Consider the following 230,686-nt stretch of genomic DNA (forward strand, 5'->3'; position numbering starts at 1 on the left):
ACTTGAAGGTTCTATTAATTTACAAAAAGGTTATGACATTTATATTAATTCCAACTATTCTCTAATCAATAAGTTTCCAGACTTTCTCAATGATGAATCAAAGCCAAAGTTATACGGGAATATAAAAAGCGAAATAAGATTAACCGGCAAAGTTGAAGATCCTATTTTTACGGGAATAATTAAAAATAACAAACCACTATTAATTAAAAATAGTTTTATTGAAAATTTTCAAATTATATTTAAAGCTAATTTAAGAAAGATTAATTTAAAGCGCTTTCAAATTCAAACGAGTGAAGGAGGAGAACTTTTTGCAGCAGGGGAAGCATATATAGACTTTTTAAATCTGATACACGAAAATGAGTTTATAAATTGGCAAAAGATTCCTGTCTTATTAGGTTTACAAATAAATCTTCCGTTTGAAAAAGTTTTAAGTTCTTACCATAAAATATCTGAGGATATTAGATTTGGTGAATTAAAAATTCATGGAGAGTTTAAAGGGAACCTTGGAAATCCCAAAGGGAAAATTATATGGTCTGCTCCTCAAATAGTAAAAATTGCAAAACAACAATTATCTGGAAAAGGGACAATCATTTTTGGTAAAAAAAATATTTTTTTAAAAGATACAGTACTTAATACTGACAAAGGTAATCTTCAAATTAAAGGGATAGGTAATATAAGTAGTAAAAAATGGAGTAATTTAATTGTTGCAAATAACTTTTCTTTTAATCCACTTATAAAATTATCTTGTACTTTGATTGCATGTCCTAAAGATTTAACAAATCAACCTATCGTCTTTCGCAAAGGAACCATTAGATTAACAGGTCAATTAAATAATCTTACTATCAATAGTTTTGAGAGCCTAGAAAAGATACTATTTAGCGTAGGGGAAAGTAGTATATACATTCAAACAAAATTTTCGAAAAAACATATAGCAGGAAATATTTTTATTTCAGATTTATTATTTAATAGGTATTTTTCGCTTTTACCTACCTCTGTAAATCTTGATCGAGGCAACATAAACTTCAGTGGTTCTTTAATAAATTTATCTAATATTAAAATTTCTGATATCAAAAATTTTGATATTAATGGAACTATGCAGATATCTTTACAGAATAACCCTGTGACTACTGATGTAGAAATCAGAAACGGTATTTTAACTTCCTCAATTAAAGCCAACCATCTTTTTTTTAAATCTCATTCTCCTATCTTATCGAATCAGATACAGACTACTAGCAAAGTAAATATTACTGGCAACATAAATTCTTTTATCTCTTCTTTAAGAACTACTCCTAATATTAATAGCTTTAGTGGAAATGCTGATATAGAATTTTTTCTAAACAATAATCCTATCAAGATTACAAGTACTTTAAGCGATGGAACCATAAAAGGAATAGCCCGATTTTCTGATTTCCATTTAGATAATTTCATATCTAACTTGCCTGTTTTAAATCACAAAGTTCAAGGACAAATAGCTATTTCAAGTCGACTACTACCTTTAATAAGAAAAAAACCTGATCTTACCAATACAGAAGCACATATTGATTTGCAATTAACAGCAGGCGAAGGAATTATAAATTCTACAACTCATTTAAAACATAATAGATGGAATTCTAAAATTAATGCATCTCAATTCAATCCAAGATTAATTCTAAATAACATTCTTCCTAAGACATTAAAAACTAATAGCAGTAATTTAAGTGGGCAAGCGATACTTTCTGGTAATATATCAAATCTATTTAATAGAGAAGAGAATTTACGAATTAAAGCCAAAAATATAATAATTCAGTCTCAAGAATATAAACAATCTTTAAATGCAACTGGAGACATTTTTGTTTTTAATATATTTACAAAACCCGATATAAACGCTTATCTTTCTTTAGAAGTAAATTCGATTCTTGACAAAATTCATCTGAATCAATTTTTCCCATCATCTTCTTCTAAAATAAAGTTTTTTGCTAAAGAACTACAATTAAAAGGTAGTGGAAGGTTTAAAGGGACCTTGATTATAAAAAAATTATTAACTGATGTATTCTCTGGAGGAAACCTTCAAATACTAGGAGATTTAATTCTACAAAATTTTGCTATTAATGAAAAATTTTTTGAACCTTTACTAGTAGGTAAAATCAATATTCCTGTGGGGAAAAGTATCTTTGTTGATTTACAAGGTTCTGAAGATATAATTAAAATGTCTTTGCAACCATGTATTAAGTCAAAATGTTCTTTGCCATATCTCCCATCATTTTTTACATTACTTCAGAAATTTGGCTCAGAAGTACCAATGGTTATACAAAGTAAATTAAAAAATGATGATGTAGTTGCTACTATTAAAGCACTTCCGCTTAATATTTTTAATATACCTCCGAGTAAAAACTATAATATATCCAATTACATTTCAGGTGTACTAGACACTGAAATTATTATCAATCCATTTAACTTAGAAGGGAAAGGAAAGTTAAAAATTAAAAACCCTAATACTGATCTTATTGAGACACCACAGTTAGGGGCTGAAATAGTTTATAAAAATAATATTATCAACTTAGAAAATATTACTTTAGGCTTAAGAAAAAGCTTATATCAAGCGCAAGCATCAATTAATTTAATCTCAGAAGATATTAGTGGTGTATTAAGCATTAAAGAGGGACAAATAAAAGATTTATTTGCCATATCAAAAGTTTTTAATATCGAACGTTTACTCGATTTATTACAAGTTAAAACTATTGACAGTCAAAACATAGTAGATCTTTTGCCTGAATCAATAGGGAATGTTGATGCTAATATTGCAGAACAAATCAATTTATTAGCAATAATCGATCAAAATATACGTAATCTAGCTGATAAGAAAGAAAAATGGGGCGTCCCTACTGAACTTGATATTCGTGGAAACTTTGATACAAATATCATATTAGGGGGTAATTTGCACGATCCCAGAGTAGATATCACTTTAACAGGTAAAAAATGGGAATGGCATTCTCGAGAACCTTATCGTGATGTTATAAATCCTTTAGGTTTAATTGTTCGAAGACAATCATTTATTCCTATTGATGAAGTATTAATTAATGCTAAGCTCGCAAATAATATTATCAACATTAATCCTGCTTTTATTCAAATTAATGGTACTAGTCTTGGTTTAGATGGAGAATTTTCTTTACAAGAAATTGATGCTAACTGGCAAATTAACTATCTTTCAGTTGACACTATTAAAAATTTTATAAATATTCCCATAAATGCTACTGGAGCATTAAATGCATCAGGTTCTATTATTGGAGATACTTTCAATCCCCAACTCCAAGGTAATTTTGCATTTGTAGATGCTGCATTTGAAGGACAATCATTAAATTCAACCGTTGAAGGACAATTTAGTTACGAAAATTCTCGATTTCAACTTTTAACTAATGAATCATCAATAATATTTGCATCTGTTAATATTCCGTTCATAAACTATGAAGAAAATAATGAGTTTGATATTAATATTCAACTAGATACTGAGGCACTTCAATTGCTAAGTATCATAACAAACGAACAAATATCTTTAACTAGTGGAGAAGGTCAAATTAATGCACAAGCTACAGGTCAATTAGATGCATCCCAAGGATTATTATTATCAGATTTAAGTATAGGGGGAGCCATTATACTTAATGAAACAATATTTCAGAGCAAAACACTTTCTCAACCACTAACAGTTAGCGGGAAGATCAATATTAATAAACAAATTATTGATGTCAAAGAAATACAAGGTAATTTTGCTGACAGTACCTTAAAAATTAGTGGTATTCTACCTTTATTTAAACCACAAGAAAACTTAAACAATCCTTTAATTATTTCAATTGATAAAGGAGAAATAAAATTAGAGGAATTGTATAAAGGTATAGTAGACGGTGAGTTGACAATAACAGGTGCTGCTATTCAACCAATTATTGGTGGTCAAATAAAATTAATTGATGGGCAAATATTCTTACCAACAAAGGTGGAAGACCAGGAAGAGACTGTTGCTCAAATTAATCAATGGGTAAAGAGAAGATCAAGACAGAATAATGCAAATAGTCAGTTTATTTCCTTTATTCCTGAATTACAGAATTTTCAATTAAGTCTTGAAAATTTATTTATCGAAGTATTACCTTTGTTTAGATTTGATTTTGGTGGCGACGTTATGATAAGTGGTTCATTAACAGACTTTACTTCAGTAAAACCAGAAGGGAAAATTGATGTAAATAGAGGTTTAGTAAATTTCTTAGACACTCGTTTCTTCGTTGAACGAAGAAAAGATAATAAGATTGTCTTTATTCCAGAAAAAGGTTTACTAAATCCTAGTTTAGATATTTCTATGAGAGCTATTGTTTCAGAGGTTCCGGACACGGCTAGAAATTTTCGAACAGGAGATACTACTGAAATTCCTGATGACAGTTTAAGTAAGGTACAAAGGATTGATATTGATTTATCACTTGATGGTCCTTTGTCTCAATTAACTCCAAACTTAGGAAAAGATGCAAATCAAGTTTGCCAAATAAATAATTTACTTAAACCAATCCAAAATACTACTCATCTATCTGAAACAGATTTAGAAACTGCTAGTATTTGCTTACAAGCTATTACAACAAAAGGAACTGTAGGAGAGCAACTATTAAGTAATCCTGTTATTAATTTAACTAGTAATCCTCCACGATCCCAAGGAGAAATTGTTCGTTTATTAGGAGAACAATTTTTAGTTTTAGCAGAAGAATTACAAGATCAGAATACAGAACAATTAGTACAATTTGGTATTGTACAATTAGCTTTACCAATGGTATTTCAAAGTTTTATTTACGATTTAGAGTCATCTGTAAATGAAACTATTAATAGTGCAGATTTTAGAATTGTCCCTTTTTTAGAAACCATATATGAAGTTGAAAACAAAGGTTATGTACGTTTATCTTATGATTATGCTCTTAATGGATTTCGTGTTAGGTATGAAAAGCGTTTTTAAGAAAGTTAATAAACTTTCTTGAAAACACTATTTCTAGTAACATTTAGGTACGAGAAAAAGAAACTATCCAGGTACCAACATAAACTCTAAGTGGAATTTGTCCAGAAGTTAAAATATCACAAATAAAATAATAAGTACCAGAACTAGGATTTTTAAGATTAGAGAATACAAGTTCAACTGAATTCCCTGCCTCAAGATCTTTTTCTATATCAATCTCTAGTACACGATTTTCTTTGTCCCAATAAATTTCTTTAATCGGGATAGATTCTCCACCAACACGAACATCTACAGATTTTGTATTAAACTTCCCATCAAACTTTGGATCTTTAAGATAAGATACAAAGAATTTGCTAACGCCTTGAGTTAATTTTTTTTTAGGTACACGCAACCTCATACGTTCACCATAAAACTTAGGGCGTCCGTTAAAATCAAGCTTATACTCTAAAATATCACTACGATTTTCTATACCACTAAAAATAACTAAACCTGAATTTCCATTAGCCATAGAAAGATCAGGAGATAAAGTGAATAAACATCCAGATAAGGCTAGAGATGCTGTAGAGTATCTAAAAATTTTTGCTTTTAAAGTTTTTACTATTTTCATATAAGGTCTATTAGATAAGTATTTCTTTTTTACTAAAGGATAGCATTACATTAATCAATCATAATGTAATAATTAAAATAGCTAATACAAAAATTATGCTTTAAGCTCATCTTTATCTATAAAATCAAGAAATATTTTTATTTTTACGTTATTCAAATTAATTTTTGTAATATTTACGAGTGCTCAAATACTATCGAAAAATCAAGAAAACAAGGGTAATACAATTTATTTATCTTGTTTATTTTTATATTTAATAATTTCTTCATAGAATCCAAATACTACTAAAGTATTAGACAATGTGAGGAATAGTTCAGCTGCTCCATGTAACCAATCAATATTGGCTAACTCTTCTTCATATACTTCTTTTGCAAAAATACCAGCAGGAATTGTTATTGCAACAAAAATCAATAAACAATAAAAACCTATTAACGCAAGTCTTGGTGTTTCCTTTGAGTATGTTAAAAACCATAAAAAACCAAGATAAGGAAATAAAGATAATAAGAATAATGTATTTACAGATAACATAATAAAACATTTAGAATTTTAGTAGAATACACCACGTAATTATTGAAAGATAACTCAGTTAGGTCAACTCACTGGATCCGGAATTTTCTTTATCTATAGCTTGGGAATTAAGAAAAATATGTCTGCCAGCAAGACACAAAGTACTATTACCTAATAAAGTTAATGCTGCTTGTATAGTTACCAGCCAATCTAAAGATGGAGAATTATCAAAAAAATGCCAAAGGCATGCACATGAAGCGCTGGCCAATGATGGTAGCATAGCAACTGAAAGAAACTTCCAATAATTCTTATTGCTTACTTCTGAATAAGTCCATACAAGCCAAATAGCGATTATCCATTCAGTTACACTAGCAATATGGATCATCCATGTTGGAATTGAGAGTAAAGTCATAGAAATTAATATATTAATTACAATTTTTTATTGAGATGTTACCCATTTAATTACTTCTTGACCTAAATTTTTCTGATCAAGACTATCAATTTCCCTGATACCAGTAGGACTAGTAACATTTATTTCAGTAAGATAGCCACCTATAATATCAATTCCTACAAAATATAAACCATCTTGCCGTAATTTCTTTCCTAAAACTTTACACATGTCATGCTCTTGAAGACTAATTTCTGCCTTTTCAACTCTTCCTCCAACAGCCATATTCCCTCTAAATTCTTGGCCAGTAGGTACTCTATTTACTGCTCCTATAGGGTTACCATTTAGTAAAATAATCCTTTTATCTCCATATTTTGCTTCAGGAAGAAACTGTTGTATCATTACTGGTTCCTGCCCCTGATGAGTACTAATTTCAATAATTGAATTAAGGTTAGGATCTTGTAGGTTTAAAATTAAAATCCCTTCGCCAGCTTTACCTCCTAATGGTTTTAAAACAGCTGTTTTGTATGTATGTACGAAGTCATGGATAATCTCTTTATCTTTACCTACGATAGTAGGCGGCATGAACTGATGAAATTGTAAAGCATATATCTTTTCGTTAGCTTCACGTAATCCTCTAGGTGAATTGAGAACCAAGGTATTTATGGGATTAATAAGATCTAAGATATATGTTGCATAAAGATAACGAATGTTAACAGGAGGATCTTTCCTCATAAAAACAACATTCATATCATCTAAACATACTAATCTTTGGGAAGATATCTCATACCAAGAAATATTTTTAGGTTTTTGCTTCTCCCTAAAAAATGTTAGGTCTACTTCTATCCTGGACATTCTTGCCCAAGCTTTTCCTTCAATAATGCTAAGTTTATTAATTTTAGTGACCCATACTTCATGTCCTAAGTCCTGAGCCGCCTCTATCATGGCAATAGTACTATCATGATTAGGCTCAAGTTCTGAAATAGGATCAACAACAAATGCTAATTTCATTATTTGCTTACTCTTCTAATAACTTGTCTAAACCTCCAGTTGCTTCCATAGAATGTAATTCATCACAACCTCCAATGAACTTATTGTTAATGAAAATTTGAGGTACACTACTTTTTCCATTGGTTCTTTCAGTCATTTTAGCTCGTGCTGCTTCATCTCCATCAATGCAGTATTCAACAAATTTTAAATTCTTTTGATTAAGTAGTGCTTTAGCCCGAATACAAAAAGGGCAAGAACTCCATGTATATATTTCTATGTTAGTCATTATGCATACCAAAAATATTAGCAATATTGATAATTGTACTAGTTTATGACTGTTTGCTACGCCAATAAATCATAAAAAATAAGTATGATGAATATTTTATACTTGATTGGAATTGTAAAAAATTATAGTTTTCTCTTGACTAGCTTAATTGATTTGATTGAAACTTGATTTTTAACGGTTTTTCTAAGAATCGTATTTAGAGAACTATTTCGTACCAAGCCGACAGTAAAAATTTTTTATAATATGTGTTCTATATATTTTTAGAAATAATTTAAAACGATCTATACTAAAGTATATGGATTTAAAAAATTCTACTAAAGTTTCTTAGTATCACATTTATCATGAAATGTACTGTCAATCGTCGCGCCGAATTTAGTGCCAGTCATCGATACTACTTGCCAGAATGGAGTATAACTAAGAATGAAGAAGAATTTGGAGCTAACAGTTTTTCCCCAGGTCATGGACATAACTACGTTTTATTTATTTCACTGGAAGGAGAAATAAATAAGTATGGAATGGTTGAAAACCTTTCTTTTATTAAAAAAATAATTAAACAACGAGTTATTGATGAACTTAACTATTCTTGTTTAAATAATATTTGGCAAGAATTTAGTGATACTTTACCCACTACTGAAAATATTGCTAGGATAATTTGGGAACACTTATATCCACATCTACCTATTACTGGCATAAAGTTATTTGAGCACCCCAAACTTTGGGCTGAATACCGAGGAAATGATATGCAGGCAACATTAACCACCCAAGTCCACTTTAGTGCAGCGCACCGTCTAGCTCTTCCTAATCTTAGCTTAGAAGAAAATACAAATATTTATGGAAAATGTGCTCGTGTTCATGGCCATGGACACAATTATCATCTAGACATATCTGTAAGCGGTAATATTGATGTACGTACTGGAATGATCGTAAATCTTGTAGATTTGCAAAATATAATTAATGACTATGTCATAGAACCTTTTGATCATACGTTCCTTAATAAAGATATTCCATATTTTGTTCAAACTATTCCTACAGCTGAAAATATCACTCTTTATATTGCTCAGCTATTAGAAGAACCAATTAGAAATCTGGGAGTTGTATTACATAAAGTTAAGTTAACTGAAAGTCCAAATAATTCCTGTGAAATTTACTGTTCCTAAACAATAGAAATATTATAAATCGAAATTGAAGAGGAACAAAAATTAACTATATTTCGTTAATTAATGTAACATTATCTCACTAAACACTAGAGAGTTAATCAATAATTTGTCTAAATTGTTTTTTAAGGTTTTAAAATCCGATAAAAATGTTTATTATTGTCTTGTCTGTACTTAAAAGATCTACCTGTTAAAGGTAGCTTATAAAATGAGCGCAGGTTAGGCAGTCTATTTTATAGTGTGATGTCTTTTGGCATTTACAATATTCACTTCTTAGATTTTGAAAAGGATACAGCAGATATGGAATTCAATGTTCAAGAGCAAACAAACCCAAAAGACTTAAGTACTGAAACAGAAGGAAGTCTTACACCAGCTTTTTCTCTAGGTAATCAACCCTGGCAGGAATGGTTAACTCCTATGGTAGATAGTTTTGCTAAAGTTCCCGAATATGTTGGTCGATTCTTTAGCGAGTATAAACAGCCCCTAACTACTCTTGGCTTATTGATTCTATCTTTCATTAGTGTCAAGATCATGATTGCTGTTTTAGGAGCTATTGATGATGTTCCTTTATTAGCTCCTTTATTACAAATAATTGGATTAGGCTATACACTCTGGTTTACCTGGCGTTACCTTTGGAAATCATCTAATAGAAAAGAGTTACTTTCTGAATTCGAAGCAGTAAAAAACCAAGTTTTTGGTAACAATATATAATCATTGCTATGACTTCATGATTTCTCGAATCCCTCCGATTATAAGAACTCGGAGGATTCATTATAATTATCCTAAAAATAATTTTAGATCTTTGGTAAAATAAAAATTAAATTTATCAAAGTTTAATAAGTTTTTATATGTATCTTTACTTAAATATTTAATCTTGATCTGCAGTTTGATGTTGTTTAATACTTGAGATAGGGCTGTTTTATTTAAAATAGTGTTTAGTCTCTCAATAATAAAAAAAATAGCAGCGCAAAAGATACTTGGTTCAACATTATTCTTAAAAAAATTATAGAACTGACAAAAAAATCTTCAAGTTAGTTTTACACCACGGTAGCAAATTATATTGAATAACAACTATAGAATCTATATATTTAATTTATATATTTAACTTTATAAAAAGACTAACACTACATATACTAGGTTTTCAGCTTTAACATACTCAAAATTCTTTAGTAATAATGCAAATTATATTGGAGTGAAGGCAATGATTATGTTAAATTTCTTAATAAGACACTGTGTTTACTAAAGTTTAAACCTTAGCGAGAATACCTCTTAAAAGACAGTACAGTGAATCACTCACGATACCAATCATCTATCTTATATTTGATAACGGATTATAGTTTCAATGTTCTCTAAACAAGTTACAGATTCTAAAATTTATCAGTGGTTTAATGATCGTTTAGAAATCCAAGCTATTTCTGATGATATTACTACCAAATATGTTCCACCCCACGTTAATATTTTTTATTGTCTTGGTGGAATTACTCTAGTCTGCTTCATCATCCAGTTTGCTACTGGTTTTGCAATGACTTTTTATTATAAACCTAGTGTTGCTGAAGCATTCAACTCAGTTCAATACATCATGAATGAGGTTAACTTTGGATGGCTAATCCGTTCTATCCATCGTTGGTCAGCTAGTATGATGGTTTTGATGATGATATTACATGTTTTCAGAGTATATCTTACAGGTGGATTCAAAAAACCTCGTGAATTAACCTGGATAACAGGGGTCACCATGGCTGTGCTTACAGTTTCTTTTGGAGTAACCGGTTATTCTTTACCTTGGGATCAAGTTGGTTATTGGGCAGTTAAAATAGTTTCTGGTGTACCAGCAGCTATCCCAGTAGTAGGAGACTCACTAGTAGAACTATTAAGAGGAGGACAAAGTGTAGGTCAAGCAACACTTACTCGTTTTTATAGTCTACACACCTTTGTTTTCCCTTGGTTAATTGCGGTGTTTATGTTAGCCCACTTCTTAATGATTCGTAAACAAGGAATCTCTGGTCCTTTGTAATTCTGAATTTCAAAATGTTAATTAGAACAAATTAACTACTAACAAAGTTTAGATAATTTGATTCTGATTATTAATGTTTAAGCAAAAACATGAATAATCTATTATTCATACTAATAAGGAGAATTAATTAAATGGCCATTGAAAAAAAGCCAGATTTAAGCAATCCTAAATTGCGTGCTAAGTTAGCTCAAGGAATGGGTCATAATTATTACGGAGAACCAGCTTGGCCTAACGATTTACTTTATATCTTTCCAGTGGTAATCTTTGGAACTATTGGTCTAATAAGTGGTTTGGCTGTTCTTGATCCAGCTCTAGTTGGAGAACCAGCTAACCCTTTTGCTACGCCTTTAGAAATTTTACCTGAATGGTATCTATACCCTGTTTTCCAAATTCTAAGAATTCTTCCCAGTAAATTATTGGGAATTGCTTGTCAAGCAGCTATACCTTTAGGATTAATGCTTATTCCTTTCATTGAAAGTGTAAATAAGTTTCAAAATCCTTTCCGCCGTCCTCTAGCTTCTAGCGTATTTCTTTTTGGAACAGCTGTAGCACTATGGTTAGGCATAGGTGCAACCTTTCCTATTGATAAATCTTTAACTTTAGGATTATTTTAAAATAAACCAAGTTTTAATTTAAGCTTCAAGTTTTTTATAAGCCGAATATTCCTAAACTTTTAAGAACAGGAATATTCGGCTTAATATTTTATACATAATTTCTTAGTTAAGAATCAATTGCAAAAATTATAAATAATTTAATATCTGATTATCTTGATATATTCAATACAATCTAATGAAACATATTGGTGGTTTGTATATACGCCTATATCCGGAATGGCAGTCTCTATGAAAAGTAATCAATTAATTGGTTAGTTAAGCCTTCTAACGTGTATTCTTTTGCTTCAACATCAACTCTGCCAAATAAATCATTGCAGGTTTTTGAAGTTTGAGGTCCAATACATGCTAGATAAACATTATCTAATTTAGATAAGATCTTTTTTTCTTCTATACTATCAGGAAATATATTCTTGAATAAATGATAGAAATGTTTAACAATTTTAGAACTAGTAAAAGTAATTATATCTACTTGCTCATTTTTTAATATTTTCCATATTTCATTATCAATATTTTTAGGGCAAATTGATTGATAAGCAGGGACTTCAGTGATACTAGCCCCTTTTTTTATAAATTCTTTTAAAAGTATATCTCTTCCTCCTGTCTCTACCCTAGGAAATAAGATCTTTTTACCATTGATATCTTCTGGAAAATTTTCAACTAATGAATCAGCAATAAAATCAGAAGGTATAAAATTAGGTTTTAAGTAAAATTTCTTTAAATAATCAGCTGTTTTTTTACCAACAACAGCAATTTTAATATTATTTAAAATACGAATATCTTTTCCTAAGTCATGTAATCTTTCCATAAAAAACTTCACCCCATTTGCAGAAGTCAAAACCAGCCAATCAAAAGATGAAATTTCTTGAATTGCTCCATCTAGTCTTTCCCAAGAAGAAGGTGGTAGTATTTCTAACAAAGGTAGTGTGATAACATCTGCTCCAGCTTCTTGCAACTGAAATTTAAATTGACTAGAAGACTCATGAGAACGAGTTATTATTACTTTTTTACCTGCTAAGGGGAGATTAGAAGACGATGGCATATTTCTTAATTTTACTACTTCTCCAATTATGATAATAGCTGGAGATAAATAATTAGCTGCAATCTTATCAACTATAGTTTTTAGTGTTCCTGTAATTGTTATCTGATTGGAACTTCCGCAATTATGAACGATTGCAACCGATTCATTTGAAGACTTACCATTAATTATTAATTTATCAATAATTTTACTAAGATTCTTTATTCCCATCAGAATTATTAGTGTATTACTTCTAGCTAATGTTTCCCAGTCTAATATGGTTAAGTCATGTCCCGTTAATATTGTGAAGCATTGACTTATTTTTTTATCAGTAATTGGAATTCCAGCTAATACAGGAGCTGCCAATGCTGAAGAAATACCAGGAATTATTTCGTACTTACAATTAGCTTGCGTTAAGGCATATACTTCTTCTGTAAGACGCCCGAATAAGGAAGGATCACCTCCTTTTAACCTTACTATTTTCTTCCCTAACAAACAATGATTTACTAATAAGTTATTAATATATTTTTGATGAGTACTTAATTTACCTCGACGTTTTCCAACATAAATTTTGAGGCAATTAACTGGTACCAATTCTAATAAACTCGAATCAATTAAAGTGTCATATATTACTACTTCTGCATTAGATAGTAAATAATATCCCCTAAGAGTCAAATAAGATATATTAAATACTCCTGAACCTACAAAGAATATTTTGCCTGTCATATTATTATATTAAGTTTTTACGAATTAGAACCCTTAACATAGCTAGCAGAAGATGTACAAGTTTCTTTTACTTCAACCATGGTTAATCCAGGAAGCTTTGCTTTTTCAAGTTGTTCGAAAATCCATTGCGCAACGGCCTCACTAGTTGGGCTTTCTAAGCCTGTAGTTTCGTTAAGATAGTAATGATCTAAAAAATTTTCTATAAGAGGATTTAAATAATTATTGATATCACCAAAATCCATAACCATACCTTTTTGTGATCCCTCATCGTGTAAATTGTTTTGTGTAATATAAACTCTTCCTACCCAGCTATGTCCATGAAGACGAGAGCATTTCCCTTTATGATGAGGTAGCTTGTGTGCTGCTTCAAAACGAAATTCTTTATATATTGTCCAACTACTCTTTAGATTCATACAAAAATCCTATAATAAAGTTCTCGAGATCATCTTACAAGATTAATATATAAATAGTTACAAATTTCATCAATAAATTTAAAAAAAGTAAAACAATAAAGACATATTACAGTGTCTTTATTGTTTTAACTTGACAATATATACAGAAAATAGTTATATTACTTTAGCAACAGAAATTGGGACTGTAGTTCAACTGGTTAGAGCACCGCCCTGTCACGGCGGAAGTTGCGGGTTCGAATCCCGTCAGTCCCGCTAAGTATCCAGAATTTGTATATACCCATACAACATAAACTTATTTCAATGCATTTTTTTATTGGGGAATTAGCTCAGTTGGTAGAGTGCTGCGATCGCACCGCAGAGGCCAGGAGTTCGAATCTCCTATTCTCCATCATAATTATTCTCCATGTTCATATCATCGCAATCTCCTGAACTATTGGCATTTTTCCCCAAAATATCGTAGTTGCTAGAAGGTTTTCTTTGAATATGAATTTGTCTTAAACGTGGGCCTTCAGACTTAACGATAGTAAATAATAAATTGTCATACTTTAATATTTCTCCCTGCATAGGTATCTTTTGCCACTGATATGATAAAAAACCTCCCAATGTTTGATATTCATCTATCAAAGGTAAGTTTAAACCTAATACATTATTGAGCTCTTCTAAATTTAATTGAGCCTCTATTAAAAAATTATTTTCATCAATTATTTTTAATATTTCCTTTTTTTCAGTTATATCTTCTGAATCATTACCTAGGATTTCTCCAATTACATCTTGTATTGTAATTAGCCCAGATGTTCCTCCAAATTCATCTACTATAATTACCATTTTTAGTTGTGATCTCTGCATTAAAGATAATAATTCATCAAGAGGCATTGATTCAGAGACAAACTTTACTGGTTTAACCCAAGCGCATAGAAAAGAGTTTGAACTCAACTCCCCCTGAGCTAAAGGTTCGGCAAGATCTTTGAAATCAATAATACCTAGAATATCATCAAGAGAATCACCTTTAATTGGGTAGCGAGAATGTCCAGTTTTAGTTACTTCTTCCAATAATTCTTCAAAAGTAGTAGTTTCTGAAACAGCAATTAATTGAGTACGAGGAACCATAACTTCCATTGTCGTAACTGTACCAAACTCAAATATATTTTTAAGCAGAGCTCTCTCTTGAGCTTCTAGACCTGTTGATTCTCCTTCTGTAGATATGATTAATTGTAATTCTTCAGGAGTAACCTGACTGTACCTTTCTTGCCCCGTATACTGAATTCCAATGCTGCGTAATAAAAAACGTGTCGATTGATTTAAAATCCAAATAAAAGGATTAAATATCTGTGATATAACTCTAATTGAAGGTCCTAAGAATCTAGCTAGTTGTTCCGAGTACAACAAGGATAATGATTTAGGGCATAATTCTCCTAAAACAATCTGTAAATACGCCAAAAACAGAAAAGCACAAGGTATAGCAATGCTATGAGATAGGCTTATACTAACAAATCTCGGCAATGGTGATTTTGTTAAGACTTCTATCACTAACTTGGCCATAACACTTTCTCCAACCCAGCCTAGGGCCAAACTGGATAGTGTTATGCCTAACTGTGTCGTTGAAAGCAAGCGATCAAGACTACGCTGCAAAGATTGAACTGTTTGAGCTTGAATATCTCCAGCCTTAACTAACTGACTAATCCTTGATCTCCTAACCGAAACCATCGCAAATTCTGCAGTAACAAAAAATGCATTAATGGCTATAAGGAAAAAAACTGATAAAACCCGTATTAAAATATCTGAAGTTGACATATATCAAATGTGATAACTTTTAAATAATTATCAGATCACAGGAATATTATTTATATTGAGTTTAAGCTTTCTATCAGGATAATTAGTTAAACTTAGAGATAAAGTTCTACTTTTCTTAATAGAAAAATGAGGAATTCTTATCTCTCCCCTAAAAATATTACTCTTAGGTGGCAAGACTTCTGGAAGACCTTTTATGGTTGCCCCAAGAGAATAATTCTTATCATCACGAATTTCTAAAGAACTATAAAGAAATTTAATTTTATCAGTCCCTTTATTTTGTAAATTAATTTTCAAAAGCATTGCCTCACCTTCATTTAGGACCTCTTTTATTTCTAGTATTACTTCTCGATCCGTAACTTGCAAAGGTAAGCTTTTTGAAGTTTTATTATGAATATTTTGAGTTTTGTCATCTTGAGATTCGTTTTTGTGGAAATTTACTAATTCTTTTTTTTGATTTGTATAATCATAAACCTTACTTAATACAGTTTTTTCGTCAATAGGCTTGAACTGAGTTGGTTGGGTGAATGTGTTGGAGTTATCCACCAATTTTTTACTAGGATTAGTATTTAATTGATTTACTCCTTTAAGGGCTTGAGAGCCTGCCTGATAAGCGAAATAAGCTCCCATGGTACCAGTACCTATAAGTACTGATAATAATACTGTAAGCCTTACCGTTGCATTTGTTTTCATCTTGTTGATTGAATGATACAAAATTCTTCTTGATTATAATAATTTAGTTGAACAGTTACACAAATATTTTTATCTATTCACTATTGCGCTATAATATGTTAGCTTTAAATTAATCCCAGGGTTGGCCGAGCGGTTGAGGCAACGAACTCATAATTCGTGCAAGGCAGGTTCAACTCCTGCACCCTGGACTAAACAAGATATTTTAATCAGATACCGTTTAAAACAATAATAAAGTAAATATTTTAAAATCTTATCTTTCTTGAAAATTTAAATATCTCTGACATCTATTTCATTTAATACAATTATAAGAACACGTTTTTTAAAATTCTCTTACTACAGGAACATCCTCAATAATTTCACCTATCAAAATCAAATCTGCCACGTCAACAAATAAGCCATTATCTAAGACACCTGGAATATTGTTAATTATTGCTTCTAAACTTTTTGGATCATTAACATAGTCAAATTTAGTATCAATTATCAAGTTGCCTTGGTCTGTAACAACTGGTCCAGCTTTTTTGACACCCATTCGTAAATCAGGACTACCTCCAAGTTCTTTTAATTGTCTTATTACTGGGGTAAGAGCTTTAGGTATGACTTCAACTGGTACTGGAACAGTAGAGCCTAATTTATCTACCATTTTATTGCCATCAACCACTACAATAAATTTTTTAGCAAGACTATCAACAATTTTTTCTTGAGTGTGAGCAGCGCCACCGCCTTTGATGAGATTTTTATATGGATCAACTTCATCTGCTCCGTCAATTGCAATGTCGATGTGATCTACCATGTCTAGAGTGCTAAGAGGAATATTATATTGTTTAGCTAAAACTTCTGCCTGGAACGAAGTCGGAATACCTACTATGTTTTTCAAGGTACCAGATTGCAAGCGTTTTCCAATATGCTCTATTGCGTAAGCGGTTGTGGATCCTGTTCCTAAACCGATAATTGAATTAGATTCAATATATTCAGCGGCAGCTTTCCCAACTTGTTGTTTCATAACTATTATTGGATCAGTCATCTATTACCTCCTTTAAATTTAAAGTTTATTAAATTCTGCTTTTGAATTTTTTACATTAAATGAACGATAGGGGATGAGGCAGGCTTTAGCTAATTAATCCATCCCTTATTTATCATTTATCTATTACTCTCTAATTTTTGGAAGATGAAGATGTTGCCAGTATTTGTTTTAATTGAGCCAATTGATCTGCCCAACGAGGATCGGGTTGAAAGCCTTCATTCCCAGAGTTTCCTGATATCTGAGTCCTGTTATCACGTTTTTTGTTAGTGCTTTTTTTAGCTCTAGTAGGTGCAGGTTTAATATCAGTGCTTTCATCTGAGGAATCTTTCCCTTTAGCTCTTGGAAGAGCTTTTTCAATTTTAAGAGGATTTTCCATAAAAGATTGACCATTATATTTTTCAATAAACGCATCTGCTAATTCATCTGTCAGAACAGTAACAAACGCGAAACCCCGACACTTACCTGTCTTACGTTCTTTGATAACTTTAATCGAAATAGTTTCGCCGGCATCAATAAACAATTCTTCTAGAGTTTGACGTTCAATATTTTCTTTAGGCAAATTACCTACATATAAGCGAATAGACATTTTAGAATGTACCTCCAGTAATTGAGTTGATGAAATTTTTAGTTAGCTCTCGTTCTGAGGGCTATATACTTTAGACCTAAGCAGATTAGAAAAATAATTTTTTCATAATCTTTTATGCTATTGGTAAGATTTGATTTTTTTAATGTGGACCTATTTTCTTCAAAACTAATTTTCCTTGAACAAAGTTAATGTATCCAAATAGATTACCAAAACCTGATTTAATTTCATTTATTAACAAATGTAGATAAAACAGATACTACTTTTCTAGATTATTACAGATTCTATAGACGATTCGCCAAATAATTAGAAAAAAATAGAAAAAGTTCTAAGTGATTTTTATTTTTTTCTAATTATTGAGTAAGCAATATTTTTTAGTAATTATTTTTCAACTGATCATTTAAGTTATTAAACTAATATATCTTCAATTATTGATAATTGAAGATATTTTAATTTTTATATAAAGATTTCTAAAATTTATATTAGTAGAATTTATATATATATTTAGTTTGTGCTAATTATTAACAATAAATATCGAAATTAGTTTGTAAATAAAATCCATAGGAAGCATATCTGAAAAAGGTTTCCCTACTGGCGAATAAATCTAGCATTATTTTTTTATAATCTACCCTAGCAATCACTATCATTTAAAAGTCTAATTTTTAAATAATAGCGTCTCATATTTTGTGAAGTTTTATGAATTCATTACTTTAAAAATTAATCAAAAATTACACTATATCCATCGACTTTATATTTATAATAAAGTGCTATAGATTGTTAAGCAATGATATCTTACAAGACTATTTGTAGAATAGAAATCCATAAAATAGTCTTATATCGTTCTGTGTAAAGAAATATAAATTTTTTCACATATGATTATTCTTATCTATTCTATGAACAAAGACTACGATAATCTGTACTCATCTAATTTTCATGATTACGTTCAAATAATAACTTATTCTTTATGGTTGTTTCTAATCGTTTAATTCGCATTGGTTCTCGAAAAAGCCAATTAGCATTGGTGCAAACTTACTGGATACAAGAACAACTGCAAAAGCATTATCCTAATTATGAGTTTCAAATAGAAACTATGAGTACACAAGGAGATAATATTTTAGATGTTGCTCTTGCAAAAATAGGAGATAAAGGACTATTCACAAAAGAGTTAGAAGTAGCCATGTTGCAGAATCGAATAGATTTTGCAGTTCATTCATTGAAAGATCTACCAACTAATTTACCAGAAGGTTTAATGTTAGGCTGCATAACAGAGAGAGAAAATCCTGCAGATGCGTTAGTTGTTAATGAAAAATATAAAAATAACAAATTAGATACTTTGCCAGAAGGATCTATTATTGGTACATCGTCTCTTAGAAGGTTGGCTCAACTTAGGCATCACTACCCTTATTTAATTTTTAAAGATGTTCGTGGTAATGTTAACACTCGCTTGGCCAAGCTAGACGCCGGGGAATACGATGCTATTATTCTTGCAGCAGCAGGCTTGAAACGTTTAAACATGGATAATAGAATTCATCAAATTATTCCTGAAGATATTTCTTTACATGCCGTAGGGCAAGGTGCTTTAGGCATAGAATGTAGAGCAGCTGATTCTAGGATTTTGGAATTACTTGAAGTTTTAAAACATTCAGAAACTCATTATCGTTGCATGGGAGAACGTTCTTTTTTAAGAGCATTAGAAGGTGGATGCCAAGTACCCATTGGAGTTACTACTAAAATAGAATGTAATATCTTAACTTTAACTGGAATTGTAGCAAGCCTAGATGGAAAAACCATGCTGAAAAATACTGTTTCCGGTCATATGGAACAAGCAGAAAATTTAGGATATGAACTATCTGTATGTTTACGAGATGCAGGTGCGACAGAAATTTTAGACAAAATATTTTCTGAAACTAGAATCCAATAAATATGAATTTATTATTTATTAGAAACAGTATTAATATTACAAATGTTTTTTATAAGCCAAATAATTCTTTTTATAAAGATAGAAGCATTATGTTTTATATGTTAATTAGCAGATGTTTTCTATGAATTAATTACGTAACTTAATTAACTTGCATTTTCTATCGCTTGAAGTAAATAGTCATTTATTGATAAGCCTAAATGGGGATATTGTATGTTTCCAATAGCAGATAATTTTTACTTAAACGACTTCCTTTCATAGATATCAAAAAAATCAAAGCTTTCTTAGATATTACTTGTAAAAAAGATAATAAAAAAGTGTGCAATATTTAAAAAAATAGTTTTACACTAACGAATTAACAAGCATAACTTTAATTACTCTAAAATCAATTTATATCTTTATGCTACGATAAACCAGGAATAAATAGTCTCTATAATTGAGAAACAAGTAAATATAAGAACTTTTTCTCGGAGATTATAATTATTAATTTAGTTCTATTAAATATTATTTAAAAGATATGTCACAAGAAAAAGGAAAAGGGTTTGGATTTGGATTAGGAAAAATTAAGGAACTTCAAGAAGCATTTAAAAAAGCACAACAGGTTCAAGCTGGAGCACAACAACTTCAAGAAGAGTTAGAAAAAATGGGTATCGAGGGTTATAGTGACGAAGCGAAGCTAGTTACAGTAATCATTAGCGGGAACCAAGAACCTCGTCAAGTTATTATTAGTCCAGATGCTATGAATAATGACCCTAACGCTTTATCTGAACTTGTAACAATGGCTATGAAAGATGCCTATAATAAATCAACTGAAACAATGAGGGAGAAGATGGAAGTTCTTACTAGTGGATTAAATTTACCTGGAATGTAATTTAAAATACATGGGAAGTTGGGCGAATAATTTTCTCCCAATTTCCTTAATTTAAATAATACCTAATTTAAAGAACTCATTATAAAAAATAGATCAATTGAGTTATAAATAAGTTTGTTACTTAGTATTTTAAAACTAAAAGATATTTATTTTTGAAGTCTTAGATTGTCTAGATGTTTTGTCCATTGTGCTGCTAAAGAAATCTCTGTGAAAGGAATTGTAATAGCAGATTTGTTTGAGTCAATAAAAACAAACTGTATTAATGCTTTTCCTCTGTTAGGTAATTTATCTAAAGTAGTAATATTGTTATTAATCAGTAACTGTATTGATTCAACATCATTTAACGAAAAATTGGACAAATTATCTGAAATAGTTCTTTTTGGGGTTCCCCAAGTTAGCTGTTTATCTTTAAGTCCAATAATAGAGTAAATATCGTATTTAGACGTATCAAATTCGTTTGACCATACATTATAAGCTTCTAACTTTTTATATTCATTCCATCCGTTCCAAGTTAACCAGCTAAAGAATATAAGTAAAGGCGTCCACATGAGACCTTTTTCCATTATTAAATTTCCCCATTATTACAAGATAGAGATACTTTAGAGTAATATATTGACATCTTTAGGAAGGTAGTTATTTCAATAACAGGAATACTCTCATAGTCTTAATGAGTAAACTTTATTATTAGAAACATCATTTTATAGGATAGGATAATAAGCGTATTATGTATAGATATTCTGATTTAATAATGACAATAAACGTTATAGCTCTTACTTATTTTTCTAAACAAAAAAATCATTAATACTGTATTCATAAAAATGATATTAGAAGAACATATTAAAAAATACTTTAAGTATGACTATTTAGTAATGATGCTAAATGTTAAAAAGAAAAGTGTTATTTAGTAAAAAGGTATCTAAGTCTTATTTATTGAATCAAGACATCATACTAATAATGGTTGCTAAAAATATGTATATCTATAGATAATTGAAAAATATTTTTTAGAATGCATAATTCAAAACTTAGCTTTTGTGTTAATTTATACAGTTTTAAATATCACAAGTTCTTCCTTAACATATTTCTGAAAAACTTAAATTATTAGTTACAAAAGATAAATATTTCAGAAGGAAAATAGTTTACTAAAAATTAATGATTCTTATATTAAGATTACGGAAACTACAATGAATAACTTAAAGAATGATATCAAATATATTGTAAATTTGATGAATATAATTATTATGAGCATTATTGCAATTATCATTCTTACCATTGGAATATCCAATCTTACCGAAAATCCTCAAAATCGTCTTATAAGGCAATTCGCAGAAAAAAAACTACGACTGTTTTCTAGAGGTTATAGTCTTGACACTATCAATTGTGATGGTGTTGATATTAACGATAATAAATTTGTTAATTGTAGAGCGAGCAATAGAAAGCAAAAAATCATTTTACTAGAATGTCCCTATAGAGAAAAAGATAGTAGATGTAATTATTTATTAAAGAGATAATCAATGATTTTATATAAAATAGATTTTATTTTTAATTACAAATTTTTAAGTTCTATTTTTACCATATAAGTGGAGTAATAAGTAAAATACTTATTTTGATATATGTACTACTTATATTGTTTTAATCGCAAGTAAGTTTCCTGGTCATAAATACGTAAATAATTCCAATAGTTACTGAATACTGATTTGACATAATTTTTGGTTTCTTTAAACGGAATTTCTTCTACAAAGAGATCAGGATCTTGGGTTTTATATTGTTTTACCCAGTTTGATACATTATTTGGTCCTGCGTTGTAGCTTGCAACAGCTAATAAAGAATTATTATTATATTTTTTATGAGTGTAATCTAAATACCAAACTCCTAAAAAAATATTATCATTCAAGTCATTTAGGTGATAGTGTTTAATGTTCATCTGATTAGATATCCATTCTCCAGTGATTGGCATTACTTGCATTATACCTGTTGCTCCTACAGGTGATTCGCTACTATTTTCAAATCGGGACTCTTGACGCATTACTGACATAATTAATAGAGGATTTAATTTATAGTGCTTAGCCCAATTGGTTATGGATTGATAAAAAGGAAGTGGAAATAAAGCTCGCCAATATTGATCCTCTTTTCGAAGATTTTTCCATTCTTGTTTTTCAGAAAAATTATTTTTATTTTGAAGATTCCAGATCTGATTGATAGATTGAAGATTTTTCCCGTGAGTTAATTTTAGTAAAGCATCAGTAAAACCTTGTTTAACACTAAAATCATAATTTTGATTAGTCTCTGCTTTAAAAAGCAATAATGCATCATTATCTTGACCTAACCGATACAACGTTTTAAATATTTCAGATCCAGCAGGAGGAGTGGGACGAAGAGTTGGTTGGCTAATCAAAGGGAATATCTGGCGCAAATTATTAAAATCTCCTACGTTCCATCCTAATTGGATAGCAGAGCGCCAGGCATAATAGGATTGAGGATGATTTTTTATTACATTTTGAAATACTAGTCTAGATTCTTGAAAATTACCTAATTTTTTTTCCCACTTACCTAGCCAAAACCCTGCTTTTGGAGCTATTGGACTATCTGTATTGTCAATAAAAATTGATTTTGCCCATTCTTTAGCTTTTAAAAAATCTTTTTTATTAACAGCTTTTTTAACAATTTGCCAGCGATATGTAGCAGTTGATTTATGATGAGGATATTTAAAAATTAATAACTTATAAATTTTATCTGCTTCATTAGTACGATTCAATTTTTGCAATAATTTTGCTTTGTGCAAAAGACTTTCTGGAATGTCTACATCGGATTTTTGCATAACTTGGTCAAGATAGTTAAGAGCAATTTCAGGAGGTGATAATATTATTAATCTCTTTAGTGATAGCAATGCTTCTGAAGAATCGGGAAAATTTACAAGTATTTTTTTGTAAGTTTCAAATATTTTTTTTGTTTTTTTTTGATTAAATTCTAATTCTTGTCCTCTAGCTAAACGATAAAGGTTGTGAGGACTTTTTTTAGCTTTCAGATATGCAAAAGAAGCTTTATCATATTCTCGAGTTTCCCAATAACCATTCCCAATAGTTTCCCAGTCTTGAGGAAGTAACTGTTCTGTATAGTTATTAACTAGATAATTACGAACATTATTAGCTTTTTTATCATATATGGCATGTCTTGCTAAAGATATTAGTAATTCAAATTGTTTAGGATCTTCTTCCAGTCTCTTGTAAATTAATTCTTGAATCTTAGGATGTTGAGGAAACTTGATAATTCCTACATCCCAATATTTGGATTCATATTTTCCTAATTGATAATAAGCCTCTGCTGATACAAAAGATGCAGGGTATTTTTTAATTAATATTCTCCAAATGTCTTTAGCTTGTGTAAGATTATTTGTTAACTCATAACCTCTAGCTCTTTTTAATAGAATATAAGGCATTAAGATAGGATATTCATGTTCTAAATGCTTTAATTGTCTTAGAGCAAGACCTCCTTCATATTGTGTGAGTAAATCAACAGATAAAAGATAGCGTGCACGTGCTCTTTCTATAGATGGCTTTTTCTGAGAAGCAATTCTTTCTAAGGTATCTTTTCTTTGCTTTGCGGGAACTTCCGCTAGAGTTAAAACAATAGATTCCTTTTTAAGATCTTGCTGAAAAAGTAATTTAATATCATTATATTTTCTCTTCTCCGTCCATCTTTTAAGTTCAGGAAATAAAAAAAAGTACTAGTCAATCCGACTAATATCATGCTGAGAATAATAATTGATTGGTACTTATTTTTTGGTTTATTGAACATTTCAATTTTATAAATATTATTCAAAAATTTTTTACTATGTTCTAAGACTCATTTCAGTAATGTTAATCATAATTGATACTCTAATTTAATTAACTGATACTTATCAAATGACTTATATTGACTTTTTTATGAACATATATGTGTAAAAAATTTAATTGTTATCGTATTTTAATTATAAAAATATAACTAATCATCTTACTAAAAAACATAAAAATGAAGGTTAAAAATCCTAGAATACTTTTATTTTAGCCTAGAAAAATATTCTAGCCATAGAAAATAAAATACTATATTTTTTATATATGTACTGTAAGTAATCTACAGAAGTAAGACAATGTTTATTTAAAAACCTAATATAAATTATTAGCAAAACATAATACTCACGATATTTAATTTTATTCTCGTCATGGAGATAGATACGAAGTTCGAAATAATCATAGAAAGAATATTAGCTTTCATAAATTATAAAAGCAACTTTATCTAATCGAAGAAGTCTATCATATTTAAGTGAGTACTTTTACGTCTAAGTATTTACTAGGGTAAATTACTTGTTTCCTAGGTGTGAGGATTATGTATATGTTAAATTTGTTGACGAAATCTCTTAAAATTATTCCAGTGACTTTGGGAACTTTTCTGCTAGTTACATCTGGAGTAACAGCTACAACTACCGAAATTAAAATTCAAAAAACTAAAATAAATACTGTTTCTCCTGAAGAAGCATTAAGCGTATTAAAAAATCGTCCACAACTAAAAGTACCTGTTAGTCAGGATAATATAAAACAATTTAGAGATACGACTTTTAGCGATAATATGTCTCAGGTAACTAACATATCTGAGTTACAAGATGTTTCACCTACTGATTGGGCCTATGAAGCACTTAGAAGTCTTGTTGAACGCTATGGTTGTATTGTAGGTTATCCTGATCGTACTTTTAGAGGTAACTATTCTGCTTCTAGAAACGAATTTGCAGCTGGCTTAAACTCTTGTTTAAATACTATTGAAAGATTACTACAGGAAAATGTAGCTGTTTTAAGAGAAGATATTGAAAAATTAAAACGTTTATCTCAAGAATTTGAACAAGAACTAATTGCTTTGGGTGCAAGAGTAAGTAACCTTGAATCAAGAGCTGCTTTTCTTGAAGATCATCAATTTTCAACTACTACAAAGCTAAAAGGTGAAGTTTTGTTTACTCTTTCTTCAGCTGCAGGGGAAAGAGCACTAGATTTTAGAGAACAAGATTTATCAAACCAAGGCTTGTTACCTGCAGAACGCCGTCGTATCGACGACAATGCTACCTTTGGATATAGGACAAGATTATTCCTAAGCACCTCTTTCTCAGGAAAGGATCTATTGAGAACTCGTATTCAAGCTGGTAGTATTCCAAATCTTAAAGAGTTTACAGGTACTGAAATGACTCGCCTAAGCCATGATGCTCAGCAAAATGGTAATGCAGTTGTTAATAAATTGTACTATCGTTTCCCCACTGGCAACTTTACAACTTGGGTCGGAGCAGAAAATTTAGAGATAAATGATATTTTTGATGAGGGTAACCCATTCTTAAAAAGTTCGGGTACAGGTGCATTATCTAGATTTATTCGTCGAGATCCCTTGACTATGAGAGGACCAGAAGGAATTGGTGGTGGTTTCGCCTTTAAATTCAATGATATGTTTACACTTAGAGGTCTTTACCTATCTAAAGATGGTAACAAGCCTTCTCTTAGCAATGGTTTGTTTAACGGTAACTTTACTGCTGGAACCCAGCTAGCCTTTAAGCCAATAGATTCAGTTTCATTAAATGTTCATTTTCTTCATTCTTATTTTACGTCTAATGATGTTAACATTAGTTCTTCTACAGGAAGTTACGTTGAAAAACATTTTCGCTCTAAATCTGTTAAAAATAAAGTAGGAAGAGGTATCGGTAGAGATCCGTTTTTGGGCACTCCAACTATTAGAGATAGTTATGGAGCAAATGGTAATTGGCGTATTAACAATACATTTAACTTAACAGGCTGGGTCGGTTATTCTTTAGCAAGAGCCCAAGGCCATGATTCTTCAGGAGTTAGTCGTCGTGGATTTGGAGCAGATTACTGGTCATGGATGACTGCTCTTTCCGCAGTAGATTTCTTTAAAGATGGAGCTGTTTTATCAGTAGCAGGTGGTTCCCTCCCTAATTCTCGACGTATTGACGCTATTCCAGGAGATTTAACTGTTCCCGATCAAGATACTCCTTATATAGTTGAAGCTCAATATAAATATCCGATTAACGACAATATCCTTTTAACTCCTGGATTTTATGTAATATTACAACCAGATGGTAACAACTTAAATAATAGTATTTGGGTTGGCGCTCTAAGAACTAGTTTTCTCTTTTAACTAGAAGTTAGTTCTGCGGAGGCAAGTAAAGTGGTACTTGCCTCTACTTTTACTAGTACATTTAGTACAATTTATTAAACAAAGTATTGTTATTTTAATAAATACTATCTTTCAAAAGAATAAATAAGATAATGGAGCGTAATTTGATAAATTACGCTCCATTATCTTATTTTCAAGGATTACTTAAAAATCTCAATTTAAAATATTCATGGTTGAATTATATTTATAGTTTTCTAAATTACTTAATTAAATTTTCTACATATTTGCTTTAAGTTTGAAATTTGCTAGTCAATTTTCCATGAGAAACGTTAACATAAATTAACAAGCATTTTTATTAAAGATTTCCTACGTCATAGACGTTATTATCTGCTTAAGTTTTTATTTCTGATATATTTTACTTAATTCTATCTTCACCCTATTTAAAAAGAGGTTGACAGCGTGAACAACAATAACAAAAAATGGCGAAATGCCGGACTATACGGGCTCTTATTAATTGTCGTATTGGCATTAGTATCTGCTTTTTTAGATAATAGCAATACTCAGAGTCGTGAAAATCTTACGTATAGCGATTTCATTAATCAAGTAGAAAACAACCAAATTGAACAAGTAATATTAAGCGCAGATAGGACACAGGCTAAAGTCTCTAGTTCTAACAGTGGTGCTCCTTTATTGGTTAATTTACCAAATGACCCAGAACTTATTAATATTCTTTCTGAGAATAAAGTTGATATCGTAATTCAGCCACAAAATAGCGAAGGAGTCTGGTTCCGAGTTCTTAGCAGTCTTTTCTTGCCTATGTTACTTTTGGTAGGACTTTTCTTCCTATTACGAAGAACACAAAATGGACCTGGTTCTCAGGCAATGAATTTTGGCAAGTCAAAAGCAAGAGTTCAAATGGAACCTCAAACTCAAGTTACTTTTGGTGATGTCGCTGGTATAGAACAAGCCAAATTAGAATTAACTGAAGTGGTTGATTTCCTTAAGAATGCTGATCGCTTTACTGCTATTGGTGCAAAAATTCCTAAAGGAGTTCTTTTAGTTGGACCACCTGGGACTGGTAAAACCCTCCTAGCAAGAGCAGTGGCTGGAGAAGCAGGAGTGCCCTTTTTCTCTATCTCTGGATCAGAATTTGTAGAAATGTTCGTTGGGGTTGGAGCTTCTCGTGTCCGTGATTTATTTGAGCAGGCAAAAAGTAACGCACCCTGTATTGTTTTTATTGATGAAATAGATGCAGTAGGACGTCAGAGAGGAGCCGGTTTAGGCGGTGGCAATGATGAGAGAGAACAAACTTTAAATCAGCTTTTAACAGAAATGGATGGGTTTGAAGGCAATACAGGAATTATCATAATTGCTGCCACTAACCGTCCTGATGTTTTAGATGCTGCTCTATTGCGTCCTGGACGTTTTGATCGTCAAGTTGTTGTTGACCGACCAGATTATGCTGGTAGAAGAGAGATTCTTCAAGTCCATTCTCGCGGAAAAACTCTTTCTAAAGATGTTGACCTTGATAAAATTGCCCGCCGCACTCCTGGTTTTACAGGAGCGGATCTTTCTAATTTATTAAATGAAGCTGCAATTTTAGCAGCTCGCCGTAGTCTGACTGAAATTTCGATGGATGAGGTTAATGATGCCATTGATAGAGTTCTGGCGGGACCTGAGAAAAAGAATAGAGTTATGAGTGAAAAAAGAAAAACACTAGTAGCATTTCATGAAGCAGGGCATGCATTGGTGGGTGCATTAATGCCTGATTACGATCCTGTACAAAAAATTAGTATTATTCCACGTGGCCAAGCAGGCGGCCTGACTTGGTTTACTCCCAGTGAAGAAAGGATGGAATCAGGTCTATATTCTCGTTCTTACTTACAAAATCAAATGGCAGTTGCCTTAGGTGGGAGAGTAGCGGAAGAAATTATTTTTGGAGCAGAAGAAGTAACAACAGGTGCTTCTAATGATTTACAGCAAGTAACGAGAGTAGCAAGACAAATGATTACTCGTTTTGGTATGAGTGATCGTTTGGGACCTGTAGCTTTAGGAAGGCAAAATGGTGGTGGAGTATTTTTAGGAAAAGAAATTGCTTCTGATAGAGATTTTTCAAATGAAACTGCATCTGCTGTAGATGAAGAAGTCCGTCAGCTAGTAGACATCGCGTATAAGCGTGCAAAAAATGTACTAGAAGACAATCGTCATATTTTAAATGATTTAGCAGCAATGCTAATAGAAAAAGAAACAATTGATTCAGATGAGTTGCAAACAATTCTAAATAATAATCAATTAACTATGGCCAAATTAGCTTAGTACTAATTAACAAGGTTGTTAACAGGTCATTTTATTTAAGACATGATATGTTAACAACCTTGTTTTGCAATTTCTAAAAAATATTTTTAAAGATGGATCGGTTATATACTCTCTCTTAAACTCAATGATTTATGCTTGTTAGCATAAAATCTTATGTATTGATAATAGATGACCCATAAATCCAAGAATTAAATTAGTCATAGGAATTAGTAATTTTAAGGCATAGTTTTAAGCTTACTAACTAATTCCTTCAAGAGTTAAGAAATCCACAATATTTGTAGTTCTTGAATGTTTACTTTTAATATTTATCAGAAACCTACTGCACTATATGCAGATAGACTATCTAAAATACTAGATACAAACTGTAATGCAAGAATAGCTAAAATTGCAGAAATATCAATACCACCTAATGGAGGTATGAATGAACGGAAAATATTAAGATATGGATCAATAATAGGGCTTAGAAAAGACATAGCATTATATGCCCACTCTGCAGTTTGAAACCAAGAAAGTAAAATACGAATAAAAATTAATACAAGGTATATGTTAAGGAATGTGTTGAGAGTTTGAAAAATTAGCTGGGTGATAGCAGTATTCATTTTTAATTATTTTCCTCATTCATAAATATATATTCTTTAACGATTCTATATCAATTTTAGATAACATGGCATGGCAAATTATTTAGATATTTCTATAGGATTATCTTTTAAGTATAAAAAATATTAATTAATAGCTTCTACTAGTTGATTTTGTTGCCATAAAGTTTGATAAAGTCCGGGTACATTTACTAAGGTTTTATGATCTCCAGTTTGTATAATTTCTCCATGATTCATTACAAAAATCCTATCTGCATGGGCAGCTGCAGATAATTGATGAGAAATGAAAATAATACTTTTCCTTTTTTTATTTGAGAGATTTTCAAGAATACGAGTAGCAGTTTTATTATCTACACTAGAAAGAGCATCATCTAATATTAATATAGGAGAGTTCATGAGTAATGCTCGACCAAGAGCTGTACGTTGGCGTTGACCTCCTGATAAAGTGATTCCCCTCTCTCCAACCAAAGTCTCGTATTGTTGAGGAAAATTTAGAATTTCTTTATGAATTTGAGATTTTTTAGCTATATTCACTACTTCATAAATATCTTTTTGTGGATCTCCATAACGAATATTATTTAATATTGTTGTATTGAATAAGAAACTATCTTGTGGGACATAAGCGATAATTTCTCTTAATGATTTTAAATAAATTTCAGTAAAATCATGATTATCTAAAAAAAGTGTTCCAACATTAATATCTAATAAACGGAGCAACGCATTTGCTAAAGTTGTCTTGCCAGATCCAACAGGACCTACTATTGCTATTGTTTCTCCAGGATTAATAGTAAAGTTAATGTTTTTAATAGTTGGCTTTTCGTTGCCTGGATAAGTGTAAGATAGGTCTTGTGCAGTTATTACTCCATTAACAGAATCAATAGGCAAGAATTTACTATTAACTATATTATTAACTTTAGGTTTAACTCTAAAAATAGTTTCTACCCTATCAATACTTACTTCTCCTCTTTGATAAGCTGTAATCGTAAATCCTAATAAAGCAGTTGGGAATACTAAACGTTCAACTAAAATTATTAAGGCAATAAAGTCTCCTATACTAATATTGTTCTTATTAATTTCATATGCTCCAAAGCTTAATAGTAATAGTAAGCTGGTATAAGACAATCCCTCAATTAAAGGAAATAAAAAGTTTTGAATTTCGGCTAATTTTAATTTAACTTTTAACAGCTGATGATTTTTATAGTTGAATTCCTGTTTTTCACTGTCTTCTTGAGCATAAATTTTTATTAAAGATATATTACTCATATCTTCTTGAATTAATTGGCTAAGTATAGATAACTGATTCTGTACTGCTAACTGTTGTTTTTGTAACTTTTTGCTAAAAATTTTGACTATAATTAGCATCAAGGGATAGATAATAACTGCAAAAATACTAAGTAAGATGTTTATACTTAGCATGACGGGAAAAGTTAGAGTATAAACGAAAATTGTATTAATTAAGCTAAGTAAAGCAAAACCTACTAAACGTCGAATATTGTCGACATCACTAGTTGCACGGCTAATAAATTCTCCAGATGTATGTGTTGAAAAATACGCTGGTTCTAAAGTTAATAAATGTTGAAATATCTTTTGCTTTAAACTAAACTCAACATCACGTCCTATTCCAAAGATCAGTAGACGAGACAGCATTCTAATAATCCATGCAATCGAAGCTAATACAAAAATGAGAATAGCAGTTTTTAATACTTGATGAATATTAAAAGAATACCTCAAACTATCGACATTGTCTCTTATCAGTAGAGGTATGTAAACTCCCAAACCGTTGACTATTAGTAATGAAAGTGTACCTATCAGTATACTAACTTTATAAGGGGCAAGATAAGTAATTAATTGTCTTAATTTCAATGTTTGCATAGACTAATAATAAAGTTCTTTTCCTATAAAGCAATATATTTAAATTATAAATAAAAGATAATGATATAAGAAATGTTTTTCATATCTTATTGATGGATCTAATAGGTAATTGATAATTGATTTATTTTAATAACGTATAAGCTATTGTAATTATTTTAAAATTATTAAGATGTTAAATAACAATATGTGTTTCAGAATTATAAATGTGAAATAAGTCTTTTATATAGAAAATCTTATATAAACATTAGGCTATTATATCTTTAATAAAGACTAATTTAGCTAAAAGAGTTAATATAAAGAAAGTCATCTAAATTTTGACTGAGCGAGAAGAACTAGATTATTATTGAATTTAAATATTTGTTTCAATGGTTAAGATTCCAGTTTCATCCACCAATAAAGTTTCCAAATTAGAAACAATAAAGGAAACTAGCAACTTTTTAAGAGAACCACTAGCAACCCAATTATTAGAAAATAGTACTCATTTCACAGAAGAAGCAGTCCAAATTCTCAAATTTCATGGTTCTTATCAACAAGACAATAGAGATAACAGAGTAAAGGGCCAAGAAAAAGACTACCAATTTATGTTACGTACTCGTAACCCAGGTGGTTTTATTTCTCCCCAGCTTTATGCTGCTTTAGATAAACTTAGTGACATTCATGGCAACCACACCTTAAGAATAACGACACGTCAAGGGCTACAGGTTCATGGGATTTTGAAAAAAAATCTCAAGTTAGCAATCTCAACAATTGTCGAGAATCTGGGTTCAACTTTAGGCGCTTGCGGAGATCTTAACCGTAATGTTATGTCACCTCCTGCACCTTTTAAAAATTTTCCAGAATATGAATATGCTAGAGAGTATGCAGATAAAATTGCTGATTTATTAAGTCCTCAGACATCAGCTTATTATGAAATCTGGTTAGATGGCGAAAAAGCTATTAGTGTAGAAGAATCTCCTGAAACCATAGAAGCCCGTCAAAAAAATAATAGAGGAAAGTTTTTTGACAACGGGGACGAACCTATCTACGGAAAACACTACATGCCACGAAAGTTTAAATGTAGTGTTACTGTACCTGGAGATAATTCTATTGATTTATATACACACGATGTAAGCTTAGTAGTTATTACAGACGATAATAAAGAATTACTTGGTTTTAATATTTTCGCAGGTGGAGGAATGGGTCGTACTCATAATAAAGAAGAAACTTTTCCTCGACTAGCGGATCCTCTCGGTTATGTAGATAAAAAAGATATTTATGACTTCATGAAAGCTATTGTAGCTGTACAGAGAGACTATGGAGATCGTAATCAACGTCGTCATGCTCGTATGAAATATCTTATTGAAGACTGGGGTCTAGATATATTTCGTAAAGAAATAGAAGAATATTTAGGTAAAAATATAGAACCATTTAGACCTCTTCCAGACTGGCGATATAAAGACTATCTTGGCTGGCAAGAGCAAGGAGATGGCAAGCTGTTCCTAGGCATTTCTATAGAAAATGGCCGAATAAAAGACAAGGATAGCTTTCTTCTGAAAACTGCTCTTAGAGAAATTAATGATAAGTATTTTTTACCTATACGTTTAACTGCTAATCATAATCTTATTTTATGCGAGATTGAACCAGCTTTTAAAATAGGAATTGAAACAATTCTTGAATCTCATGGCATAAATAGTGATCCGCAAAAAGTAGATTCTTTAACTCGCTATTCCATGGCTTGTCCAGCCCTCCCTACTTGTAGTTTGGCAATAACAGAATCAGAGCGAATACTCCCTACCATAATTAGCCGTATAAAAAATGTATTGAATTTATTGGACTTGTCTTCAGAAAAAATTGTAATTAGAATGACAGGATGTCCAAACGGTTGTGCTCGACCTTATATGGCAGAGTTAGGAATTGTAGGTAGTGCTCCAGAAAAATATCAAATTTGGCTAGGAGGTAGTTCGGATCAAACTCGATTGGCTAAACCTTATGTTGACAAACTACCTGATGAGGAGATAGAAAATTTTATTGAGCCATTATTCTTTTACTTCAAGAAAGAAAAACAAGATGGTGAAAGTTTCGGCTCATTTTGTCATAGGGTTGGTTTCGAGGCTTTGCATGATTTTTCTTCAGCCTACACATCTATAAAGTAGTATTTTGGAAATTATATTTCTTTGATTTAAAAAATTTGTTAGAAAAGAGTTGTTTTTACAGTTCTTTAAAAGTGAAAACTATTGATCAGAGAATATTTTTTTATAGCTTTCAAGACTTAATTTTTATAGTTTAAATCATGAATTAACAAAAAAAGATAAATACTACGATCTCTCTATTGTATACTGTGAACGAAAGTAAATAAAAAAGTACCCATAAATATTTGATAATAATTTAAATAAAAAATTTATGTAGTTAATTTATAGTAGAGTTAATAGTACGATAGATCGAAAGACTTAATAAATTCCATAAGAAATTATGATAACGAAATTATAGGCAAGGTTAAATCTTGTTAATATCATTATGGTGGAAAAAAAGAGATGGACTTTGTTCTAATGAACCTGTAATTATTGAATGAACCTATAACTATGGTGCAATTAAATACCCGTAAAGAGTTGCGTCAGCTAATATGTAATAAATTAGCTTTATTATTAGAACAAGGAAATTTGCAAGAAGCAAAAAAAATTCTTGTATCTGTACAACCTGTGGATATAGCTGAAGCTATTGGAGGTTTATCTCAATCAATACAGGTAATTGCTTTTCGTTTATTGTCGAAAGAAGAAGCTATTGCTGTTTATGAACACTTAGAATCTACAGTTCAACAATCTTTACTTGAACAATTTAAGCAACAAGAGGTTAGAGATATTGTTGATCGAATGTCTCCTGATGACCGAGCTCGTTTATTTGATGAATTACCTGCAAAAATTGTTCGACGTTTATTAGAACAGCTAAGTCCTGAAGAAAGACAGGCAACAGCTTTATTATTAGGATATGAAGAGCATACAGCTGGACGTATCATGACTCCAGAGTATATCTCACTCAAACAAAGCTTTACTGTATCTCAAACACTTGAACATATAAGAACTTTAGCGACTTCTTCTGAAATTGTTTACTATCTTTATGTTACTGATGCTTTTCGTCATCTAGTAGGTATTGTTTCACTAAGAGATTTAGTTTTATCTCATCCAGATACTACTCTTGGAAAAATAATGGTAAAAGACATTGTTTGTGTTAATACTAACGATGATCAAGAAGAAGTTGCACAAACAATACAAAGATATGATTTATTTGCAGTTCCTGTTGTAGATAAAGAACAAAGACTAGTTGGAGTAGTTACTGTAGATGATGTTATCGATATTATTCAACAAGAAGCAACTGAAGATATCTATGCTTTAGGTGGAGTGCAGTCAGATGGTGAGAATTATTTTCAAACAGATTTATTAACAGTTACACGAAAAAGAGTTGCATGGTTATTAATTTTATTACTTACTAATACGGTTACTGGGATGATAATTAAATCTCACGTAGCTTTGATAGAACAAATGGCAATTTTAACTGCTTTTATCCCTCTATTAACAGGTACTGGAGGTAATGTTGGAGCTCAATCTTCAACAGTGGTTATAAGGGGATTAAATACAAACGATATTACAGATCTTGGCTCTAAGCAAGTCATTTTAAGAGAGCTAATAGCTGGAACCTTATTAGGAATAATATTAGGGACTTTAGCTACAATTTGGGCTTATGGAGTTCAAGGGAGTTGGTTAGTATCGATATCTGTAGGTGTTAGCTTAGTTATAATTGCTATTTTAGCTTCAATAGCAGGCTCAGCTTTACCTTTTGTTTTTAGAACTTTTGGATTAGATCCTGCTTTAATGTCAGCTCCTTTTATTACAACTATAGTTGATGTATTAGGTGTATTCATTTATTTTTCTATTGCCAAGCTTGTATTAGGATTATAGTTGTTTTTGAATATGGAGTATTTATTATTTCAATTGAGGATAATATGAAATAATTTTAATTTAATACTTTACATTGAGCTTGCCAACGTAATAAATGATCACACAATACCAAAGCTACCATCGCATCAACCATCGGAACTGCTCTAGGCAAAACACAAGGATCATGTCTTCCTTTACTGGTTAAGAATACCTCTAGATTACCAGATGTAACAGTTTTTTGTTTTAAACCAATAGTTGCAATTGGTTTGAAAGCAGTACGAATAATAATATTTTCCCCATTACTAATTCCTCCTTGGATACCTCCTGAATTGTTGGTTTTAGTGCGAACATTTCCTATTTTATCTATATAAAATTCATCATTATGTTGACTCCCTGTCATTAACGTTCCTCTAAATCCTGAACCTATTTCAAACCCTTTACTTGCTGGTAGAGACATCACAGCTTTGGCTAAGTCAGCTTCTAACTTATCAAATACTGGTTCTCCCAACCCTTTGGGAGAATTTCGTACAACACATTCAATAACTCCTCCTATTGAATCATTGTTTTTTTTAGTATCCTCTATTAAAGAAATCATTTGATTAGCAATTTTTGGATCAGGGCAACGAATTAGGTTATTCTCAACTTGTTCAAAAGTAATTTTATCCGGATTAATAATAGCTTCCAAATAATTAACTTGTTTCACATAACTAATTATTTCAACCTTATTAAATTGTTCAAGAACTTTCTTTGCGATCGCCCCTGCAGCTACTCTACCAATAGTTTCTCTTGCTGAAGATCTACCCCCACCTTGCCAATTTCTAATTTTATATTTTGTTTCATATGTCCAATCCGCATGAGATGGTCTAAATTTATCACTCAACTCATCATAGTCTTGAGTAAAAAAATCTTTATTATGAACCAAGATAGTAATAGGAGTACCTAAGGTCAAGCCATTGAAAATTCCAGAAACGATTTCGCATTGATCTGTTTCATTTCTAGTAGTAGTTATTTTACTTTGACCTGGTCTACGACGGTTAAGATCTTTTTGAATATCTATTTCAGATATTTCTAGACATGGAGGACAGCCATCGATAATTACACCCACTACTCCTCCATGAGATTCTCCGAATGTAGTGACACGAAATAGTTTACCAAAGGTATTACCCATATAACTTCTCTTAATTTAAATTCATTATATTGTAGATATCGTAGTGCTTTTAAATCATAAAGATTTTTATTTTTTAGACAAGTCAATATCTTTATCTTTAAAAAATTATTAAATTTTGGTAAACTGATTGAAGCTTAAAAAAAGAATAAAGCTACAATTATGATGGCTATTGTTTAAAAAGTATTGGAGAAAATGCGGAATGACTACCATAAATCTAACAGAAAAAGATATTTCCGCTTTAACGGAGGAAGACATAATAGCCCTTGTAGGCCGCTTAGACCAAGATGACTACAATAATCCTTTCGAGTCCCTTAAAGACTGGCATATATTACGAACAATACTTTTTCAACGTCAAGATTTAGCTGAACCTTATTTATATTTACTTGATATCGAAGCATATGATGAAGCATAAATAATACTATTTTTTAAAAACGATTCCTGTAGAGTTAAGTTGTAATATTAAGTTTTTTAGTAAAAATGTAAACTTTCATTTTGTGCCAGGACTATTCTGCGGAGCATCAGTTCCACTATCATATGAAATTAAATAAAATAGCGATCTATACAAGAAAATATTATTTAGTTTTTAGTAGATCGCATACTTGATAAATATTTAGTTTTTCGTATCTATTAGAGAAAAGAATCCAGGAGCTTTTCCAGTTCCAGCACTACTATCTTTTTGAGAAACAATTACTGCTCCAATGTGATCACTCATAACTGCAACCTTTTTTTCAGTTTGCTTTTCACAAGTAAGTTCAATTAATTGAGGAGAAGATTGCATCGCAGTAACAATTTGCTGATATAAAATCTCTGCATCTGCAACTTCTTTTCTTTGTACAGAAATTGGAATAGGTGTATACTTTAAAGCCAGGTCAATACTAATCATAAATACTCCTTTTAATATATACCAAGAAAAATCATGGGTTGAACTCTACAAATATCGTAAATATTTGGACAGTGATTGTTATTATTGCCTAAATATATTGAGATATATATTCTATTTTAAGAGTTACATGTAGAATTTTTATATTAATATGAATAAATGAAAACATAAGTTTTCCGATATTCAATAACATACATATAATAATTATAGATTAATAACTACTTGTTTCGGTTAATTAAACTATTTTAAATAATAAAAAATGTTATATGATTCATTTAGCAAATAAAGTGTAACATTAAAAATATCTAATATCCTGTGCTATATAAACGTCATAATCGCATAAAAGAAGTTTTAAAAAAACGTCAACCTCATTTAACTGTTTTAATAGAAGATGTTCACAAGCCTCATAATTTATCAGCAATTATTCGTACTTGTGATGCAGTAGGTATATTAGATCTTCATGTTGTTAATCAAAACGGGAAATATCCTACATTCAGTAAAGTTTCTCAAGGTAGTGAAAAATGGGTTTTCATAACAACATATATAAGTATTGATGATGCAATAAATGCTCTAAAGCGTAGAAAATTTAAGATTTATGCAGCTCACTTTAGTAAAACTGCAATTGATTATAGAAATGTAAACTATACAGAGCCTGTAGCTATTTTATTAGGGGCAGAGAAGTGGGGAGTAAGCAAAGAAGCTGCTCAATTAGTTGATGGTCATATAACCATTCCTATGTTGGGAATGGTCCAATCTTTGAATGTTTCGGTTGCTGCTGCAGTTATTTTATTTGAAGCTCAACGCCAAAGATTAGAAGCAAAAATGTATACTAAAATGCAACTATCACCTACAACATACAATAAGATTCTGTTTGAATGGAGTTATCCCAATATTTCAAAACTATATAAAAAAAATAGTAGAAAATATCCATCTTTAAAAGAAAATGGACAAATTTGTGAAGATAATTTATAAATTTCAAAATATCTAGTTCTTAATGGAAGTTATCCATTAAATTAGTAATTAAACGTAAATAAAAATAACAGTTAAAATATTGTTAATTAAATAATATGGTTAATATAAATGAAAATTATCTTAAACTTAAAGCAGGATATCTTTTCCCTGAAATAACAAAAAGAGTTAATACTTTTTTGGATTCTAACCCAAAAAACGAATTGATTAAACTTGGTATTGGAGATGTTACCGAACCTCTCCCAGAAGCTTGTATCAAAGCTATGATGAATGCCGTAGAAGATATGGGATGTCGTCAAAAATTTAAAGGTTATGGCCCAGAGCAAGGTTATTCATGGTTAAGAGAAAAAATCGCGTATCATGATTTCCAATTAAGAGGTTGTGATATTGATTCTTCAGAAATATTTATATCCGATGGATCTAAATGTGATACAGGAAATATCCTTGATATTTTTGGTAAAAATAATAAAATTGCAATCACAGATCCTGTATATCCAGTCTATGTAGATACAAATGTAATGTCTGGCAATACAGGCTACATTAATGCGGAAAATAGATATGATGATCTTATTTATCTTCCTATTAAAGAAGAAAATAATTTTGTTGCTCAGATCCCTGATATTAAGGTGGATTTAATTTACCTTTGTTTTCCTAATAACCCAACTGGTGCTGTTGCAACTAAAGATTATTTAAAGTCTTGGGTCGATTATGCACGGTTTAACAATTCAATAATCCTTTTTGATGCAGCATATGAAGCTTTTATTACAGATGAAAGCCTTCCTCACTCTATTTACGAAATAGAAGGAGCTAAAGATTGTGCTATAGAATTTCGCTCATTTTCTAAAAATGCTGGATTTACAGGAACTCGTTGTGCATTTACTGTAGTACCGAAGACTTTAATGGCGAATACAGCCAATAATTCAAAAATTAAAATTTGGGACATGTGGAATCGCCGTCAATCTACTAAATTTAATGGAGTATCTTACATTATTCAGAGAGGAGCAGAAGCTGTTTATTCGGAAGAAGGGAAAAAACAAGTTGATTGTTTGGTAAGGTTTTACCTTGAAAATGCAAAAATAATACGTGAACAGCTAGGTACTACAAAATTAAATCAAGTTTATGGAGGTATTCATTCGCCTTATATATGGTTGAAAACTCCAGGGGGAATGTCTAGCTGGGAATTTTTTGACGAACTATTGCAAAAAGTAAATATTGTAGGAACCCCAGGTTCTGGCTTCGGCTCTTCAGGAGAAGGTTATTTTCGTATTTCAGCTTTCAATAGTAGGGAAAATATTGAAAAGGCGATGAAACGCATCAAAAAATATTATCAAATTTAATATTTGAAACCGCGACATACCATCATCTTTATTTTGTAAACACAAAAATCGAATATTTTTAAATTAATTTATACTTTAGATGATATTCGATTTTTGATGTAAATTCCTGATAGTGTTACCAAGCAAATACAAACAAATCCTAGTCCTAAATAATTAGGAGTCCAGTATGCTGTATCTATTCTATTTATTTCTCCTGCTTTAATTTTCCAACTAATTTGTTGTTTTTCTTTATTAAAGTTTTCGCTAAATTTTTTCTTATTTTGAACATTTTTAATACTCCAAGGAGTGCTTAAAGTAAATTCTAAATCTGCTAACGATTTTGGATTAATTAATGTGTTTCCTTTCTCAGATAATATGTTTAAATCACGCAAATCAATTTCAATATTCAACTGATTATATTCTGCTAATAAAAAACTGTGTTTCTTAATTGATATTTGTGTCTGTAAATGAGGTATGTTGTAATCTTCAATTTTGGCATCCGAAGTCGAAGAAGATCTATTAAAACTAAAAAACGAATTAAATTTTTCTACTAAATCATCACTACTACTAAATGGAATAGTCAGTAATAGATCGTTTTTAGAAATCCTTTTAACTTTTCCTCGTAACTTCCTGGTACGATCTTCTAAGCTTTCTAGCCATTTATCTACCTCAATTGGACTAAGCTTAGATAATTGTTCTACTACACTAATATGTTGAACAATTTTTCCATGGTTTTGATTATGAAAGTTTATTTCTACATCATAGTGAACACAACCTGAAAGAAAGATTAATGAACTAAAAATTAAACAAAAGAATATAGATTTTAATCTTTTTACCTTATTTGTCTGTTTGTACACCTGGCGATAAAAACTCATACTTTTTAACTCCTTTTAAAATACTTATTATCATTAATCTTCATCCCAATCATTATTATTTGCGGCACTTCCTCCTCCAACAGTAACTAAATCAATTTGTTGTCGATAATAATCAACACTCTTCACTTCAACTTCGACCTCATCTCCTAAACGATAAGCTATATGATTTTTACGACCCACTAGACATCCGTGACGAGAACGATACTCGTACCAATCATCTTTAAGAGAACTAACATGAACTAATCCTTCTACCAATAAATGTTCAATTTCAACAAAGAAACCATAAGACTGAACACCTGTAATTAGCCCCTGAAAAACTTTTCCTGTCTGTTCTTTCATTTTCTCAGCTTTTTTTAATCCTTCAAGATCTTTTTCTGCACTTTCGGCAATTTTTTCTTGATCATTAAGATGAGTAACTAAAAAGCGAAAATCTTCTTCCAATTCTTCTTGAATTGTTGGAGGTAAAACATTCCATGTAATATTACCATGGCATTTGCTACTATAAAGATCAACCCCTATTTTTGTCTGTTTAGTCCTACGGTCTCTACCTTCGCTAAAAACTAACTTTAGTATTCGTTGAATCAGCAAATCAATATACCGTTTGCCTGGAGATATACAATGACTATAAGAGTCATTGTATGCTAAGCCAAAATGGGCTCCTGGATAACTACTATATCTAGAAGATTTTAGAGTTCCATGAAGTAAATAATTAAGAACATTGACATGAGAGGATTTATTTAATAACTGAGTTAAATTGTGATAATCTCGCGGAATAATTTCTTCATCATCTTGAAGATTGAATTCAATCCCTAGATTTTGAACCAATTTTAATAAATCTTCTAATTCTTCCCAATCTGGCTCTGGTTGAATACAGTAAATTCCTGGTACTCCTAGTGCGTTAATATGTGTAGCTACAACCTTATTCGTTAAAATTAATAGTTCGGTTAGTAAGGAACGAATAGGAGTTTTAGATGAAGCTACAATAGTTCCAATCCTACCTTCATCTTGGTAAGGTAATTTGGGTTCAAGTTGTAACTCAAAACCTCCTCTTTGAAGTCTTTGAGCTTTAATTAAAGGACTTACAGTAAAAAATAAATTTTGGAGTTTTTCAACAAAACCTTTTTGTTTACTATTAACCTTACTTGGATCCGCCAAAAGCTCTTGTGTCTTTTGATAAGTTAGTTGATGGTCAATGTTAATAATTGTAGGCTTTATTGAAAATTCTAAAAGTTGGCCACTTCTATCAAAATTCATAATTACTGAAATTGTCAGAGAATCTTTATTTGGCTTTAAAGAATAATTTTTTATTATAGATTCTGGCAACATAGGTAAAACTTTTTCACCTAAGTAGAAAGTTGTACCACGTTTCTTAGCTATTTTATCAAGGGGTGAACCTGATTGAATATGATGAGCAACATCTATAATATGAACTCCCAACTGTAGATGATTATCTTCTGTTTCTTCTAGAGTAAATGCGGTTTCTATAAATGGTGGACAATCTCTAACTACATCTTCAATAAAAGTAAAAGATGTAACATCTCTCCAATCAGAACGCTTTTCTAATTCCTTAGTTTCAATTTTTTTCGACAACTGATCTACCAGCTTTAATTCATTTTCTGTAAAATTTTGTGGTAAATCATGTTTACAACAAACAATATCAGTATCTGCTGCTGCTTCTGCATCACTACCTAGGATACGAGTAACTTTTCCCACAGGAGGATGTTCTCCAATAGGATAACGAACTATGGAAGCATGAACTAAGTGATCTATAGCTTTTTCTAAGTTATTTCCTTCTTCTGCAAGTGATAACTCAAATAATAAGCGATCATCTAAAGGAATAGCATAATAGTTATCATTATCTTTCTTAACTTGAGCTAATAGAGATGGATTGGAACGTTCTAAAATTAATTTTACTTCTCCTTCTGGTGAACGTCTACGAGTTCCCTGCTTAATAATTTTAACTAGTACTCGATCTCCATTCCAAGCATTGCTTAAATGAGCTTCTCTTACGTAAATATCCTCTTCATCTTCTTCGTCTTGGATAGCAAAACAGAATCCTTTACTTGAACAACGTAACTTAGCTTGAACAAGGTTATCTTCAATAACACGGCGATATTTACCTCGTTCTTTTTCCAAAATTCCTATTAATTCTAAGGTGTCAAGTATAGCTTGTAACTGTTGTATACTTTTGTCATCTTCACACCCTAATTTTTTTTCTAAATATTTGGACGCCACCAATTTGTTATCACTGAAGTAGGATAAAAGTGTAGCGATTGAAAATTCCATTTATAATAGTCCTTTCTAAAATGTTAAGTGAATTTAAATGAATCTAAACAATGAAAAAGTAAACATTAAATCTAATACTGCAAGTATTTTACTTAAAAAATATATACTAACTTTAGTAATAACTATTTTAAGGATGACGATTACTTTCTTTTCTATAGATTATAAAATTGCTTTAGAAAATTTTTGATGTTGTGTTGGAGAAATATGTTTCTAAAGCAGACAAGAAATTTATTTTCATAAAGGATAATTTTTACTAGAAACTAAGTTCATTAAGAATTAGAAAAATTAATTTGTTTTTCTATACAAATATATCCGGTTTACTATTTTAACAATAGAAGTGACATTCTGAGCTCATAAGTAAGAAAAATAAAATAAATTAGTTACTAAAACTTATAAAATAATATGTAACTAAAGATATTTTTATAAAAAAATCTAAGTCAAAATCATACGTTATTAGAGCAAAAAGTCAGTGACTGATGATTAGGAAAAGTACTATCATCCGGTATATTTGATATCTTATTGTAAATAATAACAAAGCTCCTATCAAATTTTACCTATATAAAAAACTGAAGATTAATAAGTGTAAAATTAAAGCTAATATAAAGCTTTCATTTTTTACTTAGACAATTTCTGTCATAACTATTCTAGTTATATCACTTATTTGAAATTTTATAAAATTGTTATATCTCTCTGAGTATTCTAAAAACTAAAATTTAGTTTTGTATTTATAATTTTTACATCACTAAATTTTCATAATTGTGAACATTTTATTGACTTTATTTTTTAGGTACATAACATTATTTAACTTAAGTATTTTAGACAATATTATTTTTTATCAATCAAAATACAAGTATCATTGCTAAAAATTGTCTTAATTATCGCAAAATCATAGATTGTAAATTCATGAAGAGTAAAAGGTTATAAAGATATTAGACTGAACTACTTAAAATTATATTTGTATTTTTAGGCGTAATATTTTTAAACTATTTTTTTACGATATAGTCATCATAGACTTCCAAAACAACTTGAACAGAAAATGAGGATGTTTGTGAACCATGGGGAGAGTTGATAAGTTTTACTCCTTCTTCTACTTGTTCAAAATTTGGAGCTTGTAACTTGTTATGTTGTAGAAACATCCGAATGACTCTTCTTTGCAAAGCCAAGGGTATTGTTTGTAATATTTTTTTATTAAGCTGAGTTTTCTTTTTATTAGAAGCTAGTTTTAGAATTTTTCCTGCTTCTTTCTCTAAATAATCAGATTCTGCTTTTAAAACTTTTGATGCTTGATATAAAGTTTTTTCAACTTGAGGATTAAAATTTAATTTTAAATATGGTACTAGCTGTTTACGGATTCTATTACGTGCATAATCAAAATTAGTATTAACCTCATCTTCCCAAACCGGTAAGTTAAGTTGCCTACAAAAAAATAATGTTTCAGTACGGGAAGTATTTAATAAAGGACGTACCAAATTGATTGAATTAGTTAAAGGTCTTGTATTTGTTAATACACTTAAGCCATGGCTTCCTGCACCTCTGATCAAATTATATAAGACTGTTTCTGCCAAATCGCTTAAAGTGTGACCTGTTACTATTGCGGTAAAGTTATTCTCTCTTGCGACTTCTAACAATACTTTGTAACGCCACTCTCTAGCTATAGATTCAGTGATTTTTAATATTTGTGTTCGTTTTAAATAAAAATCAATATTCCATTCTTCAGATATCTTCTTAACATGATCAGAAATTCCTGTATCGGATGGCCAACCATGATCACAATGAGCAATAGAAACCTCCCAATCCCATTTTATCCTGAGATCCATAATTATTTTGAGCAAACAGAGTGAATCCTGCCCTCCTGAAACTGCAACCAAGATACGTTTTTTCGGAGGAAGAATTAAACTATTTTGAAGAGTTTTATGTACTTTTGTATGAAGAGATGTCCACATTAAACGTTTCGTATTTTACTGACTAGTTTATAGAATGATAAATAAACATGAAAATTGTTTAATAATAATTATTAGAAACTATACAAAATTTGACTCTTAACATTATAGAAAAGCTACTAGTCTAACGAAAAATTTGCTTTATAAAAACCAACCATAAGAATGTAATCCATTTCCTAAAAAGGTTAACTCCTAAGTAGCATATCCAGATCATTACAAAGCCTCCCGCTGCTAGAATTGCTGGCTTTCTACCTTGCCAGTCCTTGGTTATTCTGGCATGCAAATAAGCGGCAAATACCAGCCAAGTAATAAAAGCCCAAGTTTCTTTTGGATCCCAACTCCAGTAAGAACCCCAAGCTTCATTTGCCCATACTGCCCCAGCTATTATACCAATAGTCAATAACGGAAATCCTAAGCCTATGATCCTATAACTAAGATTATCTAAATTATCTGCTAATTGAAGATGTTGAGGAGATAAATTTGTTTTAATAATAGATTCGTTATTTATACCTAAATTAAGTTCTTTGTTGTTAGAATTCTGAACTTTTTGAATCAAATGATTTGTGTTTTCAGGAAAATTTCTTGATAAATTATTTCTATAACTTCCTGTTCCAACAGAACTACCACGAAGATTAATATCTTGATTCCTTGTAATAACTAAAAAAGCAATAGAAATAATGGAGCCTACCATTAAAGTAGAATAACTCAACATCATAATGCTAACATGCATCATCAACCAATTAGACTTAAGAGCAGGAACAAGGGGAGCTGAAACCTTCATGCTTGATGGTAAAGACATTGTGGCAAAAGCGGTAATTGCCATAGCTATAGGTGTTGTAACAACTCCTATTAGAGACATACCAAGCATCGATTCAGTTATTAAGTAAGTAGTAAGAATACCCCAAGTTAGGAAAAAAAGTGATTCATATAGATTACTTAAAGGAAAATAACCGCCTTCTAGCCATCTTGCTCCTAGCAAAGTTGCTATCAGTAAATTTGCTATTATTCCTCCGGTAGTTCCTAAGGTAGGTAGCCAAGTTAAAGAAGGGAAAGCTTTTCCTATCCAGTAAATTAGCATTGTCAATAACAAAATAAAAAACGATGCATTATCTAAAAAATTTTCTAAAATTACTAAATCCATAAAATATCTAGTCTCCACCATTTTATTAGCTTATTTTCTTGTTTGATTCTAAGTTATTAATATTTTCCCATATAGTAGAAATCTTAATTTGTTCAGCTAAATATAAATATTGTTATTAATTTACACTTATATCTTAATACATAAGACTTTAACTAAATCAATAGAAGTGTATTATTTTTTTCTTATTATTAATATGTATGAGAAATCCTAAGAGATTATCTTTCAGGCTATGCCTGAAAGATAATCTCATAAGTGAATTGGTATTTGCAAAATTTGAGATTGTATCAACATTTAAAAAAGTAATATTAAAGCTCTTGAATTTATAAACAAGTTTTAAAATAGAAACTCAGTTTTTTAGAAATAATGTTTACCCTAAGGTAAGATTTATTAAATAGTAACATTGCCTAAAATATTAAGCCATTTAGCTTTTATATAAAAGTATTATGGTAATCAATGATCCAGAAGTACTAAATTAATGATCATCAAACGTAATAAAACACCTCAAGATAGAACTAATAAAAATACTTCAAAAGAGTACAAAAGAGATCTATCTAATATTCAAAAAAATGAAGAAAAAAATTATTTAATAGATGATATTCGTCCAAATTCTTTTAAAGAGTATATTGGGCAAAAAGATCTAAAGAATGTACTAGACATTATTATTAAAGCTGCTAAGTTGCGAGAAGAACCAATTGATCACTTGCTCTTATATGGCCCACCTGGACTTGGAAAAACAACTATCTCTTTGATATTAGCATCAGAGATGGGAGTTGATTGTAAAATTACTTCTGCACCATCTCTAGAAAAGCCCAAAGATATAATTGGACTTTTAGTAAAATTAAAGCCTGGAGACGTTTTGTTTATTGACGAAATTCATCGATTAAATCATTTAACTGAAGAAATATTATATCCAGTGATGGAAGACTATCGTCTTGATATCACAATTGGCAAAGGACAACTAACTAAAATAAGCAGTATCTCTTTACCGAAATTTACTTTAATCGGAGCTACTACTAAAATTGGCAGTATATCTTTCCCTTTAAGAGATCGTTTTGGATTAGTTCAACGTTTAAAGTATTATGAGTATCATGAATTAGCTTTAATTATTAAGCGTAGCGCCTTAGTCTTAAAAACTCCAATTACTGATGAAGGAGCAAATGAAATTGCTATCCGCTCTAGAGGAACTCCTAGAATTGCTAATCGCTTGCTAAAAAGAATTAGAGACTATATGCAAGTTAAACAAATGAATCTTATTACAAAAGATCTAGCTATAGATGCTTTAAATTTATACAAAATAGATTCTAGAGGATTAAATTGGACTGACCATCTAATTTTAGAAACTATGATTTTTCAATTTAATGGAGGGCCTGTCGGTTTAGAGGCTATTGCTGCATCCACTGGAGAAGATATAAAAACTATTAAAGAGGTTTATGAACCATACTTGCTACAAATTGGTTATATAAATCGTACACCAAGAGGGAGAGTCGTTACAGAAGCAGCATATAAATATATAGAGACAATAAAGAGAGAATAAAGATTTATAGAAAACTCATATCTCAATTACTAATATTATCAATAAAATCTACTCTCAAAAGATACTACTTCTTTCGAAAAAGTAATCAACTATTAGCTTTCATTCTTTATTCTCGTTTACAAAAAGAAAATTGTAAAACTTATATTTAACTATATATTCTCAATAGCTAACCATTCCATATTTTTTCTAAAATTGTTGACGAAGAAATATCAGCCAATTGATTGCTTGGAGACTGGATTGCAATACAACGATCATAATTGGTAGGAATTTTATGGTTAGCTTTAGTATCCGAAAATAGTGCTATTGTATATGTTCCTACAGCTATACCTAATTGCAATGGGACACTATCAATACAAACCAAAAGATTGGCTCCGGCGATAACTGCAGAAAGTTTTCCCAAGTTATCAGGATTGATGATTTTAAGATTTTTGCAATTATCCAAGATGGACTTTGTCCATGTTTGTTCAGTATTACTTTCAAGCAAAACAATTGATAAAGAAGGTTCTTTCTTTTGAATGCTGTTAATAATTTCTATCCAACTAGATACTGGATAAGAATTATTTTCACCTCCATATATCGCGATATAACCATTTTCTTTTACCGATAAACTTTGTAACTGCGTTTCAGTCCAGCTAATGTCATCTTTCGGAACAGCTATTTTTATAGAAGGGCAGGAAGGTTGAATATTTAATTTAAGAAGCAGATCATGATATGTTTCCGCAGCATATTGTTCTTCTTTTTGAGTGATTGAATGAGACAAGAACCATGATGTTTGCGTTTTATAACCAATACGCCAAGGAATACTATTTGACCACAATAATAATTCTAAAATCAATTTATTCCCAGTGGTGATAGCAATGTCATATCCTCTGTCACGAATTACTCCAACTAAATTTAGATAATCAGCGGATACATTACGATCTTGATAATCAAAAAAAAGAATTTCATTCACGTAGGGACATATTCGGTAAGCAGATTTAGCCAATGGCTCTACTAAAACATCAATCAAGACATTAGGATATTTATTTTTCAGACTTTCTAAAGTTGGAAAGAATAAGAGCTGTTCATTTATTCCTCCAGGAACTAAACATAGTATTCTCATAGTTTGTATTTAAATTGTGATGTTTATTTATCTAGATTACGACATAATAGTTCAACTTTAATAAAAAAGTTCTAAAAGTTTTCTAAAAATTAAAATATGTACAATCAGTTAAACTGATTGTACATATTTTTTATATTAATTTTTTACGGATTCATATTACCCTTTTAAAAAAATAATAGTAATTCAGATTCATGTAATATTTATATATCGGAATTTAAATATTTTTAGAATAGCAAAACTATTTAATATTGTGTTAGATGCTTAGTTTCAAAGTGAGACCATATGAATGAAATTGCCTTATTTGGTACAAGTGCAGATCCTCCTACAGCTGGACATCAGTCAATTATTTCATGGTTATCATTCCATTATGACAAAGTAGGTATTTGGGCTTCTGACAATCCTTTTAAAAAGCATCAAACCTCCTTGTATCATAGGACAATAATGCTAGGGCTACTTATTGACAATATATATCCACCTCGTCGTAACATTCATCTCTCAAAAACTTTAAGTCACCATAAAAGTCTTGTAAGTGTCGCTAGAGCTAAGGATATTTGGGAAATTCAAGCAAACTATACATTAGTTATCGGTTCAGATCTAGTAAAACAAATTTGTCAATGGCATCATGTTGACAAGTTATTTTCTGAAGTTTTCATCCTGATAATTCTTCGCTCTGGTTATGTAATTGATAAATTAGACTTACAGGCACTAGTTGAATTAGGAGCTAGATATCAAATTGTTGATTTAAATGCTCCTGGTGTTTCATCTACTACTTATCGAAAATACAGGGATAAAAACGTATTAATTAAATCTGTTCAAGATTATATTATTCGAGAGCAGCTATATGTATAGTATACAAAAAATAAATAGGTTCCAAAAACTTTATAGTCTCATCAAAAATATTATTTTTCTATAACTCGCAAAAAGGCCGAATTTTTAGTTATTAGTAGTTAAAGGATGACATTATAAAATTTGTTTCTTATTCAATAAACTTTTATATGAATAAGAATTTACAAGTAATACTTTAGAATGGTATCTAAGTCTAAAATACCGAAAAATAATATTTAAATTTATATTAATTAGTATAAAAAGTTTAGTTATTTATAAGATCAACATTTAAAATAACCAACTATGAAAATCTTAATCGCTCAGCTTAATCCTATTGTTGGTAATCTAAAATACAATGCTGACAGCATTTATAAGTCAGCTATTTTAGCAAAACAAAAAAACGTTGAATTATTATTAACTCCGGAACTTTCTTTATGTGGCTATCCTCCAAAAGACTTAGTTCTAAATACTAATTTTATTCAAAATTCATGGTTAGAATTACAAAAATTAGCGAAAAAAATACCACCAAAACTAGCAGTTTTAGTTGGGCTTGTTACTAAGAATTATTATTCAGAAATCAAAGGAGAGAAACCTCTATTTAATAGTATTGTTTTACTTCAAAATAATGCTATTAAACAAATTTTTCATAAACGTCTTCTACCAAATTATGATGTATTCGATGAAAAGCATTACTTTGAATCAGGGAAAGTGAGTAGTTTTTTTGAATTATCATCTTCTTCAAAAAGAAATGAGTCTTCCAGAATTGGAGTGACAATATGTGAAGATTTATGGAATGAAGAAAGCTTTTGGAGTAAAAGAAATTATAAAAATAATCCAATTAGAGATCTTGTTAGATACAAAGTCGATTTAATTGTTAATTTATCAGCTTCTCCATATGTTATTAATAAACAAAAAACCAGAGAATCTATTTTAAAACACAGTGCAAAACTATATCAGACACCTATTATTTATGTTAATCAAATTGGAGGTAACGATGATTTAATTTTTGATGGACATAGTTGTGCAGTGAACAAAAAAGGGGAAGTTGTTTTACGTACTAAAGGTTTTCAGATACGCACAGAGATTATTGAGTATCACCAGTCAATCAAAGACCTAACATTGAGCCTTAATAAAAATTCTATAACAGCAGAAGAAGAAGTTTGGTCAGCATTAGTATTAGGATTAAAAGACTATGTCATAAAGTGTGGATTTTCAAAAGTAGTCTTAGGCTTAAGCGGCGGTATAGACTCATCTTTAGTTGCTTCAATAGCAGTCGAGGCTCTAGGTGCGAAAAATGTTTTAGGAATACTAATGCCTTCTCCTTATAGCTCACAGCATTCAATTACTGACGCAAAACATCTAGCTGACAACTTAGGTATTAACAGTTACATGATTCCTATTGATAACATCATGTTGGCATATACTTATTCTTTAGATGTACTATTTAAAACAGTAGACATTGGAATTGCTGAAGAAAATTTACAATCAAGAATTAGGGGCAATATCTTAATGGCCATTGCTAATAAATTTGGACATTTACTACTTTCAACAGGTAATAAATCTGAAATATCAATAGGATACTGCACCCTGTATGGAGATATGAATGGTGGTATAGGTGTGATTGCAGATGTTTCAAAAACTCAAGTTTTTTCTCTTTGTAAATGGCTTAATAAATCTCAAGAGATTATTCCAATTAATATTCTCCTAAAACCTCCAAGTGCTGAACTAAAACCCAACCAAGTAGATCAAGATTCCCTACCTTCTTATAATATTTTGGACGATCTGTTAAATAGATTCATTAATCATCATCAATCTATCCAAGAACTACACAAGGTTGGGTTTGAGTATGATTTATTATATAGAGTAGCAAAGTTAATCATCCGTGCTGAATTCAAAAGAAAACAGGCTCCTCCAGGATTAAAGATTACGAATCGTGCTTTTGGTACTGGATGGAGAATGCCTATAGCAAGTCAATTAGAATTAAGTTAACTTACGGAAATATTCTTTTTTGTTGCAAGATATGTTGTATATGTATGCAATATATAAAATTTTTTATACAAAAAATCAAAAATTATTAATTTATAAAATCAAGATATCCTCTATCGCCATCTATACTAACTTTCATTCCTACTGGCAAAGTAGCATTTACCTTACCATGTCCGAAAGGTAAATTTGAGATAATAGGAATATTAAGATCCGATAAACGATCACGTAATACTTCTTCTACAGTCCAAGAAGGGTTTTTAGAAAAAGTATTACATTGGTTAAAGCTCCCTAGTGCAATTCCATTAATTTTGTTAAAGATTCCCATTAATCGCCATTGTGTTAATATTCTGTCAATTTTATAAGGATCCTCTCCGATATCCTCTAGTGCTAAAACTGTCCCATGAAAAGATGGTTGTAATGGAGTCCCTAATAAATGAGTGGCTACAGTTAAATTAGCTGGCAATAGTATTCCCCGATTAATACCTCCACCCCATCCTTCACCTTTTAGGCTCGGTAAACTAAGACCTTCAATATATCTGAAAAATCTTTCTACAGACCAACTAGGTTCGTTACATAATGTCGTCAGGACAGGACCATGAATGCTTTGAATATTTATACTGGCTAATTTCCAAAGCAATACTGTAATGTCTGAAAAACCTATAATCCATTTAGGATATTTTGCAAGTAAAGTATTTAATTCTTTCTGCTCAAATAGTCTAATACATCCATAACCTCCTCGAAGTGGAATAATAGCTTTACATATTGGATTTTGTAAAGCTTCTAAAAAATCACTTCTACGCTGACTATCTGTACCTGCTAAATAGCCATTAAATGCATTCCAATTTTTACTTAGAACTACATCGTATCCCTTCGAACGCCAAACTTCTATACCTTTTTCTAAATTGGATAATTCCATAAAAGGTCCACTTGGAGCAATAATTTGTACCTTGTCTCCTGGATTAAGAAAAGGTGGAGCTTGAAAAGAATCCATAAATATTATTAATTCTGTTTTTTTGTTTAAATTAATACTAAAAAATTATTACTATAAATCGAAAATATATAATTCTATAAGAAAAATCATACTGTAGTTAAGTCGCAGTACTTTATGAAATAAAAAATACTTACTATTATTAATAAATTAATGATTATACATATCCATTATTTACAAACCAGTCTATAGCATCTTTGAGTGAATCATTGATAGGTTTATAAGATATTTTTAATTCATTAACAGCCTTGGAAGAATCATAATACATGGATTTTGTAGACATTCTAACTCCATCTAAAGGAATTCCTTGTTTTTTTCCAAAAGAACATAATATATACTCTCCCATCCAAGCAAGTATCAAAGGTATCCATATTGGTAATGTTCTTCTAGGAGCTTTTAATCCAGTGAGATAAGATAATTCATCCAGTAAAGCTTTTAAGCTCATATTCTTATTGCCCAAAATATATCTTTGTCCTACTTCCCCTCTTTCTAGAGCTAAAATATGTCCATGAGCTACATCTCGAACATCGATTAAATTTAATCCTGTATCTACATATGCAGGCATTCTACGACGTAAAAATCTTAAAATAATTTCTCCGGTTGGAGTAGGCTTAATATCTAGTGGACCTATTGGAGTACTAGGATTAACAATAATAATATTTTGACCATTTGCTACAGCTTTATACACTTCTTGTTCTGCCCAATATTTAGACTTTTTATAATGTCCAATTATTTTATCTACAGGAGCTTGATAATTTTCGTTGACAATTTCTCCTGTTTCCTTTACTCCTATAGCAGCGACAGAGCTAGTATAGACAATGCGTTCAACATTAGCTTGCTTGGCTGCTTTTAAAATTGAACGAGTTCCAATCACATTACTAATATATAGTTGATTCTTATCTATTTGGTATAAAGAATAATAAGCAGCAACATGGAATAAAAATTTACATCCTCTTATTTTTTCTGCTAAATCAATATCATTGAGATCTCCAAAAACAATATCAACATCCAAATCTTTTAAGTTATTTAAAGTACTATGGCTGCGAGCTAAAACACGAACTTGATATTTCTTTTGTATTAAAAGTCTAACAAGGTTTGCACCTACGAAACCTGTGGCACCAGTGACAAATACTTTAGTAGTCATAATTTATAACAAGAAAAAAATTTATTTTAAACGTATTGCTCTATAAGGTGTAGTGGCGATTGTTAGTATCTTATGAAATTAAAATCGCTTATTAACTTGGAGTATAAAAATACTACTTCTCATAGTAATTAATTATTAATTAAAAGATGATAAGAATTTTTTCTTAAAAACTAGTAAATTACTGTAAGTATTTAAAGATATTTATACTTCAAGCTTAGTATGTATCAGATTTTAACCATTTTTCTAAGAGATCAGGACGACGTTTCTGAGTACGTTGTATTTGTTGCTCTTGTCTCCACCTTGCAATTAGCTTGTGGTTTCCCGATCTTAATATATCAGGAACATGCATATTTTTAAAAACAGGAGGATGAGTATATTGAGGATAATCTAATAAGCTATGTTCAAAACTTTCAGTTTTTAAAGATTCTAATTTTCCAACAGTTCCAGGTAAAAGACGAATTACTCCATTCATTAATGCTAGTGCTGGGATTTCTCCACCAGTAAGTATAAAATCACCTAAAGAAATTTCCTGATTAGCTAAAAAACGAATTCTTTCGTCAAATCCTTCATAATGTCCACAAATTAAAATAAGTTGTTCATAATTAGTTACTAAAGTTTGCAAAATATCTTGAGTTAACGGAGAGCCTTGAGGAGATAGAAGAATTGTGGTTCTTTTAGGTAAAAGTTCTAAGGAATCAATTGCTGCAAAGATTGGTTCAGGCTTTAGTAACATTCCCACACCGCCTCCATAAGGCTTATCATCAACTTTATGATGCTTGTCAACAGCAAATTGACGGGGATTAACTAAGTTAATCTTTGCAATATTTTTACCAAGTGCTTTTCCAATAAGTCCAGATTGCAATCCAGATGTAAAAAAATTAGGAAATAAGGTAACAACATCAAACTTCATAAATATCCTAAAAACCAAAAATAGTATTTAATTAATTGAATCCAAGCCGAATTCTAAAGCTCAGTATAGTTATAGTACATAAAATATAAATTCGCTTCTGAATATATATTGTTTTTTTAAGCTTATTAATTTTTTCAAAAAGTCAATAAACTCTATTAGTATTCATTGAAAATTTTTATGAAGTTGTCATAGGCCTATTCTGATAAAAATATCATAACAATTATTAATCACTGAGTAATTCCTTTAAAATATCTCTTGATTCTTTTCTATATGTGGATTTATATGTAAAAAACATAAGAAAATAATATATGTTTGACATACAGAAAAAACACTATTGAAGTTTTATCATAATGAATAGGTTATGAATATATTTCAAATTTATCTCAAAAAAATAACTTCAAATGGATAAAAATTATTACTTCTCTTTAATGTATATTCTATATGTAAATATAGAATATGTATGCCGTTTTTTAGGCATTCAAGCTTAATATGCCGAACAAAAAAAATAATTTTTATTTTTCTTTGTAAGTTATAATCATAAAAGAATCTTTTATATTCTGCTGTTAAAAAATATAAAAAATTAAATTTTGATACATAACTTTCAAGATTTAGAATTATTTATCAAAATAAAAATAATTTATATAAAAAACTATGCGATAGATTCTTAAAGAGGTAATTTATGGTAACAGATGTAATAGAAAAGATATCTTTAAATACTTCCACTACTAAAAAACCAGTTCCCAGATATAAGGTCTTACTTCATAATGACGACTTTAATCCTATGGATTATGTGGTACAAATTCTGATGCAAACGATATCAGGAATGACTCGTCCTCAAGCCGCTGAAATAATGATGGAAGCTCATATAAGTGGAACTGCTTTGGTTATTACTTGTGCTTTTGAACCAGCCGAATTTTATCGTGAGACTCTAAAAAATCATGGCTTAAGTAGTAGTATCGAACCAGATGAATAAAAAATAAAAATATTAACTAGATACTTCTTAAAGTACATTTACTACATTTAAAATTTAATTATAAATAATTGAAAATTAACTACTCTATAGTTTCTCGTTACCCAGCACCCTTAAGATTAGGGGTGTTTATTGTTTCACTATTAATTCTCTGGTTGCCTACTGCAATCCCATTCTTTTTCTTATTTAAAGATGATTTAAACTTCAGAACAATTGTAACGATGAGTTTATTGTATATAAACTTTATTATTCTCTTATTCTTTTGGAATAGTAAGATACATGGAATAAGTAATTGGTGGCGAATATATGGATTAACTTTTACGAAAAAAAATATAATAGAGTTACTTAATGGATTAACTATTGGCCTCTTTTTTACTTTTGGATTATTTTTTGTAGAGATGATTTTAGGATGGGTTGTTTTTGTTAAACCATCACAAAATTTATCATCACTCATATTTGAAGGCTTATTAAGTGCTTTCGCAATTGCTTTTGCAGAAGAATTACTTTTTAGGGGATGGCTATTAGAAGAATTGAAGATGAACTATTCTATAAAGACTAGTTTGGTATGTAATAGTTTTATCTTTGCAACTTTGCATTTTTTAAAACCTTTACAAGAAGTTATAAGGACTTTTCCTCAGTTTCCTGCTTTGTTTTTAATAGGTATGATTCTAGTACAAGCTAAAACAAAATGTAATAATAGATTAGGAATTTGTATTGGAATTCATGGAGGACTAGTTTGGGGGTATTACATACTCAATGTAGGTAAAATTATCAAATATACTGGTAAAGCATCTTTAATTTTTACAGGAATTGATAACAACCCAATTGCCGGAATCATGGGATTAGCAGGGTTAATAATATTGTTTTTTCTAGTGAGATGGAAGAGATGATATTAGGATTTACATACTACTTATATTATTTAAATTTTATTAATATAATAAAATTTAAATAGGCATTATAAATTCAGTTTCACAAGCTTATCACTGGTTAGTAAAGTATGGCCTCTCCTCTTCAAGAATCAAAAAAAACTACATCTTCATCTCTTTTCAAAACAATCACTTTTGATGTAGCAGGTATGAAATGTGCTAGCTGTGTTAAAGCTATAGAAGAAAAACTTTCAGAACAGCCTGGAGTGATTTCTGCTCAAGCCAATTTAATTACTCAAGTTGCTGTTGTTATATACAATCCTGAATCTACAGAACCATCAGTTTTAACTAATAAATTAACAGCAGTAGGCTTTCCTTCTAGTATTCGTGATTCGCAAAATCTTACTGTTCAACAAAGAAAATCAAAGAGTGATCAATCTAAACAAACAGAAGAAATACATCAAAAAATTAATCTTTTTATTGCTGCTATTCTAATTTTCATTTCTAGCCTTGGACATTTGACATATATAGGAGGACCAGATTTTTTTGTATTAAACGATTTAAGATTTCACTGGGTGTTAGCTACTATAGCTATAGCTATCCCAGGATTTGATATTTTTCTTGATGGTTGGCGTGGATTAGTTAATGGAATGGCCAATATGAATACATTGGTTGGATTAGGAACTTTTAGTGCGTATTCAATTAGCTGTATTGCATTAATTTTTCCTGAATTAGGTTGGGAATGTTTTTTTGATGAGCCAGTAATGTTGTTGGGATTTATTTTACTGGGGCGTATTTTGGAGAAGAGGGCCAAGAATCGTGCCTCATCAGCTTTAAAGTCTTTAATTGAATTACAGCCTACATTTGCTCGCCTAAGTAGTGATCCATATTCGGAAAATCAATCTAGTATAGAAATTCCTGTCGAGCAAGTTCGCTTAGGAGAATATATAAAAATATTACCTGGTGATAAAATTCCTGTAGATGGAGAGATTATCACTGGAGAAACTACTATTGACGAATCATTGGTAACGGGAGAATCAATGCCTGTGGCCAAAAAAATAGGTGATGAGGTATCTGTAGGAACTCTAAATCATTCTGGTCTAATTATTATCAAAACAATTCGTATTGGCAATGATACAACTTTGTCTCAAATTATTTTCTCAGTTGAGAATGCTCAGATGTTAAAGCCTCCTATTCAAAAACTGACTGATACAATAGCTGGGTATTTCGCATATGGAATAATTTCTCTTTCAATACTAGTATTTATCTTCTGGTTTGCCATAGGGACAAATTGGTATCCTCAAGTATTAAATGCAAATTATAATAACACTTCATTTTTATTGAGCTTAAAACTAGCAATTTCGGTTCTAGTTGTTGCATGTCCTTGCGCCCTGGGACTGGCAACTCCTATGGCTATATTAGTAGGAACAGGTATAGGAGCTAAGAAAGGCATATTAATTAAAAATGGAGATGTTTTAGAAAAAGTTTCGCAGCTGTATGCAGTAGTATTCGATAAAACTGGTACTCTTACTACTGGACATCCTGTGGTAACTGGTTGTAAATCTTTTGGTGTACTTAGTTCTCAATATTTATTACAATTGGCTGCTACCGTAGAAAATGGCACTAATCATCCACTAGCCCTGGCTATTATGGAAGAAGCTAAAAGAGAAAATTTATCTTTATTGAAAGCAAAAAATTTCTGTACAAAAATTGGATCAGGAGTCACTGCTGAGGTTGAAGAAAAAGAAATTTGGTTAGGAAATAAAAATTGGTTACTAAATAATGGATTTAATTTTAACTCCAATTCTTATTATCTGGAATCATTAACCCAAAAAGGGGAAACGATTATTTATGTAGGTATAAATAAATCGATAGAAGGTTTTTTAACTTTAAAAGATACATTAAGACCAGAAGCCCAAGAAACTATCTTAGAACTAAAGAAAAAAGGATTAGAAATTATATTATTAACTGGAGATAATCCAAAAGTTGCTGCAGCGATCGCAACTGAACTAGGAATTAACAAGTTTTTTGCTCAAGTTAACCCTAGTAACAAAGCTAGTGTGATCAAAGATTTACAAAAGCAAGGAAAAATAGCAATGGTAGGAGATGGTATTAATGATGCACCAGCTCTAGTTCAGGCAGACATAGGAGTTTCTTTACAAGGATCTACTCAGATAGCTTTGGAAAGCTCTGATATTGTTTTAATGAGTGGAAGTATTTTAGACATTTTAACAGCTATAAATCTTAGTCTAGCAACATTTACAAAAATTCGTCAGAACCTTTTATGGGCCTTTGGATATAATACTCTGTCAATTCCTCTCGCAGGAGGAATTCTATTGCCTAGCCTAGGTCTAACTATTAGTCCTGTAATTGCCGCGGCTTTAATGGCTTCTAGCTCTATAATAGTAGTAATAAATTCTTTATCTCTCCGCTATCAATTTCGTTAATAAATCAAATCATTTGGTTTATTAAATTTATGAAACTAATTAGTATCAATATTAAAAAAAGAATTTAATTAATATATTTTAAGGCCATTCTCTATTTATGAAATATAGGTAATATATAAATAGGTAATATATAAACTATATATTGCAAGCTATAAAATTATTCTTAATCTTTCTATTATTTGGATACAATTTTTTTGATTTTATTAATATGGATAATTTTCAACATTTAATAGGTCAAACACAGAGTACTACTCTATTAAAACAAATTATCATTAAAAACAAGATTGCTCCTGCTTATCTTTTCTCTGGGCCAACAGGAGTAGGGCGTAGGCTAGCTGCAAGATCTTTTTGTAAATCAATATTCTCACTTTCAAAAGTATTACAAGAAAATCAGACCACTCTCGAGCATAGAATTTTAAATGGTAATCATCCAGATCTTTATTGGATAGAGCCAACATATCAATATAAAGGAAAGTTATTTACGATAAGACAAGCTCAAGAAAATGGATTAAAAAGCAATTCATCTCCTCAAATTCGTATAGATCAGATTCGAAATATTACTAATTTCCTGAGTCGCCCACCTCTAGAAAGCATTCGCTCTGTTGTAATAATAGAAAGCGCAGAAATGATGACTGAAGCTGCATCTAATGGATTGTTAAAAACCTTAGAAGAAGCTAAGTTGGCAACAATAATTTTGATTGTATCTAATCAAAATTTATTATTACCAACCTTGGTATCTCGTTGCCAAATAATTCCTTTTTACAATTTATCAGAAAAAGATTTAAAACAAGTTTTAAGAAAATCAGATTATGAAAATATAATAAATGAAGAAAAAATAATAAAATTAAGCCAAGGAAGCCCTGGAAAGGCAATTGGTTATTGGAATCAATTACAACTTATTCCCTCTGAAATTACAGATACTTTAGAGAAAATACCGTTAAGTTATTTAAACTCGTTAGAGCTATCAAAAAAAATCACTGTGGAATTAAATAATTCAACTCAAATATTTTTAATTGACTATATGCAGCATTTTTATTGGGTAAAGTTTAGAAATAAAAACTTACTTGAATTATTAGAGTTGTCTAAGAGTTATCTACTTAGGTATTTAAACTCAAGATTAGTTTGGGATTCTCTATTAATAAAAATTAGTAATATTTTATAAATGTTAAGTATTAAAGTTTATATTTTCAGAATTTAGTGTTAGGGTTTTTATTCTTTTGAGTAAAAAGTTAGATTGTATAGGTTTTATAAGATAATCGTCAATTCCTGTTTCGGCAATTTCTAGCCATTCTTTAGATGTAATTGTATCTTTTAGAAATAGTACTTTTATAGATTTAGTCTCTGAAGATTTCTTCAAAAGTTTACTTATCTTAAGGGCTTTAGATAAATCTTGGTCTAAGATAATTGCTATGGGCTGAATTAGCTCTATTTTCCTTATTAATTTAATATCATTAATTAACCAAATAAAATAATAATTAGCTGATGTTAATAACTTTTCAAGAAGAGTTGCAATTTTATTATTACTTTCTATTAAAATAATAACTCTAGTCGAAAACAATGATTCTTTTCGGCTTATTAATTTATTATTGGATCTATTTTTAAATTGAGACTGGTTTGGAATTCTTATTGTAAAAATAGACCCCTTATTGACTAAAGAATCTACTTCAATAGTTCCACTATGTAATTCTACTAGTTGTTTCGTTAAAGCTAAACCTAACCCTGTCCCTCCATAAACGCGTTTCCTATGATTTTCTAGCTTTTGAAATAATTTAAATAACAATGGTATTTGCTCTGTCTTTATACCTATTCCTGTATCTTCTACTTGCCAAACTACTTCTTCTCTATGCCTCCAAACTCTTAATATGACAGTCCCATTTTCTGGGGTAAATTTTAAGGCATTGTTTAATAAGTAATAGAGAATATGTTTCATTTTTACAGGATCGGCTAAAAATGTATCTTCTATAGAATTAATCCTTAAATCTAGTTTTAAATTAATGTGTCGGTGAACTTCTTCTTTATAGACTTTTTGTAAAATGTTTTTGGCAATATCACTTAAAGAAAATTCTTGAATATTTAGTAAGCATTTTCCTGTTTGTAAATTTGAATATTCTAAAATTTCATTAATTATTTGAAGTAAATTTTCACCACTATTTTGAATAGTGGCTAAGTAATGTTTTCGTTTTTCTAAAGATAATGTTGAATTTTCTTTTGACCAATATAATAAAGTTCCCGACAACCCAATAATACAAGTTAATGGAGTACGTAACTCATGACTCATATTACCCAAGAATTCACTTTTAGAATAATTAGCTGCTTGAGAAGCGACTAAAGTATCACATAATTCTTGTGTTCTTTTAATAACTTTTTGTTTTAATACATATTTTTCTTTTTGAACCTGAGAATAAAGCTGTGCTTGATAAAGAGCAACGGCTAGATGCTCTGCGATTTTTTCTAAAGTGACTTTTCCATCACTTAACCATCTCCGTTTCTGTAAACATTGATGTGCAACTAAAAGTCCCCACAAATTATCGTTTATTTTGATAGGAGCTACTATCTCAGAAAGTATCCAAAACTTACTAGGTAAATTGTAAAAACATGAATGAATGAAAGAATAATTATTGATATCATCTTCAAAAGTAATTGATCTTTTTTGATATTTTGCAATCTTTGTAAAAACCTTACTTTCTATTAAAATTTTTAATAAGGAAGGAATATCTCTAGTAGCAAGTGATTCATGAACTACATATCCATTTCCTTTGATTAAATCATAGTCTTTTGAAGTAATTAACTGTTTATTGTTAAATTTATAAACAATTAAACGATCAGCTCCTAAAATTTCTCTCGATTCTTTAACAGTATTCTCTAGGATAGTTGGTATATCGAGAGATTGACGGATTTTACTAATTACTTGACTTAAAAGCCTTTCTGCTCTTAGCTGGCCTTCAATCTCTTTCTTAAGAGGAGAAGTAACTAATAAATTTTGATCAATAGTACATAAATTATTATTTTTTTTAGGTTCTAATATATCTCTTAGATTATTATTCAGGTATTGTAGTAAATTCGTTGACTGTATGTGATTGATTTTTAGATAAGGAACAATTTTTTTCTTCCATACTGAAGAGTCATTCAAATGTATATATAATTTTTGAACGAAGTTATTTATATCCTTTGGTTTTGTAGTAATTGTAACTTGGTAAGATAAAGATGAGGTGTCTAAAACACCTTGAAGTAAGATGCTAAATTTTGGAGACAAAAAAAGATAAAAAGTTTTTAAGTCTAATGATATAGAAGGATTTTCTTCTAAAGTAAAGATAGAATTTGTCAACAAGATACCTTTAGGGCCTTCAATGCTCAAAAGCTTTTCTAAAAGAGAACAAAGCTTTTCAAATGTGTATATAGATATAATTCGTTGTAAAATAAACTCTTTGGGAAGATTCATCGGTTTAGACAAGGCTAAAGGGAAAAAGGAGGATGCAATTTTTGTTTTTTCTATCCTATCTTGGAAGCTTGATGTTATTTAAATACTGAGGAAATGTAATGCATAGAATAGCTTCAAATTCTGGAAATTGGGATACGGGGAAAAATGAAGTCGTTCTTATAGAGCAAAATCAAGCTCCGATTGTATTTTTAACAGCAGCAGACACAGATATTCAAAGCCTAGCAAATTCTTTGCATCTTTTACCTGATAATTTTCAAAAAATACGTGCTCTAAATATTTTGCATTTAAAGCAACAGGTAAGTATTGATTATTACTCAGACAAAGTATTGTCTAAATCTAAAGTTATCATTTTACGCTTACTAGGAGGAAATTCATATTGGAATTATGGATTAGAAGTTGTTAAAAATATTGCTGAATTAAACAACATAAGCCTTTTTGTCCTACCAGGAGACGATATTTCCGATACTATCTTAATGAGTCATTCAACAGTTCCATTGTATCAGTGCAATAAATTGTGGAACTACATAAGCGAAGGAGGACAAAAGAACTGGCTAAATGCGCTAAAGTATATTTCTAATAATTGTTTCAAAACTAAATATAACACTGAAGAGCCGGAGATAGTACCAAATTTTGGAATTTATCGAAATAATGATTGGGTTGATAATGTAAATCAAAAAAATGTTGTCATACTCTTTTATCGTTCACATTATCTTTCGGGTAATTTATTACCAATAGATTCCTTATGTGAAAGTTTATTAAGTAAAAAATTAGTCCCTTTACCAATATTCGTTACTTCTCTAAAAGATATTAATATTCAAATTGAATTAATCGATTATCTACAGAATATAAAGAACAATTCTTATGAATTATTAATTAACACTACCAGTTTCTCAATTGCAAAAATTGATAATGATCATAAATTTATTAATAATTTATGGGAGAAATTAGATTGTCCAGTTTTGCAAGTAATCTTTAGTAGCTCAACATTACAACAATGGAATGAAAGTTCTCAAGGTCTAACTCCTAGAGATGTAGCTATGAATATTGCTTTACCAGAGATCGATGGGAAAATTATAACTCGTGCGATTTCTTTCAAATCCGTTAAAGTGTGGAATAAAGATTTAGAGACAAATGTTGTTATTTATTCACCTATCAAAGATAGAGTTGATTTTGTCGTTGATTTAACTAGTAATTATATTAATCTCAAAAATACCCCTGTCTCTGAAAGGAAGATTGCCATAATTTTAGCTAACTACCCCAACAAGAATGGTAGGATTGCAAACGGTGTTGGATTAGATACCCCAGCAAGTTGTATAGAAATTCTTAAGGCATTAGAAAAAGAAGGTTATAGCATTAAGGATATACCTACATCAGGCGATGAGCTAATAAGATATTTAACAAAAGGTGTAACAAATGATCCTGAAAGTAAGGAACTACGAGTAGTTTATCAGTCAGTTTCTTATACAGAATATAAACAATATTTTCAAACTTTACCTTCAAAAATTAAAAACGAAATTGAAGAGCGCTGGCAACATATCTTTAATAATGTAGATATATCATTCCCAATTTCTGGTATTCAATTAAAAAATATTTTCATAGGTATTCAACCGTCTAGAGGCTACGATTTAGATCCTAGCCTAAATTATCATGCTCCTGACTTAGAGCCAACACCTCATTATTTAGCATATTATTATTGGTTGAAAAATAAGTTCAAAGCTTCAGCAATTATTAATATAGGAAAACATGGTAATTTAGAGTGGTTACCAGGGAAAAGCCTTGCATTGTCATCAACTTGCTATCCTGAAGTTGCACTAGGCAGTATTCCTAATTTCTATCCTTTTATTGTTAACGATCCAGGCGAAGGAGCACAAGCTAAGCGCCGTTCACATGCAACTATCATAGATCATCTTACTCCTCCTTTGACTCGTGCAGAGTTATATGATGATTTAGAACAATTAGAGATTCTTATTGATGAATATTATGAAGCACAAGCTTTAGATCCTAAACGTCTAAAAATAATTACTAATAGTATTAAAAAACTAATTGTCACAACCAAAATTAATAATGATTTAGGCGTAGAAAAAGTTGATTCTGATTCTTTATCTACATTTCTAAGGTTGGCGGATGGATATTTATGTGAACTTAAAGAAGCACAAATTAGAGATGGGTTACATGTATTCGGGAAGTGCCCTCAAAATGTTCAATTAAGAGATTTGATTTTGGCAATTGCTCGCTCACCTGGATTTAATAGAATTGGTTTAACTACAGCACTAGCTAAAGATATAAAATTAACTTTTAATCCTCTGACAGCAAACCTTGGCGATTCTTTCTCTGATTCTATTTTTTCTACTTTTATACCTCAAAATCTTCTTTTGCAACTTCAGAAATCATCCTCTATTGGTGATGTCGTAGAAGTCTTAGAAAAGTATTCGCAAAATTTAATTGAAAATCTAATTAATGGTACTGAAATTACGGAAATTATTTACTTCCAAAATACTTGTAAAGAAGTTAATTGGATACAAAAATTTTTAATTCCAAAATTATATGAAACTGATCAAGAAGTTAGTAACTTACTTAAAGGATTAGATGGTAAATATGTTCCTAGTGGAGCATCAGGTACTCTAACTAGAGGGAAAGTAGAAGTCCTTCCTACAGGTAGAAATTTTTACTCAGTTGATATTCGTGCTATTCCTACTCAAACAGCTTGGGCTGTAGGGAAAAAAGCAGCAGAAATTCTTGTTGAAAAATATACTCAAGACAATGGAGAATATCCAAAGACTTTAGCGATATCAATTTGGGGAACTTCAACGATGAGAACAGGTGGTGATGACATAGCCCAGGTTTTTGCTTTATTAGGAGTAAAACCTATTTGGGACAGATCTAGAGTAATAGATTATGAAATTATTCCTTTATCGGTATTAGGGAGACCTCGTGTTGATGTAACAGTAAGAATATCAGGCTTTTTTAGAGATAGTTTTCCTAACTTAATATTATTATTATCAAATATAATTGAGGATTTATCAAAACTAGAAGAAGAAAAAGATGCTAATCCTTTAGCTATGCAAGTTAAAGAAGAAAAGTTATTTTGGAAAGAAAAAGGTTTAACTGATCAACAAGCACATTTAAAATCTTGTTATAGAATATTTGGTTCAAAGCCTGGAGCGTATGGAGCCGGTTTACAGGGTCTGATTGAAGCTCAAAACTGGCAAGATGATAACGATTTAGCTAGAGCTTATATCAATTGGAGTTGTTATGCTTATGATAAAAGTGGAAAAGCAGACAAAGTTCCTGAAATATTTGAAAAAAGATTAAAACAGTTGCAAATTGTTCTACATAATCAAGATAATCGAGAACATGATTTGCTAGACTCTGACGACTACTACCAATTTCAAGGAGGTTTGACTGTCGCTATTAGAAGTATAACTGGCAAAAATCCTCAAACTTACTTTGGAGACAATTCTATAATTGATAATCCTAAAGTAAAATTACTTAAAGAAGAGATATCTAAAGTATATCGTTCTCGTGTTGTTAATCCTAAGTGGATCAAGGGCATTATGAGACACGGTTATAAAGGTGGTTTTGAAATGGCAGCTACAGTTGATTATTTATTTGCTTATGATGCAACGGCAAATTGCGTAGAAGATTTTATGTATGAAGGAATAGCTCAGAAATATATTTTTGATCAAGATGTAAGGCAATTTATAGAAGAAAAAAATCCTTGGGCTTTAAGAGATATTTCAGAAAGGCTTCTGGAAGCTAACCAGAGAGGCTTATGGGCAGATGTAAATGAAAAAATGCTTGACGAATTAAGAGAAGTTATTCATGAAGCAGAAAGAATAATAGAAGAATAGTTGGTATAATTTTCTATTATGTTCGTATGTATAATTTTACTTTAAAGAAAATTTTTAAATTTGCATCGAATTAAGTATTTTAATGATACCATTTAGTAGTCCATAACGAAGGGTGATTATAATTATGAACCTATTAAAAACAATAGCTACCCAAGTTAAAAATTGGTTTCCTGCTCCTACTGTCCATGCTCATTGCGATGGACCCTGTGGTGTATACGACCCAGCTTCAGCTAGAATTGCAGCCGAAGCAGTAGTATCAATGACAAAAAAAATTTTAGATTTACAGCCTCCAACTTCAAATAATATCGAAGCAGTAGCTGCCTATCAAAATACTCTATCTAGATATATTGCAATCAAAGAAGAACAGGCACACATAGCAAAAAAAGAACTTTTAGTTCTTTGGACAGACTATTTCAAACCTGTACATCTTGAGCAATATCCTGACTTACATACTAAATTTTGGAATGCAGCAAAACTTTGTTCTGCTTGCAAAGTAGAAGTAAACTCAGATAACACAGAAAAATTAATGTCTGCAATAGAAGATATTCAAAGTATTTTCTGGCAAACAAAAGGGAGAACTGATGTTTCTTGGTATAGAGCTAATTAAGTTAGTTTTTAAATTTTATTCTACATGTCTTGTATACGAAACAGTAACATAATAGATCTTGTACTTTGGCTACTAGGAAAACGACAACGCTTTAGAGTTGAAGGATTGTCAATGCTTCCTTGCCTCAATCCAGGAGATGAATTACTAATTTGTAAACAAACTAGTAATTTCCTGGCTCCTTCTATTACAGACATTGTTGTAGTATCACATCCACATTGCGCAGACTTATTATTAATTAAAAGAGTAATTTCTATTAATAAAGATGGATCTTGTTTTGTTAGAGGAGATAATCTTCTACATAGTACGGATAGCCGCTCATTTGGATGGATAGAACCTGAGTTGATTCTCGGTTATGTTACTAGTCGATTTCTTTAATTCTAAAATAGAAGTACCTTAAAAATTGACTTTTAATTTTTATGAATGAAAATTATTAATGTTGTATTAGATCTATATAACATTACATTTTTCTAAGTTTAAAATTTATAGTATTATGGGCTGGTAATTAATTCCTAGCCCTCTTTTTATTTATAAATAATAGAAATGAACTTTACTATATTTTTTTAAACATACAAAATGTCAATAATCAAATAACATATGTTTTGGAAAATTTATAACTATGAAGTTAAAAGAAATTGAAACCATAACTCGTTCAATAGCTTGGGGTGCATCTAAAATTTTACATTCCTATTATTGTGGAAAAAATAGATTTGAAACTATTGAGTCTTCTAAAGGCAATCCTGTAACTACTGCTGATATTAAATCTAATGCTTATATCTTGAAAAACTTACAAGCATTTTTTCCACAAGATACTTTCGGTTATCTTAGTGAAGAGAATTATAAAAATAATAATTGTATAAAAAAAGATTGGGTATGGATTATTGATCCTTTAGATGGTACTAAAGAGTTTATTAATCAAACAGGAGAATATGCTTTACATATTGCTTTAGCATACAAAGGGCGCCCCTATGTAGGTGTGGTGGCTATCCCTGAAGCTCAAACAATTTATTTTGCGACAAAGGGATATGGAACATTTGTTGAAAAACTTAATCATAAGATTACTCAAATTAAAGTATCAAATAAAAATACAATTAAAAATCCGTCTTTAGTAGTAAGTCGTTCTCATAGAAATAATCGATTTCAGTCACTTATAAATTCTTTTTCAACAAAAGACATAATATACATGGGTGGTTTAGGTAAAAAAATTACAACTATCCTGGAGAAAAAAGCAGATGTTTATCTCTCTATATCTGGTAAATCTGCACCTAAAGACTGGGATTTTGCAGCTCCAGACTTAATTCTTACTGAGGCAGGAGGAAAATTTACTTATTTTAATGGTGACACCCCAATCTATAACCGTGGAGATGTATCTCAATGGGGTAATTTTATAGCTAGCAATGGAAGTTCTCATCAAGCTTTATGTGAAAAATTCATGAATATCTTAAATCATGTTGATAAGAAAGCTATTCTATAAATCACATGTTTAAGATGAATTATGTAAAAACTTAACATAGTTCATAAGATAGTAACTATTAATATTAATTTGGTAAATGCAAAACTTTTAAGTAATGACGATAATATAAGATGTATGTTGAGTTATTTAATATTTTCGATTCACATATAAGTAGATAAAGTATAGTTACTATGTGGATATTGAATTTTTTATATAAATTAAAGTTATTCCTAATATTAACCAACATAAACTACACATGCGTTTTAATGTCAGGGCTTTTTCTATCGTATTAAATGTAATTGATTCGATAGGTTCTCCTAGTAAAGGTTTGTCTTTAACTACGTCACCATAGATATTTTTCCCTCCCAATTGAACTTTTAATATAGCAGCATAGACACTCTCGCTCCATCCTGAGTTTGGACTTATATCCTTAGTTCCATCACGATTACAGACTGAAAAAACATAATAAGGCCTTCCTGCTAGTATTGCTAAAGTCAGAACTCCAAGACGACACGGGATCCAAGTTAAAATATCCTCTAAATTTGCACTAAACCATCCAATATCAGCAAAAGGTTCTTTTTTATAACCAATAGTAGAGTCAAGAGTACTAGAAGCTTTGTAGGCAAGAGCGAAAGCCAGGCTATTGGTATGAGGTAGTAAAGCGCCAATTATTGCATAAAATAAAGGTGCCATTACTCCATCTATGGAGTTTTCTGAAATAGTTTCTAATACAGTACGCCAAATATTTTTCTGGGAAAGATGAGTAGTACTTCTACCTACATATTGACTAAGTTTTATTCTAGCAAGATTAATTTTTTTTCTATTCAAGGGGATAAAAACATCGTAAGCTGCCAATCTTAAGCTTCTTCCAGCAAAACAACTAGCCAAAAAAATACTTTCTATGACAACTCCTATTAGAGGAGAAAAATGATATTTAATCAAACCAATCATCCAACCGAAAACCCCGCTACCAACAACTAACAGCAAACCCAAGACAATCCCTGTACAACGGCGCATAAATCTTTTTTTAAACGATTTAAGAAGAAAATTAGAGCATTTAACAATTAACCATCCCATAACTTGTACAGGATGCAAATATTTAGATGGATCACTAACTAAGTAATCAATTAAGCTGGCTACGATCAAAATAATTATGGAAAAATCAGTATTCAAAATGATGTCTTATTCTTTAGTTGATTATTATTAATAATACCAATAATTTTTTTATACTTTTGATAATGTTCATGGTGATTAAATAATTAAGATTATTTATTATTTAAAAATTATATAAAAAATTAAAAAACAACAAATAGCATAAAAACTACTATGAATCTTCTTTGGACATAGAGGGTATTTATTATTTTTATTGATAGATTTAAAATCTTCTCTAATTTTCTATTAATATAAATAATAATTTTCAAAAAACAAAAAACTCATAATTAGTACAACATTAATTTGGGTTTAGTTAAAAAAAAATCAATGTTTTTTCTAAAGAATAGAGGATTTGATTTCTTATTAAGAAAATCCTCAGGATTATACTTAACGGTTATGTGATAAATAACTATCAATATAAGTCTTGTTATGAAGAAATGTTGGAATAATTAATGAAAGTATTCCTTCTTTATCTTTAAAAAATTACTTTTAAGGGTAGGTATTATTTGATACTGTGATTTTATAATACAGTTATATAAACAATAAATCTAAATATAGTATATGGCTAACAATACGACAATTACAGCATGTTAGTTAGATTATTTCTTTGTTTTTCTAAAAATAGAATTACTGATTTTTATTCACCTTATAATACTTTCATTTAGAAGAGAACGAACAAAGATAAACATTTATAAATTTATTAATATTAATAATAAAACATTAAGGGTAATAGATTATTAATCTTCTGAAATATGTGGATAAAATCTACAAATTATGTGTAAGATAATTGTATAGATAGTTAGTAATTTTAAGTTTTTTGATCGTTATTACTAACTTAATCAACTATTATTCTGTAAACCTAATTAATTAAATAATTACCTTCTAAATTAATGAAACAAATTAAACCCTTAACCGGCATAGATCTACTTCAAAAAGTTGGAGAGTTAAGTAAAGAAGCTAAATTTAGTAAAGAAGAAAAAGCAAAAGCTTGCGGTTATTATACTAAAACAAAAAATGGAGTAGAGCGCGTTAATATGATGAAGTTTCTTAATGCTTTAATTGATGCTGAAGGTATTGAACTTGATAGTAGTTCTGAAGGCCAAGGAAGAGGTGGACGTTCAGCTAGCTATAAAATTAGTGTTCAATCCAACGGTAATCTTCTTATTGGTTCAGCATATACAAAAAAAATGGGATTAGAATCTGGAGATGAGTTTGAAATTACCTTAGGGCGTAAACATATTCATCTAAAACAAGTTGGAATAATGGATGAGAGTGAATAGCGTTTATATACAACTCTTTTGTTATTAGATAATTTTATTTAATAGCGTTACTCGGATAAAAGCTGAGCAACGCTAATAGAAAAACATTAATATAAAATAAATATTTTTATCAAATTTAGAACTATGTTCATAAATAGTTTTGAATTCAGTTGTTTTATGAACTTAAACTGAAAGATCAATAATAATACCATCTATAAAAAATCATTTATTTTCTTGTAAATAATGTTTAATTTTTGAAAGTTCTAAAATCAAACAAAGAAAAACTCTTTAACAATTTAACAAAACTATAAGTTTATTAAGTCATCTATAGTTTTTTAAATAATTATTAACATGCTTGCGTCTAATTTGTATTTAATATGTTATTTCTATATTGCTTCAAAATAGAAATTAATATTTCCATAGGTTAACTAAATATTTGCTTAATATAAAGTTAGGCTATAAAAGAAATTATAGTAAATATTGTTTATATATTAGAATAAATTTTATCTATTCAAATAAGCCCGGAAATTACATTATATGTAAAGTTACTCCATTTTTCTTTAAAATAGTGATAACAATAGATAATATTAAACATCCTAAAATAGTAAATCCTAAAACTAAGACAGCAAAAATTTCTCCTCCAGATAAAGAACGATCATAAGGATCTAAGTATGCTGAAGAATATTGATGTTTCTTTATATCCAAAGAACTTTTAATTGGGTTTTGTATAGTATTTAAATAAATGTAACCAATTTTTACATCATGAAATAGTCTTTTTTGAGGATTACTTAATATTTGATAAGATTCATTGAGGCGTTGAAATTCTAACTTTGCTAAAGAAGGAGATAAAACCGTAGTATCAGGGTGATATAGTTTACTCAATTCCCTATATATCTTACGAATTTCCGATATTGAAGTAGATGGATGAACTCCCAAAACAGCATAATAACTATTAGGAAAAAGATTTTGAAGAGATTCATAGCTAAGCACTGAATGCTTCACATCTTGTTGACTAATGTTAGTCTTGTTACAATTATTCTTTGTATGCATATCATACTGAATTTACTAGAAGGTCTTTAAATTATTATGGCAATAGCTAAATTTAACCATAAATTTATTTCAATAATATTAGTAGAAGTTTGTCTTTTTTTCTTACTTTTTTTAGGGATAAGTCCTAGTCAAGCATTAGCTAGTATGTATGATGATCATTTTGATGGAAATGTTTTCATAGTTTATGCTGGTAATGGTTCTTTAGTGCCAGCAAAAACAACCTTACATGATTCTTTAAAACGTCAAATTCCAACAGTTATTGTTTATTATTTAGACGATAGTCCTAATTCTAAGCAATTTGCTGCAACTGTTTCAAAAATACAGGAGTTTTATGGTCGAGCAGCTAATATCATACCTGTTACAGTCGACAGTATTCCTGTAAAAGATACATATACTAAAGAAGAACTAGGATATTACTATCAAGATGTTGTACCTCAGATAGTGATTTTAGATAGTCACGGGCAGAAAGCTCTCGACGTTAAAGGACAAGTAGATTACGAAGTAATAGATGATGCCTTACGAGAAATATTTGATTTATTACCACGTTCTGAATCTATAGAATTGAAACGTCTATCTTGAAGTAATGCTAAACCACAAAAGACCTTATCAATTTGATTAAATTTATTCTTTATTAATAAAAATTTTCTTTTTAATAAAAAAATACTAAATTAGGAACTTTAATTTACATTTTAACGTTATGGAAGTTATAAGTAATATTGTTAAATTTTCTCTTTTATAACTTACTTAATATTTGATACAAAATAGGTAAGGTATGAGAAATGAGCCATATTTATTTTTTAATTCCTATTCTCAAGTAGAATTAATTACTTGAAGAACATAAAAATCATTTGTTATAGTAATTTGTCTAATCAATCTTTCTATTCTCTTAATACGCCTTTATTTGGAACAGATGGAATCCGTGGAAAGGCTGGAGATTTGTTGACAGCTTCATTTGCAGTTCAATTAGGTTTTTGGGCTGGAGAAGTGTTGAAGTCAGAAAAAACTGTTCCAGGACCCATAATTATTGGTCAAGACTCTCGCAATTCAAGTGACATGTTAGCTATGTCAATAGCTTCAGGCTTAGCTTCCACAGGAATCGATGTATGGTATTTAGGGCTATGTCCTACACCTTGCGTAGCTTACATAACGAATACAAGCGAAGCAATAGGAGGAATAATGATTTCTGCAAGTCATAACCCGCCTGAAGATAATGGAATTAAGTTTTTTGATACTAATGGAATTAAACTTTCTACTGCTATATCTCAAAAGATAGAAGAAGGATTACGAGGGGAGCTACTACCAACTGTAAGTCAAAAAAAATTATGGGGTAAAATTTTATATAAAAATAATTTAATCAATAATTATTATGATTTTTTAAGGAAAAGTCTTCCCCCATCTTTTAGTTGTAGAGGAATGAGAATAGTTTTAGATTTAGCTTGGGGAGCCTCAGTTAATATTGCTCCAAATATATTCAAACAATTAGACGCTACAGTATTTTCTTTGCATGAAGAACCAAAAGGAGAGTTGATTAATGTTAACTGTGGTTCAACTAATTTAAAATTATTACAACAGGCAGTTGAAAAATATAAAGCTGATATCGGATTTGCTTTTGATGGAGATGCTGATAGAGTCATGGCTGTTGATAATACAGGTCAAATTGTAGATGGAGACTTCATATTATTTTTGTGGGGTAAATACCTTATGCAAAAGGGAAATCTTCCTGATAATTTATTGGTTACCACCATAATGGCAAATCTAGGTTTTGAAAAAGCTTGGGAGAAGCTAGGAGGTACTTTAATACGTACACCTGTTGGCGACCGTTATGTTCAAGCAAAAATGATAGAAACTGGTGCTAAATTAGGTGGTGAGCAATCTGGGCATATAATTTGTCATAATCACGGAATTTCAGGAGATGGTATACAAACATCTCTTCAAATATGCTCACTACTTCAACAATCAGAAACATCTTTATCTAAATTAGTCGAAAACAGTTTTAAGCCTTATCCTCAAATTCTACATAATATTAGATTTAAAGATAGAAACTCACTAAACCTTTGGAAAGATTGCGAGGCATTGCAAAAAGGGATTGAAGTTGCAAAACAGTCTATGAAATCTAACGGACGAGTATTAGTAAGGGCCTCAGGTACAGAACCTTTACTTCGTATTATGATCGAATCAGAATCTTCTGATATTGCTCAATATTGGATTAATTATTTAGTATCGATAGTTGAAAAGTATTTAAATATCAAATAATTCATAAAAAATATTAATTATATTATTTTTAATGAGTTAGAATTTCATATCCTTCATGTGTTACTAAAACTGTATGTTCAAATTGTGCAGACAAACCAGTATCAACAGTTATTGCAGTCCAGCCATTTGGCAATATTTTAGTATATTTTGATTTTTGATTTACTATTGGTTCAATCGTAAATATCATTCCAGCTTTTAAGTTGGTATCAAAAATTTGTTGAGATAAAGAACTAAATATTACTGGTTCTTCGTGTAAATTATAACCTATGCCATGGCCTGTATATTCTTCTACTACCGTATATTCATATGTATCAACAACCTTTGTAATAGCAGCTGCTATATCTGATACGTAATTTCCTTCTTTAACTTTTTTAATACCTGCGTATAGGGCCTCTTCGGCAGCTTTGATTAAACAAAGTGCCTCTAATGAAACTTTCTCAATAGGAATTGTAATACAAGAATCTCCATGAAATCCTTGATAATATACACCTATATCTACTTTTACAATATCACCAGATAGGATTGTTCTCTGATTACTTGGAATACCATGACTTACCTCGTTATTAATACTTATGCAAATTGAATGAGAGTATCCACAATAACCTTTAAAACTAGGTTTGGCATCCATTTCTTTAATTCTGTACTCAGCATAAGAGTCTATATCTTTTGTGGTAATACCAGGCTTTATAATTTCTTTAATTTCATTCAGAATTTTAAAAACAATATAAGAAGAATGCCTTATTGTCTTAATTTCTGTATCTGATTTAATCTGCATAGTTTGAACATAAGGTCTATTAAAAAATTTATATCATCCTTTAACTGCACCAGCTGTTAGTCCTGCTACAATTCTTTTTTGGAAAAAGAAAACTAGTAAAATTAGCGGGAAGGTTCCTAAAACTGTAGCGGCTGATATTGGGCCATATGGAATTTCAAAAACACTTGAACCTCCAATTTGAGCCGTTGCGACAGGAATAGTTTTCATTGTTTCGCGAGTTATAAAAGTCAAAGAAAATATATATTCATTCCATGTAAAGATAAACGTCAAAATTCCTGTTGTAACTAGAGCAGGAAAAGTTAAAGGTAATAAAATTTGAGTTAGCATTGGGATGATTTTATAACCGTCTATGCGAGCTGCATCTTCCAATTCTTTTGGTAATTTTTGAAAAAAACTACGCATTATTAAAATTGTTAGCGGTAAATTAATTCCAGAATATGGAATGATTAAAGCTAAATAATTATTTCCTAAATTTAAAAATCTTATTGTTTCTAATAATCCTAAAAATAATAAAACATAAGGGAACAAAGACACTATTGAAATTAATATAAGAATCAGGTTTTTACTATGAATATTTATTCTCGCAAGTATATAAGCAGCTGGAGAGCCAATTACTAAGCATATAATTGTAGATATTGTAGAAACAAAAATACTGTTAAAAATGTAAAGAACAAAAGGACGTCGTTTAAATAACTCTACATAGTGCTCAAAAGTTATAAGTTTTGGAAAATAAATATTAGGTATGGTAGAAATATCTTCACTAGTTTTTATAGACGTTAAAACTTGCCATATCACTGGTATTAAAAAAAAAGAAGTTATAAAAAAGATACTGACATTAAGAATTATATAATTGCTATTTTTACCCCATTTCATTATTTTAATAGTCTCCTCTTCTATCTAGCAGATTTCAAACAGTATATCTAATGATATTGCGAATATTTATCTATCTTTTTTAAAACTTAGTAACAAAACTCCAACAAGTCCAACAATTACTATTAATAATAAAAAAGTTATTACAACTAGAGTGGCACCATAACCAAAGTCTAGATATCTCATAACCGTTGCATAAATATAAATTGAAACAGTTTCTGTCGCTCCGGCAGGACCTCCTCCTGTCATAACTTGAACCAAATCAAATACGCCAAAAGCTTGAGCAAATCTAAACAATACCGCAATTAATACCTGGGGCATAATCAAAGGCAAAGTAATTTGGCAAAAACTTTGCCAAGGTTTTGCGCCATCTATAGAATGCGCTTCGTATAAGTCTTGTGGAATTGATTGTAAGCCCGATAATAGGATGATACCAAGAAATGGAGTTGTTTTCCAGACATCTGCAATAATCAAAACAAGCATTGCTAAAGTTGGATTACCTAACCAATTAATTCCAGTATGAATGACGCCTAAGCGTTGCAAGATATCGTTAACGACTCCATATTGATCATTAAAGATCCATGCCCAAGCTAATCCCATTATTGCAGTTGGTAATGCCCAAGGAATCATAGAAATAACTCTAACGGCACTTCTACCAAAAAAAGTTTGGTTTAAAATTAAGGCCAAAATCATTCCTAAAATCAACTCTAAAGTAACGCTTATTGTAGTGAATACAGATGTATTCCAGATGGCTTGTAAAAATCGTCCATCTCTTGACATTCGAAAATAATTAGATAATCCTGAGAAAACAGGTTCCAACTGGGTTCCAAGGTTTTTAGTGAATAAACTTAATAAAAATGCACTTGCAATTGGATAAATAAATACAAAAATCAACAGAAGCAATGCTGGAAGCATTATTAACCAAGCTGTTTGATTTTCATTTTTCATCTTAAATAAATTATTACAATACAACAAAATTTTAACGAAAAATTAAACATATTTAGTCTTTTTGAAATTTTGTTTTATCCAATATCTTTTTTCTGTTTTTTTCTGTAACTATTCAACATTAAGATGGTTAAAGTTAGTATGGTAATAGGAATTACGAAAAATGACATAATACTTCCAAAAACAGGTAGTCCATGGTGTCCTGTTGAATATAGTACTAAATATGTTGTATAGGCAACATAATAGCTTAGGAATAAAAAACCTTCCCAGCGTCTAATAATATGATCTGTAAAAAAAATAGGTAGGCATGCTAACTCAATTGCTATCATTACCGGTAAATCAAAATGTAAAGCAGCATCGGACACAGGAACTCCTGTTGGTGATGCTATTGCACAAATGGCTAGTACAGTTAAAATATTAAAAATATTACTGCCAATAACATTTCCTACAGCAATGTCTCTTTCTCCTTTGTATGCAGCTACTGCTGAAGTTGCCAATTCAGGTAAAGATGTTCCTGTAGCTACAATTGTTAAGCCGATTATCAAATCGCTTACTCCAAATTTACGTGCAATTTCCGTTGCACTATCAACTAACCACTGAGAGCCTAATACTAGACATCCTGCACCTAATAAAATAAATACGATATCTTTACTAAATCGACTAAAGGATAAGGGTGCGGTTTTATTTTCATTACTATTAGCATTCGAATTACTTGATTCTTTCGCTCCCTTATAAATTAGGAAAGCCGTGTAAACAATACCACCAATAAGTAAAATAATTCCATCAGAACGATGTATTGTACGATCTAATCCAAAGAAAAAAGTTAAGATTGATACTCCAATCATAATTGGAACATCTAAACGAGTTAATTGTCGAGCAACTATTAACGGAATAGTTAAAGAAGATATTCCTAAAATAACTAAAATATTAAAAATATTACTACCAATAACATTTCCCAGGGCTAGATCTGCCTGACCTGCTAAGCTTGACTGGATAGCTACTGCCATTTCTGGAGAACTAGTCCCGTAAGAAACAATAGTTAAACCTACAACCAAAGGGGAAACTCCTAGACTTGAAGTTATATCAGCAGCCCCTCTGACTAAAACTTCTGCACCGACCATTAACAGAATAATTCCAGCCACTAATAAACCAAAAACTAAGATAAAACTCATTCAGATCTCTAATACTTATTGGAATAGAAAAGTAAACAAATAGGCTTTTCAAGCCTAACCATAAAAGTCTGTTAGACTATAATATTTCGAAACTCTTGTCTAATACTTTTTATATAGCTTAAAAATTTTTTTTTATTTAAACTAAATCTTAGCCTTGTAAATCTTGCTGTACTAAAACCATAGGCATTGTCTACTATCATCCTATTATAACCATTCCAAAAATAATAAAAATAGTATTTAATTCAATTAATTTGAATTAAATACTGTTTTCGACTACAAAATTGTAAATATATTTGTGAGAGAAAGCAAGTAAGATGAAAAATTTAAGTTTGATAAAATGTTATTCATAAATTACTTTTTATATGTATAAATAACTCTATCACTTTATATTAAGAAGTTTTCCCCTGGGTAATCACTAAATCTTGTATTGATTTATCATATAAACTAAATCAATACAAGATTTACAAATCAATGATAATAGCAAAGCTGATCAATATATTTAAACCTTTAGATAGTTAGTTTAATACATCTCTAAAGTACATTTGTTTGTGTAAAATATGTATATTGCAATAAGATGAAATCTTTCTTTAAGTAGGATAAATTCTTAGCCTACGATTAGGTTCTTCTCCAAAACTATCTGAATGTAAATGGTAATGCTCAATTAGTTCATGTTGCATACCCCTAACTTTAGCCGATCTTGGTAATAGCTCTACTGGCTGACATTTTGGTAAAACGATTTGTTCAATTGCTAATCTTGCTTCTTCTAAAGCTTCCAGTTCATCATCTTCATCTCCTTTAGTAAATAGGTGCAAGTCTCTTATCTCAGAAACTTGCGTTTCATTAATTCCTAGTAATTTTTGTAAAGTACGAGTAATTTGAGGAACAGTATTTGACTTTATTCCATGGATAGGAATTTGTCTCATCTTGGCTACTTGACGTAATTTTGATTGGTTTTTCAAATATGAACGTAATGCAATAACTACATCAGCATTATCTAAATCTTTTGTTACTACAATTGGTAGTCGAAGAATTTTAATTACCTGCTCTAACTGAAATCTACCTATCCCATAAGGATAAATATGAATAGGAAGATCTTCTCCGTTTGGACCAGATATTTTCATCTTGTCTTCTTTGTCTTTGTCGTAAAACTGATACCAAGAAGCATCTAATAGTCTATCAAACTCTAATGTTTCATTTAACTTATCTACACTTTTACTTTCAAGAGTTGGTATGGGAACCATCTTACCCGAAGCTCTCCAGCCTTTTGGTTGTGTGACAACATTAAAAGGATTATGCTCAAATGTTTTTAAAAGTTGCTCATCATTAGACTTTTGATGATCAATACTAACTTCTCCATTCTGACTCACCGTTCTTATCTCAGTATTGGGCTTTCTGTTACGTAATAAAGAATCAATAGCACAGGCTACATCTTGATGAATGTTCCATTTTTGACGTTCTAATATTTCAATTGCGATTTCGAAAGTAGGAGGAGCCTTACGCTCCAAAACAGTCTTCTGGCAACCTCTTCGCTTTGCTTCTTCATCTCCCAATGTAACAGATTGAATTCCTCCTACTAAATCAGAAAGAGTTGGGTTTTTCATTAAGTTTTCAATTTCATTACCATGAGCTGTGCCAACTAACTGGACACCTCTCTCAGCAATAGTACGAGCAGCCAAAGCTTCCAGTTCTGTTCCAATTTCGTCGATAACTATTACTTCTGGCATATGATTTTCAACTGCTTCAATCATTACTCTATGCTGTAGCTCAGGTGCAGACACTTGCATTCTTCTTGCTCTGCCGATCGAGGAATGGGGTACATCACTATCCCCAGCAATTTCATTTGAGGTATCTATAATGACAACTCGCTTGTGAAAATCATCAGCAAGAACTCTTGCAATTTCACGTAACGCAGTTGTTTTACCAACACCTGGTCTACCTAGTAAAAGAATCGATTTTCCCGTTTCTATTAAATCTTTAATTATCGATATGGTACCGAAAACAGCTCTTCCTACGCGACAAGTTAATCCAATAATACTTCCTTTCCTATTACGAATAGCACTGATCCGATGCAAGGTTTTTTCAATTCCTGCACGATTATCACTACTAAAAGCCCCTATTTTTTGAATGGTGTACTCTAGATCAGTAGCAGAAATTAAAGTTGCTCCTAAATAAACAGAATATTCAGGGAAGCGAGCTTCTGGCAATCTTCCTAAGTCCATAACTACTTCTATTAGGTGATTACACTCTGAGTGATTTTTTATATAATGACAAATATTTGGCGGTAGAACATCTAGAAGTTGATTTAGTTCATCGTTGATTTGAATAGGCTGGGATGAATTTTGTTGAGGTATAAATGCCACTTTTTTGGTTAATATAATAAAATTTTCTAGAAAGTAATTCGTCTCTAAATTAAGATATTTCGCAAACTTAATAACTAGAGTAAGTACAAAATTTAAAATCTCATTCTTAAATTAATCTAAGAATACTATAATTACGATATTCTTTTACTGCAATTCATAATACAAAATGCAGAAAAAAAGCTTCATTTTTAGTAACTGTTCGTGTGCAGTTCAATTTTTATTTTGTTCACATATTTTCCAGGAAAATTAATGAGTAATGAAAAGCTAATTTTGTACTAAGATCATTGTTAAACTTACTTAAGTATAGAATAATATAATTAATTTATTTATAGTCACATACCTCGATTTTTGGTAATTTTAAAAAAATATAAAAGAATAAAAGCTTATTTAGAAAGTTTTATTATTGTTTAATTTCTTGGTCAAAATTAGTTAATTAAAACCATAAAAAGTTTAAATATACATTTCAATTTTTTCATCTTTTCGAACTTTGATTAAATCGAAGATTACTCTATATAGAGCAACAGGTTCTCTTGACTTCTTAATCAATTTAAACTAATATAAGAAGTCGCGGTTAAAACTTGTAATATAGTTTTTATTTTAGGGTAAATCAAAGAACCGCCTTGAGATACTGGAGACATAAAACTTTAAGTCTTAAAGAGTAACGGTAATAAAGCCCGATCCGCCTTACGATGAGCAATAAATAATCATCGTTTCTTGATTGATACCACCAAGTTCTATAAGTGTGTATCCTCATAACAAGTAGGAGTTCCCTGCATATGTTTGAAATGATTTTACCATTCAAGCATAATATTGTTGTCTAGTTCATAGAGGAAAAAACCGTGGCTATTGGTCTTCTAGGTACCAAACTCGGTATGACCCAGATATTTGATGACGAAACAGGAGCTGCTATTCCTGTAACAGTCATGAAAGTAGGTCCTTGTACCATTACTCAAATTAAAACGTCCGATACAGATGGCTACAATGCTATTCAGATCGGTTATTCAGAAGTTAAAGAAAAAGCTTTAGTTAAGCCAGAGCTAGGCCACTTAAAAAAAGCCGGAGCCTCGCCTTTACGCCACCTTAAAGAATATCGTGTCGACGATATACAACCTTATCAGCTGGGAGAAACAGTTAATGTTGATCTCTTTAATACAGGTGATTTGGTAGATGTTACAGGGACGTCTATGGGAAGAGGTTTTGCTGGTTACCAAAAACGTCATAATTTTAAGCGTGGCAATATGACTCACGGGTCAAAAAGTCATCGACTACCTGGTTCTACAGGTGCAGGAACAACTCCTGGAAGAGTTTATCCTGGTAAGAAAATGGCTGGCCAATATGGCGCCAGTAAAGTTACTACTCGTCGTCTAAAAGTTGTTCAAATAGATGCTGAGTGTAATCTTTTGCTAATTAAAGGAGCTATTCCTGGAAAACCAGGAGGACTTCTAAATATCACACCAGCTACAATTGTTGGTAAATAATTAAGAACAGTTAATTAAACGAGAAGCAAATCAAAAACAATGGTTGATTGTAACGTTAAAAACTGGCAAGGAGAACTAGTGGGACAAGTTACTTTAAACTTAAAAGTAGCGAAAGAAGAAAGTTCAGCTCACTTGTTACACCGCGCAGTAGTTAGACATCTTGCTAATGCTCGCCAAGGTAATGCTTGTAGCAAAACCAGGGCAGAGGTAAGAGGTGGTGGTCGCAAACCCTGGCGACAAAAAGGTACGGGAAGAGCCAGAGCAGGTTCTATTCGTTCTCCTCTATGGAGAGGGGGTGGAGTTATCTTTGGTCCTAAGCCAAGAGACTTTAGCCTAAAAATGAATCGGAAAGAAAGACGATTAGCTTTAAGAACTGCTATCAGTAGTAGAATTGAAGACCTAATTATAGTTAAAGATTTTATTGAGCAGTTTCCCGATCCAAAGACTAAGCACTTTACCGCAGCGTTAACTCGTTGGGGAGTAGAATCTAGGAAAAAAGTAGCTTTAATTCTTTTAGAAACAGATAATAATATTTATTTATCAGTCCGTAATCTTTCATATGTGAAAATCTTACGAGCAGATAGTCTAAATATCTATGATTTACTTAATGCAGATAAGATTGTCATGACCTCTGAAGCTTTAGTAAAAATCCAGGAGGTTTACAATGACTAAAAATAAATATAATCCTCGTCATTTAGCTGATTTAATACTTAAACCTATTATTACCGAAAAGGCTACTACGCTTTTAGAGCAAAATAAATATGTTTTTAATGTATTGCCTAAAGCTACAAAGCCAGAAATAAAAGCTGCAATTGAAGATTTGTTTGAAGTTAAAGTGATTGGGGTCAACACTAGTCTTCCTCCACGGAAAAAACGCCGTGTTGGCAAATTTATTGGTCATAAATCTTTGTACAAAAGAGCGATTGTGACTTTGAAAGAAGGAAATACGATTAACTTATTTCCTGACACATAAGCCTGGTATAACCAGGGAATTATCATTAAAAGAAAAAACCTGAGAGATAATCATGGGTATTCGTTCCTATCGTCCGTACACTCCCGGAACCAGACAGGCGACCGTTTCAGATTTCGCTGAGATCACGAAACGTAAGCCCGAAAAATCGTTAACTAAGTATAAGCACAATAAGAAAGGACGTAATAATCGCGGTGTTATTACTAGTCGCCATCGTGGAGGTGGGCACAAGCGTCTCTATAGGATCATAGATTTTAGACGTGACAAATACGACATTCCTGCAAAAGTTGTTGCTATTGAGTATGATCCTAACCGCAATGCTCGTCTTGCTCTTTTATTTTATCAAGACGGGGAAAAACGCTATATCTTAGCTCCTCTGGGTGTTACGGTAGGCGCAACTTTAATATCTGGAGAAAATTCTCCTTACGAAATTGGTAACGCTTTACCACTACATAAAATTCCTTTAGGTTCAGAAGTACACAATGTAGAGTTGGTACCTGGAAAAGGTGGTCAAATGGTTCGTTCAGCAGGAGCCGTAGCCCAGCTCGTCGCTAAAGACGGGAACTATGTAACTCTAAAGTTACCCTCGAAAGAGGTACGTATGGTGCGCAGAGAATGCTATGCCACTATGGGGCGTGTAGGTAATATTGAAGCTAGAAATATTACATTAGGCAAGGCTGGAAGAACAAGACATTTAGGACGGAGACCTCATGTTAGAGGAAGCGTTATGAATCCGGTAGACCACCCACATGGTGGTGGAGAGGGACGTGCCCCTATTGGAAGAAGTGGGCCTATGACTCCTTGGGGTAAACCTGCTCTAGGAGCAAAAACTCGCAATAAAAATAAAGCCAGTTCACGTCTTATTATACGCCGCCGTCGTTAAATATTCATTTCGTTAAATTCTTACTTATGAGTCGTTCTCTAAAAAAAGGTCCGTTTATTTCAGATAGTCTCTTGACTAAAATCGAAAAACTCAATGAGAAAGGAGATAAACAGGTTATCAGAACCTGGTCAAGAGCATCAACAATTGTCCCCGTTATGATTGGCCACACAATTGCTGTACATAATGGAAAGCAACACATCCCTGTTTTTATTTCAGAACAAATGGTTGGCCACAAGTTAGGAGAGTTTTCTCCTACTCGTACTTTTAGAGGACATGCTAAAAGCGATAAAAAATCGGGTCGCCGATAAAGTACAGTAAAAGTTATTCACAAAACTAACAATCATGGCACTTGACATGACAACAGAGGCTAAAGCCATTTCCAAATATATACGAATGTCACCATTTAAGGTAAGACGCGTATTAGACCAAATTCGTGGGCGTTCTTATCGCGAAGCTCTCATCATTCTTGAGTTTATGCCTTATAAAGCTTGCGAACCAATTATTAAACTTTTACGTTCTGCTGTTGCTAACGCTGAGCATAATAAAGGACTTGATCCAGCTACCTTATTTATTAGTAAGGCTTATGCTGATGGAGGCCCAAGTTTAAAAAGGTTTCGTCCTAGAGCTCAGGGACGCGCCTATCAAATCCGTAAACCTACATGTCATATAACCATTGCAGTTGCATCTGAGGTGGAATCAAAATGATATGTATCCCTAAAAAATAGCCAAGAGAACATATGGGACAGAAAATACATCCAATTGGTTTTCGTTTAGGTATTACCAAAGAACATAAATCTCGCTGGTATGCTGATAAAAGACGCTATCCAGAATTGCTACAGGAAGATTTAGCTGTTAGAAAGCATATCGAGAAAAACCTCAGTAATGCTGGCATAGCTGATATTCGAATAGAGCGCAAAGCCGATCAAATCGATTTAGCAATTCATACTGCCCGCCCTGGAGTAGTAGTAGGAAGAGGAGGTAGTGGAATTGAGCAATTAAGAACTGCTCTTCAAAAAAACTTAGGGGAAAATCGTCAAATTCGGATTAATGTGATTGAAGTATCTAGAGTTGATGCGGATGCCGCATTAATTGCTGAATACATAACCCAACAGTTAGAGCGAAGAGTTTCTTTCCGCCGAGTAGTTAGACAAGCCATTCAAAGAGCGCAAAGAGCAGAAGTTAAGGGTATCAAAATCCAAGTTGGAGGACGTCTTAACGGAGCTGAAATTGCAAGATCTGAATGGGTGAGAGAAGGACGTGTTCCTCTCCACACTCTTAGAGCAGATATTGATTATTCATATCGAACAGCACAAACAACTTACGGTATTTTAGGAGTTAAAGTTTGGGTTTTCAAAGGAGAAATAATCCCAGGACAAGAAGAGCAGACTACAACTTCTGCTCCTCCAACTCCAAAACGTAATCGTCGAAAGCAGTTTGAAGACCGTTCTAATGAAGAATAGTTAAGACTGTTAATTTACAAGTTACTATTGACTATAAATGTTAAGTCCTAAAAGAACAAAATTCCGTAAACAACAACGAGGCAGGATGAGAGGATTGGCTTATCGAGGCAGTACTCTCAATTTTGGAGAATACGCTCTTCAAGCCATAGAACCTTGCTGGATTACTGCTCGCCAAATAGAAGCTGCCCGTCGTGCCATGACTCGTTATATACGCAGAGGTGGAAAAATTTGGATTAGAATTTTTCCAGACAAACCTGTCACTATGCGTGCAGCAGAAACTCGAATGGGTTCAGGAAAAGGGTCCCCAGAATATTGGGTTGCTGTGGTAAAACCAGGTCGTATCATGTTTGAACTTTCTGGAGTTACTGAGCCTATCGCTCGTGAAGCTATGCGTCTCGCCGCGCAAAAACTTCCTATTAAAACAAAGTTCATTACTGACAAGGAGGAGTATATTTAATTATGGCTCTACCTAAGATTGGAGAAATTCGAGATCTTGATGATAAAGATTTGGCAGCAGAAGTTCTTGCTGCTAAAAAGAAACTTTTTGATTTAAGATTCCAACAAGCTACTCGTCAATTAGAAAAAACTCACGAGTTTAAACATACTCGTCATCGTATAGCCCAGCTATTAACGGTTGAGCGAGAACGCCAGCTTAGTAAAAATAATTCTAAATCAACTCCATCTAAAGGAGAATAATTTAAACTATGGCAGTAAAAGAAAAGGTTGGAGTCGTAGTTAGTGCTCAAATGGATAAAACCATTGTGGTAGCAGTAGAAAACCGTTCTCCCCATCCAAAATATGGAAAGATTATCGTAAAGACCAAAAAATTCAAAGCTCATGACCAAGAGAATAAGTGTCAAAGAAGGAGATAGAGTTCGTATCCAAGAAACTCGCCCTCTAAGTAAGACAAAACGGTGGGTCATGACTGAAATTTTAACCTCTCATTAAATCACTTAAATTAATATCGTGATTCAACAGCAAACTTATCTTAATGTCGCCGACAATAGTGGAGCTCGTAAACTAATGTGTTTACGTGTCTTAGGAACCGGAAATTGCCGATATGGGGCAATCGGCGATCAAATCGTTGCCGTCGTTAAAGACGCAATACCTAACATGCCCGTTAAACGCTCTGATATTGTCAAAGCAGTTATTGTACGAACCCGCCAAGCCATTAATCGTGAAAACGGTATGAGCATAAGGTTTGATGATAATGCTGCTGTGATAATAAATCCAGACGGCAATCCAAAAGGGACTCGAGTTTTTGGTCCAGTGGCAAGAGAACTTCGAGACAAAAGTTATACAAAAATTGTTTCTTTGGCACCAGAGGTACTTTAATGAATAAAAAAAATCAACCTAAACGTTGCAAAATGCACGTTAAAGTTGGAGACAACATACAAGTAATCTCCGGAAAAGACAAGGGTAAAATTGGAGAAATTACAAAAATTTTTCCTAAAACTAGCCAGGTCATTATAAAAGGAACTAACGTTAAGACTAAACACGTTAAACCTCAACAAGAAGGAGAATCTGGACAAATTACCACTTTTGAAGCTCCTATTCATAGTTCTAGCGTAATGTTGTACTCCAGCAAGAAACAAGTAGCGAGTCGTATTAATTACACTCTTAATGAGGCAGGTAAGAAAGTACGTATTCTTAAAAAAACAGGAGAAATTATCGACTAATTCGATATTTCTTAAGTGACAATTAACACTTATTTTCCTCTGACAAAGCCCAGAGATAGAGAAAGATACTATGGTCCAATCTAGACTAAAAACTATTTACCAAGAAACCATTGTAGTTAAGTTAAAACAACAATTTAACTATACAAATGTCCATCAGGTTCCTAAGGTTTTAAAAGTTAACATTAATAGAGGTTTAGGAGAAGCATCACAAAATGCTAAAGCTCTAGAATCTTCTATTCGTGAATTCGAAATTATCACTGGTCAAAAGCCAATTATTACCCGTGCTAAAACAGCAATCGCAGGTTTCAAGATTCGTGAAGGAATGCCAGTAGGCGTAATGGTAACATTACGTTCTGAAAAAATGTATTCCTTCCTTGACCGGTTAATCAATATAGCTTTACCTAGGATTAGAGACTTTAGAGGTATTAGTCCAAAAAGCTTTGATGGACGAGGCAACTATAGTCTTGGTATTCGAGAACAATTAATCTTCCCAGAAATTGATTATGACACCATTGATCAAATTCGAGGTATGGATGTTTCTATTATTACTACCGCCCAAACTGATGAAGAAGGGCGTGCGTTATTAAAAGAAATGGGAATGCCCTTCCGTACTTAGTAATCCTTTATCTTACAGGAGAAACTCATTAGCAACAATGGCACCTAACGATACTATCTCAGACATGTTGACCCGTATTCGCAACGCTTGTGCGGTACGACATCCAACAACAAAAGTTCCCACGACAAGAATGACTCGAAGTATTGCTCAAGTTCTTAAAGAAGAGGGGTTTATACAAAGCTTTGAAGAAATGGGAGAAGGTGTGCAAAAGCACCTTGTTATTTCTCTTAAATACAAAGCAAGAGGTCGCCAACCTATTATCAATACACTACGTCGGGTTAGTAAACCTGGACTAAGAGTTTATTCTCACAGAAAAGACTTACCTCGTGTACTTGGAGGTATTGGCGTTGCTATTATTTCAACTTCCAAAGGAATTATGACGGATAGAGAAGCACGTCGTCAAAATGTTGGCGGCGAAGTTTTATGCTACATCTGGTAGTAATAGGACAAGTTATCATCTCTGTCTTAAATAATATTTAATCTATCAAATAATTACTGAAAACGTAAAAACAATGTCTCGTATCGGTAAACGCCCAATTACATTACCTGATAAAGTTACTATTGACATTAAAGGTCAATATATTACTGTAAAAGGTCCTAAAGGATCTTTAGAACGTGAACTTCCTTCTAGAGTACAACTCAACAAAGAAGGAGAAACTCTTATGGTTCAAAGACAAGACGATTCTCTCATTTCTCGTGAACGTCATGGATTATGTCGCACCTTAGTAGCTAACATGGTTCATGGAGTATCAGCAGGATTTGAAAAGCGTCTTAGTATTCAGGGAGTAGGATATCGTGCTCAAGCTAAAGGTACTAAACTAACTCTTAATGTTGGCTATAGTAAACCAGTAGAAATAGCTATGCCCAATGGTATTAATGTTGCTGTTGAAAATAATACGTTAGTTATTATTAGCGGCATTGATAAAGAAATAGTTGGAAATATAGCTGCTAAGATTAGAGCAGTAAGACCTCCAGAACCTTATAAAGGCAAAGGTATTCGTTATCTTAATGAGTTTGTTGTTCGTAAGGCAGGTAAGTCAGGTAAAAAGTAATTAAATTATGAAGCTCACACGAAGAGAATCTTTAAAACGCCGTCATCAACGCATTCGGAAAAAAGTTAGTGGAACATCAAATTGTCCTCGTTTAGCTGTCTTCCGTTCTAATCAACATATTTATGCCCAAATAATTGATGACATAAAACAGCACACATTAGCAGCTGCTTCTACCTTAGAACCAGGTTTAAAAGAAGCCGCAGCATCAAGTTCTAGTTGCGAAGCATCATCAGCGGTAGGAAAGCTAGTTGCTGAGCGATTAATCGCAAAGGGAATCGAACAAGTTGTGTTTGATAGGGGTGGTAATCTTTACCACGGCAGAGTTAAAGCTTTAGCTGAAGCTGCTCGTGAAGCAGGATTGAAATTCTAACTAAAAGCATTAATATCTTTACACCAAGTAGTAAAAATTATGGCAAAAAATCGTAAAAACAACAGAGATAAGGCTAAAGAGACTAACTGGCAAGAACGAGTTATTCAAATTCGTAGGGTTAGTAAAGTTGTTAAAGGAGGGAAAAAACTTAGCTTTCGCGCAGTTGTTATTATTGGTAATGAGAAAGGACAAGTAGGAGTTGGAGTTGGTAAAGCTGGAGATGTTATTGGAGCAGTTCGAAAAGGAGTTGCAGACGGTAAGAAACAACTTGTTGACGTCTCAATAACAAAGTCTAGTTCAATTACTCATATAACAAAAGGAGTAGCTGGAGGAGCAAGAGTTATTGTACGTCCAGCGGCCCCTGGTACTGGAGTAATTGCTGGCGGAGCTGTCAGGACAGTTTTAGAATTAGCTGGGCTTAAGAATATTTTAGCTAAGCAACTAGGCTCTAACAATCCTCTTAACAATGCAAGAGCAGCTGTAGATGCACTTGAAGGTTTAAGAACATTATCAGAGGTCGCGCAAGAAAGAGACGTTCCTTTAGAACATCTTTATGCTTAAATCTAGTTTTGTAATTATTAATTTTAAGAAATCTTATGAGAATTCATAATCTTAGTCCTCAAGAAGGATCGACAAAACGTCGTCGCCGTGTAGGTAGAGGTATTTCCGCTGGTCAAGGCGCAAGTGGTGGTTTCGGGATGCGGGGTCAAAAATCTCGTTCAGGAACAGGCACTAAAGCGGGTTTTGAAGGAGGACAAATGCCTCTTTATCGTCGAGTCCCGAAATTAAAGCATTTCCCTTTGGTTAATCCTAGTAAATTTACCATTATCAATGTCAGTAAACTAAATAATCTAGCAGCTAATAGTAACGTTGATTTAGATAGTTTAATGCAACAAAGAATAGTCACTAGCAATGATGGTCCATTAAAAATATTAGGTGATGGAGAATTAAATGTTGCTTTAATGGTTAAGGCAGCTGCATTCACCAAGTCTGCTCAAAGAAAAATTGAAAGTGCTGGTGGAAGCTGCCAAAATACATCAAATATCACAACTGATAAATAATCGTTGATAAACTAGGTTATTACCCATGGTCGTCAGTCGAGACAAAACACCCACAGCACAAGAAACATTTTTGCAAATGGCTCAAGCAGCCGGATTGCGGAGTCGTTTACTAATTACAATTGGTCTGCTAACTTTAATTCGTTTTGGGATTTTTATCCCTATTCCTGGTATTGATAGAGAAAAGTTTATTAGTGCCATTAGCAATAGTCCAGTTTTGGGATTCTTAGATATCTTTACAGGTGGTGGTATTTCCACTTTAGGTATTTTTGCTTTAGGGATACTTCCTTTTATCAACGCTTCTATTATTATGCAGCTATTAACTGCTGCAATTCCATCTTTGGAAGATCTTCAAAAAAACGAAGGAGAAGCCGGAAGACGTAAAATCTCACAAATAACTAGATATGTAGCTGCTGGATGGGCAGTAATACAAAGTACTGCTATCACCGTGGGTCTGTTACGAGAGTACGCTCTAAGTGATACATTTTGGTTTGTACCAGAGACTGTATTAGCATTAACAGCAGGTTCTATGTTTGTAATGTGGGTATCAGAGCTAATTACAGAGCGAGGAATTGGTAATGGTGCTTCCCTATTAATTTTTGTCAATATTGTGGCAAGCTTACCAAGAACTTTAGGGCAAACTATTGATTACGCTCAAACTGGTGGTAGACAAGCAGTTGCGCAAGTAATTATTTTATTACTTGTTTTCCTAGTAATGATAGTAGGAATTGTTTTTGTACAAGAAGGGACACGCCGCATCCCTATTATATCTGCTCGTCGTCAAGTAGGTCGTAAGCTATATAGAGAAAGAACAAGTTACTTACCTTTGAGACTTAATCAAGGAGGTGTAATGCCTATCATTTTTGCGTCGGCAGTTCTGATCTTGCCTCAAAGTTTAATTGGTTTCCTTGGTAGTGGAGGTGTTGTCACTGAAACTCTTATTAAGGTTACGAATGCTTTAAGGCCGGGCACCTGGACCTATGTCGGAGTTTACTCCATTCTAATTCTATTTTTTAGTTATTTTTATGCTTCTTTAATTGTTAACCCTGAAGACATATCAAAAAATCTTAAAAAAATGGGATCTAGTATTCCCGGTATACGACCTGGTCAAAAAACAAAAGAATACTTAGAAGGAGTTTTAAATCGCCTAACTTTTTTAGGAGCTGGTTTTTTGAGTTTCGTTGCAACAGTCCCGACCTTAGTTGAAGGAGCTACTGGAGTTACTACATTCAGGGGCTTAGGGGCCACATCATTGCTAATACTAGTTGGTGTTGCAATTGATACAGCAAAACAAATTCAAACTTATGTAATTTCTCAACGTTATGAGGGAATGGTCAAGCAGTAGGAAGTCATAAAGAACTTTAATATTTTTTACCTATTAATTGATCACTTAAATATGCAAAAAACATTGTCAAGAAGATTATGAGTACAGGAAAAGGGTTGATTTTTTTAGGTCCTCCCGGTTCTGGAAAAGGAACCCAAGCTCAAAAGCTATCAGCAGAATTTAACATTCCTCATATTTCTACTGGAGAAATGTTAAGGGAAGCTATAGCTGGTCAAACAAAGCTGGGACAAGAAGCCCAATCTTATGTTGATAAGGGGGAATTAGTTCCTGACAAATTACTGTTAGGTTTAATTCAAGAACGATTAAATGAAAAAGATGCACAAAAAGGATGGATTCTAGATGGATTCCCTCGTAATATTTTTCAAGCAGAGTTCTTAGATACATTACTTAAGGGATTAAGTAAATTTTCAGAACAGGCGGTTAATTTAGAAGTTCCTGATGAGGTGATTGTAGAACGGCTATTGCTCAGAGGAAGAAAAGATGATAGTGAACAAACTATTCGTCGACGTCTAGAGGTATATAGAGAAAAAACTCAACTTGTATTAGATTACTATCGTCAAAATGAAAGACTTATTTCTATTGATGGTAATCTTAAACCAGGTGAAGTCACAACTATATTAAAAGATACGCTTACTTCTGGATTAACTGAAATTTTCTGAATATCAAAATTATAGATAATTTAGATTACATCTGGAACAATTCTTTTTTCAAGAACAAGTTACTAATTTTTTTGTATTATACTTATTTGAGGCATATCAATTGTGTCAAAACAAGATTTGATAGAAATGGAAGGAACAGTGACAGAATCCCTTCCAAATGCAATGTTTAGAGTAGATTTAGATAATGGGTTTAATGTACTAGCCCATATTTCTGGAAAGATCCGTCGAAATTATATTAAAATTTTACCGGGAGATAGGGTTAAAGTTGAGCTTACACCTTATGATTTGACTAAAGGTAGAATTACATATCGGCTTAAAGGGAAAAAATAAAAAATTAACGACTATAATTTTTACTATTTATCTTTTTGAATAGGCTGACAAAAACAGAGATATCTTGATATAATAAAAGGCTTGCAGTCTTGCTGTTAAAAACTTATGAAAGTTAGACCATCCGTTAAAAAAATGTGTGATAAATGTCGCGTAATTAAGCGACGAGGGAAAGTTATGGTACTTTGTATCAATCCAAAACATAAACAACGTCAAGGTTAAAAAGTTAATATAGTAGCTTTTTGATCTGTTGAATATACTAAAAATGCTTAGAGGATAAAAAATTGGCGAGAATATCTGGTGTTGATCTACCAAGAGATAAAAGGATCGAAATTGGACTAACCTATTTATTTGGTATTGGTCTATCAAGATCTCAAAAAATATTAGCCGAAACAGGTGTTAATCCTGATATTCGCGTAAGAGACTTAAGCGATGAAGATCTTACTTCCCTTAGAGTCTATATTGATGAAAACTTTCAAATCGAAGGTGATTTGAGACGTTGGGAAGCTATGAACATAAAACGATTAGCAGATATTGGAACTTATAGGGGCCGTCGTCATCGTCAAGGACTTCCTGTCCGAGGACAGCGAACAAGGACCAATGGAAGAACTCGTCGAGGAAGACGAGTTACAGTAGCAGGCAAGAAAAAAGCTCCTGCTAAGAAATAATTAATGTTTATTTGTAATTTAAGTTACACACAATCTTAGTAAAAATATGGCACGACCAACTAAAAAAGGTGGACCAAAAAAACAAAAGAAGAACGTCCCTAATGGCGTTGCTCACATAAAGTCGACATTTAACAACACCATTGTGACAATCTCAGACACTAAAGGAGATGTTATCTCTTGGTCTTCTGCAGGAGCTAGTGGATTTAAAGGAGCCAAAAAAGGAACTCCTTTTGCTGCTCAAACTGCAGCTGACTCTGCTGCCCGACGTGCTATTGACAATGGGATGCGACAAATAGAAGTTATGGTTAGTGGACCTGGTGCTGGCAGAGAAACTGCTATAAGAGCACTTCAAGGATCAGGGTTAGAAATTACGTTAATCAGAGACGTTACACCCATTCCACATAATGGGTGCCGTCCTCCTAAGCGACGTCGAGTCTAGTCTGATCTGATGTATTTAAGCTAAATATTTATAATTTAGTAAATCAGTAACTAATAGAAATATACGTTTGGACGAAGTCTTTGACAATGAAAAGAGGTGACAAGTAGTGGCACAGTTTCAAATTGAATGTGTAGAGTCTAAGACTCAAAAAAATCAAAGCCAATACAGTAAATTTGTTCTTGAGCCATTAGAAAGAGGTCAAGGGATAACTGTGGGTAATGCTCTCAGAAGAGTTTTATTGGCGAACTTGGAAGGGACAGCAGTTACCGCCATAAGAATTGGCGGAGTTAACCATGAATTTGCTACAATACCAGGAGTTAGAGAAGATGTCCTAGAAATCATATTAAATATGAAGGAGATCGTACTCAAAAGCCATACTGATCAAATTCAAATAGGTCGTTTAGTTGCAGTAGGTGCAGCTCATGTAACAGCAGCACAATTTGATCTACCTTCAGAGGTGGAAATTATCAATCCTACTCAACCTATCGCAACTTTAACAGATGGTGCAAAACTTGAAATGGAGTTTCGCATTGAAAAGGGAATGGGCTATGTCCCAGTAGAAAGAGGGAAAGAGAAACAAGGAGCACTTGATTTTTTACAGATTGATGCTGTATTCATGCCAGTTACAAAAGTTAACTATAGCGTAGAGAATATTAGAGGAGAAAGGAACGAAGTCAAAGATTCTTTAATGCTTGAAATTTGGACTAATGGTAGTGTTAATCCAAAAGAAGCTTTATCTCAAGCGACTGAAGTTCTAGTTAATTTATTTAGTCCTCTAAAAAATATTAATCAAATTGAAACTGTTGTTCCTGAATATCCAGATGAGGAAAATCCTCAAAGCCAGATTCCTATTGAAGAATTACAACTATCTGTACGAGCTTATAATTGTTTAAAAAGAGCACAAATAAATACAGTTGCTGATTTGTTAGATTATAGCCAAGAAGATTTATTAGAAATCAAGAATTTTGGTCAAAAATCTGCTGAAGAAGTCATTGAAGCTCTTCAAAAACGATTAGGGATCACTCTAGCACAAGAAAAAAACAAGGCTTAATTAATTATTATTAAAAGTCTGTAAGTGTTACTTTTTTACAACTTTAAGGAGACGTAACAAAAATGCGACATCGATGCCGAGTACCGCACTTAGGCAAGCCTGCCGATCAACGAAAAGCTCTATTAAGATCACTTGCAACAGAATTGATCCGCCACGGACAAATTAAAACGACTAAAGTTCGTGCTAAAGCAGTACAATCTGAAGTAGAGAAAATGATCACTTTAGCCAAAGATGGATCATTACCAGCTAGACGTAAAGCAATGAGTTATCTTTTTGATAAACAATTAGTTCATGCTTTATTTGCTGATGCACTGGCCCGTTATGGAGAACGTTCTGGAGGTTATACCAGAGTTGTTCGTACTTTACGCCGTCGTGGAGATAATGCTGAAATGGCTATTATCGAATTGATGTGATTTTTAAATAGTATTATAAATAGTGAATGAGCACCTCTCATAAGCAGTCGCAATCGAAAAAAAGGATAGCTCTGATAATTCAATATTCAGGAAATCGTTTTCATGGTTGGCAAAGGCAACCTTATCGTAGAACTGTTCAAGCAGATATTGAAAATACTATTACTAAATCATTAGGTTATAAAGTTTCTATTCATGGTGCTGGACGTACTGATGCAGGAGTTCATGCTACTGGACAAGTAGCTCATTTTGATTATGCAGGGCCAATTCCACCAAAAAGTTTAGCAAGAGTTTTAAATAGATATTTACCAGAGGATATCTTGATTCGTAACTCAAAAGAGGTTTCAATTAACTGGCATGCTAGATTCTCAGCCCAGTGGCGTCGCTACCGATATACACTGTACACAAACAACGATTGTAATTTGCTCATTAAATCTTACAGTTGGCATTATTATCGTTATCCCCTAAAAGTAAAATCAATGTTAGATGCCCTAAAATCATTATTGGGTACACATCATTTAACAGCTTTTAGAAAGAAAGGTTCCCAACGCAACCATTCTTGGGTAGAGATTCAAGATGTAGAGTGTTATCGTAAAGGAGCTTTCATTCATATAGAGATTCAAGCTAATGGATTCTTATATGGAATGGTAAGATTACTAATGGGAATGCTAGTAGAAGTAGGAATTGATAAACTTTCTTTAGCTAATTTTAATCAAATTTGGCGTGATCAAAAGCGTGAATATGTAAGGCATTCTGCCCCAGCTAACGGACTATGTTTATTGGGAGTAGGTTATCCAGATTTTCCTTTTTCATCAAACACATATTTAGATACTCAACCATTATTTGAAACTAACCAAATAATTCACAAGGACTGAGCTTCTAATAATATATTTTCTGAAAAATATAATGTTCTCTAAGAGCGATAACCTGAATATTAATTAATATCTAACATTATTTATGAATAAGACAATTACACCATCACCAGTAATAATTGAGCAGAAGTGGTATGTTATTGATGCTGAAAAACAGCGTTTAGGACGTCTAGCCTGCGAAATTGCAAAAATTTTGAGGGGTAAGAAAAAACCGACTTATACTCCTCATCTAGATACCGGGGACTTTATTATTGTAATTAATGCAGAAAAAATTGAAGTTACTGGTCGAAAAAGTCATCAAAAATTATACCGCCGCCATTCTGGAAGACCTGGAGGTATGAAAGTTGAAACTTTTGAAAAATTACTAAAAAGAATTCCAGAAAGAATTATTGAAAAGGCTGTAAAAGGGATGTTACCGAAAAATACCTTAGGACGTCAGCTATTTACAAAGTTAAAAGTATATGCTGGTCCTAGTCATCCTCATCAAGCACAAAAGCCTGAAAAATTGATTCTTAATACTATTCCAAATGGAGATCGATAATGTCAACTACTGAAGAAAACAAAGCTGTATATTGGGGCACCGGTCGTCGTAAGTCGTCAATTGCAAGGGTTCGCTTGATTCCGGGAACAGGAGAAATTAAAGTCAACAAAAAAGAAGGAAATTTATATTTCAATCAAATTGCTGATTATATACAAGTTATTAAAGCTCCTTTAGAGAAGTTGGGCTTAGATAAGGAGTATGATATCTTAGTTAATGCCCATGGTGGAGGATTGACAGGACAAGCAGATGCAGTAAAGCTAGGTGTGGCAAGAGCACTATGTGAATTAAATCCAGAAAACCGACCAACATTAAAGGCAGAAGGATATTTAACCAGAGATCCTCGTGCTAAGGAACGGAAAAAATATGGTTTACATAAAGCACGTAAAGCACCTCAATATTCTAAACGTTAATCATCATAACTTTCTATTGCAATAAGTAATGAGAAACATCTTATAAGGAGATATTAGAAATGCCGAAGCCAAATATTCACCCAACTTGGTATCCTGAAGCAAAAGTAACTTGCAATGGCGAAGTTATAATGACTGTAGGATCTACTAGCCCTGAAATTAATGTAGAAGTATGGTCGGGTAATCACCCTTTTTATACTGGTACTCAAAAAATTATTGATACCGAAGGAAGGGTAGATCGCTTCCAGAAACGATATGCTATGATTGGCAAGAAAGTTAATAAAGAAGCATCAGAATCAAGTAGTGAGACGAAATAAAGGTCACTATAAGATTTAGAACCCAGCAGTAAACTGCTGGGTTCTCTTTATCTATAAAATAATAAGAATAAATTATAAAAATACTATGGCTGAATCATATTTATTAAATAAATTACATTCTGTTGAGCAAACCTTTAATGAACTAACTCGTCGTTTAGCCGATCCTAGTATTGCTACAAATCCAAATGAATTGCAAAAAGTTGCTAAAACACGTTCTTCTTTAGAAGAGACAGTTAATGCTTATGAACAATGGAAAAAAACTGAAAAAGAATTATTAGAAACAAAACAGATAGTGAAAGATGCTGGAGGAGATCATGAAATGAGAGAAATGGCATCTATAGAAGCTAAGGAACTAGAAATAAAATTAAATAATTTAGAAGAATTAATGAAAATTCTTTTACTTCCTCGTGATCCGAACGACGATAAAAATATCATGTTAGAGATTAGAGCCGGAACAGGAGGAGATGAAGCTAGCATTTGGGCAGGTGACTTAGCGAGAATGTACTCACGCTATGCAGAATCTCAAAATTGGGTAGTTAAATTGGCAAATGAATCTCTTGCTGATATGGGTGGTATTAAAGAAACTATTCTTGAGATAACCGGAGATAAAGTCTTTAGTAAGTTGAAGTTTGAAGCAGGAGTACATAGAGTGCAAAGAGTACCAGTAACAGAAGCTGGTGGAAGAGTTCACACCTCGACAGCAACAGTAGCTATTATGCCAGAAGTAGATGAAGTAGAAGTAAAGATTGATGCAAAAGATATAGATATGAGTACAGCTCGTTCTGGAGGTGCTGGAGGGCAAAATGTTAACAAAGTTGAGACAGCTGTAGATTTATTTCATAAACCTACAGGTATCAGAATCTTTTGTACTGAAGAAAGATCACAATTACAAAACAGAGAAAGAGCTATGCAGATTCTAAGAGCAAAATTGTATGAAGCTAAATTAAGAGAGCAGCAAGAAGAGATAAGTTCAATGAGAAAATCTCAAGTAGGTACAGGATCAAGATCAGAAAAAATACGTACTTACAATTATAAGGACAATAGAGTAACAGATCATAGACTGGGACAAAATTTTGCTCTGTCAGGAATTTTAGAAGGTGACATTGATATATTAATAGAATCATGCATATCTCAAGATCAACAAGAACGTTTACAAGAACTAGCAAATTCTCCAGAAATGACAATATAGTATATTAATTTATAGTTCTTTTTTAAAACTTTAAATAAGTAAAAATTTATAAACCAAGATATACATATTATCTTTTAGTACACAATAAAACTAATACTATCTATATAAATTTTATTCATTAGACGGAATCTTACAAATTGGGATTAAAAAATATCCAAAATATAATAATATTTAAGTTCTATATTTTAATGGAATCATATTATAACTGAGGTATCCATTCCAGTAAAATGCTTACCTGACTATCTTTTTTTATTCGCGAGTTTTGCTTTTCTATTTCAGTTGATAAACGCATATTTGGTGTTATTGCATAACCAAAAGATAAATTAGTAATTCCTACTTCATCCACGTTACCAGGAGATAAAAAAGTTTGAATAATTGAAATATCAGATGCTCCAGATCTGGATAAAGCAAAAATTAATTTTCCGCCGATATTTAAGCCATCTTCACTATATTTATTTGTACTAATAGTTCTATAACCTAAAACCGGAGAAATATTAAGATAATATCCTAGAGGTAATAAATAGTATTGTAAGCTTATTCCTCCAGCATCTCTTTTAGTAAAAGAAGTCTGAAAATCACCGCTAATGCTAAGTCCTGTTTCCCCTAAAAAAAAATCTTTCGCTTTAACAATAAAACCACCACTGTGCTGATTAGATGGAAATTCTGTATAACCTAATCCTATGACAGTTTTAAAACTGGGAGTATATTTTATATCTTCCAAAATATTGGGTATTTTTTCAATCCATCTTTGTAAAACTTTGCTACTGTTAATTACATCTAGAGGTAAATCAAGAGATTGATTGATCGAATCATTAATATTTGAATTCGATTCAAGATAAACAGGTTGACTATAAGTTTTTTTATTTAATAAGCCAAGTAATACTACAGAAATAGCAATAATAAAAAAATTAAATTTAAATAATATTTTATTTTTTTTTATGGTTGAGTAGATACTATTCACTAAGTCAAATTTAGAATTATACATCTGAAATATACGTATTTAATTTAAATGTTTAATCAAATCAAATGAAAAATCACCAACAGTCGTTAAGATAATTTGACGGCTTATGTTGTTGATATAAAAAAAATCTATTTTTAAATAGTTAGCAGGAAGATGTAGTAGTCTTTCTGGCCATTCAATTACTGTTATGCCAGGTAGAATATCTTCTTTTTCCCAGTATTGTTCCAAAAATAAATCCTCTACCATGTTTTTTTCAGTTCTATATAGATCAAGATGATAAAGAGGTAGATGACCTTGATAATATTCATTGACTAAAATAAAAGTAGGACTAACGATAGGATCATCAATTCTTAATCCTTTTCCTATCCCTTGAACAAAAGTAGTTTTTCCTGCTCCCAGATCACCTTTTAATAATAAGATGCTCTTCTTAGGTAGAATTTTTCCTAATCGTTCACCAAAAGCTAAAGTTGTTTGATGACTATGTAAAACTAACGACTTATGGCTCATATGTCTTGCTATATCAATTTAACTAATAGATTTTAATTTTATTGATTTATTTTGCTCAATATGTCTTGGTATGCTGTAGGTCATAAAATCATGAGCAAGAATAGTATTAGGGAAAATAGCCTTTGCTTCATTAAGTAGATCGCTTAGTTGCAAGTTATTTCCTGGCGCATAACGAGGACTAAAATGAGTAAGTATCAGTTTTTTAGCTTTCGCACCCAAGGCAACTTGTGCAGCCATAGTTGAGGTAGAATGTAAACGTTCAAATGCAAGTTGAGAGTCTTGATGTGCAAAAGTTGCTTCATGAATTAAGATATCAGCATTTCTAGCTAACTCAACTGCTTCTTCACAAAATATTGTATCTGTACAATAAATTAATTTCCGTCCTTTTTCTACTTTTCCACATAGATCTTGTCCTCTAATAAAGCGTCCATCATCTAATTGAATTGTTTTTCCTTGTTTTAGCTCACCATAAATTGGTCCAGGAGGAATTCCTAAAGAAACAGCTTTTTTCACATCAAAACGTCCTGGACGATCTTTTTCAATAACACAATAACCATGAGCTGGTATACGATGCCGTAACAATTTAGCACTAATTATAAATTCATTATCTTCATAAAAAGTTCCTGAACTAATCTCATTAATGCGAATACCATATGGCAATTTGAAATGAGAGTATTGTGCACAGGATCTTAAGTAATTATCTAGTTCTTGAGGACCATAGATTTCAATAGGCTGTCGATTGCCTGCTAAGTTACAACTCGCTATTAGTCCCATTAGGCCATAGATATGATCTCCATGCATATGAGTAATAAAAATTTTAGTTATTTGAGAAGCCTTAACATCACTTTTTGATAATTGATGTTGAGTCCCTTCTCCACAATCAAACAACCAAACTTCTCCTCTCTGTTGTAGACGTAAAGCTACGCTTGAAACGTTACGTGATCGAGTTGGTACACCAGAACTAGTTCCTAAAAAGGTTATCTCCACAGTTAGCTTGTATTATTTATATACTCTTACTAATGTTACATAGTAAAATCAAAAAAGAACAAATTCTTGAAAAATTATACATACCGAATATTTAAATATGAATAATTGATTTTCATTCCAATAACGTCTTGACAGTACCATCAGGAATTAATACAAGACGAATTGACTGACTATTTAATGTTTTTAAAGGAGAGACAAAAGGAGAACCAGCTTCTGGAAATTCTATCTGGGAACGATAAACCATAGCCAAATGACCTAAAGGAATACTTTTTTTAAAAGAACCATTATTTTCAATAATTAAACGATACTCTATTGTCTGTTCCAAATTTTCTAAAGGTTTCCATCTTTTTTGAAAATATTCTTGAATCTCATCAAGCTGAGGAATAGTAATAGATAATTTATTTTCCATGTTGTACTTATTTAAATTTTTATCTTCCAAAGCTAAAAGATGATCAGATGTATTTTCTTTATTAATATTTTTCTCCCTGACAAAAGTCTTCCTATTCAATATCGGTGGAGTAGGTAGTCTGGAATATTTTGATGATACTTGAGGTTGTGCTAGGTAATTGACATTGCCGGAGATTTTCGCATCGTTTTCATTAATTTGTGGTCTGCTAGATTTAGAAGATAAATTTGATGGTGAGGATTGAAATTTAGGAGGGTTAGATTTATTTAGTGGTAGTAGTGACTGAGTAATTTTCTTAGGAGGCGGTAATGGAGATAGTTGAGATAAGGATGGTGGTAAAGAAGGAGAAGGTGAAGAAGGCTTTAGTTCCGGGGGGACAGGAGGAACAACATCTAAAAACGAAAGAATATTTTCTTGAGATTTTACTAATTTTTCAGTATCTGTATGTTTTGATTCTAATGTTTTGTTAATTTTGATTCCAATGATGAAAAAATTAGTAAATATAAAAGCAATAATTAATTTTTTACTTAAGGTAAAAAATTGATTATTGAAAAAAACTTTTTTCTGACTTGTTAGCGTAGTTATATTATGAATATATTTTTCTAAAGCATATAAAAGATCAAATAATTGACAAGAATTAAGTTTAATAGATGAACAAGTATTATTATTTGCTAAATATCCAAGGAAAAGATTATGAGTGAAAAGATCATCAGAACAAAAGTAAGGATCTAGCTTATAGATATCCTCTTCCAATTTTTTTTCACTAATTTTAATTAATTTGTTTTGGTTATTACGAGGATCTATAAAAGAGAAAGTATTCTTGAGATTATTATTAATGTACGACTGAACAATATCACATAGAGATTTCAGGTGAAAATGATTACCTGAAATACTAATCTGATCTTCTACCATAACTTTAGGATCGTCAAATGATAATTCAAATTCAATATCATCTAACAGTATCGGTTTTTGTAAACGAAGTGCCAAAGAACGTTTATCCCATATTTTCAAGGTACAGGTAGGTGGCGTAAAAGTCTGTATAAGGTGATTACTCAGTAATATCATGAAAATTTAACAAGCTATAGTTTAATGAGGTTGACCACAAACGAATATATCCACTATCTGAACTATAAAATAATAAGTCTAACAATAGTTTTGAGGCCAATTGAAACTCTTCGTCTATGGATAGTTTTTTGTTTTCTTTTACTTTATATTTATAGTAGTAGCTAAAATTACTAAAATATTTACCAAGTAGTGTACTCTGTTTTGGATCTTTATTTTGTTGTGTCATTTGTTCAAGCAAGGTAATTGCTCTACGGATTAACTCCTCGTGTTGCCCAACAACACAACATATAAGAATTGTTGATAATTTTGTTTGTTTTACAGTACAACCTTCTAGGAAATCCCGAGATTTCTTAACATCTTGACCAGACCAGAGCTTAATTTCTTTTGTTAAATATGTATTCATCCCTAAGTCTAGAGAAGACTGAAATATCATATCTGTAGTAATAGGAATTAAAGACTCACTAGCTAACAATACCAGGTCTAAATAAAAATGAACATTGTTAAGGTTTTTAGATACAGAAAAGTTACTAAGAGGTTCATTTATCCAACGATCCATTATGACAGAGTTGGTAACAGCTAAAGACATATAATATTTTTTTAGATTAAATTTACTATCAAATTTCAACAAATAATTATCTCTAATAATAATTTAGATATGACTTTTTAAAAATAAAAATTTTTTTAAAAATTAGAAAAAGATATATTAATATTTACCTTAAATTAGTTTAACTACTAAGATAATAAATTTTTGAATTAATGAAGAAAGTAAAATATTTTGTTTTTAATTTATACACGATATTTTTTTCTAGGACAGAAATTAAAACATCCTAGCCCATCTTCATTTAACATTGATAGAATATGAAGTAATGACAAATTCCCAGAACTATAAAATCTATGAAAATAACCCAGGAAAAACTCCCTAACAGTCAAATTGGTTTAAAAGTTGAGATCCCTGCTGAAACCGCTCAAAAAGCTTATGAAATTAAGATTAATACCTTGGCTCGTACTGCCAATATTCCTGGGTTTCGTAAAGGAAAAGTACCTCGTTCTATTCTTTTACAACGTTTAGGAAATCGCTATATTAAAGCAGCTACTTTAGAAGAATTAGTACAAGATAGTTTAAAAAAAGCTATAGATAAGGAGTCTATAAAAGCTATAGGTAACTATACTTTAAAAGATAATTTAGATAAATTAATTGATGAGTTCCAACCTGGTCAACCTCTTACATTTTCAGCTCAAATTGATGTTCCTCCTTCAGTTCAGCTAGGGACATATAAAGAGCTATGTATAAAGGCGGAAGAAAAAAATTATGATACAGAACAAGTTGAGAATTGGCTAAAAGAACGTCAAGAAAAACTAGCAACACTAGTTCCTGTTGAAGATCGCTCTTCTCAGATAGGTGATGTGGCAATAGTTGATTATCAAGGTTTCCTAATTTCTGAAGGAAAAGTGGCGGATCAACCAATTGAAGGTGTAGAAGGGAAAAATTTCCGTGTTGATCTTGAAAAAGGAAAATTTATTGAAGGAATGATCGAAGGAATAGTAGGAATGAAGCCTGGAGAATCTAAAGAATTACCATTAATTTTTCCAGAAGATTATCCTAGAGAAGACTTAGCCAAAAAGTCTGTTAACTTTAATATTAAATTAACAGAGTTAAAAGCTAAAGAGCTTCCTGAACTAGATAATGACTTTGCTGATGAAGTTAGTGAATTTGGAACCATAACTGAATTAAAAAATTCTTTAGAGAAACAATTTATCGAGTCTGCTAAGTCAGAAACTCAAGACAATATTCATAACGCAATTACAGAAGAGTTAACTAAAAACTGTATTGTAGACCTACCTGATACTTTAATACAGGAAGAAATAACTAAACTTCTAACTCAAACTGCAATGAAAATGGAAGAGATGGGAGTTGATTTATCAACAATCTTCAATAAAGACAATTTACCCAAATTAAGAGAAAATGCTCATCCTGAAGCTATAGTAAGACTTAAAAAAATTCTTATTCTTCAAGAAATAGCTTCTGTAGAAACTATTGCAATAGAAGAAAAAGAAATTGAAAGTAAAAGCAATGAACTTAAAGAAAAACTTAAAGGACAAAATATTGATCTTGATAAACTATATGTAACAGTAAAAGAGCAACTTATGGTTGAAAAAACTTTAAACTGGTTACAAGAAAAATCAGAAATTGAATTATGTGAGTCAGGGAGTTTAGATATTACAAGCAAGAAAGACTCAGATGTTACCGAAGAGATTATTCCTGAGGTCTAATACTAACTGTAGAGGTATTCATAAAATTATCCTCTACTACTTACTATAAATTTTATAGAAAAACTCTCATTAAGGGACAATATTTTCTAGTAAAAGTTTGAAAATAACTATAAAAAATCTAATTATTAGGTATTTCTATCTTAATTCTTCTTTTATTGAATAATTAACTTTACTTAATATGATTTATTTAGCAAAAATCTATTTTCAATAATTTAGAAAAGATTTTTTTATTTCTTATGCATTTCATAAGCTTTTATTTTTAATGATATTTAAAAACCATAACTATAAGTTTTATGAGACAATAGCATACATCAAAAATATAATTTATTAAGGGAACCTATACTTATAATGTCTACCAATAACTTGTTTTTGGATACGCCTGATCTTACTAATAATGATTATTGTATATTTGGATTAGCAACTTGTTTTTTAAAAAATGATGGAAAATTTGATGAGATTAAAATTATTGAACCTATTCCTTCATCAGCGTTAGAAATAATTTTAAAAGGTATTCCAACCTCTTATGAATTTATTTGTGCTATGACTATTGGAGAAATCATCATAGATGAAAAATTGACAAAAACTGTTCATTTTCCGGAAGAAGCAAAGTTTTGCGATCTTTTTATTGAGCGTACTGTTGCTTCTGCAAGAACATATAAGAGAAATCCTAATATTTGCTCTAAAATTTCTCTAGGAAGTACTAAGAAAAATCTCAATTTCTCACTAGAGAAGAAAAGAGTTTTAAATACAATGGTTACAGTTTCAGCAGAAGATAATGTTAAACAACATTCTCATACTAATGATATTTTCTAAGTTAGAAAATATCATTTTAATATCTTTCCGGTTAAGCTAAAGGGTCGAGCTTCTGTAATTTTGACTTTTACCAATTCACCTCTGAGATCGTCAATATTTCCTTGAAAAAAAGTCAATCTATTTTTTCTCGTTCTTCCCATTACTTGATTATTTTCTTTAGGATTTTCCTGCTCTACTAGTATTTCTTCTATTTCCCCCAAATATTTTCGAGAATTTTCAGCTGCTTTTTGTCCTACTAAATGATTAAGTCTTTGTAATCGATCACTTTTAATATCATCATCTACTTGTTCACTCCAGGTAGCAGCAGGAGTACCAGGGCGAGGAGAGTATGCTGCTGTATTTAATTGATCAAATCCAATATCTTCTACTAGCTTTAAAGTATTTTCAAATTGTTGTTCTGTTTCTCCTGGAAATCCCACTATAGCATCAGCAGTAATAGAGGCATTAGGCATATAATACCTAACTTTATCAATTAACTGTCTATATCTTTGATGCGTATAACCTCTCTTCATTTTTTTTAAGATGTCATTATCACCTGATTGAAAAGGTATATGGAAATGCTCACAAATGTTTGGTAATTCATGACATGCACTGATTAATCTTTCTGTAAAATATCGAGGATGACTGGTCGCGAATCTTATTCTTTTAATGTTAGAAACTTCATGAATTCTATATAACAAATCTGTAAAAGTATATTGATTTCTTCCTGTTTCAGTTGTTCCAGGCAGATCTCTTCCGTAAGCATCAATATTTTGACCTAACAAAGTAACTTCCTTATATCCCTGTTGTTCTAATAATTTAATTTCAGAACAAATATCTTCAGGAGTACGAGATTGTTCTAGCCCTCTTACACTAGGAACAACACAGTAGCTACATCTTTCATTACAACCGTATATGATATTCACCCATGCTGTTATTTTACTAGCTCTACGTGGCTTTGTAATATCTTCAATGATATGAATAGGTTCAGTAGCGACAATTTGATTACCTTTTAATACTTGCTCTAATAAATCTCCAAGATAATTAACATGTTGTGGTCCCATGACTAAATCAAGTTCAGGAATTCTCCTGAGTATTTTTTCTCCTTCTTGCTGTGCGACGCAACCCGCAACAGCAAGAATTAAGCTCGGATCTTTATGTTTACGTTTAGCTTGTTTTCCTAGATAAGAATAAACTTTTTGTTCAGCGCTATCTCTTATAGTACAAGTATTATATAAGATCAAATTTGCTTGATCAAGAACATCTGTCCATTGGAAACCCATATCTTCTAAAATACCTGCCATACGTTCCGAGTCAGCTTTATTCATTTGACAACCAAAAGTAACAATATGGTAGTAGCGTAAATTAGATATTATCATTATTATTTTTAAGAATTTGGTATTTAATTATAGTTAAGAAATCTTATACGTAGCAAAAAGATAGAAAACTTTATGATTACAATGTATATGATTTATATTATGTAGAGTAGTATTTTTAAGAGCTGTAACAAAATATAGCCTTGAAAGACTAAAATTTATATTATAGTACAGTCATTTTTTATTATTTAAGATATTCATAATACGAAAATATAATAGGATAGTAGGTATGTTAATAAATAAAGTTGCTAAAAAAAATATTAATTGTTCTTTCTTTTCTTTTGATCCCATTAGAAAATACTTTTATTTCAGAAGCTTTTGCAAAAGATATTAATATTAATATTGGTATAGTGCAAAGATTCGGAGAAAAAGAAAAAGATCAACTTCTGATTACTACTGACTATCAGAATACGCTAACTATTAAATTTCAAAATTCTAAGGGCCATTTTCAGAGCTTGATCACAAATCGAATAACTCTCAATATTTTAAGTCGACCATTATCTAAGCCTCTTCTGAAAGAATATATTATTTTAAGTGATCATGCTACCTTTGAAACTGCTGAAGATAATTCTAAAAAATGGGAAGAGAAAGGTATCCAAACTGAAATTACGCAGCCAGGGCGATGGCAAGTTTGGGCTAAAAGAGATATCTACAAAACACCCTTATTAAGACGTTGGCTGTTAGATAACCTTAAAACAAAGGGCTATAATAAGCCATATATAGAATCTACTGTTTTATTAAATAAGTCTCAGGCAACGTTTATAGCTAATGGGAAAAAATATCATAGCGATTATATTGAAATTATTCCTAACAATCATCCTATCCACGTAATTGATTTAGAACAAAAAAAAAGAGCTTATCTTGGTAGTTTAAAATTACAACCTAATGCATATGGAACGTATACTTTAGTTAATCATGTTCCGGTAGAAGTATACTTAAAAGGTGTTGTTCCTCATGAAATAGGGCCTAATGCTCCAATAAATGCAATAAAAGCCCAAACAATTATTGCTCGTACATACGCTTTACGTAATTTGAGAAGATTTAAATCAGATGATTATGAACTTTGCGCTAATACGCATTGCCAAGTATATTATGGGCTTAATGGAGTGAACTCAAAGATAGATAAAGCAATTAATGATACTAAAAATTTAGTACTTATCTATCAAAACAAGTTAGTAGATGCTCTTTATTCTTCGACTACAGGAGGAGTTACCGCTAACTTTACCGATGTCTGGGATGGAGAAGAAAGACCTTATTTAAAGACAATTATTGATTCTCCACAAAATAATATATGGAATTTTACCTTAAAGCCTCTAAATCAAGAAGAAGCCTTTCGCAACTTTATTAAGTTAACAAAAGGCTTTAATGAGACTGGAAGAAGTGCTTTTCGTTGGGAGCATAAAACTACTAAAATCGAATTAGCTAAAGATTTACGAAAATATTTAGTAATGCAAAAACATCCTTTATCAAATTTCAAAATTATTAATTCGATCAAAATAGATGAACGTTCAGTATCCGGTAGAATATTGAACGCAATTGTAGATACAGACATTGGAATTATTGAATTAAAGAAAAATGAAGTTCGTAGTGCATTTGGCCCTCCCAGGAGTACTCTTTTCTATCTTGAACCTATAAATGATAAGCAGGATAAAGTTATAGGTTACACATTTATTGGGGGTGGTTTTGGGCATGGAGTAGGACTTAGTCAATACGGATCTTATAATTTAGCCAACTTAGGATGGAATGAGAAAAAAATTCTTCATTTTTATTATCCTGGTACTCAGGTTGTACCTTTAAATAATTCAATTATTTTTTAAAAACATATATTCTATAACTATCTAGAATAGCTTTATTTAATTAAATTTTGAGAAGATAAAGAAAATTGTATTATCTGTTTTCGTAAAATTATTTCTAATCTAAGTTTTTATCTATTAATTAAAAATTAATTAAGTTAAGAAATATCTCTTTATTAACTATGTTCAAAAAAATTAATTACTTTTTTTAATTTTTCCGTTTACTTTAATAACACTACAATTACTGAGCTCTAATACTTTAGCTGTTCTTCCTCGTAATCCTGATAAAGAGATAGAATGCGAATTGCTAATAGTTGGTGGAGGTCTTGCTGGTACTGCTGCTGCTTATGAAGGTTTATTAGCTGGAAGAACAGTATGTTTAACAGAGATTACGGATTGGATTGGAGGACAAATTTCCTCTCAAGGAACTTCTGCATTAGATGAAAGGCCTACTCAAAGATCACAATTATTTTACTCTAGAGGTTATTTAGAGCTAAGAGAGCGTATTAAGAAATTTTATGGAAAGCTTAACCCAGGAGAATGTTGGGTTAGCAAATCATGCTTTATGCCTAAAGAAGGTCATAAAATTTTGATGGATATGTTAAAAGATGCTGAAAGGAAAGGTAAAGGACATTTTATCTGGTTTCCTTCAACTGTTGTAAAAGACTTAAGCATTAGCAAACATTCAAATAAAAGTACAGGAAAACAAATTACAAATGTTATTGCTATTCAGCATCACTCTATTGAAGATAGATTTTCTTTAAATTCTTATCCGCTATCTCAAATTATCCAAGATATATATTCTTATAAAAATTCTACTAGGTTAAGTAAAAAAATTATTCGTTTTATTCCAAAACTCCAGAACAATTCGATACCTGCAAATTGGTATATTATTGAAGCTACCGAAACAGGAGAAATTATAGCTTTATCTGATGTTCCTTATCGTCTAGGAGTTGACCCAGTATCCTATTTAGAGCCTTCCTCTTCAAGTAAAGATGGTAACCCTTTTTGCACGCAAGGCTTTACATATACGTTTGCAATGGAAACTATCTCAGAAAGTATAGTACATAAAATACCTAAATTTTATTCTCAATATTCGCCTTACTACAGTTATGAGCTAGAACGTTTAGCAGACTTTGATCTGATTTATACTTATCGCCGTATTTGGAGTCCTAGTAAAGGAAAGACTAGAACTTTTAATAGAATAAAATTTTCAATTCCTACAGCTGGAGATATTTCAATGCAAAATTGGACATGGGGTAATGATTATCGTCCAGGTAATTCTAAAGATAATTTAATTTATACACGTACACAATTGAAAAGTATGAATCAATTAAATCCTGGTAAATGGATGGGAGGATTACGAAGAGAAACTCTTCGCAAAGGTGAGGAACATTCCAAGGGCTATTTTTATTGGTTAGTATCAGGGACTATGGATTCTCAACTTAAGAAAGGAGTGAAAAGAATAAATAAAAATACTACTTATCTGAAAGGATTACGTTCTCCTATGGGTACATATCATGGTCTGTCTAAATATCCTTATATTCGAGAATCAAGACGCATATTAGGTCGAAAATCTTTCACCCATAAAAATGGATTCTCAATTAATGAGATTGATATTTCACGTCAAAATTATAGGAGTAAATACTATCAGGAAACTTTATCTTTTAACATTTATCAACAATTAAATAAGGTCTTAGCAAAATATAATAATTCCTCAATTTTAAATGAAAAAAAAGTCATGGAATCTTCATCTAGTAGCCAAAGATCGACAATTTATTTTGATTCTATAGGTATTGGCCATTATCCTATAGATTTTCATCCTTGTATGAATGAAGAAATACCAGAAAAAGCAGGTAATAGTGAACGAAATAATGAAAGACAAGGTCAGGGGAAAACTTTTCCTTTTCAAATACCTTTAAGAGCAATATTACCTCAAGAAATTGATAATCTAATTATTGCAGGCAAAGGTATCGCGACTAGTCATATTGCTGCTGCTGCATATCGAGTTCATTCTTTTGAATGGTCATCAGGTGCAGCGGCAGGTACCATCGCAGATTTTGCTATTAATGAAAAAATTTTACCTTATCAATTAATAACAAGCCCATCTTTCCAGTCTTTAAAATTGCAAAAATTGCAACGAAAGTTAACTGACAATAAAAATCCTATCAAATTTCCCCATACATCCATTTTTAATAATAATTGGAACCATTGGCAATAATGATTATTAACAATATAAGATTCAGCAAAATTTATTGAGTAATAAATACTCCAATTCCATTATGAATTTTTGCGGCAGTAACTGGAAAACGATCAATTAAACGACCACCTAAAACTAAGCTAGTAGAACCTCCTCCATCTAAATTCAAAGCATTGATTGATCCTAACTTTTGCATAATTTGTGCCATTTCATTTAGATTAACTCCATTGCTGTTTATGCTATTATGAACTGTTACTAAAATAGTTTTATCCTTGTTGGTTATACCTATAGCGCTTCTGGATGCTTTTTGCTTCTGAAAACTTTTAGTAAACTTTTCGTCTTTCACATTTAACGATATAGAACCATCATTTATTAGTAAAGGACCTCCACCTAAAATATGAGATAGTTGATTGAATTTTTTAGGGACTGTTTTACTTTCTATTTTTAATGTACTCCCTATAAAAAATAAATCAGACTTAAAAATTTTTTTACGAATAACTAACAAATATCCATCATTGGGAATATAGTACTTTTGTTTTATTTCCTTTGATTTCTGCTTCTTTACTACTTTATTATTTTTTATAGAAATGATAATTTCATTATTACTAATAGTCTCATATCTTTCTCCCCATTCCTTGGTATAACGGGATATTCCGGCTTGAATATATCCACTATTTAAAGATTGAATAGAAATTCTTTCGCCATTATTTAAGATTAGAAACTCTTTTAAACTTAAATGATCAATAAAAAATTTTCCGTTTTCATTCCAGCCTACAGCTCCACGGCCTAAGATAGGACTTGATAACCAATCGTTGTTGTGACGAATGGCTCCCAAGGGCAATCTATTATTTCTGTTAAAGAAACCTCCATTTATGGCAGCTACAACACGCCATTTTTTTGCAATTTCCTCTAAAGAAGAAGTTCCAATTTGACCATTAAGATTACTAGTAATTGGCCTTAAAATAACCTTTGACGATTTATTGTCAATCTCTAAAAGATTGACAGGAAAAATATTATACCCTTTTTTGTTTTTAACTGTTATGAACTGCTGTCGCCAAATAACACCTGGGACCCATACAATCTCTTTAGGAAGAATTGTCTTAGCAAGAATATAAACTCTATTATGTTTAATTTTAGAGAAAACAAGATTTGAATTATTAGCTTTAAGTAGACTAGTATTGAAATAATTAATATTATTGATTATTTCATTCAAGCTACCATCAGGATCAGGTAATGATGATGAGATTAAATTATTATAAGAAGATGTATCTTTAGCGTCTCCTACTCTAGGAATCAATATATTGAAAGGTAGTTCTAGTAATAAAAGAATAGATATAAGCTTAAAAGAATACCAAATAAATCTAGTCACTTTTTAAATCTCCATTACACATATCACTTAATATCAATATCCTTTTGAAAATATATATAGTGATTTTCTATGTTTTTAAGTTTTTTTAATTGAAGCGTCTCTAACTGTAACTTTAGTGAACTATAATCACTACGATCATTTAGTTATTTGTGTTTAATTACTAACAAGTAAAGAACAACAAGATATCAAGTAATTTCTTGTTGTTCTAATTAAATATAAATTTAAAAATGAATTATTACTATTCAGTAATTAATTATAGATTTTCAGAAAAAACTTTTTCGAAATTTTCAATAAGTTCATCTAGTTCTTCGAGAGCTTGTCTTACATCAATCTTTAGAATACCTAGATCTGGCTTTTCTAAAAGTCCTACTAAAAATTCTCTTTTATCTCTAACTAATTTTACTTGTTCCTGAATTGTTTCTTTAGCCATTTTTATTATCCAAAAACTTACATTAACTTTAACATAAAAAAATATCTCTCATTGAACTTTTCATGGTCTACTTTCTATAAGTATTATTTTTCATCACTTAAAACTTAATATATCTTTAAATAACATCCTAGAAATGTTTAACTATATATCTCTACAGAAATTAGATATTTTATTTAATTCATATTTAAGATAAATAACTTAAAGTTCAGATCCAGATATCTTTGCAATACATTAACGATAAATATTACTTGATAATAATCTAAGTATTAAGAAAGAAGTAGTTTTTATTTTACTTTTTCTTTATCCCTTTTTTTGTTATTGTATATTCTCAATGATTTTCTGCACTATCTCTACACCACTAATAACTTGCCAAGTAAATAAAATAACTACGCAAAGATTGAAAACTATATGCGTATTACGAGCTAAATTATTTCCTTTTTGCATGAATGGTACTAAAGATATAGAAATGGTAATTAAACCAGTTATAGTCAGGCCAATTAATAAATGAGGACTAAAAAATAATTTATCATTATTAATATAAGTTATAGTCATACCCCCAAGATTACCTAAAACTATTAGATTTAAGAGTAATGCTCCTAGTTGGTGATGTCTGTTGTTAATTTTTTTATTTATTAATTCTTTCCTAACTTCTTTATCAGAAGTACGAATATATCGTAATTGAAATCCTAAATACGATACATAGAAAAGCAATAATAATGTAGAGAACATTACGATTGGATGAATTGATTGTGACCAAAGTTTAATAAACTCTAACTTGTTAATAATCATAATATTAAGTACTATATCGATTAATTCATATATAACTAAAAAAGAAAAATTATTTCTCTAAGCGTACTACGTACCATTGTAAATAGGTATCAGGACCCATCTCTAGATCACAGAAATTTTCCATGAGATACTTAGCTTGACTTTCCAATGATTTAATATTTTGTAACTCGTGAGGTAGGTTATCCTTACGATTAAATAAAATATTTTTGAGTTTTTCTAATAATTCTTCATAAGTTAAAAACTCCTGTTTATTTGGTTCAAGAACGATAAAACCATCTTCTTGGTACATAATTGAATTTGACATAATATGTAAAAAATAATTTCATTAGATATGTCTTCTAAATATAACAACTTGTTTACCTACTACTGGACTTCTCGCAATAACTACATTATTTAAATTTTTAATAATTAATTTTGATAAATTTAGCTCCTGTATATATTCAAAAATTTCTTGAGTCCAATTATCTTGTTCTTTGACTGGCAAGTCATACCATTCTTTATTAATAAGTAGTACTAAACAATTTTTAGAAAAATCGATTTCAAAACTATCAATAAGTGTTTCATGATGAGAAGTTATTAAATCATTTATTCTGCTTTGGACATTAATAATAATTTCTTCTTCTGGTGTTAGAAACTGTAAAACTGAAAGCTCATTATTTTCTAAATCAATTTTTGCGGCTGAATCAGAATGAATAATAGTTCCTACCATTTTTGACTTAAGATATTGGAATTTAGGAAATGAAGATATTAATAAAGTCAATAATATGATTATTATGACTAGATATATGGCTATTTTTTTTACAAAATCTAAAGAAATCTGAAAATGAGCTATTGAGTTAACCAAAGTACTAAAGATAGAACTCTTATTCGTATTATTAGAACTGATGTTATCCTTTGATACTGTATCATCTTTAATTTGACTCTCTATATCTTTACTATTAGTAGAAGGATCCATAGTATGAAGTTTTAATTCTTTCTTTATAGTACTATTTATTATTTCTATATGATTGATTAAAAGATCAATTTTTCTTTTGTGCAATAAAAAATTGTTATGATCCTGACTAATACTATTAATATAACGGTGGACTTCCAGCGTCATCAGCTCTAATAATTTTTCTTCAGCAATATCATTGTCTAAATAATCATTGATATTCATAAGATTTAGATTTATTTCAGGACTTCTTCTACTCAACATGACCATATTTCTACGCGTTTTTGATTATTAACTTGTAAAAATTGTATAAAAAGTAGTACTTTTTTAAGAAATATGGAAAATAAAACCAAAAATAAAATATTTTCAAAGCAAATTCAGTCTATGAATTAAAGTTTTATTTTTGGCATGATAGCGCTTAGAAGTCTACATAAAGATTTTCTCTTAACAAACTATCACAGTTCTAGTTTGATATTTTATCTTATTAATAAAATTGATTTGATTTAGAAGAAAATGTTAATATTGTCCAAAGAATGAGAATAAAAATTATTGACTTAGTTTGTTATCAATATTGTGTGATTTTATTTAAAACTAGTATTAGATAGCTACTAACAAGATTTTATCTCTTAAACACCTAGGATTAAGGAAAGCACTTCAATGACAATCTATATGCGACAAATTCCTACTGATATTACAGAGGCTGAGGTTACCGATGTTTTTAAGAAACATGGAGAAGTTAAGCAAGTCCGCTTCCCTCTTGATCCAAAAACTGGAGAAAGAATAGGATATGCTCTAATAGATATGGGCGATAAAGAGCAGGAAGAAGACACAATTGAGGAATTAAATGGGGAAGATTTAAAAGGAGTTAGACTTAGATTAAATAGAAATGTTGATTAAACGAAATAAATTCAACAAATATTATTTATTTTAAGTAATTAACTTGTTAATTTTACTTAAACAATCTTTCTATCAGGTTGTCATAAGAATTAACCTAACTAGGTTTTGGCACTAACGGAGATATTCTTCGATTACCATCAAGCGTTTTTTTAGCTTTATACTTGGTTATTGTCAATTATTATTGACAACCTTTTTTTCTATTAATATAAATTATCTAATTAATATTGTTATTAGTGTTCATTTATAGTTTACGTAAAACTATAATTTTATCTATAAATTGCTAAAAATTTGTCGACTATTTGCTTTTAGAAAATTGCTCTTGTTTAAAATAAAGTGCTAAGATAATCGATGATAACTGAGGGTGAGGTATCGGTAGTCAAGTTTGTTGTCAGTATCAAGTAGGTATTTGTCCGAAGTTAATATTGGCCAACTGCTCTCCGAAGTTTTATCTCTCTACAACTCTAAGATTAAGGAGAACATCCCCATGTCAATTTATGTTGGTAATCTTTCCTTTGAAGCGACAGAAGCAGATGTTACTAATGTCTTTAAAGAATATGGTGAAGTTAAAAAAGTTTATCTTCCTTCTGATCGGGAAACTGGAAAAATGCGAGGTTTCGGTTTTGTAGAAATGGAGACAGAAAACCAAGAATCTGCAGCAATTGATAAGCTAAATGGATCAGAATGGATGGGGAGAATATTAAAAGTTAATAAAGCAAAACCCCGTGAATAGACTTTTAGAGGTTAATTTTAAAAAATTAATTAAAATTATAGATTCTAAGTGATTATTCTAGATGTTTTTGTTTATTTCTATTGAAAAACTGTTTACTATTTACATAGAGGATATTTTATGGCTAAACGTCGAAATTTAAAAAAAGAAAAAGCTGAAAGGAATCAAGCCTACGCTCGTCAATTCCGTCAAAAAGCTTCTCGCTCTTTTTCTAGAGGAAGGTCTTATTCTAATAATCGTAGTGATCAAGAAGATATGAATGCTGCTGATACCACTAATGATAACAACTAAAAATACTTGGTTTTAAGCAACATACGGAAAACGGGAATTTTAAGATTCCCTTTCCTAAATGTTTAATTTCTTAAAAAGTTTTATGATTATCGTTGCAGTTTTTTCTTTAACTGATTATTCAATAGAGCAATTTCGGGTAATTGTAACTGCGTAGATAAAACAAAGAATACTCCTAAAATCGTACTACTAGAAATAAATAATTGTAAGCATTGTATTCCTAAATTATTTCCGATGTATATCTTATGTAAGAAGTGGCTTACTATCCATCCTGAAAAAGATGCTATGGAGCTTATCCCTATAAGATTTAATATACTTATACTCCAATCTTTGATTGGTAATTTTTGTAGACGACGATTTAAAATAACTAAAAATATCAATATAGAAATTAGATTAACTAAAATAGTTGCAAAGACTAAACCAGGTGTACCAAATGGTTTATATAATAAAAAGTCTAATAAAAAATTTAAAAATATATTAAACAGGCTAATACGAAAAGGTGTTTCACCATCACCTAACGCATAGAATACTCTAACTAAAACATCTCTTACTAAATAGAAGAACATTCCCATCCCATAAGCAATTAAGACTGGAGTTACTATAAATACATCATCCATTTCAAATGCACCACGTTGGTAAATCACGCGAATAATTTTAGGAGCAAGAGCAATAAAAATCGCTGTTAGAGGCAGCATAGTTAAAGCACTTAGGAAAATACCTTGACGAATTCTTAATTTTAATTCATTCCAATTCTCTGGTGCAGTTAACTGCGAAAAAATAGGCATAAATGGAACTAAGATCATATTGGAAATTATTCCCAGAGGAGTTAAAGCGATAAAGTTAGCATATCTCATTGCTGCAGCTGCATCAGGAATAAAAGATGCAAAAAATAAGTCTGTATAAACATTGATATGCAACATACCTGAAGCAAAAGTGGCTGGGATCATTATTTTCATAATATTTCTCAACTCAGGTGTATTAAATTCAAAGCGTAATTTAATTCCACCCATTCCTCTCCTTACTTGAGATTGAAGCTGAGCTAACCATTGTAACAAACCACCAATCAATGTTCCTCCTGCTAAGACCATACCTCCTAGGTACCAGTTATCTGGTTTGTTGATATCTGCACCTACCTGCCAAATGAAAATCCATACTCCAGAAGAAATAACCAAGCTTGAAAATAAGGGACTAATACTAGGGAGTAAATACTGATTTGAAACGTTAAGAGTCCCAAAACCTATACCAATTAGCCCTGATAATAATGCTAACGGTGCCATAATCTGTAGTTGTTCAACAGCGATTAATTTTACTTCTTCCTCTAGTCCAGGAGCTAAGATTGAAATAAATGTATTGGCGAATAAAATAAGAATAATAGTAATTATTAATAAAAATATAGTTACTAATGTGGTGACCGATTCTACTAAAGGTGCTACTTCAGTTTTCTTCCTTTTAGTTAAAACACTAATAAGAGAACTATGAAATGGTCCATTAATTCCTCCTAATAAAATCAAGAAAAAACCAGGGATAACATATGCATACGAGTAAGCATTAATAACTGGACCTACACCAAAGGCTGCTGCGATTGATTGTTCTCGAATTAATCCAAATAATTTACTTATTAAAGTTGCGAATGCTACAATCCCAGCTATATCGATTAAAGAACGAGATTTTTTCTTATTAAGTGACACAAAGTTTCTCACAAAAAGCTAGTCATTATTATTAAAGATTTTGCTGCAGGAAGCAAGACATTATTAATTGACAAACAACTAAGAGTTTATATTTTTTAGGAATTAATAGCTTTTGATTTAATAATCAATAGGATAATTCAAAAATAACAATTTTTTTTTGAGCTTATGGAATACATCTCAAGTAGATAGTTTAATAGTTATTATTTTTTTGTTTACCTAAGAGATATCTGGTTTCAGAGGCAGCTCGCTCCATAGCCACCTCTGGAGTTAATTGTTCAGTAATTGCTGCACTTAAATAGCGCTGTAAAATATCTGAAGCTTGTGCATACTGAGGAATAGGTGGGCGTAAGATTGAGTTTTCTATTACATTTAGCAGCTGGGGGTAATAGGAAAACTTAGTTAATATTTCGGGATCATTAAATAAAGAACGACGACTAGGGACATAACCTGTTGCTAAGATAAATCTACGTTGTACCTCTTCACTACTAAAAAATTTAATAACTTCCCATGCTGCATCAGGATGTTTACTATTCTTTGTAATACCAAGTCCCCAACCTCCCAAGCAAGAACCACTAAAGTAATTACTAGCATGAACCATAGGCTTGATTTTAAATTTACCTTGAACAGGAGAACTACTGTCAGATAATAAACCAAAAGCATAAGGCCAATTACGCATAAAAACAGCATTCCCAGTTTGAAAAAGTCGTCTTACTTCCTCTTCTGCATAAGTAGTTACCCCCATCGGAGAAGCTTTGCTATCTAATGTACGACGTAGAAAATTGACTGCCTCAATAGCTTTTGGACTATCTAGTCCGACTTCAAGAGTGTAAGGGTTGATCCAAAATGCACCATACCCATTTAAAACTTCCATAAACATTGCAGATAAACCTTCATATTGCTTACCAGTCCACAAGTAGCCCCACTCAGCTAACTTTTTTTCTTGTAAAGCATTAGATATATTTATTAACTCTTCAAATGTATTAGGTGGTTTATATCCAGCCTTCTCTAGTAAGTCATCACGATAATAAAGGATACCTCCATCGGAACGTATAGGGATTCGATATAGCTCTCCCTGATACATACCACCGTTAATATCTCCCTCCAAAAAAGCTGCTAAGTCTACTTTTGATAGTCTATCTGATAAGCTTCTTAACCATCCGGCAGCAGCAAATTTAGAAACCCAGATAATATCCATAAATACTAGATCGTAAGGAGAATTTCCTAACAAAAAAGAAGAAGTATATAAGTCTTCAACTTGGTTAGTAGCATTAGGACCTTCAACAATTTCTAATTCTATATCAGAATATTGATAATTAAATTCCTCTACAAAAGGTTTCCATTGACTAGCTTCTAGTGCTTGCATCATTAAGGTAACTTTTACAGGATTAGCAGATGAGCTTAATGTAATACTTGTAAAAATTAATAATGAACTAATAATTACTAGTATCAAGAAACGAACAATAAAAAAAAATTAATTGGCAGAGTTTTGATTAACTGATCAATTTTCATAATAGTTTGTATAGATATATTTATGTTTTAATATCTGAAATGAAAAACAGTTAGTAATGCAAATAAAAAGGTATAAATAATCCGGTTAGTTTAATAGTTCTCAGTTTTTCTTAAAACTTCTACTTCGTTATCACAAACATGGACTTTAAATTTCTCACTAATTTTGACTAATAAAGGTAAATTAGCGCTAAGCGGTCTACCTTCCCAGTCACTAATAATATTAATAATTTCTCCTTCCATCCCTTTTAGATCAAATGCTTCTTGCCTATGTTCTGGATGGTGATAAACGATAATAGATTCTATAATACGAATGCGATCTCCAATCTTCATATCTATCAATTATTAGGAATTTTTAATCAAAAGTTAATAGTCATATTATCTTGACATAAAGTGTCGCGAGATCATAATAAATGAAAAATTTTCTTATTTACAGATTATTATTCTATTTTAAAAATCTGACTGAAAATCATTTTTCTAACATAGATTTTTATACTATATTATTTAGCATTCTATTTTATACTTATATTTTCTGGTTAAAGCTTTATAAAATATATATATTTGCAAATCGTTAAGGATTATGAAATGATTTACACATGTACCTAAATATGTAAAATAAGCGAAAATACCGTTTTTATCGGTAATCTATAAACTATCGTATCTAAATATAATGATGTTATGGAAGAATTTATAGAAGATCCCTCTAATAATAGTAAATGTCAAACTCAATATACTATTCAAGAGATACAGGAACTTCTCCCTCATCGATATCCTTTTTCTTTAGTTGATCGAATTATTGATTATATTCCTGCTAAAAAAGCAGTTGGAATTAAAAATGTAACTATTAATGAACCTTTTTTCTCTGGTCATATCCCAAGTCTACCAATAATGCCAGGAGTATTAATTTTAGAATCTATTGCTCAGGTTGGAGGAGTTGTTTTAACTTTACTACCAGGGATGAAGGGAGTTTTTTTTGCTTTTGCGGGTATTGATAAAGTCCGCTTCCGTCGTCCTGTTATTCCAGGAGACCAATTAATAATTACAGTTGAGTTATTAACTTTAAAAAGAAATAGAATTGCAAAAATGAAGGGTGAAGGTACAGTGGATGGAGAGCTCGCAGTTCAAGGCGAAATGTTATTTTCCCGTATTGACTGATCAATTTTTCAAAATAACATAATAGTTTATTTTTAAACAATAAAAATAATTTAAAAATTTAAATAAAAACTATTTAAGAATGTTGATAGATTATTTTAATGGAAAAATTTTTATAATCTAATTTAATATTGCATAATCTTGTAGAGGTATGATTAATTTTATAGATTTTATCTAGAAAGTTCAGCAGAAAAAAGTGTAAATGAAGGATCTGGAGAAATATTTTATTCCAAATATGTGTCAGTTTTATTTATCAGTTATGGCTAATTATGGAACAACTACTCAAGGAAATCCTAAAGTAGTTGTTTGCATCAAAAGTTATTGAAATAATTTCCTTCAAATCATTTTTAGGAAAAAATAGCTTTCAATTATTTATATTTAAGTTTCATCACTAAAATAGGAAAAGCTAAAATAAATGTAGCAATATTAGTCATAATGATTGGAATATCTTTTTGCAAAATACCATAAGTAATCCAAAGGATTAACCCACAGCAAAATAATAGAAACATAGCTAAAGAGATATCTTTAGTTACGCGAGTTTTCCAAGTTTTTACCAATTGAGGATAAAAAGAAATAGTTGTTAATGAGCCCGCGCATATACCGATCCAAGTAAAAGCATCAGCGTCCATAAGTCAAAATAGATAGTTAATAAGTAGTTGATAATATGGTGGTAAGACAAAGATTATTAATTGCCATACTCCATAATTAGTTTTTAAGATGAGCTTAAGGCAAAGAACATTTAGAAATTATACCTCAACCTTATAGCATATTCTACCAACTACATGTAATTAAAGCAGCTTATGTAGAATATGAAAATTATTATCTTAGAATAACCTAACTCAATACCTAATTATCTTAATTCTAATGAAATTAATTAAGTACTTTAATATTTCTACATAAAATAGCTTAAAAAAATTTATAATTTTTACTAAAACTATTAAAGAAATATCTCACAGTATTGAACATAAGAATTAATATTTTTTATCAGATAAAAATTATCTAAAATTCTTAACAGATTCTTGGTAATTGTTCGCCACTTAACATATCAATAATCCTAGTTGTCCCTATTTCATTTTTCAAAGTAACCAGTCCTTCATTTTGTTCAATAACTTCGCCAATCACATAAGAACTGTCTGAAAAAGATCTCATGATTTTTAATGCTTTATCTACACAGTTTTTAGGTATAAAAGCAACAAATCTACCCTCGTTAGCGATATATAAAGGATCAAATCCTAAAATTTCACAAGCCCCTCTTACATCTTCCATTACGGGAATTGATTTCTCTTGGATGTTTATTTTCACTTTTCTACTATTAGCAATCTCATTCAAACTGCTAGCTAAACCACCTCGCGTTAAATCTCTTAAGCAATGAATTTCAACCCCTTGTTCTATCATTTCTTGGATAACTTGATGAAGAGGTTGACAATCACTTTTAATTGTTGTTTCTAATTCTAGCCCTTCTCTTGTAGCCATAACAGAGATACCATGCCTACCTATATCTCCATTAATTAAAATACTATCTCCTACTTGGACTGATTCAGGAGCAATAAACTGGTCATGTTCTACAATTCCTATGCCTGAACTGTTAATAAAAATCCCATCTCCTTTCCCTCTATCTACGACTTTAGTATCTCCGGTAATGATTCTTACGCCTGCTTCTTCTGCTGTTCTCTGTAAAGATTGAATAATATTCCATAAAGTTTCCATCTCAAATCCTTCTTCTATAATAAAACCTAGACTTATATATAGAGGACGAGCTCCACTCATAGCAAGATCATTCACAGTTCCATTAATAGCTAAACTTCCAATATCTCCACCGGGGAAAAATAAAGGATGAATAACATAAGAATCAGTTGTAAATGCAATTTTATTCGTAGGAAGATGAACTACAGAGGAGTCATGAGGTGAAAAATCTTTATTCATCTGAAAAGATGAAAATATCATTTTTTCAAGCAATTGCTGCATAAGCTTTCCCCCTCCCCCATGACCTAACAAAACTTGAGGGTATTTTTCTAGAGGGATAGGACATGCAGTTTGAAAATTAATCATGTATTTAACGAATATTATTTTTTGTAATCCTATAATTAATATTATGGTAAATTCTTTATCTTTAATTTTTTTTAATTAAAAATCAATATTGATATATGGACAATTAAAAGTTTAAAAGTTATTTTTTTATATTTTTAATTAGATTAAAGAGTGGCATTAGTGAATAGTATTTAGTGTCTTTTTAACCTATCGTTTAGGCTCAAAGATAGTTCTTCCTAAACGTATCATGGTTGTATTTTTCTGTATCGCTAATAAATAATCATTAGACATCCCCATGGATAGCTCTTTCAGAAATAATGAAGATTTTTCATTAATATCTTGAGCTAATGTCTGTACCTTCTGAAAAGCATGCAGAGATTCATTTGTTGATAAATTGAGCGGTAATATTGTCATTAAACCTCTAATCATAAGGTTTTTACACTTTTCTAACTCATGTAAATCTTCCCAAAGCGTTTCTGGCAACCATCCATATTTATCGGGGTCTGGCATAGCTTTTACTTGCAAACATATATAAGGTGAAGCAGAAATTTTTTCTATTATCTGATTCAAATGCTGTGCCAATCTAAGACTGTCAACTGAATGAATCCAGTTAAAATTTTCTAGTACTTTTTTAGCTTTATTTGTTTGTAAATGACCAATAAAGTGCCAAGATATATCATCATATTCTTTAAGCTCTTCTTGTTTTTCTAAAGCCTCTTGAAGACGATTCTCAGCAAAATCACGAATTCCAGAGTTATATGCTTCTTTTATACTTTCTACAGATTGTTGTTTACTAACAACAATCAAGCTGACTGAAGATGGTATCTCAGAGCGAATTTGAGTAATACGTTTATTAATTTCCATTGAAACTAAACTCAATACAAAAAATTTTAGATATATAACTGAGACTTACTATGGTTTTTATTTTAATTAGTTAGTTTATCTAGAATATAAACTAATCAATTACTATCCATATCTAAAGCATACTATATTGAGATAGAAAAAATTACTCTATTAATTACACATTGTTAGATATATTTTCATTATAAAACCAAAAAGTTATTTGAAAGAATTTAAAACAATGAAAAAAATAACTTATAGTCCTTCTTATACAATTGTCATAACTTATGAGTGTTTTAATTATTGTACATATTGCAATTTTAGAATTAATCCACAATTGGGCGACTGGTTAAAACTGACCAAAGCAAAAAAGACTTTAGAGGAAATATCAAATAAGTCTATTAGTGAAATTTTAATTCTTAGTGGAGAGATCCATCCTCGATCTCCAGAAAGAAAGCTATGGTTACAAAATATATATTATCTATGTGAAATTGCACTATCTATGAACTTTTTACCACATATAAATGTTGGACTGTTAACTTATACAGAAATGAAAATTCTACAAAAAGTTAGTATTTCAATGGGTTTAATGATTGAACAATCTACTCCCATATTATTAGATAATGCCCATTACAATGCACCTAGTAAGATTCCAAACTTAAGGTTGCAACACCTTGAGTTTGCAGGAAAACTCCAAATCCCCTTTACTACAGGAGTATTACTAAATATTGGAGAAAAAGAGAAGAATTCTTTGGACACCCTGAGGAAAATTAATTTAGTCGAACAACAATGGAATAATATACAAGAAGTTATATTGCAACCTCATAGTCCTGAAGTAGAAAAGAAATTACATAAATCAATTTTTAATCAATACCAGTTAGTTAAATTTATTAATAAAGCCAAAAATATCTTACCAGCTTCTATTAAATTGCAACTGCCTCCAAATTTAATTCAAGATCCTAATTATTTGTTACGTTGTGTTCAAGCAGGTATTCAAGATCTTGGTGGGATTAGCCCTAAAGACGAGATAAATCCAAACTATTCTCATTTTTCAAAAGAAAAATTGTCAAAAATATTAAAAACTAAGAAATTGACACTAACAACGAGGTTACCTATTTACTCTAATTATAAAAATCGTTTATCTGAAAATTTACAAAAACTTGTAAATTTTTGGCAAAGAAACAAAAAATCTACATAAAGCAGTTAATATTTTTTAGAATTATATTTCTAAAGTTATGACTTTAATTTTTATTAACTTATTAAAGTCATTTCCTAACAGCTTAACTTAATAAAACTTTCTACAAAATTGTTTTTTGGGAACTTTTCTTATAAATATAGTGACTATGCTGCTATAACGTTTTTATTTATTGACAGCTTTCTGGCAATCAGTAAAGTTAGCTATGCATAGGGGTAGCCTTAAATTTAAATAATATGCAAAACAAACAAAAAGTAACACTATACATACCCTCTGAAATTCATAAACGTCTTAAAATTAGAGCCGCTACTGATGAAGAGTCTATGTCTTTTATAGTTGAAAAAGCGGTAGATTTCTATCTTCAACATCCACCTAAAGTTGAAGAATCAGAAAATATAAATTCCGGAAAAATTTATCAGGTACATTTTTGTCCAGAGTGTAAAGCTGCTATTTCAATAAAAGATAAGCAAATTCTCCCTTTGAAGAATCAATCTAATGTTATTAAGGATAATTTTTCTCTTGATACTGCGGATGAAAAAACTGTTAAATCTAATACTTCAGACAAAAAAACATTTGTTTTTTATTAATCACTATTATCTTTAATTAATTCTATGAAAGAAGAGCTTAAATTATTAATAGAAGCTCAATATCCTTTGATATATCTCGTAACATCAGAGGAACAGAGGGCTAAAGAAACTATTGATAAAATTGTTAAAGATCTTAACGAGCCTCGACATATTTTTTCATGGACTGTTACTAATGGTATGAAAGAATATGGCCAACTTAGCAATAAAACACAACATAATACTACTAATGCTGAGTCTGCTATTGATTGGGTAAATAGGAAGGATGAGCCAGGAATTTTTATTTTTAACGATTTACACCCTTTTATCTCTGATGCAACTGTAGTCCGCTCTTTGCGAGACGCTATAGTAAGTTTAAAAGGTACCAAAAAATCTATTATTCTAATTTCTCCTGTCCAAGAAATTCCAATAGAATTAGAGAAAGATATAGTTGTTTTAGATTTTGATTTCCCCAATTTAGAGGATCTCAATCAAGTTTTATCGAAGCAATTAAATCAACTTAGAACTAATCATGAGATTAGTAGTGATTCTCGTGAAAAGCTACTTTATGCAGCATTAGGTCTTACAAAAGATGAAGCTGAAAAAGTCTATCGAAAAGCTTATGTTAAAGCTGATAGATTAACAGAATCAGAAGTTGATATTATCTTGTCTGAAAAAAAACAACAGGTTCGCCGCAACGGAATCTTAGAATATATTGAACAAGATGAAACTATTAGTGTCGTTGGTGGATTAGAAGAACTTAAAAAATGGCTGGAACAGCGTTCAGGTGCCTTTACTGAAAGAGCTAGAAACTATGGCTTACCTCAGCCAAAAGGCATGCTAATACTAGGAGTTCCAGGCTGTGGAAAATCTTTAATTGCTAAGACTACTTCTCGTTTGTGGGGACTACCTTTATTAAGACTAGATTTAGGGCGTGTTTATGACTCTGCTGTAGGTCGTTCTGAAGCTAATTTAAGAAATGCATTGAAAACGGCAGAATCTCTTGCCCCAGCTATACTTTTTATTGATGAACTTGATAAGGCTTTTGCAGGAAATGGTAACTCATCTGAATCTGATGGTGGAACTTCTAGTCGTATTTTTGGTTCTTTTTTAACATGGATGCAGGAAAAAACTTCACCTGTCTTTGTTATGGCCACAGCTAATCGTGTAGAACGCTTGCCAGGAGAATTTCTACGAAAAGGAAGGTTTGATGAACTTTTTTTCGTGGATTTACCCAGCTTTGAAGAACGTAGAGCTATTTTTGATATACATTTGAGTAAACGTCGTTTAGATATATCTCATTTCGATATTGAACAGCTAGTTACGGTTTCTGATGGTTTCTCTGGTGCAGAAATTGAGCAGGCTATTATTGCAGCTATGTACGAAGCTTTTGCCCAAGATAGAGAGTTTTTGCAGTCTGATATTATTACTGCAATTAAATCTACTCTTCCATTATCTCGTACTATGATGGAGCAGGTAACAGCTCTTCGTGACTGGGCGCGGCAAAGAGCGCGACCTGCTTCAACTTTAAATGCTGAATATCAGCGATTAGAGTTCTAAAGGCTTTCGTCTGTCTATTCTTAACAGTCGTAAAGGCTAGCGAAAAGCTAGCAGTATATTAATAAATTGTTTATTCAAAACAATTTATTTAAATCTCAAGTTATAATTATTAACTTTTGTTCCATGGAGGAATTTGAAATGTCACACTTTAGTACCTTACGCACTAAGATTACAGATGCTGAAATCTTAAAAAATTCATTGCAAGATTTAGGGATTATTGTAAAAACCGACTCTAATGTTAGAGGTCATAATGGCCAACATATTCATTCTGATATTGTTGCTGTTTTAGAAGGTGAATACGATCTTGGTTGGTCTCTTAATAGCGATGGTAGCTATGATTTAGTCGCTGATTTGTGGGGTGTTGCCAAAAAACACAACCAAACTGAACTTATTAATTCTATCAATCAAAAGTATGCTATTAACAAGACATTGATGGAAGTTAAACAGCGTAATTTAGGGAAAGCGAACATCAATTTAGTGCTACATCGTTAATAATCTATTCAAATATCTGGAAAATCAGAAATTTTACTAATCTGGTTTCATGTTATTACAATAAGGTTGTTACTATAGTTACCAAGAATCGTATTACGTAGCTTTATATAAAATAATAAACATTTCTATAGCTAATAAAATAATAGAAATGTTTATTATTTTATTAATAAATTACAGTATTTAAGTACAAACAAAATAGCTTTGAAACAATAAATATTTATAATTAAGCAAATTATAGAATAACTTTAACAAAAGTAACTAAAGTTCTAAAAAACTACTAATTTACCTATTTCTTAATATTCTTTTTTTTAAAATTTATTATATTTATTTAACATATATATGGTTATATGTTATTCTCAGGGGATTATGGAAAATCAAGATAAAGCCATTAAAGTTATTAGCAATAATCGTAAAGCTTTTTTCCTTTACGAAATATTAGAAAAATATGAGGCTGGGATCGAACTAGTAGGAACAGAAGTAAAGTCTATCCGTGCAGGAAAAGTCAATCTAACCGATGGTTATGCCTTTATTAAAAACGCTGAAGTTTGGCTAAGTAACGTTCATATATCTTCTTATGCAGCTAGTAGCTTATACTTTAATCACGATCCTAGACGTATACGTAAATTATTGATGCATCGAAAAGAAATTAACCAACTAATTGGGAAAATTGAACAGAAAGGTTTAACTTTAGTACCCTTAAAACTTTACTTTAAAGGAAGCTTAGTAAAAATTAGTCTTGGCCTAGGGAAAGGGAAAAAATTGCATGATAAACGAGAAACAATTAAAAATCGTCAAGACCAAAGAGAAATATCTAGGATATTAAAAAATAACTAAAGAATAATACATTTATTTTTTCCTTAAACCATATACTTCAATAAAATTTAAGCAACTTGCAGAAGAAGTAACATAATTTCTATATGTAAAATTCTTATTATTAAAGTTTTTTATATAAGTCATGTACGGTGATCCACATCTATTAAGTGTGATAATCTCAGGATGAATATTCTGACAAAATTAGAGAAAATATAAATAACATAAACATAAAATCATTATTCTGAGATAGCGCGTATGACAGTATTTGAAAAAGGTAATATTAGTATCCACACCGAGAATATTTTTCCAATTATTAAAAAATCTCTATATACAGATCATGAAATTTTTTTACGAGAACTAATTTCTAATGCTGTAGATGCTTTATCTAAACTTAAGATGGCTTCGCTTGCTGGTGAGGTATCTTGTAATGTTCCTGAGCCGGAAATTACAATTACTGTCGATAAGACAGATAAATCTCTTTCCATCACGGACAATGGAATTGGCATGAACACAGAAGAGATTAAAAAGTATATAAATCAAGTAGCCTTCTCTAGCGCAGAAGAATTTGTTAAAAAATATGAAAAAGATGCCAATGAAATTATTGGACATTTTGGTTTAGGCTTTTACTCAGCTTTCATGGTATCTAAAAAAGTTGAAATTGATACCTTATCTTATAAAGAAGATTCCAAACCAATTCATTGGTCCTGTGACGGTTCTCCTTCATTTGAATTATCTGAATCTAATCGTACTCAAATAGGAACAACTATTAAGTTAACCTTAATGGATGAGGAACACGAATATTTAGAACCTGAAAGAATTCGCCAATTAGTTAAAACTTATTCAGATTTTGTTCCTATCCCAATTAGATTCGAAGATACTATTATTAATAAGCAAAAAGCTTTGTGGAAAGAATCTGCTCATAATCTTACTGATAATGACTATTTAGAATTTTATCGTTATCTTTATCCATACCAAGAAGATCCTTTGTTATGGATACACCTAAATACTGATTATCCTTATCTTTTGAATGGAATTTTATATTTTCCAAAATTACGACCTGATGTAGATGTCTCAAAAGGTCACATTAAACTTTTTTGTAATCAAGTATTTGTTAGTGATCATTGTGAAGAAATTATTCCAGATTTTTTAATGCCTCTTAGAGGAGTAATTGATAGTCCAGATATTCCCTTAAATGTTTCTCGAAGTGCACTAACTAACCATCGTACCGTTCGCAGTATTGCAAATCATATAGCTAAAAAAATTGCAGATCGACTTAAGGAAATTTATGAGAATAATACGGAAGAATACGTAAAATGCTGGCAAGATGTGGGTACTTTTGTTAAGTATGGTTCCCTTAAAGATGAAAAATTCAAAAAGCACGTTGAAGATATTCTTATTTATAAAACAACTCATACAGCAAATGAATCTGAAACTCCACAAGTTCAAGTTGAAGAGAAAGGAGATGCCTGGAAAGATGTTGCTAGCGAAAAAAATGAGCTATCTTATGAAAAAATAGGATATACAACACTATCTGCTTATATGAATCGTAATAAAGAGATTCATGAAAACCGCATTTTCTATTGTACAGATCCTGATGTTCAAGCTACTCATATAAGATTATATGAAAATCAGGGACTAGAGATTTTATATATGGATTCTTTCATTGATACAAATTATTTTATTCCTTTTCTAGAAAAAGAATATCCTGAGGTAAAATTCTCCCGTGTGGATTCGGAATTAGATGATACTTTGCTCCAAAATAACAAGGTTGACGAAATTGTAGATCCTAATTCCCAAAAAACTCGTAGCGAAAAAATTAAGGAGTTATTTGAAGCGTCTTTAAATAACTCTAAAGTTAATATCAAAACACAATCATTAAAATCAGATTTATCTGAAGACTCCCCTCCAGGAGTTATCTTACTGCCTGAAGCAGCAAGGCGTTTCAAAGAAATGATGGCTGCTTCTCAGCAACAAACAATGGATTTTCCTGATGAACATATTTTTGTTGTTAATACCAATCATCCTTTAGTTGAAAATATTTTTCAGATAAGTCAAACAAATATTATTCAGATAGACAGCGAATCTCCGTCAAGTAAAATGGCCAAACTCTTATGTTGTCATATTTATGATTTAGCGTTAATTACACAAAAAGGAATTGATGGTAAAAGTATGAAATCTTTTATGCAAAGATCAAATCAACTACTTACTGACTTAACTGAATCTAAATAACTACTAAAATAAAAATATGGGAGCTAATTTAAACAGCTCCCATGTTTTTTTAAATCTAATATAGAAAATGATTTTGCTATAAAAAATAAACTTAAAATTATGGCTCAAGGGTGATTTGAACACCCGACCTTGGGCTTATGAGTCCCCTGCTCTAACCAACTGAGCTACTGAGCCAATAATGCACAAATATAATATAACATAACAAGAGTGATGGTATATCTAATTTTGTAAAAAATTAAACATTGTTATAATTAAATACGATATTTTATTGTACTAGCAGATCAAGAAAAGAAATTAATTATCTAGTTTTAGGTAGAAAAGCCATTGGGTTTTGCGCACCTCTTCCTCTAAGATGAATTTCATAATGAAGGTGTGGCCCTGTGCTGTAACCTGTACTACCCATTTCAGCTATCTTTTGTCCTTGATTTACTTTTTGTCCTCTTCGTACCAAAATACGACTGTTATGAGCATATAAACTTATACTTCCATCGGGATGGCGAATTCTAAGTAGATTTCCATACCCTCCTGAACTCCACCCAGCACTAATAACTTCTCCAGAAGCTGAAGCCATAATAGGAGTACCGGTAGGAGCTGCAATATCTATGCCTTTATGCATTCTTCCCCAACGACGTCCAAAGCCTGAAGTTACTACTCCCTTACTTGGCCATATGTGTCCAGTATATTTAGCCGGAACACTAGGTAAATATTTATCAGGATTAGATACCTTAGGGAGACTAGGGTTAATGTCTGTTTCTAATGGAATTTGAAAAGTATTATTATAAACATCTACATAACTAGGAACTGTACTTATTAATTTAGATTTTTGGATATTAAATGGTTGTATATTTTTATGTAATTTTTTTTGATGTGTGTTTTTATTTAAATCTTTATATGATCTTTTATGTTCAGAAACGCCTGATCCTGTTGTTTGAAGTTCATTATTTTTAACAAGACTTCTTGACAATTGATTTTTTTTATTTCCATTTATTGAAATTTGTTTTGGAATTACTAATGTTTGATTAACTTTTATAAAATTAGCATTAGTAATATGGTTTGCATTTATTAACTCCGATGCTGAGATGCCATAATGACTAGCTATACTGTTAAGAGTATCTCCTGGAAGAACTTTATAGTTTTCTTCATTCATACCAATTGGAGATTGTGAGAAAGCTGATTTTACATCTTTAATTAAAGTTATTTCAGATATATTTTTATGAGTATATATATTTCCAATATTTTCTGAAGTTTTTGGTTGTATTATTTTCGCTATATATTTGAATGATGTAACACTATTTTTAGTTATTAGATTATTGTTGGCTTCAAAAGATTTATTAAAAACAATTTCATTTATGTCTCGAAAACTGTTAACTGGTTTATAATCAATAATTTTTGTTTTAGAGTTAATACCTGTAGAGCTTTTTGGAACAATTTTTTTGTTTGAATTTTTAATAGATGGAATTTTTATAGTTCTTTCTGACTCAAGTTCAGCTTTAATGTTTGAAAAACTCACAGCTAGAGCTATTTCAGTTTTAACCGCAAGTATGCCTACATAAATAGCTAAGCTAAATATAACTGTAGAGTGACAAAGATTACTTTTTTTGTTTGAAGTTATTTTATTGATGTATACCTGAGGGCAAAAAATATTCTTTAATTTTATGTATTCTAATAAACTAGAATACGCTGTTATTATTTTATTTGACTTATCTTTCAAGAGTAACCTCCCAGCAATGAACGAGCAATTTAGACTATTGAAAGTTTACTAGAATAACTTTTTAATAAGTATATCTACCACAAAAAAGTAGTTGGAATCTGATAATTAAATCAATATTTCCAGCAGATGTACTCTAAAAAAATTAACTTATTCTATTTTTAGTAAGCAACAGTTAATTATAGTCTACTCAGAAAGTTTTATCTGTTGATTATAACCTATTTGCTAGTTCTTAATTTATTATTAGTTTTGGCTAGAAATTTATAATTTCCTTAAAAATAAAAGACGGTTAAGTATACAAAATGTTTCGCTAGTAATTATCTATTTGTTAAAGGAACAAATAATTAAGAACTGTTGTTCAACATCTTTAATAATTTATAGAAACTGATGACCATACCAATAAATAGAAATTAAACATTTAGGATATGGCTTAATGTCTCTTTTTAATAAGCATTAATAAAGAAGATATATAATTGTTTCCTTTTTAAAAAGGAAACAATTATATCTTTGCAACAATATATTATTTAATTAATTAAAAAGTTTGTTTTCTAAAACTTTTTCTTGATATGTAATAGCTTCTATCTCTCTACTAATAATTGAGGTAATACTATTACCTAGTCGATATTTGTGTAACCATTGCTGGGCAAGGTTTCCGTCTTGTAAAATCTTTTTTATAGGAATTAGGAAACGACTAAACCCATTCCGTTTTGCAATTGGAAAAACTTCTTGGTAAAGTTCTTCAATCCACTTTTTGGCTTCAATTTTACTACCATCTTTCCAATTATATAATCTAGCATTTAAGCTACGTTTAGCCACTTCCAATTCATTTTGTTGAGTAATATAAAGTAATGCTTCAGTGGACAGTTGGCTTTTTAAGAGAGGGTTCAAGGAATTAGGATTTTCTAATAATTGCAAAAGACGTGCTTCTAATAGAGCGACAACAGATAATAAAGAAATTGGGTCAATAATTAAATCACAAATTCTCAATTCTAAACGGTTTAAACGGTAAGGGCGATCACAACCATTTGGTCGCACAGAAGTCCAAAAATGACGAACATTTTGCATATTTTGAGAAGCTAATTGTTTTTCCGTCCAAGTAATAAAATGAGCATGATTTGTGAAAAAAGGTACTTTTTGAGGAGTCTGTGGAAACATATGCCAACGAGTTGAATGGAAACCCGTCACTTTTCCACCCAAAAAAGGAGAAGATGCACTTAAAGCTAGAAAGAGGGGAGCTTCTACCCTCACTAGATTATAAGCATCTATTAATGTTTCTGGATTATCAATTCCTATATTAATATGAATACTTGCTGTTACGACGTCTGTTCCGTAGGTATTTTCAATATAGCTATGATAAGAATTATTAGGATCAGAACGGTAAAATTGGTCCACATTATCTCCTAAAGATAATGTACTACCTGGTACTATAGTATAGTCACCAATGTCTTGTAGGTAACCCCTTAAGCGTTTTCGGGGATTAATCAGAGCATATAGTAAATTATCATAATATAGTAAAGGTACAGTAATATATTCAACATTACGGCTATCAGGCTCTCTTACAAATCCATTAAGCTCTTTAGTAATACGATCAGATAACCCTACAATTTTTCCTTGGGATGTGCCTGTATATATTTCGACTTCAATACCCTTAGATAGTCGCATAATTACACCGTGGTTCCTCTAATATTTTGGTTTCTTGCATCCTCTTGTTGCCTATATTATTATCAATGATTTTATCAATAACTATTAATTATTACTAATGATTTTCTTCATTAGTAATATTTGTTAAATAAATTTTGATATGTTTTGAGTAAAATTAATACTTATTTTCAGTTAACCATTTATTATTTTTTTTATTTGATTAAGCTTGTTGACTGTATAAGGAGCATATCGCCACCCTAAATCTAACCATAATCCCTTTTTTAAAACACTTTTTTTATGAGTAAAAGTGTCAAAACTACTTTTACCATGATAGTTGCCCATCCCACTATTCCCTACGCCACCAAAAGGTAAGTCGGGAATGCTGATTTGCATGACAGTATCGTTAATACAAACACCTCCAGAGGAAGTTTGGTCTAGAAATTGATTTTGTTTAATACGATCATTTGAAAATACATATATTGCTAGTGGCTTGGGTTGACTCCTGATATATGCGACTGTTTCCTCTAAATTTTCATAAGAAAGAACAGGAAGAATAGGGCCAAAAATTTCTTCTTGCATTACAGCATCATTGAGACTAACGTTATCTAAAATAGTGGGAGCAATGTATAAGCTTTCCAGGCTAGTTTCACCACCTATAATTATAGTACCGTTCTCTAAAAATTTTTTAAGGCGAGAGAAATGAGAAGAATTAACTATACGACCATAATCAGAACTTTCATAAGGATTATCACCATAAAAATTATATATTTGTTGTTTTAATAATTTTAAAAATACTTTTTTAACTTTAGAGTTAACCCATAAATAGTCCGGAGCAATACAAGTTTGCCCTGCGTTAATAAACTTTCCCCAAACAATTCTTTTAGCAGCAATTTCCAGGTTTATGTCAGTGTCAACGATACAAGGGCTTTTACCGCCTAATTCAAGAGTAACAGGGGTTAAGTGATTAGCAGCAGCTTTCATGATCGTTTTGCCTACAGCACTGCTACCAGTAAAAAATATATGATCAAACTTTTCAGTTAAAAGTTGTTTACAAGTATTAACATCTCCTTCTACTGCCGCAATATAATTAGGAGAAAAGTATGAATTTATTAATTGGAAAATTGCACTTGAAGTTTTAGGAGCGTGTTCAGAAGGCTTCAGTATTACACAATTACCAGCCGCGATCGCTCCTACTAAAGGTGATATTGTTAGCTGAAAAGGATAGTTCCAAGAGCCTATAATCAAAACTACTCCCAGAGGCTCAGGCTGGATCCAAGCAGTTGAAGGGAATTGCTCTAAAGGAGTTTGAACTCGATGAGGTCTCATCCAATTCTTTAATTTTTTAATTGCTAATTTGATTTCGCTTAATGTAGCAATTTCAAAATAAGCTTCAAAGCTAGGACGACCTAAATCAGATTTAGTAGCATCAATAATAAGTTCTTGATGCTCTAATATAGCTTTTCGTAAAAGTTTTAGTTGACTTAAACGGAAATCAATAGACTGAGTTTCACCACTTTGAAAAAATTCTCTCTGTTGGTTGACTAATTTTTTAGCTGAGACCTGTAAAGTTTTTATAGCCATAGAAAACTTCCTAGAAATAATTTCTATAAGGTAAATTAATTCTCAACTTAACCTTACCAGAAACTTGTTGAAAAACTTAAATTGTATAAAAAAATGCTTATCTTTACTCTAGGATATCTGTGACCTTCTCAAGGTAAAATAAAAATGAAAAATCATAATAAGTAATTAAAAATATACATGAACATTTATGGAAGTGATACCTCTTTATTAGACTGGACAGGAGATACAGTTGCCATTGGCTTGTTTGAAAACGAAATAAATTTAATCGGAGAATTAGACCAGTTAAATAATAAAACTAAAGGAACCTTACAAGAACTAATAGATGAAACAAAGTTTGAAGGAAAAGTAGGTCGTATCATATTCACTCGCCTTGGAGGTAGCGCTTCTATTCGTAAAATTCTTTTAGTTGGCTTGGGGAAGTCTGAAGAGTTTACCCTAAATAGTTTACGCTTAAGCATTGCTTCCGTTGCTCGGTTTTCAAAAAAAGAACATATTCAAACTTTATGTTTGCAATTTCCTATTTTTAATAATAATCCTAGCTTAACTGCAGAAGTTATTACTGAAGGATTGTTGTTATCTTTACATCAAGACAATAGATTTAAATCTAATTCAGACGATAAACTTGTAGAATTAAAAACTATTGACATTTTAGGAATTGGAGAGCAAAAAGATGCTATTAGTCGTGCTCAAATAATTTGTTCCGGAGTAATCATGGCAAGAGAATTAGTAAATGCTCCTGCTAACTATATCAACCCCATAACTTTCACTGAAGTTGCTAAAAAACTGGCAAATGAGTACGATTTAGAAATCGAAATTTTAGAACAAGATGAATGCGCAAAACTTGGGATGGGTGCTTTCTTGGGAGTTGCACAAGCATCAGATTTACCTCCTAAATTTATTCACTTAACATATAAGTCAAAAGATATAGCTAAACGTAAAATAGCTATTATAGGTAAAAGTTTGACCTTTGATTCAGGAGGACTTAATTTAAAAGGTTCTAGTAGTGGAATTGAAGTAATGAAAATGGATATGGGAGGAGGTGCAGCTACTTTAGGCGTTGCTAAAGCTATTGCTCAACTCAAGCCAAATATAGAAGTACACTTTATTTGTGCTGTAACAGAAAATATGATTAGTGGATGTGCAATACATCCTGGTGATGTATTGACCGCATCTAACGGTAAAACAATTGAAGTCAACAATACAGATGCTGAAGGGCGTTTAACCTTAGCGGACGCTCTGGTATTTGCTGAAAAACTAGAAGTGGATAGTATCTTAGACATAGCAACTTTGACTGGTGCTTGTATTGTGGCACTAGGAGATAATATTTCTGGATTATGGAGTACAGATAATAATTTAATCAACGAAATAAAAATTGCATCTGAAAAGTCAGGGGAGCAATTTTGGCAAATGCCAATGGAAGATAAATATTTTGAAGGTTTAAAATCCTCTATTGCTGACATGAAAAATACAGGACCAAGGGCTGGAGGATCCATTACAGCAGCTCTATTTTTAAAGCAATTTGTCGAAAAAACTCCTTGGCTACATTTGGATATAGCTGGAACAGCTTGGATTGACAAAGAAAATGGAGTTAATAATGCTGGAGCAACAGGTGTTCCAGTACGTACTATTGTTAATTGGCTGACGGATTAAACTTAAAAATATACATTTTAGGAAGCTATGTAATAAGTAATATTATTTTATTTGTTACATAGCTTATCTTATCTGTGAAATTGCTTCTTTAGTCATTTGTGCTATTGCTTTATCTGTAGCTGTAGGTAATTGGTAGTATGTTCCCATCGCAGCTTTAGCAAGTTCTTTTCCAAATCCTGTAGAAACAAATTTTTTTTCAGTATCTATCATTAATAATTTAATGCCTAGCATTTTTATTCTACTAGCAATGTTTAGTAATTCTTCTTTAATGTTAGGCTTATCTTCTTTCAACACTTGTTCACCCAAAGAACGAGATAATGAAATATTTCCTCGGCCATCAGTTATTGCAACAATAACCACTTGGCCAATATCACCCGACATTTTAGCATTAACACCTATCTTGACTGCTTGAGTTAGACCGTGAGCTAATGGAGAACCTCCACCACAAGGTAAAGTTTCCAATCTTTTTCGCGCAAGAGAAATTGAGCGAGTTGGAGGTAGTAAGACATCAGCTTGCTCTCCTCTAAAAGGGATTAATGCAATTTGATCTCTATTTTCATATGCTTCTGTTAAAAGTCTCATTACTGCACCTTTTGCCGATTGCATTCTATTTAAGGCCATAGATCCAGAGGCATCTACGACAAAAATAATCAATGCACCTGCTTTCCTAACTAAGCGCTTAGAACGAATATCTTGATGTTCAACAATAACATTACGGTCAGGATGCCGCAATCGTCGCTTTTTCTGATATGGGGCGGCTATTCTTAAAGTTGCGTCAACAGCAATACGGTTAACTTTACCCTTTGGTAACATAGGTTTAATGTAGCGTCCTCTGTCGTTGGAAAAAATCAAATTACGACTTCCTGATTTACCTTGATTTTGAGATTTTTGAGCAAAAGATAAGATCTCAGTATCAATAATAGTTCCTTCAATATCAAAGACAAATTCTTGGGGTATTTCTAGATTTTGTTCTTCTTCATTATTACTTTCTTCGTTATCATCTTCGTTATCATCTTCGTTATCATCTTCGTTATCATCTTCGTCGTTTTGTTGTTCATCATGATTCTGTTCTTTTTTAGGTGGAGGTGGAGGTGGAGAATTACTTTCTTCAGGCACTTGTTGCATATTAGAACGAGGAACAATTACCAGTTCTACTGCTTTTCTCAAATCTTCACTACTAACTATATCGTTACCATTTAGTGCCGCTAGAGCCTTTGCGACTCGGGTGGCAAATATTTCAGCTCTATGTCCTTCAACTCCTCCTCTTAATGATTCTTCTACTAGATATTCAACTTGATTCCTTTTTATCTTAACTTCTTTCAACCATTCTCGAGCCAATATAATATCTGTTTTAATGCTATCTATCTCTTCTTCGTACTGCTTGTTGAATAGTTCTGAAGAACCAGAGTAATGAATAACTTGATTAACAACTTCTACTCTTTGTTCAAGTTCTAATAGACCATCAGATGAGAGAGCAATTGCCATTCTATCTAATATATGCTTTCTTAAAGAACCTTCTTCAGGATTGTAAGTAGCAATAACAACAGGTTTACAAGGGTGCTGAAAACTAATACCCTCTCTTTCAACTTTGTTCCAACCCTCTGTTAAAACAGTTAATAGTTGATTAACAACTTGATCGTCTAATAAATTAATTTCATCAATATATAAAATTCCGCGATGAGCTTGAGCTAATAATCCAGGCTGAAAAACTGGTTCTCCTTTTTTTACAGATGCTTCTACATCTATTGATCCTAGTAATCTATCTTCCGTTATTCCAAGAGGTAATTGAATAAAAGGAACAGGGATAATTTCTGTAGCAATGGAATCTAATTTAACATGTAAATATTTTTCTTTCGTATCAGAATCCCATTCTTCAGGAACATTATGTTCACAATTAAAAGAATTATTTTTGATTCGTTCGATGGGAGGTAGCAGAGCACGAATTCCTCTTGCAAGTACTGATTTTGCCGTTCCTCGGCGGCCAGCGATAACTATACCACCTAATTTTAAATCTACTGCTGCTAATAACAAGGCTAATTTAATAGATTGTTGCCCAATAACAGCAGTCATAGGAAAGCTTGGAGGAGTAGGAATAGAGCTAGACATTAAAGATTTTTTATTTTTGAAAAGGGCACAACAATTTTTATATATTATCTATGATAGTCGTACTCTTAAAATTTTTAGTTAAAAAATAGTTTTTTGTAATGTTTTTTGAGATTTTGTTCTTTAATTTATTTTTAATATGTGAATTTTATTGTACATATCATAAAGATGATATAACCTCTAAACTAATATTTTTTTATTTTTAGTAAATTAATATAAATTATATTTGTAAGTTTTAAATTACGAAAACCTGAACAAATAAATTATTATAATCACGTACAATAAGCTTAAAGATTCATTCTTAATTATAAAAAAGTTATAAAATTAATATGTATAGTTCGCTTGAGCATTTTCATCAACTGACAAAAGAGTTTTGTGCTAAATTGCACAATTTATCCTTTTTAGGCATAAAACAAAATAAGAAAATTGTAAAATTATCATCTTCAGACCTTCTTAGTGATAAAGACTATGAATTTTTGTTTAATCAGTTGCTAGATGGTATTTCACATGGATGGCATGAAGGAAGAATTCTGAAATATTTTGAAGATTTAGGAGAAAGGGGGAAAGCAAGATTATGGGTATCATGGTTAAACAAGTTTCAGGATAAGGTTCTATCTACTGAAAACCCTGATTTACAACTTGCATCAAAAATGATGCGGCTTGCTGAATTAGCTCAATCTTTCCCATCTATTGAACCTATCGGAAAAATTTCCTATGATATTGGTCAAAAACTTTATAGCAAAACAACAGAAGGTGAACTTTCAGAATATATCGATTTTAACGTTTCAGATATCGAAGATAATGGTTTAGTAAAGGAATTTTTTCCTTCTTTATCAATTAAAGAGAAATCTTTAATTGTTGACGATTTAGAACAGCAATTAGAAAGAAATGAAAATCTGATGATCTACTCAACAGATCAAGAAAGTTTCAATCCCACAAATTTTACAAATCCTAAGATAGAAGCTTTTCCTTTGTCCAAAAAATATTTTGAAGAAGGAATCGAAAAATTTAATTTAAAAATTTGGGACGAAGCTATTTTCTTATGGGATAAAGCTTTAGCTATTAATCCATCTTTTTCTATTGCATGGTACAAGCGTGGGGAAGCGTTACAATGTTTAGGAGAAATCGATAAGGCAATTTCAAGTGTTGATAATGCCCTAGCTCTTGAGCCTGAAAACATCAACTTTTTAAATATGAAGGCTCAACTTTTATATAATTTAGAAGATTGGTCTGAGTCTATTAGAATATGGGATAAAGTTCTAAATATTGAGCCTTCTAATTACAAGGTTTGGTACAATAAAGGTAGATGCCTAGAATCTATGAAACAAATTTCCAAGGCTATAGAGAGCTATGAAAAAGCTTTAGAGATAGTTCCCGACCTTAAACCAGTTTTGAAAAGACTTCGAAGACTGTACAATACCAAACATAGTTCTCAATTCACAGAGTAAAACTTTTAAAGTAATCAAATAAATTTTTCTTATCCCCCTTCATTCTTATGGATTCTCAACTACGTGTATATGTCCCTGATCATCCTTTAATTAAACATTGGCTGGGAATAGCTCGAGATATCAACACTCCAGATATTTTATTTAAAACAGCTATAGTCGAACTCGGGCGTTGGTTAACTTATGAAGCGACTAGATACTGGTTCCCCATGATAGAGACCACCGCCCAAGGAACCATCAGTAGCTCGCCGATAGCACTAATTAATCCTGAAATACCTATTGCCGTTATCCCTACTCTCTGTACAGGATTAGTTTTATTGGAAGGTGCACAAGACTTGCTACCTTTAGCTAAAATCTATCATCTTGGACTAGAACAAAATAGTAGTAATCTAGAAGTAACTTGTTATTTAAACAAATTGCCTCAAAAATTCACAAAAACAACTCAAATAGTTATTCTAGATCCTATTCTTGGCACAGGAGAACAAATTACAAGAATCTTGTCAGAGATTGCCCAACGAGGAGCGGATTTAGCTTTAGTCCGTATTATTTGTGTAATTGCTACTCCACAAGCATTGCAAAAGTTAAATCTTCAATATCCTATGCTAAGTATTTATACTGCCACTATTGATGAAAAAATTGATGATAAAGGTAATGTCATTCCTGGGTTAGGAAATATCGAGAAGAGAGCTTTTGGAAATTAAATTTTTTTTCCAATTATCCTTTACTTTTAAATTAAACCTGATACTGTCAAATAAAAGTTAATTTAAGAATATAAAAAAGAAATTATTATAAAGTTTTCAACAACATAGCTTTCTAAGCTTTTAAAGATAGGGTACTGATAGTTAAAAAATGAAAGTTATTTTTATCTTAGTTTTATTAAAGTTTAATTTCTTAATAAAAAGCTTGCCAAAAACATCAGTTTATTGTTATCATCTACTGGTTGCTTCAATCCTCAGTAGCTCAGTGGTAGAGCGGTCGGCTGTTAACCGATTGGTCGTAGGTTCGAATCCTACCTGGGGAGTCTTATTAATAAATCCATAAATTGAACTATTCGACTGGTACAAATAGGCCATAAATGTAACAAAATATTTTGATAAAAAAATAATATTAAATACATTTTAAAAAAAATGATACAAATTCAAATAAATATGTTATGATCAACCACGAGAAACCTAAGTATTCGGTAGTAGATTTTGTTATCAGCATTGACGGGTATATCCCTTTCAGCCTTTGTACGATTCTCTCCGATCACTCAATCTCTACACATTTGCAAATTACGGAGATAATCTAATATGTCTATTTATGTAGGAAACCTATCCTATGATGTAACCAAAGAAGACCTTAACGAAGTTTTTACAGACTACGGCGAGGTTAAGCGTGTTCATATTCCAACAGATCGTGACACTGGACGCATGCGTGGCTTTGCTTTCGTAGAAATGAATTCTGATGATCAAGAAGAGCAAGCCATCTCTACTCTAGATGGAGCAGAATGGATGGGACGTACTTTAAAAGTAAATAAAGCTAAAGAACGTGAACCTCGTGGTTCCTTCAATGGTGGCGGTAGAGGCCGTGAACGCTTTTAAGTATTAGTAACATTAAATGATTAGTAAATAGGAGTAAGAAATTAAATTTCTTACTCCTATTTACTAATCATTTAGAGCATTTAAGTAATGCAATTAAATTTATTTTTTTAAAATTGACTATTTAAGTATAAAACCGCCATTAAATATTTAGCATTCGATTGAACTTCGGTTAAATACTTCTGGAAACTATATATCAAAAATATTTTTACAATAATGTAAATTTAATATATGGAATGCACTTGCAAGAATAAGTATTTAAAAGTACTACCGATATCATGAAGGCAATGGAACTTTGCTTAATAAGAATCGTCCGAAACCAAACAGGTATTATTCTTGAACGTTAATAGATTAAGTTTATTTTAAAGAATATTTAATTCTATTTAAATTAATAATAATTAAAACTGAACATTAAACTAAACATTAATGTCTAAATTAATTTTCTTAAAAGGTAACACTATCTTACAAGCTTATTAATAGACTCAAATATCTTTCGTATTTAATTTTATATCAGAAACTAACTAAAAGTATATTTAATCTTAATTGGAAAAAATAATTATGAGACAACTTAAAAAATGGTTAAAAAATAAACTCGTTAAAGTCTTAGTTCCAGAAATTGACCGACAATTAGAAATTAGCCAAAAACTCGAAGAAGTACGACTATATGGAACAGCACCATGGTATAGAGAAAATCTTTGGGAACCTACTGTACAATTAGTTCTAAGAGATTTATGCCTCCCTGGAGATACAGTTTTTGATGTAGGGGCAAATTTTGCTGGCTTAACAACTATTATGTCTCGTATGGTAGGACCAAAAGGAGTAGTTTGCTCTTTTGAAGCTAGTCCTCGAATTGTAGATAAATGTCAACGAAATATTATTAACAACGGCTGCAGTAACACACAATTATTTCATTCAGCTGTCTACTCAAAATCTTACGAAAAAGTCCCTCTTTATCTAGGTAGCCACCTCAACGATAGTATTTATAAAGACTATTCTATTGGAGAAGCTGCTTATGAAATTTCTACTATTGCTTTAGATGACTTCGTTGAAAATACAAAATTAATACCTAACCTTGTCAAAATGGATATTGAAGGGGCAGAATTTGACGCAATACAAGGAATGGAAAAAACTATCAAGTCTGCTAAACCTCACCTGATTTTAGAGACTCAAGCTGAAGATAGTCGATGCTTAGACTTTTTATCTGCACTCGGTTATATTTCGATTGACTTAAATACTTATAAAGTTATTAAAACTCCTGAGGATTATCCCTCAGGAGTAGGAATAAGAAACAATCTATATATTCATCAAGATCGATTAACAGAGACCCCTTATAAGCCACCTTTTAACTTTAAAAAAATTACTACTTTAGAATCTAATGATTTTAAGCAAGAAAAAAATGGTTCAATAAATCTTCGAACACCATTAAATCTACCTAAAGGTAGGTATCTGATAGATGTAATGTTTACTGCTGAAGGAAATGATAATGATTTAACTTGTGGGGTTAATATAGCTGGAAAATCAATCTTCCGTTATCATGCTTACAGCAGTTTACTTGCATCTCATTATCGCGATTGGGTAATTCATCTTTCTAATGATTCGGAAATTGACTTGTATTTTAATTTTCTTAATCAAACATTTGATGATACTTTATCAATACAAGGAGCTACAATCACAGAAGTTCTAGATTTTAAAAATACACCCACTAATCTATACATATAATATCTGCCAAAAATTATTACAATACTATGTTGACTCCGCTTATTGGCTTTATTATTGGGTTTATATTATTAGAACTATGTTTTGGGATGTATGTGAATCGTATCGTTTCATCCTTTTTTTTTAATATTTATCAAGTAAAAGATAATTTTTTCTATATTTTAGGGTTAACTCTAATTTCTATTTCTTTAATGATTGGAATGGCAGGCTATTTAAGTTATGTAACTGCTTACCAATTAAAAACTGTAAGAATATTATTAGGTGTAATAGGATTCTTGTTTTTGACTTTTGGATTTCTGCAAAGTTTTAATATTATCAAGAATCTTAAAAAATATTTTAATCCCTTTTCTTACTTAATCTCAACTAAATTAATTTTAAGTGTTCTTGCCATAACAATATTATTTTCTATCTTTTTAATTAGTTTTTTTGACTCAAACTATGGTGGTGATGCATTTATGTATCACTTACCATTTGCAGCAAGAATATGGAATATCATTACCCCTGAAGAATATAGTTTTGAATATTATACTGAGCACCGTTTTTTAGGGTTTCCTTTATTCGCGAACTGGTTACAAGGTCTATTTTGGAAACTTTTCCAAAAACCTGAAGCAACTAACTTAGTTAGCTATCTTAGTTTGTTAACTATAATTTCATATCTTAAGTTATATTTAAAAATTCCTTTCTATATGGCTTCTTTATCTCTTTTAGCCATACCCATGGTTCATATGCATGCAGCAAGAAGTTATATAGACTTACCTGGGAATATTGCCGTTTCCATTCTTATTTTAACTACTTATTGCTTATATATTAATAAAAATTCTCTGAAATCAAAAAATCTTTTAATTATTTTTATTTCAGCAACCATAGCAGCTAATACAAAATTTCAATTAATCCCTGTTGTTTTTATAGTTTTATGTTTTGTATTATTTAAAATAAAAGTAATCTTCTTAGAAAACAAAAAAAACTTTCCAAAACTATTTAGAAGCGTAACACTGTGTTTATTAGCAAGCTTAATTGTTTTTTTCACGCCTATAAAAAATACTGTTATATACTCTAATCCTTTTTACCCGGTCGAAATAAAAGTAGCAGAATTTGTTTTAAATAACAAAGAAACGCCTCCTGATTTTATGCATGAAAATATAAGGAAACTTTCACCTTATTTAAGATGGGGAAGATCAATATTAGAAATAGATGTTTTTGATGATCGTAGGCCTTGGCCTTGGACGTTAGGAATGGATTTCATATCATGGGATGAAGAAAAATTTGGATTAGGAGGATATTTTGGAAGTTATGTAATTTTTAATTTTTTACTATTCATATATTTGTGTTGGAAGAATTATAGCCTAGAGGCAAAAGTAGCTTCATCTGTTATGGCTTTAATGACGGTAATAACCCCCCTTTTTCCTCAGTCATATGAGTTAAGATACTATATGTATTGGATGATAGTTTTTGTTAGTTTAAATTCGTTTTTAACTTGTCAACTAGTACAAAAGTCATCTCAAAAAGTTATTAATCCTAAAAACATTACTTTAATTGCCACATTTTTTGTGATGACCTTTATAATTAAAACTAAATTTTTCTTTACTATTCCTGAATTTGCATCCTTTAATAAGCAAATAATGAGAGAGGATATCGTAGACCAAAACATACTACGCAGCATCAATAATGGAGACAATGTCTGTATTGTTAATAAAGCACCTCATACTTTCCTATATAGCTCTCATTTTTATTCGCCTAATAAATATTCTGTAAAAGCTGAATTTAATATAGATTTAAATGAAGAAGAGTGTAAAGGTAGAAAAATCTTAAAAAATTAACAAAATAATATCTATAATTTGAAAAACTAGTTTTTCTAATGCTAAAAATTCAACAACATTCCAAGGTATATCTTTTTATTATTCTTGTTTTTGCTTTTTTATTAAGAATAATATATCTAAATGATATTCCAAATGGTTTTTTTACAGATGAAGCATCTAATGCATACGATGCATATTCGATACTTCATACTTTAAGAGATCAATATGGAGAATTATTGCCATGGTACTTTAAATCGGCAAATGATTATCGTGAAGGATTATATATGTATATTATGTTTCCTTTTATTAAATTTTTTGGTTTAAACCCATTGGGGGCAAGAATTATTTCATCTGTTATTGGTACATTAACAGTTTTAATTACTTACTATTTATCTAAAGAAATTTTTAACCAAAAAATTGGATTATTCTCTTCTTTTCTTTTGGCGATAAGTCCTTGGCATATTCATTTTAGTCGTGTAACTTTTAGAGCAATTTTAGTTCCGTGCCTATTTTGCTTAGGTTTATTATTTTTTATCAAGAGTTTTAAATACCCTAAATACCTAATAATATCCAGCTTTGTATTTGCTATCAGTATTTACACTTATAACTCTGCAAGATTGTTTATACCGTTATTTTTAATTGGTGTAGTAGCTATATACTGGAAACATCTTTGGATAAATAAAGACTTCACAATTATATCTTTAATAATTTTTCTCATAATATTTTCTCCTCAGTTTATTTATCAACTATCCCCTGAAGGTATGGCTAGAGCTAATACAGTAGGAATAAAAACAAATTTAAGTATAGTATTTCATAATTATTTGTCTTATTTTAGTCCTGATTTTTTGTTTTTTGAAGGTGATCCAAGTCCACGCCATACAATTAATAAAATGGCTGGATTATTTACATTTCAATTACCTTTATTAATAATAGGAATTTTAAGCTTAGTAAGGGAAACTAATATTTATAAATCACTTATTTTTTTATGGTTATTACTATACCCAATTCCTGCTGCTTTTATTTCAGCAGATAGTGCTGTGAGAACATTAGTGGTCACACCTCTTTTTTCAATCATTTCATCTTATACAGTTTTTAAAGCAATTAATCTTTTTAATAAAAAATATCGATATATTGTTACATGTTTAATAATTTCTATAATTGTTTCTAACGTAACAATTTTTTGTAAACGTTATTTTATTGAATATCCAAACTGGCATACTGATGTTTGGCTATCAACTCTGGGAGAGACAATAAGCTATGCTGATCAAACTTCCTATGAATGTATTATTTATAGTAATAACGCTTATGGAAATTATGCATACATATTAATTCCATTTTTTACTAAAATGTTTCCTGAGGAATATCATAAATTTAATGTAGATGTTTCAACAAACCAGTTAGATATGGGTAGATGGAATATACAAAAGCTAGAAGCTTCTAAAGATTTAAATACTAGTTGCCTTTATCTTTTGAGCGGTGATCCAAATGCTAATAATCCTAAGGGACAAGATGGACAAATATTAAAAGCAAAAGGCTATGAGGAAAAATTTATTTACTCAATAAAAGATATTAAAAATCGTGAATTTTTTCGTTTAGTAGAAATTAAAAAATCTTGATAAACTACAAGTAGCAATTTTCAGCAATAAATTTAATTTTAAAACATGAGATTAAAAAATATATTAAGCTAAAGTCTATAAAAATATTATAGAATTATTAAACAATTAAGATTATGGTTAATAATGACCAGTAACGTTAGCTCTACTCTATCTTCGAAAATTCCAAGCACGCCTCAAGGATTTAGGTCAGGATTTATAGGTATTATTGGTCGTCCTAATGTCGGTAAATCAACTATCATGAATCAGTTGATAGGCCAAAAAATAGTAATCACCTCCAATGTTTCTCAAACTACTCGTAATCGTCTCAAAGGAATTTTGACTACTGATACAGAACAGATGATTTTTGTTGATACTCCGGGAATTCATAAGCCTCATCACAATCTTGGTAAAATTATCGTCAAAAATGCAAAAATTACGATTAATTCTGTAGATATTATTCTATTAGTTGTTGATAGTTCAACTTTGTCTGGAGGGGGTGACCACTATATTATTAATTTATTAAAAAATACTGATAAAACAGTTATAGTCGGTCTTAATAAAAGTGACAAACAAACTGTTAAGCATGAAGAACTTGATGCAAGTTATTTGAACTTAATAAAAGAGTATAAATGGCCGATTGTTAAGTTTTCAGCTCTTACCAAAGAAGGGCTAGGAAATTTACAAAATCTACTAATTAAAAACTTAGACTATGGGCCTTATTATTATCATCCTAGTTTAGCTACCGATCAACCAGAAAAATTTATTATTCAAGAATTAATTAGGGAACAAGTCTTACATTTAACTAGACAAGAAATTCCTCATTCTGTAGCTATAATTGTTGAAAAAATAGAGGAGACACCTACTGTAACTAAAATATTTGCTGCTATTAATGTAGAAAAAAACTCTCAAAAAGGTATCGTCATAGGGAGTAAAGGTAATATGCTTAAGTTAATTGGTACTCAATCAAGAATACAAATTCAAAAACTTATTGCTGGAGAAGTATATTTAAAACTATTTGTTAAGGTTGAATCTAATTGGAGGTTTTCTGACGGATGTCTAGCAAACTTTGGATATGGATATGAAGATTAAAAAATTTAAATACATATCTAGTAAATTTTAAACTGTTATATATTTTAAATATAGTTAAATATTTGCGCAACATAAGCAAATTTATATTTTGAAAACTTATTGTTAATACTATAAAAAAATAGAGATGTTATTTAAACATCTCTATTATGAAATTAATTTTATGTTTTCTCAGAAAACTTAGACGGAGCAATAACCATAATTAACTTTAACTTAAAGATTAACCGTAGTTTTAAATTGTCCAAAAATTTTACAGAATTCATCATAACTTAATTCATGATCACCACTAGTATCTGCTAAATTAAGCATTTGCTCAATTTGGCTATCAGATAGTCCTGTATCAATATCTCTTAAGCATAATCTGAGTTCTTCTAAACTAATATGTCCTGAGCCATCCATGTCAAAGAAGCGGAAGCGTTGTAGCATTGCTTCTTCTTGTGTGTTTGTTAAGCTACAATGCATTAGACTGGTAAACTCAGAGAAAGTAAGCTCTTCACTTCCACGACGACCAGTCATCATATCCATGACCTCCTGAAGTCTTTCAGAAGAATAAGAGCGACCAACTGCCCTTAATAAAGCATGTAATTCAGCCATTGATAAGGTATTATTTCCATCTTTATCAAACTTTTTGAATGCTTGTTGATAGAATACCATTTGTGTTTCATCAATTGGGCCAACATTGCAAGCGACTCCTTCTTTCCCTTGTGCAATGGCATCTATGTGTTCAATTGCACTAAGAGTATATGCCATAGTCTTCCATAAATGATGAGGATTAGAATTGGTTAAAATCTCTTGTTCTTCCTCAGGTGTGATAGAGTACTCTTCTCTTATATCTTCAACCATTTTCAGCTCTTTAGCCGATAGTTTTGAAAGAACATCATTAAATGATTCAAATCCCTTTTTGCCAGTCATAATGTCATATAGACTTAGAATGATTGCTTGATGAGGATGATCCCTAGACGCTTCAACAATAGTATCGAAGAGTGACTGACGGTAACTTTCTTGCCTTAACCAGTCTTCACGATTTTTATCGTCTTGTATTTCATGAATATTAGGATTTTCAACCTCAATCTCTGTTAACACTAAATCATGTTCTTTATCAGAAATATTAAGCTCTAAACGAACCTGTTCAAACATTCCGAGACTAGCTGCAGCATTAACATAACCTTCAACTAATGTCTCTCTAACAATTCCTTTGTAGGCTTGTAATCTCTTCTCTTTATCAAATCCAGGAAGAATTTTAGCAAGGACATACACTTCATCAGCATGAAGATCGTCTAAAGATCTACCTTCTAGAAATTGAGAAACATCAAGTTTCAATCTTCCTAATTGTTTACGAAGACGACCAGCTAAACTCTCTCTTTGATATAGATATGGATTTCTAGGCCATGTTCTATATAGCCATAATGAACTAACAATCGCCATTACTACAGGAAAAAGATATTCTAGAGATGAAGGTAATAGTCTAACTGCAGTACGACCGCCAAAAACGAAAAAGAAGTTATAGATTACAAATGTTCCTAATGCAAACATTCTGTGACGAACAATTTCATTATTGACCAATTTATGATGACGAAATAAATATGCTTTATAACGTTTCTCAATAAAACGTCCCAACCAATAAGCTATTAAACCAAATGCTGCAATAACTAAAGGAGCAGCAACTAATTTAGGAATAGGTATAGGAGTATTGAAGATATATAAACCTGGTCTGAATAAATCAGCTACCTGATCTTCATGAGTGTAAACACCAGCAAAGTAGTATTCCCAATTACCTGCAAAAAGATAAAAATAAACAAAGAAACCAACAGTTAAGCCAAAATAACCATAATGAAGCCACTGCTGTTCAGGTTTTGTTATGTTTTCCCAATATGTACGTTCTGCATCAATATCTATACAAGGAGTTTTACAAGCTACACAAGAACTAATTTCTACACCTTCCGAATTAGTAGTACGACACATGGATTGTGTAACTAATTTTCGTTCTCCCTCACCTTCATGAGCAGTACTGTTAAGAAGGCCTCTAGGCTCTGCAAAAATTTTCTGCACAGGAGACATAGGGCAAAAATATTGACACCAAGATTTTCCACCAAATAGAAATCCTACTGATATTGCAGATAAAATAGTTGCTACTAGAAAAAGTCCTAAAAGAAGACGATCTGAATTAACAAATAAAATACGGAGGGTAATTCCTATATAAAATAGTGATAGTTGTAGATATAAGTGATTACGACCTAACCAAGATTTTTTATCAACTCTAGCTACTTCAACACGAGTCTTTCCTGTTATAACATCTACTCGTCTACGATGTCTTTGCCATCCTAGAGCACGAGGAATTTGAGATAGAAAAGATAAAGGACAGATTCGTCTCCATAATTCATGACCACCTACTAATAAAGCAACTATACCTGTTGGAACAATCCAGCCCCAAAATAGAGCTGCTCCCATAGCATAAGGCTCTTCTTCTATACAATTTCCTTGAAGTTTTACACATACTGTATAATCAAGAGCAAAAGGACTCCATGTATTTTCTGGTTGCGTAAACCAAGGAGAAACTGGATCCCAAAATAAAGAAAGAATAAGTACTAGCCAACCAATGGCTAACACCCATCGCACGTAGTGCATTTGTCGTTCAGGAATTCTCGCAAACATAAGCTGTGTTTTCCAACTCTATAGAGATAAAAAAGATTTCTCCAGGCTGATTTCACACTGGATAGTAAATAGACTACACATTTCCATTATCCCTGATTTTATACAGTTTTGGTAGAGCTTCTTTATCTACTAGCGTAAATAAATTACATACTTAAATCATATTAAAGGGCTAATTTAAATAAAAATTTCACTAATAGATATAATTAATATAAGTAAAATTAATAATAATTCACTTAAACTTTAATCTTATTGGTGCCTTAAGAAAAAGTTTTTTAAAGCACGCTTTCTAAGGTTTTAAATAATATGATTACATCTTGAAAATATTATTTTTCGGTACTTAAGGTATCTTTGAGTGAAAAATGTTAAAAGAAAAATATCTTTTTTCGTAATACTTTTAACATTTATTTTTTAAAACATTTAAATTAAATTTAATAGATTTGTAGGCAAAATTTAATAAAGTTAAAAATCAATTATTAGAATTAAATTAAATATTTAGTATCTATAAACTTTTTTCTAAATTATTTGTCTTATTTTTCTAATTTAGCTTAATATTCCAATATAAATTGCTGCAAGTCTTTTATTTAACCAGAAATAAAAGTAACTAGAACTATTTCTAAATAGTTGATTAAATGGGTGTGACAGGACTCGAACCTGTAGCCGACAGCTTAGAAGGCTGTTGCTCTATCCATTGAGCTACACACCCATACGGAATATTGTAACGTTTTTTTAGATAAAGTACATATTAAAATTCAAATTCATTTAATCTTTTATGTAACATTTGTGGAAATTTCGCGTAATACTGTTTATTCAGAGGAGAAGGGTGAGGTAAAGGTAATAAATGAACTTTCCTTTTATAATGTTTTCCTTGAAGATCCATAGCTTTTAAATTAACAGTAAGCTTAGCTTCATATCTATTATGAAGCTTCCAAAACTCTTCTATTTTGCCAGCTTCACAATAAGGAGAAAACCATTTAAAAGCTTCGGTTCCCAGGGTAACGATTTGGTTTCCCTGCCAATGAACTAATAGTAATTGTTCAATAAATGGCCTAAATCTTTCTTTAACTTTATGTGAATACGCCTTGTTTCCTGGTGGTTTATAAGGAACCGTATTGGTTAAAAGGGCACGTTTGCAGATTGATTGGATATCATCCTTTGTCATAATTTCTTGAGAATATAAGGCTTTATGAAACTCTTTACGAAGCAACATACCTGCAGCTCCTATCAAAGGCTGTCCCTGTTCAACTTCATCTTTACCTAAATCTCGGCCAAAAAAACAAATTTGAGTATTAAACTTTCCCGCCCAAAGTATTGCCTCTGTAGGGATTCTTCCAGCAGATTTATATATAGAAAAATCGATAGGAAATTCTTCTTTTTCTGCTTCTTCACAAACTTTTTTTGAAAGAATTATGGGATTACTCATTTAATCAAAGTTAGAAAACGTTTCAAGTTATTACAATATGGTTGCTCAACAAGAATTTCACAAACAAATTTTTATATTTTATTTAGAAATCCTTTTAAACAAAATGTCGTTGATCTAGCTTATCGTCTATGTTTATACGTTAATATATACGCATAAAAACATTAAATAAGATTTTTACTTAATTTATCATTAAAAATATAAGTAAAGTAATTATTATATGAACTATAGAATAAGTTTAACTCTTAAAATTACGATTTTCTCATTCCTATTATCGCTCCTTATTAAGCGTTTAGGCCCTCTATATCCTATTGATGCTAATCAAGTTAATATTTTGACTGGTATCATAGTATTTCCAGTAGTGATTTCTCTCCTAATGATATTGAAGTCTTGGATTCAACATTTCAAATTTTAAATTCAATAATTATATTATTTTTCTTTTAAACATTAAAACTGTAATTAATAATGAACTTTGCTCATTGGATTGGTTTTGTTATCTTATCATTTTCTTTTTATATTGTATGGAAGGTTAGACAGTTATTAATTTTATTATCTACAGCAGTTATTATTGCTAACTTTCTAAATCATGGAGTTCAAGCTCTACAGAAATTAGGCGTCAAACGCTTTTATTCAGTTCTATTACTCATAGCATTTTTATTGGTAATATTATTAAAGTTTTTTTTATATATTTTTTATCCTTCTTCTGAGCAATTCCCAGAACTTTTTCTCTTAATCTCTCAAGGAATTGATAGATTAACTTCTCCTATTCATAATTTTATAGTACAGCTTGATCCAGATTTAACTAAAACATTCCCAAATCTTAATAAAATTATTGAACAATTGCATCCATTGTTTCAAAAGATTGCTGGGCAAGGGCTGTCTGTATTTTATACAACTTTGGGAATTCCTCTAACTTTTCTACTGCTACTAATACTAAGTTTAATGTTATTGGTCAATCCAACTGCATATCGACAAGGATGTATTAGATTATTTCCATATTTTTATAGATCAAGAATAAATTTAGCCCTAATACAATGCGATATTTTCCTTAAAGGTGAATTAATAGCTTTATTGTTCAGAATGATCATGATTTTCTTTTTAGCTTTTATAGGATTATCAATCTTAAAAATCCCCTTAAGCTTTACTCAGGCAGTTTTGATAATGATCTTAAATCTATTTCCTAATATTGGACCAATCTTAAGTTTTATACCTCCAATGGCGATCGCTTCACTGGAAACTCCGTTAAAATCTTTAGCTGTTTTAATTATTTTTCTCTCTTTTTATTTAATTATTAGACAAACAGAAAATAGAGTAATTACACCTTTAATAATTAAAAATAGGATATCCTTACCTCCAGGATTCATATTGTTATCTCAAGTTCTATTCGCAATGTTTTTTGGAGCCTTAGGATTTTTACTGGCTGCACCTTTGACAATAATTATTTCAGTACTGGTAAAAGAAATTATAGTCAAAGATATTTTAGACAACTGGAATTCAAATTATTTTTTTAAACATAATAAATATTAAAGTATAGAAATTTATTAGTTTAAATATTTTTTTGCTACTAATAGCTAGTTTTCTAAAATGCCGCTGTTCCTTTTCCTTGAAACATGATCCATGACAAGAAAAAGTTAATAATAAAGACAGCAAGTAAGGATGTGACGACTGCCGTAGTAGTAGACTGCCCTACTCCTTTTGCTCCTCCGCTAGTAGTGAGTCCCCAACTACATCCAATTACAGCAATTAAACCTCCGAAAGTGATAGCTTTAATGGTAGAAGTTATTAAATCCCAAAATTCGAGAAAATTACGGACCGATGTAAGAAATACATAAACAGATATGTCGTATAAACCATTAGCAATTAATAAACCACCTGCCATACCAGTTATCAAAGAGAGAATATTGAGTATAGGTAACATCAAACAACAAGCTAAAACTCGTGGAACAACCAAATAACTTATAGGATCTGTTTTTAGCATATATAGTGCATCGACTTGTTCCGTAACACGCATAGTTCCTATCTCAGCAGCAAAAGCCGATCCAACCCTTCCAGCAACTACAACAGCAGTTAAGACAGGAGCTAGCTCTCTAGTTAATGCCAATGCTAGTACTCCTCCGACTGTTGATACTGCTCCAAAACTTATGAATTCTCTGGCTACTTGAATAGTAAATACCATTCCTACAAAAGCAGCAGTAATCATTGAGATTGTTAGTGACTCTGGTCCTACAACACTCATCTGCTCTAATGTATTTCTTTTATGTATTTTAGTTTTTAAAATATGAAAAAAAACTTGTCCTCCTAAAAGAATAGCTGCTACAAGTCTTTCAAACCAAATACTTAGCCCTTTCCGAGAATATTGATGGTTTGCCATTATTCTTTGTCTCTATTTTTGTTTAATTTTGCTGTAAATTTGTAATTTTATTTAATATGAATAAACGTTTAACTATATTTTTGAGCAGATAATAGCATTTTAATTATAAGAATCATTAGTTAATTTATTAATATATTAGCTCTTACTTATTACTTTTTTAATGACTTAAATATTCTTTCTTAACTCTTCCAACTCACTGTCCAGTTCCCAGCGCTGGAAATCAGCTTCTAGAGAATCAGATGTTTTTTGAGAATTATCTTCTTTAATATTTTGTTTTTCATTATCAATAGAATAATTTGAGCTTGCTCCCTTAGTCTGAAATTCTACTGTTTTAGATTTAATTTCTTGCTTTCTTTTTAAAATTTGGCTTAGCAGAGTTCTGCTTTGAAGAATCTTTTGTTTTGCTTTTTCCATTTTCCCCCACATCTCATTACCTTGTTGAATTAACGCTGCCTCTCTCTCTTGAGCAGCCTTAGATAAATCTAAGCGTTTTGCTATTTTCGCTTTTGAAATTCTATGATGCCATACTTTAACTTCTTCAGCTAAAGATATGATTTGGAATTCAAGACCTCTCTTTTCTTCATGATTTTCTTCAATTAACTTAAGTGCTTTTTGTTCTTGTTCTTGTAATTGTTCAAGAAGATACTGTAACTCTAAGTTAGGGTTACTTTGAAGAAACTCTTCTAAACGTGTTTCTAAAAACTTTCCTAAGTCACTGAATAAATTCATATAATAAATAATTGTAAATATATTTAAGCTGCCTAATTGTAACAAAGTAAAGATCGAAATTTTTCGAGATTTAATATAATAAGATGTTCAATAAATAGATATGGTAATATATCTACTTCCTAATCAATCATGTTAGCTGGACTGAATTACTAGACTATTTAAACTTTCTATGATTAAGTACGGATATAATGTAATTATATTTAAATTAAAGCTATGGCTTATAATACTTTGTTATAAATAGTAAAGTTTATAAAGATGATAGAAACTGCTAAAATATAGCAGTTTTAAAACTAAAAAAAACTATAATTAAAGATTAGATAAAAACGTAATTTAAGAAAATTCATAATTTAGTTGGTACTTAAAGATCTCTTTTCTTGCCAAAAGTCTAAATGATTTTATTGTTTCTCTATTCTTAATGATTATTCACACAACTAGATTATTTTTTTTATGGCTGTAAAAATATTAATTCCTAATTCTCTCCAAAAATATACAAATAACCAGGCTATCTTAGAATACACTATTGACACAGTTAATGAGTTAATAAGAAATATTGAAACAGACTTCCCTGAAATACGAAACCATTTAACTGATGATAATGGAAAACTTCATCGTTTTTTAAATTTTTATGTAAATAATGACGACATACGTTTTCTTGATAATAGAGAAACTAAACTTAAGGACGGAGATGAAGTTAGTATTATTTCTGCAATTGCTGGAGGTTAAGAATTAAAATCTATTCATGTCCTAATAAAGAGAATCATCAAGTTTTTCATGAATATTATCAGAAATAGATTACAAATTGATAATATGTTTTTACTCATCAATTTTTTAGATAAGAATATAAATCATAACCTACTGTTGCTTAACTAAGCATCAACATATTCTAAGCTATCTTTAAACCTTATAATTTAATATAACTTTATTCATGCTTTCGTTATTGCAAATTAAAAACTTCGCCTTAATTGATAATTTAACTGTTACGTTTGGTAGTGGCTTAAATGTTTTGACAGGAGAAACTGGTGCTGGAAAATCTATAGTTTTAGATGCAATTGATATTGTTTTAGGAGGAAGGATCAATCAACGTCTAATTCGTAATAAGACACAAAATGTTTTTATTAAAGCAACATTTCAAGTTAATTCTGAAGTTTTAAAATTATTACAAACACATAAGATTGATTATCCTAAAAATAAACAAGTAATATTTTCTAGAGAAATCTCTTTATCTGGTAAGGCTATTAGATCACGTTTTCGTATTAATGGAGCCTCAGCTAATCTACAGCTAATTAAAAAATTACGTAATCTTTTAATAGAAATAACTGCTCAAGACCGAACATCACAATTAACAGAGTCTGCTAGACAGAGAGAATTACTCGATGTATATGGGCATAATTGCATAGCTCAAAAAAAAGAATCGGTAAAATTTGGCTATGAAAAAGTTCAAGCTTTGGAAAAAAATCTTAATAAGTATAAAATTTCTCAGACAGAATATTCAAATCGTTTAGCTTTACTAAAAGATCAATCCAAAGAACTAGAAGAGATTAAGTTATCTGATAAAGATGAATTAAATTCTTTACAAAAGGAGTATGAACGTCTCTCACACTCTGTAGAACTAGAAAATTTTAGTCATCAAATTTTTGAGTTACTCTATCAGAATGATAATGAAATATCTGCAGTTGTAGATTATCTCAGTACAATAGAGACTTTGTTTATTAAAATGATGGAATATGATGAGAGTGTTGAACCTTTGCTAGAAATGTTGAGATCTGCCTCAACTCAAGTCATTGAAATAGGACAAGAAATTAACAAATATGGATATAGTTTAGATACTGATCCTCAAAGATTAAGAGAATTAGAAAACAGAATTCATCTTATTAAACAATTTTGTCGAAAATATAATATAAATTCTGTTGATTTAATTGATTATCATAGACAAGTTATCTTAGAGTTAAATGATTTGGAAGATTATGATAGTTCCTTAGAGAATTTAGAAAAAGAACTTGCTATCTCTAAGAAACAATTATTAGATAATTGCCATAAATTAACTACATTACGCCAAAAAACTGCAGAAAAGTTAGAAAAAAAATTAATTGAGGAGTTAAAATCTTTATCAATGGAAAAAGTGGTTTTTACTTGTAAAATATCTCCTTCTTCTATTGGTAGTCACGGAGGTGATAAAGTTGATTTCTATTTTAGTCCTAATGAAGGAGAAAAAATACAACTTTTGTCTTGTACTGCATCAGGCGGAGAGATGAGTCGCTTCTTCTTGGCACTAAAAGCTTGCTTCGTTAAAGCTGAGGAATCTACAGGATCATTAATATTTGATGAAATAGATACTGGTGTATCTGGAAGAATAGTGCAGGTAATTGCTGAGAAACTTTATGATTTAAGTACTAATTATCAAGTTTTATGCGTTACCCATCAACCACTAGTCGCAGCAATGGCCATAAGTCATTTTCATGTCAAGAAACAGGTTATCCAAGAGGAAGTAATTATTAAAAATCAGGATAATGCAATGTTAAAAATATTAGAACCTAGAACAGTTGTAAAAATTAAACAGTTAAATAATATTAATGATAGGAAAGAAGAATTAGCTAAATTAGCAGGAGGGAATTCTTCAGAAGATGCTATGGAATTTGCCGAATCTTTACTAACACAAGCTGATTTGTATCGTTTACGTAAAGAGTAAATCTTACTCCATAGTATATAGACTGAAAAAAGACTATAATCCTTATGCAGAAAAAATATATTAAGCTACAAAATGGTTAATGAAAATATAGATTATTCTTATCATCCTTTGGCAGAATATATTTGTCGCTTAGAAAACAACGATACACTTCTTGATGACTCGCCATTAAATGTCGTTGAAGTTGTCGGTATATTAAAAAGCTATGGAATCGTCTTAGAATCATATTCTCAGAACCTGGACTATATCGCAAGTTATCAGTTTCTAAATTTTTTTCCACTCTTCAAATATTTTAATGGAGAAATATCTATTAAAAAAATAGTTAAACACTTAAAGCACCAACGCATTAATTATGAGTATGCGGAATACTGCGTCAGGACGATGATGTGGCATGGTGGAGGGGATTTAGATGTTTATCTAGATAGCGAAGAATTTATAGAAAATGTAAATTCTTTAATTTCAACTAAATTTAAATATAATTTATTAGTTCAAGTTCTTCATAAAGTTTTTCCTGAATTTTTAATAGAACAAATGAGAATGATGGCTTATTACAAATGTTTAGGTCAATTCTGGAAAGAGATGTCTCATATTTTTTTATGTCTTTCTGATAGTTATGATAATCATAAAATTAAATCTATTCCTAGCATTGTTGAATATATTTTAGATAGCTTAAAGAAAAAGGTAGATGAACCTATTTGTTATGAAGTTAAGGAAAAAGAGCAAAAATTCAACATCATACCGAAAGTAGCTTGTCTAAGTTTATTTAATGATGTTGTCGTTCCTTATGCAGAGTCTATTTTTTTTCGGGGCACACCATTTCCAGGGCTTATTTCTTATAATGCACAATCACATCAAATTCCTTCGGAAAAATTCTCTTTTACATATGGAATATTATATGCTGATCCTCTCCCGATAGGTGGAGCAGGGGTTCCTCCAACTTTATTAATGAAAGATCTCAATCACTATATTCCTGATTATTTATATAATATTTACTCCCAAACAATTCGCCAAGAGGATGATCTGTTGGTACAAATTTGTAAAAGTTTTCAAAAATCTATGTTTTGTGTAACAACGGCTGTTATCAAAGGCTTGGCACCATACCCTCTAAATACAACAAATGTTGAAGAACAAAAGGAAAATCGAATTTACTTGAAGAAATGGATGGATCGTTTCCAATGTTCACAAATTTCAACTATTAATAGTTAATAAAATAATTATTTTGTATTTAACTTAGGATAAAAAGTTATTTTAATAAAATTTTCTTATATATGATCAAGAACTACATGTTTTTACAAAGAATCTAGTGCATAGCAAAAAATATTTAAACTTAAGGCTTTATTATTTGAAACAAAACATTTAATATGGAAGATGAGGTAATCATAAATTTAATTATTATGAACATTGCAGATATTTTTACTGTGTTTTCTTGGGATACGCTTTTAGCAGCGTTAACTTACTTGGTTATAAGTGTTTCATATTTGTTAATAGTCCCAGGTTTAATTTATATATATCTTAAGAGTCGCTGGTATGTAGCAAGCTCTATCGAAAGAACTTTCATGTATTCTTTAATGTTTTTCTTCTTTCCAGGCGTACTTCTCCTAAGCCCCTTTTTAAATTTTCGCCCCAAGCGTCGCCAATTAAATATATAGGTTTAAAAATACATATAGTTTTAAATTATTATGAAACGAATTGATGTAATTGTAATTACCTTGTGTGCTTTTATTGGAGGCGGTGTTATCTACCTTGCTTTCAGGTTAATTGGTCTTGACAATTTATCTGCTGGAATATGGAGTCAACTGCTGCTGGTACTTGGTTTAATAGGTTGGACATCAACTTATTTATTTAGGGTAGCTAATAAAAAAATGACTTATAATCAACAACTAAAAAATTATGAAGATGCTGTCCTTCAAAAATACATTGAAGAGATGACTCCTGAAGAACTTGAAAAATTAGAAAGAGAAATTTAAAATAAGTAACTTTTTTAAAGGGTTAGAAAATTAATACATCTAATCTTTCGCGAAAAATTAAGTTACCGCACAAATTCTACTACTATATTTTTGAATAATAAAGATATGATTTTACTATCAATAGCACTTCTATAAAAAGAAATATTGAAAGTTTTATATGTTTAAGTACAGGATCTTAAGTTTTTATCATATCTTTTCCTCGGTAAAATAGGCTTATAAAGGTTTCAGAAATTATAAAAGGTTTTTAAATTGTATTTAGAAAATTTTTTTTTATAAAGATATAATTCTATTTCTTAAGTAATTATCATAGTCATCAAAAATATATAACAATACATATGCTTTAGAATTATCAATAATATTTTTCAATTAATTAAATATCAATTAGTGAAGGAATTATCATTTAACAACTATTAAGTTTTACTATTAAAACGAAATGCATAATAACACTTTAAGAATAAATGAATTATAAAAACTATTACACAATTCTCGGCATCAGTGAAAATGCAGATGAGAATGAAATTAAAAAAGCTTTTCGAAAACTTGCTGTGAAATATCATCCTGACAGAAATCCTGATGATAAAAAAGCAGAAGAATATTTTAAAAAAGTTAGTGAAGCTTATGAAGTCTTATCCGATCCTGATAAACGAAAAGAAAATGACAAATTAAAACAATCTTACAAAAGCTATACTAATAACCAAAATAATACTAACAATAATAAAAAATACACTAGTACAAATAATTTTGATTTAAGTAAATATAAAAATTTTGAAGAATTTATCAGCGATTTATTTGATTATTCTTCAAGTAATCAAAATTCTAAAACTAAAGTTCATTATAATAAAACACAATCTTCAGAGAATATTGACTACCAATCCACTTCATCTGAGCAAGAAACAACACTATATCTCACTTATTCAGAAGGTTTTCATGGCACACAGAAACGACTGAATTTAGGCAATAAAATTATTAGTGTTCGTATTCCTTCAGGCGCTAAAGATGGTAGTCGTATTAAGATTAAAAGAAAAAATACGAAAAATCTTCATCGTGAATACGACGAAAATTTTTATCTTAATATTCAACTAACTCCTCATTCTTTCTTTAGTTTTGAATCAGATAGTCTTGCTTGTGAAATACCTATTACTTTTGATGAGGCTGTTTTAGGTACAACTATAGATGTACCAACGCCAGATGGTATGGTTGCGGTAAAAATTCCTGCTGGTATTCAAAATGGTACACTCTTAAGACTTAGAGGTAAGGGCTGGATTAATCCTCAAAACAAGAGAGGAGATCAATTAATAAGAATAAAAATTGATACTCCCCAGAAAATTAATAATATGGAAAAAGAATATTACAAAAAAATTTTTAACAGTAGAGATTATAATCCCAGAATTAATATACAAAATATTAAATTATAGATATATATCAGGATATATTTTAATTCTTTGTTTTGTAGTTAATTAGAAAAACTTTAAACTCAGTAATTTATTTATGAGTGATCCGTTTAAAGGAAAGAGTATTTATTTAGTATTCTATCTATGGCGGGAGGCGGATTTGAACCACCGACCTTCGGGTTATGAGCCCGACGAGCTACCAGACTGCTCTATCCCGCTGTGCATTACTTATAATAACATAACGTTGGTCAAATAGCAATTTTTTATCAAACCATAGTTAATTCTCCGATAACTTCTAAACGTTTATGTTTAGTTAAAATAGTAAATGTTTCCGATAATATCTCAGCTACAGCTGGACTAATCCATCCCATTTGCCGTAATAAATGAATAGCAACTGTATGTTTAGCTCTTTTAGATCCGTCAATTACTTTAATAGCCAGACCCATTCCTTGGCCTACTTGCCCAACACATTGAATACCCTCTGCACCAGTTTTACTAACTAATTGTCCTTTTGTTAGATGCATTAATTCTGTATCAAAACTTCCAGATCCGGCTATTATGTCAGGGTAATATGTCATAGCTCTGAGAACCCTCTCTAAATCAAGATGATTACCTGAAGCTAGTTGAGCATATAAATGAGCCATTTGTGATAGTTTCATGGAATAAGTAGGAACTCCACAGTCATCATGAGCACCAATTAATTCTTCTCCTGGTATTTTTAGTAGTTCTCCTATTTTTTTTAATATTAATTGCTGTATGGAAGATGTTCGTTTTAAATAAGTATTAAGTGGCCAATTTCTTTGTTTGCAAACAGCTAGCATCGCTGCATGTTTTCCTGAACAGTTATGATATAAGGGGCTGTTATATTCTTTAGGTACTGGACATTGTAAAGAACTAGGATCAATATCTGTTTGCCATAATATATTAAATACTTGTCTTACTTGATCAATTCGTCCCTGGTGAGAACTGCAAATAATAGCTAAATCTTTATCGTTTAATTGGTATCGTTCCAATGTACCTGTCCCCATTACTGCTAGAGCTTGAAATGGTTGAAGTGCAGAACGAACAAAAGCTGTGGTTTCTGCATTACCAGCAACTAACAAAGTACGTCCACGATCATCACAAACAGTAGCTTCTGCAGAGTGAGTAGATTCAACTATTCCTTCTCGAAGCAAATTGATTTCTATCTTAGGTGCTGAGTATCTTTTTGCTCTAGTCATGAGAAATTAAATTTATGAAGTAGAGATTATGGTATCTCTTTTAAAGTATTTGAAATAATTGACCAAGAATTATTAATATTTTACATAAATTGATCTTAGAAACTTATATAAAATGATATCTTTAGGGGCTTTTGTTAACGTTTTTTATCGTAAAGGTATGATATTTTAACAAGCAAAATTCCTAAATAACTATTTTTTAAATTGTTTAAAAATAAATCCATACTATAATATGGCTGAACATAACAAAGGTTAATATACTAATTGTATTAGTTAGCCTATTTACTATAGGATTAACTTGATGAGACATTATTAAATGATCACGTATAATCATTTCTGGAGGCTTTATCCAGGTCTGTCCATCATACCATCCTGATTCTTCATAGAAAATTGTTTTCTTTTTAAGACGCCCTTTAATATGATACCAGCCTGAAATTAATTGTAGTAAAAATAAAACTAAGAGTACTCCCGCCCCTATGTCACTGGATACAATAAATGGCAATAAAGATTGATCAGGAGGAAAGCTGGCTGCAGCTAAGGGACTAGAAAGAAGCCATCCAATACTCCATATGATAATAATGTTACGCAAAAATAAACGACTTCCAGAAGTTGCTAGACAGAAAAACCAAGATGTTTTTAATTCTTCATATTCATTAATAGGTTGCTGTTCGGATGGAACAGGACAAACTTTAACAAACTGTCTTTTCATGGCTCAATGGTTCCCAATGGTGAAAATTCTAATCGTTTGGCATTATTCCAAAAAGCTTCTAGATTATAGAACTCTCTTTCCTCAGGTAAAAAAATATGGGCAATTACATCTCCAAAATCCTGTAAAATCCAATTACTGTCTTTTTTACCTTCTGAGTGTCTAGGAGCTTTATCGTATTCTTGATAAACTTTTTCTTGAATTGTTTGAGCTATAGCTTTTAATTGAGTTTTTGAAAAACCAGTTGCTATGACAAAATAGTCAGCTAAATAACATATTTCTGTAACTTCTAAAATAAGAATATTGCTTGCTTTTCTATCCTTAGCCGCCATTGCAATAGTTTTTGCAAGTTCCTGATTTAGATATTTTTTTGTATTTTCAATCACTGTTTAACCACTGAATAATTTTCAATAGTGCTGTTAAAGTTAATCATTTATTGCTTATAGATTATATTGTACAGATTTTTGTAAAAAATAACTAATTGAGCATAAATTAATTTTATAAAGATAAACTACATATTCTCCAAATTTACGTAAAGTTCAAACTTAATTGAATATGATTAAATGACTGTTCTTTTACTTCATGTTGTTGTTTAAACAAATAACATTCTTCAAACCACCATTCAGAATTGCCAGAAAGTTTTTGGTCTTTCAAAAGCCATTTTTCAAAAACTGCTTCTCTATTATCATTAGGAGGAACTACTTGATAAATACGAAATCTTTTTTTACCAATTTTTTGGCTTCCGCAACTATTAAGGCTGAAACCTATTTTATCTAGTAATTTTCTTATGATTGTAATTGGGCTAGCATTATTAGCAATACCAACTTTCATTATAGATTTAATATCTCGTTTATTACTTATTGCCAAATGAGACATTTTTACTAAATCAGGATCAATATTAATTATTTTTCTATTTATGTCATTCAATAAAGTATGAATGCCTAAGACTTCCAATATTCCTATAGTTGCTCCTAATTGAGAACTGTTAAAATCAGGCAAGAATATACTTCCTTCTCCTTGTCCTATCATTTTTTGCGCAATCTTAGAATCTCTTTCCGCCAAGTGAATACGACCTTTTGTTAAAAAGTAGTGAATCCTTAATTTTTGATACCACCCATTATTATCTAACATTACCAACTCTGGCGTAACAGGTATGGAGTAAAGTAACTTCAAATTATATTTTCTTAATTTTCTTCGTTCTGTAGCAGTCTTAACCAACGATCTCTTTAAAGTTTTATATTCTTCCTGAGTTAAATCTTCAGCTTGACTAATGTTTTCAGATTCTAACCTATAATTATTTTCTCTAATTTCTTCAATAGTCTCTATTAAACTATTCTTTTCTAAAGAAAAATATAATTTATTATTTTGATATTTTTTAGTTCGAGAGTTTTTATTCTCGTTAGAAAATTCAACCTTATGGTTAGCTTGTTGAATAAAGCTAATAATTGTTTCTCTATACGTAATCATTTTGGCATTCATACGTACTGCCATCTTCCCCCAAGATAGTAAAGATTCTCCTTGAAAACCTATATCTAAATCTTCTAAAGACTCTAAATCAGATTGTTGTAAAAATCTGATATTTAAGTTCGTTAGACGATGACCTGAAGTTAACAATCCTGGAATTGAAACTGAGCCATTACCCACCCTATTAAAACCATAGGATGCTAACCAGAGATAGCGAGGGATATTTTCTCTTACCCTTCCTAGTGATTGAATAACAGATGTAGGATTTTGAATACCTTGAGCTAGACACCAAACAGAGCTGAAATGTCCTTTTACATCAATACTAATTCCTGTCTCAAGAACAGGACTAGTAATAACAACATCATATTTGGTTAATATTGAATCTAAATGATCAATACATTTATAAGCACTATGATTTGGATCTATTAGAGACTCAGAATCGATACGAAGAATTTTGGCTTCAGGAAATTGTTGTTGTAGATATAATTCTAAAGTTTGTGTGCCCCATTTGCTAGTTAATTTCTGAGCTGATAGACAAATATAAGGTTTGCCGCCTTTTTGAATATGTTCTACTAAATCTTTTAAAAACTTCTTAGGAGTATTTTCTATATAGTTGTAAGCTTTCCATGTACTTGAAGATTTAGGTATCCAGTTATTTCTAACTATGTAAGGTTTTATAGGATATCCAGATAAAGTAATTAGATACTCTACTGAAATATTGCTTAAATCTGCGTCTGCAACGAATAGCCTACCTTTCCCATTCATAACTGACTGCATTAAACTCTTTAAGCATCTTAGAATGGAGACTCGATTATTAGAACAAGTATCAGAATTAAGACCATGCCAAAGTACTTGTTCAACCTCATCAATAATAATTAATGCATCTTGCCAATCATTTGGATTAAAATTTGCCTGTGATTTCTCGTGCAGAGAATCAATACAAAGACCATATCCATAATGTCTTTTTGAATTATCTTGGTATTCCGTAATATATGATAGTCCAAAGCGTTGACAAAGCTGTTGAACTAATTTGATACGATGCCCAATGACTAAAATTTTTTGTTTTTTTGCAATTGCTTTCTGAACAATTTTAGATAAGAATTTAGTTTTTCCGGTACCAATACCAGATTTTATAGCAACTAGTTTTTCCGTTTCCGGTATAGATAAGTTAGGAATGTAAGGAGTATTAATTTCTAGATTGGAATCAAGAGTTAAATGGTTTAGTTCCTTTGCTTTCCAAGTTTCAATAGGAAGAGCCTTGTTGTAACACTCATTAAAAGAATCATTACCAGAATTTAATAAAAAATCATCTACTCCTTTTCCATATTTCAAATCCCAGGTAATTACTTTAACCTGGCATTTTAAAGAATTCATTAAAAATCCTAATTTTTTAATTGCTTTATTAACCGCCTTTACAGTATTAGGTTTGTTATCTTGATCAAAGACTATATAAATATTTCTTCCTCTTGCAACTAGTTTATGTAATTGAGGAATTAAGTAAGATTTTCCAATACGATTACCAATCTCATCTTTTGGCGTCCGATAACCATTATTAATACCAGGAAGGGCAACAGCTACATAGCCTGTAGTTAGTAACGCACCTGCTTTTTTTGCCCCTTCTGTTATGCAAAGTGGAATAGACTTATTGTCAATTACCCATTGCCAAAAGCCAAAGTCTGATTGAGATTTATCAACCATTTCTAATCTAAATTCGATGTTATATCTTTCAGCTATTCTTCGCCATAAATGTAGTGGTACTCTTAAAGCAAAAATACCTGTTGGTGTTTTTGGAGGATGTTCATATCTAATTATTCTATTTTTATCATGATTAAAGCGTGGCTTATCTGGTTTAAAGCATCCCCAAAGATCGCTTGATCCTGTCATAACATCAATACCAGAACACCACCATCCCCCTTCTTCTACATGTTCATAACGCTTTAAGATAGAGTTGCTAAGCCTACCGTTATTTCTTCTGGTAAGTTCATCAGAATATAGTAAATATTCTGACGAAGAGGTTCCTTTTAAAGTTTTTACATTTAATTCAATCAATTGCCTATCAACGCAACTGTTCAACCATTCTTGTTCATGTCCCACGCTTTTGTCTCCACTTTTAATGCTACAAAAAGCATTATCTATAGTGTCAGGATCTAGATCCTAAGGAAAAAAAACTAAATATGGAAGATACAAATAAACTACTATGCTAAAAGAATAATTTAAACAGTTTAAACATAAGTTAAACTTATATTTAAATTTATAGTTTTGAATTATGCGAACTCAGATTAAAATAGTAAATATGTAAATATAGTTTTTTATTAGAATTCTTCTAACAGAATCATGCAAAATTACTTTTCTAACATAAAACTAAAAATAGTAAGGTTAATAGATTTACGATCTAAAGAAAATTTGTACAGTATATTCTTTAATATTTGTATAGATAAAACTGATATATTGATATCTACATACTGATCTTATGCTTAAATTCAAAAATTTCTAAATATTTTTGAATTACTTAATCTTTCTTTGAAGATACAGAGTCATGTTATCTTAAAATTATTTACGTAATTACAAACTTCTAATAATAGAAAATAAAATTAACCTTTAAAATTAATGGCAAAGTATTGATAAAATTTTAAAAAATATTTAGAAATTGATTTTAAAGGCGGTCTTTAATGATCATAGTTATATAAAAAACTCTCCAATTGATGAGATTGAAAGTGTTAATACAGGAAATTTAAAATTGGAGATTAAATCTCAAAAAGATCATTAGTAAATATAAAACTATTATTTGGATTAATAAAAGAGAGCTTTTCTTTTTATCCTTTGATAGCTCAAGAACTTAACCTATGGATTGAAAGTGTTTTGTTAATAGAATATCCATTTAAGCGCGCAAGTCTGGAATATTTAGGTGGCGAATATAGTGAAATTATTGTAAGCACTCCTAATGGAATCGTTCCAATTGGTAAAAATCATCCGACAGTAGTCGTGGCAGGTCCTTGCTCAGTTGAGAATAAGACTATGATTGTTGAAACTGCAAAACAAATTAAAGCATCAGGGGCTAAATTTTTGAGAGGTGGTGCTTACAAACCTCGTACTTCTCCATATGCTTTTCAAGGTTATGGAGAAAGTGCTTTAGAGTTACTATCTATTGCTAAACAAGAAACTGGTTTAGGTATCATAACAGAAGTGATGGATGCTGGTGATTTAGATAAGATTAAAGAGGTCGCTGATATTATTCAAATAGGAGCTCGAAATATGCAAAATTTTTCTTTACTTAGAAAGGTTGGCTCTCAAGATAAGCCTATTCTTCTAAAACGGGGAATAGCAGCTACTATTAATGAATGGCTAATGGCTGCTGAATATATCTTGGCAGCTGGAAATCCAAATGTCATTCTTTGCGAAAGAGGCATTAGAACATTTGATACTAAATATACTCGTAATACTTTAGATTTGTCCGTAATACCAGTTTTACGCTCATTAACTCATTTACCAATAATGGTTGATCCTAGTCATGGAACTGGAAAGGCAGACTATGTACCTGCAATGGCTACTGCAGCAGTAGCAGCAGGTACAGATTCCTTAATGATTGAGGTACATCCCAATCCGGCAAAAGCTCTGTCAGATGGAATTCAATCGTTAACTCCAGTTAAATTTAATAATCTTATGCACAAAATATTCGTTATTGACCAAACAATTCATAAACTGGCATGAAAAAATACTTTTTAAATAATTTTATGTATCAGTTTTTGCTACAATTTTCTAATCTTGATTACTTTATTATTAACTAAATGATTTGGCCATTTAAAACTAGAACTACTAAACAGATTGCTCGCATTGAAATCAAAGGGGTAATAAATTCTGAAACTCGTAAGTTTTTATTGGAAGCTTTGGAAACAGTTAAAGAAAAAAAATTTCCTGCTTTGTTATTACGTATTGATTCTCCAGGAGGCACAGTTGGCGATTCTCAAGAGATTTATGAAGCTCTTAAAAAATTGCAGAAAAAAACAAAAATTGTAGCAACTTTTGGCAATATTTCAGCTTCCGGAGGAGTTTATATAAGCATGGGGGCACCATATATAATGGCTAATCCTGGAACTATTACTGGAAGTATTGGAGTTATTTTAAGAGGTAATAACTTTAAAGAATTATTGAATAAAATTGGAGTTTCTTTTCAAGTTGTTAAATCTGGGCCTTATAAAGATATTTTGTCTTTTGATAGACAACTAAGTCCAGAAGAGGAAAAAATTCTTCAAGAGATGATTGATATTAGTTATCAACAATTTATAACAACTATATCTAAGGAACGTAATTTAGATATGGATAAGACAAAAAGTTTTGCTGATGGTCGAATTTTCACAGGGGAACAAGCTTTAAAATTAGGAATGGTAGATCGTTTAGGAAGTGAAGAAGATGCTCGGTGCTGGGCTGCAGAGCTTGTTGGACTAGATCCAGAGAAGACCAAATGTTTTACTATTGAAGAATCAAAACCATTTCTGAATCGTATATTTTCCAAAAATAACAATAAATCAAAGTTTACTTTAATGAATGATCGTATAGAATTTGAATTAAAAACTAGTGGACAACTTTTATGGCTATATCAGCAATAGGATATTAGATTTTAAAAACTCATAGAGATTTTAATTTATACGATCCATAATTCATAATTCTAAAAAACATGGAATTAGAAATATTTAATAGATTAAAGTAGATTTATTGAATACTTTAAAAAATAAATCAAACTATTAGTGTCGCTTTGAATTTTATGTGCCAGTAAGATAATTTAATTTATTCTACTTGCATGATTCAAAGATGATATATTTCAATCTTAATATATAGTAGACAGGATCTAAAGATATTGTAAGTAAAATAAAAGCTTTTACTTACAATAAGATTTCAAGAGACTTTCTGAATTATTACTATAACTTTCATTTTAAATAGTAAATTCTAACTTAAGCAATAATATCAGTAGGTTTTTATAAGTTTACTGATATTTTATTGAAGTATAGTGATTTTTTATATTGTCTAAGAAATTACATTAATAACCAGAATATTATTAATTCAATTGCGGTTTTAAATATAAATTAATAAAAAAGAGAAGATTTACGTTTTTGAAAGTGGTTAATTAATTATTATTTAAAACTATTTACACATTAAAATACATACTTTACTTAATCTATAGACTTGATTATATATTTATATTCAGGCTTGGTATTTGAATTCTTATTATTTTGTAGAATTTAAACTAATACTTATTAGAGTTGTTATGGTTTTTTATTTAACGAATAAATTACTTGAAACATTAAATATTATTTATTACATGTAATCATGTTATTTTAACAGTTGAAAACTAACTTTTAAAAAATAAAGATTAACAACTAAATTAGAAGATTAGTAATATTCAATCAAGAGTTAGAACTAGAAGATAAAACATTTGCAACTTCTACTTCATTATTTATATCATCAGCAAAATTACTAACTTTAAAACAATTAGGTGTAAACAAGAAAATACTTTCACCAATACGCTCTTGATATCCTTCAATAGCGTACGTTCCTCCAGCAACAAAATCTACAGCTCTTTGTCCTTCTTCTGATTCCATTGAATTTAAATTAAGAACAACAGATTTCTGTTCTCGTAAAACTTCTATAACTTTAGGCATTTCATCAAATGATTTAGGCTCAACTACAACCACTTCTGCAATATTGCTGATTCTAGACATTGCAACAACATTATCTTGATGATTTTTAAAATTCTTTTTAGTGGCAATACGAGATTCCTTTGATTTTAACCAAGGATGTACTTCATTGTCACTGGAAATATTTTTTTTATTTGATTCTTTTAACTCAAGATTAGAATTTTCATTAACTTCCATGTAATCGGAATCATCATCAAAACATTCTGCCATAGACCAACGTTTTAATCTTTCTAAAATCATTGTATATCTCACTAGTTTGCAAGTATTTACGGAAAAGTGATTAAACACCAAAACGCTATTTAGTATCTTCTAAATTCGAAGAAAAATTCTTTTAACTTCTAGAACTTTTATACAATATTCTAAAATTTCTTTTCAATCTAGAATAAAGAACTATAGATTATGGTATCTAAAAGATCTTTTATGATTGTCGTCATGATACTCTAATATGTTCCCGTTATATTTCAAGAAACATACTTGATTTTTTATAAAGGTTAATTTTTTCTTTTAAAAATTTATCAACTTTTTACTTATCACATATCCAAGTAAATAAATATGATGCAATAATTTACGGATTTCTTTTACTTTTACTCCCTAATTAAAATTAAATCTATACTGAAAATAAGAATTTAAATATAGTAAATCATTAAATTTTTTAATTATTAGAAAGTATTTATTTATGTTTATCTTAGTCTTCCTGAACGTAGAATACTAATAATTAGCCATACTCCTAATATACTTGCTGAAGTAAATAAAACACTGCTTATTATAGATAATTGCTGAGTTGAAGAACCAACAGAAATGATTGCGGCTCCCATTATTAAAGATCCTAAAACTATACTAAATGAAAGTCTATTTGCTGAAGCATCAATACTACGTCTCAAAGGTTCTAATTCTCTTAATTTTATATTCCAGTTAAAAGTCTCTGAGGATAATCGATCTAATAAAGTTTCTATTCTTCGAGGAGTCTTCAAGGAAATAGATTTCAAATCTAGGATTGTTCTTAGTCCCGTTTGTAGAGGTTTATCTCCCACGAGTTGACGATAAAATAAACTAGTCATTAATGGGTTTATTTCATCAAAAAGATTGAAAGATGGGTTAAACTGTCTTGCTGTACCTTCTAGATTCCCTAAACATTTTGCGTATAATCCTAAATTTCCTGGAATTGTTAATTTATTTTTGCGTGCAATTTGTAATATTTCATATACAACTTCGCTTAGATTAAATTGAGAAAGATTTAAATTATAGTATTTCTTTAATATTTTTTTATAATCATTTTGTAACTTTAGCAGATTATCTACTTTATCTGATTCTGATAGCTTAAATGTTAATTGAGCACATCCTTGAGCATCTAAATCAAAAATTGCTAATAATAATTCTATTAATATTTTTTGTGTTTGTGGATCAATTTTACCTACCATTCCACAATCAATAATAGCTATCCTACCGTCATTTAAATAAAATAAATTACCAGGATGAGGATCTGCATGGAAGAATCCATCAACATAAATTTGTTGAAAGAAAGCCCTAAACAGTAAGGTTGTAATCTCTTTTCGTTTTTCCTTAGCAGATTTAATAGCTTTAGGAATATTTAAATCAGCTTCTAAAATTGGTTTTCCATATAACCATTCTAAAACTAAGATTTTTTCTGTCGTTATTTCCCAATATACTCTGGGTATTAGTATATTATGAGCATCAAACCAGAGGCTTGAAGATAAATTATTGCGAATAGTATCTGTATAGCTTGCTTCTTTTGTAAAATCTAATTCAGATTTAATAGCTTCACAAAATTCATCAGCAAGCTGTACGATATCATAATTTCTCCCAAATTCTGTGAGTGAGACTAATTCGGCAATTCCTTTGATTAAATTGATATCTTGTTGTACTATCTTGTCAATATTCGGACGTTGAACTTTAATAGCCACTTCTTCTCCATTAAGAAGAATTCCACGATGAATTTGTCCAATAGAACCAGCTGCAATGGGTTTCTTCTCAATATTACTAAATATAGCTTTTATAGGTTTTGATAATTGCTCATTTAAAAGAGCTTCAATTTCGCTCCAAGGAACTGAAGAAACATTAGACTGCAAAGCAGTTAGAGCTTTAATATAACTAGGAGAGAGAATATCAGGACGTGTACTTAAAAGCTGTCCTAATTTCACATAAAAAGGACCTAGTTCTATTAATATATTTCTCAAAACCTCTGGGGTGGGAATTTGAGGGTTTTCTGTTTTACCAGCTGTTAATAATCCTCTCATATATTCCCAGCCGTTGCTAAGTAAGACTTCAAGAATCTCTCGTTGACGAGCACTAGTTTGAGTCAAAGAAAACATAAAAAATTTATATGACTTTTTATAAAAATGGAAAATTAAGTATGAAGAATCTATATTGACTTGGTCAAAATGTCGCTTAATTTAGTTTGCTAAAAAATAATATTGAAATATCTACAGAAATTTTTTAAATTCAGGATAGTTTGCTATATTTTTTAATATTTGTTTAATGTCTTGAGTACGGCTCTTATCAACTACAAGAGTAACATTGTTATCACGGACAATAACTAAATTTTTTAAGCCAATAGTAGCGATAAGCTCATTCTTATCACTTGCATAAATAATAGAACCCTTTGTATCGATGCCTATATGTTTACAATGTTCGATGTTAGCTTTTGCTTCATTAGTTAATCTTTCTAAAGAGTTCCAATCTCCCAAGTCATCCCAACCAAAATTAGCATTCAATACATAGGTAAACTTAGTTTTCTCCATTAGAGCATAATCGATACTAATTTTTTCTAAATCTTTATAAGCTTCTTTACCTTTCTTTCGAAGAAAATTTAATAGCTGAGGAGTGTATCTTTCTAATTCTTGCAACATAATATCTGCACGAAAGATAAGTATCCCACTATTCCAACTGAATTTACCATTTGCGATCAATAACTCTGCGGTTTCTTGATCAGGTTTTTCCACAAAACGATTAACCTGATATGCAGGAAGATTGCCAGCATAATTGATTGGTTCTCCTTGTTCAATATATCCATAACCTGTAGAAGGGTATGTTGGCTGAACTCCCAAAGTAATTATGGCATTTCCTGGAGAGGCTAATTGAAAAGCAGAATTTAAAGTAACTAAAAAATCTTCTTCACTTTTTATCCAATGATCTGCAGGAAAAAAGCCTATAATTACATCACTTCCATAACGTTTAACAATTTCTAATATTGCCCATGCTACTGCAGGAGCAGTATCTTTTCCTTCGGGTTCAATTAGCAAATTAGAATCCATCATATATGGTAGATGTTTCTTAACATCCTTAACAATAGAATCAGTAGTAACAACCCAAAGGTTATTCCAGTTTTTAGCTATTGGTAATAAGCGGTTAGCTGTAGACTGTAGTAAACTATCTCCACTATCGTCCAAAGATAAAAATTGTTTAGGACGTTGACGGCGAGAAAGAGGCCAAAATCGTTCGCCTTTTCCACCAGCAAGAATTACAGGTATAAAAGATTGGGGCATTTTATCTGCATTATTCAGTATTTGACATGATTGTATCTCTAAATAACAAATTAGTTTAACTTTTAATTAAGAAGTCATAATATTGAATCTTGATAAAAAATATTTAAGAAGTGATTTAAAACAAATATCATATAATATTTTAAATATTTTATATCTATTATTTTAATAGCACATATAAGTAAATTTATATTACCGTTATGTTGTAGTCTTAAAATTCAGTTAGATCTTATTTTTCTTCTAAATTAAATATGACGCTGTTACAAAGAACAACTTATGCTAGGATTTGTCGGTTTAAATAAACCATCAGGGTTAACATCCCATGACTGTATTAGTAGGTTAAGAAAATTATTTAAGTTTAAAAAAATAGGTCATGGAGGTACTTTAGATCCTTCAGCTACAGGTGTCCTACCTATAGCTATAGGTAAAGCAACACGCTTGATACCTTTTTTACCAAAAAATAAAGCTTACAAAGCTACCATAATTTTTGGCTTGAAAACTCGAACAGATGACTTGGAAGGGGAAATTATTAGAGTAAAATCTGGGATTGGTCTCACCTTAGAAGATGTCAAAAGTTTATTAAACAACTTTATAGGAAATATTGAACAGATTCCACCTTTGTATAGTGCCATTCAAAAGAATGGGAAACGTTTATATTTTTCTGCTAGAGAGGGGGAAAAGGTAGATATTCCATCAAGAACAGTTAGAATCGACACTATCAAAATACTAGACTGGCATCCTGGTGAGTTTCCAGAATTAACAATTAATATTCAATGTGGCTCAGGAACTTATATTAGATCCTTAGCTAGAGATTTGGGCGAAAAGTTAGGTATTGGTGGGACTTTAGCTAAGCTTGTCAGAACAAAAAGTTGTGGAATTATATTGCCAGATACATCAACTCTAGAAAGAATAAGTAAACAGTTCAAATACAATGAATTTACTTTAATTAAACCAGAATATTTATTAAAAGAACTTCCTTCCTTGAAATTATCTTCAAAAGAAAGTATGTGTTGGTGTCAAGGACAAAAAATATTGATTAATATTCCAAAATTAGAGTTATTTTCTAAATTTATCCGAGTCAAGAACGAAGAAGAATTTTTAGGAATAGGTTGTTACGTATCTGATGGCAAGGATGACTTTCTTAAACCTAAAGTTGTTATCAAAGAAATTCTTTAGTGTAGATTTTAATAAAGTGCAACCATAATATCTACTTAAATAAAAAAGTTATTCAATAGATTGTGTATGCAACTGTAATTTTTTGATAAAAGTTGTTTATCTTATTTTTACAAAAGTAAACAAGGCTGGATAAACTAACTTATTGAGTAGTTTTATATAGAATTATATATTTTTATAATATTCACTATACTTATTAAATATATATACTGATGATTTATTTTGATTAATAAATGTACAAAAATGGAGAGTAGTTAATAAAGTGCCATATCAAGAATTGACTCAGAAAATTGTAACTCCAGATATTTACAGTTCTTATTTTTCTAAAATTACTTGTCAGAGAGCATGGATGCAAATAGATCTTGATGCTTTAACTTATAATGTAACTCAAATTAAAAATTTACTATCTACTGGAACTGCATTAATGGCAGTTGTAAAAGCAGATGGTTATGGTCACGGAGGTGTTACTGTTGCTAAGACAGTACTTAAAGCTGGGGCAAATGCTTTGGCAGTAGCCACATTAATGGAAGGAATAGAATTGCGTGAAGCAGGAGTTAATTCACCAATACTAGTATTAGGCGTAACAAATACACCTGAGGAAGTAGTGGCAAACATACACTGGAATTTGGAAGCTACAATCTGCTGTTTAGAGCAAGCTTTTATGATTTCCAGAACTTTATCTCAATATAAAAAACAATTATCTGTCCATCTTAAATTAGATACAGGAATGTCTCGCTTAGGAACTCCTTGGTATCAAGGAACTAGATTAATTAAATTAGTACATAAGTTGCCATATTTGAAGCTATCAGGTATTTATTCTCATCTTTCTGCATCTGATGATCCGGATAAAGAAAGCATAGAATTACAGCATCAGCGTTTTGAAACAGTAGTTTCTGATCTGAAAAACCAGAATAAATTTTGCCTACATTTTGCTAATTCTGCAGCTACAATTAATTATCCTCAGTTACACTATAATCTTGTGAGAGTAGGATTAGCTCTGTACGGAATCTATCCATCTCCTCATTTGCGTTCTCAAGTTTCCTTAAAGCCTATATTGCAGGTTAAAGCAAAAATTACTCAAATTAAAACTATCTCTCAAGGCACGAAAGTTAGTTATGGCAACCAATTTACTAGTAAACATTCCATGATAATTGCAATAGTTAGTATTGGCTATGCTGATGGTGTTCCTCGAAATTTATCCAATCGACTTCAAGTATTGATTCATGGCCAAAGGGCTCATCAGATTGGGGCTATTACTATGGATCAATTAATACTAGATGTAAGTCATGTAAAAGATATAAAAGTTGGGGATATAGTAACATTAATTGGTAAGGATGGAGAGCAAGAAATTACAGCAAATGACTGGGCTTTAGAGTTGGGGACTATCTCCTGGGAAATTCTTTGTGGTTTTAAGCGTCGACTACCTAGGGTTAATATTCAAAATATTCCTAATAAAAATAAATAATTATAAAGTTGATAATATTAAAATTAGTTTTGTTGTTTTATTCATTTATTGTTAGAAATCTTTCAAAAAGTAAAAAGGTATTAGTAATATTTACAAGTAATAGTTATTGTAAAAAATGTCAACATTACGTTCTATAGTAATAAATCAAGAAAAAACTGACGATATTTATGAAATATATCTTTTAGAACCTACAAGATATATTTTAAATAATTATTCTCAGTTATTTGCTAGTTGGGGTAAATCTCCTCATTCATTAATAATAGTTTTATTATATTCTACAATACCTTTGAATAATAACTGTGCGCGAGTTAGGAGAGAAAAAAATAGATTAAAAGAAAATTTCTTAAGACTAGGAAAAACTATCCAATTAACTTTACAGAAGAAGCAATACTTGGTTGAAATTATAGATCCTCAAGATGGAAAACCACTCAACTCAACTTCTGATCAGATTTTTTTAGATAGTGTAGCAGTTGTTCATAAGTCATTGATGATGCACTATATATCTTTCGGAAAATGTAAGCTACTACACCATCCATTCCAAAAAACAAGTATTTATCCAGGCTTAATGATAACAAATGCTAAAACTGAAAGAATTAGAGATTTGATAACAGCAAAAATCGTTTCAGATTCAAAATAAAATAAGTTACTTATACTTAGCTACTATTACTAATAATGAAAACACCTTATTAAAAATTAAGGTTTTGTTATGTTTCTAAGAATATATTTCTTTATAAAAAATTACACTACCTGAAAGCAATAAAGTATAAATGATTTCAGAATAGTGTAAAAAGTAATAGATTAATCTTCAGAAGCTATAGGTTCTACTGTTTTTGCTTCAGAAGTTTTAGGATTATTATTGTCTAGTTCTTCTGATTTTTTTACTATCTCAGGGTTGATCTCATTATTATCAAGCTCAGAAGTTTGTTCAATTAAGTCTTCTTCTACTTTAATCGTAAGATAGCGTAATACGTCTTCCTCTAAACGCATTATTCTTTCTAAAGGTTCAATCTGCGTACCATCTGCTTGATAATTAAATTGAACATATATACCATCAAGCTTTTTTTGAATAGGATAAGCAAGACGGCGTTTGCCCCAGACATTTACCTTAATATCTATAGCATTATTTTTGATTAAGAAATCTTGATATTTAGTTACAGCTTGATTTGCCTGTTCCTCAGATAAATCAGGTCGTAAAATGTAAATCATTTCATAGTGTTGGCTCATTACTTTAAACTCCTTTTGGGCATACTGGCTTCTAACTTGGTCATATTTTCTGATTGAGAAGCAAGGATTTTTGAAAACTAACTAATATAGAGCAATAAAATTTTACTTTTAATAGAAATCTTTCAATACTATACATTACCACTGTATATAACTATCTTGCAAAAGATAAATCAGATATAGCTAATTTAACTGATTATTAATGTTTATGCCAATAATTTAAAATTACTTAAAAGTCAATTAGCTTCAATTAAAGCTTTTTTAGCTTAGTTGAATAGTCTTAAGCACTAATATTTAAAAAAAATATTTAAATCTAACATCTATAAAAAGTCTATATTTTTTATACTAGAAATTACTTTAACTAAAATTTTGACATACATATAAAAAAATAATTAACTATCTTGGAACTACTTAAATTTATTAGATATTTATTTCCTAGTTATATCTTTATTTTCTTAAAGATTTATTAATTAAAGCTTTAAGAAAAATAGATAATATAACTAGGAAAGTGACCTAAAAAGCTTAATAAGATTTCTTAAGCTAACAATTTAAAGTTAATTAACGAATACGGGAATATGCAGCTTCAGAAATAGTAGGAATTTCTGCATATCGGCCTAATGTACTTTGGAACATAGAATAATAAGAAGCAATAAGACCGCCTAGAAAGATAAGACTGTAAAAAGTTTCTATCAACAATCCACTGTGTCCTAAAGCAGGTATTAAAACATATTGCATTACGATTCTTGCTAAAGCTAATGAAATTGATATGAGAATAGATTGCATTGTGTTGTAACGAATAAAATGACTAATTTTTTCGTTTCTGACAACTGCTGCAAAAAGTATAATAAATACTGCGAAGCTAGCAAAGCTACCCAGAGGTCCCAATAAAGATGCGATAAGTCCATAGCTTAATTCTATTGGTAAAGCAGGGAAGCAGAAAAAGCCAAAGGCAGGAAACTGTTGTAAAAGAAAGCTTCCAAAAAATAAAGTATCATAAATAGCAAAACAATAAACTATGATTCCAAAAATGCGATCTGGTATACTTACTGATCCACGCCACGTCATTGTTAATACTCCTTTATTACAGAAAAGATTAAACAACACTAATGTACAACATTTATTAAAAATAATATTATCTAGTTTTAATCTATATAAATTTACCTACAAGTTTTTTTAGAATAATGATTAGTATTGTAGAATTTATAAATTTACTTTAGATCCAATAAACCTTTTTCTTTCAATTTAGGATTAAATCGGATTTCAACATTACTTCCACGATCTGAAAGTGATTTTTCAATATTGTTTTGTACTTGTCTAGCAATTGTTTTTAAGAGTTTTATTTGAGATATTTCATTACCATTAGCATAGTCTTTTTTATCTTCTTCTGTCATTTGTATTTTTGCATCAATAGGTTGAGTCCACAATGCCTGATGTTCTAAACTCTCAAGAATAGAATTTTTATACTGGCTGATCCAGTCTTTCTTAATTTGTTCTAGGATACTACGGTTAGGATTATCTATTGTTTCAAATTTAAGCCAATAACAATTATTCGGTTGACGAACTAAATGTTGTTTTAAGCTTAAATAAATATCGCGAGAATAGCCTATAAACTGAATGTGCTTGTTTTTATTAAAAATTGCATAAACTCCTATCTTTTTGTGTAATTTTTCGTTTATCAATCCGTCATTATCTAAATATGGAAAAAAATTCAATGACTGTAAATCTGATGTTATGTTCTTGATAGTCATAATTTTGGGAGATAAAATTATAGTTAGTAAATAATATTTTTGTTCATATATACTATTCAGGTGAAAGACTGAATATTTTCAAATATATAATAACTCATACAAGTATGATTCTAAAAATTACACTTATGTAACAAAGATAATTAGACATTTAGCAAATTTAAATTATTTAAATGTTTTTTGTAATCTTAAAGTTATGATTGTTTGAATTTAATAGTTAACTAATATTTTATTAAAATTATCAATTTAAACTTTGAAGTACATTTCAATATATTCTGAATATTATCTAGCAATTATCGTATGCTATTAATTTCAACTTTTTGGACAAACAATTACTTAGTTTAACCTCTGTTATAATAGTATGCGTTCATTATTTTGGAGAGGTGGCAGAGTGGTTGAATGCGGTAGTCTCGAAAACTATTTTGTCGCAAGGCAACGAGGGTTCGAATCCCTCTCTCTCCGTCATAAATATCAAATATTTAAAATATTATTTGTTATTATATGTAATTCTTATTAATTAGAGAATTATTGACTGCTTTCAAGAAACAAGAAAGTTTAATGGCTTATGACATAAATTAAATTTGTACTAAATATTATTATTTTAAGTAAGCTGGCTGTTTGTACAAAGAGCCTAATCTGTCAAAAGGCCAAAAACGAACGAAGGCTTTACCGATAATCTTTTTTTTAGGTACAAAGCCCCAATAATGGGAATCATAACTATTATTTCTATTATCTCCAAGAACAAGATATTCATCTTCTGGTATTCTGCTAGGTCCATAATTATAATCAGGAGCTTCAAAAATATATTCTTCAGATATTTTCTTTCCGTTTACATATACTTTTCCTGTTTTTACTTCAACTATTTCTCCAGGAAGTCCTATAATTCTTTTAATAAATGCATCTTTAAAGTTTTCTGCTTTAAGTGACTCTGTTGGATTAAAAACTATTACATCTCCTCGAATTGGTTCTCGAAAGAGATAACTTAACTTTTCAATAATTAAACGATCATTAACTTCTAAAGTTGGCCTCATAGAAGAAGAAGGAATATAACGTGCTTCAGCAATAAATGTTCGAATACCTAAAGAGAGAACAGCTGCAGTGACAATAGTTTGTATTAATTCGATCCAAGGATTATTTTTAGAAAACTGAGAACCTTTATTCTTTGAACTTTGAGTCATATTAAGGATATGTTATTTAATTAAAAATTAATATTCTAAAACTTTGTTTAACAGAAAAATATCTAATTTTTAAGTCTACTATTCAAAAGAAAACTTAGTTTCTTAATTTAATAGAGAAATGCTTTAATAGCCTTATTGTTTCTATCTATCAAGTTCTTTTTTTTATAACAAATCTTTGATAAATCAGGCATTAATCAAGAACAGCAAAATTCGTATTAGATATTATTGTTAATATAATATTTGATACGACGCTTCTGATTTAACTTTGTTGCCTTAAATTAATAACTTTAATATTTCTTCTTACAAAGATTAAACTAAAAGATTTCACTTTTCAAAATTTGTACCAAATTATCACAACTATAATTTCAAGTCAAAAGAAATTAGATAGAATAATGTATTAACAATACTTTACTTACTATTACTAATAAGACGGGCTATACTAATGTTTTAAAATGAAAATATCTATGCAATAAAAATAATATAATTTATTTTTTTATTTCTTGATTAATTGTTTTAATTTTCATTAAAAAATATTCTTGATCATAATTTAGAGAACGAGCTAAGATCAATCCTTCCTTAAAAGCAGATAAGGCAAGATCATATTGAAATTTCTCCATATAAATTTCTCCTACTATGCCATATGTTTTCATTAATCCATAATAGTTATAAGATATTTTTTCAATTTGGAGTAACTTTTGATAAATTTGTAAAGCATAATCAACTTGTTTATAATTTTCGTAAAGAGATGATAGTTTTGTTAATGCTTCTTCTGCAACTCTAAATAACTTTAACTTCCAAGCTAAAGTATAAGCTTCTTGATAATTTTTACTTGCTATTTCTGGTTGGTCTAAAAGTTGATAATCTTGACCTATATCAACTTTAAGTGAAGGGATAAAGTGTATTTTTTGAGTTAAAAAATAGCTTTTTACTAATTTTTCTTTAATGTTTACAGAGTTATTAGTTTGTAGAGATGCATTATAAATGCTAGATAAGATTTGTAAATAAAACTGTTCTAAATAAGCGTTCTTTTTGATTTGTGCTCTGTATAATAATTTTTCATAAATTTTTGCAGCATTTGGAAAATCAAATTTAGCTAAATATAGTTTTCCTAGCCCTTGTAATGACTTCTCTGCAATCAGTGTAATTTGCTTTTTTTGAGCATATTTTAAAATCTTTTTATAAATTGTAATAGAATCGTCTAAGCTGTTAAGCTGAAAATATGCATCTGCTAAAGCTATTAAAAAATTTAAGCTCACGGAATTTTCTTGTTCAGAAATTTTATGCAAGTTTGAAATACGTTTACTAATAACTTGTACGTCTTCTTTCCTAGCTAATTCCCATGCAATTTTCCCTATCTCTCCCAACCTATTGAGTTCTTCAATTCTGCCTAAAACTCTTCTTAGTCTTAATTCTCTATACCAAATCGTAAAAGCGAGATCTACATCACCTGCACGCATTTCTCTCTGCGCTTTCTGATTTAACTGATTGAGATTTTCTCTTAATTGAGTCTTTTCTAAAATTGTTAAAGGACGAATAATATGCGGAATTAAAGAATCTTCTAGAGGTATTTCTAAAGGGTCTAAGACAGGCTCTGGTAAAGATAATGCCAAGTTATGCAAGAAAATATAATTATTGAGACCAATAAGAAAGGCTACACTTCCAAGAGAACGAATTTTATTTGTAGAAAAAAAATGAATCATAATAATTAATAAAAAATTTTTAATTAGAAATAATTTTAAAACTTTAGTTATATTTATAAATGTTAGTCTGTGCCTACTTTTTTATCCAAAAAAATAATGATTAATTTATATACTTTAAAGATATTTCTTCATGCAAAAACTTACTATCTCTTATTTCTCAAAGTATAAATTATAATATTTGTTAATAGGTATTACAGTTTTTATTTATGACTTATTTCGTCGTGGGTTAAATTTTTCTTTAGAACGAATCTGTTTGTATAAAAATAATTCTTCTTCACTAATTTCTGAAGGAATAGCTATGTTTATTTCTAAAAATTGATCTCCTCTTTGTCCCAATTCATCAAAATATCCTTTATTGGCTAGACGAAGTTTTTGTCCGGCTTGAATACCTTTAGGAACTGTTATTTTAACCATACCATCAATTGTAGGAACAGTAATCTCTTCTCCTAGTATTGCTTCACTTGGGGTCAATAAAATTTCGTAAATAATATCTATATTTTTTAACTTAAAAAAAGCATGGGGTGTTATTAATATTTCAAGGTATAAATCTCCTCCATTAAGTCCTTGATTTTTAAGTCTAATTTTTTGCCCACTAATCATTTTGGATGGCATATCTACTTCTATAGATCTACCATCCTCTAAGCGTATTCTTTCTCTTCCTCCACAATAAGCTTTCTCTAAAGAAATATTTAATTTAGCTTCAACATCTTGTGCATTATGCAAAGAGCTGACAGTCTTCGCTTTTTTATTAGCATCAGAATTAAAATTTATATTTTTAAATTTTGAAAAATTTCTTTTTTGTTCGTTATTTTGAGAATGAAACGAAAAAGAATCATATCTTTTTTTGTTAAATTTTAAACGATTATAATCTGCTCTTTTAGTTTCATCTGATAAAATATTATAAGCTTCATTAATACTTTTAAATTTTTCTTCTGATGTTTTATTCCCTGGATTAACATCAGGATGATATTTTCGAGCAAGTTTACGAAAAGATGCTTTAATTTCTTCTGCAGTAGCATTTTTCGTAACTTCTAAGATTGTGTAATAGTCATGAATTTGTTGCATATATACAATGTTAAAAAGAATTTAGAATGGTTAGAATTAAAATTGATTTGCTCTAAAACTTAAAACCAATCTTCTTCTTCTTCATCCCATTGATTTTCGTTTGGTATTTGACGAAAACGGTTACGATTTTGGTAAGATTCGTATTGATCTCGAGAATATCTCAAATCCTTTTGAGGGAAAGAATGGTTGTCACTATTTTGTTTAATCATATTATATTCGTCATATTGATCATTGTAACGTTCATATTCAGAAGATTCATAATCTTTCCGCTTTTGGTAATAAGTGGAATTATAATCAGAATCATAAGGAATATATGAATCAGTTTCGGAATCATTCGCAAAAGTTCTTTTAATAGATTCTAATATACCTTCATCCTCTTCCTCATATTGTAAACGTACTTCTCTATTTAGTTCATGCAATAAATCCTCTAAATTATCTTTTGCTTTATCTAAAGATCTTTCATCATCATTATTTAAACTCTCAATAATCTCACGATTTAAAACTTCAATTTGACGACGATAGCTACTAGTAAATTGAGCTCCAAAATCGAGTGTAATATCTTTTATTCTTCTTAAGGCTTGATCTGTTAGAGCTTTAGCATTATTACGTTTTTCTATACGCTCCCGCCGCTGCCGATCTTTCTCCGCAAATATAGAAGCTTCTTGAACCATCCGATCAATATCTTTTTCACTAATAGTAGAGGTTCCTTGGATAAGGACACTTTGTTCTCGCCCTGTTGCTTTATCCCTTGCAGTAACTTGTAATATTCCATTTGCGTCAATATCAAAAGCAACTTGTACTTGAGGAAGTCCTCTTGGAGCAGGAGAAATTCCCGTAAGTTTAAAACGTCCTAAAGATTTATTATCAACAGTCATTTCACGTTCTCCTTGAACAACATGAATTTCTACTATGGTTTGATTATTTTCTCCTGTCGAAAAAATATCAGAGCGACGTACTGGGATAGTTGTATTACGAGGTATAAGTTTTTTCGTAACACCTCCTATCGTTTCTAAACCTAAGGAAAGAGGAGTTACATCTAATAATAATATTTCTTTAACTTCACCAGCTAAAATACCTGACTGAATAGCAGCTCCAACTGCTACAACTTCATCAGGATTAACATTTTCATTAGGTTCTTTATCAATTAAACTACGTACCAAAGACTTAATCATCGGCATCCTAGTCCCTCCACCTACGAGTACCACCTCATCAATCTGAACAGGAGTTAATTTTGCATCATTCATAACTCTTTTGAGAGGACGTTGTAAGCGACTTACTAAGTCTGAACAAAGATCTTCAAACTGAGGACGTGTTAATTTTTTCTCTATATGTTGCGGACCATTTTCTGTAGCGGTAATAAAAGGAAGATTTATATCAGTTACACTTACTCCGGAAAGCTCTATTTTAGCTTTCTCTGCGGCCTCAGTAAGGCGTTGTAAGGCTTGTCTATTTTTCCTTAGATCTATACCTTCATCCTTTAAAAATTGCTCAGCTAGCCAATCAACAATGCGTTTGTCAAAATCACTCCCTCCTAACTGAGTATCACCACTAGTGGATTTAACCTCAAATACTCCATCCCCAACTTCTAAGACGGAAACATCAAAGGTGCCTCCTCCTAAATCAAAAACCAAAATTTTTTGAGATGTTTTTTGATCTAATCCGTAGGCTAAAGAGGCTGCAGTCGGTTCATTGATTATTCTTAGTACTTCTAATCCTGCTATCTTCCCTGCATCTCTGGTAGCTTGTCTCTGAGAATCATTAAAATATGCAGGAACTGTAATTACCGCACTTGTAACAGGTTCTCCTAAATAACGTTCTGCCTCTTCAGCTAGCTTTCTCAAAATAAATCCTGATATTTCTTCAGGAGCAAAATCTTTGTTTAAACGAGGGCATGCTAGCTTAATATTACCATTATCATTTCGACGAATAGTATAAGGAACTTGTTTTGATTCATTAGTTAACTCATTATATTTACGTCCTATAAATCTTTTAACACTATGGTATGTATTTTGAGGATTAAGAACAGCCTGCCTTCGTGCCATTTGTCCTATTACCAACTCCCCATCTTTACTAAAGCCCACCATAGAAGGAGTAGTACGCATTCCTTCGGAATTAGCGATAACCACTGGCTTACCGCCTTCCATAACTGCGACTACAGAATTTGTTGTTCCCAGATCAATGCTAACTACTTTACCCATATATTTTTTCTCCAACTACTCCGTTTTAAATATGAGTGTTATTTATTCGGAAACTTAATTTTAATATATATTTCATTAATGATGATGATATTGTATCTAATTATATAAAGTTATTATGATCAAATATGTTAAGGATAAATAATACACCAGTAAGTTAAAGAATTAACCTAATAAGTAGTTTTTCTAGTTGAGAACTTACAATTTTAGCAAATAAACAATTATATATATGCAAAAGATTAGACTATTTTTTGAAATTTAAATAATAACTAGTTACTATTTAAATTATCAAGAACACAAAGAATATTTATATTTTACTGATTTTACAAGTGATTATTTTAGCTAATAAAGTTAAATGTTAATTTCTATTGATGAAAACAAATATACACGATTAGGTCTTATTTTAGTATATTGTCCTATCCAAGCATTAGTAAAACTAGAATTTAAAACGTAGTAATAGAAAGTACCGGAAGTCTATCACTACGTTTATTAGTAAAAGAAAAAATACTTAATAATATATAGCTTTTTTCTAAATCTTTAAACTTTAAAATGCTTGTTCAACTTCTGAAACTTCAGGAATCATTTCTTTTAAACGTCTTTCAATTCCCATTTTAAGAGTCATGGTAGAACTAGGGCAGGAGCCACATGCTCCCTGTAGACGTAATTTCACGATTGCTCCATCTATTTCGACAAGCTCTACATTACCTCCATCTGCTATTAAGTATGGACGTAATTCATCTAAAACTTGTTCGACATTAGTTGGTGTTAAAGCCATTACTTCCGACATATTTACCTCGATTGTATTGAACTAAGACTGGGGAAATTAAGAAATTTATTTTTTCTTACCCAATGAATAAAAACTGTAGAAGACTTTTACTTAATAATAATGCTAGTTTAACTCATGATTGTAAAAACTGTATCTTAAGTTAATTTCTATTCTGTAGCTTCTTTGTACAGACATATTAGATACGTCTGTAATTATAGTATTTAATGAATACTTTAATTAGGTACAAAAAACAGAACTTATAAGATTTAATAATGATAATTTAAATAAGACATATACTAACTTTATTGGATAGCCAACATATATCAATTGGTCAAGTTACTACCTAGCTTTCTACATTTTGGTTTTTTAGTAATGGAAAAGCAATTACATCTCTTATACTTGCAGAATTTGTTAGTAGCATTATGAGTCGATCAATACCGATTCCCAATCCTCCAGTAGGAGGCATTCCATATTCTAAAGCTGTTAAAAAATCTTCATCTATATTGTGAGCTTCTAAGTCTCCTGCTGCTTTTTTAATAGCTTGTTTTTCTAGCCTTTCTCTTTGGTCAATAGGGTCGGTTAATTCAGAAAAACTATTTGCTAATTCTCGTCCCATGATATAAAGTTCAAATCTTTCAACCACATTTCCTTTTGTACGATGAGGTTTTGCTAATGGAGAAATTTCGACAGGAAAATCTAAAATAAATGTAGGTTGAATTATTGTCTCTTCTACAGTTTGCTCAAAAACTTCATTAAGTAACTTTCCTATAGTCCGACAGGCTTCCGGGATTTGTATTCCTAGCTTGTTGACTGCTATTTTGGCTTCTTCGAAAGTTTTAAAACTTTCGAAATCTAAATTATTTTTTTCTTTAACTATTTCATTCATAGTAATTTTTCGCCAAGGTTGCGAAAAATTAATTTTTTGTCCTTGACATTCAATAATTGTATCTTGACCTATATCATGAATAATCCTGGTGATAATTTTTTCTGTTAACTCCATCATGCCATAGTAATCTGAATATGCTTCGTAAATCTCAATGGAAGTAAATTCTGGATTATGTTTAGTTGAAATTCCTTCGTTACGAAAAATTCTACCTATCTCAAATACTTTTTCAAAGCCACCTACAATTAGTCTTTTTAGATGTAATTCTGTCGCAATCCTTAAATAGAGATCCATATTTAATGTATTGTGATGCGTTATAAAAGGTCTTGCATCTGCTCCGCCTGCTTCAGATTGCAAAACAGGTGTTTCTATCTCAAGAAATCCCCTCTCTTCTAAAAATTTACGAATAGAGGATATTACTTTTGAACGGCAACGAAAAGTCTCCCTTGTACTAGGGTTAACTATTAAGTCAATATATCTTTGGCGGTAACGTTTTTCTCTGTCAGTTAAACCATGCCATTTATCAGGAAGTGGTAATAATGATTTAGTTAAAATTTCATATGTTTTCACTTTAATAGAGAGTTCACCTTTTTCGGTCTTTTTTATACTCCCTGTAACTCCAATAATATCACCAGTATCTATGAGTTTTTTGAGATGATTAAAAGGGTTTTCTATATTACTCATATTATCTTGAATAATTTTTTTATCAAGATATAGCTGAATATTTCCTGTTTCATCTTGTAGAGTAAAAAAAGCAAGCTTTCCAAAAACTCTACGAGCCATAATTCTTCCAGCAAGTGAGACTTCTTTGTCTAGTTCTTCTCCTTCGCCTAAATCAACATAAGTTTTCTGTAGATGAGCAGCATTATGAGTAGATTTCCATTGATAAGCATAAGGAACTAAACCTAGCTTTTTTAGCTCTTCTACCTTTGCAAGGCGTGTAGCACGAATTTCTTGTAATCCGGAATTAAATTGAGCTTCTTGTTGCGATGAATTAAAGGACATTTGTAATATGAACTATATAGTATTTAGAGATTAAATAAAATTTGAAATTATTGATCAAACTATTATTATAGCGTCACAAATGCTTGGAATAAATATTTTATTAATTGCTCATTAAAATACTTCTATGTGTATTCTAAAAAATATTAAATTCCATAGGAACAAGGAATTTAGAGAAACAAAGTACTCATGTTATATTTATATTAGGTACTTTCAACGATCTTACACATTGAAATTTCTAACAGTATCAATAAGTTTTATATAGGCACTTTAACAATGCTTACATGATTTATTGAGGATCGAATATAAATACAATTAAGTCATGTTTTATGATATTAGTTAGTTAAATTAATATTTAAATAATAGTATTTTTTATATTTATGTTAATGTACGAGCAATTCAGTTCTATTAAGATTTTTTATTGCTGATGACGATTGCAAGGACGATTTGCTTAGGTTTTTTAGCAGTGATTTTAGTGGGTACATTATTATTAATGTTACCCTTTGCTACTAGTGACGGAAGTTGGAGCAACCCTTTAGTTGCTTTGTTTACATCTACCTCTGCCGTATGTGTAACAGGATTAGTTGTTGTTGATACAGGAAGTTATTTTTCTTTTTGGGGTCAGTTAATCATCCTTTTGCTAATTCAAGTAGGAGGATTGGGTTATATGACAACAACTACTTTCCTAATACTTGTCCTAGGTAGAAAGTTTGACCTTAGACAAAAATTTGCAATAAAGGAACCATTTGATAGTTCTCATCTATATGGTAGTAGCCAAAATATTATTATTTCAATTGTTGCAACAACTTTAATTTTCGAAATTCTTGGTATTTTATTAATGCTTAATGTATTTTCGGATAAATATGGAACCTTTCAAGGTTTATGGATAGCCACTTTTCATAGCATTAGTGCTTGGAATAATGCAGGATTTAGTTTATTTTCAGATAGTTTAATTAGTGTTGGTGACTCTTTTATAATCAATTTTGCAATTTCTATATTGATTATATTCGGAGGCATTGGTTATCAAGTCATTATTGAAATGTATATAGCAATTAGACATAAGCTTAAAAATAAACAAGAAAGGTTAGGATTTTCTTTAAATTTTAAAGTTGCAACAAGTACGACTATCGCCTTACTTGTTGCTGGAACTATTACATTTTTGATTACCGAATATAATAATCAAGCTACTTTAGGATTGTTGAATTTTCATAATAAATTATTAACAGCTTGGTTTCAGTCTGTTACAACAAGAACAGCGGGATTTAATAGTATTGATATTAAAAATATGACTTTTGCTGGTCTTTTCCTAACTATGGGACTTATGTTTGTAGGTGCAAGTTCTAATGGAACAGGAGGAGGCATTAAAACCACAACACTTTGTATCCTAACTAATTGTACACGCTCTGTCTTAAAAGGAAATCATGAAGTAGTAATGTTCCGCAGAGAAGTTCCTGTTTCTTTAATTTTAAAAGCAGTTGCTGTTGTATTTGGTTCAACAAATATGGTTGTTCTAATGACATTATTAATTTCGCTATCTGAGGCTAGCTTAAATCCTACTTTCTTTGACTCTGGGGTTAGTTCCTTACAAGTTTTGTTTGAGGTGATTTCTGCATTTGCAACTGTAGGACTTTCTACAGGTATTACAGCTAATTTATCTTCTTTATCACAACTTTTATTAATTCTCACAATGTATGTTGGAAGAGTGGGGATACTTGTTTTTATCGCAGCTATTTCCAAAAAATCTCAACCACGATTAATACAATATCCTGAAGAAACTTTATTAGTCGGATAAGTTGTAAATTTTATATTATTATAAATAGATATTTCTAAAAAAGGGTGAGGTATTAATTTGAAGTCCTTAAATTTTTTAAGTATTCTTCGTAGAGAGACCCGTCAATTTGCAGTTATTGGATTAGGACGCTTTGGGCGTTCAGTATGCAGAAACCTTCATAAATTAGGCTACGAAGTATTAGGAACAGACATAAAAGAATCTTTAGTGTCTCAAGTTTTAACTGAGAACATTGCTTCAAGTGCCATCAAACTAGATTCAACTAAGCCTAATGCTCTAAAAGAGGCAGGTATTTTTGAATTTGATACTGTTATTATTGCTATTGGAAATTATTTGGAAGAGAGTATTGTTACTGCTTTAAATATTAAAGAAGGAGGTGTGAAATACGTAATTGCCAAAGCCTCTTCTGATGTTCATGGCAAACTTTTGCAAAAAGTTGGGGCTGATTTAGTTGTATATCCCGAATATCAAGCTGGGTGTGACTTAGTTCATTTACTCACGCAAAATCCTAGAATCATAGAAAGATTCGAACTTGATCCTGATCATAGTATTGTAGAAACTCGTATTCCGCAAGAATTCCACGGAATAGCTATTGAAGAACTAAAACTTAGAAGCCGTTATGATATAAGCGTACTAGCTGTTGGTAATGATGATAAGTTTAAAATTAATCCTTCACCTCAGGAGAAATTAAATAAAAATTTATCAATGGTTGTTATTGGTTCTAACAAAGCTATTCAAAAACTACCTCTATAAATTAAGCATCAGTAAGAATGTTATTATTTTTAACTGATGTGGAGTTTAAAAGAAATAGAGATGCACGAGACATCGCTTCATGAGATAAATTCATTTTAGTTAAAGTTATCAAACCTTCCTGAATAAACATATCTCGTATCAAACTTTTATTAACTTTATTAAATTCCGTTTCATAAAAAACTTCTTTAATTCCGGCAGAAATTATTAGTTTCAAACAAGATATACAAGGTTCCAAGGTTACGTAAATAGTAGAGTTATTTGTAGAAATTCTATATTTTGCTGCTTGTGCAATAGCATTTGCCTCTGCATGAACAGCACGTGAAGGCAAATTGCTAGAAGAAATACAGCTTTCAAGTCCTGGATAACAAACACCCTGACTTATACAGTGACTAGAGTTGGCAGGAGGACCATTGTACCCAGTAGATAAAACACGCTTATCTTTTACAATAACGGCTCCTACTGGAAAGGCTAAACAAGTAGATCTTGTAGCAGCTAACTTAGCCATCATCATAAAATACTCGTTCCAAGTAGGTCTTTGACCTTTTATGTATGTCATAAAAATATTTATAAGAATTATTTAAAAAATATTAAACTCCTGTTGAGCCGAATCCATCTGTGCCTCTAATTGAAGAACTTAAGGAATCTACCTCTTCAATTTCAACACGTATGATAGGCATGATAACCATTTGAGCAATTCTCATTCCTGGTAAAACTTTGAAAGAGATTGAACCATGATTAATCAGAACTACTCCAATCTCTCCACGATATCCTTCATCAATAGTTCCTGGAGTATTTAAAACGGTAATTTGATGCTTTAAAGCTAAACCACTTCTTGGACGAATTTGTGCTTCTGTATTAGGAGGTAGTTCAATAGAGATACCAGTCTTAATTAGTTTACTTTCATAAGATTTAATTTCTACTTCTTCTATAGATATTAAATCCATTCCTGAATCTCCATAGTGCTCATATCGTGGAATAACCGCAGAGCTCTTTAGCTTTACTATTTTTAACTTATTCATGTGATTATTTATTAATATAAAAAAGCGAGTTAATTTAAACTTCTACTAAAAATAGCTATTAAAAATTAGTATATGTTGCAATTTTATTTTTAGAAAGATATGTACTTTATCTGTAAAAGCTCAACTATCTTAACAAAATTATATTTTGACATCAATATTTGTCAATGCCTATACAATGACTTAGAAAAATTTTTTAACTAACTTTTAACTGTTAAGGGTTTATCTTGCTGATAATGATAAGATTTGTCCTTTAAACAAATTTCTGCCTTTTGTAATTCTGAGCCCAAGTACATAGCATGTTTAATTCCAATACCAGGAGAATCCTCTGCAATTTTGTTATAGATTTTCCTTGCAGATTTACCAAAGTAACAATTTACAATTTCTCCTGAACCTGGGGTAATATGCTCAACAAATATTTGATTATTTTTAATAACAATTAAATAGCTACCACTAGGATCAGCATATTTTTTTTCTCGACATATTGTTTCGTATTCTGCATCTACTATTTTATCTGCATATTCCCAACAATCGTTATATATATGAGCGCTTTGGCTAACAGTCACTAATGGACCAATTTTCAACTTCTGATTAATTCGATTTTGTATTTCTCTCATAATATGTATTTGCAATGCCCTTAGGCCCATTGCATTTGAAGGCCATGCGGAAAACATATCATTACTACGAAACGTAGCTGTTAAAGATAATTCATCATCAATAGTTCTTATCCAAATATGATTTAGGCATGGAGGGCTGTCATTATTATCATAATCATTAACATCCCAGAGAGACATGACAGCTCTGGAAGAATTAATATCAGAAACTAGTAGATCAATAACTTGTTGGATTTGATCTTTTTTAAACCAAGATCTTAATCTTTGGCCATATGTATATTTGATCCCTTCTCGTTGTGAAGAATCATCAAGAATTTGGGATATATAGTCGTTGATAAATTCTCTTCTTATAGGAAGATAATTGGGTTCAGGAAAATAGAAATCTAAGGGTTCATCAGTAACGACAGCTACAATATTGATTAGTTCTTGCCATTTTCCATATTCAGTTGGCCTAACTCTTCCAGTTGTTTTAATACGATGTAATATCCTAACCCAGGTTTCTGCAATTGTAGAACCTTCTATTCGATGACAATATTTAGTTCCAGGACGTATTTTGGAACTAGTTTCCGTAAAAGGGAAAATCAGGGGATTACTCCAAGATTTTTTTTTCTCTTTTTTATTTAGTTCTTTGACATGATCAACTACTTTAGAAATTGATTCAACTTCTCTATAAACTATAGATTCGCGAATTAACTCTAATACCTCAGCAGGAATTTCTATATCTATATACCCAAGAACATTAGAATTAATAATCCATACATCTTTCCCTATATGATCAACTCCTGCCCTGAAACCTTTAGACAAGAAATCTAATAGACATTGACATCCTCCTGCGTTTTGATCTTCTTTCGTTGACTGCAGTATAACGAGCGAAGCTACATGAGGATTTGCTAATAGGTTTCTTATTAAAGGGCTAATACCTCTGGTTGGACTATATAAGTTTCCAATAACTGCATATTCTTTTGATGTTAAATATCTTGCAACTGATTCTTTTACTGTCCATCCAGTAATGATAGCTGTTTGTCCATAACCACAAATTAATTGGTTAGCTTTGTAATGAGGATCATAATTAAATAAATAGTTTGATGGTGTAATCGTCATAAGCAGCTATTAGATACATTGTAAATATTTTTTTCACAGGATTTATACAAAAAATAATTTTTTTTGTAAAAATCAATCTAACATAGTATTGTGTCTAATAATTTTTTCAATTAACTATACCGAATCGTCTCATACGATAAATTGAAAGTACTATAAACATGACAAATTATTCTTCAAAAATACAGAAATAGAAAGTTTTATAATTTTTCTATTTCTGTTGTGCTTACATACCAAATTGCTTAACAAATTCTTGAACTATAGTTAAATTTACCGTGTCACGAATAATTACGAAAATTCCTAATCCTAGCAATAGGACAAGGCCAGTTTGCATAACACCTTCTTGAAACTTATTGGGTAATGGTTTTCCTAAAAATCCTTCTATTAATAAAAATATCAATTGTCCACCATCTAATGCAGGCAAAGGCAAGATATTGATAACAGCTAAATTAATACTAATTAGTGCACCAAATTGAAATAAATTTCCGAGATTATTTTGAGCAATACTAGCCCCATACTCAACAATTTTAACAGGACCGGCGACTTGTTCTATATTTTCTTGAAAGTGCCTTATTAATTGCCAAAATCCTTTAATTGTGAGAGTAAAAGCATTTAGATAAGTCTTACTACTATAAACAAATATTTCCACTAAGTTCTTGGCGCGGCTCAACTGAACATTGGGCAATAAACCTACTCCAATTTTTCCTTTCCCTTCTTCAGTTAGCTCAGGTATCACTGTTAAATCTAATATTTCTTCTTTTCTTTTAATAGTCAAATTTAAAGGTTTATTTATCGAGTTTTTAACTTTTTCAACGAATAATGTAGTTGCTTCAGGAAACTCTTTTAACGGATATTGATCTATAGATAAAATAATATCTCCTTCTTTTATTCCTGCATCCATAGCTGCAGAATTATTATCTATTTGAGGAACCATCAGTCCTGGTTGTAAATCTTGAATTCCCATCGTAGCGGTCTGCCCAACCAAAAGAAAATAAGCAAATACTAGATTAGCAATTACTCCTGCACTAATAACTATAGCTCGATCAGTAATAGGACGATTGCGAAGTAAATTTGGATCATCAATTGATATTTCGCTTTCTGGATCGTCATCAGGGAAACCGACAAATCCACCTAAAGGTATAAGGCACAAGGTGTATTCAGTTTCTCTCCCTTTGTATCTAGCTAAAACAGGTCCAAAGCCTATGGAAAATCGTTTAACATGAATTCCTTGTAATCTTGCAGCAGAAAAATGACCTAACTCATGAACAACAATTAAAATAACTAAGACTGTGATTGCCGCCAACATTGACATAATAAATTAGTTGATTATCGGATATTTAACATCCCTATATTGTAAAACATATGGTAATCCTCTTTCACTTTCAATTAATAACTGATAAAAAGTATTAAAATATCGTATTCACCAATTAAACTTAAAAAATAATAATTTAGATATTTTTATGACATTTAACCAAAATCCAATAAAGTTTGGGACAGATGGATGGCGAGGTGTTATCGCAGCAGATTTTACATTTGAAAGAGTTGCAATAGTAGCTCCCCTATGTGCCCAAGTTTTATTAAACAATTATGGAACAGTATCTAATAGCCACACTATTATCGTAGGGTATGATCGTCGTTTTTTAGCTGAAGAATTTGCTAAGATTGCTGCTGAATCTCTCATTGAAGCCGGTTTTGATGTTGTTTTTGCTGAATCTTATGCTCCAACTCCTGCTTTTAGTTGGGCAGTTAAATCACAAAATGCTTTGGGGGCTATTGTATTAACTGCAAGTCATAATCCTGGAAAATATCTGGGCATAAAAGTCAAAGGAGCTTTCGGTGGTTCAGTTTCCTCTGAGATTACCCAACAAATTGAGAACTTACTATATGAAATGCCTAAGTTCTCTGGCAAGACAGGTATTTTAAGTTACTTTGATCCTTGGAAAAGTTATTCTCAAGAATTAAAAAGTAAAGTTAATATTAAAAAAATTCAACAGGCAGTTCACAATAAAGATTTAACTATTTTTGCTGATGTTATGTATGGAGCTGCAGCTAGTGGATTGGAAAGATTATTAGAATGTCCTATACAAGAGATTAATAGCAATCGCGATCCTCTTTTTGGAGGCAATCCCCCAGAACCTTTGCCGTGTTATCTTACGAAGTTACTAACTACAGTCAAGAAATTTAATGCTGAAAAAAGTTCTGGTTTAAGCATAGGTTTAGTTTTTGATGGAGATGGCGATCGCATTGCAGCAGTTGATAAGCAAGGGAATTTTCTTAGCTCTCAAATTTTACTTCCGATCCTTATGGATCACTTGGCAACACACAAGGGATTAAAAGGCGAGATTGTTAAGACCGTTAGTGGTGCGGGACTGATTTCTTATCTAGCAGATTTTTATAATTTACCAATTCATGAAACTTCGATAGGCTACAAATACATAGCTAATAGAATGTTAAACGGCAATGTTTTAATAGGGGGAGAAGAATCTGGAGGAATCGGTTACGGGACACATATACCTGAGAGGGACGCCTTATTATCTGCACTATATTTGTTGGAAGCAATAGTTGAAAGTAGTGATGATTTAGGAGAGTATTATTTAAAATTACAAAAAAAAGTAAATTTTTTTAATGCCTATGATCGTATCGATTTGCCATTATCTAGTCTTGATATACGCTCAAAATTGATAAAGCATCTAGAAACGAAGTCTTTTAATGAAATCGCTAACAAAACTGTCCTAAAGTGTGATAAAAAAGATGGATATAAATATTATTTAACAGATCAAAGTTGGTTGCTTATACGTTTTAGCGGTACAGAACCTACTTTGAGGCTATATTGTGAGTCTTTAACTTTAAAGCAAGTTAACAATATCTTAGAATGGGTGAAGAATTGGGTTAACTCAATTTAAATATCCATAATCTATAATATGAAAGTGATTCGTATATTTTTAATATTTTAAAAAACTCTAAAAATAATTAAACCTATGCAGTATCAAACAATAAGGCTAGCACAGTTTCTAAAATGGAAAAGATTAGTAAATAGTGGAGGGGAAGCAAAATTCAAAATACAAGGAAAAGAAGTATTGCTTAATGGTAATATCGAAACTCAAAGAGGTAAGCAATTAATAACAGGAGATATAGTGACCTTTAATGGAATTGAATACAAAGTTTTACTCGAGTAAATTTACTATACAATAATCATTTTGTTATTGTCATAATTAAAGAAATATCTTTATCAATGATTATATTTAATTGATAAGTCTTCAAGAATCTTATTTTTAATATTTAATGCAGTTGCTGGAGCTAGTAAGATTCCATTTCGATAGTGTCCAGTAGCCAATAATATGTTTGAATGATGAGGAATTTTTTCTATTATAGGTGCTATTCCTCCATCAGGACGAGGACGTTTTCCAGTCCAAATTTTGGTAATGTTTCCATTTTTAAAACCTGGACATATAGAAAATAATTCTCTTTTAATTTGCTCTAAAAATTTTGATTGAGCTAACATTTCTCCATTACTACGGGGAAATTCTATTGTTGAACCAACCCAATATCTTTGAGGATTAACTGGAATAATATTAATACCCTTTCCAGCAATTACAGGAATAAAGTTAGTATTTTCTAAAGGAGCATTTAGATCAATTTGCATCCCTTGGCCAATTACAGGCTTAATTTTGACTATCGTTTGTAATTTATTAACTAATTCGTTTGAACCTAAACCAGCACTTATAACTATGTAATCTGCTTTTAAGATTCTTTTTGATGTTTTAGTATAACAAGTTAGATCATGACTAAACTTCTGATCAAATGATGGAGATATTTTTTGAATCTTAGTGTTGAATAAACAATGTACTCCATTTAAAGATGCTCCTAGGACGAGAGCTCTTGTCATTTGAATTGGATTAACTTGAAAATCTTGTGGAGAATAAATAGCTCCAGTTATTCTTTCATCTTTAATTTGTGGACATTTTTGAAATAGTGTACTTTTCTCCCATACTTCCAAAAAATAACTAGAAGAATTACGAATTTCGATTAAATCCCCCCATTTTTCTAGATAATTATCTACGTAATGAAGTAATAAAATACCGTTAGAATTTACTTGTATCGGTATCTGAGTTAGTTTTTCAAGCTCGGGGATTAATGTTTTATAACGTTTTAAGCTCGTTTTACACAAATCCCATCCTTTCCCTCTAGTCTTATAGTTGGCAACTCCTCGTAAGACTCCCAGTGCTCCTTTCGTAGAAGAAGATGCAGGAAATTTTTCGTCAACTAAAATAATTTCTATACCATTAAGCAAACTAAGCTCATAAGCTATTGTTGCTCCTATAATTCCAGCTCCAATAATAACAATACGAGGCATTTTTTTTGGACTCTTTATCTTTAATATGACTATAGTTCAAAAAAGTCAAATATCAAAAGTTAGACCTTAATATTTGTAGTAACTATATTAACTTTAAATAAGAAATACTTTATTATTTAGTATTGATTGGTTTGGATTTTTTGTCCTAAAATACTCAAGTTTACAACATGTCCTCCTATTACTAAATAAGTTGTGTCAACTATATTTCCTAACTTAGAAACAATATATCCAAGTCGATCGCGAAACAATCTACCAAGTGGATAAGCTGGAACGACTCCCCATCCTGTTTCTTCGGCGACAAAAATCAATTTAACCGATGTTTTTTCAATACACTTAAAAAGATCAGTGACGACATAGTCCCATTCTTCATCATTTTCATCTAATCTATTTGCTACCCAGGTTCCTAAAGAATCAATTAATAAACAACAAGGAGGCATTGTTTTATTAATAACTTTAATAAGATCATATGGTGTGGACAAAGTTTCCCAATGAGCAGGTCTACGATCACGATGCTTCTTAATACGATTTTGCCACTGAAAGTCAGCAGGGTTTTCAATGGCTGTTGCTACGTAGATAACTTGACTATCTAACTTATTAGCTAAATCTTCAGCCCACTGACTTTTGCCTGAGCGAGTTGGCCCTATTACTAAAATATGTTTTGGCATTTTATTGAATATTTAGTAGGTTCATACTAGAAAATCAAGTCTTGTCACTATTATTTTTTAATAGAATGTACTTACAAAAAAATATAAAATACATACCATATACTAATTTTATAGTATTAATAGATTGTAAATAATATTTGTCTTATGAAAATATCTTGTGAGTGACTTACTTTTCGTCTTATGGTACAAAGCTTCTTCTTAAAGTTAATCTATGATTTCCATTATAGTGCGTATAATTTTTAAGATATTTGGTTAATTTTTTACGGAATATTTTGATTTGTGTTTCGTACTTATTACATGAGCTAGTTTAAGATTTAAGAAAGCGTTGATCAAAAGAAATAATCTTGTTATGTCGGTAGAGGGTATACCCCAGACTTTAGGATGAATAATTGCGTGGACTAACAAAAATCCTGTTATTCCAATATTTATGCCAATCACAAAATTTTTCCAGCCATAAAGTTGGATAACCATAATAGATAACAAATATGATATAAAAAAATTTACTATGAATGGATTAAGAATAGTAGTGCCTCTTATAGAGTTTTCTAACCCTAAGAGTGAACTTCCAAGGAGACGAAACGGCCATTGAGGTAAGTCAAAAATATAAACTCCTTTAAAAAAAAGAATCCTGAACTACCTAATACAATCCCTAAGTTAAAAGATAATGAAGAAATAAAAGAACAAGTACGAAATAATCCTAAAACAAATAGATAAGAAGTTATCAACATGGAAGTTCCAAATAGATAATTAATAGCTTGATTATCTATCCAAAAATTAAGATTTGGATTGTGAAGATAACTAAAAAAATTTTGCGCAGTAATTTTTTGGTTGAAAGCCATTTGAATAGCTTTTTCTGAATCTAATTGTCCTACTCCAAAATAATTAAATGGATCTTGATTAGTTTTTCGTGAAGACTGAATTAGTATTCCAAAAATATCATTAACCTTCTGATAGTTAGCAGCTTTAATCAAAGCAATTACTCCAGTAACATGGGCAGCAGCTACCCCAGTACCTTCCGATCTTTTAAATATTATATTTTCAGTGTTGAAACCAAAATTGACATTATCGTTACTATTCCCTGGAGCAGAAATATCAACTTGTGCGCCAAAATTTGAATAAAATGCTTTATTGCCCGTAGCATCTAAAGCAGAAACGCTTATAACTTTTGAATATCGGGCAGGGTAATATGCTGTGTTGTGGTTGTCATTTCCTGCCGAAGCAATAATTATAATACCTTTGTTATAGGCATAATTTATGGCATTTTCTAGTATTCTGCTTTTACTCTTTCCTTCTAGGCTCATATTAATAATATCAGCACCATTATCAGCTGCGAAACGGACTGCATCAGCTATATCCGATGTTGTGCCTTCTCCTGTTTCGGAAAGAACTTTTAAAGGCATTATTCTAACTTTTTTAAATACTCTTTTATTATTAATAGTCTGAGTTATAACTTTTGCTATGTTTGTACCATGCCCATTATCATCATAGGTATAATTTCTATCGTTTACAAAATCATATCCTGAAACAAATTTAATTTTTTGAAGTTCAGATGTTTTATTTATTCCTGTGTCTATAATAGCAATAGTTACTTTTCTTTCGAATGTTTTGCCTACATTCTTATCTGAATGTATATTAGATAAATTCCACTCTTCATGAACATTAGAAACTTGATAAAAATCATCATGCCTTTTTGAAGCCTTATAAACATAGTTAGGTTCTATATAGTCTGTGTAATTATTTAAAAAAGATTTTTTCAAATCTTTCAATAATGTTTTACCTCCTTCTACTATATAGATATTCTCATCTATAGAATAAACACTATTAAGAATCGCAGTAGCATTGTAGTCGTTAGAAATCTTTTCTATTTGTTTACTTAAAGTTGTTGTAGGTATATCTTCGCGAAAATTAATAATAATTGAATTATATCTTTCTTGATCAATAACTTTCTTAGGAATTACCAAAAAAATTGACAAACCTAGTATGAATAAAATTAAAAATAATAGTTTTTTTTTCACTTTCTTTTTTATCAACATTATTTAGTAATTTATAGGGTAAAAAATAAATTTAATATATCTTTTTTAGTTTACTTTTCTTAATAGCCTTTAATAACGCTATCACTAAGTTTACCAAATAATATTAAGGAATTATTATCAATACCATGTAGCAAAATTTGAACATCTAAAATTTATCAGACTAATACTTGTAATCTTGTTATTCTAGAGGGCTGGTTTTTTAAAAACAAATAAAAAGCATTTGGCCTTAGAAAATAATTCCACTAATATAAAAACTAGATTAGCAATACTGTATGCGTTTAAAATTATATACGTTCAAAAAATATTTATATAACTAACTGAAGGTTCATATAAGATCATAGAAAACCTATCTTTAAAAAACTAATAATGGCAAATAACTTACTTCAAGGAATTAATATTTTTTTAATTGGAATGATGGGAAGTGGTAAAACAACTACAGGAAAAAGACTAGCAGAACATTTGAATTATCGCTTTTTTGATACAGATACTTTGATTAAACAAGTAAAACAAAAAACTATTAGTGATATTTTTGTTGAAGAAGGAGAAGAATCATTCCGTATTCTTGAGAGTAATGTTTTATCAGAGTTAGCATCATGTACAAGAAGTGTTATCGCTACAGGAGGAGGAATTGTATTAAAGCAGGAAAATTGGAGTTATTTACATCATGGTTTGATTATTTGGCTAGATACTTCAATTCCTATTCTAAAAAAAAGACTTAATCATGATCTTAGTTCTCGCCCTTTAATACAGAAAGAAAAACTAGACATAGAACTAGAATTATTGCTTAAACAACGTCATGCGTTATATAAACAAGGAGATTTGAAAATTATTGTTGATAAAAATGATAGTTCTGAAGATGTTGTAAATAAAATATTAAAATTAATTCCTACTGTTTTAAAAACTACTTCTAATCAGTAAAACTATAAGGATTTATTAAATTATTAATCATTAAATTTTTGAATATATGATTAAGCTAAATTAAAAGTTACTTATTTAGATAGTAAATCTTTTGCCCATTAGTAGTTGCTAGAGAAGGATAGCCTGCTTCGATTAATGCTTGATCACGTATGCGACAAGAGTCGCATAGTCCACACGGTTCATGATCACCTTTATAGCAAGACCATGTCTTCTCAATAGGAACTCCTAATTTAATAGCTTCTTGAACAATATCAACTTTGGTTTTTTTATTAACGGAGCAATTAGTTCTATTGTATTTCCTTCAATTCCAGCCTTCGATGATATGTTCGCGAGGTCCTGATAAGCCTTAAGATATTCAGAACGACAATCAGGATAACCTGAATAATCAATCATATTTATACCTAGAAAAATCGCTTTTGCACCTTTAGCTTCAGCTAAGGAAAGAGCAAGAGCAATAAAAACAGTATTTCTACCAGGAACATAAGTAGAAGGAATATTATGAGGACTAACTCCATCTAAAGGTATAGACAAAGATTCATCAGTTAGTGAAGATCCTCCCCATTGAGCAATATCAACATCAATTATGTAGTGTGAATTTATGTCTAATTCTTTAGCAATTGTTTTAGCTGACTCCAACTCTTTATGATGAAGTTGTCCGTAACGTAATGAAAGGGCAACAAGCTTATAACCCTGAGCAGCAGCAATAGCTGCTGAAGTAGCCGAGTCTAACCCTCCTGAAAGTAAAACAACTGCTAACGACTTATCGCACATTTAATTACAATTTTTTAAATTTTAGGAACACAAGTAAAAGATTATCATATATTAATTGAACAGTAAATTTGATCTTTACAAGAGATATTTTAATATCGTCTTCTAAAAGAAAAATTTTTTCTTTTAAAAAGTTAGAAAACTAAGGAAAGAAAGATAGTAAAATGTGTAAAAAAATTTAATTAAATTTTTCGACTAAATTTCTTAATCTTATTTATTAAGGTGCTTTTTTCGTAGGTAAATAGATGATTATTCAGAATTTTTTAATTTCTCAATATATGTAATATATTTTGGCTATATTTAAAATAATGTTCCTAATGATTTAATGAGAATCTAGCGATACTTTGGATGTATACTAAGTTATGTAAGAGTTATTTAAACTGTTGATATTAATAGAATATAGAATTGTCAGTTTTTAAATATAAATACCTTCAAAAGCTAAATAAAGCTAACATACAAAAATTAAATTTAAGAAGACAATATACCCAAAAATAAAGTAAAAACTTTGATTAAGTTGGTTAATAAATAATAGACATAATAACTAACAATAAAATAATGAAAAAAAATTATTAAGGAGTTCACTGGCCAATGTTAGCATATATTCTATCTGTAACTGCAGGACTTGCAAGTCTATTTCTTTATTTTGCAGCATTTTTTCTTCCTCGATTACATAGAAAAGATGATTTTTTCTGGAGTGGCCTTGGACTATTTTATTCTTTATCTCTCTGGGTTTATGCAGATAAATTAACAGGAGGTTTTTTGTTAGGGCAATTATGTATTCTGACTTTAATTTTATCCTTTGGGTGGCAAAATTTTCGTTTAAGGAATAATTTCTTAAATTCAGAACAAAAGATAAACTTTACTGAATTTTCCTTTGTGGAGAGAATTCAAAAACTTCTAAAAAGACAATCTTTGTCTTCTTCTAAACTTTCGTCTCCTAAAAATAAAAAACCTAATTTTAGTTATCGTAAAGAAGAATTAAAGCTCAAGAAAAAAAATATTGAAAAAGATAAAGATATTAATATTTTTCAAGAAGTACGGAATAATGATTGTTTAGATGGAGAAAAGTTATCTAATATAAAAAATGAAAAATTTTCATTTAAATCTTTTTTACCATTAAATCAATTGAAATCATTACTTTATTTTAATTCATCAAAAAATAATATAGACAAAGAGTTATTAGATCCCCAAAATATATCTCCTGAACTACGTGAAGAAGTAGATAGTTTTGAAGATGAAATGATTGAAAATCAGAATACAATTATTGGTTATGACAAAAGCTCTATAGATAAACCTAAAGAAAACTCATCTGAATAAAATTAGTATGTAAAAATAAGTCAAAAATATTTGCAATATTTTTCAAATATGAAGTTGAAACTTATTAAGTTTCAACAAAATAGGTACATTATTATATTAATCTCTTAATCTTGTTTAGCAATAGAAATCCAAGGATCCAAAATGTCTTTAAACAAGATCTCTTCAAACCATGTTTTAGCAACTACTGCTAAAGGAAGAGCTAACAACAAGCCTAATACTCCAAAAAATTGAGCAAAAAATATTTGTACTATTAAGGTAACTACAGGCAATAACGAGACTTGTTTAGCCATTACCAAAGGAGTTAACCAATAACTTTCAACATTTTGAATAACAATATACCAAAGAATAATTGCTCCGATCTTCCAAGGTTCATCTAGCAAAGCTACCATAAGTGGAAAAATTACACTTGTAACTGGGCCAATATTAGGAATAAAATTAAGAAGTCCTGCCAATAATGCATGAACTAATACTAGTCTAATTTGTAGAAACCATAAACCCAATCCGCTTAAAGTCCCAATAAATAGACAATTTACAACAATTCCTATTAACCAATTTCCTAGTGCATTTTCTGAGAGTGTTAAAATTTCGTCTCCACGTTGTCGATAAAATGATGGGAAAAGCTTCAAAAATATATGACGATACCTGTGAGGATTTAAAATCATCATTATTGTTAATATAAAAATAAAAACAAGTTGCAAAATGATTGTTAAAGAATTTGAAAAGATTATAAAAAAGTTTGAGAAAATATCTGTGAATAGAGGTTGTAACTGAGAGAATAAATCATCTAAGGAAGGCGGTGAGGGCATTAAAGATAAATAACCTTGATTTTCTAAAAGTAAAATTAAATAACCACGCAGCTTTTCCCCAATATTAGGTAGTAAGCTTAGTAATTTTTGAAATTGATCTAGAAAAGGAGGAACTATTAACCAGCTGAACAAAATAGTTGCTATTGTGATTGTTAAAATTATGACTAAAATACCTAAAATTCTTGGAATTTTTATCTTTTCTAGTAATTTAACCAATCTATTTATAGCTGTTGCAAAGATAACAGCTGTAAATATTAATAATAATATATGCTTGATTTCCCATAAAACATAACAAGAAATAACTAAACTAAATAATCCTATCCATTTACCAATATTCATGAAAATAAAATGTAATTTTTTATTTAAGCTAATATTTAGAAATATCTTTTGATAATTTAATAATTATATACATCTGCTGTCTTAATAATTATCTAAATTGAATGTTTTTTTATTATCTAAAATAACTAACATAGAGTATTCAATCGTTTTTTCCTAAGTATTTTTATATGATTTCTCTGCTTTAATCTGTAATTCTATAATCATATTTCCATTTACTTATAAATCCAAATCTTATTCAAATTAACTACATTTCATTATAGAAAGATATTTTGAGCTTACAATTTCTGTCTAATATAATATTTATATTATGACAATGAACTTAATACATAAGTTTAAAAATAATTTTAACTAATTAAAGCTATTTCAAAAATGAACAAGGAATAATTACGATACACTTGCCTTAGTGTATAAAAAATGATGATATATAAGTTTACATAGAAAATTTACATTAACTATTATTTAAAAAAAAACGTTTATGATTGATATTAAAGCTGTAATTTTAGCAGGTGGGTATGGAACTAGAATTAAACATTTAATTTCTGATATTCCTAAGCCAATGTTTCGAGTTGCTGAAAAGCCATTCATAGAATGGATAATTTCTTATCTTAAACAACAAGGAATTAAGCAAGGAATCATATCAACCGGTTACTTAGGAGAGGTTATTGAGGAATATTTCAATCAACATAAAATAAGTGGGATAGATATTAATTGCTATCAAGAAAAAACACAATTAGGAACAGCAGGAGGATTTATCCATGCTGTTAAACAAAGTGGTTTATCTCCTGAAGCATGGTTAGTTATGAATGGTGATTCTCTAATAGCCAGTAATTTAGAAAAGTTAATTAGCTATTTAGACATTGAAGAAGTAGGATGTGTCATATTAGGAATGTCCGTAAACGATACTTCTCGTTATGGTTCTCTAATTTTTGATGATTCTAATAATTTGCTCCGTTTTTCTGAGAAGGAGAATGGTCAAGGATTCATTAATGGAGGAATATATCTATTCCGTCATAAAATTTTAGAATATTTTCCTTCAAAATATCCTCTTAGTTTTGAGTATGATATTTTCCCAACGTTGTTACAACAAAATATTAAGATTAAAGTTTGCGAAGTTCAATCTCCATTTTTAGATATTGGAACTCCAGAAACTTTAATGCAAGCTGAAAAATTTATTAAAGAAAACTTTACTAATTTAATTAAACCATGCTGATTGCACGTGCCCCTGTTAGAATAAGCTTTTTTGGAGGAGGAACAGATTATCCTGAATATTTTCTTCGTCATGGAGGAGCTGTTTTATCAACAGCAATTGATAAATTTTCATATGTAACTGCAAGTCCTTTCCCTAGTCATTTATTCGATTACTTAGTTCGCATATCTTATCGTAAAGTTGAATTAGTTAAAACGATTGATCATATTGAGCATAAAGTGTTTCGTGAATGCCTAAAGTTTTGTAACTTGGAAAAAGATATTGAGTTACACAACGTAGCAGATTTACCAGCTTTTACAGGACTTGGTTCATCCTCAGCTTTCACTGTATCGTTGCTACAAGCACTTCATAATTTTAAAGGTGAATTTATTAAGCCTTTAGATTTGGCTTATGAAGCAATTTATGTAGAACGTCATCTAGTTCAGGATCATGTAGGATGTCAAGATCAATTAATGTCTGCAGTGGGGGGATTTAATTTAGTAGAATTTAGAACAGAAGAAGATATTATTGTTAATAGAGTAGATATCTCTCCTCAAAGACTAGCTGAATTTGAGTCTCATATTTTTATTGTATTTACAGGTATTAAAAGACGTGCTTCTCACGTGGTAAAAAAGCAACTTAAACGAGTAGAAGATAATCACGAAACTCTTAAAAAGATGCGTAAAATGGTTGATCAAGGTTGGGATATCCTTACTAACAATGAACCGTTTTCAAAATTTGGTGAGTTATTACATGAAGCTTGGATAGCCAAAAGAAGTTTAGATCAAAGTATTTCAAATTCAGAAATAGATTATATGTATGAACTGGGGCGAGAAAATGGAGCTTGGGGCGGTAAGCTTTTAGGAGCAGGTGCAGGTGGATTTTTATTATTTTTTGCGCCACCTGAAATTCATCCAAAACTAAAACAAGTTTTTACAAATCATGAAATACTTTCTATTAAAATTAACTCACCAGGTTCCCAGGTTATTTTTTCATAAGCTTATAGCAAAATGTATAGAAACTAAGAACCATATGGTTCTTATATATTAATAGTTTAAATATAAATAAAGCTCTTTTTGATTAGATCATAAAAGATTAATTAGTAATAATCACTCAATTATCTTGAAAATTTTTAATAGCTTAGGATAGTTAATTATTACTCAACAAAGAAGTAGTACTTAAACAAATTAGTGTATTGGTAAGCATATAATATTAAAACAAAATAGTTTAAAACAAAACAATTGATCATATGCTTGGATCTATTAATATTCATCGTATTAAAAATCTCCTGATTTCCATCATTGCTGTCATTCTTGGAATAACTATATTTTTTGGCTTCCAAACTCAGATACATTCTTCTTCTTTAGAATCTCAATCTAAACAGGCTATTTCTATGGATGAGGCAATGACTAATGGCAAACCAACAGTACTAGAATTTTACTCTACATGGTGTGCAAGCTGTAAAGCAATGGGTCCAAATCTAGCTAAACTTAAAGAGGAATATGCTGAGACTATTAATTTCACTATGCTTAACGTAGATAATAATAAATGGTTGCCTGATATTCTCCATTATCAAATCAATGGTATTCCAACTTTTATTTTTATGAGTCACACAAACGAAGTAGTTGCTAAAAGTATTGGAGAGCAACCTTTTGAAATTATGAAAGCCAATTTAGAGGCTTTAATTAAAGATAAAAAATTACCTTACAGTTATATGACTGGCAAAACATCCAACTTTTCTAGTACCATTCAAAAATCTTCAGATAGTCCATTAAACCATAGCTATAAATCTTTAAACTAGTCTTTGAAATAATTATTGTTTTTTATTTTGTGTTATTATACCCCTACGAACTGCTGTCTTGGTGACTGCCAAAAAAGTTTTTTGACTATGCTCTAAATTTAAGGGCTTTAATTTTAGGTATCGTAGCAGTAAACCGAGCTTAGACTTGGGAACAGAGTCGATAACCAATCAATGCCCACCTGGTCTTCCAGGTCATAAACTGAGGTAAAACGATGCAGCGGTTCTTAAGTGATACATACATCACAAAGGATGTATGGCAAACTAGGGTGTTAAAGGTAACTCTAAAGCAACAATTTAGTTATTAATAAAATATACAAAAATCTTGCGATAGCTATTTAAAGCCATTGCAAGATTTTTGTATATTATCCGTAATTAGCGATCTACTGAACCCATGATGACGTCAATGCTGCCTAAAATTGCCATAATATCAGCCACTTTTACTCCCTTAAGTAAATGAGGTAGAATTTGCAAATTATTGAAATCAGGAGCACGAATTTTCCAGCGCCATGGGAAAACATCGTTGTTACCAATAATAAAGATTCCTAATTCTCCTTTTCCACTTTCTAGACGAACATAATGTTCACCGGATGGAATTTTAAATGTAGGAGCAACTTTTTTAGCTATGTATTGATAGTCAAAATCGTCCCACTGAGACTTTTTCCCTTCTATCATACGCTTAGCTTCTAAATTTTCATAGGGTCCTCCTGGAATGCCTTTAAGCGCCTGAGAAAGAATTTTAACTGATTCACGCATTTCTTTAATACGAACGAAATAGCGAGCTAAGCAGTCTCCTTCTGTTTCCCACTGTATATCCCAGTCAAAGTCATCATAACATTCATAATGATCAACTTTTCGAAGATCCCATTTCACTCCAGAGCCACGTAACATAGGGCCAGAAAGCCCCCAGTTGATAGCATCTTCGCGAGCAATTTTTCCTATTCCCTCTATACGACGCCGAAAGATAGGATTGTTGGTGATTAACTTCTCGTATTCATCTACTTTAGTTTTAAAGTGATTACAAAAGTCTTCACACTTATCGATCCATCCATATGGCAAATCAACTGCTACTCCTCCAATACGGAAATAATTATTATTAATCAATCTCATTCCCGAAGCTGCTTCCCAGAGATCGTAAATCATTTCACGTTCTCGGAAAATATAGAAGAAAGGAGTTGTAGCACCTACATCTGCCAGGAAAGGGCCTAGCCATAATAAATGATTAGCGATACGATTTAGTTCCAACATAATAACCCGAATATACTGGGCTCGTTTTGGAACTTTAATATTTGCCAGTTTTTCTGGCGCATTTACAGTGATCGCCTCATTAAACATTCCAGCCGCATAGTCCCAACGACTTACATAAGGAACGTACATAATATTAGTACGATTTTCTGCAATTTTCTCCATCCCACGGTGAAGATACCCAATAACAGGTTCACAGTCGACTACATCTTCCCCGTCTAGGGTAACGATCAGACGTAGTACCCCATGCATTGAGGGATGATGTGGCCCCATGTTAATTACCATGGGTTCGGTTCTAGTTTCGATTTTTGACATAGAGTGGCCAGTTGATCGTCATCATCTATTTTAGAATAATAGGGCAGCTTTCACATAACTTTGCGGCAAAAATTATCTTGATACATTAAAAATAATTTTAACAATCTAATAATTGAAGGTAACAATTGTGAACTAAATGAATAAGCTACTACTTAGTGACTATTAATTTCATAACTATTTCTAAAAATATCATTACTTATGGCTACCATCGCACATTGCATAACGAATTTCTTCTACTAATTTAGATTATGGAATATTAAATTAGTAAGAAGTTTGATATGTCTTCTGGAAGATAATTATTATAAAAAGCAGAATGATTTTTTATTTAAAATAAGAATTAAACTATATTAAACAAATTATATAATTCTATTTTTTACACAATCGAGTAAAAAATATTTTTCAAATAATCATAGCTCTTAGTATTTTTGAAAAATTATTCAGATTTAATAATTATTTTTTATATCTTTTCAACATAATTCGAACTTTTGTGTTAACGTTCGATAAGCAACAGTTTTCAGGTTTTTTATAACGTTAATCTGGTGATCATAACTTATGCGCATCAGTCTATTAGAGCAAATATTACGTAAAATTAAAATAAAACAACGAGATTTAATAAATATAAGTCAAAAAACTCCCAAAAAGGTTAACAGATGGATGAAATGGCTTTCTCCTGGCTTGTTAATTAAGCGTTGGTTATTTATTAGTTCTACAGGTGTATTGTTAATAGTTTTGGGATTAGCGATTTGGAGTAAATTAACGCCAGTTAATAGATTGCTAGAATTAATATCTCAACTTCTTGAAAGTATTACAACTCGTGTCCCTAGTTATATATCTGGTCCAGGAGCTTTCTTATTAGGAATATTTTTACTTTTATGGGGACAAAACCGTACCTTAGTTTCTATAACTGAGGCTTTCTCTGGTGGAGATCAAGAGTTAGTTGATCGTCTTCTAAATCATAGACGTTTAAATCGTGGACCTAAAATCGTAGCAATAGGAGGAGGAACAGGCTTATCTACTTTGTTAAGAGGTTTAAAACAGTATAGTGCAAATATTACAGCTATTGTTACAGTAGCTGATGATGGTGGTTCTTCTGGAAGATTGCGAGAGGAAATTGGAGTACTACCGCCTGGGGATATTCGTAACTGTATGACTGCTTTAGCTGATGAAGAAAAATTATTAACAGAATTATTTCAATATCGATTTCAAGCAGGTGATGGTCTTATTGGTCATAGTTTTGGTAATTTATTTTTAACAGCTATGACAGCAATTACAGGGAAAGACTTTGAAAAAGCAATTGCTGCAAGTTCTAAAGTTTTAGCGATAAGAGGTAAAGTATTACCAGCAACTTTAAGTGATGTTCGCTTGTGGGCTAAGTTAGATGATAGTCGTTTTATAGAAGGTGAATCTCACATAACAGATGCTGGAGGAAACATTGTCCAGATTGGTTGTTTCCCCTCTAATCCACCTGCACTACCTGCTGCATTACAGGCAATTAAAGAAGCGAACTATATAATAATAGGTCCTGGAAGTCTTTACACTAGCGTCATTCCCAATCTTTTAGTTCCAGAAATTAGGGAAGCTCTAAAAAAAGCTAAAATTCCACGAATTTACGTTTGTAATATTATGACTCAACCTGGAGAAACTCAGAGTTATACAGTATCTGATCATATAAAAGCTATTAATCAAGTTTGTGGTCAGAAAATATTCGATGCAGTTTTAGTACAGCGTGTCCCTCCTTCTTCTCCTGCTTTGGAGCATTATGCTCTAGAAGATTGCTATCCTGTTTTTTTAGACAAAGAAAATGTGAAAGGATTAGGATATCGTATAGTTTTAGCTAATGTTATGGATGAAGATTCAATAACAAATAAAATTAGCCATCATCCTCAACGCTTAGCAAGAGTTTTATTGCGTTGGTATGGAAAAAATTAAGAGACTGAAAAAAGTAAAACTATAAGCTATCAAAACATAACAAATACTAAAAAGGTTAATATACTAATTCCTGCTTTTAGAAACTTTTTTTGTTTGTATCATTTGTCATAATTAGTCTTCATAAAAGTATTTTATTGAATAAGCAAGTGATTTTACATAAATTAATTATTTATTTGTGATGTAAAAAACCAACTTATTAAATCCTATGTATAAATTATAAAAAGAAATTAATAGTTAACTTCTGAATTCAAATAAATATTATGAAATAACATCTATTTCATAAACTATAATTAGAGTTTAAGCAAAAAATAAAAATTAATTATCGTAAATGATAAGAGAAATTTATTCTTAAAATATTACAAATATTAATAATATGACATCGAACCGAGAGAATCCTTTTCTCAATCTCGAATATCAGACTTCTTTAGAAGATTTAGGAGATGAATACTACGATGAAGTAAATGCAACTAGATTTCCACAACACACTCTAAGATTTCGTAATAATGATTTATTGAATCATCTGGGATTAATACCCCATGATGTCAAAGATACAGACTTCATCGAAATATTTGGGGAATTTAGAAAAATACGTCCTTTTTTAGCATTACGTTATCATGGCTATCAATTTGGTGAATATAATCCTTTCCTGGGTGATGGAAGAGGATTTTTATATGGACAAGTTAAAGGAGTAAACGGAGAATTATATGATTTCGGAACTAAAGGATCTGGGAAAACGCCTTATTCTCGAGGTGGTGATGGAAAGCTAACTCTTAAAGGAGGAGTTAGGGAAGTTATTGCAGCAGAAATATTACATAGAGTTGGAGTTAAGACATCTCGATGTCTAAGTTTAATTGAAACAGGGGAAAAATTATGGAGAGGAGACGAGCCTTCTCCTACTCGCTCATCAGTAATGGTCAGGATGAGTCGTTCTCATATTCGTTTCGGTACATTTGAACGCCTCTACTATCTTAAAAGACCTGACTTAATCAAAAAGTTGTTAGATTTTGTAATTAATACTTATTATCCAGATATTGCTTTAGATAACGATCGATATGGCCTATTTTATCAAGAACTAGTAAAAAGAAAGGCTAGATTAGTCGCTCATTGGATGGCAGCTGGATTTTGTCATGGGGTGCTCAATACAGATAATATGTCTATTATTGGCGAGAGTTTTGACTATGGTCCTTATGCTTTTATTGATACATACGATCCGCTCTTTACTTCTGCTTATTTTGATCATGGACGACGTTATAGCTATGGGAACCAACCTGTAATGGTTCGTACTAATCTAGAAATGTTACAGTTACCATTAATGAGTATTATTCCTCCTAAAGTTTTAGAAACGGGAATCAATCAGTTCAGTTATCACTATGAAAATGCGTATCGTGAGGCAATGCTTAAGAAGTTAGGTCTAGTAGGGGTATCTGATCAAGGAAACGAATTACTAGAAACGACTATAGACGTATTAAAAACAAGTCAAATTAATTACCATCAGTTTTTTATTTATCTAATTGATAATATAAATAAAAGTTGGTGGGAGAAACCTGCTAATATTTTGCAAGAAATTAATTTACCTACAGCCAATTGGGTAAATTGGAAATATATATATAATAAATCTTTAAATCAATATTCTTCGGATCAAATAAGTAGCGTCATTAACAATTTAAATCAGTTTAATATTAGAGTTCCTTTTCTTAAATCAAAAATAGAATCATTATGGGAATCTATAGTCTATTATGACGATTGGCAGCCTTTTTATCATTTAATACAAAATACTATGTCTTCTGAAATCAAAACATTTTGATAGATATTGATTATGCATAATTAATATTTATTAAAATACAAGTCTAGAGTCTTTAATTAAATTTAGAATATGTTAATAAAAATTAAAATTGATAATATGACTCATGAGATTTAGAATATAGTTCACCCAACATTCATACAAAAATTCGTGATGGATTCCAGCATTTCTCAAGATTTACTAAAAACACCCATACATGATCTTCTCGTTGAGAAAAAAGCCAAAATGATAAATTTTTTTGGTTGGCATATGCCTATTCAATTTAGTGGTATTCAAGTAGAACACAATGCTGTTAGAAATAGTGTTGGAATATTTGATGTTTCTCATATGGGTAAACTTTTAATAGAAGGGGATGATTTAGTTCCTTTATTACAATCTCTAGTTCCATCAGATATTAAGAAGCTAGCTCCTGGAAAAGCACAATATACAACATTTTTAAACTCTGCTGGTGGAATAATAGACGACATTATTATTTATTATCAAAACTCTAGAAAAGCTTTGATAATAACTAATTCATCTACAAAAGATAAGGACATAAAATGGATTAAGTTAAATGCAGAATCTACTTCAATCAAAATAACAGATTTATCTCAGGAAAAAGTTTTACTAGCGATTCAAGGACCACAAGCTTTAAAGAAGTTACAGTTATTTGTTGATATTGACATAACAAACTTATCTTTTTTTGAACATATAGAAACTGAAATATTAGGATGTTCTGCTTTTATATCTCGTACAGGATATACAGGTGAAGACGGTTTTGAGGTAATGGTCTCTAATGTAATAGGAAAAAAATTATGGAAATTGCTTGTTGATGATGAAAAAGTAGTACCTTGTGGTTTGGGAGCTAGAGACACTTTGCGTTTAGAAGCATCTATGTGTTTATATGGCCAAGATATTAATGATAATACTACTCCTTTAGAAGCTGGTTTGCATAAGTTGGTACATCTAGATAGTAAAGGTGATTTTATTGGACGAGAGGTATTAGAGAAACAAACCAACGAAGGGGTTGGTAAGTTATTGGTAGTATTAGAGATGGAGGGTAAACAAATTGCTCGTCGTGGATATAATATTTTTTCTCATGGTAAACAGGTAAGTACAATAACTAGTGGCACATTTATTCCAACAATAAAAAAAGCTTTATCGTTTGCTTACCTTCCTATTCATTTGAGTCAAGTAGGAACAACAGTTGAAGTAGAGATAAGAAAAAAGTTTTATTCAGCAAAAGTTATTCAAAAAACATTGTATAAATCTAAAAAAAAGAAAAATAAACAATAACATATTCTTTTTTAGAATTATTCAACAATTAAGGCTAATACTAATGTTACTAATTTGTTTTATATGAAAAGTTCTCGTCTACTCTGGTTAATTATTAGTATAAGTTTCCTCATCTTATTTGGATGTTCCAGTTTAAGACATTCACTTTTTCAGTCCAATGCCCTAGATTTAGGTTGGTTTGATCAAACTTTTTATTTAATTAGTCAAGGAATTGAACCTATTGTATCTTTCTCCGATAATCATATTTTAGGAGACCATGCAGCAATTATTGTATATCCTTTATCATTACTCTATGCAGTTTATCCAAATGTATATTGGCTATTAATTATTCAGTCATGTGCATTGTCAATAACTATTTTACCTTTATGGAAACTATCAAAACAAGCTAATTTGTCTGATGGCTCATCTCTGATTGTAGTATTAATATATTTATTTTATCCACTAACTTTTAATGTTAACTTATTCGACTTTCATACAGAAATTATTGCCTTGCCTGCTATTGTATGGTCAATTTTCGCAGCAAAGTCAAACTTTAAATTACAGTTTATATTTTCAATTCTATTAATTTTAAGTTGCAAGGCAGTATTATCGTTGACAGTAATTGGAATGGGAATTTGGCTGTTTTTTAATGAGAGAAAGAGAGAATATGGTATTTTTGCATTGTTTACAGGAATAATATGGTTCATCATTGCGACACAGTCTATTATTCCTCACTTTAATAATGGTGAAGTTGCAGCTGTAGGAAGATATTCATTTTTAGGAAGTTCAGTTTTTAATATCATCACTAACTTATTCGTTAATCCACAAATCATTTTTAGTCATGTCTGGAACTTAGCAAATTTAGAATATATTTTCTTACTATTTATTCCTATAATTTGGTATTTGAACCCTTATTATTTTGGTGTTTTAATACCTACTATTCCTAGTTTAGTTTTAAATTTATTAACGGATTATCAACCACAAAAAGATTTAATTCATCAGTATTCTGTTCCAATAATACCATTTTTATTGTTACTAGTTATTACTTCTATGCAACATAAAAAAAGAACGACTACTTTTACTAAATACACATTAGTTTGGTCATTGCTAAGTTTTTTAACATTGGCAAAATTTGATTTCTTTATTTCTAAATATATTAAACAAGCAGGAAGTTTGTCAGCCATGAGAGAAGCTGTGGAATTAATACCTCCAAAGGTTAAAGTATTGACATCCCCGCAATTTGCACCTCATTTAGGCCATCGTTCTATTATAAAATTAGCTATTAAAGATCAAGAGCCTATTGATATTAATAATTTTGATCATATCTTATTAAATGTACGTTATCCTGGTTGGGAAAACTCTAGAGATACAGTTGATAATTTAGTAAAAAAAATAAAAAATGATTTAAATTTTAAAATAGAATATAGTCACAAAGATATTATTTTATTTAAGAAAAATATCAATGATTTGAAAATTTGATTTATATCAATAAAATCATCAAACTATTTTTAATAATTGTAAAAGTAATATTCTAAGAATTAATGGAGAGAACTCCGTTGATAAAATTCGTAAAGATATTACCAATAATTTAATAAGTTAAGTTTAATTATCCTTTGAAGTGACGAAAATGATAGATATTGATTACTCTGATCCTAAGCGATTATATATCTACTACTAGTAAATTTTAATTTATTTTTGATAAATTAAAATTAGATGTTTCAAAAATAAAGTAAATTGTTAACATTATGGATTTAATGTGTAAATATGATAAACACTAATACTCAGAGTAGTTATATATATAAATCACGGCACAAAAATTAATAATAACTAAACTTCAATTATTTATATATTTGAGACATTTATGAAAGTTGTCTCTCAAATATCAAGCAAAATGCGTTAGACTGTTTTAAATTTAGTACTATTCTATTTAAATTTTAATAATCGTGTTTATAAGCATTGTCATTCCGACCTACAATCGTAAACCAATCTTAGAAAAATGTCTTTATGCATTAGAAAAACAAAGATTTACTGATAGTAAAGTTAATACTTATGAAATAGTTCTCGTTGATGATGGCTCTACGGATGGAACTTTAGAATGGTTAAATAAAAATACAAATGATTTTCCTCATGTTCATTGTTTTGTTCAAAATCATCTTGGCCCCGCGTCAGCAAGAAATTTAGGTATAGAAAAAGCAAAGGGAGACATAATAATTTTTATTGATAGTGATCTGGTTGTGACTAAGTCATTTCTACAATCACATGCAGATGCATTGGTAAAAGGCGAGGAAAAATTAGGCAATGATCGCTTATTTACCTATGGTTCAGTTATTAATACGTGTAATTTTAATAACCCAACTGCGGAAGCTTATAAAGTGACTGATTTTTCTGCTGCTTTTTTTGCTACTGGTAATGTAGCGATTGCTCGAAAATGGCTAGAAAAAGCAGGACTATTTGATATAAGTTTTAAACAATACGGATGGGAAGACCTAGAGTTAGGCGTAAGATTGAAAAAATTGGGATTGAAGTTGATTAAGTGTCCTGAGGCAGTTGGTTATCATTGGCACCCAGCTTTTAATTTAAAACAAATTCCTAGTCTCATTAATCAAGAAATTGAAAGAGGGAAAATGGGAGTTTTATTTTATCAGAAGCATCCTACTTTTGAAGTTCGTCTGATGATTCAAATGACATTGTTTCATAAAGTTTTATGGGGAATATTATCTCTAGGTGGAACTTTGAATGAAAACACTTTATCGCCTATTCTACAGTGGTTTATTAATCGTGGAAAACCACAAATAGCATTAGAAATCGCTCGTATTTTTCTTAACTGGTACAATGTAAAAGCTGTATATAAAGCTTATCAAGATATATAGGAGCCGGCTTTTTATTGCTATTACAAAAACAATTTCTAGTAATTAGATTAGATAACTAATTATTAAAAATTTTAATTAATATGCTAAAAAACTATGAATTTTTAGTATTTAATTATTTTATATAGCTATTAGTCAATGTTTTAGATATTCAGTATTTAAGAGTATTAAACTCTGCTAACTTTTTTATGTAAATTATTGTTTTTTATTACTAATAAACTAATAACATAAACTTTGAAACTTAATGAATTAGAAAATAATTATATTAATTATCTTCTAATTCATTAAGTTTCAATATAATTCTGCTAGATTGACTAACCTTTTCCATAATTTTTTTAGCCCTTGTAGTTACGGAAGAAGGCAGGCCAGCTAATTTAGCAACTTCAATTCCATAAGACTTTTTAGCTCCTCCTGGACGAATTTGGTGAAGAAATATGAGACTATCTGGTTTTTCTTCAACTATAGTTTGGAAATTAGCTACCCTAGAAACTTTAGATGCTAGTTCATTTAATTCATGATAATGAGTTGCAAATATAGTCTTTCCTCCAATCTCTTCACTTAGATACTCTGCTATAGCCCAGGCTATGGAAAGCCCATCAAAAGTTGATGTTCCTCTACCAACTTCATCTAATAAGATTAATGATTTTTCTGTTGCATGATTGAGTATATTAGCAGTTTCATTCATTTCTACCATAAAAGTTGACTGTCCAGTTGCCAAATCATCTACTGCTCCTACACGTGTAAAAATGCGGTCAGCAATGCCTATCTGTGCAGAAGTAGCTGGAACAAAACTTCCAGCCTGTGCTAACAGCTGAATAACTCCTATTTGTCTCAGGTAGCAGCTTTTTCCACTGGAGTTAGGGCCTGTCAAAATAATTAGATTAGGTTCTTCTAATACTTTGCTAGAACTTTTGAGAGAAACTGAATTAGGCACGAAAGAGCCAGGAGGCAACAATTCTTCAACTACTGGGTGTCTACCATTATTGATTTTTAATAATTGATCTTCTAAAATTTGAGGGCGACAGTAATTCTTTTCAACAGCAGTTATCGCAAAACTTAATAAAATATCAATAGCTGCTATAGACTTAGCAATTTGGTAAACTGCATATCCTTTTTTTGCTACTTTTGAGCGTAGCTCTGTAAAAACTTTATACTCTAACTTTTTAAGATTTTTTTGTGCATTTAAAATACGAACTTCTCGTTCTTTTAGCTCGGGAGTAATAAAACGCTCTTCATTAGTTAATGTTTGTCTTCTGATAAAATAAGCTGGGGCTTGACTTGCTTTACTACGAGGTAGACTTATATAAAAGCCAAAAGATTTACTATAACTAACTTTGAGAGAAGCAATACCCGTTTTTTGTCTTTCTGTTGCCTCTAGATTAGATAACCATTCACGATCATCTTCTATTTGACTTCTCATGTTATCCAACTCTGCATTAACTCCATCCTTAATAATTCCTCCTTCTTTTAATTTTACAGGAAGAGATTCTATTAAGTGACTACGAATATATATACCAAGCTTCTCTAATTCTTTAGGCGTATTCTGTAAAGCTTTAAAATAAAAGGACTTACCTCGATGTGCAAGTTTTGACAGGTCTTTTAGTTTTAATAATGAATTAGCTAGGCAAGATAAATGTCTAGCATTGGCTGTCTCTGAAGTAACTTTAGTACTAATCCTCTCTAAGTCATGAATACTAGCTAATAATTTTTTAAGATCATGTCTTAATGTGATATCCTCTACTAATTCTTCAACTGTGTCCTGTCTTTCAGTTATTCTTTCAATACTTAATAAAGGCTCTATCAACCAACGCTGTAGATCACGAGCACCCATAGAAGTCTTAGGTTTTTGAATAGTTGATAATAAAGAACCTTTAAAAATAGAGTTTTTAATAGTTTTTGTTATTTCTAAATTACGACGTGTCTGATAATCTATGATCAGGAAATCATTTAAATTATAATTTTTTGGTAGTTGTAGTGTAAGTTGTTGATCTATTTGGGTATCTTCTATATATTTAAGAAGTCCTCCTGCAGCACTAATAGCTAAGGGCAAATCATGACAACCCATCCCTTCTAGAGAACTGACTTTAAAAGCATTTAAAAGTTTTTCCCTCGCAGTATTTAAATCAAAAGTTGTCTTTGTCCTCAATGAATAACAAAAACAATCTGGAAAAGCATCTATCAACAGTGAAGATTCTTCTCCAGGACGTATCATCCTACCAGAATCTATATCATTTGCTGGAATAATAACTTCTGCTGGCTGTAATCTAAGCAGTTCTGATTTAAGATTTGACAAATCTACTCCCTGAGTAGTACAAAATTCTCCTGTAGATATATCTGCATAAGCAAGTCCCCATAAATTATCTCTTATTGTTAATGCTACTAAAAAGTTACTATTTTCTGGTACTAATAATTCATCATCCATCAAAGTTCCTGGGGTCAACAATTTAGTTACACGTCTTTCTACCATTCGTCCTTGAGATAATGCTTCTAAGGAATCTTCCACTTGATCACAAATTGCTATGGAATATCCTCTATCTATAAGTAGTTTGGCATAGCGGTCTAGTGAGTGATGAGGAAAACCTGTTAAAGCAATTCTCCCAATTTTTTTCCCAGCTTCTTTACTGGTCAAGAATGTTCCAACTTCTTTAGAAACGGTTACGGCATCTTGAAAGAAACATTCAAAAAAGTCTCCTACTCTGTATAACAGCAAACTAGAAATGTACTCTTCTTTAATGTTGATGTAATGACGATACATTGGAGTTAGATCTTCAAAGTCTAAGAGCCGATGATCGGTATGGGGAGATACATTGCTTCTTTTTGAATTGTACATAATCTATCCTCTACTTAGTGTTAGCATACTACTGGATTTGGGGAAATGAACTTTTTTGCGTAAAACAATCTTACAACATGCTCTTTGTCAAGAAAACTATTCAGATTTAAGCTGTTTTCTTGATAAGAACTTTGAATATTTACTGCTAAGATGTAATCGCAATAAAACTAGATAAACAATTATAATATATTGAAGGCTTAAATTTAAAGCATTAACAATTAAAATATCCTTTAATAAGTATAGAGAAAACAATTATGGCAAATGAAGAACAAAAAATGGAAATAAATACGGAAACTTCTGAACTAAAATCAGTATATGATTCTTCTGTTAAGGCTGAGGAGGATAAAGAAGTTAAAACCTCTAATTCCGATGAAAACTTAGTAGTTAATCAAGATATCGAATCAGTAGAATCTGAAGCAGAAGCCGAAAAAAACTTAATTCCTGATCTAACTGAAAAAATAAACAATCTAGAGACTAAATTACAAGAAAGTAATCAAAAGTATGAAACACTCAATAATAATCACCTTCGACTTAATGCAGAATTTGATAACTATCGTAAACGCTCAGTAAAAGAAAAAGAAGATTTAGAAATTAAAGTAAAATGTAAAACGATCAGTGATCTATTATCCGTTGTAGATAACTTTGAACGTGCTCGTAATTCAATTAGCCCAGCTAATGACGGAGAAGCAGCTATACACAAAAGTTATCAAGGAGTATATAAAACACTAGTAGACAGTCTTAAACGTTTAGGTGTTGGACCTATGCGCCCTGAAGGGGAAATCTTTAACCCCTTGTATCATGAAGCTATGTTGCGGGAATATACTGATGAATATCCAGAAGGAACTATTATTGAAGAGTTAATGCGTGGTTACATACTAGGTGAGCAAGTATTAAGACACTCAATGGTGAAAGTTGCTGCACCTAAAACTTCTAATTCTTCAGACTCAGAAAATAATTTAGGAAGAGAAGAGAAAGAATCAGAGGAATAAGAAAAATAAATTAACCTTATATAGAAAATGTATTTCCCATATAAGGTTAATTTATTTCAAAATAAACAATATTTATTTTTTGAAGTTTTATAGATTTTTAAAATTATTCTGATTTCTTGGTGGTTTTAAGTTAGCAGAACGATTAATGGGTCCTAGTATTTGATTAAGTTGACGTAACTGTTCAGGAGTACCCATACAAATAAGTAAGTCTCCTGCCATCAGTTCTGTTTCTCCTGTTGGACCACCCAGCAAGGCACCATCAGAACGCCGAATAGCTAAAACTAATGCTCCTGATTGAAGCCTAAGTCTTGCTTCACTTAAAGTTTGTCCTACACAAGGACAATACTTAGGATCAACGAGAAATTCTTCCATATAAAATGTACGATCACTGCCGGTCAGAATACCATCTACAAAATCCATAACTTGGGGTCTTAAAGCGGCAGAAGCTAGCCTTTTTCCTCCTGTAATATAAGGTGAAACAACTGCATCAGCTCCAGCTCTTTGCAATTTAAGAACGGCTTCTTCGGTACTAGCTCTAGCAATTGCTCTAATTTTTGGATTCAAAGTTTTAGCAGAAAGTACAGTGTAAAGATTTTCTGCATCAGAAGTTAAAGCAGAAACTAGACAAACTGCCTTATCTATTTTTGCGTTTATTAGACATTCATCTAAAGTAGCATCCCCTTGAATCACTATATAACCTAATTGTTTTGCCTCTTCCACTTGTTCAGGTCGAGAATCAATGATAACAAAAGGAACGTCCTCGGCAGTAAATTCTAATGCAACTTGGCGAGCAGTACGTCCATAACCACAAACAATACAGTGATGTTCTAAAGTATCTATCAAACGCTTCTCCTGTCTTTGTCGAATTCCTTCTTGAAAATAGCCTTGAATTAACGCTTCTGTTAAACGATTAACAATATAACCAATAGTGATAACCCCCATCGAAATGAGAAGAATAGTAAATAGTTTAGAATTATCATCTAAGGGGTGAACTTCTGAGAAACCCACTGTAGAAAGGGTTATCATGGTCATATAAGCTGCTTCTGTTAATGACCATCTCTCGATTAAATAATACCAAAGTGTCCCAGAAAGAAAAACTCCTCCTAAAGCAAATGCTCCACCAATCAATTCTTTCCGTAGTCGTTGATATTTTTCTTCAAAAGAGTATAGAGCCATAAAAAAACAGCAGAAAATATGAACAGTTATCTCTAAAATATTTAATTAAATAATATTTAGAATAAAATTATTTAATATAGTATTTTTATGTTCTGATTAGTTTTGAGGGTAACCATAATAATTAAAAAACTTATATAAAATCAAAATTATTACTATATATTAATATTAACTACGAAGTGTAACATTAAATTCTTCTACTAAAGATTCACGAACTTTATTATGAATAGTTCCTACATCTTTATCAGTTAATGTACGTTCATTAGAACGGTAAAGTAAACTGAAAGCTAAATTCCTTTGTCTCTCTGGTACACTTTCTCCTCGATAATCGTCAAACAATTCTATTTCTTTTAATAAATTTCCCCCCACTTCTTTCATTTTTTGAATAAGTTGATTTACAGGGATATCCAGGGAAACGAAAAATGCTAAGTCTAGTTCTATAGGAGGATAAAAAGAATAAGGCTTAAATGTAGGTGTTAAAAAAGTTTCTTGATTAAGAGTATCTAATAAAAGCTGAAAATCTAGTTCAAACCCATATACAGCACCAATTAAGTTTAGCTCTTGACATATTTGAGGGTGTAACTGTCCAAATATTCCTAAAAATTTATTATTTAGCCATAAGGAAGCTGTACGTTCCGGATGCAATCTCTTATCTTCTTTGTGGGTTTTGTATTCCACTATGATCTTAAATTTTTTAAAAATACTATCTAAGACACCTTTTGATTTATACCAAGTCATGGGAGGTACTTTTCCTCCCGTTGTCCAGCGCCCTTCTACTAGAAAAGTACCTCCCATTATACCGGATATCCTGTCTGATTCTCGATTTTGCCCGTCAATACTATGAAAAATTTTACCAATTTCAAATCCATTTAGAGGCCTATTTCCTTGAGATTGATTATAGGCAAACGTATTAATTAGACCATCTAATAAATTATTTCTTAGAGCCGAGTATTCTGTTAATAAAGGATTTGCAAGAACTATATCAGCCTTTTCTGGTTTTACAAGAGAGTACTGTACCAATTCATGTAACCCAGTAGAACGAAATGCTTCTCTAAGTTTACGCTCAATACAATATTCTTGAGAAAGTTTTCCAGGTTCTGTTTTGTAAGGTAGCTCATCACAAAAGTTTCCATACCCATAAATACGAGCTATCTCTTCTATTAAATCAATTTCTCTATGTAGATCTCGATAACGATAAGATGGAACAACAACTGACCAGACATTACTAATTTTGTCAGTTAAATCTAGTTTACATCCTAAATTTTTTAGAATATTGTGAACTTCTTCTGAAGTAATAAAAGATTTTAAACCATCTCTCCAAACCGGTCCTAAAATTTTGTGAACACGTTCTAAACGAAGAGTTATTTGAGAAATATTAACTTGGGAACGATTATCAATTATACTTTGGGTAACTGCTGTTCCTCCAGTCAATTCTTCGATTAGGCTGATAGCATTCTGAGAGGCTATTTCTAATTCAAATTGATTAACCCCTCTTTCATATCTTATAGAAGCTTCAGTACGCAAGTTTTGATTTTTTGAAGAATGACGTATAACTACTTGATCAAACAATGCTGTCTCCAAAAAAATATCTTGAGTTTGATTATCAATTTCTGTTGTTTTCCCTCCCATAATTCCTGCAAGAGCTACAGGAACATCATTAGAGGTAATTATTAAATTTTTTTTGTTTAATTCTTTACTAGAACCATCTAATATTTGCAAGGTTTCTTCATTATTAGAATAACGTATCCCAATTTTTAATTCATTACTGTTATCTGCAATTTTGTTTAATTTTTTAAGATCAAAAGCATGCATAGGTTGTCCCCATTCTAGTAAGACTAGATTAGTTACATCTACTATATTGTTAATAGGTTCTATCCCTGAAACTTTAAGTTTTTGTTGTAACCATTTTGGGGAAGAGGTTACTGTTGCATTCTTAATAATAGTTCCAATATAAATTGGACAAGCATTAATATCTTTAACTTCTATTTTCAAAAAATTATTCTTATGTTCAAAAATAAAATTTTTGATATCCCTAGGAGAATTAACTGTATTACCTGTTAAAGATGCTAACTCTCTAGCAATTCCAATCATACTCATTGCATCAGGTCGGTTAGCAGTAGGCATAACACTTAAAATAACATCATCCAACCCTAATAAAGGAGCAACATTTTGTCCTATTGTTAGAGCGTTTTCTTCAAAAATATGAATTCCAGATGATTCTTTCGATAGTCCAATCTCTGATAAAGAACAAATCATTCCTTCAGAATTAATTCCTCGTAATTCTGTAGGTTCAATTTTTAAGTCTATTGTAGGTAGATATGATCCTAAAGTTGCGACAGGAACATATTTGCCAATCTCAACATTGGATGCACCACATACAATGTTGAGTAGCTTTTCTACTCCAATATCAACTTTGCAAATATTTAATTTTTGAGCGTCAGGATGAGGCTGACAATCTTTAATTAAACCGACTACGATTCCATTAACCCATTCATTAAGATTTTCACATTCATCTACTTCTAAACCAACAACTGTTAAGATATCAGCTAATTCTTCATGGGAAAAGTTAAAATTTGTTAGTTCCCTTAGCCATTTAACGGATATTTTCATAATTTATTCTATTATCTTAATAAATTTAAGCTCTAGTTTATCAAACAATTATATTGCTTGTTTGATATTCTTTTGCTGTATGTAAAGCATATAGTTTTTTTATTACTTAAATATAAATCTAAAAATGGACTAAGCATTATATTTAACAAAAGTTAGAAGTTTTTTACAACAAAGTTCTCTGTCTTTTGGCTTCATATAAAATCAAAGCTCCAGTAACCGCTACATTTAGTGATTCTATATTTTGTTCTAATGGAATTTTAACCGTCTCATCTGCCATGTTAACTAACTGTTCCGACAATCCAGAACCTTCATTGCCCAATAGAATTATTGTGGGTCTCGTCAAATCTAAGTCCCAATAATTCTTCTTTGCATTTGGCAAAGTTGCAACTACATTAACACCTTGATTTTTATAATTCATCACTATATCTTTCAGATTAGATGTGATTACTAAAGGGGCTTTAAACCAAGCACCAGCAGACGCTCTTATGACTTTTGAATTATCAATATTTACACTATCGCTACTGAGCCAAATACCGTCAATATTTGTAGCGACAGCTGTACGAATAATAGTTCCTAGATTTCCTGGATCTTGTAACCTTTCTAAAATCAAACCTAATTTGATATCAGTTTTAGCCTTATCGAAAGGTCTAGACAATGCTGTGACTATTACTCCGTCAGGATTTACGGTGGTTGTAATACTCTTCAAAACTTCTGGTGAAACAGTTTCATATCGTTTTGTAAGTCTAGAAGCTATCTCCCATAATTTAAAATTTTCTATTTTCCACTTTTCAGTGAATAGCAAAGTAAGTAGGGAACAATTCTCTTCACAGGCTGTCATAAGCAAATGAGTTCCCTCGAAAAAAAATATTCCTTTTTCTCTTCGTTTCTTTACATTACGTAGTTCACGAATTTGCTTAATCAAGGGATTTTTAGTACTTGTAATCATTAAAGATACGAAAAATATTGGTTTAACTTAATACTAGATTGGTATTTAAACATAAAAATTAAACAGGTGCTAAAAAAATTAATCTAGTTATCTATTAATTTCATTGGTCTTATGTAGTAAAGCTTATTATTTAATTAATATCTTTAATTAATTGAATAATGATTCTAGTTTTACTTTTCTATTTAAAAGCTAAGTTCAATCTATAGGAATATCAACTTTTCAGGGTTTTTGAACCAATGAAATTATACTAAAAATAATTTTAGAGTCAATTCTAATTCTTCTCATAGTATAAAAAAATAATTATACAGCTTCATTGCGTATCGAAATCTTATGACATCCTATATAGAAAAGAAACAATCAGTTTTAGAAATTCAAGGTCAAAATTCTTTGAATGGACAAGTTCGTGTAAGTGGTGCCAAAAATTCAGCTTTAGTTTTAATGGCTGGGTCAATTCTTTGTTTTGAAGATTGTCGTCTTAGTAATATTCCTGCTTTGGCTGATATTGATCGCATGTCTCAAATTCTTACAGCCATTGGAGTAAAACTTAAAAAAAATGGAGACAGTATAGAAATAAATGCCCAAAATATAGGGCAAAATAAAGCTCCTTATGAATTAGTATCACAACTTCGAGCTAGTTTTTTCGTAATTGGTCCTTTATTGGCAAGGTTAGGGAAGACTCGTGTTCCCTTGCCAGGTGGCTGTGCTATAGGTGCTAGACCAGTAGATCTTCATGTAAGAGGATTACAAGCTATGGGGGCAGATGTTCAAATCGAACATGGAGTAGTTCATGCTTGTATTAAAAATAATCACAAGAAACTACAAGGAGCTAAGATCTATTTAGATTATCCTAGTGTTGGTGCTACAGAGACAATTATGATGGCTGCAACTTTAGCAGAAGGAGAAACTACAATTGAGAACTGCGCACAAGAGCCTGAGATTGTCGACTTAGCAAACTTTTGCCGTTCTATGGGCGCAAAAATAAAAGGTGATGGGACTAAACGAATTACCATATCAGGAGTAGATTACCTTCATAGCACTGAATATTGTGTAATTCCTGATCGTATTGAGGCAGGAACATTACTTATAGCAGGTGCAATTACTCAATCTGAGATTAGTTTAAAGCCTGTTTTTCCTGAACATTTAGCTTCTATCATTGCTAAGTTAAAAGAAGTTGGTCCTAGAGTCATTGTTGAAGGAACAGATTCCGTAACATTAATTCCTCATCCTTTAAAAGCTACTAATTTCAAAACTCTTCCTTTCCCAGGTTTTCCTACAGATATGCAAGCTCAATTCATGGCTTTGCTTTCTGTTAGTAAGGGTAGTAGCGTAATCACAGAGACCGTTTTCGAGAATCGTTTACGTCACATAGCAGAGTTACAACGAATGGGGGCAAATATTCGAGTTGAAGGTAATATTGCCGTGGTACAAGGGGTACCTTTTTTATCTGGCGCTCCTGTTATGGCTACTGATTTAAGAGCTTCTGCAGCTCTTGTTCTAGCTGGGTTAGCTGCTCATGGGAAAACAACTATACAAGGTTTACATCATCTTGATCGTGGGTACGATAATCTAGAGGGTAAATTACGTAAATTAGGAGCAAATTTACGTAGAATCGATATTTCTTGTAATGAAGAAAGCTCAGTGGAACGCTCTATTCAAATTTAAAATTTATTTTATTGAATCACTAATAATTAGAACCTATATTGCATAGATTTTCGTTAATTATTATTTTGATGCTAAATTTCAACAACAAAGATCTATTTAATTAATTCACTAAATTGCTTACAACTTCAAAGTAAGCAATTATACTAATACAATTGATTGTTCCTAACTTAACAGTTAATGTTTATACTAAGATTAACTTTGAAAATGTTTAACTTGATTTAAGCTATATGTACATATACCAGGACATACAAAAAGGAACTGTTAATTGCATAAAGTTTAGATCTACAAAAGTAGAACCACTCAATTTTAAAATACACATTCACTTGTGTATTGATTTAATTATCTAAAATGTTAGAGTCATTAATAAGAAAAATTATTTGATTTAGGATAATTGATTTTTTAATTAATATTCGATTACTTTTTTATTCCCTGACTGGCCATTTACAGATAATATAAGTAATACTAAAAAAGCTTAGTAGTAAATTTAGATTTTAGGAGATGGTAAATACCGCCCCATTTCCTACTCATCATAGTAATTCTGATGAGGTATTTAGCGGTTAATAGTAAAAATTAATGAACCAAGAAATATTTGAAAAAGTAAAAGTTATTGTCATCGATAAACTTGAGGTAAAAGAAGAACAAGTTACACTCGAGGCAAATTTTGCTAATGATTTAAGTGCTGATTCTTTAGATACAGTAGAACTAGTAATGGCTTTAGAAGATGAGTTCGATATCGAAATTCCTGATGACGATGCCGAAAAGATCAGTACCGTAAAAGCAGCTGTTGACTATATAGAACAGGCTAAAGGTAAGGATCTATAAACTAAGCCTATTGAATTTAAATTCTTCTATCACCTCTCCTAGCTATGATATGAGCTAAATTAGATTTTTAATAATCGATAATCATGACAAATTCACATTTAAAGAAAGTAGTAATAACAGGATTAGGTGCAATTACTCCTATCGGCAATAATCTTAATGAATATTGGGATAGTTTAATGGCTGGACGTAGTGGGATCACCAAAATCAGTTACTTTGATGCTCAGTATCATGTTTGTCGCATTGCAGGAGAGGTTAAAGATTTTAATCCTTATGATTATTTAGATCGTAAAGATGTAAAACGTATGGATCGTTTCTGTCAATTTGGAGTATCGGCTAGTCTACAAGCATTAGCTGATTCGCAATTGGTAATTAATGAAGCTAATGCTGATCAAATAGGAATTATTATTGGTACTGGGATAGGTGGAGTAAAAGTTCTAGAAGATCAGCAGGAAATTTACTTAAAACGTGGTCCTAGTCGTTGCAGCCCTTTCACGATCCCTACAATGATTGGTAATATGGCTTCTGGACTCACAGCTATTTATACAGGGGCCAAAGGCCCTAATACTTGCACTGTAACAGCTTGTGCCGCTGGTTCTCATGCTATTGGTGATTCTTTTCGGCTCATACAACAAGGTTACGCTAAAGCTATGATATGTGGTGGGGCAGAAGCAGCAATTACTCCTTTGTCATTAGCAGGATTTGGTTCGGCAAAAGCCTTATCGACCAGGAATGATGACCCTGAGAAAGCTAGTCGCCCTTTTGATAAAGATCGAGATGGATTCGTTATGGGTGAAGGTTCAGGGATTTTAATTCTTGAAGAACTGGATCATGCCCTCAAAAGAAAAGCGAAAATTTATGGGGAAATTGTTGGTTACGGGATGACATGTGATGCTTATCACATGACTGCACCTTCACCAGATGGCGATGGTGCATCTCGAGCTATCAGGCTTGCTTTGCAAGACGGAAATATTAATTCTAGACAAGTAGGATATATCAATGCTCATGGTACGAGTACTACTGCAAATGATGTCATAGAAACAAAGGCAATTAAAAAAATATTTAACGACTATGCTTACGAAATTCCTATAAGTTCAACTAAATCAATGACAGGCCATTTGTTAGGAGGTTCAGGCGGAATTGAGGCAGTGGCGACAGTTATGGCCATCGCCGAACAAAAAATACCCCCTACAATTAATTTAGAGATCCCAGATGTTAAATGTGATCTCGACTATGTTCCTAACAAAAGTCGTTCAATAAAACTAGATATTGCCTTATCCAATTCTTTTGGTTTTGGAGGACATAACGTTACATTGGCGTTTAAGAAATACAATAAAAACAAATAAGCAATATTTGAGATAACTTAAAAAAATTCGTAATATTATTTAAAATTTATGGAAATAACTTCTAATACTTTAGAAATAGAGTTAAAATCTCTCCAGGAAGAGGCTTTAAAGGAAATAACCTCTACCATAAGTCTAAAAGATTTGGAGCAACTTAGAATCTTTTATTTAGGGAAAAAAGGAAAATTATCTCAAATATTGAGAGGAATGAGCAAACTAGATTCTTCAAAAAGACCTTATGTAGGCTCATTCGCAAACAAAGTTAAAAATGTTGTTCAAAAACAATTGGATGAGAAACTTCATGATTTAAGTTTTGCTGAGTTAAAAGCAAAAATACTTTCAGAAAGTTTGGATGTTACTATGCCTGGTGAAACAAACTTGTTAGGCAATATTCACCCATTAAATAACACTAGAGATAAAATACTAGATATTTTCATTGGATTGGGTTATCAAGTTTCTACAGGACCTCATATCGAAACAGATTACTATAATTTCGAAGCTTTAAATATACCTCCTGATCATCCAGCTCGAGATATGCAGGATACATTTTTTTTAACAAATGGCGACTTAATGAGAACCCATACTTCACCTGTACAGATTCATTACATGGAGAAGAATGTTCCACCTATTCGAATAGTTGCTCCAGGTAGGGTATATCGTAGAGATACTGTAGATTCGACTCATTCTGCAGTATTTCATCAGATAGAAATTTTGGCAGTTGATAAAGGATTAACATTTACAAATTTAAAAGGCACTGTTAAAGAATTTTTACGGCAGTTTTTTGGAGAAGAATTACCAATTAAATTTCGTGCCAGCTATTTTCCCTTTACTGAGCCTTCAATAGAAGTAGATGTTCAATGGAAAGGAAAATGGCTTGAAATTATGGGTTGTGGAATGGTAGATCCAAATGTCTTAGAAGCTGTGGGATATGACCCAGAAATTTATACTGGATTTGCAGCTGGGTTGGGAGTTGAAAGATTTGCTATGGTACTACATAAAATTGACGATATTCGACGTCTTTACACTAATGATTTGCGTTTTCTAGAACAATTCTAATTTTTAAGATATATTTTGAAATACTCAAATGCAAATTAATACATATTTCATTCTAGTCTTGAATATATTTTCTTCCCTGAGTCAAGGCTAATTCGGCTTTCGTGAATTCTCGACCAAGATAAGCAGCATGATCTAGTCTGGTGATGGGGCAATTATTATTTTCAATAATTTTTATACATAATTCTTTTGCACTACGTGCCGTGAAGATTTGATCAGCATTACGAGTTACTTTATTTTTTACAGAAATAACTTCTCTACTTTCTGGATCAACAGCTAGTCCTTTATCATTAATGATATTGGTAAAATATTTAGCACAAATCAGATCTTGACTACTATCGATATAAATTATGAAATATCCTCCTGGGTCAAGATTTATATAACGTTTAGAAAGTTTTTTATCGAGTTGTTCGACTGTTTTCATTAAATTATTTTTATTTATAGTAATTTTTATAGTAAATATTCTACTCTAACAATATTTATCCTTAGTAATACCAGAATAGACTTGTCCTTTTTCAGTATCTATGGTGATGATTATACCTTCGGAAATATTTTTAGTTGCATCTTTAAAGCCAAGAATAACTGGTACACCTAAACGAGTTCCAATTACTGCAGCATGGCTGTCTAGGCTTGATTCCTCTGTAATAACTCCTGATGCTTTTCTCATGATTTCTACAAATTGTGCATTTGTTTCAGGTACTACTAAAATATCTCCTGATTCAAAGTTATTTAAATCTTTAGCATAACTAGCAATTCTTGCTCTACCA

The 230,686-nt window shown here is 30.8% G+C and carries 198 protein-coding genes, 8 tRNA genes, 1 other RNA gene and 6 pseudogenes (2 of these 213 running past the window's edge); 120 read left to right on the plus strand and 93 right to left on the minus strand.

Annotated elements, in window-relative coordinates:
- Positions 1-4,960: the 3' portion of a translocation/assembly module TamB domain-containing protein gene (locus tag UCYN_RS04505; protein ID WP_012954326.1), read on the plus strand. 989 nt of this gene lie to the left of the window's left edge; only the last 4,960 of its 5,949 coding nucleotides appear in the window; its start codon lies off the left edge, out of view; its stop codon occupies positions 4,958-4,960.
- A gap of 43 nt (positions 4,961-5,003) precedes the next feature.
- On the opposite strand, the gene UCYN_RS04510 is transcribed toward UCYN_RS04505, so the two are convergent.
- The 5 genes from UCYN_RS04510 to grxC form a co-directional block, all read right to left on the minus strand.
- Positions 5,004-5,564 carry a DUF2808 domain-containing protein gene (locus UCYN_RS04510; protein WP_012954327.1) on the minus strand — a complete coding sequence of 187 codons (561 nt, stop codon included), beginning with the start codon at positions 5,562-5,564 and terminating at the stop codon, positions 5,004-5,006.
- 225 nt (positions 5,565-5,789) lie between these two features.
- Positions 5,790-6,089 (minus strand): DUF3593 domain-containing protein, encoded by a 300-nt coding sequence (locus UCYN_RS04515; protein ID WP_012954328.1) that lies wholly within the window; start codon positions 6,087-6,089, stop codon positions 5,790-5,792.
- 58 nt (positions 6,090-6,147) lie between these two features.
- Positions 6,148-6,480 (minus strand): DUF2499 domain-containing protein, encoded by a 333-nt coding sequence (locus tag UCYN_RS04520; RefSeq protein WP_012954329.1) that lies wholly within the window; start codon positions 6,478-6,480, stop codon positions 6,148-6,150.
- A gap of 27 nt (positions 6,481-6,507) precedes the next feature.
- Positions 6,508-7,467, minus strand: a complete 960-nt coding sequence (gene gshB, locus UCYN_RS04525; RefSeq protein WP_012954330.1) for a glutathione synthase — start codon at positions 7,465-7,467, stop codon at positions 6,508-6,510.
- Positions 7,468-7,474: 7 nt separating this feature from the next.
- The gene (gene grxC / locus UCYN_RS04530) at positions 7,475-7,735 is read right to left on the minus strand and encodes a glutaredoxin 3 (RefSeq protein WP_148207785.1); all 261 of its coding nucleotides are present in this window, start codon (positions 7,733-7,735) and stop codon (positions 7,475-7,477) included.
- 338 nt (positions 7,736-8,073) lie between these two features.
- On the opposite strand from grxC, the gene UCYN_RS04535 reads away from it, so the two are divergent.
- The 4 genes from UCYN_RS04535 to petD all read left to right on the plus strand — a co-directional run bounded on the left by UCYN_RS04535 (position 8,074) and on the right by petD (position 11,511).
- Positions 8,074-8,889: a 6-pyruvoyl trahydropterin synthase family protein gene (locus UCYN_RS04535; protein ID WP_012954332.1), complete on the plus strand. Its 816-nt coding sequence runs from the start codon at positions 8,074-8,076 to the stop codon at positions 8,887-8,889.
- Between the two features lie 297 nt (positions 8,890-9,186).
- Complete coding sequence (locus UCYN_RS04540; RefSeq protein WP_041487875.1) at positions 9,187-9,597, plus strand: CAAD domain-containing protein; 411 nt, start codon at positions 9,187-9,189, stop codon at positions 9,595-9,597.
- A gap of 631 nt (positions 9,598-10,228) precedes the next feature.
- On the plus strand, positions 10,229-10,897 hold the full coding sequence (petB, locus tag UCYN_RS04545) for a cytochrome b6 (RefSeq protein WP_012954334.1): 669 nt from the start codon (positions 10,229-10,231) through the stop codon (positions 10,895-10,897).
- 131 nt (positions 10,898-11,028) lie between these two features.
- Positions 11,029-11,511 carry a cytochrome b6-f complex subunit IV gene (petD, locus tag UCYN_RS04550; RefSeq protein WP_012954335.1) on the plus strand — a complete coding sequence of 161 codons (483 nt, stop codon included), beginning with the start codon at positions 11,029-11,031 and terminating at the stop codon, positions 11,509-11,511.
- Positions 11,512-11,737: 226 nt separating this feature from the next.
- Here the strand turns inward: petD and cobA are convergent, their stop codons facing one another.
- A complete protein-coding gene (gene cobA, locus UCYN_RS04555) occupies positions 11,738-13,252 on the minus strand; it encodes a uroporphyrinogen-III C-methyltransferase (RefSeq protein ID WP_012954336.1) in 1,515 nt (504 codons plus the stop codon).
- 17 nt (positions 13,253-13,269) lie between these two features.
- Positions 13,270-13,665 (minus strand): 6-carboxytetrahydropterin synthase QueD, encoded by a 396-nt coding sequence (gene queD / locus UCYN_RS04560; RefSeq protein ID WP_012954337.1) that lies wholly within the window; start codon positions 13,663-13,665, stop codon positions 13,270-13,272.
- 178 nt (positions 13,666-13,843) lie between these two features.
- Here queD and UCYN_RS04565 point away from each other — a divergent pair.
- A tRNA-Asp gene (locus UCYN_RS04565) sits at positions 13,844-13,917 on the plus strand.
- A 63-nt stretch (positions 13,918-13,980) separates the two neighbouring features.
- A tRNA-Ala gene (locus UCYN_RS04570) sits at positions 13,981-14,053 on the plus strand.
- On the opposite strand, the gene UCYN_RS06135 is transcribed toward UCYN_RS04570, so the two are convergent.
- Both UCYN_RS06135 and UCYN_RS04575 read right to left on the minus strand, forming a co-directional pair.
- Entirely contained in the window at positions 14,044-15,456 is a 1,413-nt protein-coding gene (locus UCYN_RS06135; RefSeq protein WP_071813729.1) for a hemolysin family protein, read from the minus strand. The genes UCYN_RS04570 and UCYN_RS06135 overlap by 10 nt on opposite strands.
- 30 nt (positions 15,457-15,486) lie before the next feature.
- Entirely contained in the window at positions 15,487-16,146 is a 660-nt protein-coding gene (locus UCYN_RS04575) for a hypothetical protein (RefSeq protein ID WP_012954338.1), read from the minus strand.
- A 115-nt stretch (positions 16,147-16,261) separates the two neighbouring features.
- On the opposite strand from UCYN_RS04575, the gene UCYN_RS04580 reads away from it, so the two are divergent.
- Positions 16,262-16,334: transfer RNA gene (locus UCYN_RS04580), tRNA-Ile, on the plus strand.
- Between the two features lie 131 nt (positions 16,335-16,465).
- Here the strand turns inward: UCYN_RS04580 and rpiA are convergent.
- Together rpiA and UCYN_RS04590 are read right to left on the minus strand one after the other, a co-directional pair.
- The gene (gene rpiA, locus UCYN_RS04585) at positions 16,466-17,167 is read right to left on the minus strand and encodes a ribose-5-phosphate isomerase RpiA (RefSeq protein ID WP_012954339.1); all 702 of its coding nucleotides are present in this window, start codon (positions 17,165-17,167) and stop codon (positions 16,466-16,468) included.
- Positions 17,168-17,297: 130 nt separating this feature from the next.
- Positions 17,298-17,753 carry an RNA recognition motif domain-containing protein gene (locus UCYN_RS04590; protein WP_012954340.1) on the minus strand — a complete coding sequence of 152 codons (456 nt, stop codon included), beginning with the start codon at positions 17,751-17,753 and terminating at the stop codon, positions 17,298-17,300.
- A 961-nt stretch (positions 17,754-18,714) separates the two neighbouring features.
- Between UCYN_RS04590 and hemC the strand changes: the two genes are divergently transcribed.
- Both hemC and UCYN_RS04600 read left to right on the plus strand, forming a co-directional pair.
- On the plus strand, positions 18,715-19,671 hold the full coding sequence (gene hemC / locus UCYN_RS04595) for a hydroxymethylbilane synthase (protein WP_012954341.1): 957 nt from the start codon (positions 18,715-18,717) through the stop codon (positions 19,669-19,671).
- 514 nt (positions 19,672-20,185) lie between these two features.
- A complete protein-coding gene (locus UCYN_RS04600; RefSeq protein ID WP_012954342.1) occupies positions 20,186-20,539 on the plus strand; it encodes a YbaB/EbfC family nucleoid-associated protein in 354 nt (117 codons plus the stop codon).
- A 146-nt stretch (positions 20,540-20,685) separates the two neighbouring features.
- On the opposite strand, the gene UCYN_RS04605 is transcribed toward UCYN_RS04600, so the two are convergent.
- Positions 20,686-21,102 (minus strand): hypothetical protein, encoded by a 417-nt coding sequence (locus UCYN_RS04605; RefSeq protein WP_012954343.1) that lies wholly within the window; start codon positions 21,100-21,102, stop codon positions 20,686-20,688.
- Between the two features lie 675 nt (positions 21,103-21,777).
- On the opposite strand from UCYN_RS04605, the gene UCYN_RS04610 reads away from it, so the two are divergent.
- On the plus strand, positions 21,778-22,047 hold the full coding sequence (locus UCYN_RS04610; RefSeq protein WP_236608127.1) for a hypothetical protein: 270 nt from the start codon (positions 21,778-21,780) through the stop codon (positions 22,045-22,047).
- Positions 22,048-22,154: 107 nt separating this feature from the next.
- Here UCYN_RS04610 and UCYN_RS04615 read toward each other — a convergent pair whose 3' ends face one another.
- Positions 22,155-23,972: a lytic transglycosylase domain-containing protein gene (locus UCYN_RS04615; protein ID WP_012954345.1), complete on the minus strand. Its 1,818-nt coding sequence runs from the start codon at positions 23,970-23,972 to the stop codon at positions 22,155-22,157.
- A gap of 932 nt (positions 23,973-24,904) precedes the next feature.
- Here UCYN_RS04615 and UCYN_RS04620 point away from each other — a divergent pair.
- Together UCYN_RS04620 and ftsH3 are read left to right on the plus strand one after the other, a co-directional pair.
- Positions 24,905-26,701 carry an iron uptake porin gene (locus tag UCYN_RS04620; protein WP_012954346.1) on the plus strand — a complete coding sequence of 599 codons (1,797 nt, stop codon included), beginning with the start codon at positions 24,905-24,907 and terminating at the stop codon, positions 26,699-26,701.
- Positions 26,702-27,139: 438 nt separating this feature from the next.
- The gene (gene ftsH3, locus UCYN_RS04625; protein WP_012954347.1) at positions 27,140-28,996 is read left to right on the plus strand and encodes an ATP-dependent zinc metalloprotease FtsH3; all 1,857 of its coding nucleotides are present in this window, start codon (positions 27,140-27,142) and stop codon (positions 28,994-28,996) included.
- A 308-nt stretch (positions 28,997-29,304) separates the two neighbouring features.
- On the opposite strand, the gene UCYN_RS04630 is transcribed toward ftsH3, so the two are convergent.
- The gene (locus UCYN_RS04630; RefSeq protein ID WP_012954348.1) at positions 29,305-29,595 is read right to left on the minus strand and encodes a YggT family protein; all 291 of its coding nucleotides are present in this window, start codon (positions 29,593-29,595) and stop codon (positions 29,305-29,307) included.
- 123 nt (positions 29,596-29,718) lie between these two features.
- The gene (locus tag UCYN_RS04635; RefSeq protein WP_012954349.1) at positions 29,719-31,464 is read right to left on the minus strand and encodes an ABC transporter ATP-binding protein; all 1,746 of its coding nucleotides are present in this window, start codon (positions 31,462-31,464) and stop codon (positions 29,719-29,721) included.
- Between the two features lie 365 nt (positions 31,465-31,829).
- Between UCYN_RS04635 and sir the strand changes: the two genes are divergently transcribed.
- Positions 31,830-33,596 carry a sulfite reductase, ferredoxin dependent gene (gene sir / locus UCYN_RS04640; RefSeq protein ID WP_012954350.1) on the plus strand — a complete coding sequence of 589 codons (1,767 nt, stop codon included), beginning with the start codon at positions 31,830-31,832 and terminating at the stop codon, positions 33,594-33,596.
- 426 nt (positions 33,597-34,022) lie between these two features.
- Positions 34,023-35,393 carry a magnesium transporter gene (mgtE, locus tag UCYN_RS04645; protein WP_012954351.1) on the plus strand — a complete coding sequence of 457 codons (1,371 nt, stop codon included), beginning with the start codon at positions 34,023-34,025 and terminating at the stop codon, positions 35,391-35,393.
- A gap of 55 nt (positions 35,394-35,448) precedes the next feature.
- Here mgtE and aroC read toward each other — a convergent pair whose 3' ends face one another.
- Complete coding sequence (gene aroC / locus UCYN_RS04650; protein ID WP_012954352.1) at positions 35,449-36,540, minus strand: chorismate synthase; 1,092 nt, start codon at positions 36,538-36,540, stop codon at positions 35,449-35,451.
- A gap of 199 nt (positions 36,541-36,739) precedes the next feature.
- On the opposite strand from aroC, the gene isiD reads away from it, so the two are divergent.
- Positions 36,740-36,952, plus strand: coding sequence for a protein IsiD (gene isiD, locus UCYN_RS04655; protein WP_012954353.1), 213 nt, complete (start codon positions 36,740-36,742; stop codon positions 36,950-36,952).
- A gap of 198 nt (positions 36,953-37,150) precedes the next feature.
- Here isiD and UCYN_RS04660 read toward each other — a convergent pair whose 3' ends face one another.
- Positions 37,151-37,423: a UPF0367 protein family gene (locus tag UCYN_RS04660; protein WP_012954354.1), complete on the minus strand. Its 273-nt coding sequence runs from the start codon at positions 37,421-37,423 to the stop codon at positions 37,151-37,153.
- A gap of 312 nt (positions 37,424-37,735) precedes the next feature.
- Between UCYN_RS04660 and trmH the strand changes: the two genes are divergently transcribed.
- A complete protein-coding gene (gene trmH / locus UCYN_RS04665) occupies positions 37,736-38,392 on the plus strand; it encodes a tRNA (guanosine(18)-2'-O)-methyltransferase TrmH (RefSeq protein WP_012954355.1) in 657 nt (218 codons plus the stop codon).
- Positions 38,393-38,487: 95 nt separating this feature from the next.
- Positions 38,488-39,726 carry an LL-diaminopimelate aminotransferase gene (locus UCYN_RS04670; protein WP_012954356.1) on the plus strand — a complete coding sequence of 413 codons (1,239 nt, stop codon included), beginning with the start codon at positions 38,488-38,490 and terminating at the stop codon, positions 39,724-39,726.
- Positions 39,727-39,794: 68 nt separating this feature from the next.
- On the opposite strand, the gene UCYN_RS04675 is transcribed toward UCYN_RS04670, so the two are convergent.
- The 4 genes and pseudogenes from UCYN_RS04675 to ccsB form a co-directional block, all read right to left on the minus strand.
- Complete coding sequence (locus UCYN_RS04675) at positions 39,795-40,580, minus strand: DUF3153 domain-containing protein (protein ID WP_012954357.1); 786 nt, start codon at positions 40,578-40,580, stop codon at positions 39,795-39,797.
- Positions 40,581-40,613: 33 nt separating this feature from the next.
- On the minus strand, positions 40,614-42,866 hold the full coding sequence (locus UCYN_RS04680) for a ribonuclease R family protein (RefSeq protein ID WP_041487771.1): 2,253 nt from the start codon (positions 42,864-42,866) through the stop codon (positions 40,614-40,616).
- Between the two features lie 983 nt (positions 42,867-43,849).
- Positions 43,850-44,809 (minus strand): tRNA lysidine(34) synthetase TilS, encoded by a 960-nt coding sequence (tilS, locus tag UCYN_RS04685; RefSeq protein ID WP_012954360.1) that lies wholly within the window; start codon positions 44,807-44,809, stop codon positions 43,850-43,852.
- A 138-nt stretch (positions 44,810-44,947) separates the two neighbouring features.
- Positions 44,948-45,947, minus strand: a pseudogene (gene ccsB / locus UCYN_RS04690) (c-type cytochrome biogenesis protein CcsB).
- Positions 45,948-46,422: 475 nt separating this feature from the next.
- Here ccsB and ruvB point away from each other — a divergent pair.
- Positions 46,423-47,481, plus strand: coding sequence for a Holliday junction branch migration DNA helicase RuvB (ruvB, locus tag UCYN_RS04695; protein WP_012954362.1), 1,059 nt, complete (start codon positions 46,423-46,425; stop codon positions 47,479-47,481).
- A gap of 166 nt (positions 47,482-47,647) precedes the next feature.
- Here ruvB and UCYN_RS04700 read toward each other — a convergent pair whose 3' ends face one another.
- Entirely contained in the window at positions 47,648-48,583 is a 936-nt protein-coding gene (locus UCYN_RS04700) for a glycosyltransferase family 9 protein (RefSeq protein WP_012954363.1), read from the minus strand.
- Between the two features lie 282 nt (positions 48,584-48,865).
- On the opposite strand from UCYN_RS04700, the gene UCYN_RS04705 reads away from it, so the two are divergent.
- Positions 48,866-49,432, plus strand: coding sequence for a nicotinate-nucleotide adenylyltransferase (locus tag UCYN_RS04705; RefSeq protein ID WP_012954364.1), 567 nt, complete (start codon positions 48,866-48,868; stop codon positions 49,430-49,432).
- 279 nt (positions 49,433-49,711) lie between these two features.
- On the plus strand, positions 49,712-51,397 hold the full coding sequence (locus UCYN_RS04710; protein ID WP_012954365.1) for an NAD+ synthase: 1,686 nt from the start codon (positions 49,712-49,714) through the stop codon (positions 51,395-51,397).
- Positions 51,398-51,482: 85 nt separating this feature from the next.
- On the opposite strand, the gene UCYN_RS04715 is transcribed toward UCYN_RS04710, so the two are convergent.
- The 3 genes from UCYN_RS04715 to trmD all read right to left on the minus strand — a co-directional run bounded on the left by UCYN_RS04715 (position 51,483) and on the right by trmD (position 54,436).
- Positions 51,483-52,385 (minus strand): S66 peptidase family protein, encoded by a 903-nt coding sequence (locus UCYN_RS04715; RefSeq protein ID WP_012954366.1) that lies wholly within the window; start codon positions 52,383-52,385, stop codon positions 51,483-51,485.
- 154 nt (positions 52,386-52,539) lie between these two features.
- Positions 52,540-53,526: a hopanoid-associated sugar epimerase gene (gene hpnA / locus UCYN_RS04720; RefSeq protein WP_012954367.1), complete on the minus strand. Its 987-nt coding sequence runs from the start codon at positions 53,524-53,526 to the stop codon at positions 52,540-52,542.
- 214 nt (positions 53,527-53,740) lie between these two features.
- A complete protein-coding gene (trmD, locus tag UCYN_RS04725; RefSeq protein ID WP_012954368.1) occupies positions 53,741-54,436 on the minus strand; it encodes a tRNA (guanosine(37)-N1)-methyltransferase TrmD in 696 nt (231 codons plus the stop codon).
- A gap of 679 nt (positions 54,437-55,115) precedes the next feature.
- On the opposite strand from trmD, the gene clpS reads away from it, so the two are divergent.
- The 4 genes from clpS (at position 55,116) to UCYN_RS04745 (ending at position 59,881) form a co-directional block, all read left to right on the plus strand.
- Entirely contained in the window at positions 55,116-55,409 is a 294-nt protein-coding gene (gene clpS / locus UCYN_RS04730; protein ID WP_012954369.1) for an ATP-dependent Clp protease adapter ClpS, read from the plus strand.
- A gap of 68 nt (positions 55,410-55,477) precedes the next feature.
- On the plus strand, positions 55,478-56,296 hold the full coding sequence (locus tag UCYN_RS04735; protein ID WP_012954370.1) for a CPBP family intramembrane glutamic endopeptidase: 819 nt from the start codon (positions 55,478-55,480) through the stop codon (positions 56,294-56,296).
- Positions 56,297-56,403: 107 nt separating this feature from the next.
- Positions 56,404-58,719 (plus strand): heavy metal translocating P-type ATPase, encoded by a 2,316-nt coding sequence (locus tag UCYN_RS04740; RefSeq protein WP_012954371.1) that lies wholly within the window; start codon positions 56,404-56,406, stop codon positions 58,717-58,719.
- A 208-nt stretch (positions 58,720-58,927) separates the two neighbouring features.
- Entirely contained in the window at positions 58,928-59,881 is a 954-nt protein-coding gene (locus UCYN_RS04745; protein ID WP_012954372.1) for a DNA polymerase III subunit delta', read from the plus strand.
- A 3-nt stretch (positions 59,882-59,884) separates the two neighbouring features.
- Here UCYN_RS04745 and UCYN_RS04750 read toward each other — a convergent pair whose 3' ends face one another.
- The gene (locus UCYN_RS04750) at positions 59,885-62,158 is read right to left on the minus strand and encodes an ATP-binding protein (RefSeq protein WP_012954373.1); all 2,274 of its coding nucleotides are present in this window, start codon (positions 62,156-62,158) and stop codon (positions 59,885-59,887) included.
- 98 nt (positions 62,159-62,256) lie between these two features.
- Between UCYN_RS04750 and cobN the strand changes: the two genes are divergently transcribed.
- The 4 genes from cobN (at position 62,257) to UCYN_RS04770 (ending at position 68,087) form a co-directional block, all read left to right on the plus strand.
- Positions 62,257-66,009 carry a cobaltochelatase subunit CobN gene (gene cobN / locus UCYN_RS04755; RefSeq protein WP_012954374.1) on the plus strand — a complete coding sequence of 1,251 codons (3,753 nt, stop codon included), beginning with the start codon at positions 62,257-62,259 and terminating at the stop codon, positions 66,007-66,009.
- 124 nt (positions 66,010-66,133) lie between these two features.
- Positions 66,134-66,616 (plus strand): superoxide dismutase, Ni, encoded by a 483-nt coding sequence (gene sodN / locus UCYN_RS04760; RefSeq protein WP_012954375.1) that lies wholly within the window; start codon positions 66,134-66,136, stop codon positions 66,614-66,616.
- A 24-nt stretch (positions 66,617-66,640) separates the two neighbouring features.
- Entirely contained in the window at positions 66,641-66,991 is a 351-nt protein-coding gene (gene sodX, locus UCYN_RS04765) for a nickel-type superoxide dismutase maturation protease (protein WP_012954376.1), read from the plus strand.
- Between the two features lie 241 nt (positions 66,992-67,232).
- Positions 67,233-68,087, plus strand: a complete 855-nt coding sequence (locus tag UCYN_RS04770; protein ID WP_012954377.1) for a 3'(2'),5'-bisphosphate nucleotidase CysQ family protein — start codon at positions 67,233-67,235, stop codon at positions 68,085-68,087.
- A gap of 168 nt (positions 68,088-68,255) precedes the next feature.
- On the opposite strand, the gene cbiB is transcribed toward UCYN_RS04770, so the two are convergent.
- Positions 68,256-69,239 carry an adenosylcobinamide-phosphate synthase CbiB gene (gene cbiB / locus UCYN_RS04775; RefSeq protein WP_012954378.1) on the minus strand — a complete coding sequence of 328 codons (984 nt, stop codon included), beginning with the start codon at positions 69,237-69,239 and terminating at the stop codon, positions 68,256-68,258.
- 869 nt (positions 69,240-70,108) lie between these two features.
- On the opposite strand from cbiB, the gene UCYN_RS04780 reads away from it, so the two are divergent.
- A complete protein-coding gene (locus UCYN_RS04780) occupies positions 70,109-70,498 on the plus strand; it encodes an AbrB family transcriptional regulator (RefSeq protein ID WP_012954379.1) in 390 nt (129 codons plus the stop codon).
- A 507-nt stretch (positions 70,499-71,005) separates the two neighbouring features.
- Here the strand turns inward: UCYN_RS04780 and UCYN_RS04785 are convergent.
- A complete protein-coding gene (locus UCYN_RS04785) occupies positions 71,006-71,527 on the minus strand; it encodes a J domain-containing protein (RefSeq protein ID WP_012954380.1) in 522 nt (173 codons plus the stop codon).
- 36 nt (positions 71,528-71,563) lie between these two features.
- Here UCYN_RS04785 and UCYN_RS04790 point away from each other — a divergent pair, with 36 nt between their 5' ends.
- Together UCYN_RS04790 and glmM are read left to right on the plus strand one after the other, a co-directional pair.
- Complete coding sequence (locus UCYN_RS04790) at positions 71,564-72,106, plus strand: thylakoid membrane photosystem I accumulation factor (protein WP_012954381.1); 543 nt, start codon at positions 71,564-71,566, stop codon at positions 72,104-72,106.
- A 249-nt stretch (positions 72,107-72,355) separates the two neighbouring features.
- The gene (gene glmM / locus UCYN_RS04795) at positions 72,356-73,780 is read left to right on the plus strand and encodes a phosphoglucosamine mutase (protein WP_041487772.1); all 1,425 of its coding nucleotides are present in this window, start codon (positions 72,356-72,358) and stop codon (positions 73,778-73,780) included.
- Between the two features lie 28 nt (positions 73,781-73,808).
- On the opposite strand, the gene map is transcribed toward glmM, so the two are convergent.
- The 5 genes from map to UCYN_RS04820 all read right to left on the minus strand — a co-directional run bounded on the left by map (position 73,809) and on the right by UCYN_RS04820 (position 79,902).
- Entirely contained in the window at positions 73,809-74,555 is a 747-nt protein-coding gene (gene map, locus UCYN_RS04800; protein WP_012954383.1) for a type I methionyl aminopeptidase, read from the minus strand.
- Between the two features lie 33 nt (positions 74,556-74,588).
- Positions 74,589-75,428 (minus strand): carbohydrate ABC transporter permease, encoded by an 840-nt coding sequence (locus UCYN_RS04805; protein WP_012954384.1) that lies wholly within the window; start codon positions 75,426-75,428, stop codon positions 74,589-74,591.
- A gap of 66 nt (positions 75,429-75,494) precedes the next feature.
- The gene (locus UCYN_RS04810) at positions 75,495-76,373 is read right to left on the minus strand and encodes a carbohydrate ABC transporter permease (RefSeq protein ID WP_012954385.1); all 879 of its coding nucleotides are present in this window, start codon (positions 76,371-76,373) and stop codon (positions 75,495-75,497) included.
- A gap of 74 nt (positions 76,374-76,447) precedes the next feature.
- Entirely contained in the window at positions 76,448-77,542 is a 1,095-nt protein-coding gene (locus tag UCYN_RS04815) for a calcium/sodium antiporter (protein ID WP_012954386.1), read from the minus strand.
- A gap of 587 nt (positions 77,543-78,129) precedes the next feature.
- Positions 78,130-79,902 (minus strand): R3H domain-containing nucleic acid-binding protein, encoded by a 1,773-nt coding sequence (locus UCYN_RS04820; RefSeq protein WP_012954387.1) that lies wholly within the window; start codon positions 79,900-79,902, stop codon positions 78,130-78,132.
- An 839-nt stretch (positions 79,903-80,741) separates the two neighbouring features.
- Between UCYN_RS04820 and rplC the strand changes: the two genes are divergently transcribed.
- The 31 genes and pseudogenes from rplC (at position 80,742) to prfA (ending at position 97,693) form a co-directional block, all read left to right on the plus strand.
- Positions 80,742-81,380 carry a 50S ribosomal protein L3 gene (gene rplC, locus UCYN_RS04825; RefSeq protein ID WP_012954389.1) on the plus strand — a complete coding sequence of 213 codons (639 nt, stop codon included), beginning with the start codon at positions 80,742-80,744 and terminating at the stop codon, positions 81,378-81,380.
- Positions 81,381-81,419: 39 nt separating this feature from the next.
- Complete coding sequence (gene rplD, locus UCYN_RS04830) at positions 81,420-82,052, plus strand: 50S ribosomal protein L4 (RefSeq protein WP_012954390.1); 633 nt, start codon at positions 81,420-81,422, stop codon at positions 82,050-82,052.
- Positions 82,045-82,353 carry a 50S ribosomal protein L23 gene (locus UCYN_RS04835; RefSeq protein ID WP_012954391.1) on the plus strand — a complete coding sequence of 103 codons (309 nt, stop codon included), beginning with the start codon at positions 82,045-82,047 and terminating at the stop codon, positions 82,351-82,353. Before rplD ends, UCYN_RS04835 begins: the two co-directional genes overlap by 8 nt.
- Positions 82,354-82,405: 52 nt before the next feature.
- On the plus strand, positions 82,406-83,233 hold the full coding sequence (gene rplB, locus UCYN_RS04840) for a 50S ribosomal protein L2 (protein ID WP_012954392.1): 828 nt from the start codon (positions 82,406-82,408) through the stop codon (positions 83,231-83,233).
- Positions 83,234-83,259: 26 nt separating this feature from the next.
- A complete protein-coding gene (gene rpsS, locus UCYN_RS04845) occupies positions 83,260-83,541 on the plus strand; it encodes a 30S ribosomal protein S19 (RefSeq protein ID WP_012954393.1) in 282 nt (93 codons plus the stop codon).
- A gap of 34 nt (positions 83,542-83,575) precedes the next feature.
- Entirely contained in the window at positions 83,576-83,938 is a 363-nt protein-coding gene (gene rplV, locus UCYN_RS04850; RefSeq protein WP_012954394.1) for a 50S ribosomal protein L22, read from the plus strand.
- Between the two features lie 32 nt (positions 83,939-83,970).
- Positions 83,971-84,693 (plus strand): 30S ribosomal protein S3, encoded by a 723-nt coding sequence (rpsC, locus tag UCYN_RS04855; protein WP_012954395.1) that lies wholly within the window; start codon positions 83,971-83,973, stop codon positions 84,691-84,693.
- Between the two features lie 37 nt (positions 84,694-84,730).
- On the plus strand, positions 84,731-85,150 hold the full coding sequence (rplP, locus tag UCYN_RS04860) for a 50S ribosomal protein L16 (protein ID WP_012954396.1): 420 nt from the start codon (positions 84,731-84,733) through the stop codon (positions 85,148-85,150).
- 2 nt (positions 85,151-85,152) lie between these two features.
- Complete coding sequence (rpmC, locus tag UCYN_RS04865) at positions 85,153-85,389, plus strand: 50S ribosomal protein L29 (protein ID WP_012954397.1); 237 nt, start codon at positions 85,153-85,155, stop codon at positions 85,387-85,389.
- 8 nt (positions 85,390-85,397) lie between these two features.
- Positions 85,398-85,641 (plus strand): annotated as a pseudogene (gene rpsQ, locus UCYN_RS04870) (30S ribosomal protein S17).
- An 18-nt stretch (positions 85,642-85,659) separates the two neighbouring features.
- Positions 85,660-86,028 (plus strand): 50S ribosomal protein L14, encoded by a 369-nt coding sequence (gene rplN, locus UCYN_RS04875; RefSeq protein WP_012954399.1) that lies wholly within the window; start codon positions 85,660-85,662, stop codon positions 86,026-86,028.
- Positions 86,028-86,372 (plus strand): 50S ribosomal protein L24, encoded by a 345-nt coding sequence (gene rplX, locus UCYN_RS04880; protein WP_012954400.1) that lies wholly within the window; start codon positions 86,028-86,030, stop codon positions 86,370-86,372. Before rplN ends, rplX begins: the two co-directional genes overlap by 1 nt.
- A 70-nt stretch (positions 86,373-86,442) precedes the next feature.
- Complete coding sequence (gene rplE, locus UCYN_RS04885; protein WP_012954401.1) at positions 86,443-86,988, plus strand: 50S ribosomal protein L5; 546 nt, start codon at positions 86,443-86,445, stop codon at positions 86,986-86,988.
- 37 nt (positions 86,989-87,025) lie between these two features.
- Positions 87,026-87,427 (plus strand): 30S ribosomal protein S8, encoded by a 402-nt coding sequence (gene rpsH, locus UCYN_RS04890; protein ID WP_012954402.1) that lies wholly within the window; start codon positions 87,026-87,028, stop codon positions 87,425-87,427.
- Positions 87,428-87,500: 73 nt separating this feature from the next.
- Positions 87,501-88,040 (plus strand): 50S ribosomal protein L6, encoded by a 540-nt coding sequence (gene rplF, locus UCYN_RS04895; protein WP_012954403.1) that lies wholly within the window; start codon positions 87,501-87,503, stop codon positions 88,038-88,040.
- Between the two features lie 7 nt (positions 88,041-88,047).
- On the plus strand, positions 88,048-88,410 hold the full coding sequence (gene rplR / locus UCYN_RS04900; RefSeq protein WP_012954404.1) for a 50S ribosomal protein L18: 363 nt from the start codon (positions 88,048-88,050) through the stop codon (positions 88,408-88,410).
- Between the two features lie 39 nt (positions 88,411-88,449).
- Positions 88,450-88,971, plus strand: a complete 522-nt coding sequence (rpsE, locus tag UCYN_RS04905; protein ID WP_012954405.1) for a 30S ribosomal protein S5 — start codon at positions 88,450-88,452, stop codon at positions 88,969-88,971.
- Positions 88,972-89,006: 35 nt separating this feature from the next.
- A complete protein-coding gene (gene rplO, locus UCYN_RS04910) occupies positions 89,007-89,471 on the plus strand; it encodes a 50S ribosomal protein L15 (RefSeq protein WP_012954406.1) in 465 nt (154 codons plus the stop codon).
- Positions 89,472-89,496: 25 nt separating this feature from the next.
- Complete coding sequence (secY, locus tag UCYN_RS04915) at positions 89,497-90,813, plus strand: preprotein translocase subunit SecY (protein WP_012954407.1); 1,317 nt, start codon at positions 89,497-89,499, stop codon at positions 90,811-90,813.
- Between the two features lie 77 nt (positions 90,814-90,890).
- On the plus strand, positions 90,891-91,472 hold the full coding sequence (locus UCYN_RS04920) for an adenylate kinase (protein WP_012954408.1): 582 nt from the start codon (positions 90,891-90,893) through the stop codon (positions 91,470-91,472).
- Positions 91,473-91,574: 102 nt separating this feature from the next.
- Positions 91,575-91,802 (plus strand): translation initiation factor IF-1, encoded by a 228-nt coding sequence (infA, locus tag UCYN_RS04925; RefSeq protein ID WP_012954409.1) that lies wholly within the window; start codon positions 91,575-91,577, stop codon positions 91,800-91,802.
- 105 nt (positions 91,803-91,907) lie between these two features.
- Positions 91,908-92,021, plus strand: a complete 114-nt coding sequence (gene rpmJ / locus UCYN_RS06140; protein WP_071813730.1) for a 50S ribosomal protein L36 — start codon at positions 91,908-91,910, stop codon at positions 92,019-92,021.
- Positions 92,022-92,083: 62 nt separating this feature from the next.
- Positions 92,084-92,467: a 30S ribosomal protein S13 gene (rpsM, locus tag UCYN_RS04930; protein WP_012954410.1), complete on the plus strand. Its 384-nt coding sequence runs from the start codon at positions 92,084-92,086 to the stop codon at positions 92,465-92,467.
- Positions 92,468-92,513: 46 nt separating this feature from the next.
- Positions 92,514-92,906, plus strand: coding sequence for a 30S ribosomal protein S11 (rpsK, locus tag UCYN_RS04935; protein WP_012954411.1), 393 nt, complete (start codon positions 92,514-92,516; stop codon positions 92,904-92,906).
- 106 nt (positions 92,907-93,012) lie between these two features.
- Positions 93,013-93,957 carry a DNA-directed RNA polymerase subunit alpha gene (locus UCYN_RS04940; RefSeq protein ID WP_012954412.1) on the plus strand — a complete coding sequence of 315 codons (945 nt, stop codon included), beginning with the start codon at positions 93,013-93,015 and terminating at the stop codon, positions 93,955-93,957.
- A 62-nt stretch (positions 93,958-94,019) separates the two neighbouring features.
- Positions 94,020-94,370 (plus strand): 50S ribosomal protein L17, encoded by a 351-nt coding sequence (gene rplQ, locus UCYN_RS04945; protein WP_012954413.1) that lies wholly within the window; start codon positions 94,020-94,022, stop codon positions 94,368-94,370.
- 26 nt (positions 94,371-94,396) lie between these two features.
- Entirely contained in the window at positions 94,397-95,242 is an 846-nt protein-coding gene (truA, locus tag UCYN_RS04950) for a tRNA pseudouridine(38-40) synthase TruA (RefSeq protein WP_012954414.1), read from the plus strand.
- Positions 95,243-95,324: 82 nt separating this feature from the next.
- Positions 95,325-95,780 (plus strand): 50S ribosomal protein L13, encoded by a 456-nt coding sequence (gene rplM / locus UCYN_RS04955; protein WP_012954415.1) that lies wholly within the window; start codon positions 95,325-95,327, stop codon positions 95,778-95,780.
- Entirely contained in the window at positions 95,780-96,190 is a 411-nt protein-coding gene (gene rpsI, locus UCYN_RS04960; protein ID WP_012954416.1) for a 30S ribosomal protein S9, read from the plus strand. The genes rplM and rpsI overlap by 1 nt, the downstream gene beginning before the upstream one ends.
- 59 nt (positions 96,191-96,249) lie before the next feature.
- On the plus strand, positions 96,250-96,504 hold the full coding sequence (gene rpmE / locus UCYN_RS04965) for a 50S ribosomal protein L31 (RefSeq protein ID WP_012954417.1): 255 nt from the start codon (positions 96,250-96,252) through the stop codon (positions 96,502-96,504).
- A gap of 85 nt (positions 96,505-96,589) precedes the next feature.
- Positions 96,590-97,693 (plus strand): peptide chain release factor 1, encoded by a 1,104-nt coding sequence (gene prfA / locus UCYN_RS04970; protein ID WP_012954418.1) that lies wholly within the window; start codon positions 96,590-96,592, stop codon positions 97,691-97,693.
- Between the two features lie 199 nt (positions 97,694-97,892).
- Here prfA and UCYN_RS04975 read toward each other — a convergent pair whose 3' ends face one another.
- The 5 genes from UCYN_RS04975 to UCYN_RS04995 form a co-directional block, all read right to left on the minus strand.
- Entirely contained in the window at positions 97,893-98,678 is a 786-nt protein-coding gene (locus UCYN_RS04975; protein WP_012954419.1) for a hypothetical protein, read from the minus strand.
- Between the two features lie 15 nt (positions 98,679-98,693).
- Complete coding sequence (gene tsaE, locus UCYN_RS04980; protein WP_012954420.1) at positions 98,694-99,161, minus strand: tRNA (adenosine(37)-N6)-threonylcarbamoyltransferase complex ATPase subunit type 1 TsaE; 468 nt, start codon at positions 99,159-99,161, stop codon at positions 98,694-98,696.
- Between the two features lie 18 nt (positions 99,162-99,179).
- Positions 99,180-100,148 carry a ribonuclease Z gene (locus tag UCYN_RS04985; RefSeq protein WP_012954421.1) on the minus strand — a complete coding sequence of 323 codons (969 nt, stop codon included), beginning with the start codon at positions 100,146-100,148 and terminating at the stop codon, positions 99,180-99,182.
- A 112-nt stretch (positions 100,149-100,260) separates the two neighbouring features.
- Entirely contained in the window at positions 100,261-101,619 is a 1,359-nt protein-coding gene (locus UCYN_RS04990) for a DUF4335 domain-containing protein (RefSeq protein ID WP_012954422.1), read from the minus strand.
- Positions 101,603-102,205, minus strand: coding sequence for a DUF3038 domain-containing protein (locus UCYN_RS04995; RefSeq protein WP_012954423.1), 603 nt, complete (start codon positions 102,203-102,205; stop codon positions 101,603-101,605). Before UCYN_RS04995 ends, UCYN_RS04990 begins: the two co-directional genes overlap by 17 nt.
- Before the next feature lie 308 nt (positions 102,206-102,513).
- Between UCYN_RS04995 and tig the strand changes: the two genes are divergently transcribed.
- Together tig and UCYN_RS05005 are read left to right on the plus strand one after the other, a co-directional pair.
- Positions 102,514-103,890 (plus strand): trigger factor, encoded by a 1,377-nt coding sequence (gene tig, locus UCYN_RS05000; RefSeq protein ID WP_012954424.1) that lies wholly within the window; start codon positions 102,514-102,516, stop codon positions 103,888-103,890.
- 348 nt (positions 103,891-104,238) lie between these two features.
- A complete protein-coding gene (locus tag UCYN_RS05005) occupies positions 104,239-104,703 on the plus strand; it encodes a hypothetical protein (RefSeq protein WP_012954425.1) in 465 nt (154 codons plus the stop codon).
- A gap of 11 nt (positions 104,704-104,714) precedes the next feature.
- On the opposite strand, the gene miaB is transcribed toward UCYN_RS05005, so the two are convergent.
- Entirely contained in the window at positions 104,715-106,061 is a 1,347-nt protein-coding gene (gene miaB / locus UCYN_RS05010) for a tRNA (N6-isopentenyl adenosine(37)-C2)-methylthiotransferase MiaB (RefSeq protein ID WP_012954426.1), read from the minus strand.
- Between the two features lie 242 nt (positions 106,062-106,303).
- Here miaB and UCYN_RS05015 point away from each other — a divergent pair, with 242 nt between their 5' ends.
- Together UCYN_RS05015 and UCYN_RS05020 are read left to right on the plus strand one after the other, a co-directional pair.
- Positions 106,304-107,875 carry a SpoIID/LytB domain-containing protein gene (locus UCYN_RS05015; protein WP_012954427.1) on the plus strand — a complete coding sequence of 524 codons (1,572 nt, stop codon included), beginning with the start codon at positions 106,304-106,306 and terminating at the stop codon, positions 107,873-107,875.
- A gap of 187 nt (positions 107,876-108,062) precedes the next feature.
- The gene (locus UCYN_RS05020; protein ID WP_041487776.1) at positions 108,063-110,072 is read left to right on the plus strand and encodes an FAD-dependent oxidoreductase; all 2,010 of its coding nucleotides are present in this window, start codon (positions 108,063-108,065) and stop codon (positions 110,070-110,072) included.
- A gap of 31 nt (positions 110,073-110,103) precedes the next feature.
- Here UCYN_RS05020 and UCYN_RS05025 read toward each other — a convergent pair whose 3' ends face one another.
- The 5 genes from UCYN_RS05025 to UCYN_RS05040 all read right to left on the minus strand — a co-directional run bounded on the left by UCYN_RS05025 (position 110,104) and on the right by UCYN_RS05040 (position 113,840).
- Positions 110,104-111,420, minus strand: coding sequence for a phosphodiester glycosidase family protein (locus UCYN_RS05025; RefSeq protein WP_012954429.1), 1,317 nt, complete (start codon positions 111,418-111,420; stop codon positions 110,104-110,106).
- A 253-nt stretch (positions 111,421-111,673) separates the two neighbouring features.
- Positions 111,674-111,850 carry a hypothetical protein gene (locus UCYN_RS06205; protein WP_012954430.1) on the minus strand — a complete coding sequence of 59 codons (177 nt, stop codon included), beginning with the start codon at positions 111,848-111,850 and terminating at the stop codon, positions 111,674-111,676.
- Positions 111,851-112,165: 315 nt separating this feature from the next.
- On the minus strand, positions 112,166-112,639 hold the full coding sequence (locus UCYN_RS05030) for a DUF4079 domain-containing protein (protein ID WP_012954431.1): 474 nt from the start codon (positions 112,637-112,639) through the stop codon (positions 112,166-112,168).
- 49 nt (positions 112,640-112,688) lie between these two features.
- A complete protein-coding gene (locus UCYN_RS05035; RefSeq protein ID WP_041487777.1) occupies positions 112,689-112,943 on the minus strand; it encodes a CRR7 family NDH-1 assembly protein in 255 nt (84 codons plus the stop codon).
- Positions 112,944-112,964: 21 nt separating this feature from the next.
- On the minus strand, positions 112,965-113,840 hold the full coding sequence (locus UCYN_RS05040; protein ID WP_148207771.1) for a hypothetical protein: 876 nt from the start codon (positions 113,838-113,840) through the stop codon (positions 112,965-112,967).
- Positions 113,841-114,227: 387 nt separating this feature from the next.
- On the opposite strand from UCYN_RS05040, the gene UCYN_RS05045 reads away from it, so the two are divergent.
- From UCYN_RS05045 to UCYN_RS06210, 3 genes are all read left to right on the plus strand, one after another.
- Positions 114,228-114,467, plus strand: coding sequence for an RNA recognition motif domain-containing protein (locus UCYN_RS05045; RefSeq protein ID WP_041487778.1), 240 nt, complete (start codon positions 114,228-114,230; stop codon positions 114,465-114,467).
- A 484-nt stretch (positions 114,468-114,951) separates the two neighbouring features.
- Positions 114,952-115,197, plus strand: a complete 246-nt coding sequence (gene rbp, locus UCYN_RS05050; protein ID WP_012954435.1) for an RNA-binding regulator — start codon at positions 114,952-114,954, stop codon at positions 115,195-115,197.
- Between the two features lie 117 nt (positions 115,198-115,314).
- Complete coding sequence (locus tag UCYN_RS06210; RefSeq protein WP_012954436.1) at positions 115,315-115,485, plus strand: Asl3888 family RNA-binding protein; 171 nt, start codon at positions 115,315-115,317, stop codon at positions 115,483-115,485.
- Between the two features lie 86 nt (positions 115,486-115,571).
- Here UCYN_RS06210 and murJ read toward each other — a convergent pair whose 3' ends face one another.
- The 3 genes from murJ to UCYN_RS05065 all read right to left on the minus strand — a co-directional run bounded on the left by murJ (position 115,572) and on the right by UCYN_RS05065 (position 119,009).
- Positions 115,572-117,170 carry a murein biosynthesis integral membrane protein MurJ gene (gene murJ, locus UCYN_RS05055; RefSeq protein ID WP_012954437.1) on the minus strand — a complete coding sequence of 533 codons (1,599 nt, stop codon included), beginning with the start codon at positions 117,168-117,170 and terminating at the stop codon, positions 115,572-115,574.
- 190 nt (positions 117,171-117,360) lie between these two features.
- Positions 117,361-118,536 (minus strand): ABC transporter substrate-binding protein, encoded by a 1,176-nt coding sequence (locus UCYN_RS05060; protein ID WP_148207772.1) that lies wholly within the window; start codon positions 118,534-118,536, stop codon positions 117,361-117,363.
- Positions 118,537-118,769: 233 nt separating this feature from the next.
- Positions 118,770-119,009 carry a ferredoxin-thioredoxin reductase variable chain gene (locus UCYN_RS05065; protein WP_012954439.1) on the minus strand — a complete coding sequence of 80 codons (240 nt, stop codon included), beginning with the start codon at positions 119,007-119,009 and terminating at the stop codon, positions 118,770-118,772.
- 345 nt (positions 119,010-119,354) lie between these two features.
- On the opposite strand from UCYN_RS05065, the gene fabZ reads away from it, so the two are divergent.
- Entirely contained in the window at positions 119,355-119,831 is a 477-nt protein-coding gene (fabZ, locus tag UCYN_RS05070) for a 3-hydroxyacyl-ACP dehydratase FabZ (protein WP_012954440.1), read from the plus strand.
- 199 nt (positions 119,832-120,030) lie between these two features.
- On the plus strand, positions 120,031-120,153 hold the full coding sequence (locus tag UCYN_RS06265; protein ID WP_012954441.1) for a hypothetical protein: 123 nt from the start codon (positions 120,031-120,033) through the stop codon (positions 120,151-120,153).
- Between the two features lie 43 nt (positions 120,154-120,196).
- Here UCYN_RS06265 and UCYN_RS05075 read toward each other — a convergent pair whose 3' ends face one another.
- From UCYN_RS05075 to UCYN_RS05085, 3 genes are all read right to left on the minus strand, one after another.
- A complete protein-coding gene (locus UCYN_RS05075; RefSeq protein WP_012954442.1) occupies positions 120,197-120,457 on the minus strand; it encodes a SemiSWEET transporter in 261 nt (86 codons plus the stop codon).
- 379 nt (positions 120,458-120,836) lie between these two features.
- Positions 120,837-121,877: a hydrogenase expression/formation protein HypE gene (hypE, locus tag UCYN_RS05080; protein WP_012954443.1), complete on the minus strand. Its 1,041-nt coding sequence runs from the start codon at positions 121,875-121,877 to the stop codon at positions 120,837-120,839.
- 186 nt (positions 121,878-122,063) lie between these two features.
- On the minus strand, positions 122,064-122,720 hold the full coding sequence (locus UCYN_RS05085; protein ID WP_012954444.1) for a YggS family pyridoxal phosphate-dependent enzyme: 657 nt from the start codon (positions 122,718-122,720) through the stop codon (positions 122,064-122,066).
- Between the two features lie 217 nt (positions 122,721-122,937).
- Here UCYN_RS05085 and cofG point away from each other — a divergent pair, with 217 nt between their 5' ends.
- From cofG to htpG, 6 genes are all read left to right on the plus strand, one after another.
- The gene (gene cofG, locus UCYN_RS05090) at positions 122,938-123,894 is read left to right on the plus strand and encodes a 7,8-didemethyl-8-hydroxy-5-deazariboflavin synthase subunit CofG (protein ID WP_012954445.1); all 957 of its coding nucleotides are present in this window, start codon (positions 122,938-122,940) and stop codon (positions 123,892-123,894) included.
- Positions 123,895-124,127: 233 nt separating this feature from the next.
- Positions 124,128-124,478 (plus strand): slr0373 family blue light stress response protein, encoded by a 351-nt coding sequence (locus tag UCYN_RS05095; RefSeq protein WP_012954446.1) that lies wholly within the window; start codon positions 124,128-124,130, stop codon positions 124,476-124,478.
- Positions 124,479-124,502: 24 nt separating this feature from the next.
- Entirely contained in the window at positions 124,503-126,014 is a 1,512-nt protein-coding gene (gene ycf46 / locus UCYN_RS05100; RefSeq protein WP_012954447.1) for a stress-responsive protein Ycf46, read from the plus strand.
- Positions 126,015-126,152: 138 nt separating this feature from the next.
- Positions 126,153-126,506, plus strand: coding sequence for a DUF1257 domain-containing protein (locus UCYN_RS05105; protein ID WP_041487780.1), 354 nt, complete (start codon positions 126,153-126,155; stop codon positions 126,504-126,506).
- Positions 126,507-126,872: 366 nt separating this feature from the next.
- On the plus strand, positions 126,873-127,340 hold the full coding sequence (gene smpB / locus UCYN_RS05110) for an SsrA-binding protein SmpB (RefSeq protein ID WP_012954449.1): 468 nt from the start codon (positions 126,873-126,875) through the stop codon (positions 127,338-127,340).
- Between the two features lie 234 nt (positions 127,341-127,574).
- Positions 127,575-129,548, plus strand: coding sequence for a molecular chaperone HtpG (htpG, locus tag UCYN_RS05115; RefSeq protein ID WP_012954450.1), 1,974 nt, complete (start codon positions 127,575-127,577; stop codon positions 129,546-129,548).
- A 100-nt stretch (positions 129,549-129,648) separates the two neighbouring features.
- On the opposite strand, the gene UCYN_RS05120 is transcribed toward htpG, so the two are convergent.
- From UCYN_RS05120 to UCYN_RS05135, 4 genes and pseudogenes are all read right to left on the minus strand, one after another.
- Positions 129,649-129,722 (minus strand) — tRNA-Met (locus UCYN_RS05120).
- Between the two features lie 124 nt (positions 129,723-129,846).
- Positions 129,847-130,365: pseudogene (locus UCYN_RS06280) on the minus strand (M23 family metallopeptidase); the annotation flags it as partial.
- Positions 130,366-131,784: 1,419 nt separating this feature from the next.
- Positions 131,785-132,918 carry a glutamate--cysteine ligase gene (gene gshA / locus UCYN_RS05130; RefSeq protein WP_012954452.1) on the minus strand — a complete coding sequence of 378 codons (1,134 nt, stop codon included), beginning with the start codon at positions 132,916-132,918 and terminating at the stop codon, positions 131,785-131,787.
- 171 nt (positions 132,919-133,089) lie between these two features.
- Entirely contained in the window at positions 133,090-134,478 is a 1,389-nt protein-coding gene (locus UCYN_RS05135; RefSeq protein WP_012954453.1) for an aldehyde dehydrogenase, read from the minus strand.
- A 177-nt stretch (positions 134,479-134,655) separates the two neighbouring features.
- Here UCYN_RS05135 and UCYN_RS05140 point away from each other — a divergent pair, with 177 nt between their 5' ends.
- Positions 134,656-136,128 carry a leucyl aminopeptidase gene (locus UCYN_RS05140; RefSeq protein WP_012954454.1) on the plus strand — a complete coding sequence of 491 codons (1,473 nt, stop codon included), beginning with the start codon at positions 134,656-134,658 and terminating at the stop codon, positions 136,126-136,128.
- 63 nt (positions 136,129-136,191) lie between these two features.
- Here the strand turns inward: UCYN_RS05140 and bchD are convergent, their stop codons facing one another.
- Positions 136,192-138,234 carry a magnesium chelatase ATPase subunit D gene (gene bchD / locus UCYN_RS05145; protein WP_012954455.1) on the minus strand — a complete coding sequence of 681 codons (2,043 nt, stop codon included), beginning with the start codon at positions 138,232-138,234 and terminating at the stop codon, positions 136,192-136,194.
- Positions 138,235-138,560: 326 nt separating this feature from the next.
- Here bchD and UCYN_RS05150 point away from each other — a divergent pair, with 326 nt between their 5' ends.
- The 8 genes from UCYN_RS05150 to era all read left to right on the plus strand — a co-directional run bounded on the left by UCYN_RS05150 (position 138,561) and on the right by era (position 147,452).
- A complete protein-coding gene (locus UCYN_RS05150; RefSeq protein WP_012954456.1) occupies positions 138,561-139,679 on the plus strand; it encodes a tetratricopeptide repeat protein in 1,119 nt (372 codons plus the stop codon).
- 47 nt (positions 139,680-139,726) lie between these two features.
- Positions 139,727-140,377: a uracil phosphoribosyltransferase gene (upp, locus tag UCYN_RS05155; protein WP_012954457.1), complete on the plus strand. Its 651-nt coding sequence runs from the start codon at positions 139,727-139,729 to the stop codon at positions 140,375-140,377.
- A 248-nt stretch (positions 140,378-140,625) separates the two neighbouring features.
- Positions 140,626-140,697: transfer RNA gene (locus UCYN_RS05160), tRNA-Asn, on the plus strand.
- A gap of 271 nt (positions 140,698-140,968) precedes the next feature.
- On the plus strand, positions 140,969-141,259 hold the full coding sequence (rbp, locus tag UCYN_RS05165) for an RNA-binding regulator (RefSeq protein WP_012954458.1): 291 nt from the start codon (positions 140,969-140,971) through the stop codon (positions 141,257-141,259).
- A gap of 555 nt (positions 141,260-141,814) precedes the next feature.
- A complete protein-coding gene (locus tag UCYN_RS05170; RefSeq protein WP_012954459.1) occupies positions 141,815-142,975 on the plus strand; it encodes an FkbM family methyltransferase in 1,161 nt (386 codons plus the stop codon).
- A gap of 86 nt (positions 142,976-143,061) precedes the next feature.
- Entirely contained in the window at positions 143,062-144,789 is a 1,728-nt protein-coding gene (locus UCYN_RS05175; RefSeq protein WP_236608154.1) for a glycosyltransferase family protein, read from the plus strand.
- Positions 144,790-144,827: 38 nt separating this feature from the next.
- Entirely contained in the window at positions 144,828-146,384 is a 1,557-nt protein-coding gene (locus UCYN_RS05180; RefSeq protein ID WP_012954461.1) for an ArnT family glycosyltransferase, read from the plus strand.
- A gap of 123 nt (positions 146,385-146,507) precedes the next feature.
- Positions 146,508-147,452, plus strand: a complete 945-nt coding sequence (gene era, locus UCYN_RS05185) for a GTPase Era (RefSeq protein WP_012954462.1) — start codon at positions 146,508-146,510, stop codon at positions 147,450-147,452.
- Positions 147,453-147,662: 210 nt separating this feature from the next.
- On the opposite strand, the gene UCYN_RS05190 is transcribed toward era, so the two are convergent.
- The 3 genes from UCYN_RS05190 to UCYN_RS05200 all read right to left on the minus strand — a co-directional run bounded on the left by UCYN_RS05190 (position 147,663) and on the right by UCYN_RS05200 (position 151,521).
- Positions 147,663-150,101, minus strand: a complete 2,439-nt coding sequence (locus UCYN_RS05190) for an EF-hand domain-containing protein (RefSeq protein WP_041487781.1) — start codon at positions 150,099-150,101, stop codon at positions 147,663-147,665.
- A gap of 630 nt (positions 150,102-150,731) precedes the next feature.
- Positions 150,732-150,804, minus strand: a tRNA-Arg gene (locus tag UCYN_RS05195).
- Between the two features lie 39 nt (positions 150,805-150,843).
- Positions 150,844-151,521 carry a uracil-DNA glycosylase family protein gene (locus UCYN_RS05200; RefSeq protein ID WP_012954464.1) on the minus strand — a complete coding sequence of 226 codons (678 nt, stop codon included), beginning with the start codon at positions 151,519-151,521 and terminating at the stop codon, positions 150,844-150,846.
- A 462-nt stretch (positions 151,522-151,983) separates the two neighbouring features.
- Between UCYN_RS05200 and UCYN_RS05205 the strand changes: the two genes are divergently transcribed.
- A complete protein-coding gene (locus tag UCYN_RS05205; protein WP_012954465.1) occupies positions 151,984-153,045 on the plus strand; it encodes an AI-2E family transporter in 1,062 nt (353 codons plus the stop codon).
- Between the two features lie 52 nt (positions 153,046-153,097).
- Here UCYN_RS05205 and UCYN_RS05210 read toward each other — a convergent pair whose 3' ends face one another.
- A complete protein-coding gene (locus tag UCYN_RS05210) occupies positions 153,098-153,889 on the minus strand; it encodes an MlaE family lipid ABC transporter permease subunit (protein WP_012954466.1) in 792 nt (263 codons plus the stop codon).
- 165 nt (positions 153,890-154,054) lie between these two features.
- The gene (locus UCYN_RS05215) at positions 154,055-154,618 is read right to left on the minus strand and encodes a TIGR04376 family protein (protein ID WP_012954467.1); all 564 of its coding nucleotides are present in this window, start codon (positions 154,616-154,618) and stop codon (positions 154,055-154,057) included.
- A gap of 447 nt (positions 154,619-155,065) precedes the next feature.
- Between UCYN_RS05215 and UCYN_RS05220 the strand changes: the two genes are divergently transcribed.
- The 6 genes from UCYN_RS05220 (at position 155,066) to UCYN_RS05240 (ending at position 160,683) form a co-directional block, all read left to right on the plus strand.
- Positions 155,066-155,341, plus strand: coding sequence for a MoaD/ThiS family protein (locus UCYN_RS05220; protein ID WP_012954468.1), 276 nt, complete (start codon positions 155,066-155,068; stop codon positions 155,339-155,341).
- A 202-nt stretch (positions 155,342-155,543) separates the two neighbouring features.
- A complete protein-coding gene (gene recN, locus UCYN_RS05225) occupies positions 155,544-157,304 on the plus strand; it encodes a DNA repair protein RecN (protein ID WP_012954469.1) in 1,761 nt (586 codons plus the stop codon).
- 72 nt (positions 157,305-157,376) lie between these two features.
- Entirely contained in the window at positions 157,377-158,507 is a 1,131-nt protein-coding gene (locus tag UCYN_RS05230; RefSeq protein WP_012954470.1) for a CO2 hydration protein, read from the plus strand.
- A 188-nt stretch (positions 158,508-158,695) separates the two neighbouring features.
- Positions 158,696-158,950, plus strand: coding sequence for an NAD(P)H-quinone oxidoreductase subunit L (gene ndhL / locus UCYN_RS06150; protein ID WP_071813735.1), 255 nt, complete (start codon positions 158,696-158,698; stop codon positions 158,948-158,950).
- A gap of 30 nt (positions 158,951-158,980) precedes the next feature.
- Complete coding sequence (locus UCYN_RS05235; protein WP_012954472.1) at positions 158,981-159,268, plus strand: DUF3007 family protein; 288 nt, start codon at positions 158,981-158,983, stop codon at positions 159,266-159,268.
- Positions 159,269-159,726: 458 nt separating this feature from the next.
- Positions 159,727-160,683 carry a DnaJ C-terminal domain-containing protein gene (locus tag UCYN_RS05240; protein ID WP_012954473.1) on the plus strand — a complete coding sequence of 319 codons (957 nt, stop codon included), beginning with the start codon at positions 159,727-159,729 and terminating at the stop codon, positions 160,681-160,683.
- 121 nt (positions 160,684-160,804) lie between these two features.
- Here the strand turns inward: UCYN_RS05240 and UCYN_RS05245 are convergent.
- The 5 genes from UCYN_RS05245 to UCYN_RS05265 form a co-directional block, all read right to left on the minus strand.
- Positions 160,805-160,878, minus strand: a tRNA-Met gene (locus tag UCYN_RS05245).
- 47 nt (positions 160,879-160,925) lie between these two features.
- Positions 160,926-161,879: an asparaginase gene (locus tag UCYN_RS05250; RefSeq protein WP_012954474.1), complete on the minus strand. Its 954-nt coding sequence runs from the start codon at positions 161,877-161,879 to the stop codon at positions 160,926-160,928.
- Between the two features lie 205 nt (positions 161,880-162,084).
- Positions 162,085-162,585, minus strand: coding sequence for a CGLD27 family protein (locus UCYN_RS05255; RefSeq protein WP_012954475.1), 501 nt, complete (start codon positions 162,583-162,585; stop codon positions 162,085-162,087).
- Positions 162,582-162,968, minus strand: a complete 387-nt coding sequence (rsfS, locus tag UCYN_RS05260) for a ribosome silencing factor (protein WP_012954476.1) — start codon at positions 162,966-162,968, stop codon at positions 162,582-162,584. Before rsfS ends, UCYN_RS05255 begins: the two co-directional genes overlap by 4 nt.
- A gap of 142 nt (positions 162,969-163,110) precedes the next feature.
- Entirely contained in the window at positions 163,111-166,140 is a 3,030-nt protein-coding gene (locus tag UCYN_RS05265) for a plasmid replication protein, CyRepA1 family (RefSeq protein ID WP_012954477.1), read from the minus strand.
- Positions 166,141-166,784: 644 nt separating this feature from the next.
- On the opposite strand from UCYN_RS05265, the pseudogene aroF reads away from it, so the two are divergent.
- A pseudogene (aroF, locus tag UCYN_RS05270) lies at positions 166,785-167,754 on the plus strand (3-deoxy-7-phosphoheptulonate synthase); the annotation flags it as partial.
- Positions 167,755-167,831: 77 nt separating this feature from the next.
- Positions 167,832-168,650 (plus strand): signal peptide peptidase SppA, encoded by an 819-nt coding sequence (gene sppA / locus UCYN_RS05275; protein WP_012954480.1) that lies wholly within the window; start codon positions 167,832-167,834, stop codon positions 168,648-168,650.
- 795 nt (positions 168,651-169,445) lie between these two features.
- On the opposite strand, the gene UCYN_RS05280 is transcribed toward sppA, so the two are convergent.
- From UCYN_RS05280 to UCYN_RS05290, 3 genes are all read right to left on the minus strand, one after another.
- Complete coding sequence (locus tag UCYN_RS05280; protein ID WP_012954481.1) at positions 169,446-169,976, minus strand: cell division protein SepF; 531 nt, start codon at positions 169,974-169,976, stop codon at positions 169,446-169,448.
- A 440-nt stretch (positions 169,977-170,416) separates the two neighbouring features.
- On the minus strand, positions 170,417-172,066 hold the full coding sequence (locus UCYN_RS05285; RefSeq protein ID WP_012954482.1) for an ABC1 kinase family protein: 1,650 nt from the start codon (positions 172,064-172,066) through the stop codon (positions 170,417-170,419).
- A 111-nt stretch (positions 172,067-172,177) separates the two neighbouring features.
- Positions 172,178-173,239 (minus strand): mannose-1-phosphate guanylyltransferase, encoded by a 1,062-nt coding sequence (locus tag UCYN_RS05290; protein ID WP_012954483.1) that lies wholly within the window; start codon positions 173,237-173,239, stop codon positions 172,178-172,180.
- Between the two features lie 273 nt (positions 173,240-173,512).
- On the opposite strand from UCYN_RS05290, the gene truB reads away from it, so the two are divergent.
- The 3 genes from truB to UCYN_RS05305 all read left to right on the plus strand — a co-directional run bounded on the left by truB (position 173,513) and on the right by UCYN_RS05305 (position 176,511).
- Positions 173,513-174,412 (plus strand): tRNA pseudouridine(55) synthase TruB, encoded by a 900-nt coding sequence (truB, locus tag UCYN_RS05295; RefSeq protein ID WP_012954484.1) that lies wholly within the window; start codon positions 173,513-173,515, stop codon positions 174,410-174,412.
- A 259-nt stretch (positions 174,413-174,671) separates the two neighbouring features.
- Positions 174,672-175,874, plus strand: a complete 1,203-nt coding sequence (gene alr / locus UCYN_RS05300) for an alanine racemase (protein ID WP_012954485.1) — start codon at positions 174,672-174,674, stop codon at positions 175,872-175,874.
- 115 nt (positions 175,875-175,989) lie between these two features.
- Positions 175,990-176,511, plus strand: coding sequence for a methylmalonic aciduria and homocystinuria type D protein (locus UCYN_RS05305; RefSeq protein ID WP_012954486.1), 522 nt, complete (start codon positions 175,990-175,992; stop codon positions 176,509-176,511).
- A 161-nt stretch (positions 176,512-176,672) separates the two neighbouring features.
- On the opposite strand, the gene rpsF is transcribed toward UCYN_RS05305, so the two are convergent.
- The 3 genes from rpsF to UCYN_RS05320 all read right to left on the minus strand — a co-directional run bounded on the left by rpsF (position 176,673) and on the right by UCYN_RS05320 (position 178,843).
- Complete coding sequence (rpsF, locus tag UCYN_RS05310) at positions 176,673-177,098, minus strand: 30S ribosomal protein S6 (protein ID WP_012954487.1); 426 nt, start codon at positions 177,096-177,098, stop codon at positions 176,673-176,675.
- 555 nt (positions 177,099-177,653) lie between these two features.
- Positions 177,654-178,160 (minus strand): Tic20 family protein, encoded by a 507-nt coding sequence (locus UCYN_RS05315; protein WP_012954488.1) that lies wholly within the window; start codon positions 178,158-178,160, stop codon positions 177,654-177,656.
- 143 nt (positions 178,161-178,303) lie between these two features.
- The gene (locus UCYN_RS05320; protein ID WP_012954489.1) at positions 178,304-178,843 is read right to left on the minus strand and encodes a GIY-YIG nuclease family protein; all 540 of its coding nucleotides are present in this window, start codon (positions 178,841-178,843) and stop codon (positions 178,304-178,306) included.
- Between the two features lie 374 nt (positions 178,844-179,217).
- On the opposite strand from UCYN_RS05320, the gene UCYN_RS05325 reads away from it, so the two are divergent.
- A tRNA-Ser gene (locus tag UCYN_RS05325) sits at positions 179,218-179,302 on the plus strand.
- Positions 179,303-179,436: 134 nt separating this feature from the next.
- Here the strand turns inward: UCYN_RS05325 and lepB are convergent.
- The 6 genes from lepB to lysS form a co-directional block, all read right to left on the minus strand.
- Positions 179,437-180,018: a signal peptidase I gene (gene lepB / locus UCYN_RS05330; protein WP_012954490.1), complete on the minus strand. Its 582-nt coding sequence runs from the start codon at positions 180,016-180,018 to the stop codon at positions 179,437-179,439.
- A gap of 485 nt (positions 180,019-180,503) precedes the next feature.
- The gene (locus tag UCYN_RS05335) at positions 180,504-181,718 is read right to left on the minus strand and encodes a tetratricopeptide repeat protein (RefSeq protein WP_012954491.1); all 1,215 of its coding nucleotides are present in this window, start codon (positions 181,716-181,718) and stop codon (positions 180,504-180,506) included.
- A gap of 204 nt (positions 181,719-181,922) precedes the next feature.
- On the minus strand, positions 181,923-182,783 hold the full coding sequence (locus UCYN_RS05340; protein ID WP_012954492.1) for a DnaJ C-terminal domain-containing protein: 861 nt from the start codon (positions 182,781-182,783) through the stop codon (positions 181,923-181,925).
- Positions 182,784-182,842: 59 nt separating this feature from the next.
- Positions 182,843-184,981, minus strand: coding sequence for a molecular chaperone DnaK (gene dnaK, locus UCYN_RS05345; protein WP_012954493.1), 2,139 nt, complete (start codon positions 184,979-184,981; stop codon positions 182,843-182,845).
- 541 nt (positions 184,982-185,522) lie between these two features.
- Positions 185,523-185,765: a NifU family protein gene (locus UCYN_RS05350; RefSeq protein ID WP_040055239.1), complete on the minus strand. Its 243-nt coding sequence runs from the start codon at positions 185,763-185,765 to the stop codon at positions 185,523-185,525.
- A gap of 322 nt (positions 185,766-186,087) precedes the next feature.
- Positions 186,088-187,632 carry a lysine--tRNA ligase gene (lysS, locus tag UCYN_RS05355; protein ID WP_012954495.1) on the minus strand — a complete coding sequence of 515 codons (1,545 nt, stop codon included), beginning with the start codon at positions 187,630-187,632 and terminating at the stop codon, positions 186,088-186,090.
- Between the two features lie 424 nt (positions 187,633-188,056).
- Here lysS and UCYN_RS05360 point away from each other — a divergent pair, with 424 nt between their 5' ends.
- Together UCYN_RS05360 and UCYN_RS05365 are read left to right on the plus strand one after the other, a co-directional pair.
- Positions 188,057-189,421: a TrkH family potassium uptake protein gene (locus tag UCYN_RS05360; RefSeq protein ID WP_012954496.1), complete on the plus strand. Its 1,365-nt coding sequence runs from the start codon at positions 188,057-188,059 to the stop codon at positions 189,419-189,421.
- Positions 189,422-189,478: 57 nt separating this feature from the next.
- On the plus strand, positions 189,479-190,171 hold the full coding sequence (locus UCYN_RS05365; protein WP_012954497.1) for a potassium channel family protein: 693 nt from the start codon (positions 189,479-189,481) through the stop codon (positions 190,169-190,171).
- A gap of 1 nt (position 190,172) precedes the next feature.
- On the opposite strand, the gene UCYN_RS05370 is transcribed toward UCYN_RS05365, so the two are convergent.
- The 4 genes from UCYN_RS05370 to rseP all read right to left on the minus strand — a co-directional run bounded on the left by UCYN_RS05370 (position 190,173) and on the right by rseP (position 194,211).
- The gene (locus UCYN_RS05370) at positions 190,173-190,727 is read right to left on the minus strand and encodes a deoxycytidylate deaminase (protein ID WP_012954498.1); all 555 of its coding nucleotides are present in this window, start codon (positions 190,725-190,727) and stop codon (positions 190,173-190,175) included.
- Positions 190,728-190,758: 31 nt separating this feature from the next.
- A complete protein-coding gene (gene dut, locus UCYN_RS05375; RefSeq protein WP_012954499.1) occupies positions 190,759-191,190 on the minus strand; it encodes a dUTP diphosphatase in 432 nt (143 codons plus the stop codon).
- A 197-nt stretch (positions 191,191-191,387) separates the two neighbouring features.
- The gene (locus UCYN_RS05380; RefSeq protein WP_012954500.1) at positions 191,388-192,902 is read right to left on the minus strand and encodes a thymidylate synthase; all 1,515 of its coding nucleotides are present in this window, start codon (positions 192,900-192,902) and stop codon (positions 191,388-191,390) included.
- 223 nt (positions 192,903-193,125) lie between these two features.
- Positions 193,126-194,211, minus strand: a complete 1,086-nt coding sequence (gene rseP, locus UCYN_RS05385) for an RIP metalloprotease RseP (RefSeq protein WP_041487783.1) — start codon at positions 194,209-194,211, stop codon at positions 193,126-193,128.
- A 148-nt stretch (positions 194,212-194,359) separates the two neighbouring features.
- Here rseP and UCYN_RS05390 point away from each other — a divergent pair, with 148 nt between their 5' ends.
- Both UCYN_RS05390 and UCYN_RS05395 read left to right on the plus strand, forming a co-directional pair.
- Positions 194,360-195,802, plus strand: a complete 1,443-nt coding sequence (locus UCYN_RS05390) for a phosphohexomutase domain-containing protein (protein ID WP_012954502.1) — start codon at positions 194,360-194,362, stop codon at positions 195,800-195,802.
- A gap of 75 nt (positions 195,803-195,877) precedes the next feature.
- Positions 195,878-196,075, plus strand: coding sequence for an RNA-binding S4 domain-containing protein (locus UCYN_RS05395; RefSeq protein WP_012954503.1), 198 nt, complete (start codon positions 195,878-195,880; stop codon positions 196,073-196,075).
- Positions 196,076-196,128: 53 nt separating this feature from the next.
- Here UCYN_RS05395 and UCYN_RS05400 read toward each other — a convergent pair whose 3' ends face one another.
- From UCYN_RS05400 to UCYN_RS05410, 3 genes and pseudogenes are all read right to left on the minus strand, one after another.
- Positions 196,129-197,253 (minus strand): NAD(P)/FAD-dependent oxidoreductase, encoded by a 1,125-nt coding sequence (locus UCYN_RS05400; protein ID WP_012954504.1) that lies wholly within the window; start codon positions 197,251-197,253, stop codon positions 196,129-196,131.
- Between the two features lie 116 nt (positions 197,254-197,369).
- Positions 197,370-197,918, minus strand: coding sequence for a bifunctional adenosylcobinamide kinase/adenosylcobinamide-phosphate guanylyltransferase (cobU, locus tag UCYN_RS05405; RefSeq protein WP_012954505.1), 549 nt, complete (start codon positions 197,916-197,918; stop codon positions 197,370-197,372).
- A 252-nt stretch (positions 197,919-198,170) separates the two neighbouring features.
- A pseudogene (locus tag UCYN_RS05410) lies at positions 198,171-199,951 on the minus strand (DUF5942 domain-containing protein).
- Between the two features lie 366 nt (positions 199,952-200,317).
- Here UCYN_RS05410 and UCYN_RS05415 point away from each other — a divergent pair.
- On the plus strand, positions 200,318-200,869 hold the full coding sequence (locus UCYN_RS05415; protein WP_012954508.1) for a shikimate kinase: 552 nt from the start codon (positions 200,318-200,320) through the stop codon (positions 200,867-200,869).
- 67 nt (positions 200,870-200,936) lie between these two features.
- Here the strand turns inward: UCYN_RS05415 and queC are convergent.
- Positions 200,937-201,640: pseudogene (gene queC, locus UCYN_RS05420) on the minus strand (7-cyano-7-deazaguanine synthase QueC).
- A gap of 585 nt (positions 201,641-202,225) precedes the next feature.
- Here queC and UCYN_RS06060 point away from each other — a divergent pair.
- Positions 202,226-202,954: a Ycf66 family protein gene (locus UCYN_RS06060; protein WP_012954510.1), complete on the plus strand. Its 729-nt coding sequence runs from the start codon at positions 202,226-202,228 to the stop codon at positions 202,952-202,954.
- A 104-nt stretch (positions 202,955-203,058) separates the two neighbouring features.
- On the opposite strand, the gene UCYN_RS05430 is transcribed toward UCYN_RS06060, so the two are convergent.
- Positions 203,059-204,099 (minus strand): AI-2E family transporter, encoded by a 1,041-nt coding sequence (locus UCYN_RS05430; protein WP_012954511.1) that lies wholly within the window; start codon positions 204,097-204,099, stop codon positions 203,059-203,061.
- A 475-nt stretch (positions 204,100-204,574) separates the two neighbouring features.
- Here UCYN_RS05430 and UCYN_RS05435 point away from each other — a divergent pair, with 475 nt between their 5' ends.
- From UCYN_RS05435 to ssrS, 4 genes are all read left to right on the plus strand, one after another.
- Positions 204,575-205,309 carry a sugar phosphate nucleotidyltransferase gene (locus UCYN_RS05435; RefSeq protein WP_012954512.1) on the plus strand — a complete coding sequence of 245 codons (735 nt, stop codon included), beginning with the start codon at positions 204,575-204,577 and terminating at the stop codon, positions 205,307-205,309.
- The gene (locus UCYN_RS05440; RefSeq protein ID WP_012954513.1) at positions 205,303-206,283 is read left to right on the plus strand and encodes a GHMP family kinase ATP-binding protein; all 981 of its coding nucleotides are present in this window, start codon (positions 205,303-205,305) and stop codon (positions 206,281-206,283) included. The genes UCYN_RS05435 and UCYN_RS05440 overlap by 7 nt, the downstream gene beginning before the upstream one ends.
- Positions 206,284-206,534: 251 nt before the next feature.
- Positions 206,535-207,086: a thioredoxin domain-containing protein gene (locus UCYN_RS05445; RefSeq protein ID WP_012954514.1), complete on the plus strand. Its 552-nt coding sequence runs from the start codon at positions 206,535-206,537 to the stop codon at positions 207,084-207,086.
- Positions 207,087-207,130: 44 nt separating this feature from the next.
- Positions 207,131-207,314, plus strand: a non-coding RNA gene (gene ssrS / locus UCYN_RS06155) — 6S RNA.
- A 144-nt stretch (positions 207,315-207,458) separates the two neighbouring features.
- On the opposite strand, the gene UCYN_RS05450 is transcribed toward ssrS, so the two are convergent.
- A complete protein-coding gene (locus UCYN_RS05450) occupies positions 207,459-208,643 on the minus strand; it encodes an NAD(P)H-quinone oxidoreductase subunit H (protein WP_012954515.1) in 1,185 nt (394 codons plus the stop codon).
- A 552-nt stretch (positions 208,644-209,195) separates the two neighbouring features.
- Between UCYN_RS05450 and UCYN_RS05455 the strand changes: the two genes are divergently transcribed.
- The 5 genes from UCYN_RS05455 (at position 209,196) to UCYN_RS05475 (ending at position 216,497) form a co-directional block, all read left to right on the plus strand.
- On the plus strand, positions 209,196-210,572 hold the full coding sequence (locus UCYN_RS05455) for a gluconeogenesis factor YvcK family protein (RefSeq protein ID WP_012954516.1): 1,377 nt from the start codon (positions 209,196-209,198) through the stop codon (positions 210,570-210,572).
- A 373-nt stretch (positions 210,573-210,945) separates the two neighbouring features.
- Complete coding sequence (locus UCYN_RS05460) at positions 210,946-212,376, plus strand: protein adenylyltransferase SelO (protein ID WP_012954517.1); 1,431 nt, start codon at positions 210,946-210,948, stop codon at positions 212,374-212,376.
- A gap of 150 nt (positions 212,377-212,526) precedes the next feature.
- Complete coding sequence (gene gcvT, locus UCYN_RS05465; protein ID WP_012954518.1) at positions 212,527-213,648, plus strand: glycine cleavage system aminomethyltransferase GcvT; 1,122 nt, start codon at positions 212,527-212,529, stop codon at positions 213,646-213,648.
- A 63-nt stretch (positions 213,649-213,711) separates the two neighbouring features.
- Positions 213,712-215,106, plus strand: coding sequence for a DUF2079 domain-containing protein (locus UCYN_RS05470; RefSeq protein WP_012954519.1), 1,395 nt, complete (start codon positions 213,712-213,714; stop codon positions 215,104-215,106).
- Positions 215,107-215,564: 458 nt separating this feature from the next.
- Positions 215,565-216,497: a glycosyltransferase family 2 protein gene (locus tag UCYN_RS05475; RefSeq protein ID WP_201763758.1), complete on the plus strand. Its 933-nt coding sequence runs from the start codon at positions 215,565-215,567 to the stop codon at positions 216,495-216,497.
- Between the two features lie 262 nt (positions 216,498-216,759).
- Here UCYN_RS05475 and mutS read toward each other — a convergent pair whose 3' ends face one another.
- Positions 216,760-219,324: a DNA mismatch repair protein MutS gene (gene mutS, locus UCYN_RS05480; RefSeq protein WP_012954521.1), complete on the minus strand. Its 2,565-nt coding sequence runs from the start codon at positions 219,322-219,324 to the stop codon at positions 216,760-216,762.
- 254 nt (positions 219,325-219,578) lie between these two features.
- Here mutS and grpE point away from each other — a divergent pair, with 254 nt between their 5' ends.
- On the plus strand, positions 219,579-220,313 hold the full coding sequence (grpE, locus tag UCYN_RS05485; RefSeq protein ID WP_012954522.1) for a nucleotide exchange factor GrpE: 735 nt from the start codon (positions 219,579-219,581) through the stop codon (positions 220,311-220,313).
- A gap of 87 nt (positions 220,314-220,400) precedes the next feature.
- Here grpE and UCYN_RS05490 read toward each other — a convergent pair whose 3' ends face one another.
- The 3 genes from UCYN_RS05490 to UCYN_RS05500 all read right to left on the minus strand — a co-directional run bounded on the left by UCYN_RS05490 (position 220,401) and on the right by UCYN_RS05500 (position 225,042).
- Positions 220,401-221,489 carry a potassium channel family protein gene (locus tag UCYN_RS05490; RefSeq protein WP_012954523.1) on the minus strand — a complete coding sequence of 363 codons (1,089 nt, stop codon included), beginning with the start codon at positions 221,487-221,489 and terminating at the stop codon, positions 220,401-220,403.
- 165 nt (positions 221,490-221,654) lie between these two features.
- The gene (gene pheT / locus UCYN_RS05495; RefSeq protein WP_012954524.1) at positions 221,655-224,096 is read right to left on the minus strand and encodes a phenylalanine--tRNA ligase subunit beta; all 2,442 of its coding nucleotides are present in this window, start codon (positions 224,094-224,096) and stop codon (positions 221,655-221,657) included.
- A 163-nt stretch (positions 224,097-224,259) separates the two neighbouring features.
- The gene (locus tag UCYN_RS05500; RefSeq protein ID WP_012954525.1) at positions 224,260-225,042 is read right to left on the minus strand and encodes a TrmH family RNA methyltransferase; all 783 of its coding nucleotides are present in this window, start codon (positions 225,040-225,042) and stop codon (positions 224,260-224,262) included.
- A 330-nt stretch (positions 225,043-225,372) separates the two neighbouring features.
- Here UCYN_RS05500 and murA point away from each other — a divergent pair, with 330 nt between their 5' ends.
- The 4 genes from murA to pheS all read left to right on the plus strand — a co-directional run bounded on the left by murA (position 225,373) and on the right by pheS (position 229,922).
- A complete protein-coding gene (murA, locus tag UCYN_RS05505; RefSeq protein WP_012954526.1) occupies positions 225,373-226,704 on the plus strand; it encodes a UDP-N-acetylglucosamine 1-carboxyvinyltransferase in 1,332 nt (443 codons plus the stop codon).
- A 573-nt stretch (positions 226,705-227,277) separates the two neighbouring features.
- Positions 227,278-227,526: an acyl carrier protein gene (gene acpP / locus UCYN_RS05510; RefSeq protein WP_012954527.1), complete on the plus strand. Its 249-nt coding sequence runs from the start codon at positions 227,278-227,280 to the stop codon at positions 227,524-227,526.
- Between the two features lie 83 nt (positions 227,527-227,609).
- Positions 227,610-228,869, plus strand: a complete 1,260-nt coding sequence (gene fabF / locus UCYN_RS05515) for a beta-ketoacyl-ACP synthase II (protein ID WP_012954528.1) — start codon at positions 227,610-227,612, stop codon at positions 228,867-228,869.
- Positions 228,870-228,917: 48 nt separating this feature from the next.
- On the plus strand, positions 228,918-229,922 hold the full coding sequence (gene pheS / locus UCYN_RS05520; protein ID WP_012954529.1) for a phenylalanine--tRNA ligase subunit alpha: 1,005 nt from the start codon (positions 228,918-228,920) through the stop codon (positions 229,920-229,922).
- Positions 229,923-229,974: 52 nt separating this feature from the next.
- On the opposite strand, the gene UCYN_RS05525 is transcribed toward pheS, so the two are convergent.
- Positions 229,975-230,343, minus strand: a complete 369-nt coding sequence (locus UCYN_RS05525) for a DUF4346 domain-containing protein (RefSeq protein ID WP_012954530.1) — start codon at positions 230,341-230,343, stop codon at positions 229,975-229,977.
- Between the two features lie 45 nt (positions 230,344-230,388).
- Positions 230,389-230,686: the final stretch of a pyruvate kinase gene (pyk, locus tag UCYN_RS05530; protein WP_041487785.1), read on the minus strand. 1,469 nt of this gene lie beyond the right edge of the window; 298 of the gene's 1,767 nt are visible here — the last part of the coding sequence; the start codon falls outside the window, past its right edge — the gene reads right to left on this strand; it ends in the stop codon at positions 230,389-230,391.

The organism is Candidatus Atelocyanobacterium thalassa isolate ALOHA, assembly GCF_000025125.1.
In the GTDB taxonomy this organism is placed as follows: domain Bacteria; phylum Cyanobacteriota; class Cyanobacteriia; order Cyanobacteriales; family Microcystaceae; genus Atelocyanobacterium; species Atelocyanobacterium thalassae.

Bases quoted from the DNA above. Each gene is read 5' to 3' on its own strand.
- UCYN_RS04510 (WP_012954327.1), bottom strand. From the start codon at position 5,564: ATGAAAATAGTAAAAACTTTAAAAGCAAAAATTTTTAGATACTCTACA.
- UCYN_RS04515 (WP_012954328.1), bottom strand. From the start codon at position 6,089: ATGTTATCTGTAAATACATTATTCTTATTATCTTTATTTCCTTATCTT.
- UCYN_RS04520 (WP_012954329.1), bottom strand. From the start codon at position 6,480: ATGACTTTACTCTCAATTCCAACATGGATGATCCATATTGCTAGTGTA.
- gshB (WP_012954330.1), bottom strand. From the start codon at position 7,467: ATGAAATTAGCATTTGTTGTTGATCCTATTTCAGAACTTGAGCCTAAT.
- UCYN_RS04535 (WP_012954332.1), top strand. From the start codon at position 8,074: ATGAAATGTACTGTCAATCGTCGCGCCGAATTTAGTGCCAGTCATCGA.
- UCYN_RS04540 (WP_041487875.1), top strand. From the start codon at position 9,187: ATGGAATTCAATGTTCAAGAGCAAACAAACCCAAAAGACTTAAGTACT.
- petB (WP_012954334.1), top strand. From the start codon at position 10,229: ATGTTCTCTAAACAAGTTACAGATTCTAAAATTTATCAGTGGTTTAAT.
- petD (WP_012954335.1), top strand. From the start codon at position 11,029: ATGGCCATTGAAAAAAAGCCAGATTTAAGCAATCCTAAATTGCGTGCT.
- cobA (WP_012954336.1), bottom strand. From the start codon at position 13,252: ATGACAGGCAAAATATTCTTTGTAGGTTCAGGAGTATTTAATATATCT.
- queD (WP_012954337.1), bottom strand. From the start codon at position 13,665: ATGAATCTAAAGAGTAGTTGGACAATATATAAAGAATTTCGTTTTGAA.
- UCYN_RS06135 (WP_071813729.1), bottom strand. From the start codon at position 15,456: ATGTCAACTTCAGATATTTTAATACGGGTTTTATCAGTTTTTTTCCTT.
- UCYN_RS04575 (WP_012954338.1), bottom strand. From the start codon at position 16,146: ATGAAAACAAATGCAACGGTAAGGCTTACAGTATTATTATCAGTACTT.
- rpiA (WP_012954339.1), bottom strand. From the start codon at position 17,167: ATGACTGATCCAATAATAGTTATGAAACAACAAGTTGGGAAAGCTGCC.
- UCYN_RS04590 (WP_012954340.1), bottom strand. From the start codon at position 17,753: ATGTCTATTCGCTTATATGTAGGTAATTTGCCTAAAGAAAATATTGAA.
- hemC (WP_012954341.1), top strand. From the start codon at position 18,715: ATGGTTGTTTCTAATCGTTTAATTCGCATTGGTTCTCGAAAAAGCCAA.
- UCYN_RS04600 (WP_012954342.1), top strand. From the start codon at position 20,186: ATGTCACAAGAAAAAGGAAAAGGGTTTGGATTTGGATTAGGAAAAATT.
- UCYN_RS04605 (WP_012954343.1), bottom strand. From the start codon at position 21,102: ATGGAAAAAGGTCTCATGTGGACGCCTTTACTTATATTCTTTAGCTGG.
- UCYN_RS04610 (WP_236608127.1), top strand. From the start codon at position 21,778: ATGAGCATTATTGCAATTATCATTCTTACCATTGGAATATCCAATCTT.
- UCYN_RS04615 (WP_012954345.1), bottom strand. From the start codon at position 23,972: ATGCCTTATATTCTATTAAAAAGAGCTAGAGGTTATGAGTTAACAAAT.
- UCYN_RS04620 (WP_012954346.1), top strand. From the start codon at position 24,905: ATGTTAAATTTGTTGACGAAATCTCTTAAAATTATTCCAGTGACTTTG.
- UCYN_RS04630 (WP_012954348.1), bottom strand. From the start codon at position 29,595: ATGAATACTGCTATCACCCAGCTAATTTTTCAAACTCTCAACACATTC.
- UCYN_RS04635 (WP_012954349.1), bottom strand. From the start codon at position 31,464: ATGCAAACATTGAAATTAAGACAATTAATTACTTATCTTGCCCCTTAT.
- sir (WP_012954350.1), top strand. From the start codon at position 31,830: ATGGTTAAGATTCCAGTTTCATCCACCAATAAAGTTTCCAAATTAGAA.
- mgtE (WP_012954351.1), top strand. From the start codon at position 34,023: ATGGTGCAATTAAATACCCGTAAAGAGTTGCGTCAGCTAATATGTAAT.
- aroC (WP_012954352.1), bottom strand. From the start codon at position 36,540: ATGGGTAATACCTTTGGTAAACTATTTCGTGTCACTACATTCGGAGAA.
- isiD (WP_012954353.1), top strand. From the start codon at position 36,740: ATGACTACCATAAATCTAACAGAAAAAGATATTTCCGCTTTAACGGAG.
- UCYN_RS04660 (WP_012954354.1), bottom strand. From the start codon at position 37,423: ATGATTAGTATTGACCTGGCTTTAAAGTATACACCTATTCCAATTTCT.
- UCYN_RS04670 (WP_012954356.1), top strand. From the start codon at position 38,488: ATGGTTAATATAAATGAAAATTATCTTAAACTTAAAGCAGGATATCTT.
- UCYN_RS04675 (WP_012954357.1), bottom strand. From the start codon at position 40,580: ATGAGTTTTTATCGCCAGGTGTACAAACAGACAAATAAGGTAAAAAGA.
- UCYN_RS04680 (WP_041487771.1), bottom strand. From the start codon at position 42,866: ATGGAATTTTCAATCGCTACACTTTTATCCTACTTCAGTGATAACAAA.
- tilS (WP_012954360.1), bottom strand. From the start codon at position 44,809: ATGTGGACATCTCTTCATACAAAAGTACATAAAACTCTTCAAAATAGT.
- ruvB (WP_012954362.1), top strand. From the start codon at position 46,423: ATGATCATCAAACGTAATAAAACACCTCAAGATAGAACTAATAAAAAT.
- UCYN_RS04700 (WP_012954363.1), bottom strand. From the start codon at position 48,583: ATGAGAATACTATGTTTAGTTCCTGGAGGAATAAATGAACAGCTCTTA.
- UCYN_RS04705 (WP_012954364.1), top strand. From the start codon at position 48,866: ATGAATGAAATTGCCTTATTTGGTACAAGTGCAGATCCTCCTACAGCT.
- UCYN_RS04710 (WP_012954365.1), top strand. From the start codon at position 49,712: ATGAAAATCTTAATCGCTCAGCTTAATCCTATTGTTGGTAATCTAAAA.
- UCYN_RS04715 (WP_012954366.1), bottom strand. From the start codon at position 52,385: ATGGATTCTTTTCAAGCTCCACCTTTTCTTAATCCAGGAGACAAGGTA.
- hpnA (WP_012954367.1), bottom strand. From the start codon at position 53,526: ATGACTACTAAAGTATTTGTCACTGGTGCCACAGGTTTCGTAGGTGCA.
- trmD (WP_012954368.1), bottom strand. From the start codon at position 54,436: ATGAAGTTTGATGTTGTTACCTTATTTCCTAATTTTTTTACATCTGGA.
- clpS (WP_012954369.1), top strand. From the start codon at position 55,116: ATGGTAACAGATGTAATAGAAAAGATATCTTTAAATACTTCCACTACT.
- UCYN_RS04740 (WP_012954371.1), top strand. From the start codon at position 56,404: ATGGCCTCTCCTCTTCAAGAATCAAAAAAAACTACATCTTCATCTCTT.
- UCYN_RS04745 (WP_012954372.1), top strand. From the start codon at position 58,928: ATGGATAATTTTCAACATTTAATAGGTCAAACACAGAGTACTACTCTA.
- UCYN_RS04750 (WP_012954373.1), bottom strand. From the start codon at position 62,158: ATGAATCTTCCCAAAGAGTTTATTTTACAACGAATTATATCTATATAC.
- cobN (WP_012954374.1), top strand. From the start codon at position 62,257: ATGCATAGAATAGCTTCAAATTCTGGAAATTGGGATACGGGGAAAAAT.
- sodN (WP_012954375.1), top strand. From the start codon at position 66,134: ATGAACCTATTAAAAACAATAGCTACCCAAGTTAAAAATTGGTTTCCT.
- sodX (WP_012954376.1), top strand. From the start codon at position 66,641: ATGTCTTGTATACGAAACAGTAACATAATAGATCTTGTACTTTGGCTA.
- UCYN_RS04770 (WP_012954377.1), top strand. From the start codon at position 67,233: ATGAAGTTAAAAGAAATTGAAACCATAACTCGTTCAATAGCTTGGGGT.
- UCYN_RS04780 (WP_012954379.1), top strand. From the start codon at position 70,109: ATGAAACAAATTAAACCCTTAACCGGCATAGATCTACTTCAAAAAGTT.
- UCYN_RS04785 (WP_012954380.1), bottom strand. From the start codon at position 71,527: ATGCATACAAAGAATAATTGTAACAAGACTAACATTAGTCAACAAGAT.
- UCYN_RS04790 (WP_012954381.1), top strand. From the start codon at position 71,564: ATGGCAATAGCTAAATTTAACCATAAATTTATTTCAATAATATTAGTA.
- map (WP_012954383.1), bottom strand. From the start codon at position 74,555: ATGCAGATTAAATCAGATACAGAAATTAAGACAATAAGGCATTCTTCT.
- UCYN_RS04805 (WP_012954384.1), bottom strand. From the start codon at position 75,428: ATGAAATGGGGTAAAAATAGCAATTATATAATTCTTAATGTCAGTATC.
- UCYN_RS04810 (WP_012954385.1), bottom strand. From the start codon at position 76,373: ATGAAAAATGAAAATCAAACAGCTTGGTTAATAATGCTTCCAGCATTG.
- UCYN_RS04815 (WP_012954386.1), bottom strand. From the start codon at position 77,542: ATGAGTTTTATCTTAGTTTTTGGTTTATTAGTGGCTGGAATTATTCTG.
- rplD (WP_012954390.1), top strand. From the start codon at position 81,420: ATGGTTGATTGTAACGTTAAAAACTGGCAAGGAGAACTAGTGGGACAA.
- UCYN_RS04835 (WP_012954391.1), top strand. From the start codon at position 82,045: ATGACTAAAAATAAATATAATCCTCGTCATTTAGCTGATTTAATACTT.
- rplB (WP_012954392.1), top strand. From the start codon at position 82,406: ATGGGTATTCGTTCCTATCGTCCGTACACTCCCGGAACCAGACAGGCG.
- rpsS (WP_012954393.1), top strand. From the start codon at position 83,260: ATGAGTCGTTCTCTAAAAAAAGGTCCGTTTATTTCAGATAGTCTCTTG.
- rplV (WP_012954394.1), top strand. From the start codon at position 83,576: ATGGCACTTGACATGACAACAGAGGCTAAAGCCATTTCCAAATATATA.
- rpsC (WP_012954395.1), top strand. From the start codon at position 83,971: ATGGGACAGAAAATACATCCAATTGGTTTTCGTTTAGGTATTACCAAA.
- rplP (WP_012954396.1), top strand. From the start codon at position 84,731: ATGTTAAGTCCTAAAAGAACAAAATTCCGTAAACAACAACGAGGCAGG.
- rpmC (WP_012954397.1), top strand. From the start codon at position 85,153: ATGGCTCTACCTAAGATTGGAGAAATTCGAGATCTTGATGATAAAGAT.
- rplX (WP_012954400.1), top strand. From the start codon at position 86,028: ATGAATAAAAAAAATCAACCTAAACGTTGCAAAATGCACGTTAAAGTT.
- rplE (WP_012954401.1), top strand. From the start codon at position 86,443: ATGGTCCAATCTAGACTAAAAACTATTTACCAAGAAACCATTGTAGTT.
- rpsH (WP_012954402.1), top strand. From the start codon at position 87,026: ATGGCACCTAACGATACTATCTCAGACATGTTGACCCGTATTCGCAAC.
- rplF (WP_012954403.1), top strand. From the start codon at position 87,501: ATGTCTCGTATCGGTAAACGCCCAATTACATTACCTGATAAAGTTACT.
- rplR (WP_012954404.1), top strand. From the start codon at position 88,048: ATGAAGCTCACACGAAGAGAATCTTTAAAACGCCGTCATCAACGCATT.
- rpsE (WP_012954405.1), top strand. From the start codon at position 88,450: ATGGCAAAAAATCGTAAAAACAACAGAGATAAGGCTAAAGAGACTAAC.
- rplO (WP_012954406.1), top strand. From the start codon at position 89,007: ATGAGAATTCATAATCTTAGTCCTCAAGAAGGATCGACAAAACGTCGT.
- secY (WP_012954407.1), top strand. From the start codon at position 89,497: ATGGTCGTCAGTCGAGACAAAACACCCACAGCACAAGAAACATTTTTG.
- UCYN_RS04920 (WP_012954408.1), top strand. From the start codon at position 90,891: ATGAGTACAGGAAAAGGGTTGATTTTTTTAGGTCCTCCCGGTTCTGGA.
- rpmJ (WP_071813730.1), top strand. From the start codon at position 91,908: ATGAAAGTTAGACCATCCGTTAAAAAAATGTGTGATAAATGTCGCGTA.
- rpsK (WP_012954411.1), top strand. From the start codon at position 92,514: ATGGCACGACCAACTAAAAAAGGTGGACCAAAAAAACAAAAGAAGAAC.
- rplQ (WP_012954413.1), top strand. From the start codon at position 94,020: ATGCGACATCGATGCCGAGTACCGCACTTAGGCAAGCCTGCCGATCAA.
- truA (WP_012954414.1), top strand. From the start codon at position 94,397: ATGAGCACCTCTCATAAGCAGTCGCAATCGAAAAAAAGGATAGCTCTG.
- rplM (WP_012954415.1), top strand. From the start codon at position 95,325: ATGAATAAGACAATTACACCATCACCAGTAATAATTGAGCAGAAGTGG.
- rpsI (WP_012954416.1), top strand. From the start codon at position 95,780: ATGTCAACTACTGAAGAAAACAAAGCTGTATATTGGGGCACCGGTCGT.
- rpmE (WP_012954417.1), top strand. From the start codon at position 96,250: ATGCCGAAGCCAAATATTCACCCAACTTGGTATCCTGAAGCAAAAGTA.
- prfA (WP_012954418.1), top strand. From the start codon at position 96,590: ATGGCTGAATCATATTTATTAAATAAATTACATTCTGTTGAGCAAACC.
- UCYN_RS04975 (WP_012954419.1), bottom strand. From the start codon at position 98,678: ATGTATAATTCTAAATTTGACTTAGTGAATAGTATCTACTCAACCATA.
- tsaE (WP_012954420.1), bottom strand. From the start codon at position 99,161: ATGAGCCATAAGTCGTTAGTTTTACATAGTCATCAAACAACTTTAGCT.
- UCYN_RS04990 (WP_012954422.1), bottom strand. From the start codon at position 101,619: ATGATATTACTGAGTAATCACCTTATACAGACTTTTACGCCACCTACC.
- UCYN_RS04995 (WP_012954423.1), bottom strand. From the start codon at position 102,205: ATGTCTTTAGCTGTTACCAACTCTGTCATAATGGATCGTTGGATAAAT.
- tig (WP_012954424.1), top strand. From the start codon at position 102,514: ATGAAAATAACCCAGGAAAAACTCCCTAACAGTCAAATTGGTTTAAAA.
- UCYN_RS05005 (WP_012954425.1), top strand. From the start codon at position 104,239: ATGTCTACCAATAACTTGTTTTTGGATACGCCTGATCTTACTAATAAT.
- miaB (WP_012954426.1), bottom strand. From the start codon at position 106,061: ATGATAATATCTAATTTACGCTACTACCATATTGTTACTTTTGGTTGT.
- UCYN_RS06205 (WP_012954430.1), bottom strand. From the start codon at position 111,850: ATGGCTAAAGAAACAATTCAGGAACAAGTAAAATTAGTTAGAGATAAA.
- UCYN_RS05030 (WP_012954431.1), bottom strand. From the start codon at position 112,639: ATGATTATTAACAAGTTAGAGTTTATTAAACTTTGGTCACAATCAATT.
- UCYN_RS05035 (WP_041487777.1), bottom strand. From the start codon at position 112,943: ATGTCAAATTCAATTATGTACCAAGAAGATGGTTTTATCGTTCTTGAA.
- UCYN_RS05040 (WP_148207771.1), bottom strand. From the start codon at position 113,840: ATGGTCATGTTGAGTAGAAGAAGTCCTGAAATAAATCTAAATCTTATG.
- UCYN_RS05045 (WP_041487778.1), top strand. From the start codon at position 114,228: ATGACAATCTATATGCGACAAATTCCTACTGATATTACAGAGGCTGAG.
- rbp (WP_012954435.1), top strand. From the start codon at position 114,952: ATGTCAATTTATGTTGGTAATCTTTCCTTTGAAGCGACAGAAGCAGAT.
- UCYN_RS06210 (WP_012954436.1), top strand. From the start codon at position 115,315: ATGGCTAAACGTCGAAATTTAAAAAAAGAAAAAGCTGAAAGGAATCAA.
- UCYN_RS05060 (WP_148207772.1), bottom strand. From the start codon at position 118,536: ATGATGCAAGCACTAGAAGCTAGTCAATGGAAACCTTTTGTAGAGGAA.
- UCYN_RS05065 (WP_012954439.1), bottom strand. From the start codon at position 119,009: ATGAAGATTGGAGATCGCATTCGTATTATAGAATCTATTATCGTTTAT.
- fabZ (WP_012954440.1), top strand. From the start codon at position 119,355: ATGGAAGAATTTATAGAAGATCCCTCTAATAATAGTAAATGTCAAACT.
- UCYN_RS06265 (WP_012954441.1), top strand. From the start codon at position 120,031: ATGAAGGATCTGGAGAAATATTTTATTCCAAATATGTGTCAGTTTTAT.
- UCYN_RS05075 (WP_012954442.1), bottom strand. From the start codon at position 120,457: ATGGACGCTGATGCTTTTACTTGGATCGGTATATGCGCGGGCTCATTA.
- hypE (WP_012954443.1), bottom strand. From the start codon at position 121,877: ATGATTAATTTTCAAACTGCATGTCCTATCCCTCTAGAAAAATACCCT.
- UCYN_RS05085 (WP_012954444.1), bottom strand. From the start codon at position 122,720: ATGGAAATTAATAAACGTATTACTCAAATTCGCTCTGAGATACCATCT.
- cofG (WP_012954445.1), top strand. From the start codon at position 122,938: ATGAAAAAAATAACTTATAGTCCTTCTTATACAATTGTCATAACTTAT.
- UCYN_RS05095 (WP_012954446.1), top strand. From the start codon at position 124,128: ATGCAAAACAAACAAAAAGTAACACTATACATACCCTCTGAAATTCAT.
- ycf46 (WP_012954447.1), top strand. From the start codon at position 124,503: ATGAAAGAAGAGCTTAAATTATTAATAGAAGCTCAATATCCTTTGATA.
- UCYN_RS05105 (WP_041487780.1), top strand. From the start codon at position 126,153: ATGTCACACTTTAGTACCTTACGCACTAAGATTACAGATGCTGAAATC.
- smpB (WP_012954449.1), top strand. From the start codon at position 126,873: ATGGAAAATCAAGATAAAGCCATTAAAGTTATTAGCAATAATCGTAAA.
- htpG (WP_012954450.1), top strand. From the start codon at position 127,575: ATGACAGTATTTGAAAAAGGTAATATTAGTATCCACACCGAGAATATT.
- gshA (WP_012954452.1), bottom strand. From the start codon at position 132,918: ATGCGACTATCTAAGGGTATTGAAGTCGAAATATATACAGGCACATCC.
- UCYN_RS05135 (WP_012954453.1), bottom strand. From the start codon at position 134,478: ATGGCTATAAAAACTTTACAGGTCTCAGCTAAAAAATTAGTCAACCAA.
- UCYN_RS05140 (WP_012954454.1), top strand. From the start codon at position 134,656: ATGAACATTTATGGAAGTGATACCTCTTTATTAGACTGGACAGGAGAT.
- bchD (WP_012954455.1), bottom strand. From the start codon at position 138,234: ATGTCTAGCTCTATTCCTACTCCTCCAAGCTTTCCTATGACTGCTGTT.
- UCYN_RS05150 (WP_012954456.1), top strand. From the start codon at position 138,561: ATGTATAGTTCGCTTGAGCATTTTCATCAACTGACAAAAGAGTTTTGT.
- upp (WP_012954457.1), top strand. From the start codon at position 139,727: ATGGATTCTCAACTACGTGTATATGTCCCTGATCATCCTTTAATTAAA.
- rbp (WP_012954458.1), top strand. From the start codon at position 140,969: ATGTCTATTTATGTAGGAAACCTATCCTATGATGTAACCAAAGAAGAC.
- UCYN_RS05170 (WP_012954459.1), top strand. From the start codon at position 141,815: ATGAGACAACTTAAAAAATGGTTAAAAAATAAACTCGTTAAAGTCTTA.
- UCYN_RS05175 (WP_236608154.1), top strand. From the start codon at position 143,062: ATGTATGTGAATCGTATCGTTTCATCCTTTTTTTTTAATATTTATCAA.
- UCYN_RS05180 (WP_012954461.1), top strand. From the start codon at position 144,828: ATGCTAAAAATTCAACAACATTCCAAGGTATATCTTTTTATTATTCTT.
- era (WP_012954462.1), top strand. From the start codon at position 146,508: ATGACCAGTAACGTTAGCTCTACTCTATCTTCGAAAATTCCAAGCACG.
- UCYN_RS05190 (WP_041487781.1), bottom strand. From the start codon at position 150,101: ATGTTTGCGAGAATTCCTGAACGACAAATGCACTACGTGCGATGGGTG.
- UCYN_RS05200 (WP_012954464.1), bottom strand. From the start codon at position 151,521: ATGAGTAATCCCATAATTCTTTCAAAAAAAGTTTGTGAAGAAGCAGAA.
- UCYN_RS05205 (WP_012954465.1), top strand. From the start codon at position 151,984: ATGAACTTTGCTCATTGGATTGGTTTTGTTATCTTATCATTTTCTTTT.
- UCYN_RS05210 (WP_012954466.1), bottom strand. From the start codon at position 153,889: ATGGCAAACCATCAATATTCTCGGAAAGGGCTAAGTATTTGGTTTGAA.
- UCYN_RS05215 (WP_012954467.1), bottom strand. From the start codon at position 154,618: ATGAATTTATTCAGTGACTTAGGAAAGTTTTTAGAAACACGTTTAGAA.
- UCYN_RS05220 (WP_012954468.1), top strand. From the start codon at position 155,066: ATGGCTGTAAAAATATTAATTCCTAATTCTCTCCAAAAATATACAAAT.
- recN (WP_012954469.1), top strand. From the start codon at position 155,544: ATGCTTTCGTTATTGCAAATTAAAAACTTCGCCTTAATTGATAATTTA.
- UCYN_RS05230 (WP_012954470.1), top strand. From the start codon at position 157,377: ATGGTTAATGAAAATATAGATTATTCTTATCATCCTTTGGCAGAATAT.
- ndhL (WP_071813735.1), top strand. From the start codon at position 158,696: ATGAACATTGCAGATATTTTTACTGTGTTTTCTTGGGATACGCTTTTA.
- UCYN_RS05235 (WP_012954472.1), top strand. From the start codon at position 158,981: ATGAAACGAATTGATGTAATTGTAATTACCTTGTGTGCTTTTATTGGA.
- UCYN_RS05240 (WP_012954473.1), top strand. From the start codon at position 159,727: ATGAATTATAAAAACTATTACACAATTCTCGGCATCAGTGAAAATGCA.
- UCYN_RS05250 (WP_012954474.1), bottom strand. From the start codon at position 161,879: ATGACTAGAGCAAAAAGATACTCAGCACCTAAGATAGAAATCAATTTG.
- UCYN_RS05255 (WP_012954475.1), bottom strand. From the start codon at position 162,585: ATGAAAAGACAGTTTGTTAAAGTTTGTCCTGTTCCATCCGAACAGCAA.
- sppA (WP_012954480.1), top strand. From the start codon at position 167,832: ATGATTTGGCCATTTAAAACTAGAACTACTAAACAGATTGCTCGCATT.
- UCYN_RS05280 (WP_012954481.1), bottom strand. From the start codon at position 169,976: ATGATTTTAGAAAGATTAAAACGTTGGTCTATGGCAGAATGTTTTGAT.
- UCYN_RS05285 (WP_012954482.1), bottom strand. From the start codon at position 172,066: ATGTTTTCTTTGACTCAAACTAGTGCTCGTCAACGAGAGATTCTTGAA.
- UCYN_RS05290 (WP_012954483.1), bottom strand. From the start codon at position 173,239: ATGCCCCAATCTTTTATACCTGTAATTCTTGCTGGTGGAAAAGGCGAA.
- truB (WP_012954484.1), top strand. From the start codon at position 173,513: ATGCTAGGATTTGTCGGTTTAAATAAACCATCAGGGTTAACATCCCAT.
- UCYN_RS05305 (WP_012954486.1), top strand. From the start codon at position 175,990: ATGTCAACATTACGTTCTATAGTAATAAATCAAGAAAAAACTGACGAT.
- rpsF (WP_012954487.1), bottom strand. From the start codon at position 177,098: ATGAGCCAACACTATGAAATGATTTACATTTTACGACCTGATTTATCT.
- UCYN_RS05315 (WP_012954488.1), bottom strand. From the start codon at position 178,160: ATGACGTGGCGTGGATCAGTAAGTATACCAGATCGCATTTTTGGAATC.
- UCYN_RS05320 (WP_012954489.1), bottom strand. From the start codon at position 178,843: ATGACTATCAAGAACATAACATCAGATTTACAGTCATTGAATTTTTTT.
- lepB (WP_012954490.1), bottom strand. From the start codon at position 180,018: ATGACTCAAAGTTCAAAGAATAAAGGTTCTCAGTTTTCTAAAAATAAT.
- UCYN_RS05335 (WP_012954491.1), bottom strand. From the start codon at position 181,718: ATGATTCATTTTTTTTCTACAAATAAAATTCGTTCTCTTGGAAGTGTA.
- UCYN_RS05340 (WP_012954492.1), bottom strand. From the start codon at position 182,783: ATGCAACAAATTCATGACTATTACACAATCTTAGAAGTTACGAAAAAT.
- dnaK (WP_012954493.1), bottom strand. From the start codon at position 184,981: ATGGGTAAAGTAGTTAGCATTGATCTGGGAACAACAAATTCTGTAGTC.
- UCYN_RS05350 (WP_040055239.1), bottom strand. From the start codon at position 185,765: ATGTCGGAAGTAATGGCTTTAACACCAACTAATGTCGAACAAGTTTTA.
- lysS (WP_012954495.1), bottom strand. From the start codon at position 187,632: ATGTCCTTTAATTCATCGCAACAAGAAGCTCAATTTAATTCCGGATTA.
- UCYN_RS05360 (WP_012954496.1), top strand. From the start codon at position 188,057: ATGACGATTGCAAGGACGATTTGCTTAGGTTTTTTAGCAGTGATTTTA.
- UCYN_RS05370 (WP_012954498.1), bottom strand. From the start codon at position 190,727: ATGACATACATAAAAGGTCAAAGACCTACTTGGAACGAGTATTTTATG.
- dut (WP_012954499.1), bottom strand. From the start codon at position 191,190: ATGAATAAGTTAAAAATAGTAAAGCTAAAGAGCTCTGCGGTTATTCCA.
- UCYN_RS05380 (WP_012954500.1), bottom strand. From the start codon at position 192,902: ATGACGATTACACCATCAAACTATTTATTTAATTATGATCCTCATTAC.
- rseP (WP_041487783.1), bottom strand. From the start codon at position 194,211: ATGTCAATGTTGGCGGCAATCACAGTCTTAGTTATTTTAATTGTTGTT.
- UCYN_RS05390 (WP_012954502.1), top strand. From the start codon at position 194,360: ATGACATTTAACCAAAATCCAATAAAGTTTGGGACAGATGGATGGCGA.
- UCYN_RS05395 (WP_012954503.1), top strand. From the start codon at position 195,878: ATGCAGTATCAAACAATAAGGCTAGCACAGTTTCTAAAATGGAAAAGA.
- UCYN_RS05400 (WP_012954504.1), bottom strand. From the start codon at position 197,253: ATGCCTCGTATTGTTATTATTGGAGCTGGAATTATAGGAGCAACAATA.
- cobU (WP_012954505.1), bottom strand. From the start codon at position 197,918: ATGCCAAAACATATTTTAGTAATAGGGCCAACTCGCTCAGGCAAAAGT.
- UCYN_RS05415 (WP_012954508.1), top strand. From the start codon at position 200,318: ATGGCAAATAACTTACTTCAAGGAATTAATATTTTTTTAATTGGAATG.
- UCYN_RS06060 (WP_012954510.1), top strand. From the start codon at position 202,226: ATGTTAGCATATATTCTATCTGTAACTGCAGGACTTGCAAGTCTATTT.
- UCYN_RS05430 (WP_012954511.1), bottom strand. From the start codon at position 204,099: ATGAATATTGGTAAATGGATAGGATTATTTAGTTTAGTTATTTCTTGT.
- UCYN_RS05435 (WP_012954512.1), top strand. From the start codon at position 204,575: ATGATTGATATTAAAGCTGTAATTTTAGCAGGTGGGTATGGAACTAGA.
- UCYN_RS05440 (WP_012954513.1), top strand. From the start codon at position 205,303: ATGCTGATTGCACGTGCCCCTGTTAGAATAAGCTTTTTTGGAGGAGGA.
- UCYN_RS05445 (WP_012954514.1), top strand. From the start codon at position 206,535: ATGCTTGGATCTATTAATATTCATCGTATTAAAAATCTCCTGATTTCC.
- UCYN_RS05450 (WP_012954515.1), bottom strand. From the start codon at position 208,643: ATGTCAAAAATCGAAACTAGAACCGAACCCATGGTAATTAACATGGGG.
- UCYN_RS05455 (WP_012954516.1), top strand. From the start codon at position 209,196: ATGCGCATCAGTCTATTAGAGCAAATATTACGTAAAATTAAAATAAAA.
- UCYN_RS05460 (WP_012954517.1), top strand. From the start codon at position 210,946: ATGACATCGAACCGAGAGAATCCTTTTCTCAATCTCGAATATCAGACT.
- gcvT (WP_012954518.1), top strand. From the start codon at position 212,527: ATGGATTCCAGCATTTCTCAAGATTTACTAAAAACACCCATACATGAT.
- UCYN_RS05470 (WP_012954519.1), top strand. From the start codon at position 213,712: ATGAAAAGTTCTCGTCTACTCTGGTTAATTATTAGTATAAGTTTCCTC.
- mutS (WP_012954521.1), bottom strand. From the start codon at position 219,324: ATGTACAATTCAAAAAGAAGCAATGTATCTCCCCATACCGATCATCGG.
- grpE (WP_012954522.1), top strand. From the start codon at position 219,579: ATGGCAAATGAAGAACAAAAAATGGAAATAAATACGGAAACTTCTGAA.
- UCYN_RS05490 (WP_012954523.1), bottom strand. From the start codon at position 221,489: ATGGCTCTATACTCTTTTGAAGAAAAATATCAACGACTACGGAAAGAA.
- pheT (WP_012954524.1), bottom strand. From the start codon at position 224,096: ATGAAAATATCCGTTAAATGGCTAAGGGAACTAACAAATTTTAACTTT.
- UCYN_RS05500 (WP_012954525.1), bottom strand. From the start codon at position 225,042: ATGATTACAAGTACTAAAAATCCCTTGATTAAGCAAATTCGTGAACTA.
- murA (WP_012954526.1), top strand. From the start codon at position 225,373: ATGACATCCTATATAGAAAAGAAACAATCAGTTTTAGAAATTCAAGGT.
- acpP (WP_012954527.1), top strand. From the start codon at position 227,278: ATGAACCAAGAAATATTTGAAAAAGTAAAAGTTATTGTCATCGATAAA.
- fabF (WP_012954528.1), top strand. From the start codon at position 227,610: ATGACAAATTCACATTTAAAGAAAGTAGTAATAACAGGATTAGGTGCA.
- pheS (WP_012954529.1), top strand. From the start codon at position 228,918: ATGGAAATAACTTCTAATACTTTAGAAATAGAGTTAAAATCTCTCCAG.
- UCYN_RS05525 (WP_012954530.1), bottom strand. From the start codon at position 230,343: ATGAAAACAGTCGAACAACTCGATAAAAAACTTTCTAAACGTTATATA.